The following is a 210,339-nucleotide window of genomic DNA, read 5'->3' on the forward strand; positions in this document are numbered from 1 at the left end:
GTCGGACTTCGGTCTGCAGTTGCGCGCCAAGCAGAAGCTGAAAGGCTACTATGGCGACCTGACCGAGAAGCAGTTCCGCCGCATTTACGCTGAAGCTGAGCGTGTCAAAGGCGACACCGGTGAAAACCTGATCGGCCTGCTGGAGCGTCGTCTGGATGCGGTCGTTTACCGCGCCAAATTTGTGCCGACCGTGTTTGCCGCACGTCAGTTCGTGAACCACGGCCACGTCAAGGTGAACGGCAAGCGGGTCAACATCCCCAGCTACCGCGTCAAAGAAGGCGACGTGATCGAAGTGCGTGACAAGTCGAAGCAACTGGCTGTTGTTCTTGAAGCAGCTTCTCTGGCCGAGCGTGATGTGCCTGACTACATCGACGCAGATCACTCGAAAATGACCGCGACTTTCGTGCGCGCACCGGGCCTGGGTGATGTGCCTTACCCGGTCATGATGGAACCGAACCTGGTCGTCGAATTCTACGCGAAGAACTGATCTTCGCAGTTAAATCGAATTCAGAAGGGCCGCGCCACTTGGCGCGGTCTTTTTTTGTTTGAAGGGGGGCTCTGCCCCCGCCGCTGCGCGACTCTCCCGAGATATTTCTGGCCAGATGAAGTTTGGATCAGAGGGGAAGCGGGCGCCCTTCAGCAATGGCCTCCATGGCGAAATATGATGTGACGCTGTCCAGCTCGACCTTTTCGATCAAGCGTTGATAAACTTTGTCGTAAGACGCCATATCTTGCGTGACGACTTTGAGCTGATAGTCATAATCCCCGCCAATCCGATGGAAATCTACCACTTCGGGGATCGTCAATACGTGACGTCGGAAGGCCTGCAGCCAGTCAGCCGAGTGGTGACGCGTGCGGAGCATGACGAATACTACAAGCGTAAGCCCCAGTTTCTCACGCGCGATCCGGGCGGTTGAGCCGATCAGCACCCCGTTTTCGTTCAGAGCCTTCAGCCTTCGCCAGCAGGCATTCTGAGACAGTCCGACGCGGTCTGCGAGCTCACGCTGGGACAGGGTGGCGTCTTTTTGCAGTTCTTTAAGGATGTGTGTGTCTATTTGATCTAATTTTAGTGTCATAGTTTATCATATGACACAAATATCAAGAAAACTACGCAAAAATAGAGTGGTTTTCCCCAATCTGGATCAATCATCTTAGTGGCATAACTAGGAGCAATGCCATGACCCTGTCCAGATTTCGAGCGGAACTCTGTTCCACCACTCAAAATTCCAATCTGCGCGACGGATTGATCGGAGAGAACGTTCTGATCCCCGGTTTGAATGGGGATGTGCCGCTGGTATATGCGGATTACGTAGCTTCGGGTCGCGCGTTGCGTCAGGTCGAAGCTTTTGTGGCCCAGCATGTGTTGCCGTTTTATGCGAACAGCCACACCGAAGCCTCCTACTGCGGGTCATATATGACGCGGCTGCGCAGTGAAGCGCGGGTCGAGATTGCCCGTATCGTGGGGGCTGTCGAGAACGACGCGGTGATCTTCACCGGGTCGGGCGCGACAGCAGGGTTGAATCGTCTGGTGAACTTGCTGGGCGTAGAGGACGCAGCGCAGCCGGTTGTTTTGATTGGTCCGTATGAGCATCATTCGAACATTCTGCCTTGGCGGGAAAGCAAGGCGCAGGTCGTCGAAATCCCCGAGGCTAAGGGCGGTGGGATTGATCTGGACGTATTGGAAGAAACGTTGGGGGCATATGCCGATGCTGATCTGGTGATCGGGTCCTTTTCTGCGGCTTCGAATGTCACGGGCATCATCACTGACCCGGATCCGGTTACACGGCTGCTCAAGGCACATGGTGCGTTGGCGGTTTGGGACTATGCCGGGGGCGGGCCCTACCTGCCGATGGACATGGGGCCCGTAGATGCCCGCAAAGATGCAATCGTAGTCTCTCCGCATAAGTTCCCCGGCGGGCCGGGCGCGTCGGGTGTCTTGATCGTGAACAAGCTCGCGGTGCAGCGGCGCTGCCCAAGTTGGCCGGGCGGTGGAACTGTCCGTTTTGTGTCGCCCTGGCGCCATGACTACAGCGACGATCTGTCGGTGCGGGAAGAGGCCGGAACACCCAATGTGATCGGCGACATCCGTGCAGCGCTGGCTTTTATCGTCAAGGATGTTGTCGGCACTGACGAAATCGCCCGTCGCGAAGAGCGATTCAATCAGATGGCGCTGGACGGTTGGAAAGACAATCCCAATCTGACCTTGTTGGGGGTCGAAGCCGCGCATCGCCTGCCGATCTTCTCGTTCCTGATCCGGGACAACGCGGGTCAACCCGTGCATCAACAGCTGTTCACTCGGATGCTGAGCGATGTCTATGGCATTCAGGCGCGTGGCGGGTGTGCCTGTGCGGGGCCTTATGCGCATCGTTTGCTGGGGATCGAACGCGCCGCATCGGACGAACTGCATGCAGCGCTTTCAGCCGGGGAAGAAATGAAAAAGCCGGGTTGGGTGCGTTTGAACTTCTCCTACCTCATGAGCGAAGAGACGGTTCAGTTCATCATAGAGAGCGTCAATGACCTGTCTCGCCGGACCGAGGAGTTTGCGCCCTATTACAACGCTGACCCGGCGACGGCCCGTTTCAAGGCGGCATAGGGGAATTGCTGCTTTTCTCAATCCCTTGAGACAGGTATGAGAGGCTCATTGAACGGAGCCTCTCATGACCAAGATCACCCCACAACCCGGCATTATGGATATCGCGCTCTATCAGGGCGGACAGTCGCATGTGGCCGGTGTGGAGCATGTGATCAAGCTGAGTTCGAACGAAAACCCGTTCGGGCCAAGCCCCAAAGCGATTGAAGCGATACGTGACAGCGCCGCCACTTTGCACCGTTATCCCAACACCGATCACGCCAGCCTACGCACGGCCATCGGCGCGCGGCACGGGTTGGACCCAGCGCAGATCATATGCGGTGTCGGCAGTGATGAGGTGCTGCAATTCGTCGCTCAGGCCTATGCAGGGCCGGGGGATGAGGTGATCTATACCGAGCACGGATTCTCGATGTACCCAATCATCGCGCGCATGGCCGGGGCGACACCGGTCATGGTGGCCGAGCGGGACCGCAAGGTGGATGTAGATGCCATTTTGGCTGCAGTCACGGGCCAGACGCGGATCGTGTTTGTCACCAACCCCGGCAATCCAACCTCGACCATGATCTCAAATGACGCGCTGGAGCGTCTGGCGCAGGGTCTGCCTGACAGCTGTCTGCTTGTATTGGATGGGGCCTATGCCGAGTTTGTGGATGGGTTCGACGGCGGTGCGTCACTTGTGGATGCCCATGAGAATGTCATCATGACCCGGACCTTTTCGAAAGTATACGGGCTGGGTGGGATGCGAGTTGGCTGGGGCTATGCGCACCAGAGCATCATCGACGTGCTGAACCGGGTACGGCAGCCCTTTAACCTCTCGCTGACAGCTTTGGCCGCGGCAGAGGCAGCGGTAGACGATGTGGAGTTTCTAACCTTCTGCCAGTCAGAAAACGCGCGGTGGCGTGTTTGGTTGAGTGAGGAACTGGCCAAGATTGGTGTGTCCTCGGACCCGTCTTGCGCCAACTTCATCCTTGCGCGTTTTGCCGACAGGGCCGAGGCTGAGGCCTGCGATGACTACCTGAAAACGCAGGGTTTGATTGTGCGCCGGGTTGCAGGCTACAACCTGCCAAACGCTTTGCGGATCACCGTGGGCGATGAACAGGCCTGTCGCCGCGTTGTTGCTGCGATCACCGCATTCAAAGAGGGCGCCGCATGAGCCAGATTTATGACCGCGTTGCGCTGATTGGGCTGGGCCTGATCGCGTCGTCCATGTTCTGGGCCATCAAGCGCGCCGGTCTGGCTGGCGAAGTCACTGGGTATGCGCGGTCCGAGGCAACCCGCGACACGGCCCGCAAGATCGGCTTGTGTGACCTTGTTTGTGACACAGCTTGCGAGGCTGTTGACGGGGCCGATCTGGTGGTGCTCTGCGTCCCTGTCGGCGCGATGGGCGCAGTGGCCGAGGAGATTGCGCCAGTTTTGAAGGCCGGTGCGACCGTCTCGGATGTGGGCTCGGTCAAGCGGCATGTGATCCAAAGTGTCCAACCGCATATTCCCGAAGGTGTGCATTTCATCCCGGCGCACCCTTTGGCAGGGACCGAGCATTCCGGGCCCGAGTCCGGTTTTGCCGAGCTGTTCGACAATCGCTGGTGTCTACTGGTTCCGGTTGAAGGCACTGATCCGGATGCGATTTCCCGATTGCGCGCGTTATGGGAGGGTATGGGCTCGAATGTCGATGAGATGGACGCGGATCACCATGATCTGGTTCTTGCCGTCACCTCTCATGCGCCGCACCTGATCGCTTACACGATGGTCGGGGTTGCAGATGATCTGCGTCGGGTCACGGATACCGAGGTCATCAAATACTCGGCTGCTGGCTTCCGTGACTTTACGCGTATCGCGGCCTCGGACCCGACGATGTGGCGGGATGTATTCTTGTCTAACAAAGACGCGACACTGGAAATTCTGGGGCGGTTCACCGAGGAGCTTTTTGCCTTGCAACGCGCCATTCGCACCGGGGACGGCGAGCACCTGTTCGACTATTTCACCCGCACACGGGCGATCCGGCGGGGCATTATTGATGCGGGCCAGGATACGGACGCACCAGATTTTGGCCGGGGCAAGATCGGATCATGAGGCCGGTTGCAGGGCGCCTTCTAATCGTGGTGGCCGCACTCTGGTGCGGTATTGGCCACGCGTCGGCGCCCGAGCAATCGTTGGTCCCCATCGCGCGCCCATCAGACACCGTCGATCTGGCGGCTGTTTCCAGTCGGACGGCAGCACCGATAAGTATCACAAACATGCGACCCGTCCTGCGACCTGTGTCGCCTCAGATCGCCGCCGTTGCTGCACGACCTTCTGATCTGCCGCTGTTCAGCCCTGATACCTCTTTGATGCCGAATGCGCGGCCAGAGGCTTTGGAACAGCAGATTTTGTTCAAGAAACGCAAGCTGCGCAAAGGCTCTGTCTGTGGGGACATTGCGATACAGGGCAAGGCTGTGGGCCGTGTGACCAGCAAGACCAAAGCCTGCGGGGTCAAGGATGCTGTACAGATCACCTCTGTCTCGGGTGTCACGCTCAGCCGTGCGTCGACGATGGATTGCGGCACGGCGATTGCACTAAACGAATGGGTCGACAAGTCCGTCAAACCGACCTTCAAGCGACGCGGGCCGGTCGTGCAGTTGCAGGTGGCTGCCCACTACGCCTGTCGCACCCGCAACAATCGCAAAGGCGCGCGAATATCAGAGCATGGCAAAGGTCGCGCCATTGATATCTCGGGCTTTGTTATGGCGGACGGAGAGGTTGTGACCGTGCTGAACGGATGGCGCAAGAACCCGTCGCAAAAGCAGCTCAAGAAGGTCTGGCGTGGGGCGTGTGGACCGTTTGGCACGGTTCTGGGCCCAAATTCAGATCGGTATCATCGCGATCATTTTCATCTGGACACGGCCCGTTATCGCAGCGGTGCCTATTGTCGCTAACGCAGGATCAGGCGCGGGGCTGGCCCCAAGGGTAGGGGGCCCAATGCCACGAACCCGTCGCGGAAATTCAACTGTAGATCCAGCGCATTTGGATTGCCGCCCAACCCTGCCAGAAAGTTCAGCGCACGAGTAACCGGATCTACGGCTTGATCCGGCAGGGCCCCTGCCGCATTGGCCATGGCGATCATATCGCGCCAGTTCTCGGCCTTGATCGCGATTTCACCGGTCGGAATGCCCTGCTTATCCACATCTAGTTCCCCCGCCGCAAACAAGCGAAGCTCACCCCATTTGATTTCAGCCAGTTTCAACGTGATCTCGACAGGCTGGGGGCGGTTCTGTTCAATGGCGGTTCGATCCCACGGTTTGTCAAAAACGGTCACCATATCCAGTTCCAGCGTCTCGAACCGCTGGGGCAGCGATGAGGCGGAATGCATAAGTGCGCGTAGGTCGTTACCCGGTGCAAAGCCATCGATCTGCGCGGCGACCGCATAGGCTTCGGGTGTGTCTGTCTGTTCCATCATCAGGCTTAGCGTATTGCCACCCGCCAGCGCATCGGCGTCATCGGTGATTTGCCAGGGCCCTGCTGTCAGCGCCATCTTCTCAAGCACCAGTGCCACGCCGGGTTGTAGCTGTAGTTCGGCCTGCAGATCATCAGCAGTGATGGTCGCGGTTTGATCAAAATAGGACAGACGTTGAGGTGTTTCGGCAAAACGCAGGACTTGGCGACCGGGCCAGATCGCGGGACTTTTGAATTCGACCCAGTCCGCGCTCCACGCGGTTCCCGTGGCGGGATCGGCCAGTGCTGGGCTGTTCAGGCGGGTGACGTGATGTCCGGGAAAACCCGAGCTTTCGACATCCGCGAATTCGGATTGCCATCCGCGCGCCTGCTGCGCATCAAACCAGCTGGTGATCGCATTGCGCAACCCAAATCCCGCAACAAACCAATACAGGCTCCATAGGGTGACGATGAAAAAGAGAACTCGTATCAGTCGGCGCATCCGCTTTGGCCTTTTTCCTGCCTCGGATTTGATGTTTATAGGCCCAAACGGGCAAGGACCAGTGCAATGACGATGTGGGTATTCGGGTATGGATCGCTGTTGTGGAATCCGGGATTTCCCGTCGCCCGCAGCGAGCTTGCAACGCTGCACGGTTACGCGCGGTCCTTCTGCATGAGTTCGATCCATCATCGTGGAACCGAAGAGCATCCGGGCCTTGTGCTGGCACTGGATGAACAGGCTGAGGCGCACTGCAAAGGGTTGGCTCTGGCCGTTGAGGGCGGCCACGAAGACCGTACTTTGCACGAGCTGCGCGAGCGCGAGTTGATCTCATCTGCCTATGTCGAACGGATGCTGGATGTGCATCTGGACAATGGCGACGTCGTGAATGCCGTTACTTATGTGATCGATGCGCATCATGTACAGTATTGCGGAGGGATGCCGCTGGAGGAGCAGGCCCAGATCATCGCCCACGCGATTGGCGGGCGGGGGCCGAACACCGAATATCTCTACAATACCACGGAACATTTGGCCGAGATCGGGCTGCATGACCCTGATCTTGAGTGGTTGTCGCAACGGGTGCGGAGCATTAGGGCATAAACCCTTGGCGTCACCGGCGGAATTTCGCTATTTTCAAGTCAGAGCAGGCAAAATCAGGAACCACGCGCATGGCGCAGGCACATCAGGGCGCGAGACCCCATTTCTCGCATCCCATTCGTCAGATCGTGATGATGTTGATCGCAATCGGCCTGGCTGGGCTGGGTGTGTTTCTGGCGCTGCCTTATGTGCTGCCGGTCTTCTTTGCCAACCCATATTTGAACGGCTTCATTCTGATGGTCTTCGTCATCGGTGTGATTGCTTGTTTTTATCAAGTCACCCAGCTGATCGGATCGGTCCGCTGGATCGAGGCGTTTGTCGGTGGGGTCGTACGCGAAGATGCGCGCACACCGCAACTTTTGGCGCCTTTAGCCTCGCTGCTGCGCGAACGCGGCGCGCGGTCCCAGATCAGCTCGACTTCAACCCGGTCCATTCTGGATTCGGTTGCGGAACGGGTTGAAGAAGAACGCGAAATCACGCGCTACATCACCAATGTCCTGATTTATCTGGGCCTGTTGGGAACCTTCTTCGGTCTGGCCACCACGGTCCCGGCCATCGTCGACACAATCCGCAGCCTGAACCCGCAAGAGGGTGAGGAAGGCCTGACTGTCTTTAACCGCCTGATGACCGGGCTTGAGGCGCAGTTGCAAGGCATGGGCGTGGCCTTCGGGTCCTCGCTGCTGGGCCTTGCCGGGTCTCTGATCGTCGGCTTGCTTGAGGTATTCGCGGGCCACGGGCAGAACCGGTTCTATCGTGAGCTAGAGGAATGGCTGTCATCGATCACCCGTGTGGGCTTTGCCTCGGGCGAAGACGGTGGCGCGGAAATCGCGGTACTGGCCCCGGTTCTGGACGCGATGTCCGAACAGATGGATGCGTTGCAGGACCTGTTTTCCGCGCAGGAGCAGGACCGGGCGGAGGTATCGGGCAAGCTGGGTCAACTGGTCGGCGTGATCGGCGAGATGAACCAGCGTCAGACGGATAATGAGGGGATCACCGCAGCGTTGGAACGCGTGGCGCTTGGGCAGGATGCGTTGCTGGATCACATGCGCGAACATGGTGCAGGCGAAGGCATCGACGCCGAAAGCCGGATGCGGCTGCGATCCATGGACGTGCAGTTGCTGCGCATTCTCGAAGAGATTTCGGCGGGTCGTCAGGAAAGCATGAATGAATTCCGCAAAGATATCGAATTGCTGGTCAAGGCGTTGACACTTCCTCGCGGTGCGGTGCGCGGCACCCACGAAGGAGAGTAACCAATGGCCCTGTCCCGGCGCACTGGTCAACGGTTCCAGGGCTCAGTCTGGCCTGGTTTCGTGGATGCGATGACGGGCCTGTTGATGGTTCTGACCTTTGTGCTGACCATTTTCATGGTGGTACAGTTTGTGCTGCGAGAAACGATCTCTGGGCAAGAAGATGAACTGACCGCACTGGCGGACGAAGTGGCTGCTCTGGCGGGTGCCTTAGGTCTGGAAGAACGCGAAAACAGCCGTTTGCAAGCGCGGTTGGGGGCCTTGAACGCAACCCTGACACAAGCCGAAGAAGATCTGGCCCAAGCGCAGGGTCGCATCACCGATTTTGAAGCCCAGGTTGCGGCGCTGTTGGCCGATCAGGCCCGGGCGCAAGAGGATATCGCTGCGTTGGAAGATCAGAGCGCATCTTTGAACCAGGCCCTGGCGCAAAGTCGCGCGGAAATTGACGCGCAGGCCGAGGCCGCACGCCTTGCCGCCGCCCGCCGTGAGGCACTGGAAGCGCTGGTTGCCGATCTGGAACAAACCGGCGAGGAGCGGGCCGCACAGATCGCAGAGCTGGAACAACAACTGACTGAGGAAGAGGCTGCGCGCCTCGCCGAAGCAGCAGCAGCCGAGAATCTGCGCAATCGGTTGCAGGATGCCGATGCAGAATTGACGGCTATGACTCTTGCGCTTGAAGCACAGCGGAAAGAGGCCGAAGAAACCCTGACACTGCTGGCCGCAGCGCGCGCCGCGCGCGCGGAACTGGAACGTCAGTTCGGTGATCTGGACACCGAGGAGCTTAGGGCCCAGCTAGAAGCCGCGTTGGATGCCCAGACTGAGGCGCAGGCAGACGCGGCAGAACAGCGATCGCTGGTCGAACAACAAGCCGCCCTTCTTGATGTCGCGCGCGAGACGCTGTCGGCTGAGCAAGCGATTTCTGCCAAGGCACAGCGCGAGGCTGCTTTGCTGAACCAGCAGATTGCGGCCTTGCGTGGTCAGTTGGGATCATTGCAGGCGCTGTTGGATGACTATGAAGAACGCAATACGGCTGCTGAGATTCAGATTCAGACCCTCGGTCAGGACCTGAACGCAGCTTTGGCCCGCGCCGCCTCAGAGGAGCGCCGCCGCCGATTGCTGGAAGAGGCAGAGCGGATCCGGCTTGAGGCCGAGGCCGAGGAACTGACGGATCAGAACCAGGAGCTGACGGCGCAGGCAGAAGATCTGCAACGTTACCGGTCAGAGTTCTTTGGTCGACTGCGCGATGTTCTGGGCAATCAGGAGGGCGTGCGGATCGAAGGCGACCGGTTCGTGTTCTCGTCCGAAGTATTATTCGACACGGGTTCGGCCGTGTTGTCGCCGGAAGGTAGGCAAGAGGTGGCGAAAGTTGCTGCGATCCTGCGCACTGTGGCCGCAGAAATACCTGAGGGTTTGAATTGGGTCATTCGGGTGGACGGGCACACCGACAACGTCCCGCTTGCCGGGTCCGGACGCTATCGCGACAATTGGGAGCTAAGCCAGGGTCGCGCTCTTTCGGTCGTCCGTTACATGGTCGATGCTTTGGGCATCCCACCGAACCGACTTGCAGCCAACGGGTTTGGAGAGTTCCAGCCGGTAAACCCAGACAATACGCCACAAGCGCGGGCACAGAACCGGCGGATCGAGCTGAAGCTGACTGAAAGGTAGCTTCAGCCTGTCCGATGCGGGGCTCAGGGCTTCAACGCCTCCCGAATTTGAAGCTTTGATCAGGTGTCCCTGCGAAACAGCGCGGAACTACCGGGTAATCTTCGGTCAGAAAGTAGGCATATGTCCCGTCGGGATACTCTTCAGATACCGTGAAGGCGCCGTTGCATTGATCCAGCCTACCGTGGCCAGGTCTATAGACGTAGTCCTCGTTGAACGTACCGTCGTATCGTCCGCTGGGGCCGTTCCCGCCGGGGCGGTTACCGGATTTCAAGCGGTAAGATGAGGTCATCTCGGTCACACGCCCGTTGATGGCCCCCGTCATGGCGTAAATCGGAAACCCGTCTGCGGCGTATCCAATCAATGGCGAATGCCGTTCAGGAGACCAGTCTAAAAGCTCGATCAGACCGGTTGGGATGCCGTGGTAGTGATATTTGCCGTTCGGTTGCACATGCGCGTAATTGGCGTCCAGACCCAGTGCAATCGCACCGCCCAGTGCGTTGTAGGACCAGCCCGAGTTTGGGTCGCCATGCCAGAACTCGGCTGCGAGCGGATCAAAAACAACCCCGTTCAGTGAAACACCAAAGTTCCAGCCCATGCTCAGCGGTGTCACCTTTCCGGTGCTCTTGGGGTCGGCAGGAACGCTCAGCTTGACGTTCTGAGTTGAGATCTGGTGTGGGTTGCCGCGATTTGGAAACTGTCCCACCAGATGATCCGGAATGCCGTTAGCCGACAGTTTGATGTTCGAGCTGGTCATCTTTACTTTCGATCGGCTTTTGCCCGGGTCAACGGTTGCGGGAAGCAAATCCAGTGGTCTGGTCTGTATTTCGTCATGATAGCGGAACCGATGCTGAGCCGTGGCAACAACCGCAGCGGCTGAGATTGCAAACGCGGTGCTCCAGATAATGGCGATCTTGGTGTTCAAACCGTTCTCCCTTGCTGATGTGTTATGGAATTGAAACGCAAGAGAGAGGTTATTCCGTCGCCTGAGCTACGTGAGATCGTCTTTTTCCCTTCCTCAGGCACAGCAAAAAGCGCCCTAAGGCGGATGGCCATCGGGCGCTCAACTTCGTGGATAAATGTAGTCAGCCGTTAGTCAGCTGTCAGCAATGGCGGCTTATCCCCCGGAATTCGCGGCTGATCGGGGCCGAGGATTTCAAGGTTAAGCTCACCTTTCTTGACCGACACGCGCACCACGCCACCCTTGGCCAATTTGCCAAACAGCAGTTCCTCCGCCAGAGGCTTCTTGATGTGCTCTTGGATCACGCGGCCAAGCGGGCGGGCACCCATTTTGTCGTCATATCCTTTGTCAGCCAACCACTCGGCTGCTTTCGGCGTCAGGTCTATGGTCACTCCGCGATCCAGCAATTGAGCTTCAAGCTGCAGCACGAATTTCTCGACCACTTGCAAGATGACCTCTTTCGGCAGCGGTGCGAAGGAGATCACGGCATCCAGACGGTTGCGGAATTCTGGCGTGAACATACGCTCAATCGCGGCGGTGTCTTCGCCTTCGCGCCGATCACGTGCGAAGCCGATGGCGGCCTTGGCTTGTTCCTGCGCGCCTGCGTTCGAGGTCATGATCAGCACAACGTTGCGGAAATTCACCGTCCGGCCGTTATGGTCGGTCAACTCGCCGTGATCCATGACCTGCAGCAGGATGTTGAACACATCCGGATGCGCCTTTTCGATCTCGTCTAGCAGCAATACGCAATGCGGATGCTGGTCAACGCCATCGGTTAACAGACCACCCTGATCGAACCCGACATAGCCTGGAGGGGCACCAATCAAACGGCTGACGGCGTGTTTCTCCATGTATTCCGACATATCGAAGCGAAGCAGCTCTACGCCCAGTGTATCGGCCAGCTGTTTTGCAACTTCGGTTTTACCCACACCAGTCGGACCAGCGAACAAGTAGTTGCCAATTGGCTTTTCGGGCTCACGTAGACCGGCGCGGGCCAATTTGATCGCGCTGGACAGTGCCTCAATTGCCAAATTCTGTCCAAAAACGACGCGTTTCAGTGAGGCTTCGAGATCTTTCAGAACCGCGGCATCATCCTTGGTGACATTCTTCGGCGGGATGCGCGCAATCTTGGCCACGACAGCCTCAATCTCTTTGACTCCAATGGTCTTGCGACGCTTGCTTTCAGCAACGAGATGCTGAGCAGCACCAGCTTCGTCAATCACGTCGATTGCCTTGTCCGGCAGTTTCCGGTCGTTGATATAGCGCGCCGCCAATTCAACGGCAGTCTTGATTGCATCTGCGGTATATTTGATGTCGTGATGCTCTTCGAAATACGGTTTCAGGCCCCGCAAAATCTTGACGCTGTCCTCAACCGAAGGTTCGTTCACGTCGATCTTCTGGAAGCGGCGGCTCAGCGCGCGATCTTTTTCGAAATGCTGACGGAACTCCTTGTAAGTGGTCGAGCCCATGGTTCGCAGCTTTCCACCCTGAAGCGCAGGTTTCAGCAGGTTGGACGCGTCCATTGCGCCGCCCGAAGTAGCTCCGGCACCTATCACAGTGTGAATCTCGTCGATGAACAGCACCGCGTCGGGATGATCTTCCAACTCGGTTACAACCGCTTTCAGGCGCTCTTCGAAATCGCCGCGATAGCGGGTTCCGGCCAGCAACGCACCCATATCGAGCGAATAGATGGTGGTTTCAGAAAGCACATCTGGTGCCTCACCGCCTACGATCTTGTGAGCCAGACCTTCGGCAATGGCGGTTTTGCCAACACCTGGATCGCCCACCAGAAGCGGGTTGTTCTTGCGACGACGGCACAGGACCTGGATGCAGCGTTCAACCTCATCCGAGCGCCCGATCAGCGGGTCCACATCGCCAGCCCGCGATTTGGAGTTCAGGTCGACGCAGTATTTCGCCAGTGCGCTTTCCTTCTGCTCGCCCTCACCAGCACTGGCCTGAACCTCTTCCTCGGCTTGATCCGCGCCCGAAACTGTACGGCTTTCGCCATATGCAGGGTCCTTGGCGACACCATGCGCGATGAAGTTGACCGCGTCGTAACGGGTCATGTCCTGTTCCTGCAGGAAATAGGCTGCGTTGCTTTCGCGCTCGGCGAAGATGGCCACCAACACGTTGGCGCCTGTTACTTCGGTACGACCAGAGCTTTGAACGTGGATCGCGGCACGCTGGATCACGCGCTGGAAAGCAGCCGTTGGCACGGCCTCTGATCCGTCTATATCGGTGACAAGGTTCGACAAGTCTTCGTCGATAAACTCGACCAAAGTGCTGCGCAGCTCATCCAGATCGACGCTACAGGCTTTCATGACGCGGATCGCGTCAGGTTCTTCCAGAAGCGCCAGAAGCAGATGCTCCAGCGTTGCAAACTCGTGTCGCCGTTCATTCGCAGCCGCCAGGGCAGCGTGGATGGCTTGTTCTAATGTGCTCGAGAATGAAGGCACGCGGGTGCTCCTCTGTCTTGGGTCAGAAGGGGGCGGGCTGTCGGCCGGATCCCCATCCCAACCATGTCCTCATAGTATTAGAGTTTGGTTGATCGTGGCCCGGCTTCAAGGGTTTTCTTTCACTTGACAGTCACATTTGTTGTGACCGTGGCCGTGAAGAGGGGGAAATAGGCATCAGAATCGGTCTTTTCTAGCCCTGATTTCGGCAAAAACCGCAGCGGGATCAGCGCCAACCATGCCCAGATGGGCTTGAATCGCAGAATCTGCAGCGCGCAGAAACGGATTTGTCGCCTTTTCCAGCGCCAGAGTTGAGGGCACTGTTGGTTGCCCAGCATCCCGTGCGCGCGCAATATCCATCACGCGTTGATGTAATTCGGCATTGTCAGGATCGACTGTGACCGCAAATTTAGCGTTGGATTGTGTATACTCGTGGCCCGAGCAGACGATTGTTTCGTCGGGTAACGCCGCCAGCTTACTGAGTGATGACAACATTTGCGCCGGTGTCCCCTCGAACAGGCGGCCACAGCCCAAGGCCATCAGGCTATCTGCGGTGAAGACAGTTGCGCTGTTGGGCAGGTAAAATGCGATGTGACCTACCGTGTGCCCTGAGACGTCCAGCACCTCGACCGGTTCGCCCCCCAGTTCGAAACAGTCGCCTTCCGACACCTGTTGGTCCAGTGGCGGCAGGCGATGGGCATCTGCGGCTGCACCAATCACCTTCGCCGGATGCTTCTTCAGAATGCCAGGCAGGCCATCGACGTGATCCCAGTGATGATGCGTCAGCAACACGTGGCTCAGGGACCACTCGCGTCGGTCCAGTTCGGCCAGAATCGGGCCGGGTTCTGGTGCGTCCACCAACGCGGTCTGGCCAGAGGCGGCATCATGCGCCAGAAAAGCATAGTTATCGCTGAGACATGGGATAGTTACGATCTCAAGAGGCATGGCCTTTTGCCCTTTCGTTGCTAGACTGCGCCCAGCTAAGCTGATTGATCAGGTCACCGCAATGCATCTTGATGTGCAGGATCTCAGGAATTTTTACTACCGCAGCACTTTGGGGCGCGCGGCACAGGGCGCTATTCGTGGTCGCCTGCTGGACCTGTGGCCCGAGGCCAAGGGGCAAACGGTTGCCGGTTTTGGCTTTGCGGTACCGCTCTTGCGGCCATACCTGAAGGATGCGCGTCGCGTGATCGGCCTGATGCCGGGGCCGCAGGGGGTGATGCCGTGGCCCGCAGGGATGCCGAATGTGTCGGTTTTGACTGAAGAAACCATGTGGCCGATTGAGACCGGGCATGTGGACAAGTTGGTGGTGATGCATGGGCTTGAGACATCGGAGCGCCCAAGTCAGCTACTTGAGGAATGCTGGCGTGTGCTCGGTCCCGGTGGCAGGGCCTTTTTTGTGGTGCCGAACCGGGCGGGGCTATGGTCTCGGTCGGACAAAACCCCATTTGGATATGGGCGACCCTATTCAGCGACACAGCTGGAAAATCAGCTGAAGGCCCATCACTTTGTGCCCGAAAATCACTGTTCTGCTTTGTATCTGCTGCCCTCGTTTCGAAAATACTGGCTGAAATCCAGCGGGCTGATTGAAAAAACCGGTCAGCGCTTGCCAACAATCATGGCGGGCGGCGTGTTGATGGTTGAGGTCAGCAAACACCTGCGCCCACCCAGTGGCAGCGTGACGAAAGATGCGGTGAGACGACCGATCAAAGCATCCGACGGATTGCTGAGACCGGCTTGACACAATGTCGATGTTTGAGGCGAATTCAGGTGTAAATCCGCGGCAAATAGGCCGCAGGAATCGCAAAAACCTACAGTTTCGAAACATTTTTCAAACGGTCAGACAGGTTCAAAGCGTCGCACTTTTCCTAACTTGCTGAATTTAAACGTTTTGTGGATAAATTCATTGCCACTATATTATGTTGCTAGGTTGGTTCACCTCTGCTACATCCCCGGTGATTTTGATCCCCGCCCTTTACGGACGGGGTTTCCTCACGCCCCAAGGTAGCGGCCGCTACTCAAAATCGGGGCCTCAAATATCGGAAGGGTGGACGTGTCCGAACCAGCTTCGATTTCCACAGGCATCGCCGAGCGCTATGCCACTGCGATCTTCGAGATCGCGAAAGAGAATAACGACCTTGCAGGTCTGGAAACCGGAATCAACGATCTGGCAGCAGCTTTGGGCGAAAGCGCCGATTTGCGCGATTTGATTGCTTCACCGCTGGTTTCCCGCGCCGAGCAAGAGGGCGCGATTAAAGCAATCGCTTCGAAAATGGGTCTGAACACCCTTCTCAGCAACACGCTCGGTCTGATGGCACAAAAACGCCGTCTGTTCGTGGTGCCTCAACTGGTGCAGGTTCTGCGCGAGATGCTGGCAGATGAGCGTGGCGAAGTGACAGCCGATGTCGCCTCGGCCAAGGCGCTGACCAAGACCCAAATGGATAAACTGTCCAAGACGCTGTCCGAGCGTGTGGGCAAGACCGTGACAATCAATGCGACCGTGGATGAAAGCCTCATCGGCGGTCTTGTCGTTAAAGTGGGCTCGAAAATGATCGATAGCTCGATCCGTTCGAAGCTGAACTCCCTACAGAATGCAATGAAAGAGGTCGGATAAATGGGAATCCAAGCTGCAGAGATTTCTGCAATCCTAAAGGACCAGATCAAGAATTTTGGTCAGGAAGCCGAAGTGGCCGAGATCGGCCGCGTGCTGAGCGTCGGTGACGGGATTGCCCGTGTATACGGCCTGGACAACGTGCAAGCCGGTGAGATGGTCGAATTTCCCGGTGGCATCATGGGCATGGCCCTGAACCTGGAAAGCGACAACGTCGGTGTTGTTATCTTCGGATCTGACCGTGACATCAAAGAAGGTGACACAGTTAAGCGCACCAACTCGATCGTGGACGTACCGATTGGCGACGAGCTGCTGGGCCGCGTTGTTGACGGTCTGGGCAACCCGCTGGACGGCAAAGGTCCGATCAACGCATCCAAGCGTGGCGTTGCAGACGTTAAAGCCCCAGGCATTATCCCGCGCAAATCGGTGCACGAGCCGATGGCAACCGGCCTGAAATCGGTTGACGCGATGATCCCGATTGGCCGTGGCCAGCGGGAACTGATCATTGGTGACCGTCAGACCGGTAAAACCGCTGTAGCTCTGGACACCATCCTGAACCAGAAGGTCTACAACGAAGCCGCTGGCGACGACGAGTCGAAGAAACTCTACTGCGTGTACGTTGCGGTTGGTCAAAAGCGTTCGACCGTTGCGCAGCTGGTGAAGAAGCTGGAAGAATCCGGCGCGATTGAATACTCGATCGTTGTCGCCGCGACAGCGTCCGATCCGGCGCCGATGCAGTTCCTGGCGCCTTACGCCGCGACTGCGATGGCCGAGTACTTCCGCGACAATGGCCGCCACGCTCTGATCATCTATGATGACCTGTCGAAACAGGCTGTGTCCTATCGTCAGATGTCGCTGCTGCTGCGCCGTCCGCCCGGACGTGAAGCCTATCCTGGTGACGTTTTCTACCTTCACTCCCGTCTGCTGGAACGTTCGGCGAAGCTGAACGAAGATTTCGGCGCAGGCTCGCTGACCGCTCTGCCGGTTATCGAAACGCAAGGTGGTGACGTTTCGGCGTTTATTCCGACCAACGTGATTTCGATCACCGACGGTCAGATCTTCTTGGAAACCGAACTGTTCTACCAGGGCATCCGTCCTGCTGTGAACACCGGTCTTTCGGTTTCGCGCGTGGGCTCGTCCGCTCAGACCGATGCGATGAAGTCGGTTGCTGGTCCGGTTAAACTGGAACTGGCTCAGTACCGCGAAATGGCGGCCTTTGCGCAGTTTGGTTCGGACCTCGACGCTGCAACTCAGCAGCTGCTGAACCGTGGTGCGCGCCTGACCGAGCTGATGAAACAGCCGCAGTACTCGCCGCTGACCAACGCGGAAATCGTCTGCGTCATCTTCGCAGGCACCAACGGTTACCTCGACAAGATCGATGTCTCGGATGTTGGCCGATACGAGGCCGGTCTGCTGGCGCACCTGCGTGGCAAGCATGCTGACCTGCTGAAGTGGATCACCGACGAAGATCCGAAGGTCAAAGGTGAAGCGTCCGACAAGATCAAGGCAGCGATCGACGAATACGCCGCAACCTTCGCTTGATAGGAGGTTCCGATGCCTAGTCTGAAGGACCTTAAAAACAGGATCGAGTCGGTCAAATCGACCCGCAAGATCACCAAGGCCATGCAGATGGTCGCGGCTGCAAAACTGCGCCGCGCCCAGGAATCTGCCGAAGCTTCGCGCCCCTATGCCGAGCGGTTCACTGCCGTGATGGCGGGGCTGGCGGCGTCGGTCGGGGGCAGCGACAGCGCCCCCAAGCTGCTTCGGGGTACGGGCAGTGATGATGTCCATCTGCTGGTTGTGCTGACAGCTGAACGCGGCCTGTGTGGCGGCTTCAACTCGAACATCGCCAAGTTGGCCCGCCAAAAGGCGGACGAGCTGCGCGGCCAGGGCAAGACGGTCAAGGTTCTGACCGTCGGCAAGAAAGGCCGTGATGCGCTCAAGCGTGATTTTGGCGATTTGTTCGTTGGACATGTCGACCTGAGCGAGGTCAAGCGCATTGGCTACGCCAACGCGCAAGACATCGCCAAGGACGTCCTGTCCCGCTTTGACGGGGGTGAGTTCGATGTTGCCACGATCTTCTATTCGAAGTTCGTCAACGTTGTGACCCAGATCCCGACGGCGCAGCAGGTCATTCCCGCCTCGTTCGAGGACGATGCGGCGGGTGACGATAGCGGTGCCATTTTCGACTACGAGCCCAGCGAAGAGGCCATTCTTGCCGACCTGCTGCCCAAGGGGGTTGCAACCGCGATCTTCTCGGCTCTGCTCGAAAACGGAGCGTCTGAACAGGGTGCACGGATGTCCGCGATGGACAACGCGACACGCAACGCGGGTGAGATGATCGACAAGCTGACGATCCAGTTCAACCGCTCGCGTCAGGCCGTGATCACCAACGAGCTGATTGAAATTATTTCCGGCGCCGAAGCGCTGTAGAGACAAACCGGAGACGAAACATGGCGAATGCAAAAGGCAAAGTCACACAGATCATCGGGGCCGTCGTTGACGTGCAGTTCGATGATGCGCTGCCTGAAATTCTGAACGCGCTGGAAACCACCAACAACGGCAAGCGCCTAGTGTTGGAAGTTGCTCAGCACCTGGGTGAAAACACAGTCCGTACCATTGCGATGGACGCGACCGAAGGTCTGGTTCGCGGCGAAGCCGTGACCGACACCGGCGCACCGATCTCGGTTCCCGTTGGCAACGCCACCCTGGGCCGTATCCTGAACGTGGTCGGCGAGCCGATCGACGAAAAAGGTCCGGTTGAGGCAAGCGAATCCCGCGCAATCCACCAGCCTGCGCCGACTTTTGCAGAACAGTCGACCGAGTCGGAAGTTCTGGTGACCGGCATCAAGGTTGTTGACCTTCTGGCTCCTTACGCCAAAGGCGGTAAGATCGGCCTGTTCGGCGGTGCCGGCGTTGGTAAAACCGTTCTGATCATGGAACTGATCAACAACATCGCAAAAGTGCACTCGGGCTTTTCCGTGTTCGCGGGTGTTGGTGAACGGACCCGTGAAGGCAATGACCTGTATCACGAGATGATCGAATCGAACGTCATCAAGCCGGACAACCTGTCGGAATCGCAGGTTGCGCTGGTTTACGGTCAGATGAACGAACCTCCGGGTGCGCGTGCCCGTGTTGCTCTGACAGGTCTGACCCTGGCCGAGCAGTTCCGCGACCAGTCCGGTACCGACGTTCTGTTCTTCGTCGACAACATCTTCCGCTTCACACAGGCGGGTTCCGAGGTTTCAGCTCTGCTGGGTCGTATTCCTTCGGCGGTGGGCTACCAGCCGACGCTGGCCACCGACATGGGTGCGCTGCAGGAACGCATCACCTCGACCAAGTCGGGTTCGATCACCTCGGTGCAGGCGATCTACGTGCCTGCGGACGACTTGACCGACCCCGCGCCGGCAACATCGTTCGCACACCTGGACGCGACCACGGTTCTGAACCGTGCGATCTCGGAAAAGGGTATCTACCCGGCTGTTGACCCGCTCGACTCGTCGTCGCGTCTCCTGGACCCGGCCATCGTTGGGGAAGAGCACTACGCGGTTGCGACCGACGTTCAGCAGATCCTCCAGCGCTACAAGTCGCTGCAGGACATCATCGCCATCCTCGGCATGGACGAACTGTCGGAAGAGGACAAACTGACCGTGGCCCGTGCCCGTAAGATCGAGCGCTTCCTGTCGCAGCCGTTCGACGTTGCCGAAGTCTTCACCGGTTCGCCGGGCGTTCAGGTTCCTCTGGACGTGACCATCGCATCGTTCAAAGCTGTTGTGGCTGGCGAATACGATCACCTGCCCGAAGCGGCCTTCCTGATGGTTGGCGGCATCGACGAAGTGATCGCCAAAGCGGAAAAGATGGCCGCAGAAGCCGCCTAAGGAGTATCCCTGATGGCAAACACGATGCAATTCGACCTCGTCAGCCCCGAGCGGAGCCTTGCTTCGCTTGAGGCCAGCGCGGTCCAGATTCCCGGCGCGGACGGGGATATGACGGCAATGCCCGATCATGCCCCCACCATCACCACACTGCGCCCCGGTCTGCTGAAAGTCGAGGCACCCGAAGGGTCCAGCGAATACCTGGTCACCGGCGGGTTTGCTCAGATCAACGGCGATAGCCTTTCAGTTCTGGCTGAAAAGGCGATCCCGGTTTCGGAAGTGACCCGGTCGCATCTGGATGAGATGATCGAAGAGGCGCGCGCCTCGCACGAGGCCGCCAAGGCCGGTGACGATCAGACCATCGTCGATGATGCCGCCAAACTGCTGGCCGATATGGAAGCCCTTGGCACGCACATGAGCCTGTAACAGGTTCAACATCGCAACACTTGAACGGCCTCGCTTTTGCGGGGCCGTTTTTTGTCGTGCTTTCGCGAAAAAGGCAGAGTAGGTTTCTGGAATTCAAGAACAATGATGACAGAATGAAGAAATTTCTAACCCATCCCATCGGTATCGATCAGGGCGAAGAGGTGCTGTTTTCCGAGTTCGCCGAAGGGGGCGACATGTGGACGGGCGAGGGCCCGCGTGAACGCCGATCTGCGATCCGGTTTACCGAAGCCTTCCGCTCTGCGCCAGTGGTTCAGGTCGGAATATCGCTCTGGGATGTAGATACATCGTCCGCACTGCGCGCAGAAGTCAAAGCTATAGATGTGACTCCCGAGGGGTTTACTGCGGTGTTCCGCACATGGTCTGATACCCGGATCGCACGCATTCGGGTGAGTTGGACAGCCTTCGGTGAGGTGGCGCATCCAGATGATTGGAACATCTCTTAGAGACTACGGTGCCTAACCTTCCTGTGCCTCAATCATGTCCACGCGGGTCGCATGTCGGCCGCCTTCGAATTCGGCACTCAGGAACGCGTCCACGATATCCAGTGCCGTGCCTTCACCCACAACGCGTGCGCCGATGGAGAGCATGTTGGCGTCATTATGCTGGCGGATCATACGGGCCGAAAAGGTGTCGGAGCATACGCCGCAGCGAATACCAGGCACTTTGTTGGCCGCCATCATAATGCCCTGTCCAGTGCCGCACAGAACAATCCCCAACTGACAATCGCCTGAGGCAACGGCTTGTGCGGCGGCCTTGCCATGTTTGGGGTAGTGCGTGCTTTCCGGCGTCATGGGACCAATATCCAGAACATCCCAGCCTTGCGCGGAGATATGGGCCGCAACGGCCTGTCGCAGGTCGATTGCGGCATGGTCACTGGAAAGGACGATACGTTTGATTGCGGTCATCTCATCGATATCCTGTTCAATATGCGTCGAACGATGGGTCTGCGCCCAACCTCGAACTCAGTCCATGTGATAGAGCGACTCGTAGATCGGCGTCAGCGTCTTGTCCTCGAACAGCGACGACACGCTGGTGCCGTTCCAGATATTCAGAATGGCCTGCGTAAAGATCGGTGCAGTCGGTACGACGCGGATGTTCGGGGCCTTCGCAACTTCGGGCGTCGGCTGGATGGTATCTGTCAGCACGAGCGACTTCATGACCGAGTTCGTCACACGCTCGACCGCCGGGCCACTCATGACACCGTGTGTGATGTAGGAATGAACTTCCTTGGCGCCGTTATCCAGCAATACTTGCGCTGCTTTACAGAGCGTTCCGGCGGTGTCGCACATGTCGTCTACAATCAGGCAGATCTTGTCCTTCACGTCCCCGATCACGGTCATTTCGGCGACTTCACCAGCCTTCTCACGGCGCTTGTCCACGATCGATAGCGGCGCGTTGATCCGTTTGGCCAGTTCCCGCGCGCGGGCCACGCCGCCGACATCGGGTGAGACCACCATGATCTCGTCTAGATTGTTCTTGAACTGGGTTTTCACATCCAACGCAAAAATCGGTGAGGCATAGAGGTTGTCGACCGGGATATCAAAGAATCCCTGAATCTGCGCAGCATGCAGGTCCATGGTCAAAACGCGCTCGATCCCGGCGCCGGTCAACATGTTCGCCACAAGCTTTGCACTGATAGGCGTACGCGCCTTGGTGCGACGATCCTGGCGGGCATAGCCGAAATATGGGATCACTGCGGTGATGCGCTGAGCAGAGGATCGGCGCAGTGCGTCGGCGATGATCAGCAGTTCCATCAGGTTGTCGTTGGCCGGGTTCGAGGTCGGCTGGATAATGAACATATCTTCGCCGCGCACGTTCTCAAAAACTTCGACGAAAATCTCGCCGTCATTAAAGCGTTCGACCCGCGCATCGACCAGTCCCTGGTCAACACCGCGATGCAAGCTCATGCGGCGTGCGATGGTTTCGGCAAGCGGAAGATTGGCGTTCCCAGCGATGAGCTTGGGTTCGTGAAGTGTCGGCATCGGCTGAGGTCCCCGGGCAGCTTTGGCAATGTGACAGATTCGTGATGTTGACACCGCTTAGCATGGGTCTACCGTCCCGCAAAGGTAACGCAGCGGAGAAAGTGAACATGACCCAGATTGACTACTATTTTGCGACAATTTCGCCCTATAGCTACCTTGCCGGCACCCGACTGGAGGAGGTCGCGGCGAAGCATGGTGCGACGATTAACTACAAACCGCTGGATATCATGGGCCTGTTCGCGCGCACCGGGGGCATTCCGCCGAAAGACAGGCATATCTCTCGCATTGAATACCGCGCGCAAGAGCTGCTGCGGCAGTCCAGGAATCTGGGCATGGATTTCAATCTGCAACCGGCGCATTGGCCCACCAATATGGCACCGTCGTCCTATGCGGTGATCGCGGCGATCAAGGATGGATCAGGCGATGTAGGTAAGCTGTGCCATTCGCTTTTGCGCGCGTGCTGGGCTGAAGAAAAGGATGTGGCACAAGATGATGTGATCCGGTCCTGCCTGTCTGATGCCGGGTTTGACCCAGATCTGGCCAATAGTGGGCTTTTGGTTGGGGCAGAAACCTATGCCGCCAATCTGGAAGAGGCCGTAGACCGAGGTGTGTTCGGCGCACCGTTCTACATCACGCCAGATGATCAAAGGTTCTGGGGGCAAGACCGATTGGACGACCTCGACCGGCATCTGGCTGAACTGAAAGGGTGACATTTCCTTCCGAACCACAGCCCTCGATCTATGTCAGACGAATAGGGGAGGGCCCGCGAAAACTGTTTGCCCTTCATTGCACCATCGCGCATTCTGGCGCTTGGTCCGGATTGGCCGCAGCGCTGAGCCCAAAGGTCTGCACTACTGCGCCGGATATGCTGTCACATGGTCGTAGTCCGGATTGGGACGGGCAGGGTGATTATTTCGACCTGGTCAGCCGATTGTCTGCTGCAGAGTTGTCTGAACCCATGGATGTGATCGGTCATTCGTTCGGGGCCATGATCGCGCTTCGGCTGGCAATTGAACATCCCGAACGCGTTCGCAGTCTAGTTTTGATCGAACCTGTCTTCTTCGCGATAGCAAAACGGGACGCGCCACGTCTTTTTGACCAGTACGAAAAAGACGCCGAGCCTATTGCCGAAGCCTTTGCCAAAGGTGACAAAACTCTGGCGGCACGGCGGTTCAATCGGATGTGGAGCACACAGATCAGCCCAAAGTGGCCTGACCTACCCGAACGAACCCGGGCCAATATGGTGCGGGGCATAGATGCTGTTCCGGCCGTTCATGCAGCGCTTTACGATGACACGTTTGGGCTGCTTAACCCTGAAAACCTGAAGCGCGTTTCGATGCCAGTTTTATTGCTGAGCGGGTCTGAAAGCCATCCGGTGATGCCAGCCATTTGCAATGGGCTAAAACAGCGCTTGCCCGATGCAACCCACACCAAAGTGTTGGGCGCAGGGCATATGCTGCCGATTTCACATCCGGTCGAAACAGCGGCGCTGATTGATGAGTTTTGGGAGACCCGAAGCCCGCTCAAAGCAGATTGAGAAAGCGATCGATATCCTCAGCCCCGATCGACCAGTCGCAAACCAGCCGACAGGCGAGCAACTCGCTTTCATCTTCACCGTCTAACGTAGCACCCCACAAATGATAGAGAGCACCCGCCTCATGCAGGTGCTTATGTTGAGAGCGGGGGAAGGAGGCAAAGATCATATTGGCCTGCGGTTCATGCAAAAACTCGGCCCCTTTTTCACGCAGCCCATCGGCCAGCCGGGCTGCGTTTGCATTTGCCCGACGCGCCAGTTTCAGCCACAGATCACCGTCCAGATAGGCCGCCATCTGGGCAGACAGGTAGCGGTGTTTGGAAAACAGATGCGCCCCGCGTTTGCGGCGCAATTCAAACTCCCATGCCTTGCTTTCGTCAAAGAATACAACGGCTTCGACACCCAACAACCCGTTCTTGGTGCCGCCAAAACTGAGCGCATCGACGCCGGCTTTCCATGTCATCTCGGCGGGCGAACAGTTCAAAGCAACCAAAGCGTTGGAGAAACGTGCGCCGTCCAGATGCACAGGCAGCTCGAATTCCTTAGCCACGGCGCAGAGCGCTTGCAACTCTTCCAAGCTGTAGACAGACCCGCGTTCGGTCACCTGCGTGATCGACACGGGCCCGCGCTGGGGTCCGTGAACGCCTCGTGTTTCCTCTCCAAGGATCGAATCCCGCAATGCGTCCGGCGCCATCTTGTCACCGCCCGGAACAAGCGTCAGCTTGGCTCCGCTGTAGAATTCGGGCGCGTTGCACTCATCCTCGTGAATGTGGGCAACTGGCGAGCAAAAAATCGTCTCCCAAGGATTGGACAAAGTGGCCAGAGCCAGCGAATTCGCCGCCGTCCCGGTTGCCACCAGGTAGACCGCAGCGTTCGGTGCCTCAAAGATTCCGCGAATGCGTGCGCGAACCTCATCCATCATCGTGTCCGCCCCATAGGCCATCTGATAGCCCTGATTGGCTTCAGCCAGTTTGGCCAGAACATTGGGATGGACCGGGCCGGAGTTGTCAGAGGCAAAGAACATCAGGTTGGCTCCTCAATAATGTGGTCTTCCCACTCTTCCATGGGGGTTTCAAACTCGGAGACGGTGCGCCCCTGAACGGAAACGCCCGCCGCGTGCACGCTGTCCGGCGTGCCGGATATCAGCGGGTGCCAATCGTACAGCGGCTTACCTTCCCAGAGCAGACGATAGGCGCAGGTTTGCGGCAGCCAATAGGCGTGATCGTCGATGTTGTCGGGCGTCATGACGATACATTCGGGCACAAATTGATGACGGATGTCATATTGTGTGCACCGGCAGCTTTCATCATCCAGCAATCGGCAAGCAACGCAGGTCAGGGCAACCTCGCCACTGTCCTCGTCTTCCAGCTTGTTCAGGCAACATTTGCCGCAGCCGTCGCACAAAGCTTCCCACTCGCGCTGGTTCATCTTGCGCAGGGGTTTGCGTTCCCAGAACCGGGCAAGCAAGCCTGTGCGTTCAATCGGGTCCTTGCTCATAGGCTGTCCAGAATGCTGCGCGCCTTTTCGCAATCTGCATCCATTTGCGCGATAAGGGCGTCCAGCCCGTCAAAGGTCAGTTCCGGGCGGAGGAAATCAATCAAACCCACCGACAGAGTCGCCCCGTAGAGATCGCCTGAAAAGTCGAAAAGGAAGGTTTCAATATTGGGCACTTCACCGTTGAACATGGGCCGCACCCCAACTGACGCTGCGCCGTGATAGCTGCCCCGATGCGGGCCATCCAGCACATCGACCAATACGGCATAGACACCGAATTTTGGTGGGTGCAGCCCTTCGATGGACATGTTGGCGGTGGGAAAACCCAACTCGCGCCCGCGCTGCTCGCCCCCGATCACTTCCCCTTCGATCCGGTGCCAGTGGCCCAGCATGGCGGCAGCGTCCCGTGGGTTGCCCTCGCTGAGTGCTGTGCGGATCGCGGTCGAAGACACCACGTTGTCGGAGCGCTCCATCAGCGGTGCGATTGTCACGCCAAATCCCATATCCTGCCCAAAGCGGACCAGATCATCTGCCGTTCCGCTGCGCCCTTTGCCAAAACAGAAATCGGCGCCGACAACTACATGCGACAGGCCGAGGCCATCGCAGATCACATTGCGGGCAAACTCCTCGGGTGACAGACCTGCAAGTGCAGCGTTGAAGGGCAGTTCATACAGTTTTTCGACGCCCAGCTTTTCCAGCCGGTGCGCCCGCGCATTCCCGCGCATCAGCCTAAAGGGCTGTGTGTCGGGGGCAAAATACTCACGCGGATGCGGCTCGAACGTCAAAACACCCAGCGGCGCATCAGGGGCCGCGTTACGGGCCAGCGCGATGACCGACTGATGCCCAAGGTGTACGCCATCAAAGTTCCCGATCGCCACGCTGGCGCCGCGATCTTCTGGCTCAACAAATTGGAAGTCTCGGATGATCTGCATGCGAAGTGGGTACTGTTCATCCCAGCTATGTTCAAGCACCTCATCCGAGTGGTTGAAAAATTCCTGATAGGAACGCTGCGGGTCTTTCTGACTAGTCAGAGCGTTGGAGCGACTTCAGCCTTGCCCTAATGTACTTGACGGCTGACCGGAAATGACTGGGTCCTGCTGCCTCAGCCCAACGGCCTGTTGTCCAGTTGTTGTTCGCCCCTTTCATAGGGCCATCATAAAGTTCGTCATTTGAACAGGATTGCAAGAATGCATCCAGCTTTCCCGCAGCTTGATCGAAAGCCACCAGCGCATCTTCCCAAGAGATGTGTGCCTGTTGCTGACGCAGTTCAGCGTTGTAGCGGCGCAGATCGTTCCATTTGTAGCCCTCTGCCGGAAAATACACTGTCTTTCCGGCCTGACCATCGGTGTACCAACTCAAAAACAACCTAATCCAATGTGCCCTGTGCGCGATTACATCCTTGATTGATGTATCCTCATCATCCTTGCGCAGTGCATCGGCCGCCGAAATAGGGGCGATCAGTGTTTTCAGTTTCAGGAACTCTGTCTGCGTAATGCTTAGCAATTCTTCTTTGCTTGTTGCGGCCATAGATAACCTCTAATGCGAAACCTGTGGATTGCGCAGAGGTTATCGGTTTTGCATCTGAGGCGAATGACACAGATCAACTGTGCACCATGGCATCTTAGAAAATAGTGCTTATCAGTCGAATTTACGCGACGGGGCCAGTACCATGGCTTCGCCGATCAGAACCTTCTTCCCATCGACCGAGCAATGACAGTCCAGCTTGACGCGGCGCTTGGCGAATTCGATGTCGATCACTTTGACCTCTGCATAGACCATATCGCCGGGGCGCACCGGTGCCAGGAATTTTAGTGACTGGCCCATATAAACTGTGCCATGGCCCGGCAGCTGCTCGCCAATCACGGCTGAGATCAGACCCGCTGTCAGCATCCCATGTGCAATACGGCCCTCAAAGATCGTATCGCGCGCATAGTCGTCATCCAGATGCACCGGATTCCGGTCGGTGGACACCTGGGCAAACATCTCGATATCTTCGTCTGTCACCACTTTACGCAGGTAACGGGTCATGCCCATTTCGATGTCTTCGATACAGATCGTTCCGCGCGGAAGATTGTCCAACATGTTGCCCTCACTCGACATCGATCGTGAAACAAAAATCCACTGATCGCCCTAGAATGGCAACTTTATTACTTCGCAACTGCAGAAAATCAAGCCCAAAATTTCTATCTCAACCGGCCAATCGTGTAGGTTGGGTTGATCTTTTCTTTTTGAATATAGCCAGTTAGGGATTCTTCGTGCGGATGATGCGTTGTTTTTGTTTCAGCTGCGGCCAAACCGCCCGAGATAAACAGTGTATCGATTCCCTCACCCATACCTCCCAAAATGTCGGTATGGGGGCCATCACCAATGGCCAGGATGTCTCCATCCGGGATGTCTGCGCCCAGTTCCTGTAGCCTGCGACGGGCCAAATCGTAGATCGGGGGATGAGGTTTGCCAAAATAGAGGCTTTCGCCTCCCATCTCAGTATACAGCTTCGCCAGAGCCCCGGCGCACCACTCGCGTACCTCACCCCGATCCACCACAATATCCGGGTTTGCGCACAGCAGTTTCATCCCCATTTGCTTGGCATACAGGAAATCCGCGCGGTTCACATCCGGGTCCGCCATGGGATCAAAGGGCCCGCAACATACGATCCCTTCGGCCTGATCCAGTGGAACGCGGTCGATATGGATTGGGTAATCCAGCAACTTCAGTGGCTCGAAAAAACCAGCGTCGCGCTCCCATTCTCCCATGAAATAGACCTTGTGCCCCACAACGCCGCGGAACATTGCAGACCGGGCGGAATCTCCGCTGGTCGCGATGGTGTCATAGGCATCGGCTGGCACATTGAACTGCGCCAATTGCGAGGCAACCCCGGCCCGTGGTTTGGGCGAGTTGGTCACCAGAACAACCAAACCGCCCGCCGCGCGATAGGATTGCAATGCAGCCACCGCTTCGGGAAACGCCGTTACACCGTTGTGGACACATCCCCAGAGGTCGACAAACAGCGCTTTGTAACGGTCCGAAATCTCGGTCAGCGAGGAGATGATCTGGGTCATTGGCTTTCTTTCAGCGTTGGGGCGCGGGTGGCCTAGGCTATGGCAGACGGAAACAGATTTTGCCAGAGGGGGCGCCGCCCCCGCCGCCCTTTGGACGGCTCCCCCGAGATACTTATGGCCAGATGAAGCAGGGATCCAATCTTCATCTGGCCACAAATATCCCGGAGCGCGAGGCAGAGCCTCGCAAAAAAAAGAAAGGCGCCCGGATGGGCGCCTTGGGAATTCACTTTGTTTGCAATCAAACCTTCAGATTTGGGATGATCTGTTTCTTACGGCTCATGACGCCGGGCAGGACCACGGTGTCTGCATCAACGGTAGCGTCAAAGCTCTTTTCGGCGACAGTTTTGACCAAATCGTTGGGCACCAGCAGCGTGGCTTCTTCGTTCAGAATATCAACGACGAACATCAACACCTGATCGACGCCGTCTTCCTTGGCAACGTCTACCATCGAAGCAGCCAGGCTGTCTTTGCGGTCCAGCACAACTCCGGGCGCTGTTGTTTCCAGAACCGAGACGCGGAACTTGGTGCCGTCAACTTCGTATTCCTTGCTATCCATGCGGATCAGTTCGGCGTCCGAGAAAGACGAAACATCCGATTTTGCTGCGAACATATCGGCCGCATATGCCGAAACGTCCAGCCCCAGCTCAGCCGCCAGTTTCTCGGCTACGGCGCGATCATGCGCAGTGGTGGTGGGTGAGCGGAATTCCAGTGTGTCCGACAGGATGCAGGTCAGCGCGGCACCTTTGACGGCGTCGGGCATCTTGGCCACGGCGTCGCCGATCAGGTCGACCATGATCGTCGCGGTACACGCAAGCGGGCGCACAGTGATGTCGATCGGGCCTTTGGTTTCCAGACCGCCAACCAGCTTGTGGTGGTCGATGATGGCGCGGATATCGGCGTTGTTGACGCTTGCGGGCAGTTCGGCGGGGTTGTTGGTGTCGACGATGACAACTGGCGCGTCTGTCTCGACATCCGAGATGATTCGCGGTTTGGGCAGGTCCCAACGCTGCAGCATAAAGGCAGCCTCGGTGTTGGGTTCGCCCAGCAAGACGGGCTCGGCTTGTTCGCCTTTGATTTCGTTCAAATACCAGGACCACAGGATCGGTGAGCCTGTGGAATCGGTGTCCGGAGATTTGTGGCCAAATACAAGGGTTGTCATGACAGTATCCTGAGGATTGTAATTTTGCGCGCCTTATAGGTTGGTCCAAACCAATTGTCACCAACAGCTTCGCGCATGCGGCAGTTCGGCTGATGCGTCCTGGGCGGTGCCCGAATACCTAAAAGGGTGCAGGGGTCAGCGTGTACCCGGCCTGTTCCAGCAAGGCCAATAGCCCGAAATCATCGCCCAAATGACCAGCGCCCACCGCGATGACGGCTGTCTGGTTCTGAATGCTCAGGATGTGCTCCATCCAATTGGCATTACGCTCTATCAGCATCTTATGTTCGAACCGGTCCCATTCCACCGCGTATTCGGTTTCAGAAAGCCCCGACGCCTCAAGCCCTTGTAGCCGCGCGAGTTGCAGGATTTGGGCGTGCTTTTCTTCCAGATAGGCGTTGGCCATCGTGGCCAGGTGATTGGCGTCGCTTTGTAACGCACCGGTCATCCGAACCAGTGACTCCACCTGCTCTTGCATCGGAAGGTCGTCAAACATGGTCATCAGATCTTCGACCCGTTCAAGGGAATGCTGCGGGATGTCATGTGTCTCGGCCAGATCGGTCAGCCGCGCATCCATACCATATTTGGCATCTGGGCTCTGCATCAGGCAGGGCGGGATACCCAGCATCATGCTGAGAAACCAGGGGCGCATCTTTGCCGCCATCCAGCTGGGAATGCCACGCTCCGCCAGTGTGTTGGACAGCTTCGCCCAGTCCTCAGCGCTCATCAGGTCGATCAATGTGGGCCCTGAGGTGATCATGACTGGGCTGAGATCCTGTGCGAGACCTTGTTCAAATGTCTTCATCTCGGCCTGAGTGACCTCGAAGTAAAAGGCATCGGCCTGGCTGAGGGCCGGGGCCAGGCGTTCAACCACCGCATCCATGCGAGGATCATTGGTATGGAGCGTTCCGATTAGATGCAGCGTGGTGTCCCCTTTGCGGGCGATCCAATGGTTGCCTTCCGCATAGGGAATGTTGGCGAGGGATTGATCCAGGCGGTCCTGCTGTGCGGTAGACATCAGCGGGCGCAGGTCGTGCCCTTCGCAGGTGGCGTGTACCGTGGCGGGCAGCAGCATAAATCCGATCAGGGCCAACAGGCGCATGTGCGATCCTCCGGGATGGGTCAGGCAAGGACTTAGTCATGCAAATGCAGCATATTCAAGGCGAGGCATCTGGTATTTCTGTGGGAAACTCATAGCATCGGGTTATGGAGCGCGAGCAGGATCTTTACCCCCCGATCAAGGCGTTGTTAGAGCGTCAAGGTTATACCGTGAAGGGCGAAGTGGGCCCGGCAGATATCATGGCGGTGCGTGACGGGTCTGACCCCGTAATTGTCGAGCTTAAATTGCGGTTCTCGCTGGCCTTGTTTCATCAGGCCATTGCGCGGCTAAAGATCACCGATCAGGTCTATCTGGGAGTCAGTAAGCCCACAGGGCGCACGGCCAGGCGCGCGCTGCGCGACAATTTGGCGATGTGCCGCCGTTTGGGTTTGGGGTTGATCACTGTTCGTGCCGATGGCGCGGTCGAGGTGCAGTGTGACCCCGGGCCCTATGCGCCGCGAAAGAACAAGGTCAAAGCAGCGCGCATGCTGCGGGAATTTGATCGACTGGAGGGTGACCCCAACGCTGGTGGTGCGACTCGGTACGGGATTGTGACCGCTTATCGGCAGGATGCCTTAAAGTGCGCCGCTCATCTGGCAGAGCACGGCGCAACCAAAGGTTCTGAGGTTGCGGCTGCGACCGGTGTTTCCGTCGCTACACGTTTGATGCGTGAAAACCACTATGGCTGGTTCGACAAGGTTGAGACAGGTGTTTACGGCCTTTCCTCTGCGGGTGAAGAGGGGCTGAAGCACTGGGCCTATAGCTGGGAAGATGCGGATGAAACCTAACCGTGCGGATGGGCTTATTCACTCAAGGTGCGCGTCGATTTTGGCAATCATTGCACGGCCAATATCGGAAATCACAGCGTTGCGTTTTGCAAAGGATGCGCTTGTTTCGGTGAGATAGATAGCCGCCAGATAGGTGCGAGGTTCTGGTGTTTGGAGAAAAGCGATGATCGCGCGGTTACCGTGGCCGCCAGCGCCGGTCTTGTCACCGATTGTCCAACCTTCCGGGACATGAGGGCGGATGAGCTCGTCGGCGACCTGATCTTCGATCATCCATTGCCTTAGTTGAGCGGCGGAGGCTGGTGAAAGGCGCGTGCCATCCAGCAGCCTTTCCAACGTCTCCAAAATCGCCCGGGGCGTTGTTGTGTCGCGTGGATCACCTGGTGTGGCTTGGTTCAGCGCTGTTTCCCAGCGATCAAGGCGGGTGGTGGCGTCGCCTGTAGTCCGCAGAAAGCTGGTTAGTTCGCTGGGCCCGCCCAATCGCTGCAACAACAGGTTGGCTGCGGTGTTGTCGCTGATCGTTATGGTTGCTTTGCACAGGTCTCGCAAGGTCATGCCGGATTCTACGTGCTTACTGGTTACGGGCGAGTAATCGACGAGGTCAGATGATTGATAGGTAATGCGTTCCGATAGCGCGTGGGTACCTGCGTCGACCCCTGCCAGAACCGCGCCGCACAAAAGAGGTTTGAATGTGCTGGACATCGCAAACCGCTCATCCGCGCGATAGGCAACCTCCAATCCGCTGTCGACCTCGTACAGCAGCACCCCAATCCGTGCGTCAAGTTCACGCTCCCATGCCTTAACAGTATCAGTCAGGCTCTGCGCTTGAACCGGCGTGGCCGGACCTGTGGTCACATAAGTCGAAAGTAGTAGACCGACAGCAAGAAATTGAAATCTGCGCATCGAATTTGCCCCATATTGTTTTTGTCGTGGCCTACCTATGCAGCTGGCCTTCGCAATCAACCACAAGACCGATCAGGTTTGGCCAAAAAATTTCACTTCAACTTGTTGACTCGCTTCTTTCGACACCCTAGCTATGCCGCGTTATCACTCGAACCCACTGAGTGCTAACGCCTCACCGACAGGTGAGGGGAGGATAGATAAACTTTGAGCCCAAGGAGCTGCAAAGATGGCATTGAAACCGCTTCATGACCGCGTGCTGGTTCGCCGTACCGAAAGCGACGAAAAAACCGCAGGCGGACTGATCATTCCCGACAGTGCAAAAGAAAAGCCCAGCGAAGGCGAAGTCGTCGCGACTGGCGAAGGCGCCCGCAAAGACAGCGGCGAGCTGATCGCAATGGCTGTAAAAGCTGGCGACAAGATCCTGTTCGGCAAATGGTCGGGCACCGAGGTTCAGGTCGACGGCGAAGAGCTGCTGATGATGAAAGAAAGCGACATCATGGGGATCATCGAGTAAGCCGCCGCGCTTCACTCTGATCTTCATTCCAAACTTATTTCTCAAGGAGAAACGACATGGCTGCAAAGGACGTCAAGTTCGACACCGATGCCCGTAACCGCATGCTGGCAGGTGTGAACATCCTGGCCGATGCTGTTAAAGTGACCCTGGGCCCCAAAGGCCGTAACGTGGTTCTGGACAAATCTTTCGGTGCACCGCGCATCACCAAAGACGGTGTTTCGGTTGCCAAGGAAATCGAACTGGAAGACAAGTTCGAAAACATGGGCGCGCAGATGGTGAAAGAAGTCGCCAGCCGCACCAATGACGAAGCCGGCGACGGTACCACCACTGCGACCGTTCTGGCTCAGTCCATCGTCAAAGAAGGTCTGAAGCAGGTTGCTGCTGGCCTGAACCCGATGGACCTGAAGCGCGGCATCGACCTGGCGACCGCCAAGGTTGTTGAGGGCATCAAAGCTGCTTCGCGTGAAGTCAAAGACTCGGCAGAAGTTGCACAGGTTGGCACCATCTCGGCCAACGGCGAAGCCGAAATCGGCAGCCAGATCGCAGACGCGATGCAGAAGGTTGGCAACGAAGGCGTTATCACCGTCGAGGAAAACAAAGGTCTGGAAACCGAGACTGATGTTGTCGAAGGTATGCAGTTCGACCGTGGCTACCTGTCGCCTTACTTCGTCACCAATGCAGACAAGATGATCGCAGAGCTCGATGACTGCATGATCCTGCTACACGAAAAGAAACTGTCCTCGCTGCAGCCGATGGTTCCGCTGCTCGAGCAGGTGATCCAGTCGCAGAAGCCTCTGCTGATCATCGCGGAAGACGTTGAAGGCGAAGCGCTGGCAACTCTGGTTGTCAACAAACTGCGCGGCGGCCTGAAAATTGCTGCTGTCAAAGCACCGGGCTTCGGCGATCGCCGCAAGGCCATGCTGCAGGACATCGCAATCCTGACCGGCGGTCAGGTCATCTCGGAAGATCTGGGCATGAAGCTCGAGTCCGTCACCATGGACATGCTGGGCACCGCCAAAAAGATCGAGATCACCAAAGACGAAACCACCATCGTTGACGGTGCTGGCGAGAAAGCCGAGATCGAAGCCCGCGTTGGCCAGATCCGCACTCAGATCGAAGAAACCACCAGCGACTACGACCGTGAGAAGCTGCAAGAGCGCGTCGCCAAATTGGCAGGCGGTGTTGCCGTTATCCGCGTCGGCGGCATGACCGAAGTGGAAGTGAAAGAGCGTAAGGACCGTGTGGACGATGCTCTGAACGCAACCCGCGCTGCCGTTCAGGAAGGCGTTGTTGTGGGTGGCGGTGTTGCTCTGGTTCAGGCCGGTAAAGCACTGGAAGCTCTGAAAGGTGCAAACGCCGATCAGGACGCTGGCATCAACATCGTTCGCAAGGCCATCGAAGCGCCGCTGCGCCAGATCGCCGAGAACGCAGGTGTTGACGGTGCGGTTGTTGCGGGCAAAGTCCGTGAATCTTCGGACGCAGCATTTGGCTTCAACGCTCAGACCGAAGAATATGGCGACATGTTCTCGTTCGGTGTGATCGACCCGGCCAAAGTTGTCCGGACCGCTCTGGAAGACGCGGCATCGGTCGCTGGCCTGCTGGTCACCACCGAAGCAATGGTTGCCGACAAGCCCGCCAAAGAAGGCGCGGCACCCGGCGGCGGCATGCCCGACATGGGCGGCATGGGCGGCATGATGTAAGCTGCTTAGGCCTTAGTGCTTATCGACGGGGTCGCCTTCGGGCGGCCCCGTTTCGTTTTGAATGCCCGCTTTGCGGACATGCCTCCGGCGGAGGTATTTTTGAACAGAAGAAGCTGCGGGTGCGTTTGCAGGAATGTGAGTGTGCAAAGCTGACAGAAGCAGGTATGCGACTGGGATGAAGTTGTTTTTGCTGACCGCCCTGACCATGTGCGCCTTTGCGGCGAATTCGATCCTGAACCGGCTGGCGATTGACAGTGGTGCCAGCGATCCTGCCAGCTTTGCGGTTGTACGCGTGCTGGCTGGCGCGCTGGTTCTGAGTTTGTTGGTGTGGGCACGCAATGGTGCAATGCCGCTGCGTTCTAGGCGGCGGGTTCTGGGGGCAGGGTCCCTATCCTTGTACATGATTGGGTTTTCGGTGGCCTATTTGACGCTGGATGCGGGTCTTGGGGCGCTGATCCTGTTCGGGGTGGTTCAGATATCCATGTTTGTGATCGGCGCATTGAATGGGACGACACCCACAGGACGTCAAATCGCAGGTGCTGCGGTCGCTTTGGGTGGCTTGACCTTTGTACTATGGCCGACCGAGGCGGTTCAGGTAGACGCAGCCGGGGCTGCGCTGATGGTCGCCGCTGGTTTTGGTTGGGCGATCTATTCTTTGGTCGGGCGGTCCGAGCCAGACGCCTTGGCCGGGACAGCGGCGAACTTTGTTGTCGCGCTTCCCGTAACGACGTTGGCGCTGGTTTTCTTGGGGGGTGACTGGCAGATCAATGCAGCCGGATGTGCGCTGGCTATTTTGTCAGGCGGGGTGACATCGGGCCTGGGATATGCGCTTTGGTACCGGGTCTTGCCGCAACTAGCGCCCTCGGTTGCTGCGGTGGTTCAGCTGAGTGTGCCAGTGATCGCGATTGTCGGCGGTGTGGTCCTGTTGGGTGAACTTGCAGGCGCGCGGCTGTTGGCTGGGGCAGCTTTGGTGCTGGGTGGCATTGCCCTGGCCGTTCTGCGCCGGACCCAAGGGTAGGTCTTCCCTCAGACCCTCATAGGCAGTATTGGGCGGTCATGAGAATTCTGCTTGTCCTCATTTTCCTGTGCCTGCCCGCGGCGGCCAGCGCCAAATGTGTCATCCTGCTGCATGGACTGGCACGGACCGAGGCGTCGTTCTCGGTGATGGAGCAGTTGTTCAAAGCCCATGGCTACACCGTCATCCGTCCGGGCTATCCGTCGACAGATCTGGGCATTCCCGAACTGGCTGAACAGACACTGCCCGATGCGTTTGCAGCCTGCGGTGAAGATATAGCCAATGTTGTCGCGCATTCCATGGGCGGTATCTTGTTGCGGTATTGGCTTCAGGACAACGCACCGGAAAAACTGGGCCGTGTCGTCATGCTGGGCCCACCCAATCAGGGCAGCCAACTTGTTGACGAACTTAGCGCATGGGAAGTGTTCGGTTACCTGAACGGCCCCGCCGGATTGCAACTGGGCACTGGACCCGAAGGCATCCCCCAAAAGCTACCGGCAGTGGAGTTCGAACTGGGTGTGATCGCGGGCGAGAACTCATTGAACCCGGTGTTTTCTTCACTGATCGATGGGCGGGACGATGGTAAGGTTTCGGTCCGAACCACCAAGGTGGATGGCATGGCGGATCATATCGTTCTGCCGGTGACACACACGTTCATGATGAACAATCCGCGCGTGATGGCACAGGCCCTGCATTTCATCGAGTTCGGTGAATTTGATCCACAGATAACCTGGCTGGATGGGGTCACTGACATCATTGACGAGATTTGCATCGGGCAGGACTGCTCTGAGCCAGAGTCGGAGCCAACCAGATGACCATGCTGGAGCTGACGCTCTGCAACGCCGAAGTGCTGTTGCCGAGCGTAGGGCTGACACAGGAGCCCGTTGCAATAGCTGATGGGCAGGTGCAGGCCTCAAGCGCTGGGCGTCAGATTGACCTGACTGGTTTTTTGGTTCTTCCGGGAATCATCGACCTACATGGTGACGGTTTCGAACGCCATATCGCCCCGCGCCGGGGTGCTATGAAGCAAATGAACGAAGGCATTTTGTCGGTTGAGGCAGAGCTGGCGGCAAACGGGATCACCACCGGAGTACTGGCGCAGTTCTATAGCTGGGAAGGTGGCGTGCGCGGCCCCGCTTTTGCTGCGCAGGTCTTTGATGCGATTGTTGCGGTTAAGAACAGCTCTGTGACGGATTTGATCCCTCAGTTGCGGTTCGAAACCCATATGCTGGACGACTATGCCGATCTGGCTGTTCGGATCAAAGACTGGCAAGTGCCTTACGTGGTCTTCAACGACCACTTGCCACATGACCGACTTTCGCAGGGTAAAAAACCACCGCGCCTGACCGGGCAAGCGTTGAAAGCAGGGCGCAACCCAGATGCTCATTTCCAGATGTTGCTTGATATGCATGCCCGCCAGGCAGAAGTTCCCGCTGCGATCGAAGCGCTATGCGTTGAGCTAGAAGGGCTGGGTATTCGCCTCGGCAGCCACGACGATGCAACCGCAGATGCTCGGGCATGGTGGCGGGAGCACGGCATTCGCATCTCTGAATTCCCCGAAACTCTGGAAGCGGCCGAGGCCGCGCGTTCGGCTGGGGATCACATTATCCTCGGTTCACCCAATGTCGTCCGAGGCGGTTCACACAAAGGAAACGCCAGCGCGGTTGAACTGATTGCTATGGGGCTCTGTGACGCGCTGGCCTCGGACTATCACTACCCCAGCCCGCTCCGTGCGGCCTTGATGCTGGCCAAAAGCGGCGTACGGGATCTGGCTGGCGCCTGGGATTTGATCTCATCAGGTCCCGCGCGTGTTCTGGGCCTAAAAGACCGAGGCACGATAGAGCCGGGCAAACGCGCTGACCTTGTCATTCTGGATCGGAAGAGCCACCGCGTCGCCGCCACGCTGGCCGGAGGACGCATTAGCTACATGTCCGGGGACATCGCGGCCCGGTTCATCTCTTAAACCCGGCCCGCTTCTCTTGTTCACAAATACCTCTGCCGGAGGCATCACGCGTTAGCGTGATTTCTATGCGCGCGTGATCCGGTTGAAATGCCCCATCTTCCGACCCGCCTTTACTTCGGCTTTACCGTAGAGGTGCAGGGCGACGTCCCGTTCCTGAGCCAGCTCAGGAACGCGGTCCATATCGGCGCCGATCAGGTTTTCCATCACGACATCCGAATGACGCTGCCCGTCACCCAAGGGCCAACCAGCCACAGCGCGGATATGCTGTTCGAACTGATCGACGGCGCAACCATTCTGCGTCCAATGGCCAGAGTTATGGACGCGCGGTGCGATCTCATTCACGATCAAACCCTCGGGTGTCACAAACAATTCCACACCCATCACTCCGACATATTCGAGCGCATTCAGGATGTTGGCCGCCAGCAAGATCACGTCGGTGCGTTGCGCTGGATGCAGGCGCGCAGGCACGGTGGTCGTGTGAAGAATACCGTCCCGATGCACGTTTTCGCCCGGATCGAAACATGCGACCTGACCGTCCAGCCCGCGTGCGGCAATAATCGACACCTCATGGCTGAAATCAACGAACCCTTCCAGGATCGAGGGCGTGCCATTCATGTCGGCCAAGGCCGCTTCGGCATCCTCGGGTGTCCGCAAACGCGCCTGACCTTTGCCGTCGTAACCGAACCGGCGGGTTTTCAGGATGGCCGGGGTTCCGATCTGATCAATTGCGGCCTCAAGGCTGCTCAGATCTGATACATCCGCAAAAGGCGCCGTGTTCAGGCCCAGCTCCTGCAAGAACCGCTTTTCGGTCAGCCGATCCTGACTGACGCGCAAGGCTTCGCGTCCAGGGCGAATAGGGCGATGCGCTTCCAGTATATCCAGCGCCTCGGTCGGGATGTTCTCGAACTCATAGGTGATGACATCGACCGAATCTGCAAAGGTCCTCAGCGCCTCGGCATCGTCGTAAGCCGCCGTTGTCACCCGATCTGCGACCTGACCGGCAGGTGGGTTAGCGCCGGGCTCGTAGATATGGCTGACAAAGCCCAACCGCGCCGCCGCGACTGACAGCATGCGGCCCAACTGACCACCGCCCAGAATTCCAATCGTTGCACCGGGCGCCAGCGTTTTTGTCATCATCAGGTCTCCAACCGTTTACCGATCGCGGCCAGGGCTGCGTTCAGCGCGTCATGTGCTTTGCCTGACCGCAAGGCATCGGTCATTTGCAGACTCAGCGTTCCGTCCGTGGCCAGCGCGTCGCGCTCTGCCGCAAGTTGCCCCGCTTTGCCCTTTTCCATCGCGGAAAGGAAGCCCGAGATCAGCTGTGTCGTATAAAATTCTGCGCCGTCTGCGTTTCCGGTTTGATCGGCCAACCAATCTGCTCCGGTCGCCATCAAATCCAGTATCCCTGGCACCATGGCGCAGATCGCGAAATGGGTGTTCAACGCGGCCTGGTCTGCAACCTTGATCACCGGGTTTTCCGGTTCGAACAGATCGGCCAGCAAGCGATCATTGCCCAGAGCGGCCAAGGGGCAACCACCGGTTGCCAGAAAGCCCAGTGGGATGGTTTGCACGAAATCCGACGCAGGTGCACAGAGCTCTGCCAATTGATCTGTCGAAACGGCGGCCATTACAGAAACAATCTGTTGATCCGCGCGAAAGGTCAGAGGGGTAAGAATATCAGCGGCCACCTGTGGGCGCAGACACAAAAACACGATGTCCGATGCGTCGACAACGGATTGCGCATCCGCGACGGTTACACCCAGTTCTGATTTGAGTTGTGCCGACACCTTGGCACTGCGTTCGGTGACCCAGATGTCATGACCTCTGGCCGCCAGAAAGCGCACCATAGGTGCCGCGATGTGGCCGGTTCCGACAAAGCCGATCCGGCTCATCCTTCGGGTTCTTCTGCGATAGAGGCTGACAAAGCCATGCGCCATGCATCCAGCCGCTGGGCCAACGCGTCATCCTGAAGTGCCAGAATACCGGCGGCCATCAGCCCTGCATTTGCACCACCGGCCGATCCGATCGCCATGGTGGCAACTGGGAAACCTTTGGGCATCTGCACAATGGAATACAGCGAATCAACACCAGACAGAGCACGGGTCTGAACAGGAACGCCAATCACCGGCACCCGCGTTTTTGAGGCCATCATGCCCGGAAGATGCGCCGCACCGCCCGCGCCTGCGATGATCACGTTCAAGCCGCGTTCGGCGGCAGTTTTACCATAGTCCCAAAGGCGGTCCGGCGTGCGGTGGGCCGACACGATACGCTTTTCATAGGCGACACCCAATTCATCCAGAATATCCGCGGCCTCTTTCATGGTGGGCCAGTCCGACTGGCTACCCATGATGATCCCGACTTTGACGTTACCCATCCGCTTGATCCCCGCCCTGTTCGCAGAGGGCGAACTATATCCAAATCCGCCTTAGTGGCAATGCGTTAAGCCGATATCAGGCGATGATGTCCGGCGTCAGACGATCCTCGATAAGGCGGATGATGTCCTTCAGGCGCAGCTTTTCTTTCTTCAGCCGCCGCAAGGTCAGCTGATCTGCCGTCCCGCGGTCATGCAGTGCTTCGATGGCTTCGTCCAGATCACGGTGCTGCCGCCGGAAAACCTCAAGCTCAACCCGCAAAACGTCATCGGTTTTCATCGAAAGATCGGTGGGCGCATTCATTGGCGACTCGGGCTGGTTGTGGTGCTTACCCAACAAGATAGTGTGTCAGACGTTATCACGCCAGACCTTGTGGACATCCTGGTTTCTTCCCATATTCTATAGTGCGCGGTTGCCAGAACGGGGCCGCACCACACGTCGCTTTGGCAATAAAGGACGAGAAAACGTGTCAAAACTTACTCTTGGCTCATACCCGCATCTTTTGGGGTTCGAGCAGTTGGAACGCCTTTTGGAACGGTCTGCAAAGGCCGGTAACGAAGGGTACCCGCCCTACAACATCGAACAGACGTCGGATTTTTCGTACCGGATTACCCTGGCTGTGGCCGGGTTTGCCGAAGAAGACCTGTCGATCACCATCGAGGATCGCCAACTGGTGATCCGGGGCCGTCAGCGTGACGATAGCGAGGGGCGCATCTTCCTGCACCGTGGCATCGCGGCGCGCCAGTTTCAGCGCATGTTCGTGCTGGCCGACGGTGTCGAGGTGGGCGAGGCGATCATGGAAAACGGTCTGCTGCATGTGGATCTAACTCGGGCCGTGCCGGAAACCGTGGTGCAGACAATCAACATAAGGAAGGGGTAAGAGCAATGAATACACAGATTGAAATCAACACCGAAGGCGACCGTATCGTTTATGTCAAAACGGTCGAGGTTGCCGATCTGCCAAGCGATCTGCAGGATCAGGCAGGTGATCTGGATCAGCTTTACGCCGTGCATGATTCCGATGGTCAGCAACTGGCGCTGGTCGCCGACCGCAAGCTGGCCTTTGTTCTGGCGCGACAGCATGATCTGTCTCCGGTCGCAGTTCACTGAGGGGGCCCTTTGCCCCTGATTTGGGCGTGACAATCCCAATGACCCGCGCGAAAGTCTGAAACTGGCGAACCCCGCCACTTTTTTCCTGTGTTCGGAGGCCGCGTGATGAGCTGGTTTGACTTTGATTGGGTGGATGCCTTCAGTGACCGCGCCTTTGGGGGCAACGGATGCGCCGTTGTCCACGATGGCGCGGTTCTGCCAGCAGATGTTTGCATGGCCTATGTCCGCGAAACCTCACTGGTGGAATGCACATTCACCGGGCCATCTGATGTTGCCGATATCCAGGTGCGGTACTTTCTGGCCAGTCGCGAGATCCCCTTTGCCGGTCACCCCACAATCGCAACGGTTGCTGCGATGCGGTCGCGTGGTTTGATCTCGGGCGATGCTCTGACACTTGAAACAGGTGCGGGGATTGTTTCGATTAAGCTGAATGGGGACGAGATCGAAATGACACAGGTCGCGCCGGAATTCGGTGCGCATGTACCTGCTGACCTCGTTGCCTCGACCATCGGGCTGCCAGAAAGTGCCATCATATCTCCGCCTCAGTTCGTTTCGACCGGGCTGCCCTTTTGCATTACGGTTCTGCGAGATCATGAGGCGTTGCGTGCAGCACAGCTTGACGTAGGGCCATTGCGCAAAGTTGCCGCCGCTGCCGGGTTTTCCGGGTCAGACATGGCCGAGCCGTTTCTGGTGACCTTGCAGGGCGCAACAGCTGAGGGAGATACATTCTCGCGCCTGTTGCTGGCCCCTCCCAGCCCGCCCGAGGACCCGTTTACCGGATCAGCGACTGGTGCGATGGCGGCCTATCTTTGGACACACGGGTTGATGGCAAAAGACAGTTTCATCGCGGAACAGGGGCATGACATGGGTCGCCCTGGTCAAGCGACGGTGACCCGTGTGGGGCCATCTGAGGCGATGGCTGGGATCAAGGTCGCAGGGCGTGGTCATGTGCTGATGCGCGGACAGGTGGATTTGCCCGATCAGATGTAAGCGCATGTGGGGTTAAGCCAAAAGAAAAGCCCCCGTTTTGGCGGGAGCTTTCTGTATTCTTATATGTTACCCGGCGATCAGGCCCATGCTTTCCAGTTTTAGCAGGACCTGGTGGGCGCAATTGTCGACCTCGACATTCTCGGTCTCAACGCTCAGTTCAGGGTTCTGCGGAACGTCATAGGGATCCGATATCCCGGTGAACTCCTTGATCTTCCCTTCGCGCGCCAGCTTGTAGAGTCCTTTGCGGTCGCGGCGTTCGCATTCCTCGATGCTGGTCGCCACATGGACCTCGCAGAAAGCGCCGAACTGCTCGATCTCCTCGCGCACGGCACGACGGGTAGTGGCATAGGGCGCGATCGGGGCGCAGATGGCGATGCCACCGTTTTTGGTGATCTCAGACGCGACATACCCGATCCGGCGGATGTTCAGGTCGCGGTGCTCTTTCGAGAAGCCCAGTTCGGACGACAAGTTTTTCCGCACGATATCACCATCCAGCAGCGTTACCGGACGACCGCCCATCTCCATCAGCTTGACCATCAGCGCGTTGGCGATGGTAGATTTGCCGCTCCCTGAGAAACCTGTGAAGAACACGGTAAAGCCCTGTTGGCTACGCGGCGGCTTGGTCTTGCGCAGTTCTGTGACAACTTCGGGGAAGCTGAACCATTCTGGGATTTCAAGCCCCTCGGACAGACGGCGGCGCAACTCGGTGCCTGAAATGTTCAGGATCGTGACATTATCCTTGTCCAGGATTTCGTCATTTGGTTCGTACTGGGCGCGTTCCTGCACATAGACCATATGTTTGAAGTCGACCATTTCGATGCCGATTTCATCCTGGTGTTTGCGGAACAGGTCCTGCGCGTCATAAGGCCCGTAGAAATCTTCACCAGCCGAGTTTTTACCCGGCCCTGCATGGTCGCGCCCGACGATGAAGTGGGTGCAACCGTGGTTGGCGCGTATCAGGCCGTGCCACACCGCCTCACGCGGGCCAGCCATGCGCATCGCCAGGTTCAGCAGCGACATCGACGTGGTCGAGGCCGGGTACTTGTCCAGCACCGCCTCATAGCAGCGGACGCGGGTGAAGTGATCGACGTCGCCCGGCTTGGTCATGCCAACAACTGGGTGGATCAGCAGGTTGGCCTGCGCTTCTTTGGCGGCGCGGAAGGTCAGTTCCTGATGCGCGCGGTGCAGGGGGTTGCGTGTCTGGAAGGCCACAATGCGGCGCCAGCCCAGCTTGCGGAAATAGGCGCGCAGCTCGTTCGGCGTATCGCGACGGGCGCGGAAATCATAATGCACAGGCTGTTGAATACCGACGACCGGACCGCCCAGATAGACCTTGCCAGCCACGTTGTGCAGGTAGTTAACCGCAGGGTGTGCATCGTCATCGGCACCAAAGACCTTCTCGGCCTCACGCGACTTGTCCGGTGTCCACCGGTCGGTCACAGTCATGGTGCCAAGGATCACGCCTTCCTGATCGCGCAGGGCGATATCCTGGCCCAGCTCAATCCCTTCGGCAAAGTCTTCGCTGACATCCAGCGTGATCGGCATCGGCCACAAGGTGCCATCGGCCAGGCGCATGTTCTCGACGACGTTGTCATAGTCGGCTTCGCTCAGGAAACCCTTGAGCGGATTGAAGCCGCCATTCATCAGCAATTCCAGATCGCAGATCTGTCGCGGGCTCAGGTCCCAGCTTGTCAGATCCGCAGCTTCAACTTTTAACTTCTGCGCCGAGTCATATGACACATACAGTTCGGGGATCGGAGCCAGATTGCTTAACATCGTCATCAGAATACTCTTGTCACAGTGTAAATTTGCCGGTGATTCTCGGCCGTTTCGGGGCGGATTTGCCCCGACTCTTACCCGAAGTCCACCACCGTCGCGAAACAAAGGACGATATGCGCTGATTTCCCCGGAAATGGAAGGATTTTCCGGTGCACAATTCCAAAGGCGACTGAGGTTCTGTTTCAATAACGCGATCTAATCAGGCAGAGGATGCTTGTTCTTCTCTGGCGGCGATGTCGCTTAGCTCTGCGGCACGTGTGACAGGCACAGCGGGAACCGGTTCGGTCACGCCACGTAGTTGGAACAATCGGATCTGCTCGGGATCGATCGCAACCCCCGCCGCTTGCAACAATTCGTCCGACACCAACAACTCGACCCCCAGCGCTTTGGTCTCGCTTTCAAGGCGGCTGGCGACATTAACCGCATCCCCGATAATGGTCTGCGAGGCATGTCCGGCGGCACCAATCTCACCCAGCACCAGATCACCTAGATGCAAACCCATTCCGATGCGAATGCCCGGGCTACCTTCGGCTGCGAGGCGTTGATTGAAACCATCCAGAGCAAGGCTGATTTCAATCGCGGCGTGAAGCCCTGATTTGGCGGAGGCAGCCGCATCAGGTTTGTTAAACACAGCCAGCAATCCATCGCCCATGTATTTGTCCACCACGCCACCTGCATCTGCAATGGCGGGGACGATGGCATCGAAAAACCGGTTCAGCAGAAAGACGATGTCGTAAGGAAGCTGCCCGGTCGTACGCGCCGTGAAACCCCGCATATCCAGAAACAGCACAGCCAGTTGCCGTTCCTGTCCCTGGCTGGCGTGCCCTCGGTTCCGCTCGCCATCCGGGCGAAAGACGCGAAATACTGTCAGCGGGTCGGTTGGGCGGATTTGGCAGGCGAGCCGGGTTTGGGGCGAGGCACCTACCGCAGCCAGGCTGCGGGCCTCGACCTCACTGGGGGCCTCCAGCCCTTCGCTGCCATCTTCGACAATGACACGGCATGTGGTGCAACGCCCCTTGCCACCGCACAGCGCCGTGTGTGGGATGCCGTTGGCTTGAGATATTTCAAGCAATGTCATGCCTTTTTCTGCAACCACATCAGGGCCTTGCGCATAGGCGACCCGCACCGAATGCCTGCGACGCCAAAGCTTGCGGCCCAGAAAGAAGATCCCGCATGCGCCGAGCGTGACCAGAAAGCCCAGAACGGCGTTGTTCTTCATAGCAAGCAGGACGCCGAAGGTTTCAGGCGATGGCCAGTTGTAATACTCAATATATTGTTCACGCAGAAATTCATCCGCGAAATCCGCCCAGATGCGTCGGCCTTCGGTCAGCACACCGGCCAACGCAAATGAGGGTACAAAAACCGCCACGCCGATCAGATAGGGAACGGTTTTTGACCACCAGCTGGTCAGGCGCAGCCACATATGCAGGCCGATACAGCCATGTATCCAGACAATCAGCAGCAGCAGGCTCTGCATCCAGATGGCTGAGCTGGGCCACATCAGTATGATGATGTACCCCATCTCATCATTGACGTCGAACACCTCATGCGCGACGCGGGTATGCACGATGTGCGAAATCAATTGCAGCGGGATCAATAACCCGAGCACAACCTGCAATGCCGAACTGAAAGGCATGCGCAAGGTTCTGCGCTGGATGATCGAGATGACCGCAAGGGCCGCGTGAAGGATCAGCGCGGCATAGAATAGCAGGCTAATGACATTATGCCGGGTGATCGCCTGTCTACCATCCTGCATCCCGTGCAGGTAATCGGTGTGAAACAGACCCAGCCCGATATTAATGAAGTGAAAAAACGCAAAAACAAAAAGGATCAGGCCGCTGCCAATCCGTAGCTGGGCTGCCCACCCGCCGCGCCAAAGTGCGTTATCCAATGCCGGTACCCGCGAATGCTTCGTTGTGGTGGAGTGTGAGGGGCGGGCTTGCGCGGGTCAAGCCGACCTGAACCGCCGAAGGCAAAAGGGCAGAGGTTTCGGCGTATCCCGAAACCTCTGCGCGCCACTCTATTCCTGTTCGGCCAAAAAACGCTCGGTATCCAGGGCGGCCATGCAGCCCATGCCTGCGCTGGTCACGGCCTGGCGGTAGATGTGATCGGTCAGATCGCCCGCAGCAAACACGCCCGGGATTGAGGTTTCGGTCGAACCCGGCTTGGTCACGACATAGCCGCCCATGTGCGTTTCCAGTGTGTCTTTGACCAGTTCATTCGCAGGCGCGTGGCCGATGGCTACAAACACCCCCTTACAGGGAATCTCAGAGATTTCACCGGTTTGGACATTCTTGACCCGAACACCTTCAACCCCCAGTGGCGCATCCGTGCCAACGACTTCTTCCAACTGGTGGAACCAAAGGGGCTCGATCTTTTCGTTTTTGAACAGGCGATCTTGCAGGATTTTTTCGGCGCGCAACTCATCCCGGCGGTGGATCAGGGTCACTTTGCTGGCAAAGTTGGTCAGGAACAAAGCCTCTTCCACGGCCGTGTTGCCGCCGCCGATCACAACGATCTCTTGCCCGCGATAGAAGAAACCGTCGCAGGTTGCACAGGCCGAGACGCCAAAGCCTTTGAATTTCTCTTCCGATGGCAGACCAAGCCATTTGGCGCGGGCGCCAGTGGCTAGAATAACCGCATCCGCAGTATAGATGGTGCCGCTGTCGCCCTTGGCGGTAAAGGGGCGCTTGCTGAGGTCCAGATCGCTGATGATATCGCCGATCACCTCACAGCCCATGGCCTTGGCGTGATCCTGCATGCGTACCATTAGATCAGGACCCTGAACCTCGGTATCGCCGGGCCAGTTCTCGACCTCGGTCGTGGTGGTCAACTGACCACCTGGTTCGATGCCCTGCACCAGAATGGGTTCCAACATGGCCCGGCTGGCATATACGCCTGCGGTATATCCTGCGGGTCCCGATCCGATGATCAGAACCTTGGTATGTCGTGTCTCGGCCATGGTACCCCCGCTCGAACTGCCTGACTTGGGCGTTTCGCCCGTCGCACCGATATAGCGGCGTGCGCGCAGGGCTTAAAGCCCTTTCCTGTTCACGAATGGGGCAGGGGCTTGGTGGTAGTTGCGATCTGAAAACAAAGAATATTGCGCAACAGCGAAAGATTATTGCGCAAGCGGTGGGTGCTGATATAAGAACCGAAAAATCAGGAGCATTTTATGGTCACCACACGGCTGGATGAGATTGATCGCAAGATTCTGGCAGAGCTGCAGGCTGATGGTCGGATGACCAATGTTGAGCTTGCAAAACGTGTCGGTATCTCAGCGCCGCCGTGTCTGCGCCGTGTGCGCACTTTGGAAGACTCAGGCTACATCAACAGTTACCACGCTGCGGTAAACGCGCGTGAATTGGGATTCGAAGTCCAGGTTTTTGCCATGGTCGGCTTGGACAGTCAGGCTGAATCTGAACTGCGCGCATTCGAAGAACGTTGCCGCGAATGGCCGCTTGTCCGTGAATGCCACATGCTAAATGGCGAAGTGGATTTCATTCTGAAATGCGTCGCCCCCGATCTGAGCAGTTTTCAGCAATTCCTGACCGGTGAATTGCTGACCACGCCGAACGTGGCCAGCGTCAAAACCTCGCTTGTTATCCGAGGCGCAAAAGACGAGCCAGGCGTACCATTCGACGTTCTGGAAGAGCGTATGAACCGTACCGCGTGAACCGCGTCTGTTTTGGATGTGGCTGGCAGGGTGGCAGCATTGCCGCCACCGCCAAGGATACAATCCAGCTTAGTAAAATCTGCATGATGCCCCCGCTCTGCAGTAGTATGTAAATTTCACGCCGTCAGAGCGTCGACCTCTCCGTCTCCGGCGCGTGGCATCAGCAACGGGCCGAAATCGTTCAGTGTTTCGACATGCGCGAACAGATTCAAATAGATCGACCGTAGAGAATGGCTGATCAAACGAACCGCGTTTACCCCTGGATGATAGGTTTCAAACTGCAACCCATCAACGCGAATGACCGAATGCTTCTTCAGGCAAATGTGAAACAGCTCTACCGGAGTTGGCGGCATTGTTTCAATAACGTTCATGCCGTCCTGAAACTCTGACGCTGGTGTCAGAACCGGCCCGTCCCCATAGATGTGCCGCAGATGCCCCGGCGTGCCCAGCAATCGCGCCGCCGGGCCGGCGATCACACCGGACAGAGGCTTCTGCATGCCGAACGTATCCGCCATGATCCGTGTTAGAGGACGCGTGCGCCCATACGAATCTTCGCGCCCTGGGATCAGAGTGACTGACCCTTTCCAAACGACTGTTTCTGACGACCCATCTTGGGTCAGAACGGTATCCCCCGGCATAAGGTCTTCAATTGCCATAGGGCCTTGTTCGGTTTCCACCAGCGATCCACGCGAGAAGGCGCAAAATGCGTCTTCGAACATGGGCAACGCTGGTGCGATATGGCGTGTTTGCGCGACATCCCCGTTGTCGAGCAGAGTGCTTACCTCATACCGGCGCAGTTGCGCCTTTGGCTTCGATGCTTGTCTTGGAACCTCGCGCAGCAACGCGGATGTATCAACCGCATTACGGGCCGCACGGGCCAGTGAGCTAGGAATAGTCACTTATATTCCTTCCTTTCTAATATCCGAACAGACGAGGCATACCCCCGTACAGGCCCGTCCAACGGAATAGTTCTTTGCCCTGAAATAAATGAGGGACCCTTGGGCACTGCCATGTCGGCGGTGCACAGCGACAAAACCTTCGCTTTCCATTGGTCAACACATTGACCCCCCAGGCAAACTCGTACTTTGCGGGCGCAAATTGCCCGCACACACACTCCTGAACAAAGGATCGCTGTTGTAGGCGATCCCACCCTGAACAAAGGATCGCTGTTGTAGGCGATCCCACGTACACCGGGCCGAAGCATTCCCGATACGCGCTCCACCGCAGGACCGGCAGCTTGGCCCTGGTGGTTTTCTGGTTCAGCGTCGCGCCATCAACCGGCGGGCGACCCTGACAGAATGGCTTGAAACCCGTTTCCATGGCATTTCCAGATTCTGGTCCTGCGTCGCGGCTAAAACCGCGTTTAGAAAGCGAGTTTTCGATTTCATTCTCTGATCCTGTATTGATAGGGCTTACTGCCCTTTTTCCCTTATGCCTCCAAGATCACGCCGTTTTGCGGCAGAGTTGTGGCTTATCCGGGATAAAATCAGGACTGAAAGTGAAGTTTGGCAACTCCTCCAACTTGAAGCGCCAGAGCCCACTTGTGTGGACGTCAGGTAACGATCTGAACACTGGCAAAAACACTACGATTCTGCCTTCAGATAAACACAATGATTGTGGCGGAAAGGTGGCGGTTTCGCCTTAATTGGAACTATTTCTATAACCGGATCGCAGAAATCAAACGTCCGTAATCCGCTTCTTTCGAATGGGTTGCGCGTCGGTAAGAATAGAATCGGTCAGGGTCGGAATAGGTGCAATGCCGGGTCCATTCGGCCTGGCCAACACCCGCCCGGCGCAGCCGGTGAAGCCCAAATGCTGGCAGGTCAAATTGCATCCGATCTTCCTGCCCATTTGCAAAGAAACGGCTATTGTCTGGGGACTCTGTCAGAAAATCATCCAGAAACTCCGGGCCGACTTCGTAGGCGCGCTGCGAGATGGATGGCCCGATTACGGCGCGGATGTTTGCACGTTGCGCCCCCAACGCCTCCATCGCGTCAAGGGTTGCTTCCAGCACCCCGTCCAGCGCCCCGCGCCATCCGGCATGGGCAGCGCCGATAACCTCAGCCTCGGGATCGGCAAACAGAACCGGTTGGCAATCGGCCGTCAGTATGGTCAGCGCAAGATCGGGGGTCGCGGTAACAATTGCATCAGCTTTGGGTTTCTCACCCTGAATCGGTGCATCAATTGTCAGAACGGTTGGTGAATGGACCTGATGAATGCCAATCAGCCGTTCAGGCGCCACTTCCATGGCCGCCGCGACCCTGTTCCGGTTCAGGGCAACCGCTTGTGTCTGATCCGATGATCCGTGTCCGCAATTCAAACCGGCAAAAATACCAGAGGACGCGCCGCCCCGTCGTGTAAAGAACCCGTGCCGCACGGGCGACAGCATGTCGGAGGTCAAGATTTCCAGTGTCATGGCTCCAGTCCCGGCGGTGGTGCTGATTGTGCTGGGTATAGGCCCAGCACTTTGAACAGGTTTCCCATTTCATCAGGATGCGTCAACCGGCGATGTGCGCTGATAAGGCGTTTCTGCTCTGGCACGTTCAGGTTTCTTATCAATGCCTGCGCGCGTGTGGTGATCCCCAATCGTTCCAGAAACACGCCTTGTGGCGTCAGCCGGGTATGCGCGCATCCTGAAGCACGGGCGGCCATTGCCAGCCGCTCAAAATCGACATGCGCGGTCAGATCGGATTGCCCCGGATCGTCCAATGGTCTGGTTTTCTCATGCGCCTTAACGGCTTGCAGCGTATCGCCCAGCGAGCGCCAATCGCCGTAGTCGATGATCAAAGCCACTCCGTCATGGGAGGCGATGCAATTGGCGATATCCGTCACGATCGGGGTTGCGGTCGCGCACAGTTCGACAAGGTCGCCATCCTTGGTGTCGCCAAGCCTGTCGTTTAAGGCAATCTGAGGCGCATTAGGTCCCAGACCGAATGCAAGACCGTCTTCAGTCACGCCAATCCGTCGTTCACGCCAACCTTCGCCCTCTCGGATGAACTGGCGAATGGGCAGGGCGTCAAAGAACTCATTAGCGACCAGATACAGGGGCTGTTCGGGCAGTTCGGTGGTGGTGCCGATCCAGTTGGGCGTGTACTGGCCTAGCGTTTTCGCCTGGACCTGTCGAAGCGCGGGCGAAGCTTCGACCAGACACACCTGTGCTGCTTCGTGAAACCCTGGAACCTGCCGGGTGGCGCGCAGGATATCGGACATCAAAGTCCCGCGTCCGGGGCCAAGCTCGGCCAATGTAAACGTGCTTGGGCAACCCTGATCCATCCAGCTTTGTGCAAGTGACAGACCGATCAGTTCTCCGAACATCTGACTGATCTCGGGGGCGGTAATGAAATCCCCTTCCGCCCCAAACGGGTCGCGCGTGCTGTAGTACCCTAGTGTGGGATGCAGCAGGCATTCGGACATGAAGTCAGACACGCTCATCGGGCCGTCATGGTGAATGCGACCGATCAGATGGTCCTTTAGCGTCATGCCGCCCGCCGGGCACGTATGGCAAACCAAAGGCCAATGGCGATCATCGGAAGCGATAGTGCTTGACCCATTGTCAGACCGTAGCCTCCGACATGCCAGGCCAGGCCCAACGGGTTGCCGGGTGAGACGAACTGAGCATCCGGTTGCCGAAAGAATTCGACAATGAACCGTGAGGCGCCATAGCCCGCGAGGAATACGCCCATGATCAGGCCGGGTTTGCGAAAGGCGCCGCAGCGATAGACCAGCCACAGAAGTACGGCACCCAATATCAGCCCCTCAAGCGCGGCTTCATAAAGCTGCGATGGATGACGCGCGCAAAAGCCCGCAACGACGCCGGGGCAATCCTGCGCGGCAGTGCCGGGGAAGATCACAGCCCAAGGCAGCTCACTCGGGCGGCCCCATAATTCGGCATTGGTAAAATTGGCCAGACGTCCCAGCAATAGCCCGGGCGGCACTGTATAGGCCACCAGATCGCCCAACGACAGGATCGGTAGGGCATGACGACGCGCATAGAGGTAAGACGCAAGGATGACCCCCAACAGACCACCATGAAAGGCCATGCCGCCCTGCCAGACTTTCAGAATATCGACCGGGTGCGTCAGGTAGTAAGCTGGTTGATAAAACAGAACGAAACCAAGGCGCCCACCGAGGATGACGCCCAGAATGATCCAGGTCATCAGGTCTTCCAGCTGTTCGGGCCGCATCGGCGGCGCATCGTTGCGCCACAACGCAGGCCGCCGCAAGGCAATGATAGCCATACGCCAGGCAATCAGAATACCGGCGATATAGGCCAGCGCGTACCACCTCAGGGCGAATTCCATCCCGAATAGAGAGATCGAGAAGAGTTCGGGCGACAGATCGGGGAAATTCAGAACAGCCTGCATGTGCGTCTCATTGCCCGGGGTTTGCATGGCAAGTCAACCTTGAGCCTGCGCCAATCATTCCCCATATAGAGAGCAACAGCGTTATCGGAGTAAAGCCATGCAAACCCGCAACAAGATCCTCGACGATGTCTCTCAGTTGATGACCAACGCCATGGGCGTGGCGCAGGGCGCACGGGAAGAGGCCGAGAACGCGATGAAATCAATGCTGGACCGCTGGCTGGCAGACCGGGATTTCGTAACGCGGGAAGAGTTTGATGCGGTGCGCGCGATGGCTCAGAAAGCGCGTGAGGAGAACACGGCGCTCGAAGCTCGCATTGCCGCGCTTGAGGCGAAACTGGACAAATAACGCCCATACGCTTGATTTTCAGAAAACACTGAATACCGCGCAGACCTTTCCCGGTTTGTGCGGTGTTGTGCATCTTGCCGCCTTACAGGATTTAATCAAGACAAAGCTGCATCCAACGCCAATATTTTGATCGTCGTTGCCAGCTGTCCACAACTTATTGCTGTTATCCCCAATAAATAGGGTTGCCAGAACTCGCCTCGCGTCGCACCATATTTAGTACAGGCCTACGGGGGAAGCCCGGCTTGTAGAGCAGGCAACTAGCGCTGGGGCGCTGCCAGCCCCAACATGCTAGAGATTAGTGAGGTGGCATTATGGCCCTTTCCGAGCAGTTTCTCGAAGAAGACCTTCATCCAATCGATATTGTAGAACACCTGGCCGAACATCACGACTGGGATTTTGATCGTATCGGCGATGATCAGATCGCCATGGCCGTAGAAGGCCAATGGAGGACCTATTCGATCACGTTGGCCTGGTCGAACTATGACGAAACACTGCGCATGGTCTGTTCGTTCGAGATGGAACCCCCATCCGAGCGTGAGAGCGAGCTTTATGAACTGCTGAACAAGATGAATGATCAGTGTTGGGCCGGTGCATTCACCTACTGGGCAAACCAGAAGCTGATGGTCTACCGTTATGGCCTGGTTCTGGCTGGTGGCCAGATGGCCAGCCCGGATCAGATCAACACCATGATCTCGGCTGCGGTCATGAGCGCTGAACGCTACTACCCCGCAATTCAACTGGTCACATGGGGCAATCGCGATCCGGAGGATGCTATACAGGTTGCCATTGCAGAGGCCTACGGCCGGGCGTAAAGCTTTGCCCCGAACCGATATGTAAGGGGAGGGGCAACCATGGACATGTCGCGCGTGGCCGAAAACGGCCTGGTGCTTTTGGGTTGCGGAAAGATGGGGTCCGCGATGTTGGCAGGTTGGCTGGAACACGGTCTGCCCGCTTCATCTGTTTGGGTGATCGATCCATATCCCTCAGATTGGCTGCGGGCGCAGGACGTTCGTATCAACACCACATTGCCGAACGCGCCTGCCGTTGTTCTGGTTGCCGTTAAACCGCAGATGATGGGGGATGCTCTGCCTGCCATTCAGGCGCTGGGCGGTGGTGGCAGCCTGTTCGTGTCTGTCGCCGCGGGTACGTCGATTGCAACATTCGAGAGTGTTTTGGGCGCAGGCACCCCGATCATTCGCGCCATGCCCAACACACCGGCGGCGATCCGGCGGGGGATCACGGCGATGATTGGCAATGCGCATGTAAGCGAGGAGGACCTGAACCTGGCCGAGGACCTTCTTGCCGCGATTGGTGAAACCGTCCGACTGTCGGAAGAGGCGCAGATTGATGCGGTCACAGGTGTCAGCGGTTCGGGCCCGGCCTATGTGTTCCATTTGATTGAAACACTGGCGGCTGCGGGTGCAGCGCAAGGGTTGCCGGATGATCTGGCCATGAAACTGGCGAAGTCCACGGTTGCCGGGGCAGGGGCGCTTGCCATCGCTGCCGAAGACGGCCCGACGCAGCTACGCGTCAACGTCACCTCACCCAACGGCACCACTCAGGCTGCGCTTGAGGTGTTGATGGACGAAGAGGGTGGCTTCCCCGATCTTCTGCACCGCGCGGTCAAAGCCGCGACGGACCGGTCAAAGGAATTGTCTCGTGCGTGAAATCAGCTTTGATGATTTTCTTAAAGTGGATATCCGGGTGGGTGAGGTCATCCGTGCCGAACCCTATCCCGAAGCCCGCAAGCCCGCGATTAAGATGTGGATCGATTTTGGTGATGAGATTGGTGAGCGGAAAACCTCGGCCCAGATTACGGCCCATTACGATCCCGCCACTTTGGTGGGCAAACAGGTCATGGCCGTGGTCAATTTTCCGCCGCGCCAGATTGGCAAATTTATGTCTGAAGTGCTGGTGCTGGGGCTGCCCGATGAAAGCGGTGAGATCATGTTGATCGGACCGGATGGGAAGGTTCCTTTGGGCGGCCGTATGCACTGAACACACTTTGGGTCTGCGCTAGGCCCTAGTCGCCGACAGCCTCGCGCCAGTGTTTGCGGCAAAGTGAGACATAGGTCTCATTCCCGCCGATCTGTACCTGCGCGCCTTCTGTGATTGCGTTGCCGTTCGCGTCCTGACGAATCACCATTGTGGCTTTGCGCCCGCATTTGCAGATGGTACGAACCTCGCGCATTTCATCGGCCAGGGCCAACAGTGCGGCAGAACCGGGAAACAACTTGCCCTGAAAGTCGACGCGCAGCCCGTAGGCCAGAACTGGGACATTCAGGTCATCGACGGCGCGGGCCAGCTGCCAGACTTGATCCTCAGACAAAAACTGAGCCTCATCAATGAAGACACAGGCGACGGCGCCGCGTTTCAGGCGGGCATCAATCATCACAAACACATCATCACCGGGCAGAAAGGTGTCTGCCTGCTCTGAGATGCCAATGCGCGAGGCGATACGGCCTTGACCGGCGCGCCCGTCGACGGCTGCCGTCATCAGATAAGTTTCCATGCCGCGCTCACGATAGTTGTGCGAGGCCTGCAGCAACACGGTCGATTTGCCCGCGTTCATGGTTGAATAGTTAAAATACAGCTTTGCCATGAGCCGGGTCTAAATCGCATCGGCGGACGGAACAAGGCTTCAAAAAACACCTGAAAAAATAGACGCCGCCGTTGCAGTTGCAAAGGTCGAGCACAGGCTCTTTGGGGATGGAACCCCTGCGCCTACAACAGCGACGCTATCGGCCTTCATTAGGCCTGAACAGCGTGAGACCCAATAATCTTGCCTCACGTTCACTCGTTACCGGCAGGAACTGCCGCCACTCACTCACAAAATCCCCCGCATATCTGAGGGATAGCCAATGTATGACATTTCAATTATGACTCTGTTATGGGAAATTTCCCGGCGCTTTCCCCCAATACTGGCGGTGGAACAGCGGATGCAGGTAACAAAGGTAAAACAATGGCAGATATCGGGGCTTATCTGAAGAAACACACCGAGGCGCTGGTGAAAGACGTCGGAATCGAAGCGGCCTGCGAGATCACCGGAAAATCCAAGGCGACACTTGGCCGGTATTATTCCGACAACACGGAACATGCCGACAGGTTTATGCCCGTGGATGCGGTCGCCCGCCTTGAAAACGCCGCATCCTATCCGCATGTCACATCGGCATTGGCTGATCTCAAAAATATCACGCTGTCCTATGATGGACGGAACACTGATGCCCCTCGTACTGGCGGCGTAAACTCGGATGTCATCGCCCTGAGCCAGCGTTTTGCGATGCTGATGACAGAATACCAAGCCGCCATCGAAGACGGTATCATCACCGTGAACGAAGCCAAGCGTTTGCTGAAAGAAACCAGCCTTCTGCAACAGGTTCTGATCGAGATGAAGTTGCATCTGGAAGAAGAAAGCGTCAGCTGAGTAAGGGGCGAACCCCTGTGATGCGCCAAGCCTCTGGTGCGGATGCCTGGTGCCTCAATTCCGTCATTTCTGGTCGATATGAATGCGACCAAGACAGGTCGGTCAAAGGCAATCCAAAATGAACACACGGCATGAGGCGTATAGCATCCTGTCCGACAGGTTGGTTTTCCGGCTGTACTGGTTTGCTTTGGTGATCTTTATCGTCTTGATGACTTTGGCGGGCCCGATTGATGGGCCGGATGACTTCATGCGCTGGGTCTCGGTTCAGGATCTGCGAAACGGGCAGGGGTGGTTCGATCCCTATCAGCATCGTTTGGGTCCAGGCGAAGGGACGCTGATGCATTGGTCCCGGTTCGTGGATGCACCGATTCTGGCACTATTTGAACTCAGCGCTGTTTTCTTGCCGTCAGAAGCCGCCTTTGAGGTTGCTGGCTTTGTCTGGCCTACCTTGCTGGCGGGTCTCACCCTTTGGGCTTTTGCAGCCACAGGCGGCGCGTTGGGCGGGCGTGAAGGGGCGGTTGCAGCGCTGCTTTTTGGCGTTTTGGCCCTGCTGAACTCAGGCAAGTTCGATCAGCATTCCTTTGACCACCACGGTTTGCAGATTCTGCTGTTTGCCGCAGCGTTGATGTTCTTTGCGCAACGGCAAGACAGGCGGTACGCCGGCTTGTGGTTGGGTGCGTGTCTGGCACTGTCCCTGTCGATCGGCACCGAGTCGCTGGCACAGATCGCCTTGATCGCAGTTTTTGCAGCGCTCGACTGGGCCCTGACGGGGTCCGAGGCCCGGCGCAGAACCATCGCGATGTGCCTTGGGATTTTGGCGACTTTGCTCGTGGCAATCCTTGTGACGGCCAGCCGCACCAGTTTCTTCTATCCAGGCTGCGATGCTCTGACGCTCAGCGTCGCATTGCCACTTAGCCTGGCTGCGCTGGGATTGCTTGTTGCGGCTGCCTTAACCTCACAAAGCGCTGTCTGGGGGCGTTTCACAAACCTTGTGTTGGTTGCAGCCGTCGCGGTGTTCACGGCGTATGTTTATGCACCCTATTGTCTTGGAAACCCAATTGATCAAATGCCGCTGGCCATCAGGCAATTCTGGCTTAGCCAGATCACCGAGTCTCAGAACGTTCTGGTGGTCCTGCAAAGACATGCAGGTGAGACGATTGCCCTGATACTGATTTCGATTTTCCTGATCCTTGCATCTGTGATGTTCATCCGTAGGAGTGATGCGAAAATTGAATACACCCTGTTTCTGTGCCTGATTGCTGCGGGGCTTGTTCTGTTTTTGTATCAGTCCCGACTGATGACGTTCCTCACCATGTCACTGGTCGCCGTACAGGCGCAGGTCTTGGCCGTGATGTATCGCAGATACAGGGCCGAGGGCCGCTCGGCCCTTGGGATTCTGATGATTCTGTTTGTCGTCTTCATGTCACCGAAAACGGGTTCCGCGATTGAGGATCGTATGGCGCCCCAAACGGCCTCGAACGTAGCGGGGGCTGAGCAAACAGCGGCACCGGCTTTTGAATGTAACACCCAGCAGGCCATTCTTCCGCTGCAGGAGCTTGAGCCGGGTTTCATCCTCGCTGATTTCGACTATGCCGCTCAGATCCTGCGATACACGGATCATTCGGTCTTGGCGGGGAACTATCACCGGAACAAGGCCGGTATGCTGGCACAGATTGATCTGTTCCGGTCCGAATCGACCGATGCTGGTCCGCGCCTCAGCGAACTGGGCGTGGACTACATTCTGATCTGCAAGTCCCATCCTCGGGCTGAGTACTGGTCCAGCGTCTCGGATGGCGTTGGGTTCCCGGCAGGTATGATCCAGGACAAGTTGCCGGAAAACGTGGTGGAGATACCTACCAGCGCTGACGCGGTGTTCCAGATTTTCCGCGTGACAGATGTGCCAGGACCCTAGTCAGGTGTGCCGTTTTACGATCACCGATCCGACCGAATAGCCAGCGCCAAACGAACAGATCAGCCCGACATCTCCGTCTTTCAGATCGTCCGAATGCTTGGAAAACGCGATGATCGAACCGGCAGATGAGGTGTTGGCATAATCTTGAAGGATGTTGGGTTGCTCATTCGCTTCGGGCTCACGCCCCAGCACCTTTTTACCAATAAAGTCGTTCATGGTTTTGTTGGCCTGATGCAGCCAGAGACGTTTGAGGTCTTCGCTGCCCACGCCTTCGGCGCTCATGTGATCGCTGATATGTTTGCTGACCATGGGCAGCACTTCCTTGAAGACCTTGCGACCGTTCTGCATGAACTGCATGTCGCGGCGATCATCCATCCCGTCGGGGCGCGAGCGGCGCAGGAAGCCGTTATTGTTGCGAATGTTGTTGGAAAATGCCGTGGCGCATCGGGTCGAGAGGATTTCGAAATGCGGCCCTTGCGCGTCTTCGATCCGTTCGATCAGGGTTGCCGTTGCCACGTCGCCAAAGATGAAGTGGCAATCCCGGTCACGCCATTCCAGGTGGCCAGAGCATATCTCGGGGTTCACAACCAGCGCAGCCCGGATCGAGCCGGACCGCACCATGTCAGCTGCGGCCTGAATGCCGAACGTGGCCGATGAGCAGGCGACATTCATGTCGAACCCGAACCCGTCAATGCCCAGGGCTTGTTGGATTTCAATCGCAACCGCGGGATAGGCCCGTTCGTGGTTTGAAGCCGCGCAAATGACCAGATCGACATCCGCGGCCGTGCGCCCGGCCTGCGCTAGCGCTTTGTTGCAAGCGTCGATGGCCATTTCCGTCATGATACCCGGTTCATCATCGCTGCGCTGACGCAGTGCTGGGTACATCTTGTCCGGATCAAGGACGCCGGTCTTGTCCATGACATATCGGTTTTCGATGCCAGAGGCCTTTACGATGAACTCTTCCGATGAATGCTGCATCGGCTCCATCTCACCATTGGCAATGGCTTCGGCGTTTTCGGCGTTCTGCTTATCTGCATAGGCGTTGAACGCTTGAACAAGCTCAGCGTTGGTGATGACGTTTTCTGGCGTGAAAACACCGGTACCGGTTATGGCGGGCGTATGCATGACGGGTCCTGAAAGTTTCGAATCCGCCTAAAATGCAGTCGCCAGGGGTTTTGATCAAGGGGAGTTGACCCAAGGGAATGAGCGCGAGCTTACCTTAGCGCAGCTTCATAACTTGAATAGTTCAGATAATGAAGTATATGGCGGCCACCTAAGTGGAGAAATCCTTTGTCAGAAGATGTCAGCGAAAGACTTTGCCGCCTGAGTCCTGAAATTCAGTCCATAATGGGGGTCTATGCCCTGTACTGGAAACTGGAAGAGGCGTTTGAGAGCATCGAAACAGAGCTGAGCCATCCCGAATGCCACATGTTGATCAAGCTGGATCAACCCAAGCGTATGGGCGTTCTAGCGGCTGATATGCTTACCGTTCCGTCCACGATCACGGCGACGGCAGATGCGCTGGAGAAGTCGGGGTACCTCAAGCGGGAGCGTGACCCAATGGACCGGCGCGCCTGGTTGTTGGTTTTGACCTCAAAAGGCGAGGATGCCCGAAACATGCTGGTCGCCGAAGCCGGAGCATTGTTCCATCGTGCCTCGGGTCTGAATGCGGACGAAACCGCTCAATTCGCGCAACTGGCGCATAAAATCCGTGATACCATTCTGAAAACGGGAATTCCCGAGGGACTGAAGAAATGAAATTGCTGACTTCATTGGGCCTTGCCCTGACTGTTCTTTCGTCACCGCTGGCTGCACAGGATGTCGCCAAGCCAGTCAAGTTGATGCTGGTGCAAGAAACGATGCCGGGGTTTTCACGCCAGTTCTTCGGGCGCGTCGCGGCGCGGCAGACCGTCGATCTGGCCTTTCAGGTGTCAGGTCAGATTGTCGAAATGCCGGTCACCGAAGGGTTTGTCATCCCCAAAGGCCAGCTGATTGCGCGCCTTGATCAGGAGCCCTTTCAGCTGCGTTTGGATCGGGCAAAGCTGCAAAAGGAACAGGCAGACCGGACCGAAGCCCGCTTGTCACGCCTGCGCGGAACAACTGCCAGCCAGGTTGCCGTCGATGACGCCGTGACTGACGCCCAGTTAGCGGCTATCGCCCTGCGCGATGCGGAATACGAGCTGGAACATGCAACCCTAACCGCTCCCTTCGATGCGCTGGTGTCCAGCCGCGCGGTCGAAGCCTTTACAACTGTCTCGTCGGGTACGCCCATTGTGCGGATCCACGATATGTCCGAGCTGCGGATCGAAGTAGACGTGCCAGAGATCTTATTCCAGCGTACTGGGCAGCAGGATGACATTGTCCTGACCGCGAAGTTCCCGGTCAGCGATGAAGTGTTCCCGCTGGAGATTCGCGAATTTGATGCCGAATCCTCCAGCGTCGGGCAGACCTTTCGCATTCAGTTCGGCCTGACCCCACCTGAGGGTCTGCAGATTCTACCGGGGTCTTCTGTGACCGTGACTGCGCAGGTACAGGATCACAATCGGGGCATTACAATTCCAGCAACCGCTATTGTCGCTGACGCTAGCGGCGCTCTATCAGTGATGGTGTTTTCCCCTGCTGGCGCCGATGAGGGCACCGTGCGCCGTGTGCCCGTCACAATCGAGCCAACCCAGTCGGGCGATGTTCGGGTGCTGACAGGCTTGTCCAGCGGCGACGAGATTGTAGTCGCGGGAGGGGCCGTGCTGACAGATGGTCAGGCGGTGCGCCGCTTTTCCGGCTTCGCCAACTGAGGGGCTGGGATATGAACATCGCGCGCGCCTCGATTGACCGGCCTATCTATACGTGGCTGATCATCCTCATTGCCTTGTTCGGCGGTATCTGGGGCTTTCTGTCACTGGGTCGCTTGGAAGACCCGGCCTTTACCATCAAAAACGCCGTTATTGTCACGCAGTACCCTGGTGCGACGGCCGAACAGGTGGCGCTGGAAGTGTCCGAGCCCCTTGAATCGGCCATTCAGCAGATGGGTGAGGTGGACACGATCACGTCAGTCAATCAGCCCGGGCGATCCCTGATCGAGGTCGAGATCAAATCCACCTATGATGGCACCGAGCTACCCGCCGTCTGGACTCGGTTGCGTGCCAAGATACGCGATGCGGCGCGTGGGCTGCCCTCGGGGGTTGACCAGCCCTTCGTCAATGACGGTTTTGGGGATGTGTTCGGTCTGTTCTATGCGGTCACAGCCGAGGGGTTTTCGGACGCAGAAAAGCATGAACTGGCGACCTTTCTGAGGCGCGAATTGCTGACCGTCTCTGGCGTTGCGGATGTCGAGGTACAAGGCCTGCCGCAAGAGGCTATCTTTATCGAGCCCGACCTTGCGATTTCGGTCAATCAAAACGTTCCGATTCAGGCGATTAACGAGGCGATTTCCAACGCCGATTCCGTCAATGCATCGGGGTCGGTGCGGTCAGCCGATGATCGCACCACGATTCTAACGGCCGAAGGGTCTGACAGCGTGTCCGCTATCGCCGGGCTATCGGTTGGTTCGCAGGGGCAGGTGATTAACCTGTTTGATATGTCCAACGTCTACCGCGCGCGGCAGACCGACCCTGACGTAATCATCCGGTTTGACGGGGTCGAGGCCTTTACGTTGGGTGTGGCGGGTCTGTCGACCGAAAACATCGTCGAAGTCGGCAAACGCGTAGACGCAAAATTTGCTGAGCTTGATATCGCGATCCCCTATGGTGTCGACATCCTGCCGATCTATCAGCAGCATGTCGTGGTCGAGCAGGCATCCAATGACTTTCTGGTGAACCTGGCGATGTCGGTAGCCATCGTGGTTGCCGTGTTGGGCCTGTTCATGGGCTGGCGGGCCGCCGTTGTTGTTGGGTCGACTCTTTTGCTGACTGTGGTTGGCACTCTGCTTTTCATGGCGTTGTTCTCGATCGAGATGGAGAGGATTTCGCTTGGCGCATTGATCATTGCGATGGGAATGCTGGTTGATAACGCCATCGTTGTTGCTGAGGGGATGCAGATTGCCATGCTGCGTGGCAAACCCTCTCGCGATGCGGCGGAAGAGGTCGCTTCAAAGACGCAAATACCGCTGCTTGGTGCGACGGTAATCGGGATCATGGCCTTTGCGGGTATTGGCCTGAGTTCGGATGCAACCGGAGAGTTCCTTTTCTCGCTCTTCGCGGTGATTGGGATCTCACTTCTGCTCAGCTGGGTGTTGGCGATCACCGTGACACCGATGTTGGGGCACTATTTCTTCAAACAGGGTGCAGAGGGGGACGTAGATGCTTATGGCGGGATATTGTTCCGTATCTACGGATCGATCCTGCGCGGCGCATTGCGGTTGAGGTGGCTGGTTGTTGTCGGGTTGGTTGCAGTCACTGTCGCATGCTACGCCGGTTTCGGGCTTGTAAAGCAACAGTTTTTCCCGGATTCGAATACACCGCTGTTCTTCGTGCACTACAAACTGCCGCAAGGTACAACCGTCGCCCGTACCGCTGAAGACATGGCCGTGTTCGAAGAGTGGTTGACTGAGCGGGATGATGTCGTCTCGGTCACAACCTTTGTCGGGCAGGGGGCCACGCGGTTTATGCTGACTTATTCGGCCGAAGACCCGAACCCAAGCTATGGTCATATGATCATCCGTACCGAAACGCTGGAGGATATCCCGCTGTTGCAGGCTGATCTGGAAGAGTTTGGCTCTGTCCAGTTCCCCGAAGGTGAGTTCCGGACCAAGCGGCTGGTCTTTGGACCAGGTGGCGGCGATCCGATCCAGGCACGCTTTTCGGGCAGCGACCCGGTGATCCTGCGGCAACTGGCAGACGAAGCGGTGCAGCGCATGGCGGCCGCATCGCCGAATGCGTTGAACATCTCTCATGACTGGCGCGAGCAAGAGCTTGCCGTTCAGCCGATCTATGCGACCGAACGGGCGCAGACGGCTGGGGTGACGCGTGAAGACATCGCGGCGACATTGCAGTTCTCGACCGACGGCATCACCGGGGGCGTGCTACGTGAGCGAGACCGTCTGATCCCGATTATCCTGCGTCGCCCGGCCGATGGTGAATATTCGATCGTCGATCAGGTGGTCTATTCCGATCAATCGCAGCGTTTTGTTCCGATCGAACAGATGGTGGATGGCTTTGAATACCGTTCGCTGAACACTTTGGTCCACCGGCGCGATCGTGTTCTAACCATCACGGTTGGCGCCGATATCCCGCCCGGCTTTACGGCTGCCCAAGTGCATTCCGAGGTTCGAGATGCGATTGAGGCTATTGATCTGCCACCTGGATACAAAATGGAATGGGGCGGCGAGTTTGAGGACTCTCGTGATGCGCAAGAAAGCCTCGGGCGGCAACTGCCGCTCAGCTTATTGATCATGGTACTGATCTCAGTTCTGTTGTTCAACGCGATCCGTCAACCGATCATTATCTGGCTGTTGGTACCGATGTCCGTGAACGGAGTGGTGATCGGCCTGTTGGGCACCGGGTTGCCCTTCACCTTTACCGCGCTTTTGGGTCTGCTGAGCCTGTCGGGGATGCTGATCAAGAATGGCATTGTACTGGTTGAGGAAATCGATCTGGTCCGCGCGACCGGCAAACCGTTGCAGGACTCGATCATCGAAGCCTCAATCTCGCGTCTGCGCCCGGTCATGCTGGCCGCGATCACCACGATTCTGGGCATGGCTCCGCTGCTGTCGGATGCGTTCTTTGTATCGATGGCGGTGACGATTATGGGTGGTCTTGCCTTTGCCACCATCTTGACGATGGTCGCCGCACCCGTGTTCTATATGCTGTTTTTCAAGCGGGATGAGCCGCTTCAGGCGACTTAGAAACCCGCTGTTTAGATGAAAAACCCCCGGTCTGCGACCGGGGGTTTTGCTTTACTCTTTGGGGAGATTACCCCTGAAGCGACTGTACCTCGACATCGCCTTCGGCCTGCGCCTTGATGGCCAGTGCGGCGGCGTGGCTGGCAGCGGCTGTGGTGAAGTAGGGGATCTTGTCATACAGGGCGACGGAACGGATGACCTTGCTGTCCTCAACCGCCTGGGCGCCTTCGGTTGTGTTCATCACCAGCTGCACCTGCCCGTCTTTCAGCATGTCCGCCACATCCGGGCGGCCCTCATAGACTTTGTTGACCAGATCGCAGGCGACGCCTTGTTCCGCCAGCCAGCTTTGCGTGCCGCGGGTGGCGACAAGGGCAAATCCCTGTGCGGACAAAACCTGTGCGGCTTCGAGCATCGCGGGGGTTTTGTCGGCATCCTTGATCGAAATAAACGCGCGGCCCGATGCGGGCAGTACCATACCCGCGCCCATCTGAGCCTTGAGGAATGCGCGTGGGAAGTCACGATCCCAGCCCATGACCTCACCGGTCGAGCGCATTTCGGGGCCAAGAATGGTGTCGACACCGGGGAACCGGGCGAAGGGCAGAACCGCCTCTTTCACCGAGAACCACGGCATGTCCGGGTCGGCCAGTGTCATCTGATCGGCGATCTTGGTGTCCTGACCTTCCCGATAGGGCGGGCGTTGCGGGAAGTTCGAAAGCTTCTCGCCCGCCATCAACCTCGCGGCGATGGATGCGATGGCACTATCTGTCGCCTTGGCAACGAAAGGCACGGTCCGCGAGGCGCGTGGGTTTACTTCGATCAGGTAGATCTCGTCATCCTTGATCGCGAACTGAACGTTCATCAGGCCCACGACGTTAAGCGCCTTGGCCAGTTTGAACGTCTGATCCTTGATCTGCGCGATGATCTCTTTCGATAGCGAATAGGGCGGCAGCGAGCAGGCCGAGTCGCCTGAGTGCACTCCGGCCTCTTCGATATGCTGCATGATGCCCGCGACGTGAACGTCGGTACCATCACACAGGGCATCCACATCCAGCTCAACCGCACCTGCCAAGTAGCTGTCCAGCAGAACAGGGCTGTCACCCGAAACCACCACGGCCTCGTTGATGTAGCGTTTGAGCTGGTCCATATCACGAACGATTTCCATCGCGCGGCCACCCAGAACGTAAGAGGGGCGGATCACCAGTGGGAACCCGATCTCATCCGCAATGGCCAGCGCTTCGGCATCGGTCGAGGCAATGCCGTTCTTCGGCTGTTTCAGACCCAGATCGTTCACCAGAGCCTGGAACCGCTCGCGGTCTTCGGCCAGGTCAATTGCATCCGGGGTGGTGCCGAGGATCGGAATGCCTTCGGACTCTAGCGCGTTTGCCAGTTTCAATGGCGTTTGCCCGCCGAATTGAACAATGACGCCATGCAATGTGCCGTTTTCCTGTTCCTTCGTCAGAATTTCCATGACGTGCTCAAACGTCAGTGGCTCGAAATACAGGCGGTCCGAAGTGTCATAGTCGGTCGAGACCGTCTCGGGGTTGCAGTTGACCATGATGGTCTCATACCCGGCGTCGGTCAGCGCGAAACAGGCGTGGCAGCAGCAATAGTCGAACTCGATCCCCTGACCGATCCGGTTCGGGCCACCACCAAGGATAACGACTTTCTTGCGGTCGCTTGGGCGCGCTTCGCATTCGACCTCGCCCATCATCGGGGCTTCGTAGGTCGAATACATATAGGGCGTCTGCGCCTCGAATTCAGCGGCGCAGGTGTCGATGCGTTTGAAGACGGCAGTGACGCCCAGATTGCGACGGGCGCGGCGGACGTTGTCCTCGTCCCGGCCAGTTAGGTTGCCCAGACGTGCATCGGTGAAGCCCAGCATCTTCAGCCTGCGAATGCCGTCCTCGGTTATTGGCAGACCGTTTTTGCGGACCTGTTGCTCGGCCTCGACGATCTCGCGGATACGGGACAGGAACCAGGGGTCGAACTTGGTAACGCCGAAAATCTCGTCGTCGCTCAGGCCATGGCGCATCGCTTGTGCGATGGTACGCAGACGATCCGGCGTTTGCTGGCTGATCGCCTTGATCACGGCAGCCTTGTCGTCCGCTGCGTCCCAGACACCCACATTCAAACCGGGGATTTCGACCTCATCAAAACCGGTCAGGCCTGATTCCATAGAGGCCAGCGCCTTTTGCATCGATTCGTGGATGGTGCGGCCAATGGACATGGCCTCACCCACCGATTTCATCGCGGTGGTCAGGTGGGGTTCAGAGCCCGGGAACTTTTCGAAGGCGAATTTTGGTATCTTGGTGACGACATAGTCGATGGTCGGCTCGAACGAGGCTGGGGTGACCTTAGTGATGTCATTGTCCAGCTCGTCCAGCGTGTAACCTACGGCCAGCTTTGCGGCGATCTTGGCAATCGGGAATCCGGTCGCTTTGGACGCCAGCGCCGAGGACCGCGACACACGCGGATTCATCTCGATCACGACCATCCGGCCATCAACAGGGTTGATCGCCCATTGCACGTTCGACCCGCCGGTTTCCACACCGATCTCGCGCAGCACTGCAATCGAGTGATTGCGCATGATCTGGTATTCTTTGTCGGTCAACGTGAGCGCCGGGGCCACGGTGATCGAGTCACCGGTATGCACCCCCATCGGATCGACGTTTTCAATGGAACACACGATGATGGCGTTGTCGGCAGTATCGCGCACCACCTCCATCTCATACTCTTTCCAGCCCAGCAGGCTCTCGTCGATCAGGATCTGACCCACGGGCGATGCATCCATGCCCGAGCGGCAAATATGGATATAATCCTCACGGTTATAGGCCACACCGCCGCCGGTGCCGCCCAGCGTAAAGGCCGGGCGGATGATGGCGGGAAGGCCGACCGTTTCAAGGGTCTCCAGGGCCAGCACCACGCCGGCCTCCAGGTCTTTCTTGCCCTCTGCGTTCTTGGGGGCGGTCACGATCTCGGCCTTGGGGTTTTCGATTCCCAGCCGGTCCATCGCCTCGCGGAACAGTTTGCGGTCTTCGGCCATCTCGATCGCGTCGCGTTTCGCGCCGATCATCTCAACACCGAATTCTTCGAGCACGCCCATTTCTTCCAATGCGAGCGAGGTGTTCAGGCCGGTTTGTCCGCCCATCGTGGGCAGCAAGGCGTCGGGGCGTTCTTTTTCGATAATCTTGGCGACAACTTCGGGTGTGATCGGTTCGATATAGGTGGCATCGGCTAGACCGGGATCGGTCATGATCGTGGCGGGGTTCGAGTTTACCAGAATGACCCGATAGCCTTCTTCACGCAGCGCCTTACAGGCCTGTGCCCCGGAATAGTCAAACTCGCATGCCTGCCCGATAACAATGGGCCCCGCCCCGATGATCATAATCGACTGTATGTCGGTTCTTCTCGGCATGGCTTTGCCCCTTCACAATGTACGAGTCACCGGCACCGCCCCAGTGCCCAAATTGTCCTGCGTTATAGGGTTCGCGCCAAAAGGTGCAAGAGGTATCGGAAATCGAGGCCAAATTGCCGCTTTATTCTCTTTCCATTGGCGTCGTATTCTCTATATCGCGCAGCACTGTTGATGAGGATGCACTTGCGTATTCGTTTCGATCAGGGCCCTGCCGGTCCGGGAACCCGGTTTGACCGGCCATCCCATATCATCCGCGCGGACAGGGCGGATCAGGTGCCGCATGCGCTGGCGGCCTTGGATGAGGCGCGCGCATCGGGCAGATGGCTGGCCGGCTATGCCAGCTATGAGCTTGGATACACGCTTGAGCCCCGTCTGGCCGCGCGACTGCCAGAGGGGCGAAAGCTGCCTTTGCTGTGTTTTGGCGTCTATGACCCGCCAAAGCAAAGCGAATTGCCCAAAGCCTCGGGCGGTATATCAAAGTTTCAGCCGCGTTGGGACGAGGCGCGATACAGCCGGGCATTTAAATCAGTGCATGACGCCATTGGTGCGGGCGATATTTATCAGGCCAATCTGACATTCCCGATTGATCTGGAAATCGACGGCGACAGCGCCTCGCTTTATGCGGCGCTGACCTCGGGCCAGCCGGTCGGACACGGGGCGTTGGTTCAGCAAGACGGATTGCCCGATCTGCTCAGCCGCTCGCCCGAGTTGTTTTTCCGTACAGATGAGGCCGGGCAGATCGAAACGCGTCCGATGAAAGGCACACAGCCACGTAGCGAGGATATGGCTGAGGACGCCCGCCGCCGAAACTTCTTGTCCAGCGATGAGAAGAACCGGGCCGAGAACCTGATGATCGTTGATCTGCTGCGCAACGATATCAGCCGGGTTGCCCTGCCGGGGTCGGTTCATGTGCCTGAACTGTTCAAAGTGGAAACCTACGCGACTGTGCACCAGATGGTTTCGCTGGTGCGGGCAAAGTTGCAGATTGGTGCCGGGCTGTCAGGCATCCTGACGGCTTTGTTCCCCTGTGGGTCCATCACCGGTGCCCCCAAAATCCGCGCGATGGAGATATTGTCTGAATTGGAGCCTTGGCCGCGCGACATCTATTGCGGCGCAATTGGCTGGGCCGCGCCGGATGGCCGGTCCGAGTTCAACGTCGCCATCCGTACGCTTATGACGGAGGGTGGCAAAGCGATCCTGAATGTCGGCGGCGGTGTGGTCTGGGACAGCACAGCCCCATCGGAATACGAGGAGGCATTATGGAAAGCCCGCTTTGCCCACCAGTTGAGCCTGACTTCCGCCTGATCGAAACGCTGGGCTTTCAGCCCGGGCAAGGGTTCGAGCGGGAGGATCGGCACCTGAACCGTATGAGCCGAACAGCATCGGCTCTGGCCTTGCCTTTCGACCGTGAGGCGGCGCGGGGGATGTTGTCCGAGGTGGAGTGTGATGTCGCCCTTCGGTGCAGGCTAACGATGGATGTCGCTGGCCAGTTCGATCTGACAGCCGCCCCACTGGCGGACAAACCCCCACTCTGGCGAATTGCCGTCGCTGACACCAAGTTGAGTTCCGACGACATCTGGCTCCGCCACAAAACGACCCGTCGTGTGATCTATGATACTGCGCGCGCGTCGATTCCCAGAGCTGTCGATGAGTTGTTGTTCCTGAACGAGCGGGGCGAGCTGTGCGAGGGGTCAATCACCAATCTGTTCCTTGAAACACGCGACGGTCGTCACTTAACTCCGAAACTATCGAGCGGGTTGTTGCCCGGTATCTTGCGCGAAGAGTTGTTGGAACAGGATTTTGCTGAGGCAGTGCTGACGTTGAACGACTTGAAGGATGCGAAAGCGGTTTACATGGGGAATTCCCTGCGCGGTCTGATCCCGGCTGAGTTGGTGAGCTTGTGAATAGGAGCGAGGCATTAACAACCCCTCCGGTCGCGCTGACGCGCTTAAGGTTTGAGTTTTGCCTGTTTTTCATCGCAGCCCCTTTGGCCATCGCGGTTTTCCTGCCGCCCAACTGGATGTTTCCGGCGCTATTTGCCTTCACCGGTCTGGGTATCCTTCTGCTGCACGCGACACCGGGGTTTCGCTGGGCCGAACTAAGATACGGCTGGGCGAACTGGTCGCTGCGTGAACTGGCGCTGTTTGCAGGGGCGACCGCTGCGTTCTGTATCGCGCTGATCTATGTCACACGCCCGGACGCGGCTTTTGCGCTTCTACGGTACCGGCCCGAGTTGCTGGCCTTCATCTGGGTTGGCTATCCGTTGCTGTCTGCATTACCACAGGAGTTGCTGTTTCGGCCGCTATTCTTCCGCCGGTATCACGCCTTGCTACCCGAAGGGCGCCGGGCCGACTTGCTGAACGCAGCCATCTTTTCCTTCGCGCATCTGATGTATTGGAGCTGGATTGTAGCCATCATGACCTTTGTTGGTGGGCTGTTCTTTAGCTGGGCCTATCGCAAGCGCGGTTCGTTCTTCTACGCGGTTTTGCTGCACGCGATTGCGGGGAATATCATCTTTGCCGTGGGTCTGGGTGTGTATTTCTATTCAGGCAACGTGCAAAGGCCGTTTTGACGGGGCGACCTGCCTTGACTTTCCGGGCCTGACGGGGTGTATCGGCGCGACGAATTCTGCGCCCGAAGGGATATGATCGATGCACGCCTATCGCAGCCACACCTGCGCCGCTCTGACCGCCGCCAATGTTGGTGAAACCGTCCGCCTGTCCGGTTGGGTGCATCGTGTCCGAGATCATGGTGGCGTGCTGTTCATCGACCTGCGCGACCATTTTGGTGTGACACAAGTTCTGTGCGATGGCGACAGCGCGGCCTTTACCGAGCTGGAGAAGGTTCGGTCCGAATGGTGTATCCGCATCGATGGCACCGTCAAAGCGCGCGACGCTGATCTGGTGAACCCGAAACTGCCCACCGGCGAGATCGAGGTTTATGTGCGCGAACTGGAAGTTCTGGGTGCGGCCGACGAGCTGCCGTTGATGGTGTTTGGCGATCAGGAATACCCCGAGGAAACCCGCCTGCGCTATCGCTACCTCGACCTGCGCCGCGAGGCGATGCAGCAGAACATGACCCTGCGCTCGGACGTTGTGGCCTCGATGCGTCGCCGCATGTGGGATCAGGGCTTCCGTGAATATCAGACGCCGATCATCACGGCCTCGTCCCCCGAAGGCGCGCGCGACTTTCTGGTGCCCTCGCGTCTGCACCCCGGCAAATTCTACGCGCTTCCTCAGGCGCCTCAGCAGTTCAAACAGCTGATCATGGTGTCGGGTTTCGACAAGTACTTCCAGATTGCACCATGCTTCCGGGACGAAGACCCGCGCGCGGACCGGTCACCCACCGATTTCTACCAGCTTGACCTTGAGATGTCCTTTGTCGAGCAGCAGGACGTGTTCGACACGATCCAGCCCGTTCTGACCGGCGTGTTTGAAGAGTTCGGCGGTGGCCGTAAGGTCGATCAGGACTGGCCGCAGATTTCCTACAAGGATGCGGCCCTGTGGTATGGCAGCGACAAGCCCGACCTGCGGAACCCTATTAAAATGCAAGTGGTCTCCGACCACTTCCGCGGGTCTGGCTTTGCGATTTTCGCAAAGCTGTTGGAGCAGGATGGTACCGAAATTCGCGCCATCCCGGCGCCGAGCGGTGGCAGCCGCAAGTTCTGTGACCGCATGAACGCCTTTGCTCAGAGAGAAGGCCTGCCCGGTATGGGTTACATCTTCTGGCGCGATCAGGGCGAAGGGATGGAGGCCGCTGGCCCGTTGGCCAAGAACATCGGCCCCGAGCGGACCGAGGCGATCCGTCAGCAACTGGGTCTGGGCGTTGGCGATGCCGCGTTCTTCCTGGGTGGCAAACCGAAGGCCTTTGAAAAGGTCGCAGGCAAGGCGCGAGATGTCATCGGCGAAGAACTGAGCCTTACCGAAAAAGACCGTTTTGCCTTTGCCTGGATCGTGGATTTCCCGATCTACGAGCAGGACGAGGAAACCGGCGCCATCGACTTTGAACATAACCCGTTCTCGATGCCGCAGGGCGGTATGGAGGCGCTGAACGGCAATCCCCTGGACGTGCGCGGCTATCAGTACGATCTGGCCTGTAACGGCTATGAGCTGGTCTCGGGCGCGATCCGGAACCACAAGCCGGAAATCATGCTGAAAGCCTTTGAGCTAGCAGGTTATGGCGAGGAAGAAGTCAAATCCCGCTTTGGCGCATTGTTCAATGCCTTCCACTATGGTGCGCCGCCGCACGGGGGCTGCGCTGCGGGTATCGACCGGATCGTGATGCTGCTGGCCGATGAGGCCAATATCCGTGAGGTCATGATGTTTCCGATGAACCAGCGCGCCGAAGACCTGATGATGGATGCACCGTCCGATCCGACCTCGGATCAGTTGATGGAACTGGGTCTGCGGATCATTCCACAGGATTAGATCACCGTGGCCAGACTTTGCTCACGAGCTGGTGAAGCGCGAAACATCGGTCGATTTGCGGCTGAAAGGCCCCTCAATTTGCGATCCCTCCCTCCGCGCATAGCGGGGGAGTAGTGCGCGAGCGGGTAAAACACTTCGGAAACCCACTGCTAGTCGACGAGCTTTTCCAACCTTTCTCGGTTGACGCGAATGGAACGGGCGGTTTGGCGGGTGTGGCGGTACATCCAGACAAACAGCAATGATGCGGTGATAAAATACGCGGTTGCCATTTCAGATTGCCTCTCTCTGTTCCAGGCGGCTTTGAACAAGGCCCGCAACCTGCGCAGCCAGTGCAGTGATCGGGGTGCCTTGAACGCGCGACTGGGCAAGCTTGCGCGCGGCTTCTGCAAGGACAGTATCTTCGGCCTCACGCGCAACGCCCTGCAGAAACTGGGCGGCATAATCCAAGGTGCGTGGATCGGTGGGTCCGGCCAGAACATCTGCGATATGGGCCATGTCATCTTGATAAGCTAGGGGGTCGGGCTGGATCACTTCATCCCGGACCGAATGCAGGCCACTGGGGCGTCGATCCTCGGGCAGGCATTCGAGGATAGATTTCTGAAAATAAGACATGGATTTTAAAGGCTTAGGAAGAAAACCATCTGCCCCGACGCTTTGAGCTACAGCCGGATTCCCATCATCGCCTGACATGCCCAGAATCACGCTGATCCGTGGGGATGCCGCGCTGAGTTCAGCGATCAAATCGGCCCCCGAGCCGTCCGGCAATCCCATATCTACCAGAATGACAGAAGGGCGATAGATCTGCAGATGACGGCGTGCGGATTTCAAACAGTCTGCGCGCCTGATCCTCGCCCCGCTGTGTAGGCACATCAAACGAATGGCATCGCAGGCGTAGCGACTGTCTTCGACGACCAAAATGGTTTGTCCCAGCAGCGGCCGCGTTGCCGTGGGCGCGGCGATGGTGGTGGCGAAGGGGACCGAATCGTCCATGGCAGCTCTCCTATCCAACAGTTGCTTCACGCTAGGAACTTCTGGCTAACACAGGGTTAACGGGCGATTTGGCGCACTTGTTCTTTGCCGGGGCTGCCCCCATAACCCATGTAACGCAAGCCACAGGAGACTACTATGATCGGACGCCTGAACCACGTCGCCATTGCCGTACCCGACCTAGAAGCCGCATCCGAGCAGTATCGTTCTGCGCTGGGCGCTAAGGTGGGTGCCCCGCAGGATGAGCCGGATCATGGTGTCACGGTCGTGTTCATCGAGCTGCCCAACACCAAAATCGAACTTCTGTATCCGCTGGGCGATGATAGTCCGATCAACGGGTTCCTCGAAAAAAACCCCGCAGGTGGCATTCACCATGTGTGCTATGAGGTCGAAGATATAATCGCAGCCCGCGATCACCTGAAAGAAACCGGTGCGCGTGTATTGGGCAGTGGCGAGCCGAAAATTGGTGCGCATGGCAAACCCGTTTTGTTCTTGCATCCCAAGGATTTCAACGGCTGCCTGGTCGAGCTAGAGCAGGTATAACGCAAAGCCCGGAGGGCCCGAAATGACCATCACCGCTGCGCTGGTGCTGTTTGCAGTCATCTGGTTTTTGACGCTGCTTGTTGTGCTTCCCATTCGCATAAAAACGCAGGGCGATCTGGGCGATATCGTACCGGGTACCCATGCGGGCGCGCCGGAAGTGCACTATATGAAAAAAAAGATGTGGATCACGACCGGTATCACGTTCGTTCTGTGGGCGATCATCGCAGGGATCATCCTGTCCGGATGGATTTCGGTGCGGGATTTCGACTGGCTGAACCAGCTGGAACCCCGCTGATCGGCGTTAGGCTGTGCGGGCCGACACAGCGTGATAGATGTGGGTGAACGTCGCGGCCCCGATAATTGGGATCACCAAATTCACCAGCGGGACCGAGAGCGGGATAGCCATGAGTGTACCTGCAAGCCAGATCGTGGAGGCATGCTTCGCACGCAACTGACGCGCCCCGTCGCGCCCCAACCGGCGCATGGCTGCCAAGGTAAAGTACTCGCGCCCTAGCAGGAAGCCGTTCATTGCCCAGAAGATGAAAGGCGCGAATGGGGGGAACATGGCATAGAGGATCAGCGCCAGAAGGTTTGCCAGAATCAACACACCCATAAAGCTGAGACCGTCCATCACCGCTTCGCTGAACGGGATGCGAGGGACGGGCGGCAGGTGGGTATAGTGCTTGTCTTCAACCGCTTGCGCCACCTCCTCCAGAAAGATCGAGGTGATGGCCGAGGCCACGGGCACCATCAGGAATACGGGCAATATCATCACTAAAAAGATGCCCGAGTAGTTGAGCACATCGTTCAGCCAGGACACCTCGCCGACAAAAGGCAGCGAGATTTCACTGCCGGATAAGGAATTGATGAACCAGATCGCGCCCGCACAGGCAAGAAAGAGCAAAAGGATCGTCAGGCCGATCCCACGCAGCAAAACCGACCGGAACTTGGGGTCGCCAATCTGACCGAGCGCTGCAAAAAACGCGTTGAGGATGATCATTCAGAAACCCAGTCGGTCAGTGCATCAATGTCAGGGCGAGGGCGTTCAGGCGGGATGGCCCCTTCGGTGGCGATATGGATCAGCCCGGCCAGACGTTCGTTACCGGCCAACCCGAACGCTGCTTTACAGAATGCGGGGTCATGAGATTGCCAGCCAGACAACCAGTTCGCACCCCAGCCCGCGGCCAATGCGGCGTTCAGCAAGGCAAGGCAAACAGCCCCGGCAGAATAGGTCTGTTCAATCGCCGGGATTTTTTCCGAAGGTTTTTGAACCTCGACAACAGCGACGGCCAGATGTCCAAGGTCAAACTGACTGCGGGCCTTGGCAATGTCTTCCGGGGTTTTCCCAAGCGACTGGCCACATGTCTCGGTCAACTCCGCCAGACGAGCCATCGCGCCATTTTCGATCACGATAAAGCGCCAGGGCTCCAGCTTACCATGATCCGGGCTGCGCGCAGCGGCGGTCAGCAAAGGCACTAGCTGATCCCGCGTCGGGGCCGGAGCGACCAGCGTCTTTGCAGGCCGAGACCGGCGCGACAACAAAAACTCCAAAGCAGCAGGGTTTTTCAGGGACATATGTTAACTTCCTTTACATCAGCTCTGCCTATCTTGGGCGGTGTAGCTGGCGTTTCAAGGGCGTGCTTATGTATTTGGCGGATCAATTTCACCTCAACCTGTGCTGTGCAAGTGGAATAGCGCACAAAAAACCGGCTGCGCCGCCTGAACGCGGCGCGGGTTTTTAGGGCTGGGCAGATTGGTTCGAGGGTTTATTCACGCTGATCCAGTGTTTCTCGGATCTGATAAACACCTTCGGGCAAATCCAGGGCCGCCGCCAGATCACGCACCTGTTCGGGCGACAGGGTAATCTTCTGAATTTGCTCGGTCCGGGGGTCCAGTTGTTCCAGAGTCACACATTCGGCGAAACTGTTGATGACCACATCCTCGTGCAAAGGCTTGGGGCCTTCATCCACCAGAGTAATGACGGTCGAGTCGAATTCATGCTCAATCGAAAACATGATGTCAGAGTGCAGTCCAGAGCCTCTCAATGCAACCCGCAACTGATCGAAACCGCAGTGGTACTGACCGCCAGGTATGACTATGTTGGGCTGAAAGCCTGATTGGCAAAAGGAACAATCCATGCATCGCTTTGCTCTGCTTATGTCGGCCGTGTTTCTTGCGGCGTGCTCAACAGGTGAGTTGCGTTTGGTTCCTGCTGAGGATTGGCGCGGGCTGAAGCCCGACGAGGCTGCTAGTGCCGCATCTTTTCGCGAGGTTAGCCGAAAAATCGGGCAAGAGGCCCGCGCACAATGTAAACGGTCTGACAGAACGGAGAGTTGTGATTTCGGCATATTTGTCGACTTGGATCCTGCTGCGCCAGCAAATGCCTTCCAGACTTTAGACGACCAAAAACGCCCGGCCATCATCTTTACCCGGTCGATGATCGAATCGACCCGGAACACAGATGAACTGGCCTTTGTCATGGGCCATGAAGCGGCGCATCACGTGCTGAACCACATTGCCCGACAAAGTAAGAACGCCAGCATAGGCGCTGCGAAATTTGGTGAGGCGGAACGTATACGGGGTAAGGGGGACGCTGCTGTGGAGCGGGCGCAGAAGCTGGGCGCGAAGGTTGGGGTGCAGGCCTATGTGCAGGACTTTGAGCTTGAAGCAGACCAACTGGGAACGATCATAACCTTCAACGCTGGTTACAACCCGTTGGTTGGCGCAAAGTACTTTGATCGCATCCCGGATCCCGGAGACAGCTTTCTGGGAACCCACCCGCCGAATGCCGAGCGGGTTCAGATCGTTCTGGAAACCTCTCGCAAACTGGGCCTGTCGCCGTGACAGAACTGGTGCGACTGGGTGTGATCCTGACGGATCGCGGATCAAAATACGCGGCCTCTGGTGCGGCGGTGTCGTCACGTGCGCAGGTCGATGCAGTACTGACTGCGTTGAAACGTGATAAGTCCTACGCCAAAGCCACTCACAATACCTGGGCCGCGACCCTACCGGCGGGGTCACTCAAGGCCGATGACGGGGAAAGCGGCGCGGGCATGGTCATCCTACGGATGATGGAGCGCGAGGAACTGCAGAATCACGTGATCATCGTCACTCGTTGGTACGGCGGGAAAAAGCTGGGCGGTGATCGTTTTCGGCGTGTTCAAGACGCAACGCGCGCCTATTTGAACCATATCGCGGCCTCTGCTTGACCTGAATCAAGGTTTTACTTTGGCCAGCAGATACCTTTCCCTCATGGCGCGACCGAGAAAGGACAGGACATGCCCAGCCGAGAGACTTTGCGATTGCACGCCGGATTGGTCGACGACATGGCGCGGATGCTGGATATTGACCTGCAGGAAACAGCGATCGAAGGCAGGATATCGATTGATCAGATTTCGGATGCTGTTGTTCGGTGTGCCGATTGCCCGAACCCGAAACACTGCCAACACCTGTTGCAGAATGCCGATGCGCTGGATCGTGCGCCGGAATATTGCCGCAACCAAGATTTGCTGCACAAGCTAAGACGCTAACAACGGTGATCTGATGCCACTGCTCGGAGATATCATGACCCACCTCCGTCTGGTCCTGCGGATGGGGCAGGCGACCGGCACCGATCTCGTTACCGCGCATCGCACAGGTCATCTCAGTCAGGAAGACTGGGCCGAGATGATCCGGTGTTGCCGTGGTTGTATGTGGGCAAAGCAATGCCCTGAATGGCTGAACGAGCGCGAAGTCGCTGCAGCCGCCCCCAACAGATGTCCAAATCGAGCACGGTTTGCGGCGCTGAAACGCGCGCAGATGGAAGACGCCTGATGCCCCGTCAAATGCTGGGCCAGATTGAAAAGCACTTCTGGTTGACACGTTCTGTAGCGCGTTCAATGGGTATTTCTTTCACCGAAGTGATGGCCGAAGGGCGACTTTCCGCCGAAGGATATGCGGCATTGGTGACGCGTTGCAGGGCAGCGGGTTGCAGCAAGGAATGCGCGATCTGGTTGGCTAAAAACCGAGGCATCGCAACTTCGGCGCCCGAGTTCTGTGCAAATGCCGATCAGCTTGCTGCCTTGCGCCAACGGTCAAATCTTCGAATGTGATCCATCGCACAAAGGGGCTTTCTGGCTGTGCTTGCAGCAGCAGAAGAACACCTTTTTGTTGGATTCAGCCGTGTATTTCAGGGGTTCAAAGTCCGTATCCTTGTGCGATCCATCGCAAAATGGCTGCTTCGCTGATCGGCCGCATGCGCACCAGAAATAGGTCTTGCCCTCAACAACATCGATTGGAACGGGTTCCTTTTTGGCAATGATTGGTGCGTCTGACATGTGGCTCCTCCGATCTTGGCTGATGTCACCTAGAAGAGTAAGGCAATGCCCTGGAAAGGGTAGGGCAAATACAAATCGTGTTCAGATAGACGGTTACACAGGCATAGGTTCGCTGCCGATCACCGGTTCGTGATCGATTCTGTTGCCAGAGTGTTTTTCTGACTTTATCCTGAAAATGGCCCCGAAAAACTGGGCAATATCAGAAAAGTAATAGAGGAAAGACGGACATGAAACTGAAACTCGCTGCTGTTGGCGCCTTCGCACTGATCCTGACTGCCTGCGCGCAGCAGGAAGAACCTACGCCTGTCTACGTACAGCCAAGCTATGACAAGGCTGGCACACCAAGCTGCCCGGGCGGGTATGACCTGGCGACGACCGAAGCAGGTGAGACCGTCTGTAACCCGGTTACACAATAAGCTTTCTGCAGGCGGTCCAGTCTGGGCCGCCTGCCGCTCTATGGGTATTTCCGGCACAAAGGGCACTTCAATACCGAGTTCTGCAGTTCAGTTTCCCGGTTTTGACCTGTCAAACGCTCTGAGAAAACTGGCCTGATCTCGATTGCGTCATGGACACACTTTTCGATCCAGGTCGATCGATTCAAACTTCGCTAAATTAGTGCGTGTAGTATTGCCCAAACGGCGGCCAAAACGCCAGCAGTCGCAAGAGCGGAGGAACCGGCGGCTTCCAGTACAGTATTCAGCTTCTTCCTCCGTGGTTTTTCTAGAAAATCATTTGTTTTGTATTCATCAGTAATGTGCGCGCGATCTGCTGCCTTAGACACTTCGTGAATGGTCTCCGCAAGTTCGCTTCCAGAAATGCGATGCTTAGGTAGAATGTCATTAAGAACAGCCTCAAGAGCAATTTGTTTTTCGTTCTGATCGTTCATTTTGACAACTCCCGAATCATTACAGAGCTAAATGCAAGAGAAAACAGGCTGAGGCATAATGGTATGTAAACCACGTACAAATCGCCATTCCAGTTCATTTTTGGCGCCCCCAACCTGAAAAAGACGCATACTACCAATGTCAACATGGGAGCCGCCACGATTATTGCGAGCTCTTTGGCAATGAACCTCTCGTGACCAGCACTCGCGTACGCCCAAGCTATCGCGCCGATCAAAGATATCGAAAGTACGTCAATCCATGCGCCGACAACGTAGTTGCTGAATATGTGCAAGTACGGATCCCCATTTACGTCATCAATAACCGAAAATTTAAACACTGCAGCTAGCATAACAGGCAACAAAGGGAGCAATGCAGCAGCAATTTTGTTGTCGAGAATTCCAATCATATTTTACTCAGTATCCTTCGAAGGTAAACGTCAAAGGGAACCCCTAAATTAATTTGAAACAATTGACCCCCAAATATCATACTCGCTGGCTTCATCGACATCAACTTTTACAATGTCGCCGGGTCTTAGCCCTTCAAACCCTTCATCAATGAACAGGTTTCCGTCGATTTCGGGCGCGTCCGCTTTGGTGCGGCAGGTGGCGGCCTCATCGTCAACCTCGTCAACAATGACGTCAATCGTTTGCCCGACCTTGGCCTGTAGCTTCGCCTCGGAAATCGCCTGTGCTTTCTCCATAAAGCGCTCCCACCGGTTTTGTTTGACTTCGTCGGGAACATGATCCGGCAGGTCGTTCGAGCGCGCGCCAGCGACGTTTTCGTATTGAAAACAGCCAACGCGATCTAGCTGCGCCTCATCCATCCAGTCCAGCAACGTTTGAAACTCGGCCTCTGACTCGCCCGGGTAGCCAACGATAAAGGTCGAACGCAGGGTAATGTCAGGGCACATGGCGCGCCACGCCCGGATCTCATCCAGGGTTTTTGCGGCTGCCGCAGGGCGCGCCATGCGTTTCAGAACATCCGGGTGCGCGTGTTGGAACGGGATATCCAGGTAAGGCAGCACGTTGCACCCGGCATCCGCCATCAACGGGATCAACTCGCGTACATGCGGATAGGGGTAGACATAGTGCAGGCGCACCCAGGCCTCCAACTGCCCCAGCTCACGCGCCAGATCGGTGATGTGGCTGCGCACCTCGCGGTCTTTCCACGGGTTCACATCGTATTTTCGATCCAACCCATAGGCCGAGGTATCCTGCGAGATCACCAGCAACTCGCGCACACCGTTAGCGACTAGTTTTTCTGCCTCGCGCAGCACCGCATGGGCCGGACGGCTGGCCAGCTTCCCACGCATGTCGGGGATGATGCAGAACTTGCATTTGTGGTTACAGCCTTCCGAAATTTTCAAATAGCTGTAGTGGCGCGGGGTTAGTTGCACGCTGCTGGCAGGTAGCAGGTCGACGAACGGGTCCGGGTCCGGCGGAACCGCCGAATGTACCGCATCCAGAACCTGTTCGTATTGATGGGGTCCGGTGACTGCCATAATGCGCGGGTGATGTTCGCGGATATAATCCGGTTCCGCCCCAAGGCAGCCGGTGACGATCACTTTGCCGTTTTCAACCAGTGCTTCGCCAATCGCATCCAGCGACTCGGCTTTCGCACTGTCCAGAAACCCGCAGGTGTTCACGATCACGGCATCGGCCCCTGAATAGTCGGGTGAGATGCCGTACCCTTCGGCCCTTAGACGGGTCAGGATACGCTCGCTGTCGACCAAGGCTTTGGGGCATCCCAACGACACCATGCCAATGGTTGGCTGGTTTGAACGGGAGGTCTCGGGCATCCGGGCGGTGGGCGCCAGGTCGGGGCGCAGATTTGGCGGGTTCGTGGTCATGGCGCGGCATATAGTGGGGAAAGCTTCCCCTTGCAAATGTCGCGATGCATTTGGATGATGAAATCAAACAGGCCAGCAGGTGGAGAGCAGACACATGAAATGGCTAATACGCATCTTGTTCATTCTTGTCGCTGTTGTTGGGCTGGTCATTAGTGCCTTACTGCTGATGCCTGGCGACAAGCTTGCGGCAATCCTGTCCGAACAGGTGAAGGCCCAAACCGGCCGTGATCTGACGCTGACAGGTGACGTAAACCTGTCGTTCTGGCCGGTTCTGGGTATGGAAACCGGTCCTGTGACATTCGGCAACGCCCACTGGGCCGGTCCCGAACCGATGCTAAGCGCGCAAAGCCTTGCCGTGGGTGTTGATGCCGCCGCTCTGCTGGCAGGTGATTTGAAGATCAAACGTGTCTTTGCAGACAATCCCGTTCTGCGCCTCGAACTGTCAGAGGGGCGGGGAAACTGGGTGTTGGGCGCGCCTTCTTCTGCATCGTCCGGAGGTGGCAGCACCTCTGGCACAGCACCAACCGAATCGAGTGCAGCGGTGACGCTGGAACGGTTAGAGCTTACGGATGCGCGCCTCATCTATATTGAAAACGGCGAAACCCAGATGGATTTCTCGGGTGTGACGCTTTCGGCCAGCTGGCCTGATGTGTCTGCCCCCATGGTCATGCAGGCTAACATGGGTGTGCCGGGCGGCGCGGTGCAGGTGGACCTGAAGATCCCCGATCTACCTGCGTTTTCCGCTGGTGAGGTGACGCCCCTAGAACTGTCATTGAAAGCGCCTGGTGGCAAGATAGGGTTCGATGGTCGGGTCAACCTGTCCGGAGAGATGGACGGAAAAACGCAAATCACCACCCAAAATACCGAAAAGATGTTAGCTGCTTTTGGGCAGGGTGGTGTCGGCGTTCCCTATGGGCTGGGTCAGACGGCGGATATCTCGACCGAGATGACCTACACAAAAGACGGCAAGGTGTCGTTGCGCGATATGGTGGCCCAGCTTGATAACAACCGTTTTGCGGGCGAAGCCGATATCACGATTGCCACGACCCCGAACATCGTCGCGCGGTTGGATGCGGGGGCGCTGGACCTTACCAAAGCAACTGGCGCGGTGGAGGGATCGGATGGGGGCTCGGCGCCCTCGGCCAGCGAAGGCTGGTCCAAAGACCCGATTGATGCATCGGCCTTGTCTCTGGCGAATGGCCAAATTCGCCTGACCGCGAAGTCTATTGCGGTTCCGGGCATGGAACTTGGCGCGTCGGACCTTACACTCAATCTGGATCGCGCGCGCGCGGTTTTGGAAATGCACCCCGCGACGTTGTTTTCCGGTCAGCTGAACGGGCAGGTGGTCGCGAACAATCGAAACGGCTTGTCCGTGGGCGGCAACCTGAAAGCCAGCGGCCTCAATCTGCAACAGGCGTTAACGACCCTGGCAGGGGTAGAGCGCCTGTCCGGTACCGCATCAGGGGCGGTCGAGTTTCTGGGGGTGGGGCAGACCGAAGATCAAATCATGCGCTCACTTAGTGGTAAGGGCAACGTAGATGTTGAGCGTGGTGTGATCTCAGGCTTTGATCTGGATCGGCTCATGGGCCGCGGCACGGGATCGGGCGGCACAACGGTATTTAACAGCCTGACTGCCAGTTATGTGATCGACAAAGGTGTGCTGACCAATCATGACCTGTTGATGTCGCTCAAGAATTTTCGCGCCGATGGCAAAGGCAGCGTCAATCTGGGTGCTCGTAGCATCGACTATCTGTTCACGCCAACCGCGCTGCGGGCCAATTCTGGCGATGGTATTTCGGTGCCGGTGCGTATTGAGGGGCCGTGGAGCAACCCCTCGATCAAACCCGATCTGACGAAAGTCATCGAGGCTGCGGCTGAAGGGAAGGTCAAGGAACTGGAAGACAGCGCCAAACAGAAGGTATTTGACAAGGTTGGGCAAGAGCTGGACACAACAGTCACCGATAGCGATCAGATTGAAGACGCCCTGAAGAACAAGCTGGAGGAAGAGGCCAAGAAAGGCCTGCTGAAGTTGTTCGGCAGTGATTGAGAGCTAACGGGTAGGGGCTTTGCCCCCAACACCCTCAAATGGTCTGATCGTAGTCGCCGACACCGGGCTCTGATCGGATGACGGCATCGATATCCAAAAAGATGGCGCGCATTTCGGCCTCGCTTTCGCTGCTTTCGCAAACAACCACCAAGTTGGGTGTGTTCGAAGACGCACGCACCAATCCCCAGCTACCATTGTCCAGAATGACGCGGGCGCCGTTGACGGTCACCACCTCTTTGATCGCGCGGCCCGCAAGGCTTTCGCCCGCTTCTGCCTTGGCGACCAGCTTGTCGACCAGCCGGTGCAAAATATCGTACTTTTCGGTATCCGACGCGTAGGGCGACATGGTTGGTGTGGACCATGTCTTGGGCAAGGCCTTGCGCAGGTCCGACATGCTTTGGTCCGGATTACGATCCATCAGCTTGCAGATCTCAACAGCGACGCGCATGCCGCAGTCGTAACCCCGCCCCACCGGTTCGGCCAAGAAGTAATGCCCGGATTTCTCGAATCCTGCCAAAGCGCCGATCTCTTTGACGCGCCGTTTCATGTGGCTGTGCCCGGTTTTCCAATAGTCGGCTTTGACCCCCAGGGCCTGTAGCTCTGGGTCGCTGGCGAACAGGCCGGTGGATTTCACATCCGCCACAAAGGTCGCCCCCGGGTGCAGCTTGGCAAGATCACGGGCCATGATGACACCGATCTTGTCGGCGAATATCTCTTCGCCTTCATCATCGACAACACCGCAGCGATCGCCGTCCCCGTCAAAGCCAAGCGCCAGATCGGCACCGCTTGATTTAACGGTATCGGCCATGTCGTGCAGCATCTCCATGGCTTCTGGATTGGGGTTGTAGTTGGGGAACGTGTAGTCCAGCCGGGTGTGGCTGGGCACGACTTCAACCCCGATCCGTTCAAGGACTTCGGGCGCGAATGCTGAGGCTGTGCCGTTGCCAGTGGCGCAGACCACTTTCAGCGGGCGGGTCATTTTGAAATCACCGACAAGATCATCGATATAGGCGTCTTTCACGCCATCGACGAATTCATATGATCCACCTGATTGGGGCTGCCCTTCGCCGCTCAGAACGATGTCACGCAGTTCGGCCATCTCATCCGGGCCGTGAGTCAGCGGACGCTCGAACCCCATTTTCACACCGGTCCAGCCGTTTGGATTGTGGCTAGCCGTAACCATGGCGACGGCTGGAGCATCCAGATGGAACTGCGCAAAATAGGCCATTGGGCTAAGCGCGGGGCCAATGTCCTTGACCTGAATGCCCGCTTGCATCAGCCCCAGGATCAGCGCGTTTTTGATCGATAGGGAGTAGTCGCGGTAGTCGTTTCCAACCGCTATGACAGGCTCGATCCCGCGCCGCTGAATTTGTGTGCCCAAACCCAGGCCAAGCGCCGTCATCCCAGGCAGGTTGATCTCTTCGGGGTACTTCCAGCGCGCGTCATATTCCCGAAACCCTGTGGGCTTGATCATTGCGTCGCACAGAAAGCTCCAGGTGTTTGGCGCCACCTCGGGGATAGGTTTGGTCACAACAGCACTCAATCGTTAGATCTGGATGGGGTTCGCTTTGGCCAGCGCATCGAAGCGCATCAACGTGTCGATGAGTTTTGGCATTTGATCCAAATAGATCATGTTCGGACCATCGCAAGGCGCATTGTCCGGGTCCTGGTGCGTTTCCATGAAAACTGCCGCTGCGCCGACTGCCACGGCTGCGCGCGCCATCACGGGCGCGAACTCACGCTGGCCGCCAGATGACCCGCCCTGACCGCCCGGTTGCTGGACCGAGTGGGTCGCATCCATGACCACGGGGTAACCGGTTTGAGCCATTTGAGGAAGCGAGCGCATATCGGCCACCAAGGTATTGTAGCCAAAGGATGTGCCACGCTCGGTCAACAAGATGTTCTGATTGCCGGTGCTTTCGATCTTCGAGATGATGTTCGGCATTTCCCAAGGGGCCAGAAACTGCCCCTTTTTAACGTTGATCACAGCGCCCGTGTTTCCTGCAGCCAACAGCATATCCGTTTGGCGGCACAGGAAGGCCGGGATCTGCAATACATCCACCGCCTCCGCGGCGATGGCGCATTGGGCTTCGGTGTGGACGTCTGTCAGCACCGGCACACCGATGGTTTTGCGGATGCCGTCCAGAACCTTCAGCCCGGCATCAATACCCATGCCGCGTTTGCCCGACAGCGAGGTCCGGTTGGCCTTGTCATACGAAGCCTTGAACACATACTGCGCGCCCGCGGCCTCGCAAGCTTCTTTCATCTTGCCCGCAATCATCTGGGCATGATCGGCTGTTTCAAGCTGGCACGGACCGGCAATGATGGTCAGCGGAAGATCGTTGCCGACCGTCAGGTCGGAGATTTTGACATGTTTCATGTGTTTTACGAGGATACCTGTTCACGAAGGACCGACGCGGTAAGCGAGATCATCAGGTAGATACCAGCAAACAACAGGAAAGCCAAAATCGTATTTTCGAACTTGCGCGGATAGCTGGGATCCTGGCTTGGCACGGGATTGACCGAGACGGTCAGATACCGCACTTGGCGGTTCGCCTCAGTTCGTGTGGTTTCCATGTACTGCATCGCGGTTTGCAGCAACATATCCCGTGCGACCAAATCAGCCTGTGCCATTTGAATCCGAACGCTCAGGCGGGCTAGCGAGTTTTCGCCTGCCGAGACATCCAGCATCTCGGCATTCAGATCGTCAAGTACGTTTTCCAGCCGGGCGATATCGCCGTTCACTCCGTCGACCTTGGCCTGGTTGGGCCGCAGATTGTCCAGCAGGGCGGCCAGCTCAAGGCGTTTGTCCTGCAGCAAAATCTCGATCTCGTTGATCCGACCACGCAGACCTGCAAGAACGTTTTCGGGGTCAAGAACCGCGCCTTGAAGCTGTAGTTCGATCAGGTCTTCCTGGGCTTGCCTGCGCGCCTCTTGCGCGGCCTCGAAACTTTCAAGCGCATCGCGCATCTGGTCATCGCGCTTTTCACCAGACAGCGTGTTCACGCGGCTTTCTGCGTAGGAAATCAGGCGCTCGGAAAACTCGGTCGAGGTTTGCGGGTCCGGGGCGATGATTTCCATCCGGATGATTCCGTCGGTAGGATCGTATCCGATCGTTACGATGCGCTTATAAAGCTTGTAAGCCTCTTCCAGTGTCGCATCTGGGGCCAAACGTTGGACCGGATCAATCCAATCCTGCTTGAACACCTCAGCGAACCCCGCGTCCCGGTCCAGCAGCAGCAGTGCTTCTTTTGATTCCAGAAAATCCTGCACCGAAACCGAATCCTGAGCCGTGGCAAACTGTGTGCCCGACAGTAAGCCGCCTACAGAACCACCCGCAGCATCCGCTTGCAGGATCGAGAAGGAGGAGTTGCTGGCATACATTGGCGTCGCGATGCGGTAGAAATAGAATCCCACGACAAAGGTAGGTAGCAAAACAAACGCGGCCAAACGGGCGAACAGGGTGAACAGTTTGATGCGTCGCCTGCGCGCGATCTCTTTCTGAATTTGCCCGATTTCCAGGTTGCGCCTTTCGGCCGGGCTCATTTCAGGGCCCGGAACACTGTACTGTTTTTCCTGCGTTGTTTGAGGCAGCTGAACCCGGACTTTGTCTTTCGGTTTGCCGGGATTTGCGTCTGAGCCCGGCTCTTTTGCAGCGGCAAGTTCGAGCAGATTTGTACGCTCGAACGGATCAATGCCCTTTTTGCGCAGCAGTCGCACGGCGTCATAGTCCGAGGACGCGGCAAGCCCGTGTTTTTGGGCAAGGCGTCTTGCGATGCGCAATTGGCGTCCGGTCAAACCTTCGCGCTTTATGTCGTCCAGTTCTGTTCCGGGCTGGGGTTCATTGGCAGCGGCGGGGCCTTGCGTGGCATTTCGGATGCGCGCAATAGCATCCGCGCGCGCCTCGGCCGAGGCATCGACCTGCCGCTTGCGGCCCAAGTTGTATTTTCTAACCTTGGGTTTCGTAGTCATATAACTGTTTTGCCTCTTCCAAGGTTTCAAACATATAAAGCTGCCCGTCCAACAGAACCGCGGCCTGTTGGGCAAATTTCTCCAGCGTTTCGGGGCTGTGCGACACAATCACCAAGGTCGTCGTGCGCAGACGCTCCTGTAAGATGTCCCCGGCCTTTTTGTTGAACTCAACATCCGTGGAGGAGGGCATCCCCTCATCAATCAGATACATGTCGAAATCCAGCGCCAGCAGCAGCGAAAAGGTGAATCGCGCCCGCATCCCCGAGGAATAGGTCGCAAGCGGTTGGTTAAAATATTCACCCAAACCGCAAAGCCAACTGCAATAGGCCTCAACATAGTCGGGGTCCATACCGTAGATTTTGGCGATGTAGCGCGCGTTTTCCAGCGCTGACATCTTGCTGGACACACCCCCGGTAAACCCCATTGGAAAGGACACTTTGCAATCGCGGCGAATGACCCCTTCATCCGGCTTTTCCAATCCGGCCATCATATTGATAAGCGTGGTTTTTCCGGTTCCATTGGGGGCGAGGACCCCAAGAGATTTTCCCAGTTCAACCCGGAATGAGACCTGATCCAGGATCACCTTTCGGCTGGTCCCGGTCCAGAAGGATTTGCTGACATTCTCGAACTCAAGCATCTGCTCTCTGCTGCTCAATCCAGTATTGTGTCGCTCTTATCACATGGCGATGAGGTGCATTTCCTATCGGTCCATGTTGGCTACATTATGTCGAATTATGAAACAAATCATCAATATGCGCCAGCGATTGGAAGGGGCAGGTAACATTCCATGGTCAATCTGATCGATGAGATTCAAGCTTGCCGCCTTTGTGCTGATCAATTCGCGCAAACAGAGACGGCCCATTCGCCGAGACCGGTCGTTTGGTTTAAGCCGGGTACGCCTATCCTGATTGCGGGGCAGGCGCCTGGCGCGCGCGTACACGAGTCGGGCCGCCCGTTCACGGATCCCTCCGGGGATCGATTGCGCGCTTGGTTGGGCATTGATGATTCCGTCTTCTACGACCGGGCCAAGCTGTCCATTGTGCCCATGGCCTTTTGTTTTCCGGGCTATGACGCCAAGGGCGCGGATTTGCCGCCTCCTGCGATTTGCCGAAAGACATGGCATGATCGCGTGGTCGAGGCGCTTGGTAAGGTCCCGCTAACGGTTCTTGTAGGTGGCCATGCCCATAAGTACCACCTTGGTGCGCGTAGTTCCGTCACAGATACGGTCAAAGATTGGAAGTCCCACGCACCACATGTCTTCCCCTTGCCTCATCCGTCCTGGCGCAATACGGCATGGTTAAAGAAAAACCCGTGGTTCGAAGCTGAGCTGCTGCCAGTTTTGCGGGCCAGGGTGCAAGAGGTACTGGATGACTGAAACAACGGCATTGGATACGGCCCACGCCGCGATGCACGCCGCCCCGAACGATGACAAAGCCCGGCTGAGGTTTTTTGAGCGTTTGGCAGATAGTGAACTGTTCCTGATGCTGACCGAAGAGGCCCAGGGCGACAACATCTCACCCGAGGTATTCGACGTAGCTGACGGGCAATTTGTGCTGGCGTTTGATCGCGAAGACAGGCTGGCACAGTTTGCGGATCGTCCGGTGCCCTATGTTGCGTTATCCGGTCGGGCGCTGTCATCGATGCTTGCGGGGCAGGGGATCGGCCTGGGTTTGAACCTGGAGGTGGCACCGTCATCGATGTTGATCCCGGCCCAGGCGCTGGGCTGGTTGGCGACGACCTTGCAGCACGGCCCGGAAGAAGTGCAGGAGAGGATTGCTGAGTTTCTGCCACCCAAAGGGCTGCCCGACAATCTGCTGACCGCACTGGATACAAAGCTGGCCACCGCCGGTGGGTTGGCCCAGTCGGCCTATCTGGTCGCGACGAAATCAGAACACGGTGCAACAGGGCATTTGCTGGGGTTCGTAGGCGCGATTGAGGGGGCGGAGGCGGCTCTGGCCAAGGCCGCATCCGAGGCATTGACCTTTTCAGGTGTCGAGGCGGGTGCGATGGATGTTGGGTTCTTCGCCATGGATGACGTGGCGGCTGGGCTGCTGGCCAAAACAGGCTTGCGGTTCGACCTGCCACAGCCGGAACAACCGGATACTATACGCCCCGCCCCGGGGAGTGACCCCGAAAAGCCGCCAATCCTGAAGTAACGGGCTACGTCTTACGCGGCGCTGTGACAGCACCGCGTAAGGACGTGATCTGTTTTATTCGGACGCTGCTTCCAGCTTGTCCTGCGTGCGTGTTTCGAAATCGCTGGCCTCATGCCGTTCATGCAATTGGGTATGCGGCTCACCAAACGGGCGGTTGACCATGCGGCCTCTTTGAACCGCCGGACGCGCGTCAATCGCTTTGGCCCAACGCATGACGTTTTTGTAGGATTCGACATCCAGAAACTCTGCAGCGTCATAGAGGCGGCCCAGAACAAGTTGCCCATACCAGGGCCAGATGGCCATGTCGGCGATGGTGTAATCTTCGCCCGCGATATAGGTTTTTTCTGCCAGTTCCCGGTCCAGAACGTCCAGTTGGCGCTTGGTTTCCATTGCGAACCGGTCGATCGGGTATTCCCATTTTTCAGGTGCATAAGCGTAGAAATGGCCAAAACCGCCGCCCAGATATGGCGCACTGCCCATCTGCCAGAACACCCAGTTCATCACCTCGGTCCGTTCCGGGCCGGACTTGGGCAGGAAGGCGTAGAACTTCTCGGCCAGATGAAACAGGATCGAGGCGCTTTCGAAAACTCGGAGCGGTTCGTCGCCGGATCGATCCCAAAGCGCAGGGATTTTCGAGTTCGGGTTTGCCCCAACAAATCCCGAGCTGAACTGATCACCCTCTCCGATATTGATCAACCAGGCATTATATTCGGCACCTTCGTGACCCAGGGCCAACAACTCTTCCAGCATCACGGTAACTTTGACGCCATTGGGCGTGGCCAGCGAATACAGCTGCAAAGGATGGCGGCCAACGGGAAGATCCTTGTCATGGGTCGCACCCGCGATAGGCCGGTTGATGTTAGCAAATCGCCCGCCGCTTTCGCTGTCCCATGTCCAGACCTTGGGGGGAGTATATGTGGATTGATCGCTCATCTGGTGCCTTTCTTACCAAATCCGGGTGCCCGCGCGCCCGATCCTCCTACAGCTAATGTTGCAATCTTCCGAGTCCAACCCCGCCTATCGGTGCTTCCTGTAATATTCCCCGGCGAACATCTCACGATTTCTCGTTCTGGGTCACAGCGGCGCGAGCAGGGCTACGACGGGAAACAAATTCGCTTATTGTTAGCGCAGTCCCGCCAACACGGCGCCCTTGGGCACATGACCTAGAAAAGGAATGACCATATGAAACGCTTTGCTTTGACTTTCGCTGCGGCCATGACACTGGCTGTTCCGGCCTTTGCCGGCCCGCAATATGTTGACGGCACCGGATTTGCCGTCTCGGGCTATGACGTGGTTGCCTATCGCAACCTGGATCAGGTTCCTGTTGGCCAAAGTCAGCCATCGGGCGTTCGTGGAAACGCTGATATTACAGCTGAATATAACGGTGCGACCTGGGCGTTTTCCACCGAAGAGAACCGCGACAAGTTTCTGGAAAACCCGGCCTACTATGCGCCTCAGTATGATGGTCACTGCGCTTATGGTGTCTCAAAAGGTGGCAAGGTTCCGGCGAACCCGAACCTGTGGCGGATCGTTGATGACAAACTGTATCTGAACATCACGGATGTCGTGGTTGGCTTCTGGGAAGAAGATGTGCCGGGCAATATCAATCTGGCCGAAGGCAACTGGCCGGGCATTGAAACCGGTGATGCGTCGACCAGTGTTATCCCCAAATTCACCTCGGAAGGCCCGGTTAGCAACTAACCGACCACTCATGAAACAAGGCCCGGCTTACCCCCATAAGCCGGGCCTTTATCTGATCAGCTGGCAAGCCAGTATTCGTTCCGGATCGCCTGATCAGCTTCGAACCGAATGCGCACGCTTTTCGCGCCGGGGAATTTGCTTTCGCAGATCGTATCCGGAATGACGACCTCACCAGCGCCTTGGTCGTTTGACTGAAAGCTCAGAACCTCGGTTTCGCTGTTTCTCGACGAGCTTAGAACCGAGGTCGGCAGAGCAATACGATTTGCGCCTTCACACACTGGCGTTGGCACAAAATAAGTCAGATTGCGCCCATAGTATCCAACTGCGTCAGGGACATGATCCGATTCCGCAAGCGTGGCCGCGTCAGGGTCAGTGGCACTATGCGATTCCGCACTTGGTAAGGCACGGCTCGGGTCCAACATGGCCACACAATTGGCGATATCTTCGGGCTCCAGCTCGATAATGCGCCGCCGCAGACGTGGTCGCCGCGGTTGGCTGGGCCTGTTGTTGGCCCCTTTGACGGTCAAGCCTTCTTTGCGCAGATAATCATAGGCCGCTTTGGCCCGTGCGAAGTTTGCAGAATCCCCACCCGTGTGATCGGGATGGGCGTGAAAGGCGATGCGCCGCCACGCATCCCGGATATCATCCGGAGCAGCATTGGGGTCCAACCCGAGGTCCGCGAGTGCGTCCCCGCGCGCTTTTACCTTATCAGTCTGTTCCATACTCAATACACTCTTTACAAACACATGTTCCGAGTTTCGGGATCGTCACATTTTTGTCAATTTTTACAGAGTATTGGGCTGTCCAGGGATGACAATACGTGCATGGTTTGTGGATTGTTTTGAATTCAGCGCTAGCCTTGGGCAGAGCCACAATGCGGCAGCAACTGAGCCTTAGAATACAAAAAGCCCAGACCGCGATGCGGCCCGGGCAGAAATCCAAAAGAAACGGGTTTGTTAGGCGACGTTTTGAAGCTCGGTTTTCGGGTTGATCCCCAATGCAAAGCAGACATCGCGGGTCAGTTCCGGACGATTCAGCGTGTAGAAATGCAGCTTGTCCACGCCGCCTTCAATTAGGTCAGAACACAGCTCGGTGCACAGTGCAGTGGCCAGCAGATCTTCGCGGTCATCACGCAGGGCTTTTTCGAAAGCGTTTTCGACCCATTCCGGGATATGCGCGCCGCAGCGCTGGGCGAAACTGCGTGCGCCCTTCCAGTTTTCAATCGGCAGGATGCCCGGCACGATGGGCTTGTCGATCCCGGACTTCTCACACGCATCGCGGAAGCGGAAGAAGGTCTCGGCCTCGAAGAAGAACTGGGTCAGCGCCTCATCTGCACCCGCATCCAGCTTTGCCTTCAGCCAGTCGATATCAGCCGCGAAATCCCTGGCCTCGGGATGTTTGTCGGGATAGGCCCCAACGCGGATGCTGAACATCTCGGTCTCGGCCAGCGCTTCGATTAGTTCGACGGAATGGGCGAAGCCGTCGGAATGAGGGACGAACTTGTTCTGCCCTTTTGGTGGATCACCGCGTAAGGCCACAATGTTCTCGACGCCCGCGCGGGCGAACCTGTCCGCGATCTCCAGCGTTTCCTGACGCGACGCATCAACGCAAGTCAGATGCGCGGCAACCGGCAAGCCAGACGACTTGTGCAACGTCGCAACCGCATCCCGCGTCAGCTCTCGTGTGGTGCCACCGGCGCCATAGGTGACTGAGATAAAGCGAGGCTCCAACGGGGCCAGTGTCTGCACCGTGTCCCAGAGGCGGAATGACGCCTCAAGTGTTTTCGGCGGAAAGAACTCAAATGAAATTTCAGGTCTGGTCATCACGGCCTCGCAGGATCAATTGAACCTCTTGTGCCATGTGAAGCGATGTGAGACAAACTCATATTCTTCAAGAACAACATGAGTTGTGCGACATATGCATATCGAGTTCCGGCACCTGCGGACCATCAAAGCCATCCATGAATGCGGTGGCCTGGCGCGTGCAGCCGACCAGCTGAACATCACACAGTCTGCGCTGAGCCATCAGATCAAAGGGTTGGAGGATCAGGCTGGGGTTGAATTGTTCCTGCGCCGGTCGAAACCGATGAAACTCTCGGCGGCTGGGCTTCGTCTGTTGCGCTTGGCAGAACAGATCCTGCCACAGGTCGAGGCCGCTCAGCAGGAGTTCTCATCCCTGCGCGACGGGCGCGCGGGTCGCATGCATATCGCGATCGAATGTCACGCCTGTTTCGAATGGCTGTTTCCGGTGCTGGAATCGTTTCGAAAATCCTGGGGCGATGTTGATGTCGACATTCGACCTGGTTTGGCTTTTGATGCCTTGCCCGCGTTACAGAAGGAAGAGGTTGATCTGGTCGTCTCTTCCGACCCCGAAGATCTGCCGGGTGTCGAATTTGTCGAACTCTTTGATTACAATGCTGTATTTGTTGCCGCCTCGTCGCATCCGCTGGCCGATAAGGACTATATCGTAGCCGAGGATTTTCGGGGTCAAACCTTGATTACTTATCCGGTCGAACGCACACGTCTGGATGTTTTCAGCCAATTGTTGATCCCAGCGCGGGTCGAACCGGCCACCATCAGGCAGGTCGAGCTGACCGCTGTAATCCTACTGCTGGTCGCCTCGAACAGGGGCATTTCCGTCCTGCCGGATTGGGTCGTGCGCGAGGTCAAATACAACTCGGACTACGTTACCCGGCCATTGACGAAAGAGGGGATCACCCGCCGTCTGTATGCCGCTGTCCGCTCGGAAGACCTTGAAAAACCCTTCGTGCAGGAATTGGTCAAATTGGCGCGGGACGAGGCGCGGAAGTTGCAGGCTCAGTAGCAGCATTTTCGGCGGGGCTGCTATGCGCATCATTCCTCTTGGCAAGGGCGCATTGCATCAGTATACGCGCGGTTTGACCGGACAGGAGCCTTTTCACAATGGTTGGCAGTGCAAATCTCAACATCATGATCAAAGCCGCGCGCAAGGCGGGGCGGTCTCTGGTCAAGGATTTCCGTGAAGTCGAGAACCTGCAGGTGTCGATGAAGGGCGCGGGCGATTTTGTGTCCAAGGCCGATATCGCCGCGGAAGCCATTCTGAAAGAGGAACTGCTGGGCGCGCGTCCGACCTATGGCTGGCTGGCCGAAGAAGGCGGTTCGATAGATGGTGAAGATCCGACTCGCCGCTGGATCGTCGATCCGCTGGACGGTACAACCAACTTTCTGCACGGGCTGCCGCATTGGGCGGTCTCCATCGCGCTGGAGCACAAAGGCAAGATCGTTGCAGGTGTGATCTATGACGCCGCCAAGGACGAGATGTTCTTTGCCGAAAAAGGCGAGGGTGCTTGGATGAATGACATGCGTATTCGCGTCTCCGGTCGTCATCGCATGATTGAATCGATCTTCTCGACAGGTTTGCCTTTCGGTGGCCGGTCCGACTTGCCGGCGACCCTGCAAGACCTTGCGCGCCTGATGCCCGCTTGTGCCGGTGTGCGCCGTTGGGGCGCTGCTGCGCTCGATATGGCCTATGTGGCGGCCGGTCGCTACGAAGGCTTCTGGGAGCGCCGCCTGAATGCTTGGGATCTGGCCGCAGGCATCATCATCGTGAAAGAGGCCGGTGGCTTTGTTCAGCCCCTCAATCCCGAAGGCAGCGTTCTGGACGATGGCGAAGTGATCTGCGCCAACGAGCCGATCTTTGACAGTTTTGCCAAGGTGATCCGGGGCTAAACCTCTTACCTGCGCGGTATACGCGGGATGCGGGATTGCGACAGCTTGTACTTTGCCTCGGGGTGAGGCGGATGGCCATGCGTGCGATCCCAATATGCCGCGCCACCGCGTTTCAACCATAGTGGAATGCACAGGATCAGCCCGACAAAGAACCCTCCGGTATGGGCCCAATAGGCAACGCCGCCTTCGTCGGGGTTGCTGTTAAAGCTGCCCATAAATTGCATTCCCAACCAGACACCTAGCATTACAAAGGCCGGGATCGAAAACACACGGAAATACACGATCAGGATCAGCAGGATGTCGACCCGGGCCTTTGGGAATAGCAGAAGATAGCCACCCATCACCCCGGCAATTGCGCCAGACGCGCCGATCGTTGGCACCACTGAGTCTGGCGCGGTGATGACATGGATCAACCCGGCGCCGACTCCGGCCACAAGGTAGAACAAGAGAAAGGGCAGATGACCCATCTCATCTTCCAGATTGTCGCCGAAAATCCATAGAAACAGCATGTTTCCTGCCAGGTGCATCCAACCGCCATGCAGAAACATGGATGTTAAAAAGGTTTCGAATGCATAGCCATCCGCGATCCGCGCGGGAATGATCGCATAGTCGTAGTACAACCGGTTGATCAGTGGCGCGTCATTCATGATCCCCACATAGCTGACAAAGATCAGGATATTGGCGGCCATGAGTGCGTAGACGACATAGGGTGTACGCCCCGAGGGGTTATGATCGCGGATCGGAAACATGGCGCGACGCTGGGCTTTTCCAGACCCAACGTCAAGAACAGCTTATGCCGCACCGGGTCATGCCAATGCAACTTGACAGAACGCGGAACAGGGTCATCCTTGAGGTATGGCACATATGCTTCACGGCCTGATCATTAGCGTCGCTCTGACCACATCTGCAGCCGCGCAAACCTGCCCGGATGCTCCGGATCATACGCAGGGGGTAAGCGATCTGATCTCACAGCTTCAACAAGCCGAGTCAGAAGTTGTGGCGCGCACGTATTCCAACCAGATGTGGGAGCTTTGGACAGATGCGCCTGACGCAAAGTCTCAGACCCTCCTGGATCGTGGTATGGCACGGCGCGAGGCATGGGATCTGGTCGGAGCTTTGGAGGAGCTTAATCAGCTGGTAGAATACTGCCCGGAATTTGCCGAAGGCTACAACCAGCGGGCTTTTGTGAACTATCTCAGGCAGGATTTCGGATCAGCCTTGCAAGACCTTGATGTGGCCATTGAATTGTCGCCCAACCATGTTGCCGCAATCAGTGGGCGGGCGTTGTCTTTGATGGGTTTGAAACGGCTGGACGAGGCCAGGGCCACACTGAAACAAGCACTGGAGCTAAATCCATGGCTGTCAGAACGCGCCTTGTTGCAGCCGGGTGGTTTGCTGGACCCTCCAGGGCAGGACATCTGAACTAACGAGGGCGCCCGCCGACCGCCAAGGTAATATCGCGCGCGGCTTCGGCAACCAGCCTGCCAAGGTTCTCAAATGTATCAGGGTTGAAGCGGGCCGTCGGGCCAGAGACTGAAATCCCGGCGCAGGGGCTGTTCTGTTCGTTGAAGATCACCGCGCCGATGCAGGACATCCCTAAATAGCGTTCTTCTATGTCATAGGACCACCCACGCTGCCGTGTGGTTTCAAGATCAGCCATCAGCGCCTTGGGATCACTCAGCGTTCGGTCGGTAAAAGTCTTGGGTTCACTCGCGGCCAATACCCTTGAAACGACCTCAGGCTCCATCGCTGACAGGATGGCCTTGCCGATGCCCGAGGCATACATCGGTGACCGTGCACCGGGCGGAAAGAACGCGCGGATCGGGTTTTTGGTTTCGATCTGGCCCACAAATACAACGTCACTCGCATCGGGTACTGCCAGATTTGCCGTTTCTCCGGTATCGTTCATTAGCCGGTGCATGATGGGCTGCGAAACCTCGATCACGCTGTTGCGCTTGAGGAACGAAGCCCCGGCACGATAGGCTTCGATCCCAATCATCCATTCCTGGCGCATATCGTCGAACCGGACAAAGCTGTGCTTGGCCAGCGTGGTCAGGATGCGGTGAGTGGTTGCGGTGGGTATTCCCGTTTCGCGACTGAGATCGCTGAGAGTGCAGCGTTCAAGCCGGGCAAGGGTGCTGAGCGCCTCCAGCGCGCGATCCAGAGATTGCAGCGTCCCAGCGGAACTTTCCTTGAATAGCGATTTGGGTCTACCGCGCGGCCGTTTCTGAATGTCCAAATTCGGGCCCTCCTTCATCTTTCGCGAACGGTACGTGGAATTCAGGATTTTTCATATGGCGAAAAATATTTTTAGTAACTTCGCGGATGTACGATGAAATGGAATTTAGGCCCTGACACGGCGCCCCAATCCAACATTTTTTATGTTTTTTGTTTCCCTACGGGAAACCCCCAATATCGCGTCAGTTTGTGATGCTGTATCAAGGTGAAGTCTATCAGGTCCTACGCGACCAAATAGTTTTTCCCCGATGAGGGGCTGGCCTATACCCCCTTCTGGCCGGCCCCTCACTTAGTTTGGGGTCACTTCACCTCAAGCAGTTGGGCGACCCGCGATGGCAACTCTGCTGCGTGATCATAGGCCGCTGTGTGTGGAATCTTTACAACGGGTGTTTTTCGATAGCCCTGCGTGAACAATAGAAACGGAACGTCAGCACGGACTGCTGTTTCTGCATCAACCTCGCTGTCGCCGACAAACAGGCGCGGCCCTGCGCTGTCTAAGGCGTCAAAGCTGGCCAGCAGATGCCGAGGATTCGGTTTGCGCATAGCCATGCTGTCTCCGCCCAGGACCACACCGAAGAATCGCGACAGACCCAGCGCATCTAGAATGTGGCGTGCAGGGGCTTCGGGTTTGTTCGTGCAGACCCCGAAGGTATGGCCCTCGGCCTGCAACTCTTCTAGCGCATCAGGGATGCCCGGGTAAGGAACTGTCGTGCTGCTGGCAGCGGCGTCGTAATGGGCGCGCATGCGTTTGTTCAATTCGGTGTGTCTTTCTGCAGGAAGTCCCACATGCCGGATCATACGTTCTACCAGTTTGGGCAGGCCATTGCCTACGAAAGAGGCAATGACTTCTTTCGGTAGCGGCGGAAAATCGATGTCCTCCAGCGTACGGTTGGTCGCTGTTGCGATATCTCCAAGGCTGTCGACAAGCGTTCCATCAAGGTCGAAAATGATTGCCGCTGCCATAGGTCAAATTCCTTCATTGCCGTTTGATTTGCTGTTTAGCGCGCCGGTTCTTGGGCGGTAAACCATCAATCTTTGGCGTTGTGAGATTGGGTGCTTGACATACCTTACTAAATTAATCAGATTAATGAGCAAGACAGAGAGCCAACCCGGTTTCGGGTCAGCCAGAACCTGAGAAACGCGAACAGACCAGACGTTTGCCTTGAACCTTCTGGAGTTGACCGATGAACGTGCAGAACCCGAATCCTAGCCAGTCTTATTCAATGTCCATCTTGCCATCCTACAAAGCCGATGATCTGACCAAAGGCGGCAATCTTGCGCATATCGAGCTGGGGGACCAGCTGTATACGCTGCGGATCACCCGCGCCGGTAAGCTGATCCTTACGAAATGAACGGCGCATCACCTCGGGGCGGTGCAGCTGTTGGCAGGCTGTCCGACCTGAGCCCAATCGAAGCAGGTGCGGTGATGTATTTGCGGCTGTGGGGTGATGGCCCTGCAGGCCGTGCAGACGCCGCAAGCGATTTTGACATCGCGCTGGGCGCGGATCACGGACAGGCTGCGATGTTGACGCTGGACCGGCTATGCTCGCTTTGCGCAACTCACGGTCGCCGCCAGTTGGTACGGCATGGCCTGGGATGCGCGTGCCTTGGTGCTGATGAGAACTGTTTCGCGCAGATGATCGGGGCGGCTGCTGATGGTGCACGCGAGGATGCCATGATGATGGCGTCTTTGATCGTGCGTCCGGATTTTGCCCCGGCCTTGGCGTCACTGTCCGAGGATTTGGGGTTTGCCCTGCGCCGGATGACGAAATCTGTACCGCTGCCAAGCACCGGTCATCAGACACCGTCAACTGTTTTGCACTAGCCCCGCTAACAACACCCGCATCCGGCGTGATGGTGATCATGATCGCACGCCGGTGCAGGGGCATAATCTCCAACCTCTGACAACACATCCCGCAGAGCCCATAGGATCATATCCACATCATCGGCCTCGATTGTCAGAGGGGGGCGAATTTTCAGGATGTTGTCCTTGGGCCCCTCACTGCCGATCAGGATGCGGTGATCGCGCATCCGGTTTTTGACATATTGGCAGATCTCTGTGCTTTCCGAGCCATCTGGGTTGATCAATTCAACCCCCAGGAACAGCCCCATTCCGCGTACATCCCCGACGGAGGCGAAATCAGATTCGATCTGTTTCAGCCCTGCGATCAACCGTGCGCCCATGTCCCTTGCGTTGCCCTGCAGGCCTTCGTCATCGACGATATCCAACACTTCTTTGCCGATCCGACAGGATAGGGTTGAGCCGCCGAAGGTCGAAAAGAACTCGATGCCGTTGTCGAAGCTTCGGGCGATCTCCTTTGTGGTGACCACAACGCCAATGGGGTGGCCATTGCCGATGGGTTTGCCTAACACGACGACATCTGGCAAAGCCCCCTGATGTTCGAAGCCGAAGTAGTATTCGCCCAAACGGCCAAGTCCCGTTTGCACCTCATCAGCGATACAAACGCCCCCGGCGGCCCGGATTTTCTCGTAAACCGCAGGCAGATATCCTTTCGGAGGGATGATTTGCCCCCCTACCGAGGGAAAGGTTTCAGCGATAAAGCCGGCTATCCCATGACCTCTGTCACGCAGTGCGGCAATGGCTGGGTCCACAAGCGCGGCGAATTTTGAGGCGCGGTCGGGGTCGTCGCGTTTGAACGAACCACGAAAGTCGTCAGCTACCTCAATCAGTTCGACCCAATCGGCCTGCCCAACACCGCCGGGTTTGTTGAACTTGTAAGCGGAAATCGCCACCGCTGCATTGGTGTTGCCGTGATATCCATGATTCGGTGTCACGATCCCTTTGGCGCCGGTATGGGCACGGGCCAGTCGCAGGGCAAGCTCATTGGCTTCGGTGCCGGAATTGACGAAGAAACAGACCTGCAAATGATCGGGCAGTTTGGACAATATCTTATCTGCAAACTCCGTTTGTGCCGGATGCAGATAGCGCGTGTTTGAATTCATCCGTTTCAGCTGATCCGCAGCAACGGCCTGTATCCGCGGATGCGCATGCCCCACATGAGGGACGTTGTTGTACGCGTCCAGATAGGGGCGGCCCCATTCGTCGAATAGATAATGTTTCCAGCCCCGCACCAGCATGACCGGGTCATCGTAAGTCAGGCTGAGGTTGCCGCCGAAATGATCATGCCGACCCTGCAAAACAGTGCTTTTGTTGGTTGGCTGATAGAAGACCTTATCGTCCGGCAGGTTCAGCAGCGCGGCAGGATTTGGGCAGAGCTTGTGCCATAGGAACATTTCGTCGGGATCACCAACGCCGGGCCAGTCGCTCTCCAGCCCATCCGTGGTCAGTGCCAGCTGGAAATGTACATGCGGGGCCCATCCGCCATTCTGGCTGGCATCTCCAAGCTGGGCAAAAGTCGCCCCTTGCGCCACCGGATCGCCGGGTTGCAGCCGCTCACAAACCTCAGGGTCCAGATGACCGTAGAGCGTGTAAAACGGATCGCCCTCGGGTGTTTCATGACGCAGGATTACAACGCCGCCATAGTCCAGATGCATGTCGCGGTTCTCTGCGACCTCAACCCGCCCGCTCAGTGGCGCATGCAGCGCAGTACCGGCCGGGGCGAATACATCCACGGCCAGATGCACGGTCCGCCGGTCCGAGGCTTTCCAAGGACCCTTGCGAAACCCTGGCTCTGCATAGATCAGACGCGGTTCGTTATAGTAGCCCAGCCAAAGCCCATTCCCGAACTCCTCCCCCACGCGCGCCGCTTCTTCCAGCGGCATATGGAAAGGGTTCTGTGGCCAGACCGAGTTTTCAACCGACAAGGACCCCATAGAGGCGTCGCTCAGATCTTCCCCGAACATCGGGGCGAACCCGCCGCGATGTTCGGCAAGGAAGGCCAGAACACGATCGGCCCCGTCGGTCACGGGCAGGTCGCAGGCTGCGCGCAGGCGTGCAGACATCAGGCCGCCATTGACGGATGCGTTCTCAAAGAACCGCCATGCGGGCGCTTGCGAAATCGTGACATAAGGGTCGTCCGGATTCTCGGCGGCCATCAGGGTCGAGTTTACGACCGACACCGCCAGACGCATGCGCAGCAGCGGCCAGATCAGATCGATCTCCTGAGTGCTCAGGCGGTTTGCGGCATGGTATCCGCGCACCAATGCGGTCAGCGCGCGTTCGGGTTTGGGGTGGTCCAGAACGACATAGGCACCCGCAATCGCCAGATCGCAAACCCGAGGGGCCGCACACATATCGCCCAGATCGATCAGGCCCGAAACCGTCTGGCGCTGCCTAAAATCTCCATCGACCAGAATATTGTAGTCATTTGCGTCATTGTGAATGGCTTGTTTTGGCAAGCGGGCCAACTGATCTGAAATCGCTCTGAACCCCTGCACAACATCGGCCACCAACGCCCGCCGATCCGGGTCCGAGACAGCCTCCATATGTGCCTCAATCCAGCTGGCCTGCATGAGGTCCCATTTGAAGTCTGTCCGCTCTAAAGCGGCATGGGTGAAACCCTCCAGCGCACGGTCCGTCGCGCCCAGAACACGCCCAAGTTTCAGGATCAGTTCTTCACTTTTCGGCACGGCCTTGGCGTAGCATTGACCGGGCAAACGCTCCAGTAACCAAACCAAGCGGGAGGCGCCGGTTTCGTCCTGAACCTCAGGCAGCAGGTCGCCATTCAGATCGGCAATAACCTTTGGAAAGGGCAGGCCAGGTGCCGCAGAAGAAATGTACTTCAACGCCTCAATCTGCAAATCCACAAGGCCGGTTTCGCATCCCGCATGCATGACCTTGAGCACATAATCCTGCCCGTTCTTGGCCTCGACCAGAAAGTTCAGATCATACTCGCCATCCAAGCGCGTCAAACGCGCCTCAAGCCCCCATTGCGCGCGCAAGGCTGTTGTCCAGAAAGCACCAATATCGCTCATATCTTATCCATCTGACCCGGGGGTCCACCCTTCATCTGGCCAAAAAATATCTTCGGGGGGAGGCACGCCGAAAGGCGCGGCCGGGGGGGGGCAGACAGCCCCCTCCACGTCAATCCAAGGCGCGCAAACGTTTGAACAGCGAAGACGTATCCCACCGCCCACCGCCCAGCTTCTGCACATCCTTGTAGAACTGATCGACAAGCGCTGTGACGGGCAGTGAGGCCCCGGTTTCATTGGCGGTATCCAGGCAGATTCCCAGATCTTTACGCATCCAATCCACGGCGAATCCGTGATCAAAATGATCGTCCAGCATGGTTTCATACCGGTTGGCCATCTGCCAGCTGCCTGCCGCGCCCTGGCTGATCACCTCGACCACCGAACGGCCGTCCAGCCCGGCCTTTTCGGCAAAATGCAGCGCTTCGCTGAGGCCCTGAACCAGACCGGCGATGGCGATCTGATTGCACATCTTGGTCATCTGTCCTGCGCCACTGTCACCGATCCGACGGCAGATTTTGGAGTAAACCTGCATGATGGGCTCGGCAGCCTCGTAGGCGGCCTGATCCCCGCCACACATGATGGACAGAACGCCATTCTCGGCGCCGGCCTGACCGCCCGAGATTGGGGCATCCACAAAGGCGATGCCCTTGCTTTGACCCGACGCATACAGCTCGCGGGTCACTTTAGCAGAAACCGTGGTGTGATCGACAAAGGTCGTGCCTGAGGCCATACCGTGAAAGGCCCCATCATCGCCTGTGCAGACCATACGCAGGTCATCATCATTGCCGACACAGGCCATGACAAACTCGGCCCCCTGCGCGGCAGCTTGCGGAGTGGTCGCCATTGACCCACCATGTTGGTCCACCCAGGCTTGGGCCTTTGTAGCGGTGCGATTGTAGACGGTTACGTCATGACCGGCAGCCTGCAAATGCCCCGCCATGGGGTAACCCATGACGCCAAGGCCTAGAAAAGCGACTTTTGCCATTTTGAAAAACCTCTCTGATATCGGGCCTGGAGGCCGGCGACGTTCCGCAGGCAAGACCGGTTGGGCAGAGACAAAGCAAAGCTGCGCCCAAAGGGCAACCCCGCGTCAGGACTTGCCGCCAAGATCCTGCAAGATCGGACAATCGGGCCGATCATCCCCAGCACATGCATCGATCAGATGACCAAGCGTATCCCGCATGGCTTTCAGATCCGCGATTTTCGCATCGATCTGCGCAAGATGATCTCGGGCGACGTGTTTTACATCTGCGCTCGCGCGGGTTTCGTCCTCATACAAGGCAAGCAGGGTCCGGCAATCCTCAATCGTGAAACCCAACGCGCGGGCGCGTCCGAGGAAATTCAGCTTATGCAAATCCTGAGCGCGAAAAACACGATAGCCGTTGTCGTCGCGCAGCGGTTTGATCAGATCGATCTCTTCATAATAACGGATGGTCTTCGCGGGTAGACCTGTGCGGGTGGCGACATCTCCGATATTCATGCGGTTGCCTCTTTCGATGTGTCGGGCCTGACAAGGGGTAAATCAGCCCTGACCCGGCGCAGGCGTAGGGCATTGGAAACGACAAAGACGCTCGACAGGGCCATGGCCCCGGCGGCCAATGCTGGTGACAATAGAGGCCCGCCAAAGGGATAGAGGACACCCGCAGCGACAGGGATCAGCAGTATGTTATACCCGAAGGCCCAGCACAGATTCTGACGTATATTGCGCAATGTCTGGCGGCTGATTTCGACAGCGTTCGCAACTCCGCGCAGATCGCCAGACATCAGGACCACATCAGCGGTTTCGATTGCCACATCCGTGCCAGTGCCAATCGCCAGGCCGATGTCTGCGGCTGCGAGGGCGGGGGCATCGTTGATACCGTCGCCGACAAAAGCCACCGTGCCAAACTTGTCACGCAACTCTTCAATTGCGTCTCTTTTTCCGTCGGGCAGAACCTCCGCCGTGACGTGATTGATGCCCAAACGATCCGCCAGTGCCTGAGCCGTGCGCGCGTTGTCGCCAGTCACCATGGCCAAGGCCACACCTGTTTCGCGCAAGCGCGCCAGCGCCTCGGGCGTTCCTGGTTTGACCGGGTCCGAGACATAGATTGCTGCTGCCAACTGCCCGTCGATGGCCACGAACAAGGGTGTCGCACCCTGGGCGGCGCGCGCATCAGCTTCGGGTTTCAGGTCACTGACCGAAATTCCCAACTGGTCCATGAGCGATTGCGAGCCAACTGAAACGGATTGACCTTCGACCTGCCCCTGCAGGCCAAGGCCGGTGAGCGACTGAATCTCTGAGGCCTCGGGCAAATTGGCGGGGCCGGCGCGGGTGATTGCGGTTGCAATGGGGTGTTCAGACCGCGCCTCCAAAGCCGCGGCAATCCGCAGAACATCAGACGAGGCAAATCCACTGACTGGGGTCACGCTGTCCAGTTCGGGACGTCCAAGGGTCAGCGTCCCGGTTTTGTCCAAAGCAATCACCTTTGCCTGCTGCAATTGCTGCAAGGCATCCCCTTTGCGGAACAGCACACCCAGTTCAGCCGCGCGGCCCGTCCCAACCATGATCGAGGTTGGCGTGGCCAGACCCATCGCACACGGGCAGGCGATGATTAGAACTGAAACTCCCGCGGCCAAGGCATACGACAGGGCAGGTGCCGGACCCAGCAACAGCCATGCGAAAACAGCGACAACCGCAACGACCATGACTGCGGGAACAAATCGATAGGTGACTTGGTCGACCAAACCTTGAATTGGCAGTTTCGCTCCTTGCGCCTGTTCTACCATTCGAATGACTTGCGCCAATACGGTGTCAGCCCCCACATGTGTGGACTCAACCCTCAATGCGCCGGTTCCATTGACGGTTCCTCCAACGACCCGATCGCCTGCGGTCTTGCCCACGGGGATCGGCTCACCCGTGATCATGCTCTCGTCGACATAGGTGCTGCCTTCCAGTATCTGCCCGTCGACCGGAATGCGCTCTCCCGGGCGGATGTGCAGGATATCACCGGCGGCTATCTCAGCAATTGGGAGGTCTTGGGTCTCACCCTCGATCTCAACCCGAGCGGTTTTGGGTTGTAACCCGACCAGCCTGCGAATTGCCGCGCCAGTTTTGCCTTTTGCCCGCGCCTCGAGCCAGCGACCCAGAAGGATCAAAACCACGATCACGGCGGCAGACTCGAAATAGATATTGGCTGACCCCTGAGGCAACAGCCCAGGCGCAAAAACAGCCGTGACCGAGTACAGATAGGCGGCACCCGTTCCCAACGCGACCAAGGCATTCATGTCTGGTGCGCCGCGCAGCAGCGCTGGGATACCCTTTTGATAGAATATGCGCCCCGGTCCGATCAGCAGGGCTGAGGTTAGTGCAAACTGAATTAGCTGGCTGGTCTGTACCCCGATGGTTCCGTGAACCCAATGGTGAAAGGCGGGGACCAAGTGAGCACCCATCTCAAGGATAAAAACCGGCAGGGCTAGGGCTGCTGCAAGAAGCGTCGCACGGCACTGGTCTGTCGCCTCAGTCGTGTTCGAACTGATATTCGCCTCTGACGAGCTGACCTGCGCGGGATAGCCTATATCTGTGACGATCCCTGCAAGAATGGCGGGCGTGGTACTCCCCTCGGCATAGGTTACATGCGCTGTCTGGGTGGCCAGATTGACATCGGCGCGGACAACGCCCGGCGCTTTGGCCAGCGACCGTTCGATCTTGGAAACGCATGACGCGCAGTTCATGCCGTCAATCTTGAGAACGCTGTCTGCGAGGACGGCAGGATACCCGGCCTGTTCCAATGCGTCACTCAATACAGACATAGCTGTGTTGCCGGTCACCTGCGCCGACTGTGTCGCAAAATTGACCGTCGCGGCTTCGACACCCTCGGTGCCGGATAACACAGCTTCCACCCGCGCAACGCAGGAGGCGCAGTTCATTCCTGTAATTTTGATCTTTATCTGTTGAGCGTCCGCCATCCGACTCATCCCGATCCTTTGCAGATACCTAGATGGGGGTTCCAGTGACGGGAAGGTCAAGGGGGCGCATGGTGTTTCTTTGGAAACATGACGCGTTCCGGCTTGGTTTTAGCAAGAACGCAACGTTGAAATTGCCAGAAACGCCGCGTCACATGGATTGGCGGGACCCACACAGACCTGTAGCCTTTGGATAACCACTTATTGGAGAGCTTAAGATGTCGCTTTTTTCCTCATCCGCTGCCTGGGTCACTGACGAACACCGCATGTTTGCCGATATGGCGGGCCGTTTCATGGACGATGAACTTGTTCCCAATATCGAAACCTGGGTCGACAATGGCGTGGTAGATCGCGCGTTCTGGCACAAAGCAGGGCAGGCGGGCCTGATGGCTGGCGCAATCCCTGAGGAATATGGTGGCGTTGGCGGTGGCATGGGATTTGATGCCGTTACCATCTACGAACAAACCGCAAGGGGTGATGCGGGTTGGGGCTATGGCATCCAATCCATTGTGACGCATTACATCACGGCCTATGGCAGCGAAGACCAGAAACGGAAGTGGCTGCCTAAACTGGCATCAGGAGAGATGGTTGGGGCCCTTGCCATGACAGAACCCAGCACCGGGTCTGATGTTCAGGCGGTGCGGACGGTGGCTGAGAAGGATGGCAATTCCTACAAGCTCAACGGCTCAAAAATCTTCATTACAAATGGTCAGTCGGCGGATCTGGTGATCGTCGCGGCGAAGACGGATAAATCTCTGGGTGCCAAGGGTGTTTCTCTGATCGCGGTTGAGACAGAAGGGGCCGAAGGGTTCCGCCGCGGTCGGAACCTCAAGAAACTCGGTATGAAGGGCAACGATACCGCCGAGCTGTTCTTTGAAGACGTCAAGGTGCCAATGACCAATCTGCTGGGTGCGGAAGAAGGTCAGGGGTTCTATCAGCTGATGAAGCAGTTGCCGTGGGAGCGGTTGACGATTGGTTTGATGGCCTTGGGTGCGATCGACTTCGCCATCGCTGAAACAGTGAAATATGTGCAAGAGCGCAAAGCCTTTGGGCAGCGCGTCATGGATTTCCAGAACACACGCTTCAAGCTGGCAGAATGCAAGACTAAAGCCGAAGTGCTGCGCAGTTTCGTAAACGACTGCATCGCCAAGCTGGAAGCTGGTGAGTTGGACGCTGCCACCGCTTCGATGGTCAAATATTGGGGCTCGGAGGTGCAGAACGAGATCATGCACGAATGCCTTCAGCTGTTTGGCGGCTATGGTTTCATGATGGAGTATCCGATTGCGCGCCTCTATGCCGATGCGCGTGTGCAAATGATCTATGGCGGCACCAATGAGGTCATGAAGGAACTCATTGCTCGGTCTTTGGATGTTTAGGGAAGGCTCCCGCCCATCTTCGCCGTTTCTGGCGAAACGACTGTGATGGTTGGGCTGGGCCGGCGCAGGCAATGCCCGCGCTGGCCCGGCCCCTGCCGTCCGCAGGACGCAAGGTCGAAGGCGGCGCAGATTTTCGATCAGGTTTGATCTTTGATTGGTAACGGTCGCATGGACGCGTTAAGGCTGCGCAGAATGATTGAAAGCGCGCCATGACCAATCCCGATGAACCTCTTTGGCGAACCACCTGCCGTGAAACTGTCACGGCGGCACCGCTGTTGTCTGACATAAGTGTGGACGTTGCGATCATAGGAGGCGGCTATACAGGCTGTTCGGCGGCCTTATATGCGGCGCAGCAGGGTGCGTCTGTTTGTCTGCTCGAAGCAAAGAGCATCGGTCATGGCGGCTCTGGGCGCAATGTGGGGCTGGTCAATGCGGGCCTTTGGCTACCGCCTGACGATATCCGCAATCATCTTGGGCAGGAAACCGGTGACCGACTGATCGATCTGTTGGCGCAGGCACCTGCGGATGTCTTCGATCTGATCGATCAAAATGGGATCGATTGTGAACCGGTACGGCAGGGCACGCTTCACTGTGCACATTCCGGGGCAGGGCGCCGCGATCTGCAGAAACGACATGCGCAGTTGGTTGCCAGCGGTGCGCCAGTTGAGTTGCTAACAGCGCAGGATGCATCACAAAGAACCGGCAGCACAGCGTTCCAGGGAGCGCTATATGATCCGCGAGCGGGAACCATCCAGCCGATGGCATACGTCATGGGCCTGGCGCGGGTGGCCGCAGAGTCAGGAGCGCACATCTATACGGAAAGTCCGGTCCGAAGTCTGCGCCGCGAAGGCAAGGAATGGTTACTTGAGACACCTCAGGGAAGTGTGCGGGCGCGGGCTGTCATTCAGGCCACCAATGCGTATCATCAGGGCCCTGAAGAAACTGCACCTGACTATGTCCCTGTCTACTACTTCCAGTATGCGACCGCCCCCCTGTCACACAATCTGCGCGCCAGCATTTTACCAGCTGGTGAGGGATGCTGGGATACGGGTCTGATCATGACATCGTTCCGTCTGGATGGCGACGGGCGGATGATCATCGGTGGCATGGGTGATTTGGGTCATGCCGGGTGCGGAATACACTCGGCCTGGGTAAGACGAAAACTGGATCAGATATATCCGCAACTCTCAGATCAGCCCCTTGTCGAAGGGTGGCATGGTCGCATTGCCATGACGTCTGATCATATCCCGAAGATCACGCAAATTGGCCCCAATGCCTTGTCGGCGCATGGGTTTTCTGGTCGGGGTATCGGACCCGGTACGGTGTTTGGACGCCTGATGGCGCAAAGTCTTCTGACGGGTGATCCATCCTGCCTGCCTGTTCCAGTGGTGCCTGAGCACCGCGAGCGATGGCCTCGCCTGCGTCGGGTCTATTTTGAAACGGGTGCTGCACTGACACATCTGATCAAAGCGCGGTTCTGACGGGGTGCTTGACGATCAGCTTCGCAGCCGAGCGGCAATCTCTTCGATCCGTTTGCGCAGCCAACGATGGGCAGGGTCGTTGGCCATCCGCTGATGCCAAACCATGTAGATCGACACAGGCTCGCACTCAAAGGGTAGGGGCGCGCAGTCCAGCTCGGATAGTGGGCCTTGTTTCATCAACGCCGTATCGGTCGATATCAAGGGGCTGCCCTTCACGAATGAGGGAATGGCGTTGAAATGGGGCAGGGTCACGACGGGTGGTCGGATTTGGTTCTGATCGACCCCACGCATCACGGCGCGCGCGCTGCGGCCATCGGGGAATCGCACTTCGATATGGTCGCTTTCGCAGTAGTCTTCCCAACTGTTGGGCGCATCGCGCTGGGTTCCATCAAAAAATATCATCAAAGGGCTGTTCAGCAGGCGTTTCTGCAGAATATCCGGCCCGTCCGGGGGCAGCGGAGTCAGCATCAATTGGCACCTGTCACTGCGCAGCACGTCTGGGTCTGGCACGCCTGACGCGATGAAGTCGATCCTCAGCTGAACCCCCTCGGCGCGGGTTTCGCGCAGGAGGTCGGGAAAGATCAACTCGCGCGGCAGATCATTGGTTGCGATGGAAATCTCGATCTCTTCTGACTGAGGATCAAATGGGCGTTCATCGGTCAGCGCACGCATGCCGTCGAGGACGGTCTGTACCGGTTCTTTCAGTGACAAAGCGCGTTCTGTCGGCGTCAACCCCTGACCTGACCGCACAAAAAGCGGGTCGCCCATCACATAGCGCAGCTTGCCCAATGTGTGGCTGATCGCCGATTGGGTCACGCTCAGCCGGTCGGCGGCTTTCGAGACGGAACTCTCCTCGAGGATCGTCAGAAACGTGCGCAGGACCTTTCCGTCAAGATCCATGAAATCGATTTTCTTCATATGATATATGATTAGGCATGAATGGATTTGTTGTCCACCGGGCGCTAGACACTTCTCAGGCAAGGAGTCTCGATGGGCATTCGCTTTTTCTCGGACAAAAACCGACCGGTGCATTTGGGTCCATATCCATTGGAACGTCTGGCACGCCAAAGCGCCATCCCCGACCTGTCGGCGCTGCCCGAAATGCCGCAACTGAGCTTTCACCGGGATAAACAGCCCGAAAGCATCGTCAATGCGATGGGTGAATTTCAAGCGATGCTGGATACGATCCGCGATGGTCTGGTGAACCCGACAGTCTCGGATATCCCTGCTGATCCCCTGATCCGCGCGAACCATTTGAAAGCGTTTGGATATTTCAATGATGCGTCGATGATGGGTTGCGGACCTCTGCCCAGCGACGTTTTCTTGGATCAACCCCGCCGCAACCCCGATATCGACCGTTTGGCGCAAGCTCTGCGCAGTCGTCAGACAAAGACGCTTGCCTCGGGCATTGATGTGATCATGGCGGACCTGAAAGACAGCGTCGAAGCGACGCCCGGTCCGATTGATAACCATCGCCACGCCATCGTCTTTCTGTACGAGTACAACCGCGATCCTGATCCAGATGAACCCGGCGCGGATTGGATCATGGATGCGCAGGACCACCGTGCTTGCCTTCTGGCGACTGAAAACGCGACGGTTATTGCGAACTACATCCGATTGCTTGGCTTTGATGCACGAGCGCATTCGGCCATGTCGTCTGAGGTTGATTTGGGCAAGCTGGCGGTGGCCGCAGGATTGGCGACGGTTGAAAACTCAGTGTTGGTGGCCCCGTGGCTGGGGCGGCGTTTTGGTCTGGCTGCGGTCACGACCGAGATGGAGATTTCCCATGATCTGCCCTTGATCCCAATAGCAGAACAACCCTGGTTTCGCACTAAAGGCCCCGCCTGGTGGCTGGGGGCTGGGTTTGCCAAGAACGCGCTGAACCGAGACCCATATGCCAAACGGCGCTATGTGGACGGCGCTCATCCGTTTGAGACGCTGAAACGGGTCGAAACGCCAACCACCTACATCGACGAAGAAAATGTCGCTCGCGTTCCCAAACGCGCGGACATGTTCGCCCGCGCCCAGTTCGGGGATATGGGCAAACATCTGCAAGATGCCGCAAAGGGTGGATACTACGTGCGCAAATCCGCCCCGAGTTTTGCCCAACGCCGGGCCCTTGGTGCATTTGTTCTTTTGCAGGATGGCGACAGTGCAGATGTGCCCAAACCCTCGGACGCCGCGCGCAACGCGGCCAACATCAAGGCGGCTAGCTACTTTCTGGGCGTTGATGCGGTTGGCCTGAGCCGCTGCCCGGGCTGGAGTTGGTATTCCCACGACGCGACAGGCGAAGAAATTGACCCGCCCCATGATCAGGCCGTTAGCATGATCATCGATCAAGGCTATGAAACGATGGAAGGCGCAAGCGGCGATGACTGGATCAGCGTCGCGCAATCTATGCGGGCCTATCTGCGGTTTTCACTGCTTGGTGGGGTGATCGCTCAGCAGATCAGGAACATGGGCTACAAGGCCAAGGCGCATACGGTGATGGATGGCGAGGTGCTGCAACCACCGTTGTTGTTGCTGTCCGGATTGGGTGAGGTCAGCCGCATTGGAGAGGTCATCCTGAACCCGTATTTGGGTCCGCGTCTGAAATCAGGGGTGGTGACGACAGATATGCCGGTCGATCACGACAAGCCCATCGATTTTGGCCTGCAGACCTTTTGCGAATCCTGCAACAAATGCGCGCGCGAATGCCCCTCAGGCGCGATCACGGCCGGACCTAAGCTGATGTTCAACGGCTATGAAATCTGGAAGTCCGACAGCCAGAAATGTGCAACTTACCGGATCACCACACCCGGCGGGTCAATGTGTGGGCGTTGTATGAAAACCTGCCCCTGGAACCTTGAAGGCATCTTCAAGGAACGCCCCTTTCGCTGGGCTGCGATGAACATCCCACAAGCGGCCCCTGCATTGGCCAGACTGGATGATGCAGTCGGAAATGGCGGGCTGAATGACACCAAGAAATGGTGGTGGGACATCGAGTTGCAGGGTGATGGGTCTTATCGACCCTCAACCCACCCGCTCAATCGCCGTGATCTGCAACGGGACCTTGACCTGAAATACGAGGATCAGACTTTGGCGGTGTACCCCGCCAATCTGGCCCCGCACCCGTGGCCTTATCCCTTTGCCATGGACCGAGAGGCCGGGATCGCCGCCTATCAAGCGATGGTTTCGGCAGACGAATACAAATCCCGCAAGGCTGAGGGGGATCGATCTGTTGTACATCGCTATCAGATCGCTGGCGACGCACCTGTGATGCGGGTTGCCGTGACCAAGGTCGATAAGATGACAACGGATGTCACAAAGTACGAATTTGCATCGCTGGACGGTGCGCCCCTGCCGGGATGGACAGCGGGCGCACATCTGGACGTGCTGGTCGCGCCCGAATTCCTGAGGCAATACTCGATGTCGGGTAATCCATCGGATCGGGCAACCTATCAGATCGGCGTGCTGCGCGAGGATGAGGGGCGCGGCGGGTCCGCTCTGTTGCACCGGATCTTCAACGAAGGGCGCAAGGTTTTCATCTCAAAACCGATCAACCATTTCGAACTGGACGAGATGGCGACCAAGACCTTCTTGATGGGTGGCGGCATCGGGATCACGCCGATGATTGCCTTTGCCCACCGCCTACATGCGTTGGGCCGAGAATTCGAGTTGCACTACTCTGCCAGCGCACGCGACAGCGCCGGGTACCTTGAAGACCTGGCCACAGCCCCTTGGGCAGATCGTGTTCACTATCATTTCTCGGACGAAGGAACCCGTGCCGATCTGGATGCTATCCTTTCGGGCTATACCGAGGGATGGCACGTCTATACCTGTGGTCCGGATCGCTACATGGGCGGGGTGATGCAAGCGGCCGCTCGACAAGGTTTCCCTGATAATGCGCGGCATCTGGAGTATTTCTCGGCTCCGGAAGTGCCTGAATATGAAAATCACCCCTTCCGCCTCAAGCTTACGCGTTCGGGTCGGGTTTTGTCTGTCCCCGCAGACAAGGATGCGGCTCAGGTCCTTAGTGAGGCCGGGTTTCACGTGGATGTGAAATGCTCAGATGGAATCTGCGGGGTCTGCAAATGCGGTGTTCTGGCGGGTGAAATTGACCACCGCGATTTCGTTCTGTCAGCAAAACAACGCGAAAACGCGATGATCCTGTGCCAAAGCCGCGCGGCAGATCCGGACGGCATGATCGAGATCGACCTTTGACTACGGTCTGAAAGCGACATGATTTGACATCAAAATAGGTCGCGCGGGCCATGGACGCCGGAGAGCGGCTGAACTAACGTCCATCCGAACCCCAGTGAATCCTGACCCACAGGCGCGAGGTAAAATCATGGATTATCACAGCCCTGCCAGCTTTGCCGAAGCTTCGGCTCTGGCCGCAAAAGCGACGGGCATCACGCGGTTTCTGGCCGGCGGCACCGATGTCTTGGTGCAGCTACGCTCGGAACTGGTGACGCCCGATACGCTGATCGACATAAAGAAAATCAACGGCGTACACGACATCACCCGCAACGCTGATGGCAGTTGGACCCTTGGCGTCGCTGCCACGGGTGCCGAGATGAGTGAACATCCCGAACTTGGTCGCGATTGGCCCGGTGTGGTCGAGGCGATGGACCTGATCGGATCGACTCAGGTGCAGGGGCGCGCAACGCTGACTGGGAACCTCTGCAACGGCTCTCCGGCGGCTGATTCCGTGCCCGCCATGGTTGCCGCTGGCGTGACTGTTTCGGTCACCGGACCGGATGGTTCGCGCGAAGTCGCGGTCGAAGAAATCCCGACCGGCCCGGGTAAGACCTCGCTGGCGACGGGCGAGGTGATTTCTGCGGTCAACATCCCGGCGCGTGGCGAGAATGCAGGCGACGCCTATCTGCGGTTTATTCCTCGGACCGAGATGGATATCGCGGTTGTCGGCGTCGGCGTCAGCTTGCGTCTGGACGGGGATACAATCACCGAAGCCCGTGTATCCTTGGGGGCCGTCGCCCCGACCGTTTTGCTGGTAGAAGACTGCGCGAACGCGATCATTGGCAGCACGCTGGACGATGCCGCGCTGGATGCGCTGGGCGCAGCGGCCTCTGCCGCCTGCAACCCGATTGACGACAAGCGCGGTACCATCGCGTTCCGTACCGAAGTGGCCGGTGTTCTGACCAAACGTGCCGCAAAAATCGCCTATGCCCGCGCGAAGGGAGAACAAGCATGAGCAAGCTCCACGTATCCACCACCGTAAACGGGGACGCGGTCGATTATCTGTGCGATCCGCGCGAAACCCTGCTGGATTGTCTGCGCGACAAGCTGAACCTGACCGGCGCGAAAGAAGGCTGCGGCACCGGCGATTGCGGTGCATGCTCGGTCACGGTCGATGGCCGTCTGGTGTGCTCGTGCCTGATGCTGGGCGTCGAAGCTGAAGGCAAGCAGATCGAGACAGTCGAAGGCATCGCTGACGGGGATGTTCTGCACCCGTTGCAGAAAAAGATGATCGAATATGCCGCCCTGCAATGTGGCATCTGCACTCCGGGCATTCTGGTCGCGGCCAAATCACTGCTGGAAAAGAACCCCAACCCGACCGAAGAAGAAACCCGGTACTGGCTGGCGGGCAATCTGTGCCGCTGTACCGGCTATGACAAAATCATTCGCGCTGTGATGGACACGGCGGCTGAGATGCGGGAGGCGTCATAATGGCTCTGGACGATCGCAAATCTGAATTCACTTTTGTTGGGACGCGACCAAATCGCCCCGACGGTCTGGACAAGGTGACAGGCCGCGCCAAGTTTGGTGCGGATATCACCGCGCCCGGCATGCTACACGGCGCGATCCTGCGTTCGCCCCATGCCCATGCGCAGATCATCAAGATCGATACATCCAAAGCCGAGGCGCACAAGGACGTCAAAGCAGTCGTAACCCGCGCCGATTTCGCTGATGTCCCGTTCAAGCCGGGGCTGGAGGGCGAGTTCTGGAACGTTCTGGAAAACGTCATGGCGGGCGAAAAAGCGCTCTATGACGGGCACGCGGTGGCAGCTGTGGCGGCGACCTCTGCCCTCGCGGCGCGCGATGCGCTGAAACTGATCGAGGTTGAATACGAGGTCCTGCCCCATGTCACCGATGTGGACAAGGCGATGGCACCCGACGCGCCGGTCATCCGGGAAGGAGCGGCGGATTACTCCGTACCCGACGGGATGCACCCCAACGTAGTGCGCTACCACGAAAGCGGCCATGGCGATGTCGAAGCGGGTTTTGCCGAGGCTGATCTGGTCATCGAAGACAGCTTTGTTACCGAGGCGACCCATCAGGGCTACATTGAACCGCACGCCTGTCTGGGCATGCTGGGCAATGATGGCAAAGGTGAGTTGTGGTGCACCACCCAAGGCCACTGGATCGCACAGAAAACCTGTGCCGCACTGCTGGGGATTGAGACCTCCCAACTGCGTGTCACAGCATCCGAAATCGGCGGCGGCTTTGGTGGTAAGACCACCGTCTTCATTGAACCTGTCTCGCTCGCACTGAGCCGCAAGGCGAACCGCCCAGTCAAGATCGTGATGACACGATCCGAGGTATTCCGTGCAACGGGACCAACGGCCTCGGCGTCTATGGATATCAAGGTTGGGATGAAGAAGGACGGCACGATTTCGGCTGCGCAGGGCGTATTCCGTCTGCAAGGTGGGGCTTTCCCCGGCGCGCCGGGTGATATGACCGCCATGTGCGCCTTTGCTCCTTACAATCTAACCAACGTCAAACAGATCGGATATGACGTGATGGCCAACCGCCCGAAACAGGCGGCCTATCGCGCGCCGGGCGCCCCAATGGGGGCCTTTGCCGTCGAGTCGGTGATTGATGAGCTGTGTAAAAAGCTTGGTCTCGACCCCGTCGATGTGCGCCTAAAGAACGCAGCCCACGAGGGGACCAAGGCCAGCTATGGCCCGACCTACGAACGCATTGGTCTGGTCGAAACGCTGGAGGCCGCCAAGGCGCACCCGCACTATTCGGCACCGCTGAAGCCGGGGCAGGGGCGCGGGGTTTCCTGTGGCTTCTGGTTCAACCACGGCGGTGAAACTTCGGTGTCGCTCGCAATGTCCGAGGATGGCTCGGCGCAGTTGATGGTGGGAACGCCCGATATCGGTGGCTCACGCGCGTCGATGGCGCTGATGGCGGCTGAGGTTTTGGGTATTCCATACGAGAACATCCGCGTGACCATAGCAGACACCGCAACGCTGGGTTACAACGACGTCTCGCACGGCTCGCGTGTGACCTACGCGTCGGGTCTGGCGACGATCAAGGCGGCCAAACACGCGGTTGAGAAACTGTGCGAACGCGCCGCAGCCAAGTGGGGTATTCCGGTTGAGGCGGTGAAATGGGAGGACGGCTGTGCTGTGCCCTCAGGCCCCAACGCAGGCGATTTCGATCCGCTGGCCCTGTCCGACATCACGGCGGATATGGGGCGCACCGGCGGCCCGATCTCAGGCCATTTCGAGGCGACTCCGGAAGGTGCGGGTGTGTCCTTCGGTACCCATATCGTCGATGCCGAGGTCGACCCAGAAACCGGCAAGACCAGCGTGACTCGCTACACGGTCATTCAGGATGCCGGTAAGGCGATCCACCCGACATATGTCGAAGGCCAGTTCCAAGGCGGTGCCGCGCAAGGTATCGGCTGGGCGCTGAACGAGGAATATATCTACGGCGAAGACGGGCGGCTACAGAACTCGATCTTCCTCGACTATCGCATCCCCGTCGCAAGTGACCTGCCGATGATCGACACGGTGATTGTCGAAGTGCCCAACCCCGGCCACCCGTTTGGCGTGCGTGGTGTGGGCGAAACCGGCATCGTTCCGCCCCTGGCCGCCATCGCCAACGCGGTGTCAAACGCGGCTGGTGTTCGGATGAAGCAATTGCCAATGTCTCCGCCGCGCATTCTGGCGGCGCTTAAGGACAATGGTTGAGGTCCATCTTTGGTCCGGCCTCCGGTCACTGACCGGGGGCCAACAGGTGGTGGGGGTTGAGGCCAAGACCACCGGAGAGCTTCTGCAAGCTTTGGTCGCCGCTCACCCTCAGTTGCAGGCGCCGATTGATGCAGGCGTTTCTATTGCTGTCGACGGACGCGTCATTGCCACGGGGCTAACCGAACCCATCCCCGAAGGCAGCGAAATCTACCTGATGCAACGCTTAAGGGGCGGTTAGGCCTCGGGCGACCACGGTTCGCGCCCGACCATCCGGTCGGCCTCGGCCGTAATGTCGTTCATATGTTGCTCAAGGCTCAGCCGCAGAGATTCGATCTCCTCTTCACTTGCCTTACGCGGCACCGTTTCGGTCCACTCGCGGCACAGAAACACGCCCTCATTGCGCCAGGGGCGAGGCATCAGCAGGCGGTCCCAGGTGTCGGCCTCTCGCCCGTGTTTGGTAGAAAAGGTAATGCCAAAAACCCGTTTGCCCGAAGTGCGCGCCCAAACCAAAGGCACCGTCGACAACACCCGTTCCGGACCCCGTGGGCCATCGGCTGCGATCCCAATGGAAATGCCCCGCTTGATCTTGCCGATCACTTCGCGCGACACCGCGATATTGTTCGCGTTCTTGCTGGTCATGGCGATCGTGTCCATGCCAAACAGTTTCTGCACTCTGCCCACCATGCTGCCCGCGCGTGCCGAGGATGTGATTGAACAGATTTCGCCTTTGTCTAGCGGGAAAAAATAGGGCGATTGGGCCAGTCTTTGATGCCAAAGTACGACGATGACCGGCTCACCCTGTTCGGCCAGTTGATCCAGCTCTTCATACCCGATGCGCTGCCAACGCGTGTTGCGGTTGACCAACCGGATATAACTGGCGATCCGCCGTGCAGCCCAATTCAACAAAGCTTCGCTGTCGGCGATTTTCGTGCGGAGGCTCAAACTGGGTTCCCTTTGTTGCCCGACCCTTGTCTTACCGCACTGCGCGCGCCGCGCAACTTGTTTGTCTGGTGACCAACTAACGAGGATTGCAAAAAAGCCTCTTGAGTCCGCCGCGCGGCTGGCATATCTGGTGGCGCACCACAGGGGTATAGCTCAGTTGGTAGAGCGACGGTCTCCAAAACCGTAGGTCGCGGGTTCGAACCCTGCTGCCCCTGCCATTTCAACACAACTTAGCGACACTGATTCAGGCCAACAACAACTGGTCCCCAATATTGGTCTTGTGCCGGGTCGGCATCGTTTTGGCATCGTGTCCGTCAATGGTCAGAGACAAGTCTTTGTAGAACCCCTTGCTGTCGAACCACCAGCGATGGGATTTGGCCATTTTGCGCTGCCCTTTCGGCACATCGCGCTTGTATTGCTCCTCGCAATAGATGTCCCAATGCCCTTTCGAGGTCAGTTTGGGCATCCCAACGCGGCCGACACGTTCCCGACCTCCGTTCACAAGACCTCCGGACAGCGCCAGAACCTTGTCCTTGCCGCTGTAATAATTGGTGAACCGTTTGCTGCGCTTTTTTAGGACCAGATCGCCCCAAGCGCCTTTTTCCAGCCAATCCGCATCCACATCGCCTGAGGCGAAGGTGATCTGATCTGCCGACCAGATTTTGTTGCCGGGTCCTGCGGAATCACCGAAATCAGAGAAGGCGCGCAAGACCACCAAAGCGCCCATAGAATGCGCCAGAATGTGCACTTTGGGCTTTGGCGACATGCCGAGAAGTGGCAACATGCCATCCCCAACCAGATGCGGGGCGACGGCCTTGGCATCTGCGCGGTCGCTGTCATAGGTATGCAGTGACCCGTCGCTGGGCCAGTCAAAGGCGACCACTGCGCCCTTATATCCATTGGCCCTGACGCTCTTTTCAATCTTGTCCAACCGATCCAGCATATCCTTCTGGCTGGTATTGAAGCCGTGAACATAGATCAAAACGGCAGAGTCTCCGCCTTGCTGCTGCACAAGGTTCAGCCATTTTGCTTTTTTGATGATGCCGCCTTTGCGGATACGTCCGTCGGCGGTTTTTTGAGTGATATGCACGTAACGTGTTTTCGCGGCAGGTTTGAGGGTGAACTTCTTCTTCTGTGCATTGTAGGTGCGCCGTGAGAAAAATAAGGCCATTTGTCAAACTCCTTTATTCGTAATCTGTTGAGTGTCGCACGAACTTGAGAGTTCACAAAACGCAATCTCCCAAAGAGGGGGTGCGGGCGAAGCATTAGCAAGGGCGACAGGTTCCCTCTGCCAATCGAATGGCCTATGCTCAGCCCCGGTAGACACAGACACACGAGGACCCATGTCGCGCTTTGATGGATATTTCCTGCGACAGTTGCTGATTCTGTTCGGCTTTTTCACTTTGGTCCTTGTCGGGGTATTCTGGATCACTCGATCCGTCAGCCTGTTTGACCGGGTCATCAGTGGCGGGCAATCGGCGATGGTGTTTCTGGAGTTCACTGCCCTGACACTGCCAACCCTGATCCGCACGGTGATGCCCATGGCGGTGTTCGCAGCTGCGGTTTACGTCACCAACCGATTGAGCCGGGAAAGCGAGTTGACAGTTATGCTGGCGACCGGGTCCAGCCCCTGGAGGTTGGCGCGCGCTGTGGTTCTGTTTGGCCTGATCACGGGGCTGATGATGGCGATCATCAGTGTCTTCTTGCGCCCGGCCTCGGTCGAGCAGCTTGAGATTAGACAAGCCGAGGTTGCCGGGGATGTGACGGCGCAGCTGTTGAACGAAGGTGAATTTATGCACCCGGCCGAAAATGTAACGGTCTATATCGGGGGCATTGATCTGGATGGAACACTGCAAGAGGTGTTTGTGTCCGACCGGCGTGATCCGGAGAATGCAGTCAGCTATTCCAGCGCCACGGCCTATTTGGTGAACAACAGCACCGGTATTCATCTGGTGATGGTCGATGGCGTGGCTTTGCGCCTGAATGCCGAGGGACGGACGCTGTCGTCGACCCTGTTTCAGGACGCATCCTACGACATCTCGGAACTGGCCAATACAGGCGGTATGACCCGGCGCAGCCTCGAGGCGATTTCGACGGCCGAACTGCTCTATTCCATGAAGACCATCGAGGAAACGGAATTCCACAGCCGTGGGCATCTGATCGAAGAATTACATCAGCGCTTCTCGTGGGTTGCGATCTGTATCGCGGTGTCGCTGGCGGGGTATGCAACGCTCATGCTTGGCAGCTTCTCTCGTTTTGGGCTATGGCCACAGATCCTGGGGGCCTTCACGATACTGGTCCTGCTGGAAGGTGTCAGAGGGTTTGTGTCGCCCGTTGTGATCGATGATCCACGGCTTTGGGGATTGCTTTATCTACCGGCGGTGATCGGGATAGTCATTTCGGTCTTGTTTTTGCTTGTTGCAGGCCGACCGGTGCTGAAAAAACGCGCCAGACCAGAGGGGGCTTTGGCCTCTCCGGCATGAGCACGTTTACAAAGCGGTTCCAAGCTTGGCGGGGCGCTCGAAATCTAGCAGGATGCCATCAATCGATAGACGATCTGTGCGGCGGTGAAATCCCATGCAGCGTTGCCATCAGGTGCCAGTTCGACCACGTCAAAGCCAACGCACTTACGGCCTTTCAAGGCGTGTTCAACAAGGTGCAGTGCCTGATAATACCCCAAGCCACCCGGGACGGGCGTGCCGGTCGCGGGCATTTGCGAAGGGTCCAGGCCGTCGACATCAAAGCTGACATAGACCAGTTCAGGGAAATCTTGCGGCAGATCGACTGAGTGGATGTTCCCGGTTACCAGTTCCTCGGCGTCGACGTGGAAGACATGGTTTTTCAGACGGCTTTTGACCTCCTCGGTGGAAAAGGCACGGACGCCGAACTGCGCAAGTCGGACGCCCTTTTCGGCCAGCAGATGCATGACCGAGGCGTGGCTGTGTTTTTCGCCTTGATAGGCGTTGCGCAAGTCTGCATGGGCGTCGATCTGGACGATTCCGATGGGCTGGTTCAGCGCCCGCGCCACACCCATCACCGCGCCGTAGCTGAGGGAATGTTCTCCGCCCAGGGTCACGGGCACCTTGCCCGCGCGAATGGCGGCCTCGGTCCGTTGGGCGAGGCGTTCCATCACCTCGGGTAAGGGGCCGTCACACTCCAGAGGGTCTTCGGTAAAGATACCCTGGACGCAAGGCTCGGCATGGCCGGTGATGCGTTCCAATTCGTTGCTGGCTTCGATGATTGCATCAGGCCCTTTGGCTGTGCCTGATCCGTAGGAAACGGTACGTTCCAGCGGCACTGGGATCACGCGGAACCGGGCGTCCTCGCTGCGTTCGGCCTCAGTCAATTCACTGTCGAGGAAAATGCTCATGAGAGGCGGTCCTTAAAGTCGTCATAGCCGAACTGTTTGATGATCTTCAGTTCGTCCGTTTCGCTGTTCCATAGGGCAATGGTCGGCAAGGGAACACCGTTGAACGTGTTGGTTTTGACCATCGAATAATGCGCCTGATCGAGGAAGGCAAAACGCTGGCCGATCTCAAGCGGTGTGTCCCATGTGTAATCGCCGATCACGTCGCCCGCGAGGCACGAGGGGCCGCCCAGCCTGTAGGTATGGCCTGCCTCAGCCTCGTCCATCAGGGCGGGGCGATAGGGGGCCTCGATCACGTCGGGCATGTGGCATGTGGCCGAGATATCGGTGATCGCAAGGTTCATGCCATTGGTGGGCAGGTCAAGGATTTCCCCGACCAGAATACCCGCGTCCAACGCGACGGCCTCGCCGGGTTCGAGATAAACGTCGACATCGTATTTCGCGCGGATGGATTTAATGAATTCCACCAGCCCGTCCCGGTCGTAGTCATCGCGGGTGATATGGTGACCGCCGCCGAAATTCAGCCATTTGAGTTGCCCAAGGAAGGGTTTGAGTCTTGGTTCAACGGAAGCCCACGTGCGTTGCAGCGGTTCGAACCCTTGTTCGCAGAGCGTGTGCATGTGCAACCCGTCCACGCCGATCAGCGTGGCCTCGGTCAGTTGGCTGACAGGCGTCCCGAGGCGTGAGCAGGGTGCGCAGGGATCATATTTGGGAATCTCGCCCTCAGAGTGTTCCGGATTGACGCGCAGACCGATCTGCACGTTGGCCGCTTGGGCTTTGGCAAGGAACCGGTCTTTTTGCGCGGGCGAGTTGAAAATGATGTGGTCGGACAGCGACAGAATCTCGTCGATATCCGCATCCTTGTACCCGGCGCAGAACGTGGCAACTTCGCCGCCATATTCCTCGCGGCCCAGTCGCGCCTCATAGATGCCGGACGCGCAGGTGCCGCCGAGATGTTGGCGTACAAGTGGGGCAAGTGAGAACATTGAAAACGCCTTGAGCGCGCTCAGTACATGCGCGCCGGAGCGGCTGCCGATCTCGGAAAGGATGGTCAGGTTCCGTTCGACCGCTTTTTCATCGACCACAAAGCAGGGTGTGGGGACGCGGCTGAGGTCGAAGTTGCGGAAGGCGCCGGCGTCACCGGCTTGGGTCGTCATCATGTCGGACATGTCCGGCGTCTCCGATTTTTGGAGAGGCCGGGGGCGCTGCCCCCGGAACCCCCGGGATATTTATGGCCAGATGAAGTTCTGGATCTAGAATTCTACGGGACCGTCGAGTTCGTGGACTTGCCATGGCAGACCGTGGGTGTTCAGCATGTCCATGAAGTCGTCAGGATCCAGCTGTTCCATGTTCCAAACGCCCGGTTCACGCCAGTTGCCTTTCAGCACCTGTGCTGCGCCGATCATGGCGGGGACACCAGTGGTGTAGCTGACGGCTTGGGAGCCGACCTCGGCGTAGCATTCTTCGTGGTCGCAGATGTTGTAGATGTAGTAGGTCTTCTCGCCCAAGCCGTCCTTGGCCTGACCCGTGGCGATGTCGCCGATGCAGGCTTTGCCTTTGGTTTCCGCACCCAGATCGCCTGGGTCGGGCAATAGCGTTTTCAGGAATTGGATCGGGATGATTTCCTTGCCGTCATGCATCACTGGGTCGATGCGGGTCATGCCGACGTTTTCCAGCACTTTGGCGTGGGTGATATAGGCGTCGCCGAAGGTCATCCAGAAACGGGCGCGTTCGATCTCGGGGAAGTGGGTGGAGAGCGACTCCAGTTCCTCGTGATACATCAGGTACATGTTCTTGGGGCCGATGGCGGGGAAGTCGAATTCCACCTTGTGGGTCATGGCGGGGCTGTGCTGCCATGCACCGTTTTCCCAGTGGCGTACCTCGGCCAGCACTTCGCGCAGGTTGATTTCCGGGTTGAAGTTGGTGGCGAATTCCTGATCGTTCGAGCCGCCATTGGCATCCAGCACGTCGATCTGGCGGATGGTGTCCAGCTTGTGTTTCTTGAGCCATTTCGCGAAGACGCTGGTCACGCCCGGATCGAAACCCGAGCCGAGGATGGCGGTCAGGCCTGCCGCTTTGAACCGTTCCTGATAGGCCCACTGCCAGTGATATTCGAACTTGGCCTCGTCCTCGGGCTCGTAGTTCGCGGTGTCGAGGTAGTGGATACCGGCCTCAAGGCAGGCGTCCATCAACACCAGATCCTGATAGGGCAGGGCGAGGTTCACGAGGATCTCGGCACCGGTTTCCTTGATCAGCTTGACCGTGTCTTCGACCTTATAGGCGTCCAGTTCGGCGGTCTTGATTTCCACGCCGAAGCGATCCTTAACGGCCGCTGCGATGGCGTCGCATTTCGATTTCGTGCGGCTGGCCAGAGTGATCTCGGTGAAGATATCCGAGTTCATCGCCATTTTGTGCACGGCGGCGTGGGATACGCCGCCTGCGCCGACAACCAGTGTTTTGCCCATGGTGTGTCTCCTTCTTATTCGTAATAGGTGTAGCCGTTGATGGAGTCGCGATAGGCGCTCATCAGGGTTTTGCGGTCTTTGGCTTGCAGAGTACCGGTCGAGATCGCCTCGTCCACCATTTTGCGGAACGCGGCGACGCAGTCTTGGGGGTCAAACTCGACGTAAGACAGGACCTGGCTGATCGTATCGCCTTCTTGTTCATGCAGCAGGTCGAACCCGCCATCGGCGCGTAGGTCGATGGTGACGACGTTGGTATCACCGAACAGGTTGTGCAGGTCGCCCAGCGTTTCCTGATAGGCGCCGACAAAGAAGACACCCATGAAGTACTCGCCCTCATCCGGCAGCGAATGCACCGGCAGGCTGGGCGAGACGCCATCGGCCAGAATGAATCGGTCGATCTTGCCGTCGCTGTCACAGGTGATGTCGGATAGAACCGCGCGGCGGTCCGGGGTCCGGTTCAGACCTTGCAGAGGTACAATGGGGTGCAACTGATCAATGGCCCAGACATCCGGCAGGGATTGGAACAGTGAGAAATTGCAGTGGTAGATATCGGCCACTTTCTCAAGCTGGTCATCCACATCCGTCTCCAGATCATCACTGGCGGCCAGCGCCTTGAGGCGGGCCATTAGTGACAGATAGATACGCTCGGCCCGGGCCATCTGGCGCAGGTCTACGTAGCCACGGCGGAACAGGGCGCGCAGCTCGTTGCGGTAGAAGGTCGCGTCGTTCCAGCATTCCTGCAGGCGGTCGTTGCTGAGGTAGCCGTGTACCGCAGCGAGGTCCGAGACCAGATGGTTGTCATCGGGCTCCACATCGGGCGCGGTCGGCGCGTCATAGAGCGTGGTTTCCAACACGTTGAACACCAACATGGATGAGGTCGCCACCACGGCCCGGCCGCTTTCGGTGACCAATGTCGGGTGCGCAATTTCGGCCTCGTCCATGGCATAGGCCACTGTTTCAACCACGTTGCTGCAATATTCCTCGACCGTGTAGTTGATCGAGTTCTCCGCCGCCTTCTTCTCGCCCGTGTAGTCCACGCCCATGCCGCCACCAAGGTCCAGATGGGTCAGCGGCACGCCTTCGCGCGTGAGTTCGGTATAGTAGCGACAGGCCTCACCCACGGCGCGGCGCACATCGTTCACGTCCTGCACTTGGCTGCCCAGATGCGAGTGCTGAAGCTTGAGGCAATGCAGCAGCCCGGCGTCGCGCAGCTTGTCCATCGTGGCGACCAGTTGGTCTGTGTTCATGCCAAAGGCCGAGCGGTCGCCCGAGCTTTCTTCCCATTTGCCGCTGATCTGGTTGGTCAGTTTAACCCGCACCCCGATCAGGGGTTCGATGCCCAGTTCGTTATGGACTGCGATGACCGTGTCGGCCTCTTTCGGGCTTTCCAACACGATGACCGTGTTGAAACCTATCTTGCGGCTGAGGATGGCCAACTGAATGAACTCAGCATCCTTGACGCCATTGCAGACGATCAGCGCCTCAGAAGCCAGACGGTGGGCGAGGGCCACAACCAGTTCGGGCTTTGATCCGGCCTCCAGCCCATAGTTGTATTTCTTGCCATACTCGACGATCCGGTCGATCACCTGCGCCTGCTGGTTCACCTTGATCGGAAAGACCCCGCGATAGGCACCTTTGTAGCCGACGCGCGCGATTGCTGCGGCAAAGCTTTCATTCAGATGTGCGATCTCATGTTCCAGAAAGGACGTGACGCGCAAAACCATCGGCGCCTTGATCCCACGGTCATCCAGATCGCTGAGGATACCGGGAAGGCTGATCGCCGCCGTGTACGGTGCCATCGGATTGCGCAGACCGACCTCGCCCTGCTCCGTCACCTCGATGAGGCCTTTGCCCCATTTCTCAACCCCGTAGATGGAATGCGGTGCGTCGGGCGTCTGTTTCAATCAGGTCGATCCTTAACATAAGCGTGCCGGTTTCGCGCCCGCCAATACGGCAGCAGTTTGATTCTTCCAAGTGTAAACTATGTGAAGGGGATTGCCGAATTTCACGCGAAGCTGCGGATCGGGATCAGATGGTTGTCCCATTGGCAATCCGAACGCGTCAGAACCTTTGGTTCTGCTTGACTTAATGCGCCAAATAGCCCGGTTCCGGTTGTGAAGATCAACCCATCGGGGCCCGCGCCAAGCCCGCAAACGTCTTGCAGTGCAAAGGCATCCTCGAAATTGGCGGACTGCACATCGAACCGGTGCAGCGCATTGCCGCGCGGGCAGGTGATGGCGATGGTTGCGCCATCGGTCGAGAAGGCAACGCTGCCTGCATAACCCTGAAGATGGCGTTGGTTTGCAGCTGGGGCGGACAGCAAGACAGGGTCTCGGCCCATTCGGTGCAGACCCAGTAGCGGCGGATGCTCGGTCTGGTTGCCTTGCCACTGCATGGCAAATCCGACCAGGCCATCGCCGCGCACGGCCAGATGCCGGATCGAGTTCTTGTGCAATGCGCTGGGCAACTCCATCTGCTCTAGCAGCCCGCCCTTCAGGCTCACGTAGCTAAGGTTCGGGCGCATCACTGGCAGATTCAGCTTGGTACGACCGGTCTCGGGGTGGGTTTCAATACCGCCATTGGCTATCACGAGGGTCTGCCCATCCGGCATCACGCGCATGTCGTGGGGGCCAATGCCACCTGATGAGAACTCGCCGAGCCGTTCGAAGGTTTTTGCATCCCAGACACTGATGCGCCCTTCTCCGGTTTCATACTTATTCTCGGTGGCAAAAAACCGGGTTCCGTCTGCCGAGAACACGCCATGCCCATAGAAATGATGGCCTTCAGGCGCCTGAAGCCGGATCCGTTCTGTACCACCGGCGCAATCGATCACAACCGCAAAGGTTCCGGGACGGCGCGCGAAGGCCACGGCCAGCGATTCCGTCGGATGGGCGGCGGCGGCGTGACCGCGGGCAGGTAAGGGCACGTCGAACAGGATATCGCCTTCAACGCTTAGGCCCGCCAGTCGAAAAGACTCATCCGGGAACAGCCCTGCCGCCAGATAGTCTGGTGCACCTGCCGCGGCCCATCCCCGGATCGGGGCGATGCTGGCGGCGGCGAGACCGGCAAGGAACTGCCTGCGGCTGGTCAAGGATTTAGTCTCCGTCCAATGAGTTGAAGCCGGCACTGATTCCAAGTGTCGGGCCAAGTTCAGTCGCTGCGATCTGGCGGATATCATTGATCGACTGTTGCAGCGCTTCGATCCGAAAGCGGCCTTGAGGGTCCGCAACACCGGCCAGCGCCGGGTCGTCGATAGACCGAGCACTTTCGATCGCGCGGTTGAAAGCTGTTTCCAGATCGGCGGTGATTTCCGGGTGTTCGGCAGACAGGCGCGCCGCAAGATCGCGCGTCGAGACAAGTGAAAGCTCAACATGGCGTAAGGACCGTTCGGAACGGTGCGCCTCGGCCCGTTTGGGGCGCGGTCGGTCAAATGTACCCAGCGGACGGCCCAAGCGTGTCTCGGATGTGAACTGCATCCCGGTCGACAATGCCTTGAACAACTCCTGCAAGGCCTCATCTTGCGTGCGATAGGGGCCATCTGCCCTTGGTTGCGTCAGTTCAGGCGCATAGGTTTGCCAGTCGGCCGCCATAGCATCGGCATTTGCATCAATATCAGCGCTGATCGCCTGGATCAGAGCGCAGCGATATGCGGCGCTGCCTTGCTGGGCGAACTCAGGGTCATAGAGCATCCGTTCCAGTGCAAAGAACCCGCGCCCGGCAATCGAGGTTTCGGCATAGGCATCAGGTGAGGCGACGGCGCTATCTTCGAGTGCAATGTGTTTTGATAGGGCCTTGGGCGTGAAGCCTTTGGTGTCCGGCCAGAAAGCCATTGCAAAGGCGCGATCATCTGTTTCAGTTGGCCCAAATCGTAGGTGGCTGGCCGAAATCCACGCGTCGAATGCGGTGCTGTAAGCGGCCCGAAGGTCTTGCGATTCTGAGGCACAATCCTCCTGCGCCGTCGCATTTAGAACTTCTGTCGCTTCGGCAAGCGTGGTGAAGCGTGGCAGGATATGGTTTTCGGTCACGTCGATCAGTGTGGGCGTGTGGTCCTGCGCCGCTGAGGACAGCGGAAAAACCAAGGCTGCGATCAGGGCGAGTTTATGCATGTGTCACAGGCTCTCCAAAAAACGGATAAGGGCATCCCGGTCGGATTTGGGCATAGAAACGACCTCGTCTCGGGCAGCCTGAGCTTCGCCGCCATGCCAAAGGATGGCCTCTAGCAGATTGCGCGCGCGACCATCGTGAAGGAATTCTGTATGGCCCGAGACGCGTTCAGTCAGGCCAATACCCCACAGCGGAGGCGTCCGCCACTCGCGGCCTGTTGCGCGCGCTTCGGGGCGGTTGTCGGCCAGACCTTCGCCCATATCATGTAGCAGAAGGTCGGTGTAGGGCCAGATCAACTGGAAACTATGTTCTTCGCGGTCTTCCATGCGGTGTGTGACATTAGACGGTGTGTGGCACGAAACACATCCAGAGCTATGAAACACTTCTTTTCCGCGCAACACCTCTGGATCATCTACATCGCGACGACCGGGTACACCCAGGTTACGGCTGTAGAAAGCCACCAGATCCATCCCGACCTGATCAATCTCAAAACCTCTGTCGTCATCATCGCCGTGGGGGGCTTGCACGCAATCGATCTGCTTATCGGTGCAATCCCCGTAAGGTGTAGGGAACAGAGGACTGGCGATGCCAATATCGCCCGCAAAGGCCGCTGCAGATTGTTCCATGACGGTTGGCATCCCGGCCTTATGGCCAAACCGCCCCATCATCGGCGCGTCATATTCCATAGACCAAACGATGTTCGGGCGGCCTGATATCCCATCCCCATCCGTGTCGTCCGGATCGGCCTTGGCCAGCAGGTCGGCGACCGGGATCGCCTCCAGCAATCCCAGGCCGATCATCTGCGGCGCGACCCGGGGGCTGAGCATGGCATCCGGGTGCAAGGGACCATAGCCCAGATCGGCGGCGTGGTAGGTCGGGCTGCGCAGTGACGCGGTTTCGCCCTCCGAGAGCGTGATGGGAATCTCTTCATATGAGATATCCAGCCGGTATTCTGCCGAATACCCCGCCAGTGCGAAGTCCTGCATCTGACCGCCATAGGTAGGCTCAGGCAAGGTTGCGATATAATCCGCGATCTCGGCATAGCCGCCTTCCGCCGCGCCGGGGATGGAAACCCGCAGAAACATCGAAATCGCGGTGTCATCGGGACCGTTCGGTGTGTGCCCGCGCCCGTCCTTGATATGACAGCGCTGGCAAGAGCGCGCGTTGTAGAGCGGCCCCAACCCATCTGAGGCAAGCGTCGAGGATGGCGACGAAACCCAGATTTTCCTGAACAACCCGTTTCCGACTTTGAAATCCAGCTCCTGTTCAAAGCTCAGATTGCGCGAGGGCTGGGAAAATGCGTTGGCATCATTGCGCACACGAACCGTCGCAGCCCCTCCGGGCAGGTCTTCAAAGCGTTGTGGAGCGGAAAAGTCCAGCGGTGGCGTAGTAACTTTGGAAATGCGATCCTGTTCTTCGCTGGTGCGAGGAATGACGTTCAGGTGCAGATCTTGCAGTTGGTTTGGCACTGCGGGAGTGGCAACCAGTGTGCAGAGGGTCAGCACGATAACGCTGGGCGCCTTTGCCCAATTCTGCGGTATTGAGTTGTGCGTAGATGGCTGTGCTGTGCCGCTCAGGCAGATCAGCTGGCGTTTCCAAAGCATCGATGTGACTTTCTTCATCAGCGATCAATTGTTTGATCAGCACCTTACAGATGGGATCGATTGCGTTCGTCCGCCAATCGCATATCCACGCGAAAGGCTTTTGTAGTGATCTCATTTGGTCGCAGCGTAGGATTCGAGATCAAGATCAACGACTTGGCACATAGCAGCGCCAACTTGACCAGAGACGCGTCTTTGCGTCTCTGGTCCCAGAGTTAAGCTTATTGGAAAACCGCGTCCGGGTTGTCCAGGCTGTCCGATCCTTCGAATTCAATATTCTCCAACTCAAGCGCGGTAACGATACGTTCGATCGTTTTGGTCTGGTCGATCAGGCCGTTCACACCCCCCATGATCAACGCTTCGCCACCAGCATTGCCGCGTTCCAACATCTGGTCATAGGCGAACCCGGCTTCGGCGGTGGATTTCATCACGCCCAGGGCGAGCATGGTATTCGCCAGTTTGGCTTTCATCTCGGTATCCAGCGCTGGGTCGCTTGCAATCACCAGATCGGACAATGACGCACCATTGACCGGGGTGCCATCGATCCGTGTGTAGCTGCCCAGATAGACGTTTTGGATGCCAACGCTGTTGTAGTAGTGGTCGTTATGAGTGTTGTCGGCAAAGCAGGAATGCTCTTCTTCCGGGTCGTTTAGCATCACGCCAAGACGCATCCGCTCACCTGCGGTTTCACCATAAGATAGTGACCCCATGCCGGTCAGTATCGCACTTATACCGGCGTCTTCGTTCTGGGTCAGTGCGGTACGGGCGTCACCACCGTCGGCCCATTGCGCAGTTATCCAATCCAGATCGCTGACCAACAAGTCTGTTGCGGCGCTCAGATACTGGGCACGACGGTCGCAGTTTCCGTTGGTACACTCGTCCCCTTGTGCAAAGTCAGTCCAAGGGCGGTTGCCAGCGCCGGCGCCGTGGCCGTTCAGGTCCTGACCCCACAGCAGGAATTCAACCGCATGGTAGCCGGTTGCTACATTGGCTTCGATCCCATCAGCTTCGTGCAGGGTTTCTGCCAGCAGTTCTGGGGTGATTTCAGAGGCATCAATCGCATTGCCAGACAGCTCAAAGCTGGGGTTGGCGATGACGTTCAGAGCGGCAAACTCATTCTCATCACTCGGGCCACCGTACGACGCGTCAACATAGTCGATCAGACCTTCATCCAGCGGCCAGGCGTTCACCTTGCCTTCCCAGTCATCGACGATGGCATTGCCGAAACGGTAAACCTCACTTTGCTGATAAGGTACGCGCGCGGCAAGCCAGGCGGCACGGGCTGCGTTTAGAGTGGCATCCGATGGCGCGGCGATCAGAGCGTTCACGGCCGCTTGCAGCGATTTGGCAGCGATCAGGCTGTCATCATATTTGGCTTCAGCAATATTCGCGTAGGTGTTCAAGACATCTGCTTTCGCAGGAGCATCGGCAGCCGATGCGGTGGTTGCAACGCAGAGGGCGAGGACGCTGGCAGCGGCAATAGATTTGGACATGTGGTTTGATCTTTCCTGTCAATAAAGGGCGGTGCGGGCTGAGTGGCCACACTGTTTTTTACACCCAAAAAGCTGAGTGAATAAGTCGGAAATGTCAACCTGAGTTTTATTGTCAGATATACGCCCAGGCATAGGCAAACTGCCGCACATCCCCATATCTGGCGATACTTGCCGTAGCGACCTGCGTTGCGCACCTTGCGATTCGGGTTAAACTCGGCGTCGTGATTCTATTTTTGGTGGTACGTGGTTGATGATGCGCCTGTTTCTTTTCTTGTCTTTGTTGTCAACGGGCGTGATGGCCCATGCAACACAGCAGGACAACCAACACAAACATGGCACTGGGCAGTTGAGCATGGTGTTCTCAGGGGCGGAATTCTCACTGTCACTAACCGCTCCCAGCGCGGATATTGTCGGGTTTGAAAGCCATGCCGAGACAGATGAGGATCGCGCTAAGGTTGCGGTCGCGATTTCGGATTTATCTAAGCCATTGGAGTTATTCGTCCTTGCCGAAGATGCGGGCTGTTTTACCGCATCGGCCAATGTGGCGCTGACATCGGAGGGGATCGTTGATCAAACACAGGTTGCTGAATCCAGCGACGCGCCGGATGAAGATGCCGAACATTCAGAGTTTCGGGCCGACTATGTAATCCAATGTCAGGACATCGCAGCACTGACGACCATCGAGTTTGCCTATTTCAGCCGCTTTGAACGTGCTCAGAGCCTTGAGATCAGTATTGCCCTGCCCGATAGCTCGCACGAGTTTGAGGTAACGCGCGCGACCCCGTTGATCGATTTAACCGGTCTTTAGAGACAATACCGGATATCTACTGACCATTGTTTGCAATTGGTTATCGCTTGGGGTCTTTATCAGTCGCTCACAAATGTGTTTCAGGCCCAGTAGAGTTTGGCTTCTCAGGCCGTTGTGCAGTGCAGACTAGGGTGCTGGCATGAGAGTGGTTATTCATCAGGGTTTTCACAAAACTGGAACCAGAACCTTTCAATCGATGCTTTTCCGAAACCGGGAGCTTTTAAAAAAACGCGTTAACATCCTTCTGCCGCGTGATCTGAAAGAGGCCGGGTTTTCGGCGCGCCGATACGCCGTGCTGCCGCAGGACCGAGTGCTCCAGGGCTTTCGCACAAAACTGCGCGCGGCGCTTGAACCCTTTGTAGATCAGGAAGATAATCCCCTGCTGATCAGTAGCGAAGAATTCGCAGGCATGATCCCGGGGCGTAAGAATGTCTGGTCATATACACAAACCCATGTCCTTGCTCAGGTTCTCTTGGAAGAAGTGCGACTGTTCGCCGGCGGCAAAGCCCGTGTGACCTTTTTCTACACAACCAGAAACCCATCTGACTGGATCAAAAGTGTGTATTGGCAAAACATTCAATCCAACAGAATTCTGGAGGACCTTTCAGATTATACCCAACAGCTCAAACCTGCATCCGATCTGGATGCCGTTGTGAGCAGGGTTGAACAGAAGGTTTCTGCGCAAGCGCGTGTCGCACGGATCAATGTCTCAGACACCGACGACCGTTTCCTGGCACTTACCAAGGTGCTGTCCGTCATAAATGTGCGGTCGGATGATCTGATTCCTGTCAAGAATGCGAATGTCCAACCCTCTGGGGCTGCTGCATATTTTCTTGAGCTCAACCGGTCAGATTTAAGTGACGAAGAGGTCCAGATCGAAAAACGAGCTTATCTGGATGGTTTGAAGGTACATAAAGTGCGTTGATAGCAGCATAATTGCGCAGCTGCGTATGGATCTTTACTTCATCAATCGATGTTGTTGGGGATCTGGTAGCGGAGGAGGGACTTGAACCCCCGACACGCGGATTATGATTCCGCTGCTCTAACCAACTGAGCTACTCCGCCATGAGTGAGTGGCGATGTAAGCGAGCCGTCGGAGAGGGTCAAGGGGGAAATGGTCGGTTCGACAGGGAATTTTTCTGATCTAGCCTCAACCGATATCAGTTGATGTATTGTCTGCCTTCGCAGCGTTTTGGATCACCTTGCGTATGAAATCGGCGCATGTTTCTGGCACGGTGATGGGTGTCATATGACCCAGGCCGTCAACCTCTTGATATGTCAGTCCGAACTGCTGCATTTGCGGCCCATGCATTGCAGGGGACAGGATCGTATCTTGTGCCCCGTACAAAACACCTCCGGGTGTTTTCAACTCGGGATAGCGCGCGCTTTGGGCTGCGATGCTGTCATCTACCCCGACAAGATCCTGGGATGCGGTGATAAAGGCTGATGGGCGCAAGCCAAGCGCGCCACCAGCGCGTTCCAGGAAATCATCAGGGGCTGTTTCGGGGTCAAAGGCCACCTGTAAGACATGGGGTGCGGTTTTGGACGCAATGGGAACAGCCAGGGTGTTCCCGATCAGGTGACGTATCCAAGCCGTGCGGATTTCGAGGGACTTAAACACCTCTGGTGGCTTTGGCATTTGATGGGTCAAGGGCGCAAGCAAGGCCAGGCTAGACACGCGGTCCGGATAGTCCAGAGCGATGGCAAGCGAGACCGCCCCGCCCAGTGAATGCCCGACCAGTACGGCGTCAGTGACGCCCTTGGCATCGAGGAATTCGGTGATCATGCGAGCCTGTTCGGGCAAAAGACCCATCTCGGCCGTGTCGCGGGTGGAATATCCACAGCCTGATCGATCCAAGGCGATCACGTGATACTCATCCGCAAGCTCATCCATCAGCCCATAGGTGAAGTGCTGCAATTGCCCGGCCAGCCCGTGGATCATTACAATCGTTTGTGCGTTGGGGTCACCTTTTTCGACGTAGTGAATACTACCGCCCGAGACCGGGATGATCTTGCCCAATTGAGGAACGGTCTGAAGGCCAACCTTGGTCAGATGCCGTGTCCAGAGGTGCATGCCCAAAAGAAAGACCACGAGAAGTGCCAGCAAGCTTAGAACAATTGTCATCTCATCAGTCTCCTTTTGCGTCGGGCAAGGGTGTATAGTGTTCGATGCCCGCAGCGGCCATGCGTCTCTGGAACTCAGCAGCGGTTCCGGGCCACAGGGCTGTATTGTGGCCTTTGGCATCCTGATACCACGATGTGCAACCACCGTCTTGCCAAACAGCGTCTGCGTGCCGGTCTTGCATCTCCTGTGTAAATGCGGCCTGCTTTTCTGCATGCGGGTTGATTGTGCGAAGGCCTTGATCCGACATCGACGTGAGCACTTCGCAGATATGGCGCACCTGAGCCTCGATCATCAAAATGACCGAGTTGTGGGCCAGCGTTGTATGCGGTCCCAAAAGGATGAAAAAGTTCGGGAACCCTGCGACTGCAGTGCCCAGATGGGCTTGCATCCCATCTAACCAAGCGTCGCGCAGCGTCAGATCGTCTGCGCCTGTAATGTCCAGACGTTCGGCAATATCGGTTACGTGAAAACCGGTCCCCCAGACCAGGACATCGGCCTGTACTTTTGTCCCGTCGCTGGCCGTGATCGTATCACCCTCAATCGACGCAACGCCGGATGGGATGACATCGACATTGTCGCGCATGAGGGCTGGGTACCAGTCATTCGAGCTGAGGATCCGTTTGCATCCGATTTGGTAGTTCGGGGTCAGCATTTCCCGCTCTGCCGGGTCCGAGACCGCGGAATGCAACGCTTTGTGCCAAAGATGCATGGCGTATTTCACCATCAGCTTTTCGCGCCGGAGCACGCGGTGGCGGAATTCGAAATAGGCAAAGATCAGGCTTCGCCTTATCCGCGCCAGCAGCGGAACCCGCCGATACAGCCGTCTGACCCATGGCGCGACCGGTCCATCCATGCGCGGCAGCACGTAAGGGGCGCTGCGTTGGAAGACGGTTACCCGCTTCGCGATCTTGGCTATTTCCGGGACGAACTGGATGGCTGAGGCACCGGTGCCAACAACAGCTATATTTGCGTCAGTCAGATCGACATCGTGATCCCACTGGGCGGAATGAAAGCTGGGTCCTGTAAAACTGTCGGCGCCCGGAATTTTGGGGATTTTGGGAATGTGCAACGCCCCGATGGCTGAAACCAGAAACTGAGCGGTCCAGCTCCGCCCTTCATCGGTTTCAACGTACCAATGATCGCCGCGCCATTCAGCGGATTTCAGGCGCTGGTTGAATTGGCAAAGGTCATACAGGTTTTCTTTTCGTGCAATGTCTCGCAGATAAGCCTGTATTTCAGCCCCGCCTGCGTAAACCTGGCTCCAGTCCGGGTTGGGATGAGATGCCATGCTGTAAAGGTGCGAAGGCACATCGCAGGCAACACCGGGATATGTGTTTTCGCGCCATGTCCCACCGATATCATCGGCCTTTTCCAGAATGGTGATGTCGCGGATGCCCAGTTTGCGCGCCTCAAGCGCCATGGTCATCCCGGCGATGCCAGCGCCTATGATCAACATATCCGTTTTTTGATCCAAGCCCTCGCCCCTTAGCACAACCATATGGTGATCATCCCAGCATAGATAAGGATGCTGAGGTAAGAAGCAAGCTGTCGTTTGTTCGGGACAAAACGCCGAGCGTATCTCAAAGTGCGGCTGGCGGCGGCGCGGATATCAAAGCTTTAGGCGATCAGCCCGCCCATGGCGCACCAGACGCTGATTGAGATTGTCGGCCTCGGGTGCGCCATGCTCAAGCGCGAAAACAAAGGCGTGGGTCAGGAAAAAACAGGCCGCATCGATGTCACCTGCGCCTTCGCGCTCATCTGCGGCCATCGTGTAATATGTGACAAGAGCAGCCGGATCATTGCGCGCATGCGCATCCAGCAACAAATCATCCAGCGCTGCCCTGTCCATTTCTATTAGCTCCACCCAGGGTTTGAGACTATTCGGAGCGTCCGTTCTCGATCTGCGTTGCCACCCAGTGGTGGAAGTTGTGCGTTGGACCATCCATCGCGGGCGAGAACCGGCCGCGGTCAAACAGCATACCATGACGACCCTTTTGCATGCCTTCGACGACAAAGACGTCCTCTTCGAAAACCGTTTTCCAAAGCTGTGCATTCGAAGCGCGCAGCCCGTCATGTTCAGGCGTCTCAGACTCGCTTTTGGCATAGTAGAGCTCGATATGCTCGACGGTATTACCCTGATCGACAGGTTCCAGAATGATTGCAAAGCTGTGATCGCGCTGAACGCCCAACAAGACGTTCGGGTATAGCGCGATGTATTCCGCGCCTTCGTCCCATTTGTCGCTGAGGCCCGGAAAATCGGGCATTGTTGCGCCGTCCTGATCGGTCAACTGCCGATAAACTAACGTGCCCTGACCCGAATAATGCCCGCGCTTTTCGATGTTGTAGTGATCTTCCAGCCGGGAATAGCTGTTAAGCCCCGGATGGACCCACGGCAAGTGATAGCTTTCGCAATAGTTTTCAACCGCCAGCTTCCAGTTGGTTTTGACCTCAAGCTTGAACGAGGATTCATCGCCGCCATGGAACAGTGGAGTTTCAAATTCTTTCCAGCGTTCCAGCAGTTCTCCATGCGCATCCTCAAAGGTCGGGGCATTGCCGTCGACGTTCACAAAGATCACATCGCGCCACACATGCGAACGGATACGCACCAGCCCAAGGTCTTCGTTTTTGACATCTTCATGTTTGTTCTGGCCAGGGCCGCCGACATGGGGTGTCGCACGCAGCTCGCCTTTCAGGCTGTAACACCAGCTGTGATATGGGCAGCGAATAGCGCCGCCGATTTTCTTCGGTGCATCCACAAGGATCATCCCGCGGTGGCGGCAGGTGTTTTGAAACACACCAATTTCACCGTCGCGGTCGCGGACGATCAGCAGGGGCATGCCTAGAAAATCCACCGGTTTTGCATCTCCGGATTCCGGGACATCTTTGCCGAATCCGATGCCGGACCAGTTTGCATAAAGAACCGATTGCCGTTCCTCGGCGAAAACGCCGGGGTCGACGTAGTGTTCGTTTGGCAGACCGTTGGCTGTGTTCACATCGGCCAGAACCGACGAAAGCGGGCTATGTTTATTCATCAGGCTCTCCTGCGGCTGGATTGCATTGCAAATCCTATTGGCGGACAGAATGGGTTTTCATCAATATCAGAAAACCTCATCACAGGTTGAGTTGAATTAAACCGTCCCTTCGCGCACCTCTTGAATGATCCAGTCTTTGAGCGCTCGGGCGTTCTCGGACAGCTCATCATCTGGCCGCCCGACAAGGTAAAACTGGTTGGGTGCCGTCAGATAATGTGAGCCGATGGGAACCAGTTTGCCTGATTGCAACATGGGCTGAATCAACCGCTGCCACCCCAAAACCAGACCTGCCCCTTTGCGGGCCAGTTGCAAAGCGACCGAATAGCTATTGACCCGCGCCTCGGATGTCAGCCGTTCCTCGTAGCCCAGTTCGCGGAACCAATCTGGCCATGTGGTCCAGCTGTTGTCTTCGGAATCAAGATGTATCAGGCGTTGGGCTGCAATATCTCTTAACCCTGTTCGGTTCAGGCGCTCGGCCAATTCCGGGCTGCCGACCGGGATCAGGTTGTCACGATATAGCGCGGTGTGGTCGAGACTGGGATCGCTGTCGCGCCCGTAGCGGATGAAGAAATCCAGGTCAGGACGATCCCGAAAGGGCCTGTCCTGCGAGATCTGGTCAACGCTGATCTCAGGCGCGTCCCGCCAGAACCGGATCACCGATGGGGACAGCCAAAGGGCTGCAACGGCAGTGGTTGAGCCCACGGTCACTTTTCCGCCAAGCGAGCGATCCCGTATGGTAGATAGGGTCTTTGAGATACGGGCAAATGAGGTCGACAGCGCCTCGTACAGGGCTTTGCCATCATCGGTCAGATCAACGCTGCGGTGTTTGCGCTGGAACAGCGGTGCCTCCAGATACCCTTCGAGTGCTTTGATCTGGTGGCTGACCGCGCCGGGCGTCACCGAAAGCTCTTCGGCGGCGTTTTTGAAGCTGAGGTGACGCGCCGCGGCTTCGAAGGCCGCAAGGGTGGTCAAGGGCGGCAGTTTGTAGTGGCGTCGGGACATCAGGACCTGGCTGATTACGGATTAGTCTTGTTCGCGTGACTATGAAAATTTTTACCATTGAACGAAAGCAATTGATGCATCGAGAATACTGCAAATTGCCGGAACCGCGACCCAAGGGTCGTCTAAATCTGTAAAAAGGTCGGTTTTGGTGCGACAATTTGGCAAGGGGCGCTTTACGCAGACAAATGAACTTGGATCACATTCGGCAGACAACTCGAAACACATTCGCCGAAACTGTGGGCCGCTTCACCAAAGGCCTGAAAAATGCGGGTCTGAATTGTCGCGATTGCGAATCAAGGAACGGTGAAGCCTCGTAGGCGTATTCCAAGAAAACAAGAACTGTAGGCGCGTCTGAACACACGGCTTGGGAAGCAGTAAGCAAACGATAAATTAAAGAATAATGAGAGGGCATCGCTCCTGCGGCAGCTCTCCGCCCCCTCGGATCGACAACACGGAGGAGAGATATGTCGGTACCTGAACCATTCACGGATCTTGAGATAGAAACGGCGGATGCCGGTTTCTATGAAAATTACAGCGTGCCGATTGCGCTGATCAGTAAGGGCATCATGGTGGCCCTTGTGCTGTGGGCGCTGGTTTTTCCCGCGAATGCCAACAGCACACTGGGCAGCTGGAACGGCCGCTTGCTGGAAAGCTTCAATAGTTTCTATGTAATTATTGTTGGCCTGTTCTTCTTCTTCCTGGCGATCGTCGCCATTATTCCTTCAACCGGTAAGCGGATCATGGGTACACCGGGCGAAAAGCCCGAATTCTCAAACTTCTCATGGTTTTCGATGATGTTCGGCGCCGGTTTGGGCGTCGGGCTGATGGTCTTTGCAACGGCTGAACCGCTGGGTCTGTGGGGATCGAACCCTGTTGTTGTCTCGGGCGCGGTCGAGGGTAACAGCCCCGAGGCGCTGCAGTCGGCCTATCGCTTCACCTACCTGCATTATGGTTTCCATGCCTGGGCCATTTACGTGGTGACCGGCCTGTCGCTGGCTTACTACGCCTATACCCGCAACATGCCACTGACCATCCGGTCGGCGCTGACACCCTTGTTCGGTCGCCTGATGAACGGGTTCCTGGGTCATGTGGTCGACGTTCTGGGTGTTGTGGCGACGATCCTCGGCGTTTCAGTGACGATTGGATATGGCGTCAGCCAATTCATCGATGGTGTATACGCGATCACCGGTATGCAATGGGTAATGGACCTGGGTGGCGAAGTCCCGACCCCAAGCAAAGTGGGTCTGATCTCGGGTCTGCTGGTCATCATGAGTCTGTCGATCATCTCGGCGGTTTCAGGTGTTGGGCGCGGAGTTAAGTACCTGTCGAACCTCAACCTGGTTCTGTCGATCATCTTGCTAGGAACATTTGTTGTGTTTGGGTCGTTCGTTTTCGCCATGACCACCTATGGTACGGCGATGGTGGACTACATCCTGCACTTCCTGTCGCTGAGCTTCGGCGCCTACGGTCCGATGTCTGCAGAAACTTTCGCAGCGGCGTTACCAGCTGAAGCGCAAGCCCATGCAAACGACCTGTTCGGCGGTGCAACCAACGCCTGGGGCAGCTTTGATGGCTTCAAAAGCGGTCTGGAAGGTGCTGCGGCCGAGTTGGACGAGGCCACTTTGACCGCGGCATATGCTGCTGGTGAGCAGGGCCGTCAGTTCGGATGGCAAGCAGGTTGGACCACGTTCTACTGGGCTTGGTGGATTGCGTTCTCGCCCTTTGTTGGCCTGTTCCTGGCGCGTATCTCCAAGGGTCGTTCAGTGCGTGAGTTCATCCTGGGCTGTGTTTTCGCACCGGCGCTGGTGTGCTTTGCATGGATGACCGTTCTGGGTGGCACAGCGATTGATCTGGAACTGGCAGGCGCTGCTGAAGGTGCGATCATTGGTGCATCGAACACCAACAAGCTGTTTGTGACGCTCTCCTACATGATCGATGGTGGGCTGTTGTCCATGCTGAACGTCATGTGCGTGATCCTGATCATGACCTTCCTCGTGACCTCGGCAGACTCGGGCATTTTGGTGATGAACACCATCATGTCGGGTGGCAGCCAGGAAACCGGGATCAAGCATCGTATCATCTGGGGTGTCATCCTGACGGCCGTAATCGGTGCGCTGATCCTGGCCGCAGGTGACAACAATCCGATGGACGCTTTGCGTAATGCAATGATCATCGGCGCGCTTCCATTCACGATGGTGATGGGGCTGATGTGCATCTCGCTGGCCAAGGCACTGTTCCGCGACGGTCAACGCGACAAACACGAAGCTGCAAACACGCAGGCCGCTGAATAAGCTTGAAGCCTAATATGCAAAACCAGAGCGCCGCCCCTTGGGGCGGCGTTTTTCGTGTCGCTTCCTGCAATCACATATCGCAATCAGAGAGGTAATCCCCGATCGACCCCGCCAAAGTAGGTGGGAAGAAGGAGGATTGCCCCGTGAACATGCGTACTACGACACGCGCCGGTGGGCGCTCGGCCCGCCGCGCCATACGTACCGCTCCAAATTTCGAGATGCTGCCAGGACTGACCCGCGGCATCCCTCTATGCGAAGTGATGGACGGAAGCCAAGTTGAGCGCATCGACGACGCATCGATGGATATCCTTGAAAACGTAGGCGTGCAGTTCCGCGACCCAATTGCCCTGGAAGATTGGAAGCGGGCAGGGGCCAAAGTCGAAGGTGAGTTGGTCTATCTGGATCGCGGCCTGGTGCGCGAGTTGATCGCAACCATCCCGTCGGATTTCAAATATCACGCGCGTGATCCGCAAAAAAACGTGCGGCTCGGGGGAAAGCACTCGATCTTTGTGCCTATGACCGGTGCACCGTTCCTGCGCGATCTGGACGATGTGCGAAGGAATCCAACGCTGGACGATTTGGCAATGTTTCACAAACTCAGCCACATGATGCCCGCGCTGCATTCCTCGGCGCATCACATCGTGGAGCCTTACGATCACCCGATCAGCCAGCGGCATCTGCGTATCACCTATTCGTCGATGAAACACTCGGACAAGACGTTCATGGGCATGACGACCAGCCCCAAGAATGCCGAGGATGTGATGGACATGTGCGCGATCTTGTTTGGCGAGGATTTCCTTAAGGATCACCCGGTCACCACCGGGAATTGCAACGGCAACTCCCCGCTGGTCTGGGATGAGACGATGCTGGGGGCAATGCGTGCCTTCTGTCGTCGCAATCAACCGGTTTTATGCTCTCCGTTCGTTCTGGGCGGGGCCAACACGCCTGCCTCTGTTCCCGCCACGGTCGCGCAGCTGAATGCCGAGGCGCTGAGTGCGTTGGCTTACACGCAGGTGATCCGCAAAGGGGCTCCGGCGATCTATGGCCATTATCTGTCGACCGTGTCTATGAAGTCCGGCGCACCGATGGCTGGCACGCCGGAAATCAGCCTGATGAACTTCATGATCGGTCAGATGGCGCGATACTACGACGTGCCTTGGCGTACATCGAACACTTTGGGCGGGGCCAAGACCTTTGATGCGCAGGCGGGGTATGAGTCGGCCACAACGCTGAGCGCGGTCATTCATGCGGGCGCGAACTATATCTGGCACAGCGCCGGGTGGAACGAGGCCGGGATGCACTGTTCAGTTGCCAAATTCATTGTCGATGCCGAGCAATGCGCGATGGCCTATCGCATGGCCGAGGGGCCAAAATGGGGTGATTTCGACGACGCAATTACCGCTGTACCCGATGTCGGACCCGGCGGGCACTATCTGGGCCATCCGCATACGCAGGACAATTTCCAGACGGCGTTCTTCATGCCCGAGATGTTTGACAACAACTCGATCGAACAATGGGTGGCCGAAGGTGAAGTTGAGATTACCGAACGTGCCCTGAACCATGCGCGTAAGTTGTTGGCCGAGTATCAGGAACCGACGCTGGATATCGCCAAGAATGAGGAGTTGTTGGACTATATTGCACGGCGCGAGCGAGAGATACCGGTAGCGGATGAACTGAATCAAAGCTACTAAGCAATCTCCCCGACCTGGCCCGCCTGTATATAGGCGGGCTCTTTTTCAATCAGCTCATAGCGATGAATATTAGGATTGCAGACTCTGGAAAAGACTGGAGAGGCACATGGTTAAAATTGGCCTGATGCATTGGATGAGAATATGGAACTCAACGGAAAATCGGCGCTTGTAACGGGTGCTGCGGGTGGAATCGGCATGGCCTTGGTGCAGCGTTTGCGCCAAGCGGGCGCCCGTATCGCAGTGGCGGATCGCAACGTAGACGGGATCGGTGCCGAAGCGCATTTTCCGGGGGATCTTTTGGACCCCGATTATACGGATGGTCTGCCAAGTGCGGCGGCTTCGGCTTTGGGCGGTTTGGACATCGTCATCAACAATGCCGGTGTCATAACGCGCGGATCCGTAACTGAGACGTCAGACAATGATTGGTCTTTGTCGCTGGGTGTAAATGTCGAGGCCCCGTTTCGCATCTGCCGCGCCGCAATCCCGATCTTGGCCAATGCCGGGGGCGGAGCTATCGTCAACACAGCCTCATGCTGGGGTTTGCGTCCGGGGCCTAACCATGCGGTCTATTGCATGACCAAGGCGGCGATTGCGTCCTTGACCCAATGTATGGGGATGGATCACGCGCATCAGGGCATACGCATCAATGCGGTTTGTCCAAACGAAGTGAATACGCCCATGCTGCGCTCTGGCTTTGAAAAACGGGGGTTTGATCCGGACACTGCGGTGGTTGAACTGGGGCAAACCGTACCATTGGGTCGGATCGCCGAGCCCGAAGACATCGCCGATGTCGTAATGTTCCTTGTGTCAGACGCGTCTCGCTATGTGTGCGGCACGTTGGTCGAAGTGAACGGAGGCAAACCTGTTTCATGATGCGATTTGAAGGCAAAACTGCGCTGGTTACAGGCGGTCGCAGCGGGATTGGCCGCGCTGTCGCGATGCGGCTGCAACAAGAAGGCGCGCGCGTTTTTACGGCACAACGCGGGGCGGTTGCTGATTTCGAAGGGATCACCGCAGATTTCGCCGATCCCGCTACGCCGCAGCGCGTGATTGACGCGGTCATCGCGAAGGCTGGGCGTCTGGATGTTCTGGTCAACAATGCAGGCATGATGCAGGAGGCGTCGGTTGAAGAGATGAGCTTGCACGACTGGCAGCGCACGCTGTCTGTCAACCTGACGGCACCTTTCATGATGATCAAAGCCGCGCTGCCGCATCTGCGCAAAACGCAAGGTTCGATTGTGAATACCGGATCGATTGAGGGGCTGGGCAGCAATCCGGGTCATGCCGCCTATTGCGCGTCAAAGGCAGGGTTGCATGGCCTGACCCGTGCGGTTGCTGTCGATCATGGGAAGGATGGTATCCGATGCAACGCGATCGCACCCGGTTGGATCGATACCGATCTGAATCTGGACTATATTGACTCGATGCCTGATCCCGATGCGTTTCGTAGCAACATAGGCGGCATTCATCCGGTCGGTCGCACAGGACGGCCCGAAGAGGTTGCGGCCTTGGTCGCGTTTTTGGCGTCAGACGATGCGTCTTTTATCACTGGGCAGGTTTATACAGTGGATGGGGGTAGGATGGCCAAGCTGAGCTTGCCTTGACGGGTTATTCTTTGCCCGAGCGCCACTCTTTCCACTTGAGGTAGCTGTTTGCGCCAATTGACGCGAAGGGTTCCGGAGGTAGGCGTGGGGGCGTGGGCTGTGCGGTGAAATGATCGGCGATTTGGGATTTGCCCTGCAGTATGAGTTCTGCGACACCCATGCCCTGCAACGTTCCTCGTGCGATGCCCAGTCCGTTCTGGCAGCAGGCCGAATAGACGCCGCTTTCAAGCTCTCCAAACGCTGCAGATCCGTTGCGGCTGAGGCACAGCATTCCGGCCCAGCGATGCTCCATCCGCAGACCGGGAAGCTGCGGGAACCGTTCACGGAATTTGCGATCATGCACCCGACCGGCCTTTTGCAGCCGCGCCTCAGATGTTTCAAGGTTCGGATGAAAGCTCGAACATGTACGGATCAGAATACGGTCGCCATAACTGCCGGAAATGCGCCGGACCGAAGTGCCCATGGGGTTGGCAGGTGTCACTGACCAGTGGGACTGCCCGCCGAGTGTTTTGATCTGTTCAGGCGTCATAGATTCGGTCAGCGAGGCATAGAGGCAGATATGCATCAGACGCCGCGCGTAGAGGCCGAAGCTTTCGAGATGGCCGTTATTAGCCAGGATGATACTGCCGGTGGTAATTTTTGCATTAGGCGTCTGAACAACCCATCCGTTGCCTTGCTTCTCAAAAGCAGTGACCGGAGAGCGTTCGAACATCCGAACCTGTTCCGCCAACGTCTCAGCCAAGGCACGTACATAGGCTGCGGGCTGGATCATCACGGTTCCGGGTGCATAGAGCGCCGAGGTGTAGTGCGGGCTGCCGGTGATCTCGCCGATCTGCTGGCGATCATACAGCGTATGTGGCTCGCCCAGCTTCTTCAGATGCTCGGCGAACTCCAGGTTGTGGGCGTCACCGCCGGGTGTTGCGGCTGCATTGAACTTGCCGCATGGATCAAAGGCTTCCTGCGGCAGATCGCATTCGGTGGCAACATGGGTCGCAAAGGCGATGGCTTTACGGTTCAGCGCGATGGCAGCGCGATCCGATTCCAACGCATCGCCTGCATAATTATCCGAGGCCAGATCATGCGGCAGATCGATCATGAACCCTGAATTGCGACCAGAGGACCCTTCGGCAATATGCCCGGCCTCAAGCAAGACAGCCCTGAGCGACGGGTCGATCTGATGCAGACGCCGCGCCGCGCTGAGGCCCGCGAAGCCACCACCGACAATGGTGACATCGGCGCTTAGGTCCTTGCTGAGCACTGGCAACGCCTTCCACGGCGGCAGAATAGCATTCCACCCTGCCGGGCCAGTTTGCCGAGGAAGCCGTTTGGCCTCGAACCGCGTCAATCCACGGCCTCATCCGCATCATCGGCCAGATCAATCCAGATGGTCTTAAGCTGGGTGTACTGATCGTGGGCATGAACCGAGTTGTCGCGCCCACCAAAGCCCGATTGTTTGTAACCACCAAAGGGTGTGGTGATATCGCCTTCACCAAAACTGTTCACGGTAACCGTACCCGCACGGATTGCCCGCGCTCCGCGAATGGCGCGTTTGGCGTTGGCTGTGAAGATTGAAGCGCAGAGGCCATAGTCCGTGTCATTGGCGATCTTGATCGCCTCATCGAAAGTAGACACCTCGATCACCGACAGGATGGGGCCAAATATCTCCTCGCGCGCCAGAGTGGCATCGTTTCCGGGAACCTCGACTACTGTGGCCTCGACGAAGCCATCTGCAGCTTTGCCACCGATCACCACATTCTCGGCCTGATCCAAATACCCGCAAACCTTGGTGTAGTGCCCTTCGCTGACGAGCGCTCCCATCCGTGTTTCCGGGTCCAACGGGTCGCCGATATTCCACTGCTTGGCGTGATGCGCAATACGTTCCAGCAGCTCTGCCTTCACATCCTTGTGGACAATAAGGCGCGATGAGGCCGAGCAGTTCTCGCCCATGTTCCAGAACGCGCCGTTCACCACATGGGCCGCCACGCGGTCGAGGTTTTCGGCATCCTCCATTACGATCGCGGGGTTCTTGCCACCCATCTCAAGCACCACCTCTTTGGCGTTGCTTTCGGCGGAATAGGTCAGGAACCGTTTGCCCGTCACGGTCGAGCCGGTGAAGGAGACCATGTCGATATCCATGTGCCGCCCGATGGGTTCTCCAACCTCTGCGCCACCGCCCGGAACGATGTTCAGAACGCCGCGCGGAAGGCCCGCTTCCATCGCCAGCTCGGCCAGGCGCAGGGCAGTCAGCGTTGTTTCAGTTGCGGGTTTCACTATTACCGAACAACCCGCCGCCAAAGCAGGTCCAATCTTCCACGCCAGCATCAGCAAGGGGAAGTTCCAAGGCAGTACCAGCCCCACAACGCCAATCGGTTCCCGCACCACCATGGCGATGTGATCGTCACTGGCGGGCGAGACCTGATCGTAGATCTTGTCAATCGCCTCGGCATGCCATTTCAGGCAATGGATTGTCTCAGGTAGGTCCACGGTTTCGCAGTCGTAGATGGTCTTGCCGCTGTCGATGCTTTCCATCACCGCCAGTTCTCGCGCATTGCGGGTCATCAGTTTGCAAAGCCGGATCAGCACATCCTTGCGGTCGGACGGGTGCAGTTTGGACCACCGCCCATCGTCAAATGCCTCACGCGCCTTTTCGACGGCAAAATCCACATCCGCTGCGCCGCACGCTGCGATATCGGCCAGCGTGTCGCCGGTGGCTGGGTTCACCGTCCCGAATGTCTCGCCCGAGATCGCCGGGCGGAATGCGCCATCGATGAAGGCTCCGGTCGGCAATGCCAGACCTGCAGCGATGGATTTGTATTCATCCCTAGTAAGCAATCCCATGCCTTAGCCCTCCGCCACGATATCTGCGATTGTCTTTTTCAGCACGCGTGTCACCTGTTCCAACGCACGCTTGTCGTCCTTGTTCAGACCTTTCAGCGGAGGCCGCATCACACCTGCGTCGATCCCGTTCATGGTCACGCCATGCTTGATGGTCTGTATGAACTTACCACCCTGTTCCAGAACCCGCATCAGCGGCATCATGGCGGACATGATCCGGCGGCCCTTGGCAAAATTGCCCTCGATCACGCAGGCCTGATACAGGGCCACATGTTCGGCAGGCAGGAAGTTCGATCCGCCGCAGACCCAGAAGGGAGCGCCCCAGGCGAAGAACTCCAGTGCCTGATCATCCATGCCGCAACCCAGCTGAATATGCGGGTAGTCCCGCGCCAGCAGATGCACCCGGTTGATATCGCCCGAGCTTTCCTTGATGCCGCAAAAATTCCGGCTGCGGCCAACACGATCCAGGAACTCCTCGCCCATCATCGTACCGGTCCGATGGGGATAGTTGTACAGTATCACAGGCAAGTCAGCGGCCTTGTCGATGGCCAACGCATTGAGCGCATTTTCACGATCTGTAGGCACCGAGTAGGGAGGGCTGGCCAACAAAATCGCATCAGCGCCGATTTCGCGCGCACCCGTCGCCAAAGCTATTGAGTCCGGCGTCAGCATCGCACCGGTCCCAACGACCAGCGGCAAACGGCCTTTCAGTCGATCATGCGTGAACCGCGCCAGTTCCAGCCGTTCCTCGACAGTCTGCGCATAGTTCTCACCGGTCGACCCGCCCGAGATCAGACCGTGCACGCCGTTCTCAATCAGGTATTCGATCACCTGCGCCAGCGCGTTCCAATTCACGCTGCTATCGTCGTGGTAGGGCGTGACCACCGGGGTATAGATCCCCTCAAACTTGAAAATCGGGTTCATTCGGTCCTCATGCGGGTTTCGAAAGCGGGGACAGGCCCAATGGCACATCCAAGGCGTCTGGCATCACAAACAGTTCGATCTGATCGCGCGACAGGTTCCAGTGTTCTTCGGCCAGCTGCGCAGCCGCCGCCTCATCGTTCGCCTCGATGGCGGCGATGATGGCGTCATGCTGGGTGCTGGCTTCCGCCAGATTTTCGGTCATTTTTGCGGTTTGCGGTCGGTAGAACGTCATCCCGATCCGTGCGTGATCAATCAGCAATCTGTTGAAGGATGGCAGCAGGTAAACATTGCCTGACATCTCTCCCGTCAGTTCATGAAACCGATTGTTGGCGAGTGCGCGATCCGCTGCTGAACCAGAGCGGAGGGCTGATTTAAACGCCAACTGAGCCGTTTTCAGGTCTTCGATTTGGGCAAGCGTCGCGTTCCGGGCTGCCAGACGCAGCACCGCGCCATAGATCATCGGGGCCGCTAGAAAGAAATCGCGCAAGGTGGTATGGGACATCTCGGACACCCGCGCGCTGCGATTGGTGCGCAGGTCTAGATAGCCTTCGCCCCCCAGCTGCCTGAACACTTCGCGCAAAGGGGTTCTGGACAGGCCAAACTCATCCGACAACAGCGCTTCATCCAAGTCCGTGCCCGGCTGAAAGCGCAATGTCAGGATCGAGACTTTCAAATGCTCCATCAAATCGGTCTTCCGAGATTTGGGATCGTCTTTCATCTGACCTCCGAGGCGTCGCTACATTCGAATCGCGGGTTCGGTGCTTCAGATATGTATGCGAACAAAATACAACTTGTATACAGTAAAAAATAATGCAGCATGAACCACCGTTAGTAGTTCCGGCCGGAATCGGCCCCTTGAGTGGAAGCCCCAATGCGTCAGACGCGGCATATCACCTTCATTTTGGTCGAGGAGTTTTCCCACCTTGCGTTTTCATGCGCGGTCGAACCGCTGCGCATTGCCAATTGGGTCAGTGAAGAGCAGCTTTATGATTGGTCTATGATTTCCGAAGACGGTGAGCGCGCGGTTTGTTCAAATGGGCTGGTTACATTGGTTCATGGCGGTCTGGATGACATACCAAAAACAGACCAGCTGTTTGTTCTGTCTGGCATTCACATGCGCAATCATGTCACGCGGCCTTTGTTGGCAACGCTCAGGCGCGAGCGGGCGCAGGGCACGCCGATTGGCGCTTTGTGCTCGGGCGCCTGGGTGTTGGCCAAGGCGGGGTTTCTGGACGGGATGCAAGCCGCAATTCATTGGGAGTACCACGACGCGTTCATGGAGGCCTTTCCAGAGGTCAATTTGGTACGCAGTGTTTTTGTCGCGGATGAGAAGCACATCACCGCCTCGGGTGGCACCGCGACTGCTGATTTGATGTTGCATTTGATCGAACGCGATCACGGGGCTGAGCTGGCGGTCGCGGTGGCCGATCAGATGGTTTACAATGCGGTGCGCAATGCGACCGCGAAGCAACGCGTTTCGCTGCAATCACGCAATGGTATGCGTAACGCCCACCTGGCCAGGTCGATAGAGATCATGCGCGACAGTATCGAAACGCCGGTGTCGCCGTCTGATATTGCGGAGAGGCTGGGAATCTCAACACGCCAGCTTGAACGCCTGTTCGGAAAATACCTGAACACCTCACCTAAGAAATACCTGATGGAGATGCGGCTGGAGCGTGCACAAAAGCTGCTATTGCAGACCGAAGCCTCGATCACGGAAGTTGCTTTTGCCTGCGGATTTGAAAACCCGGGCCATTTCTCGCGCGTTTACAGATCGAGCTTTGGTGTGACACCGCATTCTCAGAGAAACAAATTGGATTGATCTCAGCGTAATGTGGTGGGGTGAGCATGACAGTCGCAAAATAGGGACGTAACACGCCCACCCCGTTGGCCGACCTTGAACCCCCTCGTTAAAATCTGACTAGTAAACTGATCGATCGGTAAGGCTGAACTACACAGCGAAACTGGCAGAACTATTACAATATCATGACAGTTTTGGACGCGATTGTGACACAATAATTAATGTGCTGCCCTCTTTGTTAACGTAACCTGTGTTTCGTGAACTTGGCTAAGGCCCTCGCGTCATCGGCAGTGCAATCAGGTCGCAGTTGGGTTTCGGCTTCTTGGGTCGATGGTGACAACTCAGAGAAAATGGACAACACTCGCCGGGCGATCGCAGAATGTCGTATCGGGCAGGTAGAGTGAACAAAATGACGCTAAAGGCGCTTCCCAAGCTGGTGGTTCAGATCCCGTGTCTGAACGAAGAAGAAACCTTACCTGCCGTTATTCGCGACATCCCGCGCGACATCTCCGGCGTGGGTAAGGTCGAGCTTCAGGTCATTGATGACGGATCAACGGATCGCACCAGTGAGATCGCAAAGGAACTTGGAGTTGAGCATGTTGTTCGCAACCGCGGCAACAAAGGGCTTGCCCGTTCGTTTCAGATCGGGATCGACAACGCCTTGGCTCAGGGGGCGGATATCATCGTTAACACGGATGGTGACAACCAATATTCCGGTGCATCCATCCCTGATCTGATTGCACCCATTCTGGCCAGGAAGGCTGACGTGGTCGTCGGAGATCGGAAGCCCGGCGAAAACCAATCGTTCTCGCCCGTTAAGCGGATATTGCAACGGGTTGGCAGCCGCGTTGTTTCGGGCTTTGCGGGGCTAGAGGTGAACGATGCCGTTTCGGGGTTTCGCGCCTATTCGCGCGATGCGGCGTTGCATATCAACGTCATGACCAAATTCAGCTATACAACCGAAACACTTATCCATGCTGGACAGACGGGCTTGAGCGTCGTGACCGTCCCTATTGAGGTCAATCAGGTCGAACGACCATCGCGTCTGTTCAAATCCATGCGGTCCTTCATCTCGCGGCAGATGGGGACCATCTTGCGCAGTTACGTTATGTACCGCCCGCTCAAAGCCTTTGCTACAATCGGTCTGGTGCTGCTGCTGATCGGGATCGTACCGATCGCGCGGTTCGTGTTTTTCTACCTGATCGGGGATGGCGACGGCAAAATTCAATCGCTTGTCCTGGGCGGTGCGTTTGTGGTGATGGGGTATTTCACGATCATTATTGCGATCCTGTCGGAAACGATTGCCACAAACCGGCGCTTGCTCGAAGCGACGTTGCGCCGGGTTCGCGAGTTGGAACAAAGGGCGGAGCATGCAGATCGTGCATAACGCTTCGCAAACGGGACTTGTGGCATATTGGGCAAGAAGACCATTTGCGATGGTTGCCCTTATCGGAGCAGCCTACCTCGCGGTTTTATGCTGGCTTGCACCGGGCCTTTCCCCTGATCCGTTTTTCGGGGGCGCAATCTACGATGGTTACTACTACGCCATCCTGAACGGGCATTTCGATCTGCCACCCCGACTATTGCGGTTCGAAGGACATTATACACCCGACGCGCAAGGTTATCTTTATCACGGGGCGGGGCCGTTGCTTCTGCGCTTCGTGTTCGGTTGGGCCTGGCCGTTCGAGGCGATCCCGATGGCCGGGTTTTCGATCTGGTTCTGGACCGCACTTGGAACACTGGGTTATCAGGTGGCGCTGACAGATATGATTACTCAAACCGCGACACCGGTACAAAGGAATGCGCAGGGTTGGGCAGTCTTTTTTGCAGCGACTTTGTGGGTTTGCGGACCTGCGACCCTGCTTGTGGTCAACCAATCCCTCTATCACGAACCTATCGCGCTGGCATATGGCGCGGCGGGTGCCTTTGTGGCGGTTTGGGTGCGCTTTGGTCACGACCAGTTGCATCCTCTGCTGGCGTTTTCTGTATTGGCTTTGTGTGCAGCTATCACGGTGCATGCTCGCCCGAACCTGGCGATCGGACTGTATGTGGCTTTAACCGCTCTGTGCGGTTGGAGCGTAATTAAACACGGTGTGCGAATGCTGCTACCTGCGTTGCTCGCAGGTGCAATCCTGGGGGCCGGGGGACTGCTCTATCTGGGTTTGAACACCCTCAGATTCGGCGGGGCCGCTGAGGTCCATGGCTCGTTCGAGGCAAGCGAAACCCAATATGGCACGGTTTTCTGGGGGATAGAGCCTCAGGATTCCCCACGCGCACAGGCCTTTACCGAACATGGCCGATTTAATGTTCAGCGTATTCCACCGAATGCAGGGTTGTATGCATTTGACCTGCCTGCTCTGGAACTGACGCACGGCCCGTCGATGGCGATGTACAACCTATTCCAACGGGCGACAGAAGACCGTCTGGGATATATCAGGGTCGAAGGGCCACGTTACGGGCTTTTGTGGCTTTGGTTGATTTGGGCTGGGTTCGCAGCCATCGGTTTGACGCAGGTCAGGCGTGCAGAACATCTGGTGCTGGCTGCCGGTTTGTTGGTTGGCGTTCTGGTCACGCTGTCCTATGGGACGATTACGCTGAGATACCGTTTTGATCTGTGGCCACTGGTAGCATTTCTAAGCTTTCTTGGGATATCCCGCGTTTTGGCGGGTGTTTCGAACGGTCATCAGCCCGGCAACTTCAAACGACTGGTCCTTGCCGTGGCGCTGATTGGAACAACAGTCACGACGATGGCCGCGTTTCAATACACGGGTATGTTCCGTGAGATCGAGGGCAGCTTCTTTGCACCCTGGAGCAACGGCTACTGCATCGATTTGGCCGAAGGCGCAGGGTTTTCGTCCGACCAGATGCCCGTGATCTGCCGAGCACCGACTGAGTTGAAGGGATAAGATTGGGATGCGTCTGCTCAAATCCATTTATGTCAACCTAATGCGCATCTTGGCGGCTATGGCCCGGGCAACAGGTTTTGCCGGGTTTCTCGAGCGGCGGCGCGCCAAAGGGCGCGGCTGGCATTGGATGTCCAGCCTGTTCGCGATCTACGACATCGATGCTATGGTCGGCCTCGACGTGCCATGGTGGACCTACGACGCCATAGAGCAGGTGGATGCATTCCTGGCTTCACGCCCGGCGCGCGTGTTCGAATATGGATCGGGTGCCAGCACAGTTTGGCTGGCACGCCGCGCGTCATCTGTTACCAGCGTCGAACATGACGCGCCTTGGTACAAGGATGTGACAGCCAAGATTCCGATGGTTGAGGGCTTATGCCCCACCGAGGTCAAGTTGTTTGAGGCAAGTAGTGCTTCGCCCACTGACGCTCTGTATCTATCAGAAAAAGCCAATGGTTCTCGGGTAAATTTTGCGGCCTATGCCAGTGCAATAGATGCCGAAGACGGTGTGTTTGATCTGATCGTCGTGGATGGCCGCGCGCGTCCAGCCTGCTTGAAACATGCAATCCCCAAGCTGGCACCGGATGGGATTATCGTGTTCGACAATTCTCATCGCGCGCGCTACCGCCAATCGATCAACGATTGCGGGTTGTCCGAAACCAGGTTGCGCGGGCTGGTTCCGACCTTGCCTTATCCAGATCAGACCTCGCTCCTGCGCGCCGAACCGGCGGGATAGGCCGATGCCGGCGGCACATCTGCTCAAGGATGAGGTGCTACGTCGAAGACTGGCGCGCGGGATTGGCCTGCTGGTTCTGGCGCTGTCCGTCATTTTCATCGGACGCGAGATTGCACGCAATTGGGACGCGCTGATCAACTTCGATCCACCCGAGGGGTTCTTTCTACGTTGCGCAGCGATGGTTGCCCTCTATTCAGCGTTGCTATTTGTGCTGGCCGAGATGTGGCACCGCATCGTGCAACTATTCGGACCCGAGCCACGCCGCCGGACGTATCGGTCATTCACCCTCTCTCAAATCGCGCGATACGTTCCCGGCAATGTTGTCCACCTTTTGGGGCGAGCTGTATTGCTGCGCGGCGGGGTGCTGAGCGACAAGCAGTTGGCCATGGCGACCTTGGTCGAACTAATTTGCTTACCCGTTGCCGCTTTGGTGATCTTGGTAACTGGTGTTTGGTTCGTGCCTTTTGACATTCTATCGTTCGACGCCGTTGGCCCTGTCTGGCCTATACTTACGATTTCAATCGCTGTTCTGCTGACCCTGGTACTAGGTTTTTTTGCCGTCAAGCAGAGCCTCACACTCTCTGCTTTGCTCTTGATTGCGCTTCTTGCGATCGCATTTCTTCTGGGTATGAGCTCCGTCGCCGCCTGGGTCCTGAGTGCAATCGACGATGTACCCACAGGCGTCGTGGCGCTCGCCGGTGTTGTTTCTTGGCTGATAGGGTATGCAACGCCTGGTGCGCCAGGCGGTTTAGGCCCTCGCGAAGCCGCGTTCATCGCAATCTTAAGTGGCGCTACGACACCCGGTTCAGCCCTGATCGCTGCGGCTGTTTTCCGGCTGATTACCGTCGCTGGGGACGTTGTGTGCTTTGCGATAGGGGTTGCCCTTTTTAGGCGTTAGCGCGGGTATTTGAATGACCTGTGTCGACTTTCTCTCCGTATTGCCTATCGAAGGCAGGAAGAGGTGGGATTGGGCTATTTGGCAGGTACTGAGACACGCGTAATAGAGAAATATCGCATGTAAGTTACCAAGCAAACGAGGGCTAAACCGGTCAAATGCACCGATTTCGAGGCTTTTGAACTATCGTGGATTCTGATGGTGCTGCTGGAGAGAATTGAACTCTCGACCTCTCCCTTACCAAGGGAGTGCTCTACCTCTGAGCTACAGCAGCATCGTGGGCGGGTGATTAGACTTAAACGAAACGCGGCGCAAGGGTATCTGGACGGTTTTTTTCGCCTCCTGTAGAGAAAGACCATGGCAGAGAAAAATGCACAAAAAAATCACGGCAAATCCGGGAATGCGCGCGAAGAACGCCTGAAGGCTGCGCTAAAGGCAAACATGGCGCGGCGTAAGGCGCAGGCTAAGGCGCGGGCCGCTTCCGGAAATAAAGCTGACAAAGACGAGGGATAAGAGCAGATGGATTCGATTCTGGTGACGGGCAACGGCCCGCTGAACGGACAAATTCCGATTGCGGGGGCTAAAAATGCGTGTTTGACGCTTATGCCCGCAACGCTTCTCAGTGAAGACCCGCTGACGCTGACCAATGCGCCGCGGCTGAGCGACATCAAGACCATGACCGCCTTGCTGCAATCGCTGGGCGCCGAGGTGTCGTCATTGCAGGACGGGCAGGTGATCGCGATGTCGAGCCACAACCTGACCAGTCAAACCGCAGACTATGACATCGTGCGCAAGATGCGCGCGTCCAATCTGGTGCTGGGCCCGCTTTTGGCGCGGTTTGGACAAGCGGTTGTGTCACTGCCGGGCGGATGCGCGATTGGTGCGCGCCCCATGGACCTGCATGTGGAAGGGCTTGAGGCTCTGGGCGCTGAGATTGAGCTGAAAGACGGCTATTTGCATGCCAAGGCTCCGGGCGGGCTGAAAGGCGCGGTACATGAGATGCGCTTTGCCTCGGTCGGGGCGACCGAGAACATCGTCATGGCGGCAACCCTTGCCAAAGGCACTACCGTCCTGAAAAACGCCGCGCGCGAGCCCGAGATTGTCGATCTTGTGGAGTGTTTGCGGAAGATGGGCGCGCAGATTGCGGGTGAGGGGACCTCGACCATCGAAATTCAGGGCGTGGATCGGTTGCACGGGGCGACCCATCAGGTTGTGACCGACCGGATCGAGCTGGGTACATATATGCTGGCCCCGGCCATCTGTGGTGGTGAGATTGAATTGCTGGGTGGGCGCATGTCGTTGGTCGAATCGTTCGCGGCCAAACTGGACGCGGCGGGTGTAAGCGTTGAAGAAACAGATAAAGGCCTGAAAGTGGCACGTAAAAACGGGCGTGTGACAGCCGTGGATGTGGTCACCGAACCTTTCCCGGGCTTCCCTACTGACCTTCAGGCCCAGATGATGGCGCTGATGTGTACGGCCGAGGGGACCTCGGTGCTGGAAGAGCGTATCTTCGAGAACCGCTTTATGCATGCGCCTGAGCTGGTTCGCATGGGAGCCCAGATCGAGGTGCATGGCGGAACAGCGACTGTTACAGGTGTTGAATGTTTGAAGGGCGCGCCTGTCATGGCGACCGACCTGCGCGCTTCGGTTTCGCTGATCCTGGCAGGGCTTGCCGCCGAAGGTGAGACCACGGTAAGTCGGGTCTACCATTTGGATCGCGGCTATGAACATGTGGTGCGCAAGCTGGAAGGTGTGGGTGCCAAAATCGAACGGATCAAGGGCGAATGACTGACGCAAGTTTCGAAGACGGGCGCGAGGCCCCATTGAACCTGGGGGCCGAGGATGCGGATGATCTGCAGGTCATCTCAACCCTGTCGCAAGACGCGGTGTTTCCGGTGACCGAAATGACATGGCAGCCGTCGCAACGGCGTTTTGGGTTGCTGTTGAACCGATTTCGCTGGGAAGACAAGGACGCAGCCACCCGTCGCGACCGCCCGTTCGAGCGTGTACAGTCTGTGCTGGTTTTTGACTCAGTATTGTCAGTCTCCAGCCAGGGCATCGACCGCAGCGACAAAGATATGATCTTGTCGCTGCTGTCCGTTGATTTTGAGCCCGGTGAAGATGGGTCCGGACTGATCCTGCTGACCTTGGCGGGGGATGGTGCAATCCGGCTGAAGGTCGAAGCGATTGATGCAACGCTCAAGGATGTGACGCGCCCTTATCAGGCGCCCTCAGGGCAGGCTCCGCATCATCCAGAATAAGCGCGGCATATCGCAGGCGTTCGTGAACCCCGCCCAAAAGCTGGTCCTGCGCCGTGCCACCGTGTTCGACGTGTTTCAGATGAGCCGGGTGTTGATCCGGTCGATTACCCATTTGTGTGCAGCGGATCATGGAAACGATCCGCGCCTTGTATCGCTCTGGACGGCCAACAAAGACCCGCAGAGCATTCGGGGTCGGATACAATCCGGCTCTGAGCTTTGGGTGGCCGAACTGGCCGACCAGATTGCCGCTGTTGGCGGTGTTCGGCAGGGAACCAAGGTTTCGCTGCTCTATGTTGATCCAGGATACATCCGACGCGGCATTGGGCGTGCTTTGCTGGCACGGTTAGAGCAGGAGCTTGCAGATCAGGGATGCCTGCAGGCTTCCTTGGAGGCGACGCATACCGCCCGCGCGTTTTATCTCCGCTTTGGCTGGGTGCAGACCGGCGCATCCGAAGATTGGCACGGAATGACCCAATTCCCCATGCGCAAATCGCTGCACCCTACCAAGAAGGGTTGAGACCTGCCGGCCCCGGCGATATGTCCGCTTGGAACGTTTCGGAGTGCCAGATTATGCCCGTTTTTCTCGATACCACATCGCCCGAGTTTGAAGCCGCCTTTCAAACTCTGCTGTCTGCCAAGCGCGAAGACAGCCCGGACGTGGACGCGGTTGTGGCCGAAATCATCGAAGATGTACGAGCGCGCGGTGATGCAGCGATCATCGAACTGACCGCCAAGTTCGACCGGTTGGACCTGACACCAGATACGCTGGCGTTCAGCGCGGCTGAGATCGCGGATGCTGTAGAACAGGTCTCTGCCGAAGATCGAGCCGCGCTGGAATTGGCTGCGGCTCGTATCCGGGCCTACCACGAGCGGCAGATGCCGTCTGATCAAAGCTGGACGGATGAAAGCGGTGCGACATTGGGCTGGCGTTGGTCCGCGGTCTCTGCGGCGGGCCTCTATGTGCCGGGTGGGCTGGCATCCTACCCGTCATCCGTGCTGATGAACGCGATTCCGGCCAAAGTGGCGGGTGTTGGGCGGTTGGCGATCACGGTGCCGACACCGGACGGTCAGGTCAATCCACTTGTTCTACTGGCTGCGCAATTGTCCGGTGTGGATGAAATCTACCGGATCGGTGGTGCTCAGGCCATCGCCGCGCTGGCCTACGGGACGAAGACAATTGCCGCTGTGGACAAGATCACGGGGCCTGGAAACGCATTCGTTGCGGCGGCCAAACGGCGCGTCTTTGGCAAGGTGGGCATCGATATGATCGCCGGGCCGTCCGAGATTCTGGTGATCGCTGACAAAGACAATGATCCGGATTGGATCGCCTTGGACCTGCTCAGCCAGGCGGAACACGACGAAAGCGCCCAGTCGATCCTGATCACAGATGATGCCGCCTTTGGTCAGGCCGTTGCGCAGGCGGTGGAAAAACGTCTGGAAAGCTTGCAGCGGCGTGAGATCGCGGGGGCCAGTTGGCGGGATTTTGGGGCTGTTATTACCGTGCGCGATTTGGATGAGGCCGCGACCTTGTCGAACCGCATCGCACCTGAACACCTTGAGCTTTGCGTGGCAGACCCGGCGGCGCTGAGTGAAAAGACCATCCATGCCGGAGCGATTTTCCTGGGCCAATACACGCCCGAAGCCATTGGCGACTATGTCGGTGGGCCGAACCACGTTTTGCCCACGGCACGCTCGGCACGGTTTTCATCGGGTCTGAGCGTCATGGACTTTCTCAAGCGAACGACGCTCAGCCAGATGACACCCGCAGCCCTGCGTGCCATCGGTCCGGCGGCTGAGCAACTGGCACAGTCTGAAAGCCTTGAGGCGCATTGGCTGTCTGTCAGCGCGCGTTTGAATCGGTTGAATGGATGAGGTGACGCAAAGGCGTATCGAAAGCGCAGCGTGGATACATTGCCGAACGATATCGCTTGTTATAGGTCTGGGCGGACGACAAGGATTGTGACCGTAAAGATGACCCGTATTTCGCATATCGAACTGGATGACCGTAACCTGCCCCCGCCGACCCCAGAGATCGAGCAGGAGCGCAAGGTCGCCATCTACGATCTGCTGGAAGACAACAGCTTTGCGCTACCCGCGCGTGACGACCGTACAGTTCCGGACGGGCCCTATCATCTGCAACTGTCGATCCGCGATAAGCGGCTGGTTTTCGACATTGCCACCGAGGCTGCAGAAAAAGCTGCCGAGTTCCACCTGTCGCTTGGCCCGTTCCGTCAGGTGGTCAAAGACTATTTCCAGATCTGCGAAAGCTATTTCAATGCGGTGAAGACCTTGCCACCAAGCCAGATCGAGACCATCGACATGGCCCGGCGCGGCATCCATAACGAAGGCAGCCGGGTGTTGCAGGAGCGACTTGAGGGTAAGGCCGATGTGGACACCGATACCGCCCGCCGCCTGTTCACGCTGATCTGCGTGCTGCATTTCGGGGGGTAACGCGTGAAGCCTCTGCCGCAGTCGGTCCTGTTTTGTTGTGACCACAACTCGGTCCGGTCCCCGATGGCCGAAGGCATCATGAAGAAATTCTATGGCACCGGCACCTATGTCCAATCCGCCGGTGTCTATAATGATCTGGAAATCGACGGGTTCTGTATCTCGGTCTGCCATGAGATCGATGTTGAGTTATCGCGCCATCGCTCGCGGTCGTTTGATGAGATGCAGGAATGGGGTGATGACCTCAGTTCCTTTGATCTGATTGTCGCGCTGTCGCCCGCAAGCCAGCGCAAAGCACTGGAACTAACGCGGGTTTTTCATCTGGATGTCGATTATTGGCCAATAATGGACCCTACCGGGATGGGTGAGACGCGCGAAACCAAGCTACACCACTACCGACAGACCCGCGATCAGATCATCAAGCATCTGAAGGACCGCTGGGGCGAACCTACGGAGTGACCCATGAACCAGACCGTCAAAACCTATTTCGATGCCTTCAACGCTGGTGATGTCGATGGCATGCTGGCCTGCTTGTCCGATGATGTGGCCCATCACGTGAACGAAGGCCAGATCCGTGTGGGCAAAGAAAAGTTTGCGGCTTTCTGCGCCCATATGAACCGCTGCTACAAGGAAAGCCTGACCGACATCGTGGTGTTCGAGGCCGAAGGCGGTACCCGTGCAGCAGCCGAGTTCATCGTCAACGGCACCTATCTGGAAACCGACGAAGGGTTGCCGGATGCCCATGGTCAGACCTATCGCCTGCCGGCTGGGTCGTTCTTCGATCTGAAAGACGGTAAAATCACTCGCGTCACTACTTTCTACAACCTTGTGGATTGGACCAAGCAGGTCTCGAATGGCTGAGGTCACCGCGCTCCGCGCCCTGACCGGAGCGGCGCTCGAAGCTGCTCTGGATGACGTGGCACGCCTGCGGATCGAGGTGTTTCGGGCTTGGCCGTATTTGTACGACGGTGATCTGGAGTATGAGCGGACGTATCTGCAATCCTACCGCGACAGTGACAAGGCCACTGTTGTTGGCGCGTTTGAAGGGGATCGTCTGGTTGGTGCTTCGACTGGCGCACCGCTGATGGATCACGCCGACGATTTCGCAGCGGCCTTCGATGGCACGGGTCTGGACTTGTCGCAGATCTTCTATTGTGCGGAATCTGTCCTGTTGTCTGACTATCGCGGGCAGGGCGTCGGGCATAAGTTCTTTGATTTGCGCGAAGCTCATGCCCGGGAACTGGGCTTCGCCAAATGCGCTTTTTGTGGTGTGCAACGCCCAGCGGATCATCCGCTCAGACCCGAAAAATACCGACCGCTAGATGGGTTCTGGCGAGCGCGAGGATATGAGCCCTTGCAGGCTGTCATTGCGCAGTTTTCTTGGAAGGATATGGGGGAAGAGGGCGAAACGCTCAAGCCGTTGCAGTTTTGGATCAGAAGTCTTTGAAACGATTTTGGATCACGTTTGGGTTCTCGGATGAAGATACTCCACCGCCCGGCGAAAATTTGGGCGTAGGGGTTGCGGCGACATCGCAGAAATAAGCTCTTGCGATCATCCAGAACAAGATGTTCAACAAGGGAGACTTGCCGAAAGTTGAGAAAATCGTTGAGGACGTGGATCTGTCAAATTTGGAGGCCAGGCACGTCAAACCAAATATGGGCATACCCGAGTTGCCCGGTATCTGGTTTCCCACAGGCTATGAGTGACAAAGCCCATAGTGAGCCTGTCTCAGGTTCTTTGTCGTGTCTTTGAGCGAGAGGTTCGTAATGAAAGTCGCCACTGCTGCCTATAACCTTGATTGGCTCGATAGCTGGGCGCAATACGAGGATAAGCTGGATCGTTGGGTTTCGGACGCCGCTGAGCAGGGTGCTGAGTTGCTGGTGTTCCCGGAATACGGCGCGATGGAGCTGTCTACGCTGGAGGGCGCGGACGTGGCCGGCGACCTCGAACGGTCAATCCTAGCGGTCTCGGACCGGATGCAAGACGTGCAGGCCCTGCATCAACGTCTCTCTCAGGCTTACGATACATACATCCTGGGCGCGTCAGCCCCGGTTGCGAGTGATGCAGGCCGCCCGGTGAACCGCGCGTCGCTTTACACCCCGAACGGTCGGCAGGATCATCAGGACAAGCAAATCATGACCCGGTTCGAGCGCGAACACTGGGACATCGCCCCCGGTGGACCGCTCAAACTGTTCGATACCGCGCTGGGCAAGATCGGCATTCTGATCTGCTATGACAGTGAGTTTCCTTTGCTGGGCCGCGCCCTGAATGAAGCGGATATCATACTGGTCCCGTCCTGCACCGAGGCACTTTCAGGCTATTGGCGGGTTCGCATCGGGGCGATGTCGCGTGCATTGGAGAACCAATGCGTGACGGTGATGGCCTCGTTGGTTGGTAACAATGACTGGTCCGAAGCAGTCGATATGAACACCGGCACAGGCGGCATCTTCGGCCCGCCCGATAAAGGGTTTCCGCAGACCGGCGTTCTGGCCGAGGGTACTCTGAACCAGCCTGGCTGGACCTACGCCGACATCGATCTGAGCGCCATCGCCAACGTCCGCGACGATGGGCATGTCCTAAACCGCGCGCATTGGGACGAGCAAAACCCCCGAGTCGAAACGGTCACAATCTCAACGCTTTAGTGATTCTGGCCTTGAAATAAGGCCGAAATAGGCTCATTTAGGCGCACATCCTCGCAGATTCTGCGAGTGCAACCTAACGATGGAGACAACATGGCCAAGGAAGATACGCTCGAATTTCCCGGTGTCGTGAAGGAACTCCTGCCTAATGCGACGTTTCGGGTCGAGCTGGAAAACGGCCATGAGATCATCGCACATACGGCAGGCAAGATGCGCAAGAACCGCATCCGTGTTCTGGCTGGCGACAAGGTTCAGGTCGAGATGACCCCTTATGATCTGACCAAAGGTCGGATCAATTATCGCTTCAAGTAACGCTCTAACCAATGGCGTTTATCCTCGGATCGGGCAGCCCTAGGCGGCTGGACCTGCTGGCGCAGCTTGGCGTGCAGCCCGATGCTGTCAGACCTCCGGATATCGATGAAACGCCGCTTAAGGGGGAACTACCTGTTCCCTATTGCCACCGCATCGCTCGGGAAAAAGTCAAAGCGGTTAAGGCGGGTGATGATGATGTTGTGCTGTGCGCTGATACAACTGTCGCCCTGGGTCGTCGCATACTAGGCAAGCCCGAGGACGCTGGCGAGGCTGCGGCGTTTTTATATGCCCTGTCCGGGCGACGTCACCGTGTGGTCACGTCGGTGGCTGTGCGGCGCGGAGATCGCCTTTTGCAGCGCGATGTGGTCTCGCAGGTGCGGCTCAAGCGCCTGTCGGATATGGAAGTGAACGCCTACCTTAATACCGGAGATTGGCAAGGCAAAGCCGGTGCCTATGCCATTCAAGGACCCGCAGGTGCGTTCATCCCGTGGATTTCGGGATCGTTCACTGGCATTGTTGGACTACCCTTGGCCGAGACATCGGGATTGTTGCAAGCCATCGGATACCCGCTTTATCGAGGGACGCCATGAAGGGTCGCACGATTGTTCTGGACCATATCGAAGGCCGCGAAGCTGCAGCCTTGATGGTGGATGGTAAGCTGGATGACTTTCTGATCGCAGGGGATGCCCCACCGCCCGGAACGATCTACCGCGCCAAGGCAGATCGCCCTGTCAAAGGGCAGGGTGGTATGTTCCTGACAACCCCCGATGGACCTGCTTTTCTGCGACAGGCAAAAGGGCTGGCCCCGGGCGCTTTGCTGCTGGTTCAGGTCACCGGATATGCCGAAGAAGGCAAGGCGCTTCCGGTTACTGATCGGGTCTTATTCAAAAGCCGATATGCAATTGTTACGCCGGATGCGCCGGGCCTGAACATTTCGCGCAGTATCCGGGATGAAGACGCGCGGGACCGGCTACTGGAAATCGCCCATGATATGATGGGCGAAAGCCCCTATGGCCTGATCCTACGCTCCTGCTGTGCCGGTGCGGATGCCGAAGAGATTGCTGAAGACATCAGTGCGATGCTGGCGCAGGCCGAGCAGATTTTGGATGATCCGAGCACTGAACCCGAAACACTGAGCGAAGGCGACAGCCCCCATGTGCTGGCCTGGCGCGATTGGACCGACCCGGCGGACGTTTTCACTGAGCCTGGAGGGTTTGAAACCCACGGCGTTCTGGATGCGCTCGACACTGCACGCGGCATTCAGGAACCGCTGGCAGGCGGAGGGTATCTGTTCATCGAGCCGACGCGGGCTTTGGTCGCCGTAGACGTCAATACGGGCGCCGACACATCGCTGGCAGCTGGCACGAAGGCGAACTTCGCCTGCGCCAAACAGTTGGCCCGCGCGTTGCGGGTACGGGGTCTGGGTGGGCAGATCACGCTGGACCTTGCCCCAATGCCCAAGAAAGACCGTCGGGGTTTTGAACAAGCCCTGCGCACTGCTTTCCGGCATGACCCGGTGGAGACAACTCTTGCTGGCTGGACTCCTTTGGGCCATTTCGAGTTGCAGCGGAAAAGAGCGCGTATCCCATTGAAAGAGGTGCTGAAATGAGCTGCCCGATCTGCGGGGAAGATACGGTCGTCAAGTTCCGCCCGTTCTGTTCGAAGCGTTGTGCAAATATCGATCTTGCTAAATGGCTGAACGGCTCCTACGCCGTGCCATCACAACGCGAAGAGGATGTTGAGGCGGACGAATCCGATACCAGCCAGATCGGGCAGCGGCCGCACTGAAAAAATGTGAAAAAGCCTCTGGACAGTCCCTGACGCAAGTCATAGAACGCCTCCACCCAACGGCAAGCGCCGTTCCCGTGCCCGGGTAGCTCAGGGGTAGAGCAGTGGATTGAAAATCCTCGTGTCGGTGGTTCGATTCCGCCCCCGGGCACCATTTATATTCTTGATATATATGAGAAGTTTCACTCTCCTGTCCCTTTCTGTTTGGTGGGCTTGACAGTTTTTTGAGAGGGTTTGACAACTTCGGCCAAAACCTTCTCTCTTTTCCGGATCGAGTGCCTCTAGAGGGCCAGCATGCACAACGTGGCGAGCTATACGACTGTTTGCGGCATAAGCAATTGGATTGGAGAGTGAAATGAACGCCTCGCCAAATTGGATTGTGGTTGGAACTCAAGAAGCAAAGGCAAGCGAGCGGAGAGACTGGACCTTTTCGCCAAGGGAAGCGGCTGGTTCACGAGAGGGATTCTTTCTTGTCCAAGACCCGTTCAATATAAGAAAGGGTGTCGTGCCGTTAGCCGACACTCAGTTTTCTGCCTTTGCTGCCGGAGAATTGTTTCATTTTTACATTAAGGGCATTTCTGGGGCATAGTGAAGTTCGCTAAACCGGATTTTCAAACACTCGGTCACCGCCAACCAGAACCTAGAATCCAAAAATTCGCACCAACTACATAAGAAACAGTGGGAACTTTTGTTGGCGCAGTGACCTTCGATTTACCTGCCCCGAGCTATCGGTTCATTACTTTCTCACATATTTCCTGAGCTATCGGCAAAGCGCTTGTTGCTGCCGGTGATGGCGCGTTCAAAACGAATGTCATACAATCCTGTGATCTGAACAGAAAATCGTCTTCCAGTCGGCCGTCAGGATGCACGATCTGGGCACGATGACCTGCCACGTAGTGACACAAATCCCGCAACTCAACTTTTGGGCAGTATTTTTGAACTTGTTTGAGATAGTAACGCTTTGACACCGCGCTTCGAATTTCATTGGCTATGGCGCTAGGATGTTTGGCAAGCGATCGCCAGAATCCTGCGAACAAGGCCATTTCGCGAAAGTCTTCTGAGCTGAATGACACTTTGGAGTATCTTTCACGTGCCAGAGAAATAATGGCATTCGGCCCTACTGTGATCGAACCATCAATTATAGGCGTCAAATGGATGCCCAGAAACGGTAGGTTGGGGTCAGGCACAGGATAGATCAGATGCTTGACTAGTTTGGATTTCCGTTCTGGAAGACGATAATATTCCCCCCGAAACGGCACCACTTTAACATCGCAGGCAAATCCAGCCATGCGAATGATACGGTCTGATTGCAACCCTCCACAAACGACAAGATGCTCAAACCCGATCATACCCCTTTGTGTGATGAGAGCGGTTTTTCCATGCCTACTGTCGATGTCTATCAAAGTGGTGGAGGGCAGAAACGTCCCACCATTGGCCAGAAAATCCTCTAGTAGAGCTCGTGTTATTTGAGGATAGTCCACAATGGCGGTGTCCGGCAGCCGAACCGCTGCGCATCCGGCAATATTGGGCTCTATGGTCGTGAGATCAGCCAATGACAGGTCTTGAACTGTTACACTGTTCTGACACGCGCGATCCGCCAGAGTGCTCAGTCGTCCTTTCTCTTGGTCATTTGTGGCGACCAATAGCTTCCCACGAGTCTCGTACTTCAGGCCTTTCACCTTGCAAAAGTGCTTTGTTCTAAGCAGACCTTCACGACAAAGCTCGGCCTTTTTACTGCCTGGTGTGTAGTAAGCGCCAGTATGAACAACGCCGCTGTTGCGTCCCGTTTGGTGACGCGCAGGTGCATCTTCTTTGTCGATGAGTAGTATCCGCGCCTTGGTCGCTTGCTTGCTAAGCTCCAGCGCAGAAGCTGCACCAACGATTCCGGCTCCTACCACTACGTAATCGTAAGTTCCGAGATCCATAAACTATCCAGTATTTTAAGCTCTTGATGTGCTGGGCAAAGAACAAATCATGAGGCTGTATATGACGTGGCAATGATTGCAGGTCAGCCTCGCTTTTTCTAATGCTGGCTAAGATATCCCAAATTTTCTGAAAAGCCTGAACGACTTAGAACAGCTTCGACAGGAACAGAATAGTTTACAAGGTATTGCCATGACGGATTTCAGTGCCATCAGCAAATTTTCCACGACTCTTGATGACGTGCCATTCTCGGTTTTTGAGAGCATCGTAACCGCCTTGAAAAGTGCTAATGCAAGCGAGATCGCGGGCCTACATCAGGGAAAAACCACCTATCAACCTTGCCCAGATGTAAAATCGTGGCCTGCGGGCGCATTCGAACTCGAACACAACGTCCATGCCCCACCGCAAGGTATCGGATCGCTCAAAGAGGCTATCCAATCCGCTCATGTGAAGCGCGGTTACGGCAATTTTTTGATGGATCAACTTATGATCTGTTCTGGCGCAACCCATGGCTTAAAGGTCGCCGCAGACTCTGTCCTAAATCCAGGTGATGAGGCGTTGATCTTATCACCTCAGTGGCTTTTTGCGCGCGGCGTGTTGAAGTCCTGTAACGCTGTGGTTCGTGAGGCCCCTTTGTTTCTCGCCCTATGCGAAGATCCCAACCTTGATCTGCGCGCGTACCTTGAAAACGCCGTAACGGCCAAGACGCGGCTCATTTATTTCAACACGCCGAACAACCCGACCGGATATTCGATGAGCCGAGCGCAGCTGCAAGAATTAGTCAATTTTTGCCACGAAAAAGGGATCTGGCTTGTCGCAGACAACGCGTACGAGTTCTACGACTATTCTGAGCACGGATTCATAGACGCGCGAGATCTGGACGGCGGCGATGAGATTACCTTCTCGATCTACAGCTTCTCCAAAAGCTACATAGTGCCAGGGTATCGGGTTGGCTACCTGATTAGCCCCAATGCGCGTGCATTGGATATGCAGAAGCGCGGATTGCATACCGTTTATTCTGTGGCAACGCCATCACAATACGGCGCGTGGCAAGCGCTTAAGACCCCGACAGAGCAGTTGCAGTTCCAGCGTGACGAAACGCTGGCACGCGCAAAAATTGCTCTAGAATGCTTGACCGTTCCCCATCTGGGTTTTTCGGGCGGGTTTTATTTGTTCCTCGATCTCTCGGCGCTTGGGCCGGCAGGCCCTAGGCCATTCTACGAGGGACTGTTGGAAAACGGCATTTCTCTCGCACCTGGGCAGGCGTTCGGAACCGGCATGGAAAGCTATGCCCGACTTTGCTTCACGGCTGTCGAACGTGAGTTGCTGAGGAAGAGTATTCAGACCATCAACGAAGTTTTTTCAACCCGCGTGGCTATCGCGGCTTAATTTGGAGCACAAAAATGCCTCAGAACTTGTTTGGATTCCTGGCTGAACAGTCAAAGGAAGGCCGAGAGATCCCTCGCCTGAAAATCAACCTGTATCGCGATTATGAAGTCGCGGCCGTCGCAAGCTCGGCGATGCAGTTGCGCAAGGAAGGTCTGCCTTGTCGGGTGGAATGCGTCATGATTTCGGATTCGTACCTGATGACGCATATGGGACAGAACGCCACTGCGTTGGAAACTCCGGCGGCTCAGGCTGAGTTCTTCAATACGATGAAAGATCTCACCAAAGAGGTAGCAGAAGAGGTCTCACGGAGCTTCCCCGCGAACATCCGCCCATTTGTGCTGGCTGATATGCCCGACGGATCGACAGCAGACGCCGAGAACGCGATTAAGAACGCCTCCCAGATGCTCGCCGTTGGCGCGGATGCAGTGAAGCTGGAGATATTCTCTCCTGACCGTTTTGAAATTGTAAACGCGCTTACAAACGCGGGTATTCCGGTCATTAGCCATCTCGGATACACCCCGCAAAACGGCGAGAACCGTCCGGTCGGCAACAGCATCGAGGAGGCTTTGGATCTATTTGCCAAAGCACGGATGGCCCGGGATGCTGGCAGCATCGGTCTGGTGTTGGAACGGGTCAATGAATTTGTGAACCAATGCCTGTGTCGGCCATCTCTACACGGCATTCCGTCTTACAGCATCTTCAGTGGTCAGTCGGATTGGGGCGGGCAGTCTCTGAATGTTTGGGACTCGATCATCAAGCCTGATTTCAAAAACAGCTTCTTCCCGGATACGGCAACAAAGACCAGAGCCGATTTCCCTGAATGCTACACCAAGGAGAAGTTGACCGCCTCGATGTATGAGCTGATGCGGCAGGCCATTACTCTGGCTTACCCGCGTTCGCCGGTATCAAAGCTCACCCAGACAGACTTGCGGCAAGTGATCTGCACAGACCCATGGCGCGAGACTGCGCATTTGTCGGGGAGACGCCTCCGTGCCGCCTGATAAGCACAGTTTTCGAATTGGCGTTGTCCAACTCATTTCCGCCATGTGCATCGCCGGGACAATCGGCGTGCTCGTGGTGGAATCCGGACAATTGCCGACGAACATCGTCTTCTTTCGGTGCTTAATCGGAGCTCTTAGCCTGATTCTGATCTCACTGGTGACAGGCGATCTCTCTTTGCGCGGCATCACGCGCAAAGATTGGATACTGATAGGTATCGGTGGCGCTTGCCTAGTCTATAACTGGCTCTTCCTGTTCATGTCCTACCAGACGATTTCCCTGTCGTTGGGCACAGTAGTCTACCACATCAAGCCTTTCGTCATCATGCTTGTCGGGGCATTTCTCTTTTCAGAGCGGCTTACGGGCCATTCCATCGCGTGGACTGTTCTGGCCTTCATCGGTATGCTCTTGGTCGTCGAAATCAGCTTTGACTCGCTGCATATGGAAGCGAGCAAAGCCCTGGGCATCCTGTATGCTCTTATCGCGGCCCTGATGTACTCGGCTTCCACGCTCATTGTGAAGTATGTGCGCAGCGCTTCGGGCATCAAAATTGCACTGCTGCAAACGTCGCTTGGTGTTGTCCTGTTGTTGCCATTTACCCAGCTGTCAGAGCTGACCCTTGGCGAGGGTGCTTGGATATTCCTGCTGATCCTCGGCGTGGTGAACACAGGCGTCATGTACAGTTTGAACTACTCCGCCTATCAAAGGCTTCCTTCGTATTCGATTGCGGTACTGTCGTTCATCTACCCCATTGTCACTATCGTCACGGACTACATCTTCTACGGTTTTTTGTTCAATTGGGTGCAGCTGATCGGAGTAGTGCTGATCTTTGCAGCCACCCTTGGCGTGAATCTTGGTTGGCGCATTCTTCCCAAGTTGAGTTTTCGGAAAACAATCAATGATCGGAGCACATAATGGTCATTAAAGACAGAGCTTTTCTTCTCGGCGGCGGTCTTGGACTTGTTGGGTGGCACATCACCCAAGAACTGTTGAGAAAAGGCGCTCGCGAAATTCGCATTTTGGACAACAACGCATTTTCCGAGCCTCACACGGTCAATGCATTGGGAGCAATTCCCCAGGTCAAGATCCACAACGGTAGTGTTCTAAGCCGTGATGATTGCGCAGAAGCTATGCGTGGTGTCGATGGGCTGTTTGTCTTGGCTGCCTGCATGAGCCGGTTTACTAAAGAAGATCCTCGCCGCACGCTGGACATCAACCTCATTGGAATGGACAACCTGCTCTCGGCTGCGGTTGAAGCCGGGGTTTCGAATGCGGTGTTTTCATCCTCAACTGGGGTGTATGGCTATGCCGTGTCGGGGTCGGTGACAGAAGATATGCCACTCGGATCGGAAGGCGTGAACAGCGCAGCGGTTATCTACGGCGCATCAAAGCTGATCGGCGAAAAACTCTGTGAACACTATTCCTCAACCTCAGACTTGAAAGTCGTGTCACTGCGTTACTCGACTGTTTATGGCGAGCATATGCATAGCCGTGCTGCCAACGCTCGCTACATTCTTGGGGTAATTGACCAGATCAATCGTGGTGAAGCTCTATCATATTTCGATGGCGGCTTTGAGACCAAGGATTTCGTCTATGGTGGCGATGTCGCCCGCGCCAACGTCATGGCTATTGAATCTGATCTCGATCAGGAATCCTTCAATATTTCTGGTTGTAGAATGATCCCTGTAAAGGAGATCGTCGGCATTATTCAGAAAGAAATGGGATCGCAACAAGAGCCGAAAAACCTTAGCAGTGCGAACATTGTGAGATTGGTGTCGCCTGACCCCTTCATCTACTGCTGCGACAAAGCCAAGGCCATGCTGGGCTGGGAACCCGAAATGAGTTTTGAAGATGGAATTAACCGCGTCGTCAACTGGCGCGCTGGCATTGAAGCCGAATTTGATTTCGACACGTTAGGCAAGAAAAGCGCCTGACGAGCGGGCCCGGCGACTATCCTCTTCCTGAATGTTCGCCGGGCCTCACCTAAACGGCAAACCGATATCGTCAGCTATGTGCTTTTTGATCCACCTACGAAATTTCTTGGCCGCCAACTTTGGAGTGCGTCGCTTGGGCGTCAGCACATAGTATCCTCCCTTTGCTGGCACCCAGGAACCAACCGGTGCAACAAGCACACCTTCATCCAGATATTTTTTTGCAAGAGAGTATCTCGCCAACCCAACGCATCTTCCTTGCAGCACAGAGCTGAGAAGCGCCATTGCGTCGTCAAAAATCGGACCTTTGCCACCGTCAAGTATCTGAGAATCTTCAACCTGTAAAAAATTGGCCGCCCAATCGACCCATTTTGTGACAACTAAAGGATTTGTTCCAGATGCGTGCGCGCGCCGCACCTTGACGATATCGACCGGTGTCTGAATCGAGCGCGCGAAATCAGGCGTACAGACCGGCGCGACAAAATCCTTCAAAATAAGCTGACTGTCTGCGTCATCGTAGCTCCCGGCACCGTATCTGATTGCAACGTCAACGTCCTCTTTATCAAAGTTCACCAGCCCTGATGACGAGACAATGCTCAGCTGGACTGTAGGCAACTCTGCCGCGAACGCTTCAAGCTGGCCGAGCAACCAACCATGGGCCAAAGACGGAATTACGCTCACGCGCAACGGCCCTTCCTCTGCGGTGTTGGTCAGCTCGTGGGTCGCCTGGCTGATCAGATCAAAGGCGGGCCGAATGCTGGTGAAGTACTTTTCGCCCTCCTGCGTGAGTACAAGCCTGTTGGACATACGCTCGAACAATGGAGCATTGAGGTAGGTTTCAAGGCTCGTGATATGCTGGCTGATAGAGGAAGCAGAGACATTCAATGCTTTTGATGCCTGCGATATGCTGCCTAAACGGGATACAGTATCGAATGCACGCAATGCGTTTAAAGGCGGTATCTTTTCTATCGACATCACGATATCAATTCTCAAACAACTATGATCAACTTTAAAGTGTGGACGGTCTATGTACCAAGCCCCGTTCAGAGTGAATAGTTTTTTCCATGTTGCGCAAGTTTGCGCCCACGATCATTTCAGTTGGGGAGATACAGCCCTGCAGTCGGTGAGGCATCGTAGCACTCTCGATAGGCGTCGGACCAATGGCCACTTCCATGACTTTGGGGGCGGCGCAGCGAAACCTGTCACGCACATGCGAGCAAATTCCTCAGCAGCGAGGGTGGAGGATCCAAGGTGGGATTTGTCCGCGCTGTGAATTTGGCAGCCACCGAGTTTTGCAACTGCAGAGAATGTCTCCTCTTGCGGTCTGGATCGCACTGTGAGCGACGCCGACTGAACGTTGGCTAAATGTCGCCCTAGCTGAACGAGGTCGTTCTGCCGACGCGATGCTGCGCCCGCTCTATTTCGCTGACAGCGTATAGAGAGCATAAGTAGTTCGAATCATGTGCGTTTAAGGAACCTAAGCTTAAGCGGGATTTCAAACCAGAGGTTAAAGGCAGAAAACGCTGCGATAGTTGAGGTCTCCGCGCTTTCTGCATTTGAGTCTTCCTGACTGTGCGCTCAACATCACTAAGACTGAACGGCAGTTTTTTTGCGACTCAAGCGGCAATCGGATGAGAAAATGCAATCTCAGCAGTTCGCGAATCTTGGCTTGGCCTTCTGGTGTCTCGCCGTGGCGACGAAGCACTTCTTTCAATGCCTTAACTTTGGCTTTTGCTATGTTTTGGGCTTCAGGCTCGTGAATATCAGCCCGGGTGAAATTAGGGTTGTTTTCCTTGGTCATCGTCTACTAGCGCTCCCTGCTGGTTTGTTTCTGTGTCCGCCGACCGGCAGGCGGCGACCAAGATATCGTTCTGCACCTCTTTGAAGCGCACCTGTGGACGCCTGCGCACCCGCTGATAGCGCGGTGGCGATTGATGGTAGGAGAAAAAAAGAAAATGATGCCGGTGACGCCTGCGAAATAGAACATTGTCCGGGTCGCTGGAAGAACGTCAGTTTGCAGCACGGCTCGTTCCAGCATCAAGATGATGACGAGTGACAGGACGCAGATCAGCAGTTTGAAGATGAGAAAATTCAATATCTCCCCCAGCCAGAAGAAGAACCAGCCGCGTGTCACATCAAACAAGGCAAAGCAGATAAAGATCGGTCCTATTGCGGCCATGATGGCAAGGCCGATCGTCGCGACCAAGGTGAACACAAAGGCTGTGCCGGACAGAATGACCCCGCCCAGGAACATCGCGATCCCATAGTAAATTGGTCCAATGATCTTGCCTGCTAAACTCTGTGAGACGTGGTGCTGGAATACACGCTCGGCTATGCCAACAGATTTGGGAAATACAGGGTCCGACGGCAGTTGCCCGGTGCCGGAACCGCCAGTCAACGCATCAACAAAGTTGGGCAGGTCCCTGTTGATGACGTTGCCCACCCAGGTAGAATAGTCCCCTGCGGACGAGGCTAGGCTCCAAATGATCGCCAGTTTGATCCCACGAACGGCGAAGTCCAAAACGGGTTCCTGGATCGCACCTTTCATGATCCCGATGCCATAAAGGATGAGGTAGAGCGTCATCGCGGCCGGCAGAGGCGCTGTCAGCTCGGCCGACATGGTGCCCGCGATGGTGTTTGCAGTGTTGGTGATAGCGTCGATGAAGTCGCTATGGAGGTTTTGCCACATGCTCAATCTCCAAAGTATTTCTGTGCTGCGTCTAGGTTCGCGTCGCTCTCAGCGAGGCTTCTGGCGGTCTGCGCATTGGTGCAGTTCGCATCGGCCTGGGCGGCGTTCTGCGTTTCACAGCTCGCTAGAGATGCAGCTCGTTCCGTGGGGTTGTCGGTGAAGTGCTCGACAGTCTTGTTTTCCTCTTCCTTGCAGGCGGTGAGGACTACAAGGCACGTCATCATGACCCATCTGTTCATGCTCAGTCTCCGAAATATTCTTGGGCTACTGCAATGTTCTGCTGGCTGTTGACCAGCAGAGTTTCCGTTTGCCGCTGATCCTCAACTCTGGTCTGAGCCAAAGGGCGTGAGCGTATCTCAGTCCAATCACAGGTGACTGTATGGACAACAGGCTCATCGTATATTCTGCTTTCAGGTGCCCTCTCTATAATCGGGCATGATGTCTTGCAATTCCAAGTGACGTAAGGTGTACCGACGAAGGCTTACAACTTATCGTTCGGCTATGAAGGACAGCCCCGAAACAAGCTGTTTTAGGCCCAGCGTGGCACCTGCAAAGATTGCGGCAAATGTTACTGGCGCACTGTAGGCCAATAACGAGAAGGCCGATATGCCTTGTCCGACGCTGCATCCCACCGCGATGATTGCGCCGGGGCCCATAATCGCTGCCCCCAATATTTGCCGCTTGAGTTCACGCGGGTCCTCGCATGCCTCCCAGCGGAAATGACCTTTGGACCAAGACCCGATAAACGCGCCGATCAGAACGCCGGAAACTGATCCGACGGCAAAGGACAATGTGTTCCCGGACGCGGTCATGAGGTAGAGTATCGTATCACCCAATGGTGCGGCGAAGGTGTGGGTTTGGACCCTCTCAGCATCGAATCCGTATGTCGCGACCCAGTTTGTCCCAAGCCACCCAGAGACAATCGCCAACCCGACCACAGCGCCCCAAAAAACCTGCATAGGGGCTCGGCGAAAGCGATCATTTGCCAGTGCAAGCGCGATAAGGATGGTTCCAACAACTGACCCGAAGACCCACGCAGGTATCGAAATTAGCTGTTCTGCCAGATAGCTGAGGCTCTGGGGTGCACTGAGATTCATCTCCACTGGAAAAACCCAAACCCGTAGATGGGCCAGGGGGCCCGACATGGCGATATAGGCTGAAAGGCCCATGATCAGAACGATGACGAATGATCTAAGATCGCCACCACCTAGCCGCGCCAATGCGCCATAGCCGCAATTCCCGCTGATGGCCATTCCATAGCCGAACATCAGGCCGCCTACGATCGAACCAATCGGGTTCCATGTCTGCGCAAGATATCGTGTTTCGACGGGATCAAGCCATCCAAACCCCATGGCCGCATGGCTACCAAGGATCGCCACACCGATGGCGATGGCCCACATGCGCATCCGCCGGTCATCATCTGCATACAGATAATCCTCGATTGCACCCAATGTGCAGAACCGACCGATACGTGCAGCAAGACCCAAGACCATGCCACCCATCAGGCCAATCAGCGCAACGGTATTTGCGTCTCCCAATGTTTCGAGCATGGCCAGTCTCCTCCCAAAGCTGGCGGTTTCTTGAGCGGCCTCTACTTCTCCCTACAGAAAAGATCGTAGACGACTTCCAGGATTTGCGTCGATCGATCATCAGCCAGGCTGTAGTAGATTGTTTTGCCTTCGCGCCGTGTTTTGACCAGACCTTCGAACCGCAAGCGCGACAGTTGCTGTGACACGGCCGCTTGTCGGGCCGATAGCATCTCTTCCATCTGGGTCACGGATTTCTCGCCCGAAGACAGGTAACACAAGATCATCAGACGTCCCTCATGGCTGATTGCCTTCAGGAAGTTTGATGCCGTCTGGGCATTCTCCATCATTCTGTCCAGGTCTTCTGCACACATGTCCTTTGTGAACACTGGCAGTTTCGATGGTTTGTCCAACAAGATCGCCCCGCTTTCTCGGCTTCATGCATTCAAATCAGTTTATGTGATTTGTTGCGGTTTATCCAGAAGTCTCAATATCTATCCCGGCGTCATGCATCAAAGCGCCCAGCAATCCCCAGAAAAAGTCCTCGCCCGGATAGCCTTCAATCCGGCCCACTTCCTGTCCGTTGTCCAGCAGAACAAAGGTCGGTGTATAGTAAAGAGGTTTTTCCAAGGCGATATCGCCCGGGGTTGCTTGGCGAATATCAAGCCGTCGCAGTGGTGCTGCTTTTCCTTCGGGTGTCTTGGGATAAATCTCAGCGATTTCATCATCCCAGCGGGCACACCACATACATCCGTCCTCTTCGACCATCAAAAGGGTCATTTCGGCCCGTGAAACCACAGGGAAAACCAGCAATGTGATTGCCAAAGACAGCAGAAACAGGTGGCGCATCTCAAGCTCCGATTGACCGCTACGATATATCTTTACTATTTTGAATGTGTGAATGATAGCCTGACAGGACCGTTTTGACCATGTTCGACATCACATTTGCAGGAGCTGTCGTCGCCGGTCTTTTGTCCTTTCTTTCCCCGTGCATTTTGCCGATTGTCCCGTTTTACCTCAGCTATCTGGCAGGGGTCGGGATGGAGCAGATCTCGGCAGGCGCTGAGATTCCCGCCAATACACGTCGCCGCGCGACGCTTTCGGCGATTGCGTTCGCGGCAGGCATCATCACGATCTTTATGGCGCTTGGCGCGACGGCGTCGATTTTCGGACAATTGGTTCGAGAATATTTTGACATCCTGCGCTGGATTGCTGCGGCAATCATCATCGCGATGGGCCTGCATTTTCTTGGGCTCATTCGCATCGGGTTTCTGTATCGCCAGTATCGTGCGGATGTTGGCGAAACCTCGAATGTTAGCTTGATCGGGGCCTATGTGCTTGGCTTGGCTTTCGCGTTTGGCTGGACACCCTGTGTGGGGCCCGTGCTTGCCGCGATCCTGTTCACGGCAGCAGGGACCGAGGCCGCGTGGCGGGGCGCGTTGCTTTTGTTCGCCTATGGGGTGGGAATGACAGCCCCGTTTGTTCTGGCGGCGTTTCTGGTGCGCCCGTTCATGCAATGGATGGCGCGGTTCAGGAAGCATTTGCCTTTGATCGAAAAGGCGATGGGGTGTCTGCTGATCCTGTTCGGCGTGTTGATCGCCACCAATTCCATCAATCACATCGCGCAATGGATGCTGGACCATATGCCGTGGCTTGCGACCATTGGCTAATAGCGGAGGATGTTATGAAACGAGCCTTATCAATTCTGGTCTTACTTCTATTGGGTGCCCCAGTTTCTGCCGCGGAACTGGGGGATGACGGGCTGCACAAAACGCCGTGGATGCGTGACACGTTCAAGGACCTTCGAGAAGATCTTGAAGAGGCCTCGGGCGAAGGTAAGCGATTGGTTTTGTTCATAGAACAGCAGGGCTGCATCTATTGCAAAAAGATGCACGAGGAGGTGTTCCCACAGCCCGATCTGGCAACGTATATCGAAGAAAACTTCTTTGTCGTACAGATGGATTTGCATGGCAGCACCACAGCAACCGACTTTGACGGGCAAGAAGAAGAGCAAAGAGCATTGATGCGCAAATGGGGGATTCTGTTCACCCCAACGCTTGTTTTCCTGCCTGAAGAGGTCTCTGAAGACGCCACAGCCATCCAGGCAGCGGTTGCTGTCATGCCGGGGGCGTTCTCAAAATCAACTACCTTGGATCTTTTCACCTGGGTTGATGAGAAACGCTACGACCTTGAGAATGGTGAAGATTTTCAACGGTATCACGCGCGGCGCATTCAGGAGCGCAACAATGTTTCGCAAGATTAGGTCTGTCGTTACAAATAAAAAAATTCAATAAGATGAATTTAATGTTGCGAAGAGCATTACCCGTCGACTACGGTACACAAAAGCTTTGGGTCGCAAAGCGCCATCGGCGCGGTAGCAAATGGGAGGGATCATGAAGCTGAGACTCTTAACATTGGTCTGCACGGTGTCGGGTGTTGCCGCATTTGCAGCGGATACAGGGCCGAAAGACGTAACCTATGATGACTACGGCGCGGTCGAGGTTTCTCTGACCGGGGTTGCTGGCGATGTTGCAAACGGCGCGCTCATTGTTGGGGATAAGTCGAAAGGCAACTGTGTGGCCTGCCACGCAGTCTCGGCTTTGGCGGACATTCCATTTCATGGCGAAGTTGGGCCGATGCTGGACGGGGCGGGTGATCGCTGGTCCGAGGCCGAGCTTCGTGGGCTGGTGGCAAATGCAAAGATGACGTTCGATGGAACGGTCATGCCCGCATTCTACAAGGATGACGGCTATATCCGTCCTGGTGATGCCTATACGGGCAAAGCGCCGACAGCGCCTTTGACGTCGATCCTGACAGCACAGGAAATTGAAGATGTGGTCGCGTTTCTCGCGACCCTGAAAGAACAATAACTGCGCCTTCTGGCGTGACTTTCCGAAGATTCAAAGGAGATTGAAAATGGAACTCTCTCGCCGCGAGACTCTGGCCCTTGGCCTAGGCGCCGCGTTCCTGACAATGATGCCGCTCCGCGCAAATGCAGCCGCTGAAGGTGCGATTGCCGCGTTCACAGGCGGTGCGGATATGGTTGATGGCGGTGTCACGTTGACTGCACCGGAAATCGCCGAAAACGGAAACACCGTGCCAATCGAAGTCAGTGCACCGGGCGCGGCGTCTATTCTGATCGTCGCGGCCGGCAACCCCGAACCGGGCGTTGCAACCTTCAACTTTGGCCCGTTGGCGGCGGAACAAGCCGCATCAACTCGCATCCGTCTGGCCGGTACGCAGGATGTCATCGCTGTGGCCAAGATGGCTGATGGCAGCTTTGCCAAGGCATCCGCGACCGTAAAAGTGACAATTGGCGGCTGCGGCGGCTGATCGCCACGCGCGCCTCGAAGAACAGGAGATTAATCCATGGCATCCGGTGTAAAACCCCGCGTCAAGGTTCCAAAGACAGCCGCGGCTGGTGAAACCATCACGATCAAAACGCTGATCAGCCACAAGATGGAAAGCGGCCAACGCAAGGACAAAGAAGGCAACGTCATCCCGCGTTCGATCATCAACCGTTTCACCTGTGAGTTTAATGGCGAAATGGTGGTTGACGTGACGATGGAGCCGGCGATTTCGACCAACCCGTATTTCCAGTTTGAAGCCGTCGTGCCCGAAGCCGGTGAGTTCGTCTTCACCTGGTACGATGATGACGGTTCTGTTTATGACGAGAAAAAATCGATCGAGATCGCCTGACGGCTCGACACTAAGGCAGATCAGCGCTGGTCCAAGAAGCTGGCGCTGATCCACCAAGGGAGGAACGTAATGAATACCAAGGCATTGACGGCGATCGCGGCAATTCTGGCTTTCCCAGTGGCAGCAATGGCCGGACCGGATGAAGACAGTCTTGTGATTAATGATGAGCTGGATATGACCTCGGTGGCCAAGGCGCCGGCACATCTGGAAAATCTGGATACGATCTATTCGGGTTGGCACTTCCGCACGGATGAAACACAGGCTCTGCAAATCGATGATTTCGACAATCCGGCGATGATCTTCGTCGATCAGGCTATCGACCTGTTCGAGGCGGTTGATGGCGCCGCTGGTGAAAGCTGTGCGTCCTGCCACGATGGGGTAGAGAGCTTTGAAGGGCTTCACGCGTCTATGCCCAAGGTTGATGCTGAAAGCGGCAAGCTGGTTGTCATGGAAGACCTGATCAACAAATGCCGCACGGATCGTATGGAAGCGGATGCCTGGAAATGGTCCGGAGGCGACATGCAGGGAATGGTCGCTCTGATCGGTTTGCAGTCGCGCGGATTGCCAATGAACGTTGCGATCGATGGCGATGCCGCCCCGTACTGGGAGCAGGGCAAAGACATGTACTACACCCGCTACGGCCAGCTAGAGCTAAGCTGCGCCAATTGTCACGAAGACAATTGGGGCAACATGATCCGTGCCGACCACCTGAGCCAGGGTATGATCAACGGGTTCCCGACCTATCGCCTGAAACAGGCCAAGCTGATCTCGCGCCACAATCGCTTCCGTGGTTGCATCCGGGATACGCGCGCCGAAACATTTGCTGAAGGGTCGGATGAGTTCCGTGCCTTGGAGCTCTATGTAGCATCCCGAGGCAATGGGCTTTCAGTCGAAACCCCGGCTGTACGCCAGTAACAACGGGCCCGCGCAAGCAATGCTCTGCGCGGGTTTTTAGTAAAAGTAACATTCACATATTTATATGTGAAATAGGAAAGCTGATTGATGATTTCGCGACGTGACTTCTTGCAGGTTTCAATGGCGGCCTCGGCGCTCTATGGGGCGTCCGGTTTCGGCAATTGGGCCAGACTTGCCGCACAGCAAAGCCTGACACAGGATCAACTGTTGGAGTTCGAGACTTTTGGCAACATCAGCCTGATCCATGTCACCGACATTCACGCGCAACTCAAACCGATCTACTTCCGTGAGCCCGAGATCAACCTTGGTATTGGCGATGCGCGAGGGCAGATGCCTCATGTCACAGGGGCGGCTTTCCGCAAGGCCTACGGGATCGAAGATGGAAGCCCGTCGGCCTATGCGCTGACCTACAATGATTTCTCTGCGCTGGCGAAGACCTACGGTCGGGTCGGTGGATTGGACCGGGTTTCAACTGTCATCAACGCCATTCGTGCAGACCGTCCCGATGCGCTCCTGTTGGACGGTGGCGACACCTGGCACGGGTCTTACACCTGCTATCAGACGGCGGGTCAGGACATGGTCAATGTCATGAACGCGCTGAAACCCGATGCAATGACCTTCCATTGGGAGTTCACACTGGGCAGCGACCGGGTGAATGAAATTGTTGAAGGTTTGCCCTTTTCGGCCTTGGGTCAGAACATCTTTGACGCCGAATGGGATGAGCCTGCTGAGCTGTTCCAGCCCTACAAGCTCTTTGACCGAGGTGGCGCAAAGGTCGCCGTGATCGGCCAGGCCTTCCCCTACATGCCCATTGCGAACCCGGGCTGGATGTTCCCCGAATACTCGTTCGGTATCCGGGACGAAAACATGCAGGCCATGGTCGATGAGGTTCGCGATGCCGGTGCCGATGTCGTTGTCGTCCTCAGCCATAACGGCTTTGACGTAGACAAAAAGATGGCAGGCCGGGTGCAAGGGATCGACGTGATCCTAAGCGGCCACACCCATGACGCACTGCCCGAGCCGGTACTGGTCGGTAAAACGCATATCATCGCGTCGGGCTCGAACGGCAAGTTTGTCAGTCGCGTGGATCTCGACGTAAGGGATGGGCAGATGATGGGGCTGAAGCACAAGCTGATCCCGATCTTCTCTGACGTCATCGCCCCTGATCCTGCGATCACCGCTCTGATAAATGATCAGCGCGCGCCTTATGAGGATGCGCTGAGTGAGGTGATCGGCAAAACAGATTCGTTGCTCTACCGCCGCGGAAACTTCAACGGCACCTGGGATGACCTGATTTGCGATGCCCTGATCAATGAGCGTGAGGCAGACATCGCGATGTCGCCCGGCGTCCGTTGGGGGCCATCAATCCTGCCGGGACAAGATATCACGCGCGAAGACATCTGGAACGTCACATCGATGTCGTATCCCAATGCCTATCGCACAGAAATGACAGGCGAATTCATCCATGTGATCCTCGAGGATGTCGGTGACAACCTGTTCAATCCCGATCCCTATTACCAGCAGGGCGGCGATATGGTTCGCGTCGGTGGGCTTGGCTACCGCATCGATGTGAACAAGCCACAAGGGCAGCGGATTAGCGAAATGACCTTGCTCAAAACGGGTGAAGCGATTGATCCGTCGAAAACCTACGTCGTGGCTGGTTGGGCCAGTGTCAACGAAGGCACCGAAGGTCCCCCGATCTGGGATGTCGTCGAAAATCACATTCGCAACCTTGGCACTGTCACGGTGCAAGAGAACACCAGCGTCGATGTTGTTGGCGCTTAAGAAACAGATGGAGACCTAAGAGATATGGATGACGCGTTCAAACCGTCCCGTCGGGCCTTCCTGAAAGGCAGTGCTGCGGTAGCGGCAGGCTCAGTCGCGGGTGCGGCTGCGGCAGACACGCCGGACCCCCTTATCACCGAGCTTCAGGATTGGGCGTCCTACACGGGTGCGGGCGTCGATGAGACGCCGTATGGGATGCCGATCACCTTTGAATCCCATGTCGTGCGCCGCAATGTGGAATGGCTGACCGCCTCTCCGATTTCGTCGATCAATTTCACGCCGATCCATGCGCTCGAAGGCACGATCACGCCGCAAGGCTGCGCTTTTGAACGCCACCACTCGGGCGCGATTGAGCTGCGCAAGGAAGACTATCGCCTGATGATCAACGGGCTGGTCGATCGCCCGCTGGTCTTCACCTACGACGATATCGAACGTTTCCCTCGCGAAAACCATGTGTACTTCTGCGAATGTGCCGCAAATACAGGGATGGAATGGGCCGGAGCGCAACTCAACGGTGTTCAGTTCACCCATGGCATGATCCACAACATGGAATACACCGGCGTTCCGCTGCGCACACTGCTGCAGGAAGCGGGCGCCGATGTCTCACCTGACAAATGGGTCTATGTTGAGGGCGCGGATGCGTCATCCAATGGCCGCTCCATTCCGATGGAAAAAGCGCTGGATGACGTGTTGGTGGCTTTCAAGGCAAATGGTGAAGCACTGCGCATGGAACATGGTTACCCCGTGCGACTGGTTGTTCCGGGCTGGGAAGGCAACATGTGGGTCAAATGGCTGCGCCGGATCGAGGTTGTCGATATGGCCGTGGAAAGCCGCGAAGAAACATCAAAATACACTGATGTCTACGCCGATGGCACAGCCCAGAAATGGACTTGGGCGATGGATGCAAAATCCGTCATCACCTCACCCAGCCCGCAAATGCCGATCAAACATGGACCGGGACCTTTGGTCATTTCCGGGCTTGCATGGTCAGGCCACGGACAAATTACGCGCGTCGATGTGTCCAAGGATGGTGGGATTACTTGGGAGACGGCGCGTCTTGGCAAGCAGGGGGACAGCAAGGCTTTGACGCGTTTCTATCTCGACACGAATTGGGACGGGGCGCCGATGTTGTTGCAGGCCCGGGCGATAGATGAGACCGGCTATGTGCAGCCGACCAAAGACCAACTGCGCGAAAAGCGCGGAGAAAACTCGGTCTACCACAATAACTGTATCCAGACTTGGTACGTGAGCGCAGAAGGGATCGCCGAGAATGTCGAAGTCTCTTAGTCATGTTTTCCTGCCTGTATTCGGCGGCACCGCGTTAGTGCTTGCTGCGGCAGTGGCTATAGCGAACCGGAATTACGGCCAATCGCAGATCGAAACCTTGGAAACCCGGATCAGTCAGGTTGAGGCGCACGCAGCTACAGCCCAGGAAAACGCGCAAGCAGAGGCCAGCCGGGCAGCCGAACTGGCGGCCAAGGTCGAAGAGATTCAGGTCGCAGCAGCCGAGCGGGTCGCAAACGGGATGAACCTGACCGCGCCCGCGCCAAGTACCGAGGGCACATACGGGCTTGGACGTCCTGCACTGGAGGAAGAGATCGCGGCCTGGGACGTTGACGTCTTGCCCGACGGGCGTGGCTTGCCCGTTGGATCAGGCGATGTCTGGACCGGGGAAGAAGTGTTTGTCGACCGGTGTGCGTCCTGTCACGGAGAGTTCGCCGAAGGCGCCGACAATTGGCCTGTTCTAGCCGGTGGTTTCGACACGCTTGCCGACGACGATCCTGTAAAAACCGTTGGGTCCTACTGGCCGCATTTGTCGACTGCTTGGGACTATATTTCCCGCTCTATGCCCTTTGGCGAGGCAGGTACGCTGACCGCGGATGAGACCTATGCGATCGTCGCCTACATCCTTTATTCCAACGATCTGGTGGATGACGATTTCGAGCTCAACCAGGAAAACTTCGCCGATTTTGAGATGTACAACATGAACGGTTTTGTCGTCGATGTACGTCCTGAAACTGAGTACGCCGAGTGGCGGCAAGAGCCATGCATGGAGAACTGCAAGTCAGAAGCCGCCGTCACGATGCGCTCTGTCTTTTTGGTGGAGACGCCGCCCGAAGGTGGTTCAAACTCAGTCATGAACGACTCCAGCGCGGACGAATTGCCGATGTTTACGGCTGAAGGTCCTTCGTTCATTCCAGCTGCGGCGCCAAAGCCCGAGGACGAAGCTGCTGCAACGCCAGCCGTTCAGGAACCCAGCGATACGGACGGAACCACAGAAGTGTTTGCCGCTGGCGAGAAAGTCTTCAAGAAATGCAAAGCCTGTCATCAGGTCGGCGAAAGTGCGAAAAACAGCACAGGGCCCGTATTGAACGGGATCATCGGTGCCAATGCAGCCTCAGTCGAAGGGTTCAAATACTCCAAGGCCATGAACGCCGCTGCTGAGGGGGGGCTTGTCTGGACTGACCAGGAAATGGCGGCCTTCCTGACGAAACCCAAGGAGTATATAAAAGGCACACGTATGTCTTTTGCGGGGCTTAAGAAATCTGACGATATCGACGCTGTAATCGTCTATCTCAAGTCGTTCGGAAACTGATCATGCGCTGGTCGGGTATACTGACCTGTGCGGCGGTCGCGATGGCGACCACCTCGTCGTCCAGCGCAACCGAAGACCTGGGCGACGCCGAAGCCGGGAAAGTGGTGTTTGCCAAATGCAAAGGATGTCATCAGGTCGGTGAGGGTGCCAAAAACAAAATCGGCCCGCATCTGAATGGCGTTTTTGGACGCAAAGCGGCAGGCCTTGACGGGTTCAATTACTCCAAGAGCCTTGAGCGTGCTGGAAATTCGGGCCTGGAATGGCACGCTGATACACTGTCGGCCTATATTGAAAATCCACGTGCCTTTGCGTCTGGAACACGGATGAGTTTCCGTGGTCTGAAAAAACCCGAGGACCGCGCCAACATCATCGCCTATTTGCGTGGATTTTCTGACAATCCGCAGGACATCCCCGAAGCGGACCCAACGGCCAGGGGCACGGATCATTCTGTCGATCCGGCGATACTGGCTATTCAGGGCGACCCGGAATATGGCGCCTATCTCAGCAGCGAATGTACAACTTGCCATCAGATCGAAGGGGGCGACGCTGGCATCCCGTCAATCGTCTATTGGCCAGACGAAGATTTCGTGGTCGCGATGCATGCGTACAAAGACAAACAGCGCCCTCATCCGGTCATGCAGATGATTGCCGGACGGCTTAGCAATGACGAGATCGCGGCATTGGCGGCCTATTTCAATAATCCAGAATAACAGCGCAATACGGGAGGAAACGCGATGACATTCAACAGACGAACGTTCTTGGGGGCCGCAGGTGTTGTGGCGGCTGCTCTATCGGCGCCGATGGTGCTGGCGCAAGGCAAGCCCCGTGTCGTTGTTGTTGGTGGGGGCGCGGGTGGTGCAACCGCCGCGCGCTACATCGCCAAAGACAGCAAAGGTGAGATTGACGTAACTCTGATCGAGCCATCGCGGACCTACTATACCTGCTTTTTCTCAAATCTGTATCTGGCAGGGTTTCAGGAGCTCTCGGATATTGCGCATAGCTATGGTGCTCTGGCGGCGAACTACGGGATCAACGTGGTCCATGATTGGGCCGTTGGTGTTGATCGTGATGCCAAGACGGTGTCCTTGGCTGGGGGCGGGTCCGTTCCCTACGACAAGCTAATCCTGAGCCCGGGTATCGACTTTGTCGATGGTGCGGTCGAAGGCTGGGATGTTTCGGCGCAAAACAAGATGCCGCACGCCTACAAGGCCGGATCGCAGACCGAGCTTTTGAAAGCGCAGGTTATGGCAATGCCTGAGGGCGGTACGTTTGCAATGGTTGCGCCGCCAAACCCATACCGTTGCCCACCAGGGCCTTATGAGCGTATTTCCATGGTGGCCCATGTTCTGAAAGAGAATAATCCAACAGCCAAAATTATCATCGCCGACCCCAAGCCGAAATTCTCAAAAATGGCTTTGTTCCAGGAAGGCTGGGCAAACCACTACGAAGGTATGGTCGATTGGATCGGAGAGGACTTTGGTGGTGGTAATGTTTCAGTGAATCCGGACGCAATGACCGTGACCATCGACGGCGAAGAAACCAAGGTTGATATCTGCAACGTCATCCCGGCGATGAAGGCCGGACGTATTGCGGAGATGGCTGGTGTGACCGATGGCAACTGGGCGCCGGTGAATGCGGCCGACATGTCCTCGAAGGCTGATCCGGATATCTATGTTCTTGGCGATGCGAGCCAGCAGGGTGACATGCCGAAATCCGGTTTCTCGGCCAACAGTCAGGCAAAGGTCTGCGCGAATGCCGTGCGCGGTGCATTGACCGGGTCCAAAGTGTTTCCAGCCAAGTTCTCGAATACATGTTGGTCACTGATCGACACCAATGATGGTGTGAAGGTTGGCGCGACCTATGAAGCGACGCCTGAGAAGATTGCCAAGGTGGACGGCTTTATCAGCCAAACCGGCGAAGATGCCGATCTGAGGAAAGCAACCTACGAGGAATCGCTGGGTTGGTATGCGGGTATCACCTCGGACATGTTCAGCTAAGGGCTTCGGGGGATTTGACCCGTGTCAAAGCCACCGAAAGACAATCTGCGAAAATGCGGTTCAGGAGGAGTGTAAAGACCATGAAACACATTATTGCTGCGGCCGTATTTTCCACCGTTCTCACAGGTCAGGCTCTGGCCCAAGAGGTCATCACCACCCCTTTTGACGGCAGTTTCGACGATGCCACATTCGCGGTTGAATCCGCAATAGTCGGGCAGGGGCTGGTCATCGACTATGTAAGCCATGTCGGCGAGATGCTGAACCGGACAGGTGCGGATGTTGGCAGCGACAAACAGATATTCGCGGCTGCTGATATCTTCATTTTCTGCTCAGCCAAACTCTCGCGCGAGGTGATGGAAGCTGATCCGATGAACATCGGCTTTTGCCCCTATGGAATTTTCGTGGCCGAAGACGACAATGGCGTGACGGTGGGATACCGAAGCTATCCCGAGGGACCGATGCAAAAGGTCCAGACCCTGTTGTCCGAGATCGTGAAAGAGGCCGTCGGGGATTGAGATGAACTATCAGCAGTACTTTCGTGATCAATTGGATCAGCTGCAAGAAGACGGAAACTACCGGATTTTTGCAGACCTCGAACGTCAGTGCGGCGCGTTTCCAAAGGCGCATAGCTACACCGGGAATGGACCCGAAAACGTCACGGTGTGGTGTTCAAATGACTATCTCGGTATGGGGCAGCATCCAAAGGTACTTGCTGCCATGCACGCCGCAATCGACCAAAGCGGTGCTGGTGCGGGGGGCACAAGAAACATTTCTGGGACGACCCACCAGCACGTTTTGCTCGAGCAGGAACTTGCGGATCTGCATGGCAAAGATGCGGCTTTGCTGTTTACATCCGGATATGTGTCGAACTGGGCCGCGCTGGGCACATTGGCATCGCGCATTCCCGGCATCACGGTTTTGTCGGATGAGTTAAACCACGCCTCGATGATCGAAGGCATCCGCCACAGCCGCTGTCAGAAGCGGATTTGGAAACATAACGATGTTGCGGACCTTGAACGGCATCTTTCTGACCTGCCTGCCAATGCGTCCAAACTGATTGCGTTCGAAAGCGTCTATTCCATGGACGGTGACATCGCGCCGATTGCCGAGATTTGTGATCTGGCGGATCGTTATGGCGCGATGACCTATTTGGATGAGGTTCATGCTGTTGGGCTTTACGGGCCGCGCGGAGGGGGAATTGCCGAACGCGAAGGCCTGATGGATCGGCTCACCGTCATCGAGGGGACATTGGGCAAAGCCTTCGGTGTCGTCGGCGGATACATCGCTGCATCGCACGAACTTGTCGATTTTGTCCGGTCCTTTGCCAGCGGGTTTATCTTTACCACCGCACTACCGCCAGCCGTGGCCTCAGGGGCTGCGGCTTCGGTTCGGCATCTGAAGCACAGCAATGCTGAACGACATCTGCACCAGCAGCGCGTGCGCGAGGTTCGGGACAGGCTGGACGATCTGGGCATTCCGCATACGCCGAACCCAAGTCACATCATCCCGGTCATGGTCGGCGATCCGGTCAAGTGTCGCTTTATTTCTGATGTACTCATGCGCGACTACGGGATCTACATCCAACCCATCAACTACCCGACCGTCCCGAAAGGAACGGAACGTTTACGGATTACGCCGTCGCCCGTGCATTCTAGTGAAGACGTGGATCGTCTGGTTTGTGCGTTGGCTGAGTTGTGGACGCAATGCCAATTGGCGCGCAAGCCGATGGCCGCGCAATGACAACTTGACCGAAGACAAAGACGCAACCGCAACGGTGTGAGAGCTTCCGCTGATGGAAAAGCTCATTGATGTCCTGGGTGACCAAGGCGCTTTGGCATGCGCTGGAATGCTTGTTGGCATCCTGTTCGGTGCGACGGCCCAAAAGTCTCAATTCTGTCTGCGCGCCTCGACGGTCGAAGTCGCCGAAGGCGCGTTTGGTCCGCGTTTGGCGGTTTGGCTGATCGCCTTCACCACTGCGCTGACTATGGTACAGGGGCTTGTCCTTTTCGACCAGTTGGACCTGTCTGAGACACGTGCAATCGCCTCGACCGGTAGCCTGAGTGGCGCCATCCTTGGTGGCGCGATGTTTGGTGCAGGTATGATATTGGCACGTGGATGTGCATCGCGCCTGTTGGTTTTGGCGTCCTGCGGAAATCTGCGCGCGCTGGTGACCGGGCTGGTCCTGACATTGGTGGCCCAGGCGGCTTACACAGGTGTTCTTAGTCGCGTCCGTGAAACGCTTTTTGGTCTCTGGACGATTTCGGGGGGTGCATCGCGTGATCTGTCAGAGTTGCTTGGATTGTCGCCAAAGGCTTACACAGCTATCGCAACGCTGGGTTTGGTTCTGGCAATCGCATTCGCGGTATACAGGCGTGTCGCGCCTATACGGATCGTGTCTGCCGCAGGCGTTGGGATGGCAGTCGCGCTCGGCTGGTTGATGACCTTCGCAATTGCGCAGACCTCTTTCGAGGTTGTACCCGTGTCTTCGATTACCTTCACCGGTCCGGCCACAGATACTCTGATGGCTTTGGTCGCCAAACGAAACGTCGCGTTGTCCTTTGGTATCGGCCTGGTTCCGGGTGTTGCTGTCGGGGCCGCGGCTTCAGCTATTTATGCCGGAGAATGGAAGATCGAACGGTTCGGCAACGACACCCCGATGGAACGCTACCTCGTTGGCGCTACCCTAATGGGTTTTGGAGCCATGCTGGCAGGCGGTTGCGCCGTGGGGGCAGGGCTGTCCGGAGGGTCCGCCCTGTCCCTGACTGCTTGGCTTGCAGTGTTCTTTATGTGGGTCGGGGCGATTGTGACACATCGCTTCGCAACGCGACTGCCCGCTCTGCAGCGATCCTGAACTATTCAAACTCCATCTGTTCAAAAACGCGCCCGGCATTTTTGGTCGCCAGTTCTTCGAACGTGTCCAGATGGGCATAAGGGGATTGATCGACATAGTAGGCTTCGGCCAGATCGCCGCCTGCATCCATATGCTCCTGCACTTTGCCACGCAGGTATATCAGATAGTCGCGTGTGTAGCGGCGCACCTGATCCATGTTTGTCGGATGGCCGTGACCGGGTATCACATAAGTGGCGCCCAAGGGCTCGAACGCGTTGTCCCAGGTTTCCAGCCAATCCGCGGTATAGGTCTCTTGAAAGATCGGCAGCATACGTTCGTGAAATGCCATATCTCCGGCGATGACAAGGCTTTGATTTGGCAACCAGATAGAGATATCGCCGGGGCTGTGGGCAGGTCCGAGGTATTTGGCCTCTATCCGGAAATCGCCCATCTCAACCACATATTCATCATCGAATGTCTCGGTCGGACCAGCCAAAAAGGTTCCTTCTGCCTTGTCGCGATTGTATCGCTGCATGCCCTCCAGAATCTGGGGGCCATATTCCTCGAATTCCGCGGCGGCATCCGAATGCGCCACGATTGGAATGCCAAGTTCCGACCAGTAGGCGTTGCCAAGCATCGCGTGCCCCTGACCATTCTCGTTGAAGACAAGTTTGACCGGTTGATCCGTGATCGCCTGAATTTCCTGATGAAGCGCTTGCGCCAGCACATAGGCGGCTCCGCCGTTTACAACAACCACGCCTTCTGTGGTGACGATGAAGCTGAGGTTGTTGTTGTGGCCCGCGTTTTCGTAGGTCGGTGGCGCGGTTGCGCCAATGGCAGAGTAGACGCCGGGGATGTATTCGACTGGCTTGGAGTAGAGGGCGCTTTGCGGATACTGATCAGCGATGTCTTCGCTGGCCCAGGCGGGTGCGGCGAAGGCGAAGATAGTCAAAAGTGATCGCATCATGACGGCTTTCCTATAAATCGATATGCCGAGCCTGTCTTTTCGACCCGCCCAATTCCACCATCTGGCAGATGGAACCCAATGACTTTCATCTGTTCTTCGGCAAGCTGGTCCAGAAGCAGGCTGCGTGTCGCGGCAGCGGTCTGAGGGTCCTGATCCGTGCCGCTGTGCCAGTCCGGGCGTTCAAAGGCGACATGCGGATTGCCGAGTGCGTCGCCCACAACCATTGCCGAGTCACTGCCTTGGCGAATTTCAAACGCCATATGTCCGGGTGTGTGCCCAATGCTGGCGCGCGCGGCGATACCCGGCAAGATCTCTTGCCCGTCATCGAAGAACATGACCTGATCCTGGATCGCTTCCATGCGCCGCTTCGCGCCGACTGCAAACGCAGCGCGATCTTCGCCAATCGTTTCAACCGTTGCGGGGTTCCACCAATAGTCCCATTCAGTACGGCCAAAGTGATGCGTGGCGTTGGCAAAAAGCAAGTCGTCAAAGTCATCCAGAACGCCCCAGATATGGTCAGGATGCGCATGGGTGAACACCACATGGCTAACGTCTTCGGGCGAGAGATTCACGGCGGAAAGAGTATCCAGCAGCTTGCCGGATGTTGGCATAAAATCTGGTCCTGAACCGACATCGAAGAGAACGGTGTTCGTGCCATCTCGGTAGAGCGTCACGTTACACTCTGGCTCGTACCTTGTCGCGTCTATCTGTCTGTGCTTCAGAAACGGCGTCAGCTCATCCTGTGGCATCGATCCAAAGACCATTTCTGGCGGCATGGTCAGATATCCATCAGATAACGTTTGCAACTTGCCAGATGAGCCGATTTGCAATTCCGCCAGTACCACCTTGGATTGAGCTCCGAGTGCTGCAAGGCAGGTGGCATTACGTAAAAAAATACGCCGGGACAGTTGGATTTTTCTCATACAAAATCATTAAAATGAATGTATTAATTTGTAAATATACAAAGACTTTTGATCGACTGTGTTTTAGCGCGATCAAGGTGATACTTGTGTCTTTGAGAGCAGTCTCAGGAGTTGCCCAGCGTTTGGATGACGACATTGGTTTTGTTTGTAAATCTGCTTGGCGACGTTCTAAAATCTTCATTCTCCGATTTAGTGTGCCGTTGACCGATTGACATGCCGACGCAGTTGGTATGCTATCCTCGATTTTAGCGTTAACAGAAATTTGCGACGTAGTATCGCGAATTCAATGCAGCTAAGCAGCTGCAGATAAGGGAGAAAATAATGAAGAAACCAATGTTCGCGCTGGCGATGTTGATGGCCTCGACAACGCTGGCCCAAGCTGAGACATTGCGCTGGGCGCGCTCGGGGGATGCTTTGACGCTCGATCCTCATTCGCAAAACGAGGGGCCTACGCATACCGTCCGCCATCAGATGTATGAACCGCTGATCATTCGCGATACTACGGGTGCGTTCGAAGCCGCGCTGGCCACGGATTGGGCGCCGAGCACAGATGATCCGAACGTCTGGGTATTCAATCTGCGTCAGGGCGTGAAGTTCCACGATGGGGCCGATTTTACCGCCGAGGATGTGGTGTTCAGTATCAACCGGGCGAAGCAGCCGAACTCGGACATGAAAGAGTTGATCAACTCAATCGTCGAAGTGCGCGCCGTAGATGACCACACCGTTGAGATCGTGACCGATGGCCCGAACCCGATCCTGCCCGCAAACCTCACTGACCTTTTCATCATGGACAAGGGTTGGACCGAGGCAAACAATGCGGTTGCGGTTCAGGATTTCGAAGGGGGTGAGATCACCTTTGCTACCACCAATGTGAACGGCACGGGGCCTTATAAGTTGGTGAGCCGTGAACCGGACGTGAAAACCGTGATGGAGCGCAATGAAGACTATTGGGGCCGCGATCAGTTCCCGATGGCGATCAGCGAGATCATCTATACGCCAATCCAGAACGATGCGACCCGAGTCGCAGCGATGCTGTCGGGTGAGGTGAACTTCCTGCAAGATATGCCGGTGCAGGACCTTGATCGGGTCAATTCTGCAGACGGCTTGGTCGTCAAACAGGCACCCCAGAACCGGGTTATCTTCTTCGGGATGAACCAAGGCGCGGACGATATCGAAGCCGACAATGTGGACGGCAAGAACCCCTTGGCCGATGTGCGTGTGCGACAGGCGATGTCAAAGGCGATCAACCGGGATGCCATCAAGCAGGTGGTCATGCGCGGTCAGTCGCAGCCTGCGGGTATGATTGCTCCGCCCTTCGTGAACGGTTGGACTGCAGAGATGGATGCCGAAAGCAGCACGGATGTTGAAGGCGCAAAGGCTCTTCTGGCCGAAGCGGGTTATCCCGACGGCTTCTCGATCCGCCTCGATTGCCCCAACGACCGCTACATCAACGACGAAGGCATTTGTCAGGCTGCTGTCGGTATGCTGGGTCAGATTGGCATTACAGTGAACTTGGACGCCAAGCCCAAGGCGCAGCACTTCCCGCTGATCACCGACGGCAAGACCGATTTCTACATGCTGGGATGGGGTGTGCCGACCTACGATTCGGAATACATCTTCAACTTCCTGGTCCACGGTCGTGAAAGCGATATCGGCACCTGGAATGGTACTGGTTTCGACAGTGATGATCTGGACGCCAAGATCAAGTCACTGGCCTCGAACACCGACCTGGATGCACGCAATCAAGACATCGCCGATATTTGGCGCGTGGTGCAGGATGAACAGCTATATATCCCGATCCACCACCAGGTGCTGAACTGGGGTATGGCCGAAAATCTGGGCATCGAGGTTGATCCGGAAGATCAACCCATGGTCAAACATTTTGGCCTGAACTAAAGCCTTGTTGCCGGGTTCTGCTCTGCAGAGCCCGGCCACTTTTGAAGTGGGAGCTATCATGAAACGTCTGACCACTGCCGCGCTGCTGGGCGCGCTTGCCATGCCTGTTGCGGCTGAAGAGTTCACCTTTGCCGTCACCACCGATCCACAAACCATGGACCCGCATGCGGTCAACTCGGCCCCGGTTCTCGGATTTCTGAACAACGTCTATGAAGGGCTGGTGCGGCGCGGCAAAGACATGACCATCGAACCGGCGCTTGCAACCAGTTGGGAGCCGATTGAGGGTGGCGCAGGCTGGCGCTTCAAGTTGCGCGAAGGTGTGACGTTTCATGATGGGTCCGAATTCAATGCCGATGACGTGATCTTTTCGTATCAGCGCGCGTCCGACGAAAGTTCGGATACACGCAGCTGGTTCGCCCCCGTAGCCGAGGTTGTGAAAGTCGATGACTATACTGTCGATGTGATGACCATTGCGCCCAACCCGATCTTCCCTGATAGCATCGCCAACTGGATGATCATGGATAGCGGCTGGGCTGAAGCGAATGACACGGCCCTGCCTGACAAAGAGGCCGGTAACTATGCGACACTGAACGCAAACGGGACTGGCGCCTTTCAAATCACTGCGCGTGAGCCCGGCCTGCGTACTGTGTTGGAGCCGTATGACGGCTGGTGGGGCGATGCCGAGCACAATCTAACCCGCGCTGAACTGGTGCCGATCCAAAACCCTGCGACCGCGTTAGCAGCGTTGTTGTCGGGCGATGTTGATTTCATCAATCCAGTACCGATTCAGGATGTTGCGCGATTGCAGAACAACCCGGATGTAAAGGTCATCCAAGGCATCGAAGCGCGCGTCATCATGTTGGGTTTTGACCAGAAAGAAGGCGCAAGCGCAGATGGACAGGGCGGCGCTGATCTTTTCCTTGATCCACGCACCCGCGAGGCCGTTGCGAAGGCGGTCAACGTACCGGCCATCCTCCAAACCATCATGCGCGGCAACGCCGAAGTCGCAAGCCAGCTGGTCAGCCCTGCAATGCGCGGGTATTCGGCAGCGAACGCGGACCCTTATGGCTATGATCTGGAGGGCGCAAAGGCGCTGCTGGCCGAAGCTGGGGCCGAGGGAGCGGAAGTCAGCTTCAAATGCTCCAACAATCGCTACCTCAATGACGAGTCGGTATGTCAGGCGATTACAGCCATGCTCACACAGGCAGGGCTGAATGTGACACTGGATGCGATGCCTGTTCAGAACTACTGGCCAGAATTGCGGGCCGACAATTTCGACATGTATCTGCTGGGCTGGTCGCCGGGCACGTTTGATGCTGAACACCCCGTGCGCTTTCTGGCCTCGACTCCCAATGAGGAGAAGAAGCTGGGGTCTTGGAACTTCGGCGGATATTCTAACGCGCGCGTCGATGAGTTGCTGCCGATGATCCAATCCGAGATTGACGAGCCAACGCGCCAATCCATGTTGGATGTGGTCACAGCCATCCTTCAGGATGAGGTCGCCTATGTCCCCCTCTATGTCCAGCCTCTGGTCTGGGGTGCTCGTAGCAATATCGAGTTGACGCAACGGCCCGACAATTTCTTCCTTCTGCGTTGGGTCACGGTCAACTAAATGCTGTCATACATTATCAGGCGCGTAGCCCAGTCGGCGCTGGTTCTTTTCGTCGTGGGCCTCGTCGCCTTTTCGATGTTCCGTTTTGTCGGCGACCCGATCGACAACATGCTGGGGCAGGAGCGGACCATGGAAGACGTGGAACGGTTGCGCAGCCAGTTGGGCCTCGATCAGCCGTTTCCGGTCCAATATGTGAAGTTCTTGCAAGAGGCGGTGCAGGGCAACTTCGGCGTCAGTTTCCGTCAGGGTCGGCCCGTAGCGGAGATTCTGGCCGAACGCGCGCCGGCGACGCTTGAACTGGCGCTGGTCTCCGCGATACTCGCGATTGCTCTGGGCATCGCGCTGGGCGTCTTTACCGCGATCCGACGAGATGGGTTTGCGGCGAATTTCATTATGTCGGCCTCGCTGATCGGGGTTTCGCTGCCCACTTTCCTGATCGGCATTCTGCTGATCTATGTCTTCTCGGTTGAACTGGGCTGGTTGCCCAGTTTTGGGCGCGGTGAGGTTGTGGATCTTGGTTGGTGGAACACCGGTCTTTTGACCAGTAGCGGGCTAAAGGCCCTGATCCTTCCAGCGATCACACTAGGCCTGTATCAGATGACTTTGATCATGCGGTTGGTCCGGTCTGAAATGCTGGAGGTACTGCGGCAGGACTATATCCGCTTCGCTCGTGCGCGCGGCCTGAGTGATCGGACCATCAACTTTCGCCACGCCCTAAAAAACACCATGGTGCCGGTGATAACCATCATCGGCCTGCAATTAGGGGCCATCATCGCCTTTGCCATCATCACCGAGACGGTGTTCCAGTGGCCGGGTCTTGGCCTGCTGTTTATCAACGCAATCCAGTTTGTGGATATCCCAGTCATGGCAGCTTATCTGATGATGATTTCGGTCATCTTCGTCACGATTAACCTTGCGGTCGACATCCTCTATGCGTTCATCGACCCACGTCTGAGGGTCAGAGCATGAGCCGCCTGCAACGTATTCTGGACAGCGATCAGTTCTACGCCTTTCGTCGTTCGCCGGTGGCGATGGTTTCGGCAGCGGTTGCCTCGCTGCTGATCCTTGTCACGATCTTCGCACCGCTGATTGCGCCGACGAACCCATTCGATCCATCCAGCCTGAACCTGATGAACGGGTTCACCCCACCAATGGAACCAAATGCCTTCACAGGTGAAAGCTTTGTGATGGGCACTGATGATCAAGGGCGGGATGTGTTCTCGACCATCCTTTACGGGATGCGCATTTCCTTGTTTGTCGGTGTCGCAGCTGTTTTGTTTGCCATGGTTCTTGGGATCATTCTGGGCCTACTGTCGGGGTATTTCGGCGGTTGGACCGAAACCATCATCATGCGTACGGCGGATGTGCAACTGACCTTCCCTTCGATCCTTCTGGCCATGCTGATCTTCGGTATCGCAAAGGGGGTTACGCCTGTTGAGTATCGTGATCAGATGGCGATCTGGGTATTGATCCTGGCGATTGGCCTGTCTGACTGGGTGCAGTTCGCAAGGGTCGTTCGCGGCGCGACGCTGGTTGAAAAGAACAAAGACTACGTGGCGGCTGCGCGGATCATTGGGCAAAATCCGTTGACGATCATGCTGCGCCATATCCTGCCGAATGTGCTGTCACCCGTGCTGGTGATTGCAACAATCTCACTTGCATTGGCGATCATCGCCGAAGCGACGCTTAGCTTTCTGGGGGTCGGTGCGCCGCCCACCCAACCATCGCTGGGCACGCTGATCCGCATAGGACAGGGCTTCCTGTTCTCAGGGGAGTGGTGGATCCTGTTCTTCCCGGCCTGCACGCTTCTGGCGCTGGCCCTGAGTGTAAACCTGCTGGGCGACTGGCTGCGCGATGCTTTGAACCCGAGGCTGAAATGACCGATCCCGTTCTCTCGATCCGTAACCTGACGGTGGAAATCCCGACCCGCCACGGCATTTTCAAACCGGTGGAGCACGTGACCTACGACCTGCATCCTGGTGAAATCCGGGGGGTCGTGGGCGAAAGTGGTGCGGGTAAATCGATGACCGGAAACGCCGTGATCGGTCTGTTGGATCCTCCGGCCCATGTGTCCGAGGGCGAGGTCTGGCTGAACGGCCGGCGCATCGATGAACTGGACGCCGAGGACAAACGCAGGATCCGCGGCAAAGAGATCGGGATGATCTTTCAGGATCCGCTGACCTCGCTGAACCCGCTGTTCACGGTGGGTGAGCAATTGGTCGAGACGATCCAGCTGCATCTCGGCCTGTCGGCATCCGAGGCCAAAAAGCGTGCGATTGCCCTGTTGGATCGCGTCTCGATCCCGGATCCTGCGAATAGGTTCAACCAGTATCCGCATCAGTTTTCCGGCGGGATGCGCCAGCGTGTGGTGATCGCCTTGGCGCTGTGCACGGAACCCAGCGTGTTGATCGCGGATGAACCCACGACCGCTTTGGACGTATCCGTTCAGGCGCAGGTGCTGGACCTGATCAAGGAACTGGCCAAGGAACGTCAGGTTGGCGTGATCCTTGTGACACACGACATGGGGGTTATCGCTGATACCACCGATACGGTCACCGTGATGTATTCCGGCCATGTGGTCGAAAGCGGCACCACCGATCAAATCCTCGGCGCGCCGACACATGACTATACCAAATCCCTGATCGCCGCCGTGCCACGACCTCATACCAAGGTCGAAAGGTTCCCGGTGGTCAGCTATGGCGAACGGGAAAGAACCTTCAAGATCGATGATCTGGCAGCCCATTGGGACAAGACCGATTTGTCGAAATCCGGCAAGCTGCTAGAGGTTGAGAGTATCACTAAGACCTTCCTGCAAAAGGGCGGTCTACTGCCATCGCAACGCAAGTACTTTACCGCCGTTGATCAGGTCAGCTTCGACATTCGCGACGGTGAGGTTTTTGGCCTTGTCGGCGAAAGCGGCTCGGGCAAATCCACGGTCGCTCGGATGATCGGCACGCTTTATCCGGTGGACGGAGGCCGCGTTGTCTTTGACGGACAGGATGTGACGGCGATGGGGGCAGAGGCTTTGCAAGGCTATCGCCGCCAGATTCAGATGATCTTTCAGGATCCGTTCTCAAGCCTGAACCCGAGGATGAAGGTTGGTGATCTTGTTGCCGAACCGATCCTGCACCATCGCATCCTTCCCAAGTCGCAGGTTGAACCGCGTGTCAGGGAACTTCTGGACTGGGTCGGGTTGGCGAAAGACGCCTGGCGCAAATACCCGCACGAATTCTCTGGCGGTCAGCGCCAGCGCATCTGTATTGCCCGCGCACTAGCCACACAGCCCCGATTCCTGATTTGCGATGAGCCGACCAGCGCCCTGGATGTGTCGATCCAGGCGCAAATCCTGAACATACTCAAAGACCTGCAGGATCATCTGGGGCTGACCATGCTGTTCATTAGTCATGACCTGCCGGTTGTGCGTCAGATGTGTGATCGGGTGGGGGTGATGCGACAGGGGAAACTGGTCGAGGTGCAGAACACTGACGCTCTGTTTTCGGCACCCCAGCATCCCTACACCAAAGAGCTTTTGGATTTAATGCCCCGGTTGAAGCAATTGGAAGCCGCAGGTTAACCAAAACGCGGTTTTGGTGTTCTTAAGGAAGGTCCATCTATCAATGGGCCGTCTCAAGCTCTGCCCAAATGTCGGACATGACTTTTCCCATCGGATAATCCCTGCGCCGGATCGCGAAAATCTCGGTATGGCGTGTGGGGAAACCATCGACGCGCAGCGGAACCAGCGCTCCGCTCCTCAACTCATCCTTCATCAGGTGTTCCGGTAAGCCACCCCAGCCCAGCCCGGCTTTGATAATGGTTTTCTTCGCTTCGAAATCGGAGACTGTCCAATGGTGCCCACCTGATAGAACATCCCGACTTTGATCGAAATCCTGCCCGCCGGTGCCTGAAACGATAACTTGCGTATAACCCTGCATCTCGCGCCTCGATCGGATGCCGGGGCGATGCGCGGCCGGGAAGTCTGGGCTTGCAACGGGTCGTATCGTGATGGTTCCGAAGGGGAGTGTTTCGACATCGTCAATCGGAACGCCCTCAAGACCCGCGATGATCATATCTGCGCTGCCTTCCATCAACCGCGCCAAAGGTCCGCCCATCATTTCCGACGCCACATGGATGCTAGTTCCCGGATATCTCTCTCTGATAGTGCCCAGCAGGCTCAGGACCGGGTCCAGCGAGGTTGTGGCCGTTACCGCGATCGATATCGAGGGCTCTTGTTCACTGCGCAATCCAGCCGCGACGGATTGCAGCCTGTGCACTTGTTCCAGCACACGCGTCGCTTCACGAAAGTAAATCTCACCCTCGGGTGTCAGACTAGGCCGGTAGGTCTCGCGAGAGAACAGATCAAACTGCAGTTCAGCCTCCAGCTTTCGGATTTGATGGCTAACGGCAGATTGCGCTTTGTTCAAACGCTCAGAGGCCGCCCGAAAGGTTCCGGTGGCAACAATCGCGTCCAAAGCAATGAGCTGGTCTAAGGTCATGTCACACTACTAATGATCTAAGTAGTAGATCATTATGATGAAAACACGATATTATCAATCGTTTTACTTGATTGCTATCTCTGACCTGCACTCATGAAAAGGAGGTTGAGATGAAACTGTACTACAAAGCCGGAGCCTGTTCGTTGGCCAGCCATATCATGCTGAATGAGGTTGGTGAGACATTTGAGATCGAGGCTGTTGACACCACCAAGGGGCAAACGGAAAGCGGAAGAAATTATAAGGAAATCAATGCGAACGGCTATGTACCAACGCTTGAAGTTGAGGATGGCGTGTATTTGAGCGAAGGCGTAGCCATTCTTCAGCACATTGCTGATACCCATGCCGATCACGCCTATTCTCCGCCGCTTGGAAGCGTCGAACGTGCCCGGTTGCAGCAATTCCTGAACTACGCTGCCGCCGAGTTGCACAAGGCCTGGGGGCCGCTCTTTTCCGATAGCTCAACAGATGCGGAAAAGGCGGCAGCAGAGGCGAAGGTTCGCTCGAAATTCGACTATCTCGAAAAGGTTCTATCTGACGGGCGGTCCTATCTGGTCGCCGAGATGTTCTCGGTTGCGGATGCTTACACATTCGTTCTGATCTACTGGGCTAACTTCAAGGCCATTGACCTGTCAGCCTGGCCTAACATCGCCGCCTACGTCGATCGCATCGCCGATCGCGAGTCTGTCAACGCGGCCTTTATTGCAGAGGGATTGGCGTGATGCAGCTTCACAATGTTCATGAAATCCAGAGCGTGATGGAACGTTATTTTGACGGGCTTTACCACTCGAACAGCGATGTGTTGCGCGCGGTGTTCCATCAGGATCTGGTCTACGTGAACGGCACCCTTGGCACCTACGAAGTGATGGGACTAGAGGCCTACATGGACCGGATCGATGCCCGTACACCGCCCGCCTCACGCGGCGATCCGCGCAAGGAAGTTATCGAACGGATCACTCTCAAAGGCGACCGGATCGGCATCGTCGAGGCACGCATGACGATGATGGGACGCAACTATCAGGATTTGCTGACAGTGATCAATTTAGAGGACGGTTGGCGCGTGCTGACCAAGGTCTTCTCATTTGTCGAGAGAAAGGACTAGGACGATGCCTTACGTAAACATCAAGGTAACACAAGAGGGCGGACCTGAAGGCACAGGTCCGTCACCCGAAGATAAGGCGCAGTTGATTTCCGGCGTCACCGACCTGATGCACAAAGTGCTCAACAAAAACCCCGCAACGACATTCGTTGTGATTGACGAGGTGCCACTGGAAAATTGGGGAATCGCGGGTCGGAGGGTCAGTGATATCCGCGCGGAGGGCAACTGAGATTCTCTGATGAAACGCACTCGTTCGAAAAAGGCGTACCTAGAACCTAAGTGTTGTGAATGGTGGGTGATGAGAGACTCGAACTCCCGACATCTTCGGTGTAAACGAAGCGCTCTACCAACTGAGCTAATCACCCGTAGCGCTGCATTTAGACAAGCCTGTGGGCGGGTGCAAGAGGGTTGAGTGGATTTTATCGGATTGTTTTACTCTGATCAGTGAAACCGTCTGTACTGTCACCGGGTCTGAGGCCGGAGGGCAGGCAGGCGCCCACATTCGCAAGCGAGGTATAGCAGATATCACAAACACCACCTGATCGTGGGAAACATGCTTGCGGCTGACCCATTGCCTCCGATATTCCAGAACCAGACGGCCGTTTCCCGGCCCGGAGTTTGGATGGCTTTCTTAATGACCCGCCGCGCGGTATTGGCGGTTTTGGTACTGGCTACGCTCATTCTGGCTCCGATCCGGGCCGGAGCCGATGGTGTTTTGGTGTTTGCCGCTGCCAGCCTGAAAACGGCGCTGGATGAGCTTGCATCTGCCTACAGCACACAAACCGGGGTGAACATCACGGTTTCCTATGCAGCTTCATCCGTTCTGGCCCGCCAGATTCAGGCGGGTGCACCTGCGAATATTTTCATTTCGGCAAATTCCGATTGGATGGATTTCCTGCAGGATCAAGGATTGATTGATCCGGCTTCGCGTGTGGGTTTGCTGAGTAACGGGTTGGTTCTGATTGGGGCTTCAGATCAGGCACCAGTCGAACACATCAGCTCAGACTATGATATAGAGACCGAGCTGGCTGGCGGTTACCTGGCCATGGCGCTGGTTGATGTGGTGCCTGCCGGAATCTATGGCAAGTCAGCGCTGGAAAATCTTGGGCTTTGGAGCGCGGTTCGAGGGCAGGTGGCGCAGACGGATAATGTGCGCGCTGCGCTTGCGCTGGTGGCAACTGGGGCGGCACCTTTGGGCGTTGTTTATCGCTCGGACGCGATCGCAGACCGACGGGTAAGTGTTGTTAGTAAAATACCAGCCGAGACGCATCCCCCCATAGTCTACCCTGCAGCCTTGATGCGGGTTCCAACGCCTGAGGCTGCTTCATTTCTGGAGTTTCTTCAAACCAATGACGCTATGTCTGTTTTCCTGAAGCAGGGGTTTTCCCTGCCGGGCAGGTGATCGGGATGGAGTGGTTGGGCCCGGCTGAACTGGAAGCGCTTCGGCTGTCGCTGCGCGTGTCGGTATGGGCTACTCTGGCCACTTTGCCATTCGGGATATTTGTGGCCTACGCGCTAGCCCGATGGCGGTTTCCGGGGCGTCAGGTGTTGAACGGTTTGGTCCATCTGCCGCTTATCTTGCCGCCTGTTGTCACGGGGTACTTGCTGCTGCTGACATTTGGCGTTCAGGGACCAATGGGCCGGTTTCTGGCCGAACTTGGGATTGTTGTCGCTTTTCGGTGGACCGGCGCGGCACTGGCCGCAGGAATCATGGCGTTTCCCCTGATGGTCCGCGCCATTCGGCTGTCGATCGAAGCGGTGGATCCAAAGTTGGAACAGGCGGGTTCGACCCTTGGGGCATCGCGGCTGATGGTGTTTGCGACTGTGACCTTGCCGATGATCCTGCCCGGGATCATCGCCGGATCGATCCTGGCCTTTGCCAAAGCGATGGGAGAGTTCGGGGCGACGATCACGTTTGTCTCTAATATTCCCGGACAAACCCAGACGCTGCCATCGGCCGTTTATGCTTTCCTTCAAGTGCCAGGGGGCGAAGCGGCCGCCACCCGTTTGGTTGTGATCTCGATCATCATCGCAATGGGGGCTTTGCTTCTATCTGAATATGTGGGGCGCCGTGCGGCAGCAAGGGTGGCCGGGTCATGAGCTTATCTGTGCGCCTGAAACACCATTTGCCGGGAATCGATCTTGATCTGACCTTTGACGCGCCGCAGGGGGTAACTGTGCTGTTTGGGCGTTCGGGATCAGGCAAAACTACGGTTGTGAACGCAGTGGCTGGCCTGTTGCGGCCCGAAGCGGGGCGGGCGGTCGTGGATGACTGGGTTCTGTTTGATGCCGAAACACAGCACTGGCTGCCACCCCATAAGCGTCGCCTGGGTTACATCTTTCAGGAAGGGAGACTGTTCCCGCACCTGACCGTTCGCCAGAATCTGTCCTACGGTCGCTGGTTTGCGCCGCGTGGTGCGCGGCAAGAAAACCCCGATCGGATCATCGAGATGCTGGGCATCGGCCATTTGCTGAGCCGCCGACCGACCCTGTTATCGGGTGGGGAAAAGCAGCGTGTGGCGATCGGGCGTGCTTTGCTTGCCAGCCCCCGTTTGATCCTTGCAGATGAACCCTTGGCAGCGCTGGATGAGGCCCGAAAGGCCGAGATATTGCCCTATTTCGAACGGCTCAGAGATGAGGTTTCGGTCCCGATCCTATACGTCACGCATTCGGCCGCTGAGGTGGCGCGGCTTGCGACATCAGTTGTGGCTTTGCAGGATGGCAAGGTTGCCCGCCATGGTCTGGCCTCGGATGTCCTGTCTGATCCGTCAGTTGCACCTGCTGGCGTGCGCGCCATCGGAGCGGTCTTGCAAGTGCGAGTCAAAGAACATCACTCGGATGGGTTGACCGAGCTGGATGCCGGCGGGGAACGCCTGTTTCTGCCCCGCATCGCACATCAGGTGGGTGAGAGCTTGCGCATCCGCATCCCGGCGCAGGAGGTCATTCTATCAAGCCAGCCACCACAGGGGCTGTCGGCTTTGAATGTGCTCAGTGGACAGGTTGAGACGATCCGGTCAGGCGATGGACCGGGCGCGATTGTCTCGGTTAAAACACCTGCCGGAGTTGTTCTTGCGCGGGTGACACGACGCTCAGTCAACGCATTGGGCTTGCAGGCCGGGGCGACCTGTTATGCGGTGATCAAAACCGTGGCCTTGGCGCCGCAAGATGTCGGAGGACGCATCTTGTGACGCAGCCCAAGCGGCATCACACAAAGGGTCACGTTGCTGTTGGTCGGCTTTACTCGGAGCTTCAAGTATCTATTTTTAGGAGCAGACACGGGTTCTGGTTTGGAGCGTCTGCTATGTCATTGTTCAGAATATGTGCGCTTGGCGCGACCCTTTTGGCCCCAAGTTTGGCAGGGGCCGTTGGATTTGGATTGAATGTCACCCCGCAGTTTCGGACGGACATTACACCTCTGAAAGACGGAACATATGAGGTCAAAGCAATCGGTTCTTCCGCGCCGGTCAACTATTGGTGTGGAATCGGGGATTATGCGGTGCGTACACTTGGCGTGCCAAATAACCAGAGAATATACATCTCCAAGGCTTATGAGCCCGGCGTGCGAACAGTTCAGTTCTCGCTGACGCCACCGCCCGGCGCGGATACGAACCCGGGATACTCGATTACTGTTAAGCGCGTGGGCGAGAATATGTCGGCCTCTTCGGCGCAGAACTACTGCTACGACAACTTCATCGACTTTGGCTTTTGAGGGTCAAACCCATTTCGCCAACGGCGGTAAGCTCATCAACACCGCATCCGGATCGTGGCCTGTTTCAAGGCCAAATTTCGTGCCGCGATCGTAGACCAGATTGTATTCGGCGTAGAGGCCGCGATGTACCAGCTGGGTGTTCTTTTCACTATTACCAAAGGCCTGAACCCTGCGTTTTTCAACCAGCGGGACAAAGGAGGGTAGAAACGCGCGACCAATATCCTGTGTCAGTGCGAAATCGGTGTTCCAATCCCCGGCGCAGTGATCATCCATGAAGATGCCCCCGACACCCCGGGCGCGTTTTCGGTGCGGGATATAGAAATACTCATCCGCCCAGTCCTTCAGTCGTGGATAGTGTTCAGTGCCATGTGGGTCCAGATGCGCCTTTTGGGTCGCGTGAAAATGCGAAGTATCTTCATCATATTCGATGCATGGGTTCAGGTCAGACCCACCGCCAAACCACCAGGCATGAGGGGTCCAGAACATGCGTGTGTTCATATGGACCGCCGGAACATGCGGGTTCTGCATATGCGCAACCAGACTGATGCCCGAGGCCCAAAAACGCGGATCGTCTTTCATGCCGGGGATGCCTTTGCGGGCAGCCATCGCCCGCTGCGCCCGTGCGCCCAAAGTGCCGTACACGGTTGAGACGTTTACGCCGACCTTCTCAAACACACGCCCGCCGCGCATCACAGACATCAGCCCACCGCCCGCGTCCGAGCCATCTTCGGATTGACGCTTGGTTTCCTTGATCTCGAATTGGCCTGGCGTGGCATCCGAGAACGGGCCGATGTTGTGACTGTCTTCCAGGGTTTCGAACGCGGCAACAATATCGTCACGCAATTGACGGAACCATGCGGATGCGGTGGATTTTTCTCTTTCGAACATGGCGTGTTAATGAGCCGGGGCCGCGACAGGGTCCAGCAAGGTCCGGCCACCGTCAATTGTAAGGATTTGACCAGTGATAAAGCCCGCAGCGTCGGATGCCAGAAACTGGGCGGTCTCGGTCAGTTCGGTTGGGGCGGCGATGCGAGCCAGTGGTGTGTGTTTTTCGATATCGTCGCGAAAATCCCGGTTTTCCTTGAGTGTCGACTGGAGCGAGGCACTCATCACCGACCCCAAGGCAATTGAATTCACGCGAATCCGACTAGGGGCCAGCGCCACAGCCAGCGATCGTGTCATCTGATCCAAAGCCGCCGTGGAAACCGAATAGGCCATCAGATCAGGATGGGTTCGTCGTGCGGCGATAGATGATAGGTTGATGATTGAACCTGCCGGATCTTCGTCATCATCATTGTCTGATTGCTTGATCATACGCTTTGCCACCAGCTGGCTCAGCCGCAGTGCAGGCATCAGGTTCTGATTCAGCAACGTGCGAACGGAATCATCATCGGGGTCCAGCGGATCAGATGGGATGACCTGCCTTGCGCCGTTGATCAGAATGTCGACCTGATCGAAGGCGTCCAAAGTAGCTGACAGCAGGTTGGCAATGGTCAGCTTTTCACGCAGATCGCCCGCGAAATATCGAATATTGCTGTCATCGGCTTGTTCGCCCAGCTCCTCGACCAGACGCTTTTCGTCCATGTCCGCAAAGACAACATTGGCCCCGGCATCTGCAAAATGGCGGCCGATGGCCAACCCGATCCCGTTGGCCCCGCCTGTCACGATTGCTGTCTTGCCAGCTATGGAAAAGGACATCCGAATCCTCCTGATTAGGTGGGCAGGTTAACGGGCCTCAACGTCGAGGGCGAGAGGCATGAAACACCTTGAACAGATTATCACCGGCGACTTCATCAACCTTGATGAAATGCTCGGTCAACGCGGCTTCATAAGGCAGGTGGCGGTTGGCAACCATCCAAAGATCGCCATTGCGGGTCAGGTTGCGGGCGGCAGAGGCGATAAAGCCCTGACCAAGGGTCGGGTCGGCGCTGCGCGACGTATGAAACGGCGGGTTCATGATGATTGTATCCCTGGGATCGGCAACCCACGTGCCCGCATCGGCCCAGTGAAACATGGCCCGGTCGTCTTTAACATTAGCCCGCGCGCAGTTGAGCGCCGCATGATCTGCCTCGACAAGATCCAATGTCTTGATCTCGTCGCGTTTCAGAAGTTCGGCGGATAGATACCCCCATCCGGCGCCAAGGTCCGCGATGTGCCCCCCCAGTTTGGCAGGCAAGCTCTGCATCAACAGCGCCGAGGCGGGGTCCACGCCATCTGCTGAGAACACGCCGGGTGCAGTTTGATATCCATCGACACTCTGAGTTTCCGGCGCGGCCCAATCCGCAAACGCTGCAGGATCAGACTGAAACCAGAATATCTTGCCATGTGCTTTCGAAAGGGGCCCTTCAACAGCGACGCGCTTGCGAATGTCCTTCAACACGCTGTCTATACCGTTGGTCTTTGCGCCATCGACAACGATAACGCCTGTGGCTTGGCTGCAGGCGCGATGGATCAAGGCACGGGCCAGCGCCTTGGCGCGAGGCAGGTGGACAATTGCATCCTCACAGGGCCCGATGGCCTCGGGCACGGCGGTGAACCCAAGCGCTGCAAAACAATCGTGGAACGGTTTGAATGGTTGCACGATTTGCGTTTCACGAGGCAAACCCGACAAATCATCATCTGGCGTCGGGCCAAATACGGTCAGCGGCTGTGACAGCGTCAAACCGCTTTGCAAGGCAAGGTTTAGGCGAGGGGACATGGCCGAATATGTCGAACAGCAGCGCGGGGCTTACTCTTCACGTTCCATAGTGCATTGCAAAGGGTGCTGGTGCCTGCGGGCAAAATCCATGACCTGGCCCACCTTGGTTTCGGCGATCTCATGGCTGAACACACCCACGACAGCCACGCCTTTCTTGTGCACGGTCAACATGATCTCGAACGCTTGCGCATGGGTCATGCCAAAGAACCGCTCCAGCACGTGAACGACAAATTCCATCGGCGTGTAATCGTCGTTCAGCAGCAGCACCTTGTACAAAGGCGGGCGCTTGGTTTTTGGGCGCGTCTGGACCAGAACGGACGCATCACCGTCGTCGTCCGACTTGTCAGACATCATCCATTGGTTTTCCAGCATCGCGCGCAACTGTCCGATTCAGGGATTGGGTTTACTTGTGCGCTTATATAACGTCGTTCCCGTCAGAGGAAAGAGGCAGCAGGCGTATTCGGGATGACGCAAAAACTCACCACCATAGGCTTCGATGCTGACGACACCTTGTGGCACAACGAACGGTTCTTTCAGCTAACGCAGGCGCATTTTACATCGCTTTTGTCCGATCATGCCGAACATGACCATCTAATGGAGCGTCTTCTGGAGGCGGAAAAGCGCAATATCCGGCACTATGGCTATGGTATCAAAGGCTTTGTTCTGTCGATGATCGAAACCGCTATTGAAGTGACCGAAGATCGCGTTCCCGCCTCGGTGATCCGTCAATTAATCGAAGCCGGGCAGGAAATGCTGGCCCATCCAATCGAGCTTTTGCCGCATGCTCAGCACGCCATCGAAGAAGCTGCAAAAGCCCATCGCGTGGTATTGATCACCAAGGGCGATCTGATTGATCAGGAGCGCAAACTGGCCCAGTCAGGTCTGGGTGAATTGTTCGATGCGGTTGAGATTGTGTCGGAAAAGACCTCGGACACCTATCGAGCGATCTTTGAGGCCCATGGTGATGGCCCGGCTGCGGCGATGATGATCGGGAATTCAATGAGGTCCGATGTTGTCGCCCCGATACAGGCTGGTTGCTGGGGCGTTTACGTGCCGCACGGTCTGGTTTGGGAGGTCGAGCATGCGGATGCCCCCGTCGACGCCAAGAGATTCCGAGAGCTGCGTGATTTAGGCGGTCTGAGTGATTTGCTTAGCGCGATCTGTTGATGTTGCTGTTTGGCCTCAGTCAAAGAAAAATCCGCGAGTGGATTGCGGCGTTCCCCGAAATGCCCCCGATCTAGTGTTCAGGACGCATCGCACAGCTAGATATAGCACTCTTTTTGCACCGCAACGAAACCGCAAAAACCACAGCTTTCGGTTTATTTCAAAAGGCCTCTGTGTTAGCCTTGCCGCTAAGCAGAATAAAATCTAGCTGACCGGGAAAACCCGGCGGCGCGAGGCAGACAGAGGCAAAGATCGTGCAGGTTCGGCGGACAGTTCCGGCCCGAATGGGCTTATTTCTCATCGTATTGATGATGGTGCTTTCTTTTGCGCCGTTTAAATCTTTGGCGGCACCTTATGCGGCTATGGTGATCGACGCCCGGACCGGAGAGGTCCTTCATTCGCGCAACGCCGATACTCGGCTGCATCCGGCGTCACTGACCAAGATGATGACGCTGTATATAGCGTTTGAAGCGGTTCGGAATGGCGAGATCACGCTGGACACGCCGGTTCGTATCACCAAAGCAGCGGCAGCCGAGCCGCCGTCGAAGCTTGGGTTACGTTCCGGTCAAACGATTGCGTTTCGGTATCTCATCCGCGCAGCGGCTGTGAAATCGGCCAATGACGCAGCCACTGCCATTGGCATCGCGCTGAGCGGATCCGAGGCCGCGTTTGCGCGTCGCATGACCCGGACCGCCAAGGCGATGGGGATGAGCCGCACGACCTTCAAGAACGCTCATGGTCTGACCGAGGCGGGGCATTTGTCTACCGCGCGCGATATGACCACGCTGGGGCGTCACCTGCTGTATGATTATCCGCAATACTATAACCTGTTCTCGCGCCAATCGACCAATGCCGGGATCAAGACTGTTCCGAACACGAACCGCCGCCTGCTTGCCGCGTATCGCGGTGCGGACGGGATCAAGACGGGATATACCCGCGCTGCAGGCTTCAACCTCGTTGCGTCGGCCAAGCGCAAGGATGAGCGCATCATCGCAACCGTATTTGGTGGCAAGTCGGGCGCGTCTCGGAACGCGAAGGTTGCCGAGCTGTTGGATATGGGCTTCCGTCGCGCCCCGTCGCGTGCGCCCATTCGCAAACCCGGACGACCTGCTTATGCGGGCAACACGGGTCTTGGCGGCTCGACCCAGGTGGCGGCTGTCAGCGGTGCGCCCAAGGCAAGCCTGCGCCCAGTTATTCGTCCCGTTGCCACACAGGTCGCCAGCGCCGTTGTTGAAACCGCGAACCAGAACCGGGATCGCATCCAGGACGGTATTGCCGCAGCAATCGCCGAGGCCGACATAGCGCCAACAGCCCCTCCGGTCGAAAGCTCGGACACGCGCCCAGCCTTGCGGCCTGAGAACTTGACCGTGGCACAAGCTGAGCCCGCTGAGCAGCCGGAACCCGAACAAGAGGTTGTGACCCGTCTGTCCACATCTGGCGGGCATCTATGGGGCGTGAATGTGGGCCGCTACACCTCGCGCTATGAGGCCGAGAAAATCCTGCTGAAAACGGCGTTGTCAGAAATGACCACTTTGGAAGGCACGCTGCGCAAGGTCAGCCAAAGCTCGAAAGGGTTCGAGGCAACGTTTCAGGGCATGACCCGGGAACAGGCCGATCTGGCCTGCCGTCGCCTTCAGGCGCGCAATGTCACCTGTTTCATGATCGGGCCGTCATAAGATCCGACATTCTCTCTCCTGATGGGTCTGGGCTGCGGCGTTTCGCAGCCCTTTTTTCATCTCAGGCTCTCAGTCGAATACGTGACCATGTTCATATTGTTCGTCTTGTCCCGCCGCTGCGGTCAGGGCTGCCACGTTATCCTTGGTGAAGAACCCATCATAGTGGTGGCAGCGTTCGATATATTCGGTGATCAGCAGCGTGCATTTCGAATGCTTCGAGAAGATCTGTTTCAGGTTCGGGTCGTCTTTGCATTCCCCGACCACGTGCGCCAGGAACGGCACACCTTTGTCCTTCAGTGTATTGACGACAAAATCGACATTCTTTTTACCCGCGCCATGGTCCCCATCCTGAATCTCGACGGCCATATGATGTAGGCGGCGGCCAAAATTGCGCACAAAGTCTTCGGTTGGCATCGGCAGCTTCGCAAAAGAATTCACGAAAGACGGCGTGTTGTTTGCGGTGAACACTTTGGCCGGGGATTTCTTGTCATCATCCACATTGGCGTTGCGGTTCACATTGGTCGAGGAATTCATGTCAAAGATGTTGTATGCGCCCCAGAAATAGTAGGGTACCATCGTCAGAAATTCGAGGATCGCATCTTCTCGTTCACCCGCCAGAACCCGCGTGGCAAGGTGGTCAATGCCCAGCATCAATGGCGCGATGTTGCTGTCATTGCCGAATGCGGCTGCTTCCTCAAGCTTTGCCTTTTCAGCATCGCTGAGCAGCACTCGATCCCCAAGGCCAAGGCTGTCGGGGTCGTTGAAATCCAGCGTGGAGTATCCAACGCGATTGCAGGTGAAATCTGAAGGTGTGGTGAAACGGAAGCCATCCAGAGTGTAAAACGGGTTTTCGGTGTCGCCGGAATACTCAAACCGGATGTTCTGATCTTCGAGCGTCTTGGTCAGTGCGTTCAGATCGCTCGCGGCAAAGATCTCTCCGACGTAACGGGTTTGTGGGGTTTTGCGGGCGAGCGGATACATACGGTTGATCCGGGGAATGAAGTCTTCAAACCCATCGCTCAGCGGGGCCATCAGGATCAGCGCCGGGTAGTTGGCATGCGAATGCAGGACCGAGAATTTATGTGTCCGGCCCAGATGGCTGGCCGAATGGCGATAGGGGGTCATGACATAAAGTTCGAGCATCGTATCGAACAGGGCGGTGGTTTCGACCTGAATGACAATCGCACGCATCGGTCCGACCTGATCGGCGATGCCCGAGCTGGTTCGCCGCTCGTAGATCATCGGCAGATATTCGTGAAAGAAGTCCGAGTTCTTCTTGTCGCCTCGCGGTTCGTAAGACATCAGATCAAAAGACATGCGCGCCTCCTTGCGGGGTATCCGGCTGCATGCGCAATGGCCGGGCCAAATTGGCTGGAATAACAGTATTCAGAACATGCACTTGGATGCATGCTAGGCGCTGAACCCCGTTCGGGCAACATCCAGACTTTAGGTCTTCCGGATTACGCCCAGATGTCTATCGAGTGAATTTTGTCACCTCGACCCCGCCCGCGATCAGATTTTCGCGGACTGAACGGGCGATCTGCACTGCCGTTGGCCCGTCGCCGTGCAGACAGATCGTATCGATTGCGGTCTCAAGGTGTTTGCCAGATTCGGTGATAATCGCCCCTTCGCGGACCATGTTCAGGATGCGCGACCCGGCGATCTCGGGGTCATGAATCACCGCGCCGGGCAGGCTGCGATCGACCAGAGTGCCATCGTCGTTATAGCCACGGTCGGCGAAGATCTCGCCCACCCATTTGCAGCCAAGTTCGCGCACCGCCGCTTCCTGTTTTGTCACCGCCAGCACCATGATGATGATGTCCGGATCAACATCCAGCGCCCCCTGATAGCAGGCCCGCGCCATGTCGATATCGACCGAGCACATATTGGCCAGAGCGCCATGCAGTTTCAGGTGCCGCACTTTGGTGCCAACAGCTGCCGCCATGCCCATCGCCGCGCCCAGTTGATACCGCACCAGATTGCGCAGGCTGTCATGGGGCAGTTTCATATTGCGACGGCCAAAGCCCTGAAGATCGGGAAAGCCCGGATGCGCGCCGATGCCGACACCGTTCTCGGCCGCCAATGTCATCGTCTTGGCCATCACGTCCCAGTCGCCGGCGTGAAACCCGCAGGCGATATTGGCCGAGGTGATGATCTTCAGCAGGGTTGTGTCATCACCCATGTTCCAGGGGCCAAAGCTTTCGCCCATATCGGCATTCAGATCCACGCGCGGCATCAACAGGTCTCCTTAGTCGGTGGCAGAGATCACTCCGCCGATCAATTGGTAGGACAACAGGTCCGCAATGTCATGCGGGTCACGTATGAGTGGCTCGATACGCCCCGGCAACCGGGCCAGATCGGATCGAAAGGCGGCGTCTAACTGCATGGCCTCTTCCAGAGATACGAATTCGAAACGGATCATCCCGCCCGCCGGTACCTGCACCGCGCGCGGCATGTCGCAGGGCAGAACAGTGGCGATCCGAGGGTAGCCACCGGTTGTCTGGCATTCGGGCAGCAGGATGAACGGGTTGCCGGTTCCGGTCATCTGGACGTCGCCGGGGGTTATGACCTCTGACAGGATGTTCAGTTGATCCTTGGCAGCGAACCCTTCACCATTGCTTTCCAATTGCATTCCCATGCGGTTGGCGCGCGTTCCCCGTTTGAATTCGGTTCGAGTAAACCGGGTCAGAGTGTCCGTATCAAAGAGAGGGGTTTGAAAGCTTTCAAGAACGCGCAGCGTACAGCCATCAAAACGATCAGCAGGCGGCAGCTTAAATCCGGTCTCGCCCGTGTCTGGCCCGGCAGGCAGGGTATCGCCTGCCTTGACCGAGCGACCGACCTTGGCGGTCAGGTGGGTTGACCGAGAACCGAGGAACATCTCACTGTCGATCCCCCCCCCCAGATGCAGGTAGCCATAGCTGCCCTGCAATGCCGCGCCAACTGTCAGGCGCTGCCCCGGTTCCAGATGATGCGATGCATTCCAGACAATCGCAGCCCCGTCGATATTGGCTTGCATTGGCGCACCAGTTAGCGCAATCCGCACGGGTTGGGTGGCTTCGAATTCGCCACCCATGCCTGCCATTTCCAAGGCCGCAAAGTCTGGGCTTTGACCCAGTAACACCGCCCCTTCATGCAGCGCTAATATGTCAGCCACCCCGGATCGCGAAAGCCCCTGATCGAGATACCCCACGCGCCCTTGATCCTGAATGGTGCAGGCGGGGCCGATGCGTCGGACGATCAGGCTCATGGCGTGATCTCTTGGAAGGTCGCGCCACCAAGCCCGTCGTCATTGTTGGCGCGGATACGCTCCAGATCATCACGCGATACCGGTTCGAACAGCAGCTCATCTCCGGGTGCTAGGGTGAATGTCTCTGTCATATCGGGTCGAAAACAACGGAAAGCCGTCTGACCGATATGCCGCCATCCGGTTGGCGTGGGGCCGGAAAACAGAACGAACTGAGATATGGCCAGCACCAGGGCGCCTTCGGGGACCATGGGTGTCAAGTCTTGCAGTCTTGGGATGTTGAACTCGGGCCCGAGTGGCCCGAGATAGGGCTGGCCCGGCGCGAACCCGATTGTCAAAACACGTACCTTAGAATGACTCAGCCGCCGCACTGCTTCGGTGGGGCTCAGACCTGCCGCCTGTGCCGCATCCTCGAGTTGCGGAGCGAGGTCCGTGCCATAGACCGTAGGCACCCGCCATAGCTTTCGACCTGAGGGGAGGGGAGTATTGTACCAGTCCCTTGTCTTCAGCAGTTCCTTGAGGGTGCCTGCCATATCCGCGTGGGTCACCCGGGCCGGATCAAGCCGAAGATAAGCGGACCCAAGCGTGGCCGATGTCTCCAACACCCCATCGAGGTCCAGCCGCTCAACCTCGGCCCGGAACGACAGGGCTGCGCGGTTCGCGGGATCTGACATGGTTTCGGCAAAGGTGACCAGTACACCATCAAAGCCGACATTGCGTACCATCGGATAAGAAAGGGTGAGGGTCATATACACCACGTCTTGAATTGCACCTGCTCAGGCAGGAGCAGACCGTATCAGGCGCAAATGCGCAAGGTCTGTTCATATGCTGATCGTCCTATGGGGTTTTGCGAAGTATTTTCTCGCACCCATCGAGCCAGATTGATCTTTTTTGTGCAGCGCGCGTGATGAATCGGTGGTTCACAGAGTTTCGACTCGGTGTTTCGAGCCGCACCGTCTTGGGCCCGGATGCCGCTGAGCCCCAATATGTTGTGCCAAGCCATTGGCGAACAAAAGAGCTGCTTGGGGTTCAAGGCGACATACCCCTGGATTATGCCTGTATTTCAGTACGTCGATGGATGCTAACAATCTGTTATTTATAGTTTATTTTTGAATGTGCAAAAAAATGCGCCAAGATGTAATTTTCTGCTTGCGGCTTATGTTTGTTATGCTTAGAACCCCCTTCACCGGCGGCGCTGAGGTTGTTGTTGGGACGCTTTAGATGGCGGAGACGGGCCGGAGAGACGGTTGAGACGCTCAGGAGAGACTGGGGGCATCTGAGGTTGTTGA

General features: G+C 57.0%; 215 protein-coding genes, 5 tRNA genes and 1 pseudogene (1 of these 221 cut by a window edge). 125 read left to right on the plus strand and 96 right to left on the minus strand.

Features of this window, described 5'->3' with window-relative positions; genetic code table 11:
* On the plus strand, positions 1 to 487 hold the 3' portion of the coding sequence (gene rpsD / locus ABLN87_RS11570; protein ID WP_353010371.1) for a 30S ribosomal protein S4. The gene continues 134 nt to the left of window position 1, outside the view; only the last 487 of its 621 coding nucleotides appear in the window; its start codon lies beyond the left edge, outside the window; the stop codon is at positions 485 to 487.
* A 127-nt stretch (positions 488 to 614) separates the two neighbouring features.
* Here the strand turns inward: rpsD and ABLN87_RS11575 are convergent, their stop codons facing one another.
* Positions 615 to 1,076: an Lrp/AsnC family transcriptional regulator gene (locus ABLN87_RS11575; protein ID WP_353010372.1), complete on the minus strand. Its 462-nt coding sequence runs from the start codon at positions 1,074 to 1,076 to the stop codon at positions 615 to 617.
* 101 nt (positions 1,077 to 1,177) lie between these two features.
* On the opposite strand from ABLN87_RS11575, the gene ABLN87_RS11580 reads away from it, so the two are divergent.
* From ABLN87_RS11580 to ABLN87_RS11595, 4 genes are all read left to right on the plus strand, one after another.
* Entirely contained in the window at positions 1,178 to 2,593 is a 1,416-nt protein-coding gene (locus ABLN87_RS11580; RefSeq protein ID WP_353010373.1) for an aminotransferase class V-fold PLP-dependent enzyme, read from the plus strand.
* Positions 2,594 to 2,657: 64 nt separating this feature from the next.
* Positions 2,658 to 3,743 (plus strand): histidinol-phosphate transaminase, encoded by a 1,086-nt coding sequence (gene hisC / locus ABLN87_RS11585; RefSeq protein ID WP_353010375.1) that lies wholly within the window; start codon positions 2,658 to 2,660, stop codon positions 3,741 to 3,743.
* Positions 3,740 to 4,660, plus strand: coding sequence for a prephenate/arogenate dehydrogenase family protein (locus ABLN87_RS11590; protein WP_353010377.1), 921 nt, complete (start codon positions 3,740 to 3,742; stop codon positions 4,658 to 4,660). Before hisC ends, ABLN87_RS11590 begins: the two co-directional genes overlap by 4 nt.
* Positions 4,657 to 5,502: an extensin family protein gene (locus ABLN87_RS11595; RefSeq protein ID WP_353010379.1), complete on the plus strand. Its 846-nt coding sequence runs from the start codon at positions 4,657 to 4,659 to the stop codon at positions 5,500 to 5,502. The genes ABLN87_RS11590 and ABLN87_RS11595 overlap by 4 nt, the downstream gene beginning before the upstream one ends.
* Here ABLN87_RS11595 and ABLN87_RS11600 read toward each other — a convergent pair.
* Positions 5,499 to 6,500: a DUF2125 domain-containing protein gene (locus tag ABLN87_RS11600; RefSeq protein ID WP_353010381.1), complete on the minus strand. Its 1,002-nt coding sequence runs from the start codon at positions 6,498 to 6,500 to the stop codon at positions 5,499 to 5,501. The genes ABLN87_RS11595 and ABLN87_RS11600 overlap by 4 nt on opposite strands.
* Positions 6,501 to 6,566: 66 nt before the next feature.
* On the opposite strand from ABLN87_RS11600, the gene ABLN87_RS11605 reads away from it, so the two are divergent.
* The 3 genes from ABLN87_RS11605 to ABLN87_RS11615 all read left to right on the plus strand — a co-directional run bounded on the left by ABLN87_RS11605 (position 6,567) and on the right by ABLN87_RS11615 (position 10,006).
* Positions 6,567 to 7,097 (plus strand): gamma-glutamylcyclotransferase, encoded by a 531-nt coding sequence (locus ABLN87_RS11605; protein WP_353010383.1) that lies wholly within the window; start codon positions 6,567 to 6,569, stop codon positions 7,095 to 7,097.
* Between the two features lie 68 nt (positions 7,098 to 7,165).
* Complete coding sequence (locus ABLN87_RS11610) at positions 7,166 to 8,344, plus strand: biopolymer transporter ExbB (RefSeq protein WP_353010384.1); 1,179 nt, start codon at positions 7,166 to 7,168, stop codon at positions 8,342 to 8,344.
* 3 nt (positions 8,345 to 8,347) lie between these two features.
* Entirely contained in the window at positions 8,348 to 10,006 is a 1,659-nt protein-coding gene (locus ABLN87_RS11615) for a peptidoglycan -binding protein (protein ID WP_353010386.1), read from the plus strand.
* A gap of 31 nt (positions 10,007 to 10,037) precedes the next feature.
* On the opposite strand, the gene ABLN87_RS11620 is transcribed toward ABLN87_RS11615, so the two are convergent.
* The 3 genes from ABLN87_RS11620 to gloB form a co-directional block, all read right to left on the minus strand.
* Positions 10,038 to 10,928, minus strand: a complete 891-nt coding sequence (locus ABLN87_RS11620) for a YHYH protein (protein WP_353010387.1) — start codon at positions 10,926 to 10,928, stop codon at positions 10,038 to 10,040.
* A 167-nt stretch (positions 10,929 to 11,095) separates the two neighbouring features.
* Entirely contained in the window at positions 11,096 to 13,420 is a 2,325-nt protein-coding gene (clpA, locus tag ABLN87_RS11625; protein WP_353010389.1) for an ATP-dependent Clp protease ATP-binding subunit ClpA, read from the minus strand.
* Positions 13,421 to 13,594: 174 nt separating this feature from the next.
* On the minus strand, positions 13,595 to 14,362 hold the full coding sequence (gene gloB / locus ABLN87_RS11630) for a hydroxyacylglutathione hydrolase (RefSeq protein ID WP_353010391.1): 768 nt from the start codon (positions 14,360 to 14,362) through the stop codon (positions 13,595 to 13,597).
* A 61-nt stretch (positions 14,363 to 14,423) separates the two neighbouring features.
* Here gloB and ABLN87_RS11635 point away from each other — a divergent pair, with 61 nt between their 5' ends.
* From ABLN87_RS11635 to ABLN87_RS11665, 7 genes are all read left to right on the plus strand, one after another.
* A complete protein-coding gene (locus ABLN87_RS11635) occupies positions 14,424 to 15,158 on the plus strand; it encodes a class I SAM-dependent methyltransferase (protein WP_170536200.1) in 735 nt (244 codons plus the stop codon).
* A 312-nt stretch (positions 15,159 to 15,470) separates the two neighbouring features.
* Complete coding sequence (locus ABLN87_RS11640; RefSeq protein WP_353010393.1) at positions 15,471 to 16,031, plus strand: F0F1 ATP synthase subunit delta; 561 nt, start codon at positions 15,471 to 15,473, stop codon at positions 16,029 to 16,031.
* The gene (gene atpA, locus ABLN87_RS11645) at positions 16,032 to 17,570 is read left to right on the plus strand and encodes a F0F1 ATP synthase subunit alpha (RefSeq protein ID WP_170536205.1); all 1,539 of its coding nucleotides are present in this window, start codon (positions 16,032 to 16,034) and stop codon (positions 17,568 to 17,570) included.
* A 12-nt stretch (positions 17,571 to 17,582) separates the two neighbouring features.
* Positions 17,583 to 18,461: a F0F1 ATP synthase subunit gamma gene (locus ABLN87_RS11650; RefSeq protein ID WP_353010395.1), complete on the plus strand. Its 879-nt coding sequence runs from the start codon at positions 17,583 to 17,585 to the stop codon at positions 18,459 to 18,461.
* A gap of 20 nt (positions 18,462 to 18,481) precedes the next feature.
* Complete coding sequence (gene atpD / locus ABLN87_RS11655; protein ID WP_353010397.1) at positions 18,482 to 19,906, plus strand: F0F1 ATP synthase subunit beta; 1,425 nt, start codon at positions 18,482 to 18,484, stop codon at positions 19,904 to 19,906.
* 12 nt (positions 19,907 to 19,918) lie between these two features.
* Complete coding sequence (locus ABLN87_RS11660; RefSeq protein WP_353010399.1) at positions 19,919 to 20,329, plus strand: F0F1 ATP synthase subunit epsilon; 411 nt, start codon at positions 19,919 to 19,921, stop codon at positions 20,327 to 20,329.
* A 113-nt stretch (positions 20,330 to 20,442) separates the two neighbouring features.
* On the plus strand, positions 20,443 to 20,793 hold the full coding sequence (locus tag ABLN87_RS11665; RefSeq protein WP_353010401.1) for an H-type lectin domain-containing protein: 351 nt from the start codon (positions 20,443 to 20,445) through the stop codon (positions 20,791 to 20,793).
* 12 nt (positions 20,794 to 20,805) lie between these two features.
* Here ABLN87_RS11665 and rpiB read toward each other — a convergent pair whose 3' ends face one another.
* Both rpiB and ABLN87_RS11675 read right to left on the minus strand, forming a co-directional pair.
* Positions 20,806 to 21,255 (minus strand): ribose 5-phosphate isomerase B, encoded by a 450-nt coding sequence (rpiB, locus tag ABLN87_RS11670; RefSeq protein ID WP_353010403.1) that lies wholly within the window; start codon positions 21,253 to 21,255, stop codon positions 20,806 to 20,808.
* Positions 21,256 to 21,312: 57 nt separating this feature from the next.
* A complete protein-coding gene (locus ABLN87_RS11675; protein ID WP_353010405.1) occupies positions 21,313 to 22,332 on the minus strand; it encodes a ribose-phosphate pyrophosphokinase in 1,020 nt (339 codons plus the stop codon).
* 107 nt (positions 22,333 to 22,439) lie between these two features.
* Here ABLN87_RS11675 and ABLN87_RS11680 point away from each other — a divergent pair, with 107 nt between their 5' ends.
* Together ABLN87_RS11680 and ABLN87_RS11685 are read left to right on the plus strand one after the other, a co-directional pair.
* Positions 22,440 to 23,042, plus strand: a complete 603-nt coding sequence (locus ABLN87_RS11680; protein ID WP_353010407.1) for a 2-hydroxychromene-2-carboxylate isomerase — start codon at positions 22,440 to 22,442, stop codon at positions 23,040 to 23,042.
* Entirely contained in the window at positions 23,039 to 23,869 is an 831-nt protein-coding gene (locus tag ABLN87_RS11685) for an alpha/beta fold hydrolase (protein WP_353010409.1), read from the plus strand. Before ABLN87_RS11680 ends, ABLN87_RS11685 begins: the two co-directional genes overlap by 4 nt.
* On the opposite strand, the gene ABLN87_RS11690 is transcribed toward ABLN87_RS11685, so the two are convergent.
* The 8 genes from ABLN87_RS11690 to ABLN87_RS11725 all read right to left on the minus strand — a co-directional run bounded on the left by ABLN87_RS11690 (position 23,856) and on the right by ABLN87_RS11725 (position 30,677).
* Positions 23,856 to 24,890: a threonine aldolase family protein gene (locus tag ABLN87_RS11690; RefSeq protein ID WP_353010411.1), complete on the minus strand. Its 1,035-nt coding sequence runs from the start codon at positions 24,888 to 24,890 to the stop codon at positions 23,856 to 23,858. The genes ABLN87_RS11685 and ABLN87_RS11690 overlap by 14 nt on opposite strands.
* Entirely contained in the window at positions 24,890 to 25,363 is a 474-nt protein-coding gene (locus tag ABLN87_RS11695) for a YcgN family cysteine cluster protein (protein WP_353010413.1), read from the minus strand. The genes ABLN87_RS11690 and ABLN87_RS11695 overlap by 1 nt, the downstream gene beginning before the upstream one ends.
* Positions 25,360 to 26,292 carry a bifunctional riboflavin kinase/FAD synthetase gene (locus ABLN87_RS11700; RefSeq protein WP_353010415.1) on the minus strand — a complete coding sequence of 311 codons (933 nt, stop codon included), beginning with the start codon at positions 26,290 to 26,292 and terminating at the stop codon, positions 25,360 to 25,362. Before ABLN87_RS11700 ends, ABLN87_RS11695 begins: the two co-directional genes overlap by 4 nt.
* A 91-nt stretch (positions 26,293 to 26,383) precedes the next feature.
* Positions 26,384 to 26,887, minus strand: a complete 504-nt coding sequence (locus tag ABLN87_RS11705) for a ClbS/DfsB family four-helix bundle protein (RefSeq protein WP_353010417.1) — start codon at positions 26,885 to 26,887, stop codon at positions 26,384 to 26,386.
* A 111-nt stretch (positions 26,888 to 26,998) separates the two neighbouring features.
* Positions 26,999 to 27,442 carry a MaoC family dehydratase gene (locus tag ABLN87_RS11710; protein WP_353010419.1) on the minus strand — a complete coding sequence of 148 codons (444 nt, stop codon included), beginning with the start codon at positions 27,440 to 27,442 and terminating at the stop codon, positions 26,999 to 27,001.
* Positions 27,443 to 27,543: 101 nt separating this feature from the next.
* Positions 27,544 to 28,419: a TIGR01459 family HAD-type hydrolase gene (locus ABLN87_RS11715; RefSeq protein ID WP_353010421.1), complete on the minus strand. Its 876-nt coding sequence runs from the start codon at positions 28,417 to 28,419 to the stop codon at positions 27,544 to 27,546.
* Between the two features lie 238 nt (positions 28,420 to 28,657).
* Positions 28,658 to 29,578 (minus strand): manganese-dependent inorganic pyrophosphatase, encoded by a 921-nt coding sequence (locus ABLN87_RS11720; RefSeq protein WP_353010423.1) that lies wholly within the window; start codon positions 29,576 to 29,578, stop codon positions 28,658 to 28,660.
* Positions 29,579 to 29,696: 118 nt separating this feature from the next.
* On the minus strand, positions 29,697 to 30,677 hold the full coding sequence (locus tag ABLN87_RS11725) for a TraB/GumN family protein (protein ID WP_353010425.1): 981 nt from the start codon (positions 30,675 to 30,677) through the stop codon (positions 29,697 to 29,699).
* A 104-nt stretch (positions 30,678 to 30,781) separates the two neighbouring features.
* Between ABLN87_RS11725 and ABLN87_RS11730 the strand changes: the two genes are divergently transcribed.
* On the plus strand, positions 30,782 to 31,462 hold the full coding sequence (locus tag ABLN87_RS11730) for a DUF2161 domain-containing phosphodiesterase (RefSeq protein WP_353010427.1): 681 nt from the start codon (positions 30,782 to 30,784) through the stop codon (positions 31,460 to 31,462).
* A gap of 18 nt (positions 31,463 to 31,480) precedes the next feature.
* Here the strand turns inward: ABLN87_RS11730 and bla are convergent, their stop codons facing one another.
* A complete protein-coding gene (bla, locus tag ABLN87_RS11735) occupies positions 31,481 to 32,362 on the minus strand; it encodes a class A beta-lactamase (protein ID WP_353010429.1) in 882 nt (293 codons plus the stop codon).
* Positions 32,363 to 32,588: 226 nt separating this feature from the next.
* Between bla and groES the strand changes: the two genes are divergently transcribed.
* The 5 genes from groES to ABLN87_RS11760 all read left to right on the plus strand — a co-directional run bounded on the left by groES (position 32,589) and on the right by ABLN87_RS11760 (position 37,554).
* Positions 32,589 to 32,876, plus strand: a complete 288-nt coding sequence (groES, locus tag ABLN87_RS11740) for a co-chaperone GroES (RefSeq protein WP_170536247.1) — start codon at positions 32,589 to 32,591, stop codon at positions 32,874 to 32,876.
* Between the two features lie 56 nt (positions 32,877 to 32,932).
* On the plus strand, positions 32,933 to 34,576 hold the full coding sequence (groL, locus tag ABLN87_RS11745; RefSeq protein WP_170536249.1) for a chaperonin GroEL: 1,644 nt from the start codon (positions 32,933 to 32,935) through the stop codon (positions 34,574 to 34,576).
* Positions 34,577 to 34,751: 175 nt separating this feature from the next.
* Positions 34,752 to 35,594, plus strand: coding sequence for a DMT family transporter (locus tag ABLN87_RS11750; RefSeq protein ID WP_353010432.1), 843 nt, complete (start codon positions 34,752 to 34,754; stop codon positions 35,592 to 35,594).
* Positions 35,595 to 35,632: 38 nt separating this feature from the next.
* Positions 35,633 to 36,406: an alpha/beta fold hydrolase gene (locus ABLN87_RS11755; protein ID WP_353010434.1), complete on the plus strand. Its 774-nt coding sequence runs from the start codon at positions 35,633 to 35,635 to the stop codon at positions 36,404 to 36,406.
* Positions 36,403 to 37,554 carry an alpha-D-ribose 1-methylphosphonate 5-triphosphate diphosphatase gene (locus ABLN87_RS11760; RefSeq protein ID WP_353010436.1) on the plus strand — a complete coding sequence of 384 codons (1,152 nt, stop codon included), beginning with the start codon at positions 36,403 to 36,405 and terminating at the stop codon, positions 37,552 to 37,554. Before ABLN87_RS11755 ends, ABLN87_RS11760 begins: the two co-directional genes overlap by 4 nt.
* 63 nt (positions 37,555 to 37,617) lie before the next feature.
* On the opposite strand, the gene ABLN87_RS11765 is transcribed toward ABLN87_RS11760, so the two are convergent.
* From ABLN87_RS11765 to ABLN87_RS11780, 4 genes are all read right to left on the minus strand, one after another.
* Positions 37,618 to 38,688 (minus strand): 5-(carboxyamino)imidazole ribonucleotide synthase, encoded by a 1,071-nt coding sequence (locus ABLN87_RS11765; protein WP_353010438.1) that lies wholly within the window; start codon positions 38,686 to 38,688, stop codon positions 37,618 to 37,620.
* 2 nt (positions 38,689 to 38,690) lie between these two features.
* Positions 38,691 to 39,446 (minus strand): NAD(P)-binding domain-containing protein, encoded by a 756-nt coding sequence (locus tag ABLN87_RS11770; RefSeq protein ID WP_353010440.1) that lies wholly within the window; start codon positions 39,444 to 39,446, stop codon positions 38,691 to 38,693.
* Complete coding sequence (gene purE / locus ABLN87_RS11775; RefSeq protein ID WP_353010442.1) at positions 39,443 to 39,928, minus strand: 5-(carboxyamino)imidazole ribonucleotide mutase; 486 nt, start codon at positions 39,926 to 39,928, stop codon at positions 39,443 to 39,445. Before purE ends, ABLN87_RS11770 begins: the two co-directional genes overlap by 4 nt.
* 76 nt (positions 39,929 to 40,004) lie before the next feature.
* Complete coding sequence (locus ABLN87_RS11780) at positions 40,005 to 40,229, minus strand: YdcH family protein (protein ID WP_170536261.1); 225 nt, start codon at positions 40,227 to 40,229, stop codon at positions 40,005 to 40,007.
* A gap of 163 nt (positions 40,230 to 40,392) precedes the next feature.
* Here ABLN87_RS11780 and ABLN87_RS11785 point away from each other — a divergent pair, with 163 nt between their 5' ends.
* From ABLN87_RS11785 to ABLN87_RS11795, 3 genes are all read left to right on the plus strand, one after another.
* A complete protein-coding gene (locus ABLN87_RS11785; protein ID WP_058275530.1) occupies positions 40,393 to 40,806 on the plus strand; it encodes an Hsp20 family protein in 414 nt (137 codons plus the stop codon).
* Between the two features lie 5 nt (positions 40,807 to 40,811).
* Positions 40,812 to 41,036 carry a DUF1150 family protein gene (locus tag ABLN87_RS11790; RefSeq protein WP_353010445.1) on the plus strand — a complete coding sequence of 75 codons (225 nt, stop codon included), beginning with the start codon at positions 40,812 to 40,814 and terminating at the stop codon, positions 41,034 to 41,036.
* Between the two features lie 105 nt (positions 41,037 to 41,141).
* The gene (locus ABLN87_RS11795; protein ID WP_353010447.1) at positions 41,142 to 42,026 is read left to right on the plus strand and encodes a PhzF family phenazine biosynthesis protein; all 885 of its coding nucleotides are present in this window, start codon (positions 41,142 to 41,144) and stop codon (positions 42,024 to 42,026) included.
* 66 nt (positions 42,027 to 42,092) lie between these two features.
* On the opposite strand, the gene ABLN87_RS11800 is transcribed toward ABLN87_RS11795, so the two are convergent.
* The 3 genes from ABLN87_RS11800 to trxB form a co-directional block, all read right to left on the minus strand.
* Positions 42,093 to 43,808 carry a bifunctional sulfate adenylyltransferase/adenylylsulfate kinase gene (locus ABLN87_RS11800; RefSeq protein ID WP_353010449.1) on the minus strand — a complete coding sequence of 572 codons (1,716 nt, stop codon included), beginning with the start codon at positions 43,806 to 43,808 and terminating at the stop codon, positions 42,093 to 42,095.
* Between the two features lie 196 nt (positions 43,809 to 44,004).
* Complete coding sequence (locus ABLN87_RS11805) at positions 44,005 to 45,696, minus strand: adenylate/guanylate cyclase domain-containing protein (RefSeq protein WP_353010451.1); 1,692 nt, start codon at positions 45,694 to 45,696, stop codon at positions 44,005 to 44,007.
* A 129-nt stretch (positions 45,697 to 45,825) separates the two neighbouring features.
* The gene (gene trxB, locus ABLN87_RS11810) at positions 45,826 to 46,767 is read right to left on the minus strand and encodes a thioredoxin-disulfide reductase (RefSeq protein WP_353010453.1); all 942 of its coding nucleotides are present in this window, start codon (positions 46,765 to 46,767) and stop codon (positions 45,826 to 45,828) included.
* A gap of 213 nt (positions 46,768 to 46,980) precedes the next feature.
* Between trxB and ABLN87_RS11815 the strand changes: the two genes are divergently transcribed.
* On the plus strand, positions 46,981 to 47,481 hold the full coding sequence (locus ABLN87_RS11815; RefSeq protein ID WP_170536272.1) for an Lrp/AsnC family transcriptional regulator: 501 nt from the start codon (positions 46,981 to 46,983) through the stop codon (positions 47,479 to 47,481).
* 116 nt (positions 47,482 to 47,597) lie between these two features.
* On the opposite strand, the gene ABLN87_RS11820 is transcribed toward ABLN87_RS11815, so the two are convergent.
* From ABLN87_RS11820 to lgt, 5 genes are all read right to left on the minus strand, one after another.
* Complete coding sequence (locus ABLN87_RS11820) at positions 47,598 to 48,380, minus strand: Hint domain-containing protein (protein WP_353010455.1); 783 nt, start codon at positions 48,378 to 48,380, stop codon at positions 47,598 to 47,600.
* 360 nt (positions 48,381 to 48,740) lie between these two features.
* Entirely contained in the window at positions 48,741 to 48,869 is a 129-nt protein-coding gene (locus tag ABLN87_RS11825) for a hypothetical protein (protein ID WP_353010457.1), read from the minus strand.
* Between the two features lie 269 nt (positions 48,870 to 49,138).
* Positions 49,139 to 49,897, minus strand: a complete 759-nt coding sequence (gene pgeF, locus ABLN87_RS11830) for a peptidoglycan editing factor PgeF (RefSeq protein WP_353010459.1) — start codon at positions 49,895 to 49,897, stop codon at positions 49,139 to 49,141.
* The gene (locus tag ABLN87_RS11835; protein ID WP_353010461.1) at positions 49,894 to 50,961 is read right to left on the minus strand and encodes a class I SAM-dependent methyltransferase; all 1,068 of its coding nucleotides are present in this window, start codon (positions 50,959 to 50,961) and stop codon (positions 49,894 to 49,896) included. Before ABLN87_RS11835 ends, pgeF begins: the two co-directional genes overlap by 4 nt.
* On the minus strand, positions 50,958 to 51,845 hold the full coding sequence (gene lgt / locus ABLN87_RS11840; protein WP_353010463.1) for a prolipoprotein diacylglyceryl transferase: 888 nt from the start codon (positions 51,843 to 51,845) through the stop codon (positions 50,958 to 50,960). Before lgt ends, ABLN87_RS11835 begins: the two co-directional genes overlap by 4 nt.
* 97 nt (positions 51,846 to 51,942) lie before the next feature.
* Between lgt and ABLN87_RS11845 the strand changes: the two genes are divergently transcribed.
* From ABLN87_RS11845 to ABLN87_RS11860, 4 genes are all read left to right on the plus strand, one after another.
* A complete protein-coding gene (locus tag ABLN87_RS11845; RefSeq protein ID WP_353010465.1) occupies positions 51,943 to 52,191 on the plus strand; it encodes an accessory factor UbiK family protein in 249 nt (82 codons plus the stop codon).
* Between the two features lie 311 nt (positions 52,192 to 52,502).
* Positions 52,503 to 53,003 carry a YbjN domain-containing protein gene (locus ABLN87_RS11850; RefSeq protein WP_170536283.1) on the plus strand — a complete coding sequence of 167 codons (501 nt, stop codon included), beginning with the start codon at positions 52,503 to 52,505 and terminating at the stop codon, positions 53,001 to 53,003.
* A gap of 39 nt (positions 53,004 to 53,042) precedes the next feature.
* Complete coding sequence (gene proC / locus ABLN87_RS11855) at positions 53,043 to 53,858, plus strand: pyrroline-5-carboxylate reductase (protein WP_353010467.1); 816 nt, start codon at positions 53,043 to 53,045, stop codon at positions 53,856 to 53,858.
* Positions 53,851 to 54,189: a tRNA-binding protein gene (locus ABLN87_RS11860; protein ID WP_353010469.1), complete on the plus strand. Its 339-nt coding sequence runs from the start codon at positions 53,851 to 53,853 to the stop codon at positions 54,187 to 54,189. Before proC ends, ABLN87_RS11860 begins: the two co-directional genes overlap by 8 nt.
* A gap of 25 nt (positions 54,190 to 54,214) precedes the next feature.
* Here the strand turns inward: ABLN87_RS11860 and ABLN87_RS11865 are convergent, their stop codons facing one another.
* Positions 54,215 to 54,793, minus strand: a complete 579-nt coding sequence (locus ABLN87_RS11865) for a thymidine kinase (protein ID WP_353010471.1) — start codon at positions 54,791 to 54,793, stop codon at positions 54,215 to 54,217.
* A gap of 360 nt (positions 54,794 to 55,153) precedes the next feature.
* Between ABLN87_RS11865 and ABLN87_RS11870 the strand changes: the two genes are divergently transcribed.
* Positions 55,154 to 55,615: a hypothetical protein gene (locus ABLN87_RS11870; protein WP_353010737.1), complete on the plus strand. Its 462-nt coding sequence runs from the start codon at positions 55,154 to 55,156 to the stop codon at positions 55,613 to 55,615.
* Positions 55,616 to 55,733: 118 nt separating this feature from the next.
* A complete protein-coding gene (locus ABLN87_RS11875; protein WP_353010472.1) occupies positions 55,734 to 57,527 on the plus strand; it encodes a hypothetical protein in 1,794 nt (597 codons plus the stop codon).
* Here the strand turns inward: ABLN87_RS11875 and ABLN87_RS11880 are convergent, their stop codons facing one another.
* Complete coding sequence (locus tag ABLN87_RS11880; RefSeq protein ID WP_353010474.1) at positions 57,528 to 58,652, minus strand: beta-ketoacyl-ACP synthase III; 1,125 nt, start codon at positions 58,650 to 58,652, stop codon at positions 57,528 to 57,530.
* A 222-nt stretch (positions 58,653 to 58,874) separates the two neighbouring features.
* Between ABLN87_RS11880 and ABLN87_RS11885 the strand changes: the two genes are divergently transcribed.
* The 3 genes from ABLN87_RS11885 to ABLN87_RS11895 are packed head-to-tail and all read left to right on the plus strand — an operon-like array spanning position 58,875 to position 63,366.
* Positions 58,875 to 59,285 (plus strand): MarR family winged helix-turn-helix transcriptional regulator, encoded by a 411-nt coding sequence (locus ABLN87_RS11885; protein WP_353010476.1) that lies wholly within the window; start codon positions 58,875 to 58,877, stop codon positions 59,283 to 59,285.
* Positions 59,282 to 60,319, plus strand: a complete 1,038-nt coding sequence (locus ABLN87_RS11890) for an efflux RND transporter periplasmic adaptor subunit (protein WP_353010478.1) — start codon at positions 59,282 to 59,284, stop codon at positions 60,317 to 60,319. The genes ABLN87_RS11885 and ABLN87_RS11890 overlap by 4 nt, the downstream gene beginning before the upstream one ends.
* Before the next feature lie 11 nt (positions 60,320 to 60,330).
* On the plus strand, positions 60,331 to 63,366 hold the full coding sequence (locus ABLN87_RS11895) for an efflux RND transporter permease subunit (RefSeq protein WP_353010480.1): 3,036 nt from the start codon (positions 60,331 to 60,333) through the stop codon (positions 63,364 to 63,366).
* Positions 63,367 to 63,433: 67 nt separating this feature from the next.
* On the opposite strand, the gene carB is transcribed toward ABLN87_RS11895, so the two are convergent.
* Positions 63,434 to 66,778: a carbamoyl-phosphate synthase large subunit gene (carB, locus tag ABLN87_RS11900; protein ID WP_353010482.1), complete on the minus strand. Its 3,345-nt coding sequence runs from the start codon at positions 66,776 to 66,778 to the stop codon at positions 63,434 to 63,436.
* 177 nt (positions 66,779 to 66,955) lie between these two features.
* Between carB and ABLN87_RS11905 the strand changes: the two genes are divergently transcribed.
* From ABLN87_RS11905 to aspS, 4 genes are all read left to right on the plus strand, one after another.
* Positions 66,956 to 68,083, plus strand: a complete 1,128-nt coding sequence (locus tag ABLN87_RS11905) for an aminodeoxychorismate synthase component I (protein WP_353010739.1) — start codon at positions 66,956 to 66,958, stop codon at positions 68,081 to 68,083.
* A complete protein-coding gene (locus ABLN87_RS11910; RefSeq protein ID WP_353010484.1) occupies positions 68,038 to 68,682 on the plus strand; it encodes an aminotransferase class IV family protein in 645 nt (214 codons plus the stop codon). The genes ABLN87_RS11905 and ABLN87_RS11910 overlap by 46 nt, the downstream gene beginning before the upstream one ends.
* Complete coding sequence (locus tag ABLN87_RS11915; RefSeq protein WP_353010486.1) at positions 68,679 to 69,350, plus strand: CPBP family intramembrane glutamic endopeptidase; 672 nt, start codon at positions 68,679 to 68,681, stop codon at positions 69,348 to 69,350. The genes ABLN87_RS11910 and ABLN87_RS11915 overlap by 4 nt, the downstream gene beginning before the upstream one ends.
* 79 nt (positions 69,351 to 69,429) lie before the next feature.
* Positions 69,430 to 71,205: an aspartate--tRNA ligase gene (gene aspS, locus ABLN87_RS11920; protein ID WP_353010488.1), complete on the plus strand. Its 1,776-nt coding sequence runs from the start codon at positions 69,430 to 69,432 to the stop codon at positions 71,203 to 71,205.
* A 270-nt stretch (positions 71,206 to 71,475) separates the two neighbouring features.
* On the opposite strand, the gene ABLN87_RS11925 is transcribed toward aspS, so the two are convergent.
* A complete protein-coding gene (locus ABLN87_RS11925; protein ID WP_353010490.1) occupies positions 71,476 to 72,195 on the minus strand; it encodes a response regulator in 720 nt (239 codons plus the stop codon).
* 135 nt (positions 72,196 to 72,330) lie between these two features.
* Between ABLN87_RS11925 and mce the strand changes: the two genes are divergently transcribed.
* Together mce and ABLN87_RS11935 are read left to right on the plus strand one after the other, a co-directional pair.
* Positions 72,331 to 72,735 carry a methylmalonyl-CoA epimerase gene (mce, locus tag ABLN87_RS11930; protein ID WP_170490274.1) on the plus strand — a complete coding sequence of 135 codons (405 nt, stop codon included), beginning with the start codon at positions 72,331 to 72,333 and terminating at the stop codon, positions 72,733 to 72,735.
* Between the two features lie 22 nt (positions 72,736 to 72,757).
* Positions 72,758 to 73,030: a DUF1467 family protein gene (locus tag ABLN87_RS11935; RefSeq protein ID WP_170536310.1), complete on the plus strand. Its 273-nt coding sequence runs from the start codon at positions 72,758 to 72,760 to the stop codon at positions 73,028 to 73,030.
* A gap of 6 nt (positions 73,031 to 73,036) precedes the next feature.
* On the opposite strand, the gene ABLN87_RS11940 is transcribed toward ABLN87_RS11935, so the two are convergent.
* The 3 genes from ABLN87_RS11940 to ABLN87_RS11950 form a co-directional block, all read right to left on the minus strand.
* A complete protein-coding gene (locus ABLN87_RS11940) occupies positions 73,037 to 73,735 on the minus strand; it encodes an EI24 domain-containing protein (RefSeq protein ID WP_353010493.1) in 699 nt (232 codons plus the stop codon).
* The gene (locus ABLN87_RS11945) at positions 73,732 to 74,310 is read right to left on the minus strand and encodes a nitroreductase family protein (RefSeq protein ID WP_353010495.1); all 579 of its coding nucleotides are present in this window, start codon (positions 74,308 to 74,310) and stop codon (positions 73,732 to 73,734) included. Before ABLN87_RS11945 ends, ABLN87_RS11940 begins: the two co-directional genes overlap by 4 nt.
* A 191-nt stretch (positions 74,311 to 74,501) precedes the next feature.
* On the minus strand, positions 74,502 to 74,750 hold the full coding sequence (locus tag ABLN87_RS11950; protein ID WP_353010497.1) for a hypothetical protein: 249 nt from the start codon (positions 74,748 to 74,750) through the stop codon (positions 74,502 to 74,504).
* A gap of 121 nt (positions 74,751 to 74,871) precedes the next feature.
* Here ABLN87_RS11950 and ABLN87_RS11955 point away from each other — a divergent pair, with 121 nt between their 5' ends.
* From ABLN87_RS11955 to ABLN87_RS11975, 5 genes are all read left to right on the plus strand, one after another.
* Positions 74,872 to 75,579: a M48 family metallopeptidase gene (locus ABLN87_RS11955; RefSeq protein WP_353010499.1), complete on the plus strand. Its 708-nt coding sequence runs from the start codon at positions 74,872 to 74,874 to the stop codon at positions 75,577 to 75,579.
* Positions 75,576 to 75,944 carry a YigZ family protein gene (locus ABLN87_RS11960; protein WP_353010501.1) on the plus strand — a complete coding sequence of 123 codons (369 nt, stop codon included), beginning with the start codon at positions 75,576 to 75,578 and terminating at the stop codon, positions 75,942 to 75,944. Before ABLN87_RS11955 ends, ABLN87_RS11960 begins: the two co-directional genes overlap by 4 nt.
* A 69-nt stretch (positions 75,945 to 76,013) precedes the next feature.
* The gene (locus tag ABLN87_RS11965; RefSeq protein ID WP_353010503.1) at positions 76,014 to 76,265 is read left to right on the plus strand and encodes a DUF6455 family protein; all 252 of its coding nucleotides are present in this window, start codon (positions 76,014 to 76,016) and stop codon (positions 76,263 to 76,265) included.
* A 34-nt stretch (positions 76,266 to 76,299) separates the two neighbouring features.
* The gene (locus ABLN87_RS11970; RefSeq protein WP_353010505.1) at positions 76,300 to 76,548 is read left to right on the plus strand and encodes a DUF6455 family protein; all 249 of its coding nucleotides are present in this window, start codon (positions 76,300 to 76,302) and stop codon (positions 76,546 to 76,548) included.
* The gene (locus ABLN87_RS11975) at positions 76,548 to 76,826 is read left to right on the plus strand and encodes a DUF6455 family protein (RefSeq protein WP_353010506.1); all 279 of its coding nucleotides are present in this window, start codon (positions 76,548 to 76,550) and stop codon (positions 76,824 to 76,826) included. Before ABLN87_RS11970 ends, ABLN87_RS11975 begins: the two co-directional genes overlap by 1 nt.
* Here the strand turns inward: ABLN87_RS11975 and ABLN87_RS11980 are convergent.
* Entirely contained in the window at positions 76,809 to 77,051 is a 243-nt protein-coding gene (locus ABLN87_RS11980; RefSeq protein ID WP_353010507.1) for a CDGSH iron-sulfur domain-containing protein, read from the minus strand. The genes ABLN87_RS11975 and ABLN87_RS11980 overlap by 18 nt on opposite strands.
* 227 nt (positions 77,052 to 77,278) lie before the next feature.
* On the opposite strand from ABLN87_RS11980, the gene ABLN87_RS11985 reads away from it, so the two are divergent.
* Positions 77,279 to 77,467 (plus strand): hypothetical protein, encoded by a 189-nt coding sequence (locus ABLN87_RS11985; protein WP_170536329.1) that lies wholly within the window; start codon positions 77,279 to 77,281, stop codon positions 77,465 to 77,467.
* A gap of 191 nt (positions 77,468 to 77,658) precedes the next feature.
* Here the strand turns inward: ABLN87_RS11985 and ABLN87_RS11990 are convergent, their stop codons facing one another.
* Genes ABLN87_RS11990 through rimO form a run of 3 tightly spaced genes read right to left on the minus strand, consistent with a single transcriptional unit; the run spans position 77,659 to position 79,784 of the window.
* The gene (locus ABLN87_RS11990; RefSeq protein ID WP_353010509.1) at positions 77,659 to 77,937 is read right to left on the minus strand and encodes a hypothetical protein; all 279 of its coding nucleotides are present in this window, start codon (positions 77,935 to 77,937) and stop codon (positions 77,659 to 77,661) included.
* Positions 77,934 to 78,341 (minus strand): hypothetical protein, encoded by a 408-nt coding sequence (locus ABLN87_RS11995; protein ID WP_353010511.1) that lies wholly within the window; start codon positions 78,339 to 78,341, stop codon positions 77,934 to 77,936. Before ABLN87_RS11995 ends, ABLN87_RS11990 begins: the two co-directional genes overlap by 4 nt.
* Positions 78,342 to 78,389: 48 nt before the next feature.
* The gene (gene rimO / locus ABLN87_RS12000; RefSeq protein ID WP_353010513.1) at positions 78,390 to 79,784 is read right to left on the minus strand and encodes a 30S ribosomal protein S12 methylthiotransferase RimO; all 1,395 of its coding nucleotides are present in this window, start codon (positions 79,782 to 79,784) and stop codon (positions 78,390 to 78,392) included.
* Positions 79,785 to 79,878: 94 nt separating this feature from the next.
* On the opposite strand from rimO, the gene ABLN87_RS12005 reads away from it, so the two are divergent.
* Positions 79,879 to 81,831, plus strand: coding sequence for an AsmA family protein (locus ABLN87_RS12005; protein ID WP_353010515.1), 1,953 nt, complete (start codon positions 79,879 to 79,881; stop codon positions 81,829 to 81,831).
* A gap of 34 nt (positions 81,832 to 81,865) precedes the next feature.
* On the opposite strand, the gene ABLN87_RS12010 is transcribed toward ABLN87_RS12005, so the two are convergent.
* Genes ABLN87_RS12010 through ABLN87_RS12025 form a run of 4 tightly spaced genes read right to left on the minus strand, consistent with a single transcriptional unit; the run spans position 81,866 to position 86,440 of the window.
* Entirely contained in the window at positions 81,866 to 83,362 is a 1,497-nt protein-coding gene (locus tag ABLN87_RS12010) for a phosphomannomutase/phosphoglucomutase (protein ID WP_353010517.1), read from the minus strand.
* 15 nt (positions 83,363 to 83,377) lie between these two features.
* Positions 83,378 to 84,211, minus strand: a complete 834-nt coding sequence (gene kdsA / locus ABLN87_RS12015) for a 3-deoxy-8-phosphooctulonate synthase (RefSeq protein ID WP_353010519.1) — start codon at positions 84,209 to 84,211, stop codon at positions 83,378 to 83,380.
* 5 nt (positions 84,212 to 84,216) lie between these two features.
* Positions 84,217 to 85,803: a capsule biosynthesis protein gene (locus ABLN87_RS12020; protein ID WP_353010521.1), complete on the minus strand. Its 1,587-nt coding sequence runs from the start codon at positions 85,801 to 85,803 to the stop codon at positions 84,217 to 84,219.
* Positions 85,781 to 86,440 carry an ABC transporter ATP-binding protein gene (locus tag ABLN87_RS12025; protein WP_353010523.1) on the minus strand — a complete coding sequence of 220 codons (660 nt, stop codon included), beginning with the start codon at positions 86,438 to 86,440 and terminating at the stop codon, positions 85,781 to 85,783. The genes ABLN87_RS12020 and ABLN87_RS12025 overlap by 23 nt, the downstream gene beginning before the upstream one ends.
* 150 nt (positions 86,441 to 86,590) lie before the next feature.
* Here ABLN87_RS12025 and ABLN87_RS12030 point away from each other — a divergent pair, with 150 nt between their 5' ends.
* A complete protein-coding gene (locus ABLN87_RS12030; protein WP_353010525.1) occupies positions 86,591 to 87,178 on the plus strand; it encodes a uracil-DNA glycosylase family protein in 588 nt (195 codons plus the stop codon).
* A complete protein-coding gene (locus ABLN87_RS12035) occupies positions 87,171 to 87,959 on the plus strand; it encodes an SseB family protein (protein WP_353010527.1) in 789 nt (262 codons plus the stop codon). The genes ABLN87_RS12030 and ABLN87_RS12035 overlap by 8 nt, the downstream gene beginning before the upstream one ends.
* A 54-nt stretch (positions 87,960 to 88,013) precedes the next feature.
* Here ABLN87_RS12035 and yghU read toward each other — a convergent pair whose 3' ends face one another.
* Positions 88,014 to 88,892: a glutathione-dependent disulfide-bond oxidoreductase gene (yghU, locus tag ABLN87_RS12040; RefSeq protein WP_353010529.1), complete on the minus strand. Its 879-nt coding sequence runs from the start codon at positions 88,890 to 88,892 to the stop codon at positions 88,014 to 88,016.
* A 249-nt stretch (positions 88,893 to 89,141) separates the two neighbouring features.
* Here yghU and ABLN87_RS12045 point away from each other — a divergent pair, with 249 nt between their 5' ends.
* Positions 89,142 to 89,660 (plus strand): YHS domain-containing (seleno)protein, encoded by a 519-nt coding sequence (locus tag ABLN87_RS12045; RefSeq protein WP_170536350.1) that lies wholly within the window; start codon positions 89,142 to 89,144, stop codon positions 89,658 to 89,660.
* Positions 89,661 to 89,716: 56 nt separating this feature from the next.
* Here the strand turns inward: ABLN87_RS12045 and ABLN87_RS12050 are convergent, their stop codons facing one another.
* Together ABLN87_RS12050 and metF are read right to left on the minus strand one after the other, a co-directional pair.
* Positions 89,717 to 90,382 carry a J domain-containing protein gene (locus ABLN87_RS12050; RefSeq protein ID WP_353010531.1) on the minus strand — a complete coding sequence of 222 codons (666 nt, stop codon included), beginning with the start codon at positions 90,380 to 90,382 and terminating at the stop codon, positions 89,717 to 89,719.
* 234 nt (positions 90,383 to 90,616) lie between these two features.
* Complete coding sequence (gene metF, locus ABLN87_RS12055; RefSeq protein ID WP_353010533.1) at positions 90,617 to 91,483, minus strand: methylenetetrahydrofolate reductase [NAD(P)H]; 867 nt, start codon at positions 91,481 to 91,483, stop codon at positions 90,617 to 90,619.
* Between the two features lie 94 nt (positions 91,484 to 91,577).
* Here metF and ABLN87_RS12060 point away from each other — a divergent pair, with 94 nt between their 5' ends.
* Positions 91,578 to 92,483 carry a LysR family transcriptional regulator gene (locus ABLN87_RS12060; RefSeq protein ID WP_353010535.1) on the plus strand — a complete coding sequence of 302 codons (906 nt, stop codon included), beginning with the start codon at positions 91,578 to 91,580 and terminating at the stop codon, positions 92,481 to 92,483.
* A gap of 98 nt (positions 92,484 to 92,581) precedes the next feature.
* Positions 92,582 to 93,367 (plus strand): inositol monophosphatase family protein, encoded by a 786-nt coding sequence (locus tag ABLN87_RS12065; protein WP_353010537.1) that lies wholly within the window; start codon positions 92,582 to 92,584, stop codon positions 93,365 to 93,367.
* Positions 93,368 to 93,372: 5 nt separating this feature from the next.
* On the opposite strand, the gene ABLN87_RS12070 is transcribed toward ABLN87_RS12065, so the two are convergent.
* The gene (locus ABLN87_RS12070) at positions 93,373 to 94,116 is read right to left on the minus strand and encodes a rhomboid family intramembrane serine protease (RefSeq protein ID WP_417750397.1); all 744 of its coding nucleotides are present in this window, start codon (positions 94,114 to 94,116) and stop codon (positions 93,373 to 93,375) included.
* Positions 94,117 to 94,222: 106 nt separating this feature from the next.
* Here ABLN87_RS12070 and ABLN87_RS12075 point away from each other — a divergent pair, with 106 nt between their 5' ends.
* The gene (locus ABLN87_RS12075; RefSeq protein ID WP_417750398.1) at positions 94,223 to 94,789 is read left to right on the plus strand and encodes a tetratricopeptide repeat protein; all 567 of its coding nucleotides are present in this window, start codon (positions 94,223 to 94,225) and stop codon (positions 94,787 to 94,789) included.
* A 1-nt stretch (position 94,790) separates the two neighbouring features.
* Here ABLN87_RS12075 and ABLN87_RS12080 read toward each other — a convergent pair whose 3' ends face one another.
* Together ABLN87_RS12080 and gph are read right to left on the minus strand one after the other, a co-directional pair.
* Positions 94,791 to 95,606: an IclR family transcriptional regulator gene (locus tag ABLN87_RS12080; protein ID WP_353010539.1), complete on the minus strand. Its 816-nt coding sequence runs from the start codon at positions 95,604 to 95,606 to the stop codon at positions 94,791 to 94,793.
* A gap of 299 nt (positions 95,607 to 95,905) precedes the next feature.
* Positions 95,906 to 96,568 carry a phosphoglycolate phosphatase gene (gene gph / locus ABLN87_RS12085; RefSeq protein ID WP_353010541.1) on the minus strand — a complete coding sequence of 221 codons (663 nt, stop codon included), beginning with the start codon at positions 96,566 to 96,568 and terminating at the stop codon, positions 95,906 to 95,908.
* Between the two features lie 221 nt (positions 96,569 to 96,789).
* On the opposite strand from gph, the gene hemP reads away from it, so the two are divergent.
* Positions 96,790 to 96,957, plus strand: coding sequence for a hemin uptake protein HemP (gene hemP / locus ABLN87_RS12090; RefSeq protein WP_170536364.1), 168 nt, complete (start codon positions 96,790 to 96,792; stop codon positions 96,955 to 96,957).
* Complete coding sequence (locus ABLN87_RS12095) at positions 96,954 to 97,430, plus strand: hypothetical protein (protein WP_353010543.1); 477 nt, start codon at positions 96,954 to 96,956, stop codon at positions 97,428 to 97,430. The genes hemP and ABLN87_RS12095 overlap by 4 nt, the downstream gene beginning before the upstream one ends.
* Positions 97,431 to 97,435: 5 nt before the next feature.
* Here ABLN87_RS12095 and ABLN87_RS12100 read toward each other — a convergent pair whose 3' ends face one another.
* The 4 genes from ABLN87_RS12100 to ABLN87_RS12115 all read right to left on the minus strand — a co-directional run bounded on the left by ABLN87_RS12100 (position 97,436) and on the right by ABLN87_RS12115 (position 104,443).
* The gene (locus ABLN87_RS12100; RefSeq protein WP_353010545.1) at positions 97,436 to 100,501 is read right to left on the minus strand and encodes an aminotransferase class III-fold pyridoxal phosphate-dependent enzyme; all 3,066 of its coding nucleotides are present in this window, start codon (positions 100,499 to 100,501) and stop codon (positions 97,436 to 97,438) included.
* 109 nt (positions 100,502 to 100,610) lie between these two features.
* On the minus strand, positions 100,611 to 101,483 hold the full coding sequence (locus ABLN87_RS12105; RefSeq protein ID WP_353010547.1) for an NAD(P)-dependent oxidoreductase: 873 nt from the start codon (positions 101,481 to 101,483) through the stop codon (positions 100,611 to 100,613).
* Between the two features lie 105 nt (positions 101,484 to 101,588).
* On the minus strand, positions 101,589 to 101,978 hold the full coding sequence (gene cueR, locus ABLN87_RS12110) for a Cu(I)-responsive transcriptional regulator (protein ID WP_353010549.1): 390 nt from the start codon (positions 101,976 to 101,978) through the stop codon (positions 101,589 to 101,591).
* Positions 101,975 to 104,443 carry a heavy metal translocating P-type ATPase gene (locus tag ABLN87_RS12115; RefSeq protein WP_353010551.1) on the minus strand — a complete coding sequence of 823 codons (2,469 nt, stop codon included), beginning with the start codon at positions 104,441 to 104,443 and terminating at the stop codon, positions 101,975 to 101,977. Before ABLN87_RS12115 ends, cueR begins: the two co-directional genes overlap by 4 nt.
* A 215-nt stretch (positions 104,444 to 104,658) precedes the next feature.
* Between ABLN87_RS12115 and ABLN87_RS12120 the strand changes: the two genes are divergently transcribed.
* Together ABLN87_RS12120 and ABLN87_RS12125 are read left to right on the plus strand one after the other, a co-directional pair.
* Positions 104,659 to 105,816, plus strand: a complete 1,158-nt coding sequence (locus ABLN87_RS12120) for an acyl-CoA dehydrogenase family protein (protein WP_353010553.1) — start codon at positions 104,659 to 104,661, stop codon at positions 105,814 to 105,816.
* A 209-nt stretch (positions 105,817 to 106,025) separates the two neighbouring features.
* The gene (locus ABLN87_RS12125; RefSeq protein ID WP_353010555.1) at positions 106,026 to 107,297 is read left to right on the plus strand and encodes an NAD(P)/FAD-dependent oxidoreductase; all 1,272 of its coding nucleotides are present in this window, start codon (positions 106,026 to 106,028) and stop codon (positions 107,295 to 107,297) included.
* A gap of 15 nt (positions 107,298 to 107,312) precedes the next feature.
* Here the strand turns inward: ABLN87_RS12125 and ABLN87_RS12130 are convergent, their stop codons facing one another.
* Positions 107,313 to 108,215, minus strand: coding sequence for a LysR family transcriptional regulator (locus ABLN87_RS12130; protein ID WP_353010557.1), 903 nt, complete (start codon positions 108,213 to 108,215; stop codon positions 107,313 to 107,315).
* A 72-nt stretch (positions 108,216 to 108,287) separates the two neighbouring features.
* On the opposite strand from ABLN87_RS12130, the gene ABLN87_RS12135 reads away from it, so the two are divergent.
* From ABLN87_RS12135 to ABLN87_RS12155, 5 genes are all read left to right on the plus strand, one after another.
* Positions 108,288 to 111,500 (plus strand): 2Fe-2S iron-sulfur cluster-binding protein, encoded by a 3,213-nt coding sequence (locus ABLN87_RS12135; protein WP_353010559.1) that lies wholly within the window; start codon positions 108,288 to 108,290, stop codon positions 111,498 to 111,500.
* A 127-nt stretch (positions 111,501 to 111,627) separates the two neighbouring features.
* Positions 111,628 to 112,494 carry an FAD binding domain-containing protein gene (locus tag ABLN87_RS12140; RefSeq protein ID WP_353010561.1) on the plus strand — a complete coding sequence of 289 codons (867 nt, stop codon included), beginning with the start codon at positions 111,628 to 111,630 and terminating at the stop codon, positions 112,492 to 112,494.
* Positions 112,491 to 112,970 carry a (2Fe-2S)-binding protein gene (locus ABLN87_RS12145; protein ID WP_353010563.1) on the plus strand — a complete coding sequence of 160 codons (480 nt, stop codon included), beginning with the start codon at positions 112,491 to 112,493 and terminating at the stop codon, positions 112,968 to 112,970. Before ABLN87_RS12140 ends, ABLN87_RS12145 begins: the two co-directional genes overlap by 4 nt.
* Positions 112,970 to 115,225, plus strand: a complete 2,256-nt coding sequence (locus tag ABLN87_RS12150) for a xanthine dehydrogenase family protein molybdopterin-binding subunit (RefSeq protein ID WP_353010565.1) — start codon at positions 112,970 to 112,972, stop codon at positions 115,223 to 115,225. The genes ABLN87_RS12145 and ABLN87_RS12150 overlap by 1 nt, the downstream gene beginning before the upstream one ends.
* Complete coding sequence (locus tag ABLN87_RS12155) at positions 115,218 to 115,463, plus strand: MoaD/ThiS family protein (RefSeq protein WP_353010567.1); 246 nt, start codon at positions 115,218 to 115,220, stop codon at positions 115,461 to 115,463. The genes ABLN87_RS12150 and ABLN87_RS12155 overlap by 8 nt, the downstream gene beginning before the upstream one ends.
* On the opposite strand, the gene ABLN87_RS12160 is transcribed toward ABLN87_RS12155, so the two are convergent.
* Positions 115,460 to 116,167 carry a lysophospholipid acyltransferase family protein gene (locus tag ABLN87_RS12160; RefSeq protein WP_353010569.1) on the minus strand — a complete coding sequence of 236 codons (708 nt, stop codon included), beginning with the start codon at positions 116,165 to 116,167 and terminating at the stop codon, positions 115,460 to 115,462. The two genes, ABLN87_RS12155 and ABLN87_RS12160, sit on opposite strands and share 4 nt — an antisense overlap.
* Before the next feature lie 142 nt (positions 116,168 to 116,309).
* On the opposite strand from ABLN87_RS12160, the gene ABLN87_RS12165 reads away from it, so the two are divergent.
* Positions 116,310 to 116,385: transfer RNA gene (locus ABLN87_RS12165), tRNA-Trp, on the plus strand.
* 26 nt (positions 116,386 to 116,411) lie between these two features.
* On the opposite strand, the gene ABLN87_RS12170 is transcribed toward ABLN87_RS12165, so the two are convergent.
* A complete protein-coding gene (locus ABLN87_RS12170) occupies positions 116,412 to 117,338 on the minus strand; it encodes an alpha/beta hydrolase (RefSeq protein WP_353010570.1) in 927 nt (308 codons plus the stop codon).
* A gap of 172 nt (positions 117,339 to 117,510) precedes the next feature.
* On the opposite strand from ABLN87_RS12170, the gene lptF reads away from it, so the two are divergent.
* The gene (lptF, locus tag ABLN87_RS12175; protein ID WP_353010571.1) at positions 117,511 to 118,650 is read left to right on the plus strand and encodes an LPS export ABC transporter permease LptF; all 1,140 of its coding nucleotides are present in this window, start codon (positions 117,511 to 117,513) and stop codon (positions 118,648 to 118,650) included.
* Positions 118,651 to 118,694: 44 nt separating this feature from the next.
* On the opposite strand, the gene speB is transcribed toward lptF, so the two are convergent.
* From speB to ABLN87_RS12215, 8 genes are all read right to left on the minus strand, one after another.
* Positions 118,695 to 119,537, minus strand: coding sequence for an agmatinase (gene speB, locus ABLN87_RS12180; protein ID WP_353010573.1), 843 nt, complete (start codon positions 119,535 to 119,537; stop codon positions 118,695 to 118,697).
* Positions 119,534 to 120,703 (minus strand): carboxynorspermidine decarboxylase, encoded by a 1,170-nt coding sequence (nspC, locus tag ABLN87_RS12185; RefSeq protein ID WP_353010575.1) that lies wholly within the window; start codon positions 120,701 to 120,703, stop codon positions 119,534 to 119,536. The genes speB and nspC overlap by 4 nt, the downstream gene beginning before the upstream one ends.
* A gap of 84 nt (positions 120,704 to 120,787) precedes the next feature.
* Positions 120,788 to 121,999 carry a saccharopine dehydrogenase family protein gene (locus ABLN87_RS12190; protein ID WP_353010577.1) on the minus strand — a complete coding sequence of 404 codons (1,212 nt, stop codon included), beginning with the start codon at positions 121,997 to 121,999 and terminating at the stop codon, positions 120,788 to 120,790.
* 14 nt (positions 122,000 to 122,013) lie between these two features.
* Entirely contained in the window at positions 122,014 to 123,903 is a 1,890-nt protein-coding gene (gene speA / locus ABLN87_RS12195) for a biosynthetic arginine decarboxylase (protein ID WP_353010579.1), read from the minus strand.
* 101 nt (positions 123,904 to 124,004) lie between these two features.
* Positions 124,005 to 125,090 carry a DUF1513 domain-containing protein gene (locus tag ABLN87_RS12200; RefSeq protein WP_353010580.1) on the minus strand — a complete coding sequence of 362 codons (1,086 nt, stop codon included), beginning with the start codon at positions 125,088 to 125,090 and terminating at the stop codon, positions 124,005 to 124,007.
* Between the two features lie 4 nt (positions 125,091 to 125,094).
* Positions 125,095 to 126,105, minus strand: coding sequence for an imelysin family protein (locus ABLN87_RS12205; RefSeq protein ID WP_353010581.1), 1,011 nt, complete (start codon positions 126,103 to 126,105; stop codon positions 125,095 to 125,097).
* Between the two features lie 3 nt (positions 126,106 to 126,108).
* Positions 126,109 to 127,725: a di-heme oxidoredictase family protein gene (locus ABLN87_RS12210; RefSeq protein WP_353010583.1), complete on the minus strand. Its 1,617-nt coding sequence runs from the start codon at positions 127,723 to 127,725 to the stop codon at positions 126,109 to 126,111.
* A gap of 200 nt (positions 127,726 to 127,925) precedes the next feature.
* Complete coding sequence (locus ABLN87_RS12215) at positions 127,926 to 129,197, minus strand: imelysin family protein (protein ID WP_353010585.1); 1,272 nt, start codon at positions 129,195 to 129,197, stop codon at positions 127,926 to 127,928.
* A 253-nt stretch (positions 129,198 to 129,450) separates the two neighbouring features.
* Between ABLN87_RS12215 and ABLN87_RS12220 the strand changes: the two genes are divergently transcribed.
* Positions 129,451 to 130,005: a ZrgA family zinc uptake protein gene (locus ABLN87_RS12220; protein WP_353010587.1), complete on the plus strand. Its 555-nt coding sequence runs from the start codon at positions 129,451 to 129,453 to the stop codon at positions 130,003 to 130,005.
* A gap of 292 nt (positions 130,006 to 130,297) precedes the next feature.
* Positions 130,298 to 130,930 carry a hypothetical protein gene (locus tag ABLN87_RS12225; protein ID WP_353010589.1) on the plus strand — a complete coding sequence of 211 codons (633 nt, stop codon included), beginning with the start codon at positions 130,298 to 130,300 and terminating at the stop codon, positions 130,928 to 130,930.
* A gap of 63 nt (positions 130,931 to 130,993) precedes the next feature.
* Here the strand turns inward: ABLN87_RS12225 and ABLN87_RS12230 are convergent.
* The 6 genes from ABLN87_RS12230 to ABLN87_RS12255 form a co-directional block, all read right to left on the minus strand.
* A tRNA-Met gene (locus ABLN87_RS12230) sits at positions 130,994 to 131,070 on the minus strand.
* Positions 131,071 to 131,155: 85 nt separating this feature from the next.
* Entirely contained in the window at positions 131,156 to 132,130 is a 975-nt protein-coding gene (locus ABLN87_RS12235) for an alpha/beta fold hydrolase (RefSeq protein WP_353010591.1), read from the minus strand.
* Between the two features lie 4 nt (positions 132,131 to 132,134).
* Positions 132,135 to 133,604 (minus strand): flavin-containing monooxygenase, encoded by a 1,470-nt coding sequence (locus ABLN87_RS12240; protein ID WP_353010593.1) that lies wholly within the window; start codon positions 133,602 to 133,604, stop codon positions 132,135 to 132,137.
* A gap of 135 nt (positions 133,605 to 133,739) precedes the next feature.
* Positions 133,740 to 133,979 (minus strand): hypothetical protein, encoded by a 240-nt coding sequence (locus tag ABLN87_RS12245; protein WP_353010595.1) that lies wholly within the window; start codon positions 133,977 to 133,979, stop codon positions 133,740 to 133,742.
* A 28-nt stretch (positions 133,980 to 134,007) separates the two neighbouring features.
* The gene (locus tag ABLN87_RS12250; RefSeq protein ID WP_353010597.1) at positions 134,008 to 135,162 is read right to left on the minus strand and encodes an aromatic ring-hydroxylating oxygenase subunit alpha; all 1,155 of its coding nucleotides are present in this window, start codon (positions 135,160 to 135,162) and stop codon (positions 134,008 to 134,010) included.
* A gap of 96 nt (positions 135,163 to 135,258) precedes the next feature.
* Positions 135,259 to 136,164 (minus strand): LysR substrate-binding domain-containing protein, encoded by a 906-nt coding sequence (locus tag ABLN87_RS12255; protein WP_353010599.1) that lies wholly within the window; start codon positions 136,162 to 136,164, stop codon positions 135,259 to 135,261.
* A 464-nt stretch (positions 136,165 to 136,628) separates the two neighbouring features.
* Between ABLN87_RS12255 and ABLN87_RS12260 the strand changes: the two genes are divergently transcribed.
* The 4 genes from ABLN87_RS12260 to ABLN87_RS12275 all read left to right on the plus strand — a co-directional run bounded on the left by ABLN87_RS12260 (position 136,629) and on the right by ABLN87_RS12275 (position 141,750).
* Entirely contained in the window at positions 136,629 to 138,455 is a 1,827-nt protein-coding gene (locus ABLN87_RS12260) for a BCCT family transporter (RefSeq protein ID WP_353010601.1), read from the plus strand.
* A gap of 149 nt (positions 138,456 to 138,604) precedes the next feature.
* The gene (locus ABLN87_RS12265; protein WP_353010743.1) at positions 138,605 to 140,146 is read left to right on the plus strand and encodes a trimethylamine methyltransferase family protein; all 1,542 of its coding nucleotides are present in this window, start codon (positions 138,605 to 138,607) and stop codon (positions 140,144 to 140,146) included.
* A 141-nt stretch (positions 140,147 to 140,287) separates the two neighbouring features.
* A complete protein-coding gene (locus ABLN87_RS12270; RefSeq protein WP_353010603.1) occupies positions 140,288 to 141,019 on the plus strand; it encodes an SDR family NAD(P)-dependent oxidoreductase in 732 nt (243 codons plus the stop codon).
* On the plus strand, positions 141,016 to 141,750 hold the full coding sequence (locus ABLN87_RS12275) for an SDR family NAD(P)-dependent oxidoreductase (protein WP_353010604.1): 735 nt from the start codon (positions 141,016 to 141,018) through the stop codon (positions 141,748 to 141,750). The genes ABLN87_RS12270 and ABLN87_RS12275 overlap by 4 nt, the downstream gene beginning before the upstream one ends.
* A 4-nt stretch (positions 141,751 to 141,754) precedes the next feature.
* Here ABLN87_RS12275 and ABLN87_RS12280 read toward each other — a convergent pair whose 3' ends face one another.
* Genes ABLN87_RS12280 through ABLN87_RS12295 form a run of 4 tightly spaced genes read right to left on the minus strand, consistent with a single transcriptional unit; the run spans position 141,755 to position 146,227 of the window.
* The gene (locus tag ABLN87_RS12280; protein WP_353010606.1) at positions 141,755 to 143,095 is read right to left on the minus strand and encodes an NAD(P)/FAD-dependent oxidoreductase; all 1,341 of its coding nucleotides are present in this window, start codon (positions 143,093 to 143,095) and stop codon (positions 141,755 to 141,757) included.
* Positions 143,092 to 144,588, minus strand: a complete 1,497-nt coding sequence (locus tag ABLN87_RS12285) for an aldehyde dehydrogenase (RefSeq protein WP_353010607.1) — start codon at positions 144,586 to 144,588, stop codon at positions 143,092 to 143,094. The genes ABLN87_RS12280 and ABLN87_RS12285 overlap by 4 nt, the downstream gene beginning before the upstream one ends.
* A 3-nt stretch (positions 144,589 to 144,591) precedes the next feature.
* Positions 144,592 to 145,509 carry a dihydrodipicolinate synthase family protein gene (locus ABLN87_RS12290; protein WP_353010609.1) on the minus strand — a complete coding sequence of 306 codons (918 nt, stop codon included), beginning with the start codon at positions 145,507 to 145,509 and terminating at the stop codon, positions 144,592 to 144,594.
* A 7-nt stretch (positions 145,510 to 145,516) separates the two neighbouring features.
* Positions 145,517 to 146,227, minus strand: a complete 711-nt coding sequence (locus ABLN87_RS12295; RefSeq protein ID WP_353010610.1) for a GntR family transcriptional regulator — start codon at positions 146,225 to 146,227, stop codon at positions 145,517 to 145,519.
* Positions 146,228 to 146,380: 153 nt separating this feature from the next.
* Here ABLN87_RS12295 and ABLN87_RS12300 point away from each other — a divergent pair, with 153 nt between their 5' ends.
* The 5 genes from ABLN87_RS12300 to ABLN87_RS12320 all read left to right on the plus strand — a co-directional run bounded on the left by ABLN87_RS12300 (position 146,381) and on the right by ABLN87_RS12320 (position 151,847).
* Positions 146,381 to 147,331 (plus strand): GlxA family transcriptional regulator, encoded by a 951-nt coding sequence (locus tag ABLN87_RS12300; RefSeq protein ID WP_353010612.1) that lies wholly within the window; start codon positions 146,381 to 146,383, stop codon positions 147,329 to 147,331.
* Positions 147,332 to 147,719: 388 nt separating this feature from the next.
* Positions 147,720 to 148,697: a glycosyltransferase family 2 protein gene (locus ABLN87_RS12305; RefSeq protein ID WP_353010745.1), complete on the plus strand. Its 978-nt coding sequence runs from the start codon at positions 147,720 to 147,722 to the stop codon at positions 148,695 to 148,697.
* Positions 148,698 to 148,746: 49 nt separating this feature from the next.
* Complete coding sequence (locus ABLN87_RS12310; protein WP_353010614.1) at positions 148,747 to 150,216, plus strand: hypothetical protein; 1,470 nt, start codon at positions 148,747 to 148,749, stop codon at positions 150,214 to 150,216.
* A gap of 7 nt (positions 150,217 to 150,223) precedes the next feature.
* Positions 150,224 to 150,949, plus strand: coding sequence for a class I SAM-dependent methyltransferase (locus ABLN87_RS12315; protein WP_353010616.1), 726 nt, complete (start codon positions 150,224 to 150,226; stop codon positions 150,947 to 150,949).
* A gap of 4 nt (positions 150,950 to 150,953) precedes the next feature.
* Positions 150,954 to 151,847, plus strand: coding sequence for a hypothetical protein (locus tag ABLN87_RS12320; RefSeq protein ID WP_353010617.1), 894 nt, complete (start codon positions 150,954 to 150,956; stop codon positions 151,845 to 151,847).
* Between the two features lie 196 nt (positions 151,848 to 152,043).
* Here ABLN87_RS12320 and ABLN87_RS12325 read toward each other — a convergent pair.
* Positions 152,044 to 152,118, minus strand: a tRNA-Thr gene (locus tag ABLN87_RS12325).
* Positions 152,119 to 152,201: 83 nt separating this feature from the next.
* On the opposite strand from ABLN87_RS12325, the gene ABLN87_RS12330 reads away from it, so the two are divergent.
* The 16 genes from ABLN87_RS12330 (at position 152,202) to ABLN87_RS12405 (ending at position 161,882) form a co-directional block, all read left to right on the plus strand.
* Complete coding sequence (locus ABLN87_RS12330; protein WP_353010619.1) at positions 152,202 to 152,357, plus strand: hypothetical protein; 156 nt, start codon at positions 152,202 to 152,204, stop codon at positions 152,355 to 152,357.
* 6 nt (positions 152,358 to 152,363) lie between these two features.
* The gene (murA, locus tag ABLN87_RS12335) at positions 152,364 to 153,632 is read left to right on the plus strand and encodes a UDP-N-acetylglucosamine 1-carboxyvinyltransferase (RefSeq protein ID WP_353010621.1); all 1,269 of its coding nucleotides are present in this window, start codon (positions 152,364 to 152,366) and stop codon (positions 153,630 to 153,632) included.
* Entirely contained in the window at positions 153,629 to 154,105 is a 477-nt protein-coding gene (locus ABLN87_RS12340; RefSeq protein ID WP_353010622.1) for a DUF2948 family protein, read from the plus strand. Before murA ends, ABLN87_RS12340 begins: the two co-directional genes overlap by 4 nt.
* Before the next feature lie 22 nt (positions 154,106 to 154,127).
* Entirely contained in the window at positions 154,128 to 154,622 is a 495-nt protein-coding gene (locus ABLN87_RS12345; RefSeq protein WP_353010624.1) for a GNAT family N-acetyltransferase, read from the plus strand.
* 53 nt (positions 154,623 to 154,675) lie between these two features.
* Positions 154,676 to 155,977, plus strand: a complete 1,302-nt coding sequence (gene hisD / locus ABLN87_RS12350) for a histidinol dehydrogenase (protein WP_353010625.1) — start codon at positions 154,676 to 154,678, stop codon at positions 155,975 to 155,977.
* 99 nt (positions 155,978 to 156,076) lie between these two features.
* Positions 156,077 to 156,556, plus strand: a complete 480-nt coding sequence (locus tag ABLN87_RS12355; RefSeq protein ID WP_353010627.1) for a UPF0262 family protein — start codon at positions 156,077 to 156,079, stop codon at positions 156,554 to 156,556.
* A gap of 3 nt (positions 156,557 to 156,559) precedes the next feature.
* Positions 156,560 to 157,012 carry a low molecular weight phosphatase family protein gene (locus tag ABLN87_RS12360; RefSeq protein WP_170536457.1) on the plus strand — a complete coding sequence of 151 codons (453 nt, stop codon included), beginning with the start codon at positions 156,560 to 156,562 and terminating at the stop codon, positions 157,010 to 157,012.
* A gap of 3 nt (positions 157,013 to 157,015) precedes the next feature.
* Positions 157,016 to 157,414: a ketosteroid isomerase-related protein gene (locus ABLN87_RS12365; RefSeq protein WP_353010629.1), complete on the plus strand. Its 399-nt coding sequence runs from the start codon at positions 157,016 to 157,018 to the stop codon at positions 157,412 to 157,414.
* On the plus strand, positions 157,407 to 158,000 hold the full coding sequence (locus ABLN87_RS12370; protein WP_353010631.1) for a GNAT family N-acetyltransferase: 594 nt from the start codon (positions 157,407 to 157,409) through the stop codon (positions 157,998 to 158,000). Before ABLN87_RS12365 ends, ABLN87_RS12370 begins: the two co-directional genes overlap by 8 nt.
* A gap of 320 nt (positions 158,001 to 158,320) precedes the next feature.
* Positions 158,321 to 159,196 carry a carbon-nitrogen hydrolase family protein gene (locus tag ABLN87_RS12375; protein ID WP_353010633.1) on the plus strand — a complete coding sequence of 292 codons (876 nt, stop codon included), beginning with the start codon at positions 158,321 to 158,323 and terminating at the stop codon, positions 159,194 to 159,196.
* Positions 159,197 to 159,286: 90 nt separating this feature from the next.
* Positions 159,287 to 159,505 (plus strand): translation initiation factor IF-1, encoded by a 219-nt coding sequence (infA, locus tag ABLN87_RS12380; RefSeq protein WP_005978431.1) that lies wholly within the window; start codon positions 159,287 to 159,289, stop codon positions 159,503 to 159,505.
* A gap of 11 nt (positions 159,506 to 159,516) precedes the next feature.
* Positions 159,517 to 160,095 (plus strand): Maf family protein, encoded by a 579-nt coding sequence (locus tag ABLN87_RS12385; RefSeq protein ID WP_353010635.1) that lies wholly within the window; start codon positions 159,517 to 159,519, stop codon positions 160,093 to 160,095.
* The gene (locus tag ABLN87_RS12390) at positions 160,092 to 161,114 is read left to right on the plus strand and encodes a ribonuclease E/G (RefSeq protein ID WP_353010637.1); all 1,023 of its coding nucleotides are present in this window, start codon (positions 160,092 to 160,094) and stop codon (positions 161,112 to 161,114) included. Before ABLN87_RS12385 ends, ABLN87_RS12390 begins: the two co-directional genes overlap by 4 nt.
* Positions 161,111 to 161,293 carry a DNA gyrase inhibitor YacG gene (locus ABLN87_RS12395; protein ID WP_353010639.1) on the plus strand — a complete coding sequence of 61 codons (183 nt, stop codon included), beginning with the start codon at positions 161,111 to 161,113 and terminating at the stop codon, positions 161,291 to 161,293. The genes ABLN87_RS12390 and ABLN87_RS12395 overlap by 4 nt, the downstream gene beginning before the upstream one ends.
* Positions 161,294 to 161,372: 79 nt before the next feature.
* Positions 161,373 to 161,447, plus strand: a tRNA-Phe gene (locus ABLN87_RS12400).
* A gap of 201 nt (positions 161,448 to 161,648) precedes the next feature.
* Complete coding sequence (locus ABLN87_RS12405; protein ID WP_353010641.1) at positions 161,649 to 161,882, plus strand: hypothetical protein; 234 nt, start codon at positions 161,649 to 161,651, stop codon at positions 161,880 to 161,882.
* Between the two features lie 136 nt (positions 161,883 to 162,018).
* Here the strand turns inward: ABLN87_RS12405 and lhgO are convergent, their stop codons facing one another.
* A complete protein-coding gene (gene lhgO, locus ABLN87_RS12410; RefSeq protein ID WP_353010643.1) occupies positions 162,019 to 163,218 on the minus strand; it encodes an L-2-hydroxyglutarate oxidase in 1,200 nt (399 codons plus the stop codon).
* A gap of 190 nt (positions 163,219 to 163,408) precedes the next feature.
* Here lhgO and ABLN87_RS12415 point away from each other — a divergent pair, with 190 nt between their 5' ends.
* From ABLN87_RS12415 to ABLN87_RS12430, 4 genes are read left to right on the plus strand one after another with little or no spacing between them, the layout of a single operon-like run.
* Positions 163,409 to 164,605, plus strand: coding sequence for a pyridoxal phosphate-dependent aminotransferase (locus ABLN87_RS12415; RefSeq protein WP_353010644.1), 1,197 nt, complete (start codon positions 163,409 to 163,411; stop codon positions 164,603 to 164,605).
* Positions 164,606 to 164,619: 14 nt separating this feature from the next.
* Entirely contained in the window at positions 164,620 to 165,606 is a 987-nt protein-coding gene (locus tag ABLN87_RS12420; protein WP_353010645.1) for a 3-methyl-2-oxobutanoate hydroxymethyltransferase, read from the plus strand.
* The gene (locus ABLN87_RS12425; protein WP_353010647.1) at positions 165,596 to 166,519 is read left to right on the plus strand and encodes a DMT family transporter; all 924 of its coding nucleotides are present in this window, start codon (positions 165,596 to 165,598) and stop codon (positions 166,517 to 166,519) included. The genes ABLN87_RS12420 and ABLN87_RS12425 overlap by 11 nt, the downstream gene beginning before the upstream one ends.
* Positions 166,519 to 167,538 carry an NAD-dependent epimerase/dehydratase family protein gene (locus ABLN87_RS12430; RefSeq protein WP_353010649.1) on the plus strand — a complete coding sequence of 340 codons (1,020 nt, stop codon included), beginning with the start codon at positions 166,519 to 166,521 and terminating at the stop codon, positions 167,536 to 167,538. The genes ABLN87_RS12425 and ABLN87_RS12430 overlap by 1 nt, the downstream gene beginning before the upstream one ends.
* 45 nt (positions 167,539 to 167,583) lie before the next feature.
* Here ABLN87_RS12430 and ABLN87_RS12435 read toward each other — a convergent pair whose 3' ends face one another.
* From ABLN87_RS12435 to ABLN87_RS12465, 7 genes are all read right to left on the minus strand, one after another.
* Complete coding sequence (locus ABLN87_RS12435; protein ID WP_353010651.1) at positions 167,584 to 168,510, minus strand: LysR substrate-binding domain-containing protein; 927 nt, start codon at positions 168,508 to 168,510, stop codon at positions 167,584 to 167,586.
* 532 nt (positions 168,511 to 169,042) lie between these two features.
* Positions 169,043 to 169,336 (minus strand): hypothetical protein, encoded by a 294-nt coding sequence (locus ABLN87_RS12440; RefSeq protein ID WP_353010653.1) that lies wholly within the window; start codon positions 169,334 to 169,336, stop codon positions 169,043 to 169,045.
* Positions 169,337 to 169,342: 6 nt separating this feature from the next.
* Positions 169,343 to 170,224, minus strand: a complete 882-nt coding sequence (locus ABLN87_RS12445; RefSeq protein WP_353010655.1) for a type IV secretion system protein — start codon at positions 170,222 to 170,224, stop codon at positions 169,343 to 169,345.
* A 2-nt stretch (positions 170,225 to 170,226) separates the two neighbouring features.
* Positions 170,227 to 170,463, minus strand: coding sequence for an EexN family lipoprotein (locus ABLN87_RS12450; RefSeq protein ID WP_353010657.1), 237 nt, complete (start codon positions 170,461 to 170,463; stop codon positions 170,227 to 170,229).
* A 249-nt stretch (positions 170,464 to 170,712) separates the two neighbouring features.
* A complete protein-coding gene (locus tag ABLN87_RS12455) occupies positions 170,713 to 171,774 on the minus strand; it encodes a YeeE/YedE family protein (RefSeq protein WP_353010659.1) in 1,062 nt (353 codons plus the stop codon).
* Positions 171,775 to 171,815: 41 nt separating this feature from the next.
* Complete coding sequence (locus ABLN87_RS12460) at positions 171,816 to 172,124, minus strand: ArsR/SmtB family transcription factor (RefSeq protein ID WP_353010747.1); 309 nt, start codon at positions 172,122 to 172,124, stop codon at positions 171,816 to 171,818.
* Between the two features lie 100 nt (positions 172,125 to 172,224).
* Positions 172,225 to 172,599, minus strand: coding sequence for a hypothetical protein (locus tag ABLN87_RS12465; protein WP_353010661.1), 375 nt, complete (start codon positions 172,597 to 172,599; stop codon positions 172,225 to 172,227).
* Between the two features lie 80 nt (positions 172,600 to 172,679).
* Between ABLN87_RS12465 and ABLN87_RS12470 the strand changes: the two genes are divergently transcribed.
* From ABLN87_RS12470 to ABLN87_RS12535, 14 genes are all read left to right on the plus strand, one after another.
* Positions 172,680 to 173,420, plus strand: coding sequence for a cytochrome c biogenesis CcdA family protein (locus ABLN87_RS12470; RefSeq protein ID WP_353010663.1), 741 nt, complete (start codon positions 172,680 to 172,682; stop codon positions 173,418 to 173,420).
* A 14-nt stretch (positions 173,421 to 173,434) separates the two neighbouring features.
* Positions 173,435 to 174,013 (plus strand): thioredoxin family protein, encoded by a 579-nt coding sequence (locus ABLN87_RS12475; protein WP_353010665.1) that lies wholly within the window; start codon positions 173,435 to 173,437, stop codon positions 174,011 to 174,013.
* Positions 174,014 to 174,143: 130 nt separating this feature from the next.
* On the plus strand, positions 174,144 to 174,620 hold the full coding sequence (gene soxX / locus ABLN87_RS12480) for a sulfur oxidation c-type cytochrome SoxX (protein WP_170536483.1): 477 nt from the start codon (positions 174,144 to 174,146) through the stop codon (positions 174,618 to 174,620).
* A 46-nt stretch (positions 174,621 to 174,666) separates the two neighbouring features.
* Positions 174,667 to 175,083: a thiosulfate oxidation carrier protein SoxY gene (gene soxY / locus ABLN87_RS12485; RefSeq protein WP_353010667.1), complete on the plus strand. Its 417-nt coding sequence runs from the start codon at positions 174,667 to 174,669 to the stop codon at positions 175,081 to 175,083.
* Between the two features lie 36 nt (positions 175,084 to 175,119).
* Positions 175,120 to 175,449, plus strand: coding sequence for a thiosulfate oxidation carrier complex protein SoxZ (gene soxZ / locus ABLN87_RS12490; protein WP_353010669.1), 330 nt, complete (start codon positions 175,120 to 175,122; stop codon positions 175,447 to 175,449).
* 69 nt (positions 175,450 to 175,518) lie between these two features.
* Positions 175,519 to 176,364 (plus strand): sulfur oxidation c-type cytochrome SoxA, encoded by an 846-nt coding sequence (soxA, locus tag ABLN87_RS12495; protein WP_353010671.1) that lies wholly within the window; start codon positions 175,519 to 175,521, stop codon positions 176,362 to 176,364.
* 87 nt (positions 176,365 to 176,451) lie between these two features.
* Entirely contained in the window at positions 176,452 to 178,149 is a 1,698-nt protein-coding gene (gene soxB / locus ABLN87_RS12500; RefSeq protein ID WP_353010673.1) for a thiosulfohydrolase SoxB, read from the plus strand.
* 24 nt (positions 178,150 to 178,173) lie between these two features.
* The gene (gene soxC, locus ABLN87_RS12505; protein WP_353010675.1) at positions 178,174 to 179,436 is read left to right on the plus strand and encodes a sulfite dehydrogenase; all 1,263 of its coding nucleotides are present in this window, start codon (positions 178,174 to 178,176) and stop codon (positions 179,434 to 179,436) included.
* Complete coding sequence (locus ABLN87_RS12510; protein WP_353010677.1) at positions 179,420 to 180,745, plus strand: c-type cytochrome; 1,326 nt, start codon at positions 179,420 to 179,422, stop codon at positions 180,743 to 180,745. Before soxC ends, ABLN87_RS12510 begins: the two co-directional genes overlap by 17 nt.
* A gap of 2 nt (positions 180,746 to 180,747) precedes the next feature.
* Positions 180,748 to 181,455 carry a c-type cytochrome gene (locus tag ABLN87_RS12515; protein ID WP_353010679.1) on the plus strand — a complete coding sequence of 236 codons (708 nt, stop codon included), beginning with the start codon at positions 180,748 to 180,750 and terminating at the stop codon, positions 181,453 to 181,455.
* A 24-nt stretch (positions 181,456 to 181,479) separates the two neighbouring features.
* Positions 181,480 to 182,742, plus strand: a complete 1,263-nt coding sequence (locus ABLN87_RS12520) for an NAD(P)/FAD-dependent oxidoreductase (RefSeq protein WP_353010681.1) — start codon at positions 181,480 to 181,482, stop codon at positions 182,740 to 182,742.
* Positions 182,743 to 182,822: 80 nt separating this feature from the next.
* Positions 182,823 to 183,257, plus strand: a complete 435-nt coding sequence (locus ABLN87_RS12525; RefSeq protein ID WP_353010683.1) for a DUF302 domain-containing protein — start codon at positions 182,823 to 182,825, stop codon at positions 183,255 to 183,257.
* 1 nt (position 183,258) lies between these two features.
* The gene (gene hemA, locus ABLN87_RS12530) at positions 183,259 to 184,482 is read left to right on the plus strand and encodes a 5-aminolevulinate synthase (RefSeq protein WP_353010685.1); all 1,224 of its coding nucleotides are present in this window, start codon (positions 183,259 to 183,261) and stop codon (positions 184,480 to 184,482) included.
* 52 nt (positions 184,483 to 184,534) lie between these two features.
* Complete coding sequence (locus ABLN87_RS12535; protein WP_353010687.1) at positions 184,535 to 185,593, plus strand: YeeE/YedE family protein; 1,059 nt, start codon at positions 184,535 to 184,537, stop codon at positions 185,591 to 185,593.
* Position 185,594: 1 nt separating this feature from the next.
* Here the strand turns inward: ABLN87_RS12535 and ABLN87_RS12540 are convergent, their stop codons facing one another.
* A complete protein-coding gene (locus ABLN87_RS12540) occupies positions 185,595 to 186,539 on the minus strand; it encodes an MBL fold metallo-hydrolase (protein ID WP_353010689.1) in 945 nt (314 codons plus the stop codon).
* Positions 186,536 to 187,315, minus strand: a complete 780-nt coding sequence (locus ABLN87_RS12545) for an MBL fold metallo-hydrolase (RefSeq protein WP_353010691.1) — start codon at positions 187,313 to 187,315, stop codon at positions 186,536 to 186,538. Before ABLN87_RS12545 ends, ABLN87_RS12540 begins: the two co-directional genes overlap by 4 nt.
* Before the next feature lie 468 nt (positions 187,316 to 187,783).
* Between ABLN87_RS12545 and ABLN87_RS12550 the strand changes: the two genes are divergently transcribed.
* The 5 genes from ABLN87_RS12550 to ABLN87_RS12570 are packed head-to-tail and all read left to right on the plus strand — an operon-like array spanning position 187,784 to position 194,544.
* Positions 187,784 to 189,358, plus strand: a complete 1,575-nt coding sequence (locus ABLN87_RS12550; protein WP_353010693.1) for an ABC transporter substrate-binding protein — start codon at positions 187,784 to 187,786, stop codon at positions 189,356 to 189,358.
* A gap of 58 nt (positions 189,359 to 189,416) precedes the next feature.
* Entirely contained in the window at positions 189,417 to 190,970 is a 1,554-nt protein-coding gene (locus ABLN87_RS12555) for an ABC transporter substrate-binding protein (RefSeq protein ID WP_353010695.1), read from the plus strand.
* The gene (locus ABLN87_RS12560) at positions 190,971 to 191,939 is read left to right on the plus strand and encodes an ABC transporter permease (RefSeq protein WP_353010697.1); all 969 of its coding nucleotides are present in this window, start codon (positions 190,971 to 190,973) and stop codon (positions 191,937 to 191,939) included. It begins immediately after the preceding gene.
* Positions 191,936 to 192,850: an ABC transporter permease gene (locus ABLN87_RS12565; RefSeq protein WP_353010699.1), complete on the plus strand. Its 915-nt coding sequence runs from the start codon at positions 191,936 to 191,938 to the stop codon at positions 192,848 to 192,850. Before ABLN87_RS12560 ends, ABLN87_RS12565 begins: the two co-directional genes overlap by 4 nt.
* The gene (locus ABLN87_RS12570) at positions 192,847 to 194,544 is read left to right on the plus strand and encodes an ABC transporter ATP-binding protein (RefSeq protein ID WP_353010701.1); all 1,698 of its coding nucleotides are present in this window, start codon (positions 192,847 to 192,849) and stop codon (positions 194,542 to 194,544) included. The genes ABLN87_RS12565 and ABLN87_RS12570 overlap by 4 nt, the downstream gene beginning before the upstream one ends.
* 40 nt (positions 194,545 to 194,584) lie before the next feature.
* Here ABLN87_RS12570 and ABLN87_RS12575 read toward each other — a convergent pair whose 3' ends face one another.
* The gene (locus ABLN87_RS12575) at positions 194,585 to 195,463 is read right to left on the minus strand and encodes a LysR family transcriptional regulator (RefSeq protein ID WP_353010703.1); all 879 of its coding nucleotides are present in this window, start codon (positions 195,461 to 195,463) and stop codon (positions 194,585 to 194,587) included.
* A gap of 110 nt (positions 195,464 to 195,573) precedes the next feature.
* Here ABLN87_RS12575 and gstA point away from each other — a divergent pair, with 110 nt between their 5' ends.
* The 3 genes from gstA to ABLN87_RS12590 are packed head-to-tail and all read left to right on the plus strand — an operon-like array spanning position 195,574 to position 196,788.
* A complete protein-coding gene (gene gstA, locus ABLN87_RS12580) occupies positions 195,574 to 196,182 on the plus strand; it encodes a glutathione transferase GstA (RefSeq protein WP_353010705.1) in 609 nt (202 codons plus the stop codon).
* Positions 196,182 to 196,562 (plus strand): nuclear transport factor 2 family protein, encoded by a 381-nt coding sequence (locus ABLN87_RS12585; RefSeq protein ID WP_353010707.1) that lies wholly within the window; start codon positions 196,182 to 196,184, stop codon positions 196,560 to 196,562. Before gstA ends, ABLN87_RS12585 begins: the two co-directional genes overlap by 1 nt.
* A 4-nt stretch (positions 196,563 to 196,566) precedes the next feature.
* Positions 196,567 to 196,788, plus strand: coding sequence for a tautomerase family protein (locus tag ABLN87_RS12590; RefSeq protein WP_353010709.1), 222 nt, complete (start codon positions 196,567 to 196,569; stop codon positions 196,786 to 196,788).
* A gap of 60 nt (positions 196,789 to 196,848) precedes the next feature.
* Here the strand turns inward: ABLN87_RS12590 and ABLN87_RS12595 are convergent.
* Positions 196,849 to 196,924, minus strand: a tRNA-Val gene (locus ABLN87_RS12595).
* A gap of 257 nt (positions 196,925 to 197,181) precedes the next feature.
* Here ABLN87_RS12595 and modA point away from each other — a divergent pair.
* The 4 genes from modA to ABLN87_RS12615 all read left to right on the plus strand — a co-directional run bounded on the left by modA (position 197,182) and on the right by ABLN87_RS12615 (position 200,268).
* Positions 197,182 to 197,961, plus strand: a complete 780-nt coding sequence (modA, locus tag ABLN87_RS12600) for a molybdate ABC transporter substrate-binding protein (protein ID WP_353010711.1) — start codon at positions 197,182 to 197,184, stop codon at positions 197,959 to 197,961.
* A gap of 5 nt (positions 197,962 to 197,966) precedes the next feature.
* Positions 197,967 to 198,659: a molybdate ABC transporter permease subunit gene (gene modB, locus ABLN87_RS12605; RefSeq protein ID WP_353010713.1), complete on the plus strand. Its 693-nt coding sequence runs from the start codon at positions 197,967 to 197,969 to the stop codon at positions 198,657 to 198,659.
* Positions 198,656 to 199,747 (plus strand): molybdenum ABC transporter ATP-binding protein, encoded by a 1,092-nt coding sequence (modC, locus tag ABLN87_RS12610; protein ID WP_353010715.1) that lies wholly within the window; start codon positions 198,656 to 198,658, stop codon positions 199,745 to 199,747. The genes modB and modC overlap by 4 nt, the downstream gene beginning before the upstream one ends.
* A 113-nt stretch (positions 199,748 to 199,860) precedes the next feature.
* Complete coding sequence (locus ABLN87_RS12615) at positions 199,861 to 200,268, plus strand: hypothetical protein (protein WP_353010717.1); 408 nt, start codon at positions 199,861 to 199,863, stop codon at positions 200,266 to 200,268.
* A gap of 3 nt (positions 200,269 to 200,271) precedes the next feature.
* Here the strand turns inward: ABLN87_RS12615 and hemF are convergent, their stop codons facing one another.
* The 4 genes from hemF to clpS are packed head-to-tail and all read right to left on the minus strand — an operon-like array spanning position 200,272 to position 203,338.
* Entirely contained in the window at positions 200,272 to 201,156 is an 885-nt protein-coding gene (hemF, locus tag ABLN87_RS12620; protein ID WP_353010719.1) for an oxygen-dependent coproporphyrinogen oxidase, read from the minus strand.
* Positions 201,157 to 201,162: 6 nt separating this feature from the next.
* On the minus strand, positions 201,163 to 201,966 hold the full coding sequence (locus tag ABLN87_RS12625; protein WP_353010721.1) for an SDR family NAD(P)-dependent oxidoreductase: 804 nt from the start codon (positions 201,964 to 201,966) through the stop codon (positions 201,163 to 201,165).
* 37 nt (positions 201,967 to 202,003) lie between these two features.
* Complete coding sequence (locus ABLN87_RS12630; protein WP_353010722.1) at positions 202,004 to 202,966, minus strand: class I SAM-dependent methyltransferase; 963 nt, start codon at positions 202,964 to 202,966, stop codon at positions 202,004 to 202,006.
* A gap of 30 nt (positions 202,967 to 202,996) precedes the next feature.
* A complete protein-coding gene (gene clpS, locus ABLN87_RS12635; protein WP_170536540.1) occupies positions 202,997 to 203,338 on the minus strand; it encodes an ATP-dependent Clp protease adapter ClpS in 342 nt (113 codons plus the stop codon).
* 93 nt (positions 203,339 to 203,431) lie between these two features.
* Between clpS and ABLN87_RS12640 the strand changes: the two genes are divergently transcribed.
* Both ABLN87_RS12640 and ABLN87_RS12645 read left to right on the plus strand, forming a co-directional pair.
* The gene (locus ABLN87_RS12640) at positions 203,432 to 204,133 is read left to right on the plus strand and encodes an HAD family hydrolase (RefSeq protein ID WP_353010724.1); all 702 of its coding nucleotides are present in this window, start codon (positions 203,432 to 203,434) and stop codon (positions 204,131 to 204,133) included.
* Between the two features lie 281 nt (positions 204,134 to 204,414).
* The gene (locus tag ABLN87_RS12645) at positions 204,415 to 205,806 is read left to right on the plus strand and encodes a D-alanyl-D-alanine carboxypeptidase family protein (RefSeq protein WP_353010726.1); all 1,392 of its coding nucleotides are present in this window, start codon (positions 204,415 to 204,417) and stop codon (positions 205,804 to 205,806) included.
* Between the two features lie 69 nt (positions 205,807 to 205,875).
* Here ABLN87_RS12645 and ABLN87_RS12650 read toward each other — a convergent pair whose 3' ends face one another.
* The 5 genes and pseudogenes from ABLN87_RS12650 to ABLN87_RS12670 all read right to left on the minus strand — a co-directional run.
* Positions 205,876 to 207,123: a hypothetical protein gene (locus tag ABLN87_RS12650; protein ID WP_353010728.1), complete on the minus strand. Its 1,248-nt coding sequence runs from the start codon at positions 207,121 to 207,123 to the stop codon at positions 205,876 to 205,878.
* A 157-nt stretch (positions 207,124 to 207,280) separates the two neighbouring features.
* Positions 207,281 to 208,042 carry a LamB/YcsF family protein gene (locus ABLN87_RS12655; RefSeq protein WP_353010730.1) on the minus strand — a complete coding sequence of 254 codons (762 nt, stop codon included), beginning with the start codon at positions 208,040 to 208,042 and terminating at the stop codon, positions 207,281 to 207,283.
* Positions 208,043 to 208,054: 12 nt separating this feature from the next.
* Positions 208,055 to 209,053 (minus strand): biotin-dependent carboxyltransferase family protein, encoded by a 999-nt coding sequence (locus ABLN87_RS12660; protein WP_353010732.1) that lies wholly within the window; start codon positions 209,051 to 209,053, stop codon positions 208,055 to 208,057.
* Entirely contained in the window at positions 209,050 to 209,799 is a 750-nt protein-coding gene (locus ABLN87_RS12665) for a 5-oxoprolinase subunit B family protein (RefSeq protein WP_353010734.1), read from the minus strand. The genes ABLN87_RS12660 and ABLN87_RS12665 overlap by 4 nt, the downstream gene beginning before the upstream one ends.
* Before the next feature lie 343 nt (positions 209,800 to 210,142).
* A pseudogene (locus tag ABLN87_RS12670) lies at positions 210,143 to 210,339 on the minus strand (hypothetical protein); the annotation flags it as partial.

The organism is Ruegeria sp. SCP10, from assembly GCF_040329495.1.
In the GTDB taxonomy this organism is placed as follows: domain Bacteria; phylum Pseudomonadota; class Alphaproteobacteria; order Rhodobacterales; family Rhodobacteraceae; genus Ruegeria.

Bases quoted from the DNA above. Each gene is read 5' to 3' on its own strand.
- hemF (WP_353010719.1), bottom strand. From the start codon at position 201,156: ATGTTCGAAAGAGAAAAATCCACCGCATCCGCATGGTTCCGTCAATTG.
- rpiB (WP_353010403.1), bottom strand. From the start codon at position 21,255: ATGACCGCAATCAAACGTATCGTCCTTTCCAGTGACCATGCCGCAATC.
- ABLN87_RS12460 (WP_353010747.1), bottom strand. From the start codon at position 172,124: ATGTGTGCAGAAGACCTGGACAGAATGATGGAGAATGCCCAGACGGCA.
- ABLN87_RS11700 (WP_353010415.1), bottom strand. From the start codon at position 26,292: ATGCAGATCATCCGAGACTTCCAATTTGTTGAGCCAGAAGATCGCGGC.
- ABLN87_RS11590 (WP_353010377.1), top strand. From the start codon at position 3,740: ATGAGCCAGATTTATGACCGCGTTGCGCTGATTGGGCTGGGCCTGATC.
- ABLN87_RS11760 (WP_353010436.1), top strand. From the start codon at position 36,403: ATGACCATGCTGGAGCTGACGCTCTGCAACGCCGAAGTGCTGTTGCCG.
- rimO (WP_353010513.1), bottom strand. From the start codon at position 79,784: ATGACCACGAACCCGCCAAATCTGCGCCCCGACCTGGCGCCCACCGCC.
- ABLN87_RS11940 (WP_353010493.1), bottom strand. From the start codon at position 73,735: ATGATCATCCTCAACGCGTTTTTTGCAGCGCTCGGTCAGATTGGCGAC.
- hisD (WP_353010625.1), top strand. From the start codon at position 154,676: ATGCCCGTTTTTCTCGATACCACATCGCCCGAGTTTGAAGCCGCCTTT.
- ABLN87_RS12615 (WP_353010717.1), top strand. From the start codon at position 199,861: ATGTCATTGTTCAGAATATGTGCGCTTGGCGCGACCCTTTTGGCCCCA.
- ABLN87_RS12205 (WP_353010581.1), bottom strand. From the start codon at position 126,105: ATGCATAAACTCGCCCTGATCGCAGCCTTGGTTTTTCCGCTGTCCTCA.
- proC (WP_353010467.1), top strand. From the start codon at position 53,043: ATGGACATGTCGCGCGTGGCCGAAAACGGCCTGGTGCTTTTGGGTTGC.
- soxX (WP_170536483.1), top strand. From the start codon at position 174,144: ATGAAGCTGAGACTCTTAACATTGGTCTGCACGGTGTCGGGTGTTGCC.
- ABLN87_RS12315 (WP_353010616.1), top strand. From the start codon at position 150,224: ATGCGTCTGCTCAAATCCATTTATGTCAACCTAATGCGCATCTTGGCG.
- yghU (WP_353010529.1), bottom strand. From the start codon at position 88,892: ATGAGCGATCAATCCACATATACTCCCCCCAAGGTCTGGACATGGGAC.
- ABLN87_RS12575 (WP_353010703.1), bottom strand. From the start codon at position 195,463: ATGACCTTAGACCAGCTCATTGCTTTGGACGCGATTGTTGCCACCGGA.
- ABLN87_RS11995 (WP_353010511.1), bottom strand. From the start codon at position 78,341: ATGATTGGAATTCTCGACAACAAAATTGCTGCTGCATTGCTCCCTTTG.
- aspS (WP_353010488.1), top strand. From the start codon at position 69,430: ATGCACGCCTATCGCAGCCACACCTGCGCCGCTCTGACCGCCGCCAAT.
- ABLN87_RS12075 (WP_417750398.1), top strand. From the start codon at position 94,223: ATGGCACATATGCTTCACGGCCTGATCATTAGCGTCGCTCTGACCACA.
- gph (WP_353010541.1), bottom strand. From the start codon at position 96,568: ATGGCAGCGGCAATCATTTTCGACCTTGATGGAACGCTTGTCGACAGC.
- ABLN87_RS12145 (WP_353010563.1), top strand. From the start codon at position 112,491: ATGAGCAAGCTCCACGTATCCACCACCGTAAACGGGGACGCGGTCGAT.
- ABLN87_RS11850 (WP_170536283.1), top strand. From the start codon at position 52,503: ATGGCCCTTTCCGAGCAGTTTCTCGAAGAAGACCTTCATCCAATCGAT.
- ABLN87_RS12265 (WP_353010743.1), top strand. From the start codon at position 138,605: ATGCGTACTACGACACGCGCCGGTGGGCGCTCGGCCCGCCGCGCCATA.
- ABLN87_RS12115 (WP_353010551.1), bottom strand. From the start codon at position 104,443: ATGGCGGACGCTCAACAGATAAAGATCAAAATTACAGGAATGAACTGC.
- ABLN87_RS12070 (WP_417750397.1), bottom strand. From the start codon at position 94,116: ATGTTTCCGATCCGCGATCATAACCCCTCGGGGCGTACACCCTATGTC.
- modB (WP_353010713.1), top strand. From the start codon at position 197,967: ATGGAGTGGTTGGGCCCGGCTGAACTGGAAGCGCTTCGGCTGTCGCTG.
- ABLN87_RS12305 (WP_353010745.1), top strand. From the start codon at position 147,720: ATGACGCTAAAGGCGCTTCCCAAGCTGGTGGTTCAGATCCCGTGTCTG.
- soxC (WP_353010675.1), top strand. From the start codon at position 178,174: ATGGATGACGCGTTCAAACCGTCCCGTCGGGCCTTCCTGAAAGGCAGT.
- ABLN87_RS11575 (WP_353010372.1), bottom strand. From the start codon at position 1,076: ATGACACTAAAATTAGATCAAATAGACACACACATCCTTAAAGAACTG.
- ABLN87_RS12025 (WP_353010523.1), bottom strand. From the start codon at position 86,440: ATGCTTGAGTTCGAGAATGTCAGCAAATCCTTCTGGACCGGGACCAGC.
- ABLN87_RS11890 (WP_353010478.1), top strand. From the start codon at position 59,282: ATGAAATTGCTGACTTCATTGGGCCTTGCCCTGACTGTTCTTTCGTCA.
- ABLN87_RS11595 (WP_353010379.1), top strand. From the start codon at position 4,657: ATGAGGCCGGTTGCAGGGCGCCTTCTAATCGTGGTGGCCGCACTCTGG.
- ABLN87_RS11935 (WP_170536310.1), top strand. From the start codon at position 72,758: ATGACCATCACCGCTGCGCTGGTGCTGTTTGCAGTCATCTGGTTTTTG.
- ABLN87_RS11815 (WP_170536272.1), top strand. From the start codon at position 46,981: ATGGTCACCACACGGCTGGATGAGATTGATCGCAAGATTCTGGCAGAG.
- ABLN87_RS11610 (WP_353010384.1), top strand. From the start codon at position 7,166: ATGGCGCAGGCACATCAGGGCGCGAGACCCCATTTCTCGCATCCCATT.
- ABLN87_RS11635 (WP_170536200.1), top strand. From the start codon at position 14,424: ATGCATCTTGATGTGCAGGATCTCAGGAATTTTTACTACCGCAGCACT.
- ABLN87_RS11950 (WP_353010497.1), bottom strand. From the start codon at position 74,750: ATGTTTTCGATTGAGCATGAATTCGACTCGACCGTCATTACTCTGGTG.
- ABLN87_RS12220 (WP_353010587.1), top strand. From the start codon at position 129,451: ATGCGCCTGTTTCTTTTCTTGTCTTTGTTGTCAACGGGCGTGATGGCC.
- ABLN87_RS12455 (WP_353010659.1), bottom strand. From the start codon at position 171,774: ATGCTCGAAACATTGGGAGACGCAAATACCGTTGCGCTGATTGGCCTG.
- mce (WP_170490274.1), top strand. From the start codon at position 72,331: ATGATCGGACGCCTGAACCACGTCGCCATTGCCGTACCCGACCTAGAA.
- ABLN87_RS12135 (WP_353010559.1), top strand. From the start codon at position 108,288: ATGGGCATTCGCTTTTTCTCGGACAAAAACCGACCGGTGCATTTGGGT.
- ABLN87_RS12625 (WP_353010721.1), bottom strand. From the start codon at position 201,966: ATGTCCTTTTCCATAGCTGGCAAGACAGCAATCGTGACAGGCGGGGCC.
- ABLN87_RS12235 (WP_353010591.1), bottom strand. From the start codon at position 132,130: ATGACAATTGTTCTAAGCTTGCTGGCACTTCTCGTGGTCTTTCTTTTG.
- ABLN87_RS11730 (WP_353010427.1), top strand. From the start codon at position 30,782: ATGGAGCGCGAGCAGGATCTTTACCCCCCGATCAAGGCGTTGTTAGAG.
- ABLN87_RS11970 (WP_353010505.1), top strand. From the start codon at position 76,300: ATGACCCACCTCCGTCTGGTCCTGCGGATGGGGCAGGCGACCGGCACC.
- ABLN87_RS12245 (WP_353010595.1), bottom strand. From the start codon at position 133,979: ATGGACAGGGCAGCGCTGGATGATTTGTTGCTGGATGCGCATGCGCGC.
- ABLN87_RS12095 (WP_353010543.1), top strand. From the start codon at position 96,954: ATGAACGGCGCATCACCTCGGGGCGGTGCAGCTGTTGGCAGGCTGTCC.
- ABLN87_RS12130 (WP_353010557.1), bottom strand. From the start codon at position 108,215: ATGAAGAAAATCGATTTCATGGATCTTGACGGAAAGGTCCTGCGCACG.
- ABLN87_RS12655 (WP_353010730.1), bottom strand. From the start codon at position 208,042: ATGCCGCGCGTGGATCTGAATGCCGATATGGGCGAAAGCTTTGGCCCC.
- ABLN87_RS12510 (WP_353010677.1), top strand. From the start codon at position 179,420: ATGTCGAAGTCTCTTAGTCATGTTTTCCTGCCTGTATTCGGCGGCACC.
- ABLN87_RS12475 (WP_353010665.1), top strand. From the start codon at position 173,435: ATGAAACGAGCCTTATCAATTCTGGTCTTACTTCTATTGGGTGCCCCA.
- ABLN87_RS11985 (WP_170536329.1), top strand. From the start codon at position 77,279: ATGAAACTGAAACTCGCTGCTGTTGGCGCCTTCGCACTGATCCTGACT.
- lhgO (WP_353010643.1), bottom strand. From the start codon at position 163,218: ATGGATCTCGGAACTTACGATTACGTAGTGGTAGGAGCCGGAATCGTT.
- ABLN87_RS12665 (WP_353010734.1), bottom strand. From the start codon at position 209,799: ATGACCCTCACCCTTTCTTATCCGATGGTACGCAATGTCGGCTTTGAT.
- ABLN87_RS12030 (WP_353010525.1), top strand. From the start codon at position 86,591: ATGGTCAATCTGATCGATGAGATTCAAGCTTGCCGCCTTTGTGCTGAT.
- ABLN87_RS12140 (WP_353010561.1), top strand. From the start codon at position 111,628: ATGGATTATCACAGCCCTGCCAGCTTTGCCGAAGCTTCGGCTCTGGCC.
- ABLN87_RS11680 (WP_353010407.1), top strand. From the start codon at position 22,440: ATGACCCAGATTGACTACTATTTTGCGACAATTTCGCCCTATAGCTAC.
- ABLN87_RS11605 (WP_353010383.1), top strand. From the start codon at position 6,567: ATGACGATGTGGGTATTCGGGTATGGATCGCTGTTGTGGAATCCGGGA.
- ABLN87_RS12370 (WP_353010631.1), top strand. From the start codon at position 157,407: ATGGCTGAGGTCACCGCGCTCCGCGCCCTGACCGGAGCGGCGCTCGAA.
- ABLN87_RS12275 (WP_353010604.1), top strand. From the start codon at position 141,016: ATGATGCGATTTGAAGGCAAAACTGCGCTGGTTACAGGCGGTCGCAGC.
- bla (WP_353010429.1), bottom strand. From the start codon at position 32,362: ATGCGCAGATTTCAATTTCTTGCTGTCGGTCTACTACTTTCGACTTAT.
- carB (WP_353010482.1), bottom strand. From the start codon at position 66,778: ATGCCGAGAAGAACCGACATACAGTCGATTATGATCATCGGGGCGGGG.
- speB (WP_353010573.1), bottom strand. From the start codon at position 119,537: ATGAGCATTTTCCTCGACAGTGAATTGACTGAGGCCGAACGCAGCGAG.
- ABLN87_RS11975 (WP_353010506.1), top strand. From the start codon at position 76,548: ATGCCCCGTCAAATGCTGGGCCAGATTGAAAAGCACTTCTGGTTGACA.
- lgt (WP_353010463.1), bottom strand. From the start codon at position 51,845: ATGCAGGCTGTTCTGAATTTCCCCGATCTGTCGCCCGAACTCTTCTCG.
- ABLN87_RS11870 (WP_353010737.1), top strand. From the start codon at position 55,154: ATGGCAGATATCGGGGCTTATCTGAAGAAACACACCGAGGCGCTGGTG.
- ABLN87_RS12020 (WP_353010521.1), bottom strand. From the start codon at position 85,803: ATGACTACGAAACCCAAGGTTAGAAAATACAACTTGGGCCGCAAGCGG.
- ABLN87_RS12300 (WP_353010612.1), top strand. From the start codon at position 146,381: ATGCGTCAGACGCGGCATATCACCTTCATTTTGGTCGAGGAGTTTTCC.
- ABLN87_RS12550 (WP_353010693.1), top strand. From the start codon at position 187,784: ATGAAGAAACCAATGTTCGCGCTGGCGATGTTGATGGCCTCGACAACG.
- ABLN87_RS12035 (WP_353010527.1), top strand. From the start codon at position 87,171: ATGACTGAAACAACGGCATTGGATACGGCCCACGCCGCGATGCACGCC.
- ABLN87_RS12285 (WP_353010607.1), bottom strand. From the start codon at position 144,588: ATGGGATTGCTTACTAGGGATGAATACAAATCCATCGCTGCAGGTCTG.
- modA (WP_353010711.1), top strand. From the start codon at position 197,182: ATGGCTTTCTTAATGACCCGCCGCGCGGTATTGGCGGTTTTGGTACTG.
- ABLN87_RS11945 (WP_353010495.1), bottom strand. From the start codon at position 74,310: ATGTCCCTGAAAAACCCTGCTGCTTTGGAGTTTTTGTTGTCGCGCCGG.
- ABLN87_RS12585 (WP_353010707.1), top strand. From the start codon at position 196,182: ATGCAGCTTCACAATGTTCATGAAATCCAGAGCGTGATGGAACGTTAT.
- ABLN87_RS12005 (WP_353010515.1), top strand. From the start codon at position 79,879: ATGAAATGGCTAATACGCATCTTGTTCATTCTTGTCGCTGTTGTTGGG.
- ABLN87_RS12545 (WP_353010691.1), bottom strand. From the start codon at position 187,315: ATGCCGCCAGAAATGGTCTTTGGATCGATGCCACAGGATGAGCTGACG.
- ABLN87_RS12465 (WP_353010661.1), bottom strand. From the start codon at position 172,599: ATGCGCCACCTGTTTCTGCTGTCTTTGGCAATCACATTGCTGGTTTTC.
- ABLN87_RS12515 (WP_353010679.1), top strand. From the start codon at position 180,748: ATGCGCTGGTCGGGTATACTGACCTGTGCGGCGGTCGCGATGGCGACC.
- ABLN87_RS12525 (WP_353010683.1), top strand. From the start codon at position 182,823: ATGAAACACATTATTGCTGCGGCCGTATTTTCCACCGTTCTCACAGGT.
- ABLN87_RS11690 (WP_353010411.1), bottom strand. From the start codon at position 24,890: ATGTTCTTTGCCTCTGACAACTCCGGCCCGGTCCATCCCAATGTTCTG.
- ABLN87_RS11675 (WP_353010405.1), bottom strand. From the start codon at position 22,332: ATGCCGACACTTCACGAACCCAAGCTCATCGCTGGGAACGCCAATCTT.
- ABLN87_RS12355 (WP_353010627.1), top strand. From the start codon at position 156,077: ATGACCCGTATTTCGCATATCGAACTGGATGACCGTAACCTGCCCCCG.
- ABLN87_RS11765 (WP_353010438.1), bottom strand. From the start codon at position 38,688: ATGACAAAAACGCTGGCGCCCGGTGCAACGATTGGAATTCTGGGCGGT.
- ABLN87_RS12260 (WP_353010601.1), top strand. From the start codon at position 136,629: ATGTCGGTACCTGAACCATTCACGGATCTTGAGATAGAAACGGCGGAT.
- ABLN87_RS12645 (WP_353010726.1), top strand. From the start codon at position 204,415: ATGGGCTTATTTCTCATCGTATTGATGATGGTGCTTTCTTTTGCGCCG.
- ABLN87_RS12445 (WP_353010655.1), bottom strand. From the start codon at position 170,224: ATGTGGCAAAACCTCCATAGCGACTTCATCGACGCTATCACCAACACT.
- ABLN87_RS12295 (WP_353010610.1), bottom strand. From the start codon at position 146,227: ATGAAAGACGATCCCAAATCTCGGAAGACCGATTTGATGGAGCATTTG.
- ABLN87_RS11755 (WP_353010434.1), top strand. From the start codon at position 35,633: ATGAGAATTCTGCTTGTCCTCATTTTCCTGTGCCTGCCCGCGGCGGCC.
- gloB (WP_353010391.1), bottom strand. From the start codon at position 14,362: ATGCCTCTTGAGATCGTAACTATCCCATGTCTCAGCGATAACTATGCT.
- atpA (WP_170536205.1), top strand. From the start codon at position 16,032: ATGGGAATCCAAGCTGCAGAGATTTCTGCAATCCTAAAGGACCAGATC.
- ABLN87_RS12120 (WP_353010553.1), top strand. From the start codon at position 104,659: ATGTCGCTTTTTTCCTCATCCGCTGCCTGGGTCACTGACGAACACCGC.
- murA (WP_353010621.1), top strand. From the start codon at position 152,364: ATGGATTCGATTCTGGTGACGGGCAACGGCCCGCTGAACGGACAAATT.
- ABLN87_RS12190 (WP_353010577.1), bottom strand. From the start codon at position 121,999: ATGGGCAAAACACTGGTTGTCGGCGCAGGCGGCGTATCCCACGCCGCC.
- infA (WP_005978431.1), top strand. From the start codon at position 159,287: ATGGCCAAGGAAGATACGCTCGAATTTCCCGGTGTCGTGAAGGAACTC.
- ABLN87_RS11955 (WP_353010499.1), top strand. From the start codon at position 74,872: ATGCATCGCTTTGCTCTGCTTATGTCGGCCGTGTTTCTTGCGGCGTGC.
- hisC (WP_353010375.1), top strand. From the start codon at position 2,658: ATGACCAAGATCACCCCACAACCCGGCATTATGGATATCGCGCTCTAT.
- clpS (WP_170536540.1), bottom strand. From the start codon at position 203,338: ATGCTGGAAAACCAATGGATGATGTCTGACAAGTCGGACGACGACGGT.
- ABLN87_RS12520 (WP_353010681.1), top strand. From the start codon at position 181,480: ATGACATTCAACAGACGAACGTTCTTGGGGGCCGCAGGTGTTGTGGCG.
- ABLN87_RS11750 (WP_353010432.1), top strand. From the start codon at position 34,752: ATGAAGTTGTTTTTGCTGACCGCCCTGACCATGTGCGCCTTTGCGGCG.
- ABLN87_RS12570 (WP_353010701.1), top strand. From the start codon at position 192,847: ATGACCGATCCCGTTCTCTCGATCCGTAACCTGACGGTGGAAATCCCG.
- trxB (WP_353010453.1), bottom strand. From the start codon at position 46,767: ATGGCCGAGACACGACATACCAAGGTTCTGATCATCGGATCGGGACCC.
- ABLN87_RS11725 (WP_353010425.1), bottom strand. From the start codon at position 30,677: ATGCGCCTGTTGGCCCTGATCGGATTTATGCTGCTGCCCGCCACGGTA.
- ABLN87_RS11650 (WP_353010395.1), top strand. From the start codon at position 17,583: ATGCCTAGTCTGAAGGACCTTAAAAACAGGATCGAGTCGGTCAAATCG.
- ABLN87_RS12640 (WP_353010724.1), top strand. From the start codon at position 203,432: ATGACGCAAAAACTCACCACCATAGGCTTCGATGCTGACGACACCTTG.
- ABLN87_RS12565 (WP_353010699.1), top strand. From the start codon at position 191,936: ATGAGCCGCCTGCAACGTATTCTGGACAGCGATCAGTTCTACGCCTTT.
- purE (WP_353010442.1), bottom strand. From the start codon at position 39,928: ATGGGTAACGTCAAAGTCGGGATCATCATGGGTAGCCAGTCGGACTGG.
- ABLN87_RS12065 (WP_353010537.1), top strand. From the start codon at position 92,582: ATGGTTGGCAGTGCAAATCTCAACATCATGATCAAAGCCGCGCGCAAG.
- groES (WP_170536247.1), top strand. From the start codon at position 32,589: ATGGCATTGAAACCGCTTCATGACCGCGTGCTGGTTCGCCGTACCGAA.
- ABLN87_RS12060 (WP_353010535.1), top strand. From the start codon at position 91,578: ATGCATATCGAGTTCCGGCACCTGCGGACCATCAAAGCCATCCATGAA.
- modC (WP_353010715.1), top strand. From the start codon at position 198,656: ATGAGCTTATCTGTGCGCCTGAAACACCATTTGCCGGGAATCGATCTT.
- kdsA (WP_353010519.1), bottom strand. From the start codon at position 84,211: ATGAAACATGTCAAAATCTCCGACCTGACGGTCGGCAACGATCTTCCG.
- ABLN87_RS12215 (WP_353010585.1), bottom strand. From the start codon at position 129,197: ATGTCCAAATCTATTGCCGCTGCCAGCGTCCTCGCCCTCTGCGTTGCA.
- ABLN87_RS11835 (WP_353010461.1), bottom strand. From the start codon at position 50,961: ATGACGCTAAAGGACCATCTGATCGGTCGCATTCACCATGACGGCCCG.
- soxB (WP_353010673.1), top strand. From the start codon at position 176,452: ATGATTTCGCGACGTGACTTCTTGCAGGTTTCAATGGCGGCCTCGGCG.
- ABLN87_RS12535 (WP_353010687.1), top strand. From the start codon at position 184,535: ATGGAAAAGCTCATTGATGTCCTGGGTGACCAAGGCGCTTTGGCATGC.
- ABLN87_RS12435 (WP_353010651.1), bottom strand. From the start codon at position 168,510: ATGTCGATAGAAAAGATACCGCCTTTAAACGCATTGCGTGCATTCGAT.
- ABLN87_RS12420 (WP_353010645.1), top strand. From the start codon at position 164,620: ATGCCTCAGAACTTGTTTGGATTCCTGGCTGAACAGTCAAAGGAAGGC.
- ABLN87_RS12375 (WP_353010633.1), top strand. From the start codon at position 158,321: ATGAAAGTCGCCACTGCTGCCTATAACCTTGATTGGCTCGATAGCTGG.
- hemA (WP_353010685.1), top strand. From the start codon at position 183,259: ATGAACTATCAGCAGTACTTTCGTGATCAATTGGATCAGCTGCAAGAA.
- ABLN87_RS11790 (WP_353010445.1), top strand. From the start codon at position 40,812: ATGAATACACAGATTGAAATCAACACCGAAGGCGACCGTATCGTTTAT.
- ABLN87_RS11615 (WP_353010386.1), top strand. From the start codon at position 8,348: ATGGCCCTGTCCCGGCGCACTGGTCAACGGTTCCAGGGCTCAGTCTGG.
- ABLN87_RS11925 (WP_353010490.1), bottom strand. From the start codon at position 72,195: ATGGACGATTCGGTCCCCTTCGCCACCACCATCGCCGCGCCCACGGCA.
- ABLN87_RS12540 (WP_353010689.1), bottom strand. From the start codon at position 186,539: ATGATGCGATCACTTTTGACTATCTTCGCCTTCGCCGCACCCGCCTGG.
- ABLN87_RS12210 (WP_353010583.1), bottom strand. From the start codon at position 127,725: ATGAAGAAAGTCACATCGATGCTTTGGAAACGCCAGCTGATCTGCCTG.
- ABLN87_RS12555 (WP_353010695.1), top strand. From the start codon at position 189,417: ATGAAACGTCTGACCACTGCCGCGCTGCTGGGCGCGCTTGCCATGCCT.
- soxY (WP_353010667.1), top strand. From the start codon at position 174,667: ATGGAACTCTCTCGCCGCGAGACTCTGGCCCTTGGCCTAGGCGCCGCG.
- ABLN87_RS11875 (WP_353010472.1), top strand. From the start codon at position 55,734: ATGAACACACGGCATGAGGCGTATAGCATCCTGTCCGACAGGTTGGTT.
- cueR (WP_353010549.1), bottom strand. From the start codon at position 101,978: ATGAATATCGGAGATGTCGCCACCCGCACAGGTCTACCCGCGAAGACC.
- ABLN87_RS12255 (WP_353010599.1), bottom strand. From the start codon at position 136,164: ATGTCCCGACGCCACTACAAACTGCCGCCCTTGACCACCCTTGCGGCC.
- ABLN87_RS12330 (WP_353010619.1), top strand. From the start codon at position 152,202: ATGGCAGAGAAAAATGCACAAAAAAATCACGGCAAATCCGGGAATGCG.
- ABLN87_RS11800 (WP_353010449.1), bottom strand. From the start codon at position 43,808: ATGACGATGTTAAGCAATCTGGCTCCGATCCCCGAACTGTATGTGTCA.
- ABLN87_RS12150 (WP_353010565.1), top strand. From the start codon at position 112,970: ATGGCTCTGGACGATCGCAAATCTGAATTCACTTTTGTTGGGACGCGA.
- ABLN87_RS11770 (WP_353010440.1), bottom strand. From the start codon at position 39,446: ATGAGCCGGATCGGCTTTGTCGGAACCGGCCACATCGCGGCACCTATG.
- ABLN87_RS12125 (WP_353010555.1), top strand. From the start codon at position 106,026: ATGACCAATCCCGATGAACCTCTTTGGCGAACCACCTGCCGTGAAACT.
- ABLN87_RS12450 (WP_353010657.1), bottom strand. From the start codon at position 170,463: ATGAACAGATGGGTCATGATGACGTGCCTTGTAGTCCTCACCGCCTGC.
- ABLN87_RS12470 (WP_353010663.1), top strand. From the start codon at position 172,680: ATGTTCGACATCACATTTGCAGGAGCTGTCGTCGCCGGTCTTTTGTCC.
- gstA (WP_353010705.1), top strand. From the start codon at position 195,574: ATGAAACTGTACTACAAAGCCGGAGCCTGTTCGTTGGCCAGCCATATC.
- ABLN87_RS12155 (WP_353010567.1), top strand. From the start codon at position 115,218: ATGGTTGAGGTCCATCTTTGGTCCGGCCTCCGGTCACTGACCGGGGGC.
- ABLN87_RS12660 (WP_353010732.1), bottom strand. From the start codon at position 209,053: ATGAGCCTGATCGTCCGACGCATCGGCCCCGCCTGCACCATTCAGGAT.
- ABLN87_RS11880 (WP_353010474.1), bottom strand. From the start codon at position 58,652: ATGCATACGCCCGCCATAACCGGTACCGGTGTTTTCACGCCAGAAAAC.
- ABLN87_RS12630 (WP_353010722.1), bottom strand. From the start codon at position 202,966: ATGTCCCCTCGCCTAAACCTTGCCTTGCAAAGCGGTTTGACGCTGTCA.
- ABLN87_RS11580 (WP_353010373.1), top strand. From the start codon at position 1,178: ATGACCCTGTCCAGATTTCGAGCGGAACTCTGTTCCACCACTCAAAAT.
- ABLN87_RS11965 (WP_353010503.1), top strand. From the start codon at position 76,014: ATGCCCAGCCGAGAGACTTTGCGATTGCACGCCGGATTGGTCGACGAC.
- metF (WP_353010533.1), bottom strand. From the start codon at position 91,483: ATGACCAGACCTGAAATTTCATTTGAGTTCTTTCCGCCGAAAACACTT.
- atpD (WP_353010397.1), top strand. From the start codon at position 18,482: ATGGCGAATGCAAAAGGCAAAGTCACACAGATCATCGGGGCCGTCGTT.
- ABLN87_RS11780 (WP_170536261.1), bottom strand. From the start codon at position 40,229: ATGAATGCGCCCACCGATCTTTCGATGAAAACCGATGACGTTTTGCGG.
- ABLN87_RS11895 (WP_353010480.1), top strand. From the start codon at position 60,331: ATGAACATCGCGCGCGCCTCGATTGACCGGCCTATCTATACGTGGCTG.
- ABLN87_RS11660 (WP_353010399.1), top strand. From the start codon at position 19,919: ATGGCAAACACGATGCAATTCGACCTCGTCAGCCCCGAGCGGAGCCTT.
- ABLN87_RS12290 (WP_353010609.1), bottom strand. From the start codon at position 145,509: ATGAACCCGATTTTCAAGTTTGAGGGGATCTATACCCCGGTGGTCACG.
- ABLN87_RS12390 (WP_353010637.1), top strand. From the start codon at position 160,092: ATGAAGGGTCGCACGATTGTTCTGGACCATATCGAAGGCCGCGAAGCT.
- ABLN87_RS11885 (WP_353010476.1), top strand. From the start codon at position 58,875: ATGGGGGTCTATGCCCTGTACTGGAAACTGGAAGAGGCGTTTGAGAGC.
- ABLN87_RS12440 (WP_353010653.1), bottom strand. From the start codon at position 169,336: ATGACCAAGGAAAACAACCCTAATTTCACCCGGGCTGATATTCACGAG.
- soxA (WP_353010671.1), top strand. From the start codon at position 175,519: ATGAATACCAAGGCATTGACGGCGATCGCGGCAATTCTGGCTTTCCCA.
- ABLN87_RS12105 (WP_353010547.1), bottom strand. From the start codon at position 101,483: ATGGCAAAAGTCGCTTTTCTAGGCCTTGGCGTCATGGGTTACCCCATG.
- ABLN87_RS11865 (WP_353010471.1), bottom strand. From the start codon at position 54,793: ATGGCAAAGCTGTATTTTAACTATTCAACCATGAACGCGGGCAAATCG.
- soxZ (WP_353010669.1), top strand. From the start codon at position 175,120: ATGGCATCCGGTGTAAAACCCCGCGTCAAGGTTCCAAAGACAGCCGCG.
- ABLN87_RS11710 (WP_353010419.1), bottom strand. From the start codon at position 27,442: ATGTTGGACAATCTTCCGCGCGGAACGATCTGTATCGAAGACATCGAA.
- ABLN87_RS12250 (WP_353010597.1), bottom strand. From the start codon at position 135,162: ATGAATAAACATAGCCCGCTTTCGTCGGTTCTGGCCGATGTGAACACA.
- ABLN87_RS12310 (WP_353010614.1), top strand. From the start codon at position 148,747: ATGGTTGCCCTTATCGGAGCAGCCTACCTCGCGGTTTTATGCTGGCTT.
- ABLN87_RS11665 (WP_353010401.1), top strand. From the start codon at position 20,443: ATGAAGAAATTTCTAACCCATCCCATCGGTATCGATCAGGGCGAAGAG.
- hemP (WP_170536364.1), top strand. From the start codon at position 96,790: ATGAACGTGCAGAACCCGAATCCTAGCCAGTCTTATTCAATGTCCATC.
- ABLN87_RS11720 (WP_353010423.1), bottom strand. From the start codon at position 29,578: ATGACAACCCTTGTATTTGGCCACAAATCTCCGGACACCGATTCCACA.
- ABLN87_RS12170 (WP_353010570.1), bottom strand. From the start codon at position 117,338: ATGGCCTTATTTTTCTCACGGCGCACCTACAATGCACAGAAGAAGAAG.
- ABLN87_RS12050 (WP_353010531.1), bottom strand. From the start codon at position 90,382: ATGGAACAGACTGATAAGGTAAAAGCGCGCGGGGACGCACTCGCGGAC.
- ABLN87_RS11825 (WP_353010457.1), bottom strand. From the start codon at position 48,869: ATGAAATCGAAAACTCGCTTTCTAAACGCGGTTTTAGCCGCGACGCAG.
- ABLN87_RS11845 (WP_353010465.1), top strand. From the start codon at position 51,943: ATGCAAACCCGCAACAAGATCCTCGACGATGTCTCTCAGTTGATGACC.
- ABLN87_RS11795 (WP_353010447.1), top strand. From the start codon at position 41,142: ATGAGCTGGTTTGACTTTGATTGGGTGGATGCCTTCAGTGACCGCGCC.
- ABLN87_RS12385 (WP_353010635.1), top strand. From the start codon at position 159,517: ATGGCGTTTATCCTCGGATCGGGCAGCCCTAGGCGGCTGGACCTGCTG.
- ABLN87_RS12560 (WP_353010697.1), top strand. From the start codon at position 190,971: ATGCTGTCATACATTATCAGGCGCGTAGCCCAGTCGGCGCTGGTTCTT.
- groL (WP_170536249.1), top strand. From the start codon at position 32,933: ATGGCTGCAAAGGACGTCAAGTTCGACACCGATGCCCGTAACCGCATG.
- ABLN87_RS11980 (WP_353010507.1), bottom strand. From the start codon at position 77,051: ATGTCAGACGCACCAATCATTGCCAAAAAGGAACCCGTTCCAATCGAT.
- ABLN87_RS12045 (WP_170536350.1), top strand. From the start codon at position 89,142: ATGAAACGCTTTGCTTTGACTTTCGCTGCGGCCATGACACTGGCTGTT.
- ABLN87_RS11600 (WP_353010381.1), bottom strand. From the start codon at position 6,500: ATGCGCCGACTGATACGAGTTCTCTTTTTCATCGTCACCCTATGGAGC.
- ABLN87_RS12320 (WP_353010617.1), top strand. From the start codon at position 150,954: ATGCCGGCGGCACATCTGCTCAAGGATGAGGTGCTACGTCGAAGACTG.
- ABLN87_RS11910 (WP_353010484.1), top strand. From the start codon at position 68,038: ATGGAAAGCCCGCTTTGCCCACCAGTTGAGCCTGACTTCCGCCTGATC.
- ABLN87_RS12405 (WP_353010641.1), top strand. From the start codon at position 161,649: ATGAACGCCTCGCCAAATTGGATTGTGGTTGGAACTCAAGAAGCAAAG.
- ABLN87_RS12270 (WP_353010603.1), top strand. From the start codon at position 140,288: ATGGAACTCAACGGAAAATCGGCGCTTGTAACGGGTGCTGCGGGTGGA.
- ABLN87_RS12365 (WP_353010629.1), top strand. From the start codon at position 157,016: ATGAACCAGACCGTCAAAACCTATTTCGATGCCTTCAACGCTGGTGAT.
- pgeF (WP_353010459.1), bottom strand. From the start codon at position 49,897: ATGACACTGGAAATCTTGACCTCCGACATGCTGTCGCCCGTGCGGCAC.
- ABLN87_RS12590 (WP_353010709.1), top strand. From the start codon at position 196,567: ATGCCTTACGTAAACATCAAGGTAACACAAGAGGGCGGACCTGAAGGC.
- ABLN87_RS11990 (WP_353010509.1), bottom strand. From the start codon at position 77,937: ATGAACGATCAGAACGAAAAACAAATTGCTCTTGAGGCTGTTCTTAAT.
- ABLN87_RS11905 (WP_353010739.1), top strand. From the start codon at position 66,956: ATGCACTTGCGTATTCGTTTCGATCAGGGCCCTGCCGGTCCGGGAACC.
- ABLN87_RS12395 (WP_353010639.1), top strand. From the start codon at position 161,111: ATGAGCTGCCCGATCTGCGGGGAAGATACGGTCGTCAAGTTCCGCCCG.
- ABLN87_RS12100 (WP_353010545.1), bottom strand. From the start codon at position 100,501: ATGAGCGATATTGGTGCTTTCTGGACAACAGCCTTGCGCGCGCAATGG.
- ABLN87_RS12650 (WP_353010728.1), bottom strand. From the start codon at position 207,123: ATGTCTTTTGATCTGATGTCTTACGAACCGCGAGGCGACAAGAAGAAC.
- ABLN87_RS11695 (WP_353010413.1), bottom strand. From the start codon at position 25,363: ATGAGCAAGGACCCGATTGAACGCACAGGCTTGCTTGCCCGGTTCTGG.
- nspC (WP_353010575.1), bottom strand. From the start codon at position 120,703: ATGTCCGACATGATGACGACCCAAGCCGGTGACGCCGGCGCCTTCCGC.
- ABLN87_RS11715 (WP_353010421.1), bottom strand. From the start codon at position 28,419: ATGACCCAGATCATCTCCTCGCTGACCGAGATTTCGGACCGTTACAAA.
- ABLN87_RS12340 (WP_353010622.1), top strand. From the start codon at position 153,629: ATGACTGACGCAAGTTTCGAAGACGGGCGCGAGGCCCCATTGAACCTG.
- ABLN87_RS11705 (WP_353010417.1), bottom strand. From the start codon at position 26,887: ATGGCCGCAACAAGCAAAGAAGAATTGCTAAGCATTACGCAGACAGAG.
- lptF (WP_353010571.1), top strand. From the start codon at position 117,511: ATGTCGCGCTTTGATGGATATTTCCTGCGACAGTTGCTGATTCTGTTC.
- ABLN87_RS12430 (WP_353010649.1), top strand. From the start codon at position 166,519: ATGGTCATTAAAGACAGAGCTTTTCTTCTCGGCGGCGGTCTTGGACTT.
- ABLN87_RS12415 (WP_353010644.1), top strand. From the start codon at position 163,409: ATGACGGATTTCAGTGCCATCAGCAAATTTTCCACGACTCTTGATGAC.